This window comes from Pseudomonas fulva NBRC 16637 = DSM 17717 (genome assembly GCF_000730565.1).
Classification (GTDB): Bacteria; Pseudomonadota; Gammaproteobacteria; order Pseudomonadales; family Pseudomonadaceae; genus Aquipseudomonas; species Aquipseudomonas fulva.
Genome location: NZ_BBIQ01000001.1, coordinates 57,345 through 282,793, shown reverse-complemented (window position 1 = coordinate 282,793; position 225,449 = coordinate 57,345). Strand labels below are relative to the sequence as shown.

The 225,449-nt window shown below is 60.9% G+C and carries 221 protein-coding genes, 1 other RNA gene and 3 pseudogenes (2 of these 225 cut by a window edge); 92 read left to right on the top strand and 133 right to left on the bottom strand.

Translation table 11 applies throughout. The annotated features are described in order from the left end of the window. On the top strand, positions 1-1,354 hold the 3' portion of the coding sequence (locus tag PFU01S_RS01335; protein ID WP_028686719.1) for a hypothetical protein. 146 nt of this gene lie to the left of the window's left edge; 1,354 of the gene's 1,500 nt are visible here — the last part of the coding sequence; the start codon falls outside the window, past its left edge; the stop codon is at positions 1,352-1,354. Between the two features lie 144 nt (positions 1,355-1,498). On the opposite strand, the pseudogene PFU01S_RS22510 reads toward PFU01S_RS01335, so the two are convergent. Both PFU01S_RS22510 and PFU01S_RS22505 read right to left on the bottom strand, forming a co-directional pair. Further along, positions 1,499-1,753, bottom strand: a pseudogene (locus PFU01S_RS22510) (antirestriction protein ArdR). Positions 1,754-1,844: 91 nt separating this feature from the next. Further along, positions 1,845-1,991 (bottom strand): annotated as a pseudogene (locus PFU01S_RS22505) (DUF4113 domain-containing protein); the annotation flags it as partial. Positions 1,992-2,014: 23 nt separating this feature from the next. Between PFU01S_RS22505 and PFU01S_RS21520 the strand changes: the two are divergent. After that, positions 2,015-2,302, top strand: coding sequence for a GNAT family N-acetyltransferase (locus PFU01S_RS21520; protein WP_369385992.1), 288 nt, complete (start codon positions 2,015-2,017; stop codon positions 2,300-2,302). 76 nt (positions 2,303-2,378) lie between these two features. Here the strand turns inward: PFU01S_RS21520 and PFU01S_RS22500 are convergent, their stop codons facing one another. The 3 genes from PFU01S_RS22500 to PFU01S_RS22805 form a co-directional block, all read right to left on the bottom strand. Then, positions 2,379-2,510, bottom strand: a complete 132-nt coding sequence (locus tag PFU01S_RS22500) for a hypothetical protein (protein ID WP_255212314.1) — start codon at positions 2,508-2,510, stop codon at positions 2,379-2,381. A gap of 62 nt (positions 2,511-2,572) precedes the next feature. Further along, positions 2,573-2,803: a hypothetical protein gene (locus PFU01S_RS01325; RefSeq protein WP_033736699.1), complete on the bottom strand. Its 231-nt coding sequence runs from the start codon at positions 2,801-2,803 to the stop codon at positions 2,573-2,575. Positions 2,804-3,088: 285 nt separating this feature from the next. Beyond that, the gene (locus tag PFU01S_RS22805; protein ID WP_369385991.1) at positions 3,089-3,442 is read right to left on the bottom strand and encodes a YbaK/EbsC family protein; all 354 of its coding nucleotides are present in this window, start codon (positions 3,440-3,442) and stop codon (positions 3,089-3,091) included. Positions 3,443-3,683: 241 nt separating this feature from the next. Between PFU01S_RS22805 and PFU01S_RS01320 the strand changes: the two genes are divergently transcribed. Continuing rightward, a complete protein-coding gene (locus PFU01S_RS01320; protein WP_028686721.1) occupies positions 3,684-4,496 on the top strand; it encodes a DUF2971 domain-containing protein in 813 nt (270 codons plus the stop codon). A gap of 229 nt (positions 4,497-4,725) precedes the next feature. On the opposite strand, the gene PFU01S_RS01315 is transcribed toward PFU01S_RS01320, so the two are convergent. Further along, positions 4,726-5,091, bottom strand: a complete 366-nt coding sequence (locus tag PFU01S_RS01315; protein WP_028686722.1) for a histone-like nucleoid-structuring protein, MvaT/MvaU family — start codon at positions 5,089-5,091, stop codon at positions 4,726-4,728. 143 nt (positions 5,092-5,234) lie between these two features. Then, entirely contained in the window at positions 5,235-5,441 is a 207-nt protein-coding gene (locus PFU01S_RS01310; RefSeq protein ID WP_028686723.1) for a hypothetical protein, read from the bottom strand. A gap of 732 nt (positions 5,442-6,173) precedes the next feature. Between PFU01S_RS01310 and PFU01S_RS22025 the strand changes: the two genes are divergently transcribed. After that, entirely contained in the window at positions 6,174-6,344 is a 171-nt protein-coding gene (locus tag PFU01S_RS22025; protein ID WP_154665185.1) for a hypothetical protein, read from the top strand. 239 nt (positions 6,345-6,583) lie between these two features. On the opposite strand, the gene PFU01S_RS01295 is transcribed toward PFU01S_RS22025, so the two are convergent. From PFU01S_RS01295 to PFU01S_RS01270, 6 genes are all read right to left on the bottom strand, one after another. Continuing rightward, complete coding sequence (locus PFU01S_RS01295) at positions 6,584-6,925, bottom strand: hypothetical protein (RefSeq protein ID WP_248694589.1); 342 nt, start codon at positions 6,923-6,925, stop codon at positions 6,584-6,586. A 58-nt stretch (positions 6,926-6,983) separates the two neighbouring features. Beyond that, positions 6,984-7,400 carry a hypothetical protein gene (locus PFU01S_RS22020; protein WP_154665186.1) on the bottom strand — a complete coding sequence of 139 codons (417 nt, stop codon included), beginning with the start codon at positions 7,398-7,400 and terminating at the stop codon, positions 6,984-6,986. Next, positions 7,357-7,749, bottom strand: a complete 393-nt coding sequence (locus PFU01S_RS01285; RefSeq protein WP_042138972.1) for a hypothetical protein — start codon at positions 7,747-7,749, stop codon at positions 7,357-7,359. The genes PFU01S_RS22020 and PFU01S_RS01285 overlap by 44 nt, the downstream gene beginning before the upstream one ends. Positions 7,750-7,814: 65 nt before the next feature. Then, positions 7,815-8,543, bottom strand: a complete 729-nt coding sequence (locus PFU01S_RS01280) for a metallophosphoesterase family protein (protein ID WP_028686726.1) — start codon at positions 8,541-8,543, stop codon at positions 7,815-7,817. A gap of 88 nt (positions 8,544-8,631) precedes the next feature. After that, a complete protein-coding gene (locus tag PFU01S_RS01275) occupies positions 8,632-9,027 on the bottom strand; it encodes a DUF6957 family protein (RefSeq protein ID WP_028686727.1) in 396 nt (131 codons plus the stop codon). A gap of 3 nt (positions 9,028-9,030) precedes the next feature. Next, positions 9,031-9,411 carry a hypothetical protein gene (locus tag PFU01S_RS01270; RefSeq protein WP_028686728.1) on the bottom strand — a complete coding sequence of 127 codons (381 nt, stop codon included), beginning with the start codon at positions 9,409-9,411 and terminating at the stop codon, positions 9,031-9,033. A gap of 224 nt (positions 9,412-9,635) precedes the next feature. On the opposite strand from PFU01S_RS01270, the gene PFU01S_RS01265 reads away from it, so the two are divergent. Continuing rightward, the gene (locus PFU01S_RS01265; protein ID WP_248694590.1) at positions 9,636-10,127 is read left to right on the top strand and encodes a helix-turn-helix domain-containing protein; all 492 of its coding nucleotides are present in this window, start codon (positions 9,636-9,638) and stop codon (positions 10,125-10,127) included. Between the two features lie 121 nt (positions 10,128-10,248). Here PFU01S_RS01265 and PFU01S_RS01260 read toward each other — a convergent pair whose 3' ends face one another. The 8 genes from PFU01S_RS01260 to PFU01S_RS01225 all read right to left on the bottom strand — a co-directional run bounded on the left by PFU01S_RS01260 (position 10,249) and on the right by PFU01S_RS01225 (position 19,750). Further along, positions 10,249-11,082 (bottom strand): thymidylate synthase, encoded by an 834-nt coding sequence (locus PFU01S_RS01260; protein WP_028686730.1) that lies wholly within the window; start codon positions 11,080-11,082, stop codon positions 10,249-10,251. Further along, positions 11,079-11,591: a helix-turn-helix domain-containing protein gene (locus PFU01S_RS01255; RefSeq protein ID WP_028686731.1), complete on the bottom strand. Its 513-nt coding sequence runs from the start codon at positions 11,589-11,591 to the stop codon at positions 11,079-11,081. The genes PFU01S_RS01260 and PFU01S_RS01255 overlap by 4 nt, the downstream gene beginning before the upstream one ends. After that, on the bottom strand, positions 11,592-13,679 hold the full coding sequence (locus tag PFU01S_RS21370; protein ID WP_050437984.1) for a site-specific integrase: 2,088 nt from the start codon (positions 13,677-13,679) through the stop codon (positions 11,592-11,594). A gap of 3 nt (positions 13,680-13,682) precedes the next feature. After that, positions 13,683-16,070, bottom strand: a complete 2,388-nt coding sequence (locus tag PFU01S_RS01245; protein WP_028686733.1) for a tyrosine-type recombinase/integrase — start codon at positions 16,068-16,070, stop codon at positions 13,683-13,685. Further along, positions 16,067-17,302 carry a tyrosine-type recombinase/integrase gene (locus PFU01S_RS01240; protein ID WP_028686734.1) on the bottom strand — a complete coding sequence of 412 codons (1,236 nt, stop codon included), beginning with the start codon at positions 17,300-17,302 and terminating at the stop codon, positions 16,067-16,069. The genes PFU01S_RS01245 and PFU01S_RS01240 overlap by 4 nt, the downstream gene beginning before the upstream one ends. An 87-nt stretch (positions 17,303-17,389) precedes the next feature. Further along, complete coding sequence (locus PFU01S_RS01235; RefSeq protein ID WP_081783929.1) at positions 17,390-18,094, bottom strand: thymidylate synthase; 705 nt, start codon at positions 18,092-18,094, stop codon at positions 17,390-17,392. Positions 18,095-18,144: 50 nt separating this feature from the next. Then, a complete protein-coding gene (lgt, locus tag PFU01S_RS01230) occupies positions 18,145-18,951 on the bottom strand; it encodes a prolipoprotein diacylglyceryl transferase (RefSeq protein ID WP_027913467.1) in 807 nt (268 codons plus the stop codon). A 16-nt stretch (positions 18,952-18,967) separates the two neighbouring features. After that, the gene (locus PFU01S_RS01225; protein ID WP_028686735.1) at positions 18,968-19,750 is read right to left on the bottom strand and encodes a sulfite exporter TauE/SafE family protein; all 783 of its coding nucleotides are present in this window, start codon (positions 19,748-19,750) and stop codon (positions 18,968-18,970) included. Between the two features lie 127 nt (positions 19,751-19,877). On the opposite strand from PFU01S_RS01225, the gene PFU01S_RS01220 reads away from it, so the two are divergent. Further along, entirely contained in the window at positions 19,878-20,624 is a 747-nt protein-coding gene (locus PFU01S_RS01220; RefSeq protein WP_028686736.1) for an NRDE family protein, read from the top strand. 57 nt (positions 20,625-20,681) lie between these two features. Here PFU01S_RS01220 and ptsP read toward each other — a convergent pair whose 3' ends face one another. The 4 genes from ptsP to ilvA all read right to left on the bottom strand — a co-directional run bounded on the left by ptsP (position 20,682) and on the right by ilvA (position 25,668). After that, the gene (gene ptsP / locus PFU01S_RS01215; protein ID WP_027913464.1) at positions 20,682-22,961 is read right to left on the bottom strand and encodes a phosphoenolpyruvate--protein phosphotransferase; all 2,280 of its coding nucleotides are present in this window, start codon (positions 22,959-22,961) and stop codon (positions 20,682-20,684) included. A 22-nt stretch (positions 22,962-22,983) separates the two neighbouring features. After that, on the bottom strand, positions 22,984-23,463 hold the full coding sequence (locus tag PFU01S_RS01210; RefSeq protein ID WP_023532670.1) for an RNA pyrophosphohydrolase: 480 nt from the start codon (positions 23,461-23,463) through the stop codon (positions 22,984-22,986). Positions 23,464-23,613: 150 nt separating this feature from the next. Then, positions 23,614-24,039, bottom strand: a complete 426-nt coding sequence (locus PFU01S_RS01205) for a DUF2269 family protein (protein ID WP_028686737.1) — start codon at positions 24,037-24,039, stop codon at positions 23,614-23,616. 114 nt (positions 24,040-24,153) lie between these two features. Beyond that, positions 24,154-25,668 (bottom strand): threonine ammonia-lyase, biosynthetic, encoded by a 1,515-nt coding sequence (gene ilvA / locus PFU01S_RS01200; RefSeq protein ID WP_027913462.1) that lies wholly within the window; start codon positions 25,666-25,668, stop codon positions 24,154-24,156. A 133-nt stretch (positions 25,669-25,801) separates the two neighbouring features. On the opposite strand from ilvA, the gene rpiA reads away from it, so the two are divergent. Next, positions 25,802-26,476, top strand: coding sequence for a ribose-5-phosphate isomerase RpiA (gene rpiA / locus PFU01S_RS01195; protein WP_028686738.1), 675 nt, complete (start codon positions 25,802-25,804; stop codon positions 26,474-26,476). 63 nt (positions 26,477-26,539) lie between these two features. On the opposite strand, the gene PFU01S_RS01190 is transcribed toward rpiA, so the two are convergent. The 4 genes from PFU01S_RS01190 to PFU01S_RS01175 form a co-directional block, all read right to left on the bottom strand. Beyond that, positions 26,540-27,442, bottom strand: coding sequence for an SdiA-regulated domain-containing protein (locus PFU01S_RS01190; protein WP_027913461.1), 903 nt, complete (start codon positions 27,440-27,442; stop codon positions 26,540-26,542). Positions 27,443-27,527: 85 nt separating this feature from the next. Further along, positions 27,528-28,442, bottom strand: coding sequence for an SdiA-regulated domain-containing protein (locus PFU01S_RS01185; protein ID WP_027913460.1), 915 nt, complete (start codon positions 28,440-28,442; stop codon positions 27,528-27,530). A 162-nt stretch (positions 28,443-28,604) separates the two neighbouring features. Next, positions 28,605-29,270: a fumarylacetoacetate hydrolase family protein gene (locus PFU01S_RS01180; RefSeq protein WP_028686739.1), complete on the bottom strand. Its 666-nt coding sequence runs from the start codon at positions 29,268-29,270 to the stop codon at positions 28,605-28,607. A 24-nt stretch (positions 29,271-29,294) separates the two neighbouring features. Beyond that, positions 29,295-30,692, bottom strand: coding sequence for a D-2-hydroxyglutarate dehydrogenase (locus PFU01S_RS01175; protein WP_028686740.1), 1,398 nt, complete (start codon positions 30,690-30,692; stop codon positions 29,295-29,297). 171 nt (positions 30,693-30,863) lie between these two features. Between PFU01S_RS01175 and serA the strand changes: the two genes are divergently transcribed. Then, the gene (serA, locus tag PFU01S_RS01170; RefSeq protein ID WP_023532441.1) at positions 30,864-32,093 is read left to right on the top strand and encodes a phosphoglycerate dehydrogenase; all 1,230 of its coding nucleotides are present in this window, start codon (positions 30,864-30,866) and stop codon (positions 32,091-32,093) included. Between the two features lie 203 nt (positions 32,094-32,296). Continuing rightward, positions 32,297-32,785 carry a substrate-binding periplasmic protein gene (locus tag PFU01S_RS01165; RefSeq protein WP_027913457.1) on the top strand — a complete coding sequence of 163 codons (489 nt, stop codon included), beginning with the start codon at positions 32,297-32,299 and terminating at the stop codon, positions 32,783-32,785. A 47-nt stretch (positions 32,786-32,832) separates the two neighbouring features. Here the strand turns inward: PFU01S_RS01165 and PFU01S_RS01160 are convergent, their stop codons facing one another. Next, on the bottom strand, positions 32,833-33,456 hold the full coding sequence (locus PFU01S_RS01160) for a 2OG-Fe(II) oxygenase (protein WP_028686741.1): 624 nt from the start codon (positions 33,454-33,456) through the stop codon (positions 32,833-32,835). A 120-nt stretch (positions 33,457-33,576) separates the two neighbouring features. Between PFU01S_RS01160 and PFU01S_RS01155 the strand changes: the two genes are divergently transcribed. Then, positions 33,577-34,329 carry a DUF2059 domain-containing protein gene (locus PFU01S_RS01155; protein WP_027913455.1) on the top strand — a complete coding sequence of 251 codons (753 nt, stop codon included), beginning with the start codon at positions 33,577-33,579 and terminating at the stop codon, positions 34,327-34,329. On the opposite strand, the gene bipL is transcribed toward PFU01S_RS01155, so the two are convergent. Beyond that, positions 34,330-35,256: a phospholipase BipL gene (gene bipL / locus PFU01S_RS01150; protein ID WP_027913454.1), complete on the bottom strand. Its 927-nt coding sequence runs from the start codon at positions 35,254-35,256 to the stop codon at positions 34,330-34,332. Positions 35,257-35,379: 123 nt separating this feature from the next. On the opposite strand from bipL, the gene PFU01S_RS01145 reads away from it, so the two are divergent. Further along, entirely contained in the window at positions 35,380-35,949 is a 570-nt protein-coding gene (locus PFU01S_RS01145) for a DUF6436 domain-containing protein (protein ID WP_028686742.1), read from the top strand. Here PFU01S_RS01145 and PFU01S_RS01140 read toward each other — a convergent pair. Beyond that, positions 35,928-36,494: a sugar O-acetyltransferase gene (locus tag PFU01S_RS01140; RefSeq protein WP_028686743.1), complete on the bottom strand. Its 567-nt coding sequence runs from the start codon at positions 36,492-36,494 to the stop codon at positions 35,928-35,930. The two genes, PFU01S_RS01145 and PFU01S_RS01140, sit on opposite strands and share 22 nt — an antisense overlap. Before the next feature lie 250 nt (positions 36,495-36,744). On the opposite strand from PFU01S_RS01140, the gene PFU01S_RS01135 reads away from it, so the two are divergent. After that, positions 36,745-37,563 (top strand): alpha/beta fold hydrolase, encoded by an 819-nt coding sequence (locus PFU01S_RS01135; protein WP_027913451.1) that lies wholly within the window; start codon positions 36,745-36,747, stop codon positions 37,561-37,563. Positions 37,564-37,689: 126 nt separating this feature from the next. On the opposite strand, the gene PFU01S_RS01130 is transcribed toward PFU01S_RS01135, so the two are convergent. The 11 genes from PFU01S_RS01130 to PFU01S_RS01080 form a co-directional block, all read right to left on the bottom strand. Further along, on the bottom strand, positions 37,690-38,475 hold the full coding sequence (locus PFU01S_RS01130) for a MetQ/NlpA family ABC transporter substrate-binding protein (RefSeq protein ID WP_027913450.1): 786 nt from the start codon (positions 38,473-38,475) through the stop codon (positions 37,690-37,692). A 176-nt stretch (positions 38,476-38,651) separates the two neighbouring features. Then, positions 38,652-39,482, bottom strand: a complete 831-nt coding sequence (locus tag PFU01S_RS01125) for a sigma 54-interacting transcriptional regulator (RefSeq protein ID WP_027913449.1) — start codon at positions 39,480-39,482, stop codon at positions 38,652-38,654. Between the two features lie 61 nt (positions 39,483-39,543). Continuing rightward, entirely contained in the window at positions 39,544-40,125 is a 582-nt protein-coding gene (locus PFU01S_RS01120; protein ID WP_028686744.1) for an alpha/beta hydrolase, read from the bottom strand. Positions 40,126-40,281: 156 nt separating this feature from the next. Next, the gene (locus PFU01S_RS01115) at positions 40,282-41,271 is read right to left on the bottom strand and encodes a sulfate/molybdate ABC transporter ATP-binding protein (protein WP_028686745.1); all 990 of its coding nucleotides are present in this window, start codon (positions 41,269-41,271) and stop codon (positions 40,282-40,284) included. A 3-nt stretch (positions 41,272-41,274) separates the two neighbouring features. Continuing rightward, a complete protein-coding gene (gene cysW, locus PFU01S_RS01110; RefSeq protein WP_023532630.1) occupies positions 41,275-42,147 on the bottom strand; it encodes a sulfate ABC transporter permease subunit CysW in 873 nt (290 codons plus the stop codon). 11 nt (positions 42,148-42,158) lie between these two features. Continuing rightward, complete coding sequence (gene cysT / locus PFU01S_RS01105) at positions 42,159-42,977, bottom strand: sulfate ABC transporter permease subunit CysT (RefSeq protein WP_023532644.1); 819 nt, start codon at positions 42,975-42,977, stop codon at positions 42,159-42,161. Between the two features lie 83 nt (positions 42,978-43,060). Further along, positions 43,061-44,068, bottom strand: a complete 1,008-nt coding sequence (locus PFU01S_RS01100) for a sulfate ABC transporter substrate-binding protein (protein WP_028686746.1) — start codon at positions 44,066-44,068, stop codon at positions 43,061-43,063. A 49-nt stretch (positions 44,069-44,117) separates the two neighbouring features. Further along, the gene (gene oscA, locus PFU01S_RS01095; protein ID WP_003248957.1) at positions 44,118-44,300 is read right to left on the bottom strand and encodes a sulfur starvation response protein OscA; all 183 of its coding nucleotides are present in this window, start codon (positions 44,298-44,300) and stop codon (positions 44,118-44,120) included. A 380-nt stretch (positions 44,301-44,680) separates the two neighbouring features. Beyond that, the gene (locus tag PFU01S_RS01090) at positions 44,681-47,734 is read right to left on the bottom strand and encodes an efflux RND transporter permease subunit (protein WP_028686747.1); all 3,054 of its coding nucleotides are present in this window, start codon (positions 47,732-47,734) and stop codon (positions 44,681-44,683) included. After that, the gene (locus tag PFU01S_RS01085) at positions 47,731-48,798 is read right to left on the bottom strand and encodes an efflux RND transporter periplasmic adaptor subunit (protein WP_027913444.1); all 1,068 of its coding nucleotides are present in this window, start codon (positions 48,796-48,798) and stop codon (positions 47,731-47,733) included. The genes PFU01S_RS01090 and PFU01S_RS01085 overlap by 4 nt, the downstream gene beginning before the upstream one ends. Next, positions 48,795-49,883, bottom strand: coding sequence for an efflux RND transporter periplasmic adaptor subunit (locus tag PFU01S_RS01080; RefSeq protein ID WP_027913443.1), 1,089 nt, complete (start codon positions 49,881-49,883; stop codon positions 48,795-48,797). The genes PFU01S_RS01085 and PFU01S_RS01080 overlap by 4 nt, the downstream gene beginning before the upstream one ends. A gap of 259 nt (positions 49,884-50,142) precedes the next feature. Here PFU01S_RS01080 and PFU01S_RS21510 point away from each other — a divergent pair, with 259 nt between their 5' ends. Continuing rightward, the gene (locus PFU01S_RS21510) at positions 50,143-51,147 is read left to right on the top strand and encodes an RHS repeat-associated core domain-containing protein (protein ID WP_080992802.1); all 1,005 of its coding nucleotides are present in this window, start codon (positions 50,143-50,145) and stop codon (positions 51,145-51,147) included. 127 nt (positions 51,148-51,274) lie between these two features. On the opposite strand, the gene PFU01S_RS01075 is transcribed toward PFU01S_RS21510, so the two are convergent. From PFU01S_RS01075 to PFU01S_RS01045, 7 genes are all read right to left on the bottom strand, one after another. Continuing rightward, a complete protein-coding gene (locus PFU01S_RS01075; protein ID WP_023532426.1) occupies positions 51,275-52,165 on the bottom strand; it encodes an ABC transporter permease subunit in 891 nt (296 codons plus the stop codon). Beyond that, positions 52,162-53,082: an ABC transporter permease subunit gene (locus PFU01S_RS01070; protein WP_027913442.1), complete on the bottom strand. Its 921-nt coding sequence runs from the start codon at positions 53,080-53,082 to the stop codon at positions 52,162-52,164. Before PFU01S_RS01070 ends, PFU01S_RS01075 begins: the two co-directional genes overlap by 4 nt. Further along, positions 53,079-54,221: a polyamine ABC transporter ATP-binding protein gene (potA, locus tag PFU01S_RS01065; protein WP_027913441.1), complete on the bottom strand. Its 1,143-nt coding sequence runs from the start codon at positions 54,219-54,221 to the stop codon at positions 53,079-53,081. The genes PFU01S_RS01070 and potA overlap by 4 nt, the downstream gene beginning before the upstream one ends. Positions 54,222-54,289: 68 nt before the next feature. After that, entirely contained in the window at positions 54,290-55,384 is a 1,095-nt protein-coding gene (locus PFU01S_RS01060) for a polyamine ABC transporter substrate-binding protein (RefSeq protein WP_027913440.1), read from the bottom strand. Positions 55,385-55,542: 158 nt separating this feature from the next. Then, positions 55,543-56,640, bottom strand: a complete 1,098-nt coding sequence (locus tag PFU01S_RS01055; RefSeq protein WP_027913439.1) for a polyamine ABC transporter substrate-binding protein — start codon at positions 56,638-56,640, stop codon at positions 55,543-55,545. Positions 56,641-56,800: 160 nt separating this feature from the next. Continuing rightward, positions 56,801-58,162, bottom strand: coding sequence for an aspartate aminotransferase family protein (locus PFU01S_RS01050; RefSeq protein WP_027913438.1), 1,362 nt, complete (start codon positions 58,160-58,162; stop codon positions 56,801-56,803). 48 nt (positions 58,163-58,210) lie between these two features. Further along, positions 58,211-59,569: a glutamine synthetase family protein gene (locus PFU01S_RS01045; protein ID WP_023532328.1), complete on the bottom strand. Its 1,359-nt coding sequence runs from the start codon at positions 59,567-59,569 to the stop codon at positions 58,211-58,213. Between the two features lie 573 nt (positions 59,570-60,142). Between PFU01S_RS01045 and PFU01S_RS01040 the strand changes: the two genes are divergently transcribed. After that, entirely contained in the window at positions 60,143-61,519 is a 1,377-nt protein-coding gene (locus PFU01S_RS01040) for a glutamine synthetase family protein (protein WP_023532636.1), read from the top strand. Positions 61,520-61,578: 59 nt separating this feature from the next. Here PFU01S_RS01040 and argA read toward each other — a convergent pair whose 3' ends face one another. Both argA and argE read right to left on the bottom strand, forming a co-directional pair. Continuing rightward, positions 61,579-62,880, bottom strand: a complete 1,302-nt coding sequence (argA, locus tag PFU01S_RS01035) for an amino-acid N-acetyltransferase (protein WP_027913437.1) — start codon at positions 62,878-62,880, stop codon at positions 61,579-61,581. Positions 62,881-63,003: 123 nt separating this feature from the next. After that, positions 63,004-64,146, bottom strand: coding sequence for an acetylornithine deacetylase (argE, locus tag PFU01S_RS01030; protein ID WP_028686748.1), 1,143 nt, complete (start codon positions 64,144-64,146; stop codon positions 63,004-63,006). 114 nt (positions 64,147-64,260) lie between these two features. On the opposite strand from argE, the gene PFU01S_RS01025 reads away from it, so the two are divergent. Beyond that, a complete protein-coding gene (locus PFU01S_RS01025) occupies positions 64,261-65,628 on the top strand; it encodes a CYTH domain-containing protein (RefSeq protein ID WP_027913435.1) in 1,368 nt (455 codons plus the stop codon). Positions 65,629-65,633: 5 nt separating this feature from the next. On the opposite strand, the gene PFU01S_RS01020 is transcribed toward PFU01S_RS01025, so the two are convergent. Next, positions 65,634-66,104 (bottom strand): Lrp/AsnC family transcriptional regulator, encoded by a 471-nt coding sequence (locus PFU01S_RS01020; protein WP_027913434.1) that lies wholly within the window; start codon positions 66,102-66,104, stop codon positions 65,634-65,636. A gap of 125 nt (positions 66,105-66,229) precedes the next feature. Here PFU01S_RS01020 and PFU01S_RS01015 point away from each other — a divergent pair, with 125 nt between their 5' ends. The 3 genes from PFU01S_RS01015 (at position 66,230) to PFU01S_RS01005 (ending at position 68,746) form a co-directional block, all read left to right on the top strand. Next, positions 66,230-66,541 carry an ACT-like domain-containing protein gene (locus PFU01S_RS01015; RefSeq protein WP_027913433.1) on the top strand — a complete coding sequence of 104 codons (312 nt, stop codon included), beginning with the start codon at positions 66,230-66,232 and terminating at the stop codon, positions 66,539-66,541. A 132-nt stretch (positions 66,542-66,673) separates the two neighbouring features. Continuing rightward, the gene (locus PFU01S_RS01010; protein WP_028686749.1) at positions 66,674-68,347 is read left to right on the top strand and encodes a GspE/PulE family protein; all 1,674 of its coding nucleotides are present in this window, start codon (positions 66,674-66,676) and stop codon (positions 68,345-68,347) included. 84 nt (positions 68,348-68,431) lie between these two features. Beyond that, positions 68,432-68,746: a DUF2388 domain-containing protein gene (locus tag PFU01S_RS01005; RefSeq protein ID WP_028686750.1), complete on the top strand. Its 315-nt coding sequence runs from the start codon at positions 68,432-68,434 to the stop codon at positions 68,744-68,746. Positions 68,747-68,839: 93 nt separating this feature from the next. On the opposite strand, the gene gcvH is transcribed toward PFU01S_RS01005, so the two are convergent. The 9 genes from gcvH to PFU01S_RS00960 all read right to left on the bottom strand — a co-directional run bounded on the left by gcvH (position 68,840) and on the right by PFU01S_RS00960 (position 78,144). After that, positions 68,840-69,223 carry a glycine cleavage system protein GcvH gene (gene gcvH / locus PFU01S_RS01000; RefSeq protein ID WP_028686751.1) on the bottom strand — a complete coding sequence of 128 codons (384 nt, stop codon included), beginning with the start codon at positions 69,221-69,223 and terminating at the stop codon, positions 68,840-68,842. A gap of 51 nt (positions 69,224-69,274) precedes the next feature. Beyond that, positions 69,275-70,357, bottom strand: a complete 1,083-nt coding sequence (gene gcvT, locus PFU01S_RS00995) for a glycine cleavage system aminomethyltransferase GcvT (RefSeq protein WP_028686752.1) — start codon at positions 70,355-70,357, stop codon at positions 69,275-69,277. A gap of 135 nt (positions 70,358-70,492) precedes the next feature. After that, positions 70,493-72,115 (bottom strand): ABC transporter permease, encoded by a 1,623-nt coding sequence (locus PFU01S_RS00990; protein ID WP_028686753.1) that lies wholly within the window; start codon positions 72,113-72,115, stop codon positions 70,493-70,495. A gap of 74 nt (positions 72,116-72,189) precedes the next feature. Beyond that, positions 72,190-73,191 carry an extracellular solute-binding protein gene (locus PFU01S_RS00985; protein ID WP_028686754.1) on the bottom strand — a complete coding sequence of 334 codons (1,002 nt, stop codon included), beginning with the start codon at positions 73,189-73,191 and terminating at the stop codon, positions 72,190-72,192. Between the two features lie 142 nt (positions 73,192-73,333). Next, entirely contained in the window at positions 73,334-74,557 is a 1,224-nt protein-coding gene (locus PFU01S_RS00980; protein WP_028686755.1) for a 2-octaprenyl-3-methyl-6-methoxy-1,4-benzoquinol hydroxylase, read from the bottom strand. A 3-nt stretch (positions 74,558-74,560) separates the two neighbouring features. Further along, positions 74,561-75,043, bottom strand: a complete 483-nt coding sequence (locus tag PFU01S_RS00975) for a DUF4442 domain-containing protein (protein ID WP_028686756.1) — start codon at positions 75,041-75,043, stop codon at positions 74,561-74,563. Then, complete coding sequence (ubiH, locus tag PFU01S_RS00970; RefSeq protein ID WP_028686757.1) at positions 75,040-76,239, bottom strand: 2-octaprenyl-6-methoxyphenyl hydroxylase; 1,200 nt, start codon at positions 76,237-76,239, stop codon at positions 75,040-75,042. The genes PFU01S_RS00975 and ubiH overlap by 4 nt, the downstream gene beginning before the upstream one ends. Continuing rightward, positions 76,236-77,570 (bottom strand): Xaa-Pro aminopeptidase, encoded by a 1,335-nt coding sequence (gene pepP / locus PFU01S_RS00965; RefSeq protein ID WP_028686758.1) that lies wholly within the window; start codon positions 77,568-77,570, stop codon positions 76,236-76,238. The genes ubiH and pepP overlap by 4 nt, the downstream gene beginning before the upstream one ends. A gap of 19 nt (positions 77,571-77,589) precedes the next feature. Then, positions 77,590-78,144 carry a YecA/YgfB family protein gene (locus PFU01S_RS00960; RefSeq protein ID WP_027913422.1) on the bottom strand — a complete coding sequence of 185 codons (555 nt, stop codon included), beginning with the start codon at positions 78,142-78,144 and terminating at the stop codon, positions 77,590-77,592. Between the two features lie 181 nt (positions 78,145-78,325). Between PFU01S_RS00960 and PFU01S_RS00955 the strand changes: the two genes are divergently transcribed. From PFU01S_RS00955 to PFU01S_RS00945, 4 genes are all read left to right on the top strand, one after another. Then, the gene (locus PFU01S_RS00955) at positions 78,326-78,508 is read left to right on the top strand and encodes a TIGR02449 family protein (protein ID WP_033693939.1); all 183 of its coding nucleotides are present in this window, start codon (positions 78,326-78,328) and stop codon (positions 78,506-78,508) included. After that, a complete protein-coding gene (locus tag PFU01S_RS00950) occupies positions 78,505-78,825 on the top strand; it encodes a cell division protein ZapA (protein ID WP_023532287.1) in 321 nt (106 codons plus the stop codon). Before PFU01S_RS00955 ends, PFU01S_RS00950 begins: the two co-directional genes overlap by 4 nt. A 17-nt stretch (positions 78,826-78,842) precedes the next feature. Then, positions 78,843-79,022, top strand: a non-coding RNA gene (ssrS, locus tag PFU01S_RS21500) — 6S RNA. Between the two features lie 78 nt (positions 79,023-79,100). Then, positions 79,101-79,709: a 5-formyltetrahydrofolate cyclo-ligase gene (locus PFU01S_RS00945; protein ID WP_027913421.1), complete on the top strand. Its 609-nt coding sequence runs from the start codon at positions 79,101-79,103 to the stop codon at positions 79,707-79,709. 15 nt (positions 79,710-79,724) lie between these two features. On the opposite strand, the gene PFU01S_RS22305 is transcribed toward PFU01S_RS00945, so the two are convergent. Next, positions 79,725-79,877, bottom strand: a complete 153-nt coding sequence (locus PFU01S_RS22305) for a hypothetical protein (RefSeq protein WP_023532702.1) — start codon at positions 79,875-79,877, stop codon at positions 79,725-79,727. Positions 79,878-80,055: 178 nt separating this feature from the next. Here PFU01S_RS22305 and PFU01S_RS00940 point away from each other — a divergent pair, with 178 nt between their 5' ends. Then, positions 80,056-80,505: an EVE domain-containing protein gene (locus tag PFU01S_RS00940; RefSeq protein WP_028686759.1), complete on the top strand. Its 450-nt coding sequence runs from the start codon at positions 80,056-80,058 to the stop codon at positions 80,503-80,505. A gap of 71 nt (positions 80,506-80,576) precedes the next feature. On the opposite strand, the gene PFU01S_RS00935 is transcribed toward PFU01S_RS00940, so the two are convergent. Next, positions 80,577-80,981: a flagellar basal body-associated protein FliL gene (locus PFU01S_RS00935; protein WP_027913419.1), complete on the bottom strand. Its 405-nt coding sequence runs from the start codon at positions 80,979-80,981 to the stop codon at positions 80,577-80,579. Positions 80,982-81,139: 158 nt separating this feature from the next. On the opposite strand from PFU01S_RS00935, the gene PFU01S_RS00930 reads away from it, so the two are divergent. After that, entirely contained in the window at positions 81,140-82,123 is a 984-nt protein-coding gene (locus tag PFU01S_RS00930; RefSeq protein WP_027913418.1) for an NADPH:quinone oxidoreductase family protein, read from the top strand. Here the strand turns inward: PFU01S_RS00930 and PFU01S_RS00925 are convergent, their stop codons facing one another. The 5 genes from PFU01S_RS00925 to trxA all read right to left on the bottom strand — a co-directional run bounded on the left by PFU01S_RS00925 (position 82,124) and on the right by trxA (position 87,518). Continuing rightward, positions 82,124-82,774 (bottom strand): gamma-glutamylcyclotransferase, encoded by a 651-nt coding sequence (locus PFU01S_RS00925; protein WP_027913417.1) that lies wholly within the window; start codon positions 82,772-82,774, stop codon positions 82,124-82,126. A gap of 266 nt (positions 82,775-83,040) precedes the next feature. Continuing rightward, positions 83,041-84,009, bottom strand: coding sequence for a CDP-6-deoxy-delta-3,4-glucoseen reductase (locus PFU01S_RS00920; RefSeq protein WP_027913416.1), 969 nt, complete (start codon positions 84,007-84,009; stop codon positions 83,041-83,043). Continuing rightward, positions 84,009-85,475 (bottom strand): 4-hydroxy-3-polyprenylbenzoate decarboxylase, encoded by a 1,467-nt coding sequence (gene ubiD, locus PFU01S_RS00915; RefSeq protein ID WP_028686760.1) that lies wholly within the window; start codon positions 85,473-85,475, stop codon positions 84,009-84,011. The genes PFU01S_RS00920 and ubiD overlap by 1 nt, the downstream gene beginning before the upstream one ends. Before the next feature lie 231 nt (positions 85,476-85,706). Further along, on the bottom strand, positions 85,707-86,966 hold the full coding sequence (gene rho, locus PFU01S_RS00910) for a transcription termination factor Rho (RefSeq protein WP_023532437.1): 1,260 nt from the start codon (positions 86,964-86,966) through the stop codon (positions 85,707-85,709). Positions 86,967-87,191: 225 nt separating this feature from the next. Beyond that, positions 87,192-87,518: a thioredoxin TrxA gene (trxA, locus tag PFU01S_RS00905; protein WP_023532641.1), complete on the bottom strand. Its 327-nt coding sequence runs from the start codon at positions 87,516-87,518 to the stop codon at positions 87,192-87,194. Between the two features lie 256 nt (positions 87,519-87,774). Here trxA and ppx point away from each other — a divergent pair, with 256 nt between their 5' ends. Further along, the gene (ppx, locus tag PFU01S_RS00900) at positions 87,775-89,277 is read left to right on the top strand and encodes an exopolyphosphatase (protein WP_027913414.1); all 1,503 of its coding nucleotides are present in this window, start codon (positions 87,775-87,777) and stop codon (positions 89,275-89,277) included. On the opposite strand, the gene ppk1 is transcribed toward ppx, so the two are convergent. Continuing rightward, positions 89,264-91,507, bottom strand: a complete 2,244-nt coding sequence (gene ppk1 / locus PFU01S_RS00895; RefSeq protein ID WP_027913413.1) for a polyphosphate kinase 1 — start codon at positions 91,505-91,507, stop codon at positions 89,264-89,266. The genes ppx and ppk1 overlap by 14 nt on opposite strands. Before the next feature lie 213 nt (positions 91,508-91,720). Here ppk1 and PFU01S_RS00890 point away from each other — a divergent pair, with 213 nt between their 5' ends. Together PFU01S_RS00890 and elbB are read left to right on the top strand one after the other, a co-directional pair. Beyond that, positions 91,721-92,305: a DedA family protein gene (locus PFU01S_RS00890; RefSeq protein WP_023532679.1), complete on the top strand. Its 585-nt coding sequence runs from the start codon at positions 91,721-91,723 to the stop codon at positions 92,303-92,305. Between the two features lie 101 nt (positions 92,306-92,406). After that, complete coding sequence (gene elbB / locus PFU01S_RS00885) at positions 92,407-93,066, top strand: isoprenoid biosynthesis glyoxalase ElbB (protein WP_027913412.1); 660 nt, start codon at positions 92,407-92,409, stop codon at positions 93,064-93,066. Between the two features lie 54 nt (positions 93,067-93,120). Here the strand turns inward: elbB and PFU01S_RS00880 are convergent, their stop codons facing one another. Beyond that, positions 93,121-93,573 carry a YaiI/YqxD family protein gene (locus tag PFU01S_RS00880; RefSeq protein WP_027913411.1) on the bottom strand — a complete coding sequence of 151 codons (453 nt, stop codon included), beginning with the start codon at positions 93,571-93,573 and terminating at the stop codon, positions 93,121-93,123. A gap of 153 nt (positions 93,574-93,726) precedes the next feature. On the opposite strand from PFU01S_RS00880, the gene PFU01S_RS00875 reads away from it, so the two are divergent. Then, on the top strand, positions 93,727-96,582 hold the full coding sequence (locus PFU01S_RS00875) for a class I adenylate cyclase (RefSeq protein WP_027913410.1): 2,856 nt from the start codon (positions 93,727-93,729) through the stop codon (positions 96,580-96,582). Positions 96,583-96,614: 32 nt separating this feature from the next. Here the strand turns inward: PFU01S_RS00875 and rnk are convergent, their stop codons facing one another. The 3 genes from rnk to cyaY form a co-directional block, all read right to left on the bottom strand. After that, the gene (gene rnk / locus PFU01S_RS00870; protein ID WP_023532559.1) at positions 96,615-97,025 is read right to left on the bottom strand and encodes a nucleoside diphosphate kinase regulator; all 411 of its coding nucleotides are present in this window, start codon (positions 97,023-97,025) and stop codon (positions 96,615-96,617) included. 217 nt (positions 97,026-97,242) lie between these two features. Beyond that, a complete protein-coding gene (locus PFU01S_RS00865; protein WP_028686761.1) occupies positions 97,243-97,464 on the bottom strand; it encodes a DUF1289 domain-containing protein in 222 nt (73 codons plus the stop codon). A 1-nt stretch (position 97,465) separates the two neighbouring features. Further along, complete coding sequence (gene cyaY, locus PFU01S_RS00860) at positions 97,466-97,798, bottom strand: iron donor protein CyaY (RefSeq protein ID WP_023532439.1); 333 nt, start codon at positions 97,796-97,798, stop codon at positions 97,466-97,468. A gap of 244 nt (positions 97,799-98,042) precedes the next feature. On the opposite strand from cyaY, the gene lptM reads away from it, so the two are divergent. The 6 genes from lptM to PFU01S_RS00830 are packed head-to-tail and all read left to right on the top strand — an operon-like array spanning position 98,043 to position 102,665. Beyond that, positions 98,043-98,258, top strand: a complete 216-nt coding sequence (lptM, locus tag PFU01S_RS00855) for an LPS translocon maturation chaperone LptM (protein ID WP_033694875.1) — start codon at positions 98,043-98,045, stop codon at positions 98,256-98,258. Between the two features lie 9 nt (positions 98,259-98,267). After that, a complete protein-coding gene (lysA, locus tag PFU01S_RS00850) occupies positions 98,268-99,515 on the top strand; it encodes a diaminopimelate decarboxylase (RefSeq protein ID WP_028686762.1) in 1,248 nt (415 codons plus the stop codon). Positions 99,516-99,519: 4 nt separating this feature from the next. Continuing rightward, positions 99,520-100,350 carry a diaminopimelate epimerase gene (gene dapF, locus PFU01S_RS00845; RefSeq protein WP_027913408.1) on the top strand — a complete coding sequence of 277 codons (831 nt, stop codon included), beginning with the start codon at positions 99,520-99,522 and terminating at the stop codon, positions 100,348-100,350. Between the two features lie 13 nt (positions 100,351-100,363). Continuing rightward, positions 100,364-101,074 (top strand): DUF484 family protein, encoded by a 711-nt coding sequence (locus tag PFU01S_RS00840; RefSeq protein ID WP_023532867.1) that lies wholly within the window; start codon positions 100,364-100,366, stop codon positions 101,072-101,074. Further along, positions 101,074-101,970 (top strand): tyrosine recombinase XerC, encoded by an 897-nt coding sequence (gene xerC, locus PFU01S_RS00835; protein WP_027913407.1) that lies wholly within the window; start codon positions 101,074-101,076, stop codon positions 101,968-101,970. Before PFU01S_RS00840 ends, xerC begins: the two co-directional genes overlap by 1 nt. Then, a complete protein-coding gene (locus PFU01S_RS00830) occupies positions 101,970-102,665 on the top strand; it encodes an HAD family hydrolase (protein WP_028686763.1) in 696 nt (231 codons plus the stop codon). The genes xerC and PFU01S_RS00830 overlap by 1 nt, the downstream gene beginning before the upstream one ends. A 77-nt stretch (positions 102,666-102,742) precedes the next feature. On the opposite strand, the gene sutA is transcribed toward PFU01S_RS00830, so the two are convergent. From sutA to glnK, 3 genes are all read right to left on the bottom strand, one after another. Beyond that, positions 102,743-103,072: a dormancy-specific transcriptional regulator SutA gene (gene sutA / locus PFU01S_RS00825; RefSeq protein WP_023532471.1), complete on the bottom strand. Its 330-nt coding sequence runs from the start codon at positions 103,070-103,072 to the stop codon at positions 102,743-102,745. Between the two features lie 517 nt (positions 103,073-103,589). Beyond that, the gene (locus PFU01S_RS00820) at positions 103,590-104,921 is read right to left on the bottom strand and encodes an ammonium transporter (RefSeq protein ID WP_023532646.1); all 1,332 of its coding nucleotides are present in this window, start codon (positions 104,919-104,921) and stop codon (positions 103,590-103,592) included. A 47-nt stretch (positions 104,922-104,968) separates the two neighbouring features. Further along, positions 104,969-105,307 carry a P-II family nitrogen regulator gene (gene glnK / locus PFU01S_RS00815; RefSeq protein ID WP_002555808.1) on the bottom strand — a complete coding sequence of 113 codons (339 nt, stop codon included), beginning with the start codon at positions 105,305-105,307 and terminating at the stop codon, positions 104,969-104,971. A gap of 363 nt (positions 105,308-105,670) precedes the next feature. On the opposite strand from glnK, the gene PFU01S_RS00810 reads away from it, so the two are divergent. After that, positions 105,671-105,928: an accessory factor UbiK family protein gene (locus PFU01S_RS00810; protein ID WP_028686764.1), complete on the top strand. Its 258-nt coding sequence runs from the start codon at positions 105,671-105,673 to the stop codon at positions 105,926-105,928. A 35-nt stretch (positions 105,929-105,963) separates the two neighbouring features. On the opposite strand, the gene PFU01S_RS00805 is transcribed toward PFU01S_RS00810, so the two are convergent. Further along, a complete protein-coding gene (locus tag PFU01S_RS00805; RefSeq protein WP_028686765.1) occupies positions 105,964-107,973 on the bottom strand; it encodes a DUF4034 domain-containing protein in 2,010 nt (669 codons plus the stop codon). A gap of 232 nt (positions 107,974-108,205) precedes the next feature. On the opposite strand from PFU01S_RS00805, the gene PFU01S_RS00800 reads away from it, so the two are divergent. The 6 genes from PFU01S_RS00800 (at position 108,206) to PFU01S_RS00775 (ending at position 113,741) form a co-directional block, all read left to right on the top strand. Continuing rightward, the gene (locus PFU01S_RS00800; protein WP_027913403.1) at positions 108,206-109,696 is read left to right on the top strand and encodes a YifB family Mg chelatase-like AAA ATPase; all 1,491 of its coding nucleotides are present in this window, start codon (positions 108,206-108,208) and stop codon (positions 109,694-109,696) included. Positions 109,697-109,908: 212 nt separating this feature from the next. Next, positions 109,909-110,376, top strand: coding sequence for a helix-turn-helix domain-containing protein (locus tag PFU01S_RS00795; protein ID WP_027913402.1), 468 nt, complete (start codon positions 109,909-109,911; stop codon positions 110,374-110,376). After that, on the top strand, positions 110,373-110,948 hold the full coding sequence (locus tag PFU01S_RS00790) for a PIN domain-containing protein (protein ID WP_027913401.1): 576 nt from the start codon (positions 110,373-110,375) through the stop codon (positions 110,946-110,948). Before PFU01S_RS00795 ends, PFU01S_RS00790 begins: the two co-directional genes overlap by 4 nt. A gap of 179 nt (positions 110,949-111,127) precedes the next feature. Then, positions 111,128-111,904 carry an alpha/beta fold hydrolase gene (locus PFU01S_RS00785; protein WP_027913400.1) on the top strand — a complete coding sequence of 259 codons (777 nt, stop codon included), beginning with the start codon at positions 111,128-111,130 and terminating at the stop codon, positions 111,902-111,904. Beyond that, the gene (locus PFU01S_RS00780) at positions 111,904-112,701 is read left to right on the top strand and encodes an SDR family NAD(P)-dependent oxidoreductase (RefSeq protein WP_028686766.1); all 798 of its coding nucleotides are present in this window, start codon (positions 111,904-111,906) and stop codon (positions 112,699-112,701) included. The genes PFU01S_RS00785 and PFU01S_RS00780 overlap by 1 nt, the downstream gene beginning before the upstream one ends. A gap of 128 nt (positions 112,702-112,829) precedes the next feature. After that, a complete protein-coding gene (locus PFU01S_RS00775; RefSeq protein ID WP_027913398.1) occupies positions 112,830-113,741 on the top strand; it encodes a LysR substrate-binding domain-containing protein in 912 nt (303 codons plus the stop codon). A 285-nt stretch (positions 113,742-114,026) separates the two neighbouring features. Here PFU01S_RS00775 and PFU01S_RS00770 read toward each other — a convergent pair whose 3' ends face one another. From PFU01S_RS00770 to ycaC, 4 genes are all read right to left on the bottom strand, one after another. Next, entirely contained in the window at positions 114,027-115,868 is a 1,842-nt protein-coding gene (locus PFU01S_RS00770) for an amidohydrolase (protein WP_028686767.1), read from the bottom strand. A gap of 71 nt (positions 115,869-115,939) precedes the next feature. After that, positions 115,940-116,758 carry an alpha/beta fold hydrolase gene (locus PFU01S_RS00765; RefSeq protein WP_027913397.1) on the bottom strand — a complete coding sequence of 273 codons (819 nt, stop codon included), beginning with the start codon at positions 116,756-116,758 and terminating at the stop codon, positions 115,940-115,942. 37 nt (positions 116,759-116,795) lie between these two features. Further along, a complete protein-coding gene (locus tag PFU01S_RS00760) occupies positions 116,796-117,362 on the bottom strand; it encodes an antibiotic biosynthesis monooxygenase (protein ID WP_027913396.1) in 567 nt (188 codons plus the stop codon). A 113-nt stretch (positions 117,363-117,475) separates the two neighbouring features. Continuing rightward, positions 117,476-118,105, bottom strand: coding sequence for an isochorismate family cysteine hydrolase YcaC (gene ycaC / locus PFU01S_RS00755; protein ID WP_027913395.1), 630 nt, complete (start codon positions 118,103-118,105; stop codon positions 117,476-117,478). A 234-nt stretch (positions 118,106-118,339) separates the two neighbouring features. On the opposite strand from ycaC, the gene PFU01S_RS00750 reads away from it, so the two are divergent. Further along, positions 118,340-119,767 (top strand): mechanosensitive ion channel family protein, encoded by a 1,428-nt coding sequence (locus PFU01S_RS00750; RefSeq protein ID WP_027913394.1) that lies wholly within the window; start codon positions 118,340-118,342, stop codon positions 119,765-119,767. A 29-nt stretch (positions 119,768-119,796) separates the two neighbouring features. Here PFU01S_RS00750 and amaA read toward each other — a convergent pair whose 3' ends face one another. After that, positions 119,797-121,083, bottom strand: a complete 1,287-nt coding sequence (amaA, locus tag PFU01S_RS00745) for an L-pipecolate oxidase (RefSeq protein WP_027913393.1) — start codon at positions 121,081-121,083, stop codon at positions 119,797-119,799. 159 nt (positions 121,084-121,242) lie between these two features. Further along, positions 121,243-122,733, bottom strand: coding sequence for an L-piperidine-6-carboxylate dehydrogenase (amaB, locus tag PFU01S_RS00740; protein WP_028686768.1), 1,491 nt, complete (start codon positions 122,731-122,733; stop codon positions 121,243-121,245). Between the two features lie 133 nt (positions 122,734-122,866). Between amaB and PFU01S_RS00735 the strand changes: the two genes are divergently transcribed. Next, positions 122,867-123,757: a LysR family transcriptional regulator gene (locus PFU01S_RS00735; protein WP_027913391.1), complete on the top strand. Its 891-nt coding sequence runs from the start codon at positions 122,867-122,869 to the stop codon at positions 123,755-123,757. 136 nt (positions 123,758-123,893) lie between these two features. Further along, complete coding sequence (gene hglS, locus PFU01S_RS00730) at positions 123,894-125,288, top strand: 2-oxoadipate dioxygenase/decarboxylase HglS (RefSeq protein ID WP_027913390.1); 1,395 nt, start codon at positions 123,894-123,896, stop codon at positions 125,286-125,288. Positions 125,289-125,326: 38 nt separating this feature from the next. Here the strand turns inward: hglS and PFU01S_RS00725 are convergent. Together PFU01S_RS00725 and PFU01S_RS00720 are read right to left on the bottom strand one after the other, a co-directional pair. After that, positions 125,327-125,638: pseudogene (locus PFU01S_RS00725) on the bottom strand (methyl-accepting chemotaxis protein); the annotation flags it as partial. Positions 125,639-125,664: 26 nt separating this feature from the next. After that, positions 125,665-126,591 (bottom strand): LysR substrate-binding domain-containing protein, encoded by a 927-nt coding sequence (locus PFU01S_RS00720; protein ID WP_027913388.1) that lies wholly within the window; start codon positions 126,589-126,591, stop codon positions 125,665-125,667. Between the two features lie 154 nt (positions 126,592-126,745). Here PFU01S_RS00720 and PFU01S_RS00715 point away from each other — a divergent pair, with 154 nt between their 5' ends. Beyond that, the gene (locus tag PFU01S_RS00715) at positions 126,746-128,134 is read left to right on the top strand and encodes a NorM family multidrug efflux MATE transporter (protein ID WP_027913387.1); all 1,389 of its coding nucleotides are present in this window, start codon (positions 126,746-126,748) and stop codon (positions 128,132-128,134) included. Positions 128,135-128,184: 50 nt separating this feature from the next. Here the strand turns inward: PFU01S_RS00715 and PFU01S_RS00710 are convergent, their stop codons facing one another. After that, positions 128,185-129,852, bottom strand: coding sequence for a putative bifunctional diguanylate cyclase/phosphodiesterase (locus PFU01S_RS00710; protein WP_027913386.1), 1,668 nt, complete (start codon positions 129,850-129,852; stop codon positions 128,185-128,187). A gap of 291 nt (positions 129,853-130,143) precedes the next feature. Here PFU01S_RS00710 and rep point away from each other — a divergent pair, with 291 nt between their 5' ends. Both rep and xpt read left to right on the top strand, forming a co-directional pair. Next, entirely contained in the window at positions 130,144-132,153 is a 2,010-nt protein-coding gene (gene rep, locus PFU01S_RS00705; RefSeq protein WP_027913385.1) for a DNA helicase Rep, read from the top strand. Positions 132,154-132,215: 62 nt separating this feature from the next. Then, positions 132,216-132,788 carry a xanthine phosphoribosyltransferase gene (gene xpt / locus PFU01S_RS00700; RefSeq protein ID WP_023532789.1) on the top strand — a complete coding sequence of 191 codons (573 nt, stop codon included), beginning with the start codon at positions 132,216-132,218 and terminating at the stop codon, positions 132,786-132,788. A 60-nt stretch (positions 132,789-132,848) separates the two neighbouring features. Here xpt and PFU01S_RS00695 read toward each other — a convergent pair whose 3' ends face one another. The 5 genes from PFU01S_RS00695 to dadA all read right to left on the bottom strand — a co-directional run bounded on the left by PFU01S_RS00695 (position 132,849) and on the right by dadA (position 138,629). Then, a complete protein-coding gene (locus tag PFU01S_RS00695; protein ID WP_028686769.1) occupies positions 132,849-134,705 on the bottom strand; it encodes an acetyl-CoA hydrolase/transferase C-terminal domain-containing protein in 1,857 nt (618 codons plus the stop codon). 263 nt (positions 134,706-134,968) lie between these two features. Then, positions 134,969-135,418 (bottom strand): c-type cytochrome, encoded by a 450-nt coding sequence (locus tag PFU01S_RS00690; RefSeq protein ID WP_225806663.1) that lies wholly within the window; start codon positions 135,416-135,418, stop codon positions 134,969-134,971. Between the two features lie 109 nt (positions 135,419-135,527). Then, positions 135,528-136,076 (bottom strand): cupin domain-containing protein, encoded by a 549-nt coding sequence (locus tag PFU01S_RS00685; protein ID WP_023532512.1) that lies wholly within the window; start codon positions 136,074-136,076, stop codon positions 135,528-135,530. A 94-nt stretch (positions 136,077-136,170) separates the two neighbouring features. Then, a complete protein-coding gene (gene alr / locus PFU01S_RS00680; RefSeq protein ID WP_027913382.1) occupies positions 136,171-137,244 on the bottom strand; it encodes an alanine racemase in 1,074 nt (357 codons plus the stop codon). 80 nt (positions 137,245-137,324) lie between these two features. Beyond that, a complete protein-coding gene (gene dadA, locus PFU01S_RS00675) occupies positions 137,325-138,629 on the bottom strand; it encodes a D-amino acid dehydrogenase (protein WP_027913381.1) in 1,305 nt (434 codons plus the stop codon). Between the two features lie 154 nt (positions 138,630-138,783). Between dadA and dadR the strand changes: the two genes are divergently transcribed. Further along, positions 138,784-139,272, top strand: a complete 489-nt coding sequence (gene dadR / locus PFU01S_RS00670; RefSeq protein WP_003258963.1) for a transcriptional regulator DadR — start codon at positions 138,784-138,786, stop codon at positions 139,270-139,272. Positions 139,273-139,294: 22 nt separating this feature from the next. Here the strand turns inward: dadR and PFU01S_RS00665 are convergent, their stop codons facing one another. Further along, positions 139,295-139,648, bottom strand: a complete 354-nt coding sequence (locus PFU01S_RS00665; protein WP_027913380.1) for a YkgJ family cysteine cluster protein — start codon at positions 139,646-139,648, stop codon at positions 139,295-139,297. Positions 139,649-139,750: 102 nt separating this feature from the next. Between PFU01S_RS00665 and PFU01S_RS00660 the strand changes: the two genes are divergently transcribed. Continuing rightward, positions 139,751-141,043, top strand: a complete 1,293-nt coding sequence (locus PFU01S_RS00660) for an NAD(P)/FAD-dependent oxidoreductase (RefSeq protein ID WP_028686770.1) — start codon at positions 139,751-139,753, stop codon at positions 141,041-141,043. Positions 141,044-141,049: 6 nt separating this feature from the next. Here the strand turns inward: PFU01S_RS00660 and PFU01S_RS00655 are convergent, their stop codons facing one another. Beyond that, a complete protein-coding gene (locus tag PFU01S_RS00655) occupies positions 141,050-141,280 on the bottom strand; it encodes a DUF1127 domain-containing protein (RefSeq protein ID WP_027913378.1) in 231 nt (76 codons plus the stop codon). A 176-nt stretch (positions 141,281-141,456) separates the two neighbouring features. On the opposite strand from PFU01S_RS00655, the gene PFU01S_RS00650 reads away from it, so the two are divergent. Together PFU01S_RS00650 and PFU01S_RS00645 are read left to right on the top strand one after the other, a co-directional pair. Continuing rightward, positions 141,457-142,887 carry an aminotransferase-like domain-containing protein gene (locus PFU01S_RS00650; protein WP_042138954.1) on the top strand — a complete coding sequence of 477 codons (1,431 nt, stop codon included), beginning with the start codon at positions 141,457-141,459 and terminating at the stop codon, positions 142,885-142,887. Between the two features lie 58 nt (positions 142,888-142,945). Continuing rightward, positions 142,946-144,499 (top strand): phospholipase D family protein, encoded by a 1,554-nt coding sequence (locus PFU01S_RS00645; protein ID WP_028686771.1) that lies wholly within the window; start codon positions 142,946-142,948, stop codon positions 144,497-144,499. Positions 144,500-144,509: 10 nt separating this feature from the next. Here the strand turns inward: PFU01S_RS00645 and PFU01S_RS00640 are convergent, their stop codons facing one another. After that, a complete protein-coding gene (locus tag PFU01S_RS00640; RefSeq protein WP_028686772.1) occupies positions 144,510-145,649 on the bottom strand; it encodes an MFS transporter in 1,140 nt (379 codons plus the stop codon). 181 nt (positions 145,650-145,830) lie between these two features. Next, positions 145,831-147,324 (bottom strand): aldehyde dehydrogenase, encoded by a 1,494-nt coding sequence (locus tag PFU01S_RS00635; RefSeq protein ID WP_023532569.1) that lies wholly within the window; start codon positions 147,322-147,324, stop codon positions 145,831-145,833. Between the two features lie 193 nt (positions 147,325-147,517). On the opposite strand from PFU01S_RS00635, the gene PFU01S_RS00630 reads away from it, so the two are divergent. Beyond that, positions 147,518-147,877 carry a cupin domain-containing protein gene (locus tag PFU01S_RS00630; RefSeq protein ID WP_028686773.1) on the top strand — a complete coding sequence of 120 codons (360 nt, stop codon included), beginning with the start codon at positions 147,518-147,520 and terminating at the stop codon, positions 147,875-147,877. An 83-nt stretch (positions 147,878-147,960) separates the two neighbouring features. On the opposite strand, the gene rpmG is transcribed toward PFU01S_RS00630, so the two are convergent. Continuing rightward, a complete protein-coding gene (rpmG, locus tag PFU01S_RS00625) occupies positions 147,961-148,116 on the bottom strand; it encodes a 50S ribosomal protein L33 (RefSeq protein ID WP_003253507.1) in 156 nt (51 codons plus the stop codon). Between the two features lie 11 nt (positions 148,117-148,127). Beyond that, positions 148,128-148,364 (bottom strand): 50S ribosomal protein L28, encoded by a 237-nt coding sequence (gene rpmB / locus PFU01S_RS00620; protein ID WP_003253504.1) that lies wholly within the window; start codon positions 148,362-148,364, stop codon positions 148,128-148,130. A gap of 361 nt (positions 148,365-148,725) precedes the next feature. Here rpmB and PFU01S_RS00615 point away from each other — a divergent pair, with 361 nt between their 5' ends. Continuing rightward, on the top strand, positions 148,726-150,315 hold the full coding sequence (locus PFU01S_RS00615) for an ABC transporter substrate-binding protein (protein ID WP_027913374.1): 1,590 nt from the start codon (positions 148,726-148,728) through the stop codon (positions 150,313-150,315). 100 nt (positions 150,316-150,415) lie between these two features. Here the strand turns inward: PFU01S_RS00615 and radC are convergent, their stop codons facing one another. Beyond that, entirely contained in the window at positions 150,416-151,096 is a 681-nt protein-coding gene (gene radC / locus PFU01S_RS00610) for a RadC family protein (RefSeq protein ID WP_028686774.1), read from the bottom strand. A 123-nt stretch (positions 151,097-151,219) separates the two neighbouring features. Between radC and coaBC the strand changes: the two genes are divergently transcribed. The 4 genes from coaBC to argB all read left to right on the top strand — a co-directional run bounded on the left by coaBC (position 151,220) and on the right by argB (position 155,341). Beyond that, complete coding sequence (gene coaBC / locus PFU01S_RS00605) at positions 151,220-152,431, top strand: bifunctional phosphopantothenoylcysteine decarboxylase/phosphopantothenate--cysteine ligase CoaBC (protein WP_028686775.1); 1,212 nt, start codon at positions 151,220-151,222, stop codon at positions 152,429-152,431. Between the two features lie 5 nt (positions 152,432-152,436). Then, positions 152,437-152,892, top strand: a complete 456-nt coding sequence (gene dut / locus PFU01S_RS00600) for a dUTP diphosphatase (protein ID WP_027913372.1) — start codon at positions 152,437-152,439, stop codon at positions 152,890-152,892. A 110-nt stretch (positions 152,893-153,002) separates the two neighbouring features. Then, positions 153,003-154,403 (top strand): phosphomannomutase/phosphoglucomutase, encoded by a 1,401-nt coding sequence (locus PFU01S_RS00595; protein WP_028686776.1) that lies wholly within the window; start codon positions 153,003-153,005, stop codon positions 154,401-154,403. 29 nt (positions 154,404-154,432) lie between these two features. After that, complete coding sequence (argB, locus tag PFU01S_RS00590) at positions 154,433-155,341, top strand: acetylglutamate kinase (protein WP_023532327.1); 909 nt, start codon at positions 154,433-154,435, stop codon at positions 155,339-155,341. A gap of 102 nt (positions 155,342-155,443) precedes the next feature. Here argB and pyrE read toward each other — a convergent pair whose 3' ends face one another. Further along, positions 155,444-156,085: an orotate phosphoribosyltransferase gene (pyrE, locus tag PFU01S_RS00585; RefSeq protein ID WP_027913370.1), complete on the bottom strand. Its 642-nt coding sequence runs from the start codon at positions 156,083-156,085 to the stop codon at positions 155,444-155,446. 80 nt (positions 156,086-156,165) lie between these two features. On the opposite strand from pyrE, the gene crc reads away from it, so the two are divergent. Next, positions 156,166-156,945, top strand: coding sequence for a catabolite repression control protein Crc (gene crc, locus PFU01S_RS00580; RefSeq protein ID WP_023532406.1), 780 nt, complete (start codon positions 156,166-156,168; stop codon positions 156,943-156,945). Between the two features lie 34 nt (positions 156,946-156,979). Here the strand turns inward: crc and PFU01S_RS00575 are convergent, their stop codons facing one another. Beyond that, positions 156,980-157,348 carry a DUF4870 domain-containing protein gene (locus PFU01S_RS00575; RefSeq protein WP_028686777.1) on the bottom strand — a complete coding sequence of 123 codons (369 nt, stop codon included), beginning with the start codon at positions 157,346-157,348 and terminating at the stop codon, positions 156,980-156,982. A gap of 22 nt (positions 157,349-157,370) precedes the next feature. Next, positions 157,371-158,093: a ribonuclease PH gene (gene rph / locus PFU01S_RS00570; protein ID WP_023532860.1), complete on the bottom strand. Its 723-nt coding sequence runs from the start codon at positions 158,091-158,093 to the stop codon at positions 157,371-157,373. 225 nt (positions 158,094-158,318) lie between these two features. On the opposite strand from rph, the gene PFU01S_RS00565 reads away from it, so the two are divergent. Continuing rightward, positions 158,319-159,182, top strand: a complete 864-nt coding sequence (locus PFU01S_RS00565; RefSeq protein ID WP_027913369.1) for a YicC/YloC family endoribonuclease — start codon at positions 158,319-158,321, stop codon at positions 159,180-159,182. Between the two features lie 13 nt (positions 159,183-159,195). Then, positions 159,196-159,816 carry a guanylate kinase gene (gene gmk / locus PFU01S_RS00560; RefSeq protein ID WP_027913368.1) on the top strand — a complete coding sequence of 207 codons (621 nt, stop codon included), beginning with the start codon at positions 159,196-159,198 and terminating at the stop codon, positions 159,814-159,816. A gap of 63 nt (positions 159,817-159,879) precedes the next feature. On the opposite strand, the gene PFU01S_RS00555 is transcribed toward gmk, so the two are convergent. After that, positions 159,880-161,421, bottom strand: coding sequence for an APC family permease (locus PFU01S_RS00555; protein WP_027913367.1), 1,542 nt, complete (start codon positions 161,419-161,421; stop codon positions 159,880-159,882). A gap of 109 nt (positions 161,422-161,530) precedes the next feature. Beyond that, positions 161,531-162,913, bottom strand: a complete 1,383-nt coding sequence (locus tag PFU01S_RS00550; RefSeq protein ID WP_027913366.1) for a glutamine synthetase family protein — start codon at positions 162,911-162,913, stop codon at positions 161,531-161,533. A 206-nt stretch (positions 162,914-163,119) separates the two neighbouring features. Here PFU01S_RS00550 and PFU01S_RS00545 point away from each other — a divergent pair, with 206 nt between their 5' ends. The 5 genes from PFU01S_RS00545 (at position 163,120) to PFU01S_RS00525 (ending at position 167,854) form a co-directional block, all read left to right on the top strand. After that, positions 163,120-163,992 carry a LysR family transcriptional regulator gene (locus PFU01S_RS00545; RefSeq protein WP_027913365.1) on the top strand — a complete coding sequence of 291 codons (873 nt, stop codon included), beginning with the start codon at positions 163,120-163,122 and terminating at the stop codon, positions 163,990-163,992. Positions 163,993-164,229: 237 nt separating this feature from the next. Further along, a complete protein-coding gene (gene rpoZ / locus PFU01S_RS00540) occupies positions 164,230-164,493 on the top strand; it encodes a DNA-directed RNA polymerase subunit omega (RefSeq protein WP_012312123.1) in 264 nt (87 codons plus the stop codon). Between the two features lie 59 nt (positions 164,494-164,552). Next, a complete protein-coding gene (gene spoT, locus PFU01S_RS00535) occupies positions 164,553-166,661 on the top strand; it encodes a bifunctional GTP diphosphokinase/guanosine-3',5'-bis pyrophosphate 3'-pyrophosphohydrolase (RefSeq protein ID WP_027913364.1) in 2,109 nt (702 codons plus the stop codon). A gap of 23 nt (positions 166,662-166,684) precedes the next feature. Then, a complete protein-coding gene (locus PFU01S_RS00530; protein ID WP_009684531.1) occupies positions 166,685-167,065 on the top strand; it encodes a RidA family protein in 381 nt (126 codons plus the stop codon). Positions 167,066-167,122: 57 nt separating this feature from the next. Continuing rightward, complete coding sequence (locus PFU01S_RS00525; RefSeq protein WP_027913363.1) at positions 167,123-167,854, top strand: hypothetical protein; 732 nt, start codon at positions 167,123-167,125, stop codon at positions 167,852-167,854. A 60-nt stretch (positions 167,855-167,914) separates the two neighbouring features. On the opposite strand, the gene PFU01S_RS00520 is transcribed toward PFU01S_RS00525, so the two are convergent. After that, positions 167,915-168,766, bottom strand: coding sequence for an SDR family oxidoreductase (locus tag PFU01S_RS00520; RefSeq protein WP_027913362.1), 852 nt, complete (start codon positions 168,764-168,766; stop codon positions 167,915-167,917). Positions 168,767-168,931: 165 nt separating this feature from the next. On the opposite strand from PFU01S_RS00520, the gene exbB reads away from it, so the two are divergent. The 6 genes from exbB (at position 168,932) to PFU01S_RS00490 (ending at position 175,636) form a co-directional block, all read left to right on the top strand. Continuing rightward, complete coding sequence (exbB, locus tag PFU01S_RS00515) at positions 168,932-169,894, top strand: tonB-system energizer ExbB (RefSeq protein WP_028686778.1); 963 nt, start codon at positions 168,932-168,934, stop codon at positions 169,892-169,894. A gap of 3 nt (positions 169,895-169,897) precedes the next feature. Beyond that, on the top strand, positions 169,898-170,326 hold the full coding sequence (exbD, locus tag PFU01S_RS00510; protein ID WP_027913360.1) for a TonB system transport protein ExbD: 429 nt from the start codon (positions 169,898-169,900) through the stop codon (positions 170,324-170,326). After that, positions 170,323-171,054 carry an energy transducer TonB gene (locus tag PFU01S_RS00505; RefSeq protein ID WP_027913359.1) on the top strand — a complete coding sequence of 244 codons (732 nt, stop codon included), beginning with the start codon at positions 170,323-170,325 and terminating at the stop codon, positions 171,052-171,054. Before exbD ends, PFU01S_RS00505 begins: the two co-directional genes overlap by 4 nt. 94 nt (positions 171,055-171,148) lie before the next feature. Further along, positions 171,149-172,075 carry a hydrogen peroxide-inducible genes activator gene (locus PFU01S_RS00500; protein WP_023532770.1) on the top strand — a complete coding sequence of 309 codons (927 nt, stop codon included), beginning with the start codon at positions 171,149-171,151 and terminating at the stop codon, positions 172,073-172,075. 3 nt (positions 172,076-172,078) lie between these two features. Then, on the top strand, positions 172,079-174,157 hold the full coding sequence (gene recG, locus PFU01S_RS00495) for an ATP-dependent DNA helicase RecG (protein WP_027913358.1): 2,079 nt from the start codon (positions 172,079-172,081) through the stop codon (positions 174,155-174,157). Between the two features lie 75 nt (positions 174,158-174,232). Then, positions 174,233-175,636, top strand: coding sequence for an aminoacyl-tRNA deacylase and HDOD domain-containing protein (locus PFU01S_RS00490; RefSeq protein ID WP_027913357.1), 1,404 nt, complete (start codon positions 174,233-174,235; stop codon positions 175,634-175,636). A 32-nt stretch (positions 175,637-175,668) separates the two neighbouring features. Here the strand turns inward: PFU01S_RS00490 and PFU01S_RS00485 are convergent, their stop codons facing one another. The 4 genes from PFU01S_RS00485 to PFU01S_RS00470 form a co-directional block, all read right to left on the bottom strand. Further along, positions 175,669-176,043 (bottom strand): hypothetical protein, encoded by a 375-nt coding sequence (locus PFU01S_RS00485; RefSeq protein WP_028686779.1) that lies wholly within the window; start codon positions 176,041-176,043, stop codon positions 175,669-175,671. Positions 176,044-176,189: 146 nt separating this feature from the next. Then, positions 176,190-176,489: an HU family DNA-binding protein gene (locus PFU01S_RS00480; protein ID WP_023532344.1), complete on the bottom strand. Its 300-nt coding sequence runs from the start codon at positions 176,487-176,489 to the stop codon at positions 176,190-176,192. Between the two features lie 189 nt (positions 176,490-176,678). Further along, positions 176,679-177,827, bottom strand: coding sequence for an NAD(P)/FAD-dependent oxidoreductase (locus PFU01S_RS00475; RefSeq protein WP_028686780.1), 1,149 nt, complete (start codon positions 177,825-177,827; stop codon positions 176,679-176,681). Positions 177,828-177,841: 14 nt separating this feature from the next. Then, positions 177,842-178,009: a rubredoxin gene (locus tag PFU01S_RS00470; RefSeq protein WP_023532601.1), complete on the bottom strand. Its 168-nt coding sequence runs from the start codon at positions 178,007-178,009 to the stop codon at positions 177,842-177,844. A gap of 167 nt (positions 178,010-178,176) precedes the next feature. On the opposite strand from PFU01S_RS00470, the gene PFU01S_RS00465 reads away from it, so the two are divergent. Then, positions 178,177-178,734 (top strand): chorismate--pyruvate lyase family protein, encoded by a 558-nt coding sequence (locus PFU01S_RS00465; RefSeq protein ID WP_028686781.1) that lies wholly within the window; start codon positions 178,177-178,179, stop codon positions 178,732-178,734. After that, positions 178,734-179,624 carry a 4-hydroxybenzoate octaprenyltransferase gene (ubiA, locus tag PFU01S_RS00460; RefSeq protein ID WP_028686782.1) on the top strand — a complete coding sequence of 297 codons (891 nt, stop codon included), beginning with the start codon at positions 178,734-178,736 and terminating at the stop codon, positions 179,622-179,624. The genes PFU01S_RS00465 and ubiA overlap by 1 nt, the downstream gene beginning before the upstream one ends. A 94-nt stretch (positions 179,625-179,718) precedes the next feature. Here ubiA and PFU01S_RS00455 read toward each other — a convergent pair whose 3' ends face one another. Continuing rightward, positions 179,719-180,090 carry a COG4315 family predicted lipoprotein gene (locus PFU01S_RS00455; protein ID WP_028686783.1) on the bottom strand — a complete coding sequence of 124 codons (372 nt, stop codon included), beginning with the start codon at positions 180,088-180,090 and terminating at the stop codon, positions 179,719-179,721. Positions 180,091-180,262: 172 nt separating this feature from the next. Between PFU01S_RS00455 and phoB the strand changes: the two genes are divergently transcribed. The 3 genes from phoB (at position 180,263) to PFU01S_RS00440 (ending at position 183,854) form a co-directional block, all read left to right on the top strand. Continuing rightward, on the top strand, positions 180,263-180,952 hold the full coding sequence (gene phoB, locus PFU01S_RS00450) for a phosphate regulon transcriptional regulator PhoB (RefSeq protein WP_023532543.1): 690 nt from the start codon (positions 180,263-180,265) through the stop codon (positions 180,950-180,952). 114 nt (positions 180,953-181,066) lie between these two features. After that, on the top strand, positions 181,067-182,374 hold the full coding sequence (phoR, locus tag PFU01S_RS00445) for a phosphate regulon sensor histidine kinase PhoR (protein WP_027913351.1): 1,308 nt from the start codon (positions 181,067-181,069) through the stop codon (positions 182,372-182,374). 139 nt (positions 182,375-182,513) lie between these two features. Further along, on the top strand, positions 182,514-183,854 hold the full coding sequence (locus PFU01S_RS00440; RefSeq protein ID WP_027913350.1) for a hemolysin family protein: 1,341 nt from the start codon (positions 182,514-182,516) through the stop codon (positions 183,852-183,854). A gap of 33 nt (positions 183,855-183,887) precedes the next feature. On the opposite strand, the gene PFU01S_RS00435 is transcribed toward PFU01S_RS00440, so the two are convergent. The 8 genes from PFU01S_RS00435 to PFU01S_RS00400 form a co-directional block, all read right to left on the bottom strand. Next, on the bottom strand, positions 183,888-184,784 hold the full coding sequence (locus PFU01S_RS00435; protein ID WP_027913349.1) for a M23 family metallopeptidase: 897 nt from the start codon (positions 184,782-184,784) through the stop codon (positions 183,888-183,890). A gap of 110 nt (positions 184,785-184,894) precedes the next feature. Continuing rightward, positions 184,895-185,791 (bottom strand): response regulator, encoded by an 897-nt coding sequence (locus tag PFU01S_RS00430; protein WP_027913348.1) that lies wholly within the window; start codon positions 185,789-185,791, stop codon positions 184,895-184,897. 165 nt (positions 185,792-185,956) lie between these two features. Next, positions 185,957-186,727, bottom strand: a complete 771-nt coding sequence (gene phoU / locus PFU01S_RS00425; protein ID WP_027913347.1) for a phosphate signaling complex protein PhoU — start codon at positions 186,725-186,727, stop codon at positions 185,957-185,959. A 106-nt stretch (positions 186,728-186,833) separates the two neighbouring features. After that, positions 186,834-187,667, bottom strand: coding sequence for a phosphate ABC transporter ATP-binding protein PstB (gene pstB, locus PFU01S_RS00420; protein ID WP_028686784.1), 834 nt, complete (start codon positions 187,665-187,667; stop codon positions 186,834-186,836). A 104-nt stretch (positions 187,668-187,771) separates the two neighbouring features. Then, on the bottom strand, positions 187,772-189,388 hold the full coding sequence (gene pstA, locus PFU01S_RS00415) for a phosphate ABC transporter permease PstA (RefSeq protein WP_173645903.1): 1,617 nt from the start codon (positions 189,386-189,388) through the stop codon (positions 187,772-187,774). A gap of 71 nt (positions 189,389-189,459) precedes the next feature. Continuing rightward, positions 189,460-191,748 carry an ABC transporter permease subunit gene (locus PFU01S_RS00410; RefSeq protein ID WP_027913344.1) on the bottom strand — a complete coding sequence of 763 codons (2,289 nt, stop codon included), beginning with the start codon at positions 191,746-191,748 and terminating at the stop codon, positions 189,460-189,462. Positions 191,749-191,885: 137 nt separating this feature from the next. Beyond that, positions 191,886-192,884, bottom strand: coding sequence for a phosphate ABC transporter substrate-binding protein PstS (locus tag PFU01S_RS00405; protein ID WP_028686786.1), 999 nt, complete (start codon positions 192,882-192,884; stop codon positions 191,886-191,888). A gap of 158 nt (positions 192,885-193,042) precedes the next feature. Beyond that, positions 193,043-194,332, bottom strand: a complete 1,290-nt coding sequence (locus tag PFU01S_RS00400) for an MFS transporter (protein WP_023532734.1) — start codon at positions 194,330-194,332, stop codon at positions 193,043-193,045. A 352-nt stretch (positions 194,333-194,684) separates the two neighbouring features. Between PFU01S_RS00400 and PFU01S_RS00395 the strand changes: the two genes are divergently transcribed. Continuing rightward, positions 194,685-195,083 carry an acyl-CoA thioesterase gene (locus PFU01S_RS00395; RefSeq protein WP_003253317.1) on the top strand — a complete coding sequence of 133 codons (399 nt, stop codon included), beginning with the start codon at positions 194,685-194,687 and terminating at the stop codon, positions 195,081-195,083. 70 nt (positions 195,084-195,153) lie between these two features. Further along, the gene (locus tag PFU01S_RS00390; protein WP_028686787.1) at positions 195,154-196,059 is read left to right on the top strand and encodes a D-hexose-6-phosphate mutarotase; all 906 of its coding nucleotides are present in this window, start codon (positions 195,154-195,156) and stop codon (positions 196,057-196,059) included. 15 nt (positions 196,060-196,074) lie between these two features. Here the strand turns inward: PFU01S_RS00390 and PFU01S_RS00385 are convergent, their stop codons facing one another. The 5 genes from PFU01S_RS00385 to PFU01S_RS00365 all read right to left on the bottom strand — a co-directional run bounded on the left by PFU01S_RS00385 (position 196,075) and on the right by PFU01S_RS00365 (position 199,769). Further along, a complete protein-coding gene (locus tag PFU01S_RS00385; protein WP_027913341.1) occupies positions 196,075-196,608 on the bottom strand; it encodes a DUF3299 domain-containing protein in 534 nt (177 codons plus the stop codon). A 47-nt stretch (positions 196,609-196,655) separates the two neighbouring features. Then, the gene (locus tag PFU01S_RS00380) at positions 196,656-196,901 is read right to left on the bottom strand and encodes a GlsB/YeaQ/YmgE family stress response membrane protein (protein WP_023532347.1); all 246 of its coding nucleotides are present in this window, start codon (positions 196,899-196,901) and stop codon (positions 196,656-196,658) included. Between the two features lie 108 nt (positions 196,902-197,009). After that, positions 197,010-198,092 carry a 5-(carboxyamino)imidazole ribonucleotide synthase gene (locus tag PFU01S_RS00375; RefSeq protein ID WP_028686788.1) on the bottom strand — a complete coding sequence of 361 codons (1,083 nt, stop codon included), beginning with the start codon at positions 198,090-198,092 and terminating at the stop codon, positions 197,010-197,012. A 10-nt stretch (positions 198,093-198,102) separates the two neighbouring features. Continuing rightward, entirely contained in the window at positions 198,103-198,594 is a 492-nt protein-coding gene (gene purE, locus PFU01S_RS00370; RefSeq protein WP_023532690.1) for a 5-(carboxyamino)imidazole ribonucleotide mutase, read from the bottom strand. A 257-nt stretch (positions 198,595-198,851) separates the two neighbouring features. After that, complete coding sequence (locus tag PFU01S_RS00365) at positions 198,852-199,769, bottom strand: LysR substrate-binding domain-containing protein (RefSeq protein WP_027913339.1); 918 nt, start codon at positions 199,767-199,769, stop codon at positions 198,852-198,854. A gap of 182 nt (positions 199,770-199,951) precedes the next feature. Between PFU01S_RS00365 and aspA the strand changes: the two genes are divergently transcribed. The 4 genes from aspA (at position 199,952) to PFU01S_RS00345 (ending at position 204,842) form a co-directional block, all read left to right on the top strand. Further along, on the top strand, positions 199,952-201,376 hold the full coding sequence (gene aspA, locus PFU01S_RS00360; RefSeq protein ID WP_023532531.1) for an aspartate ammonia-lyase: 1,425 nt from the start codon (positions 199,952-199,954) through the stop codon (positions 201,374-201,376). A gap of 177 nt (positions 201,377-201,553) precedes the next feature. Further along, a complete protein-coding gene (locus tag PFU01S_RS00355; protein ID WP_028686789.1) occupies positions 201,554-202,546 on the top strand; it encodes an AraC family transcriptional regulator in 993 nt (330 codons plus the stop codon). Between the two features lie 149 nt (positions 202,547-202,695). Further along, complete coding sequence (locus tag PFU01S_RS00350) at positions 202,696-203,739, top strand: histone deacetylase family protein (protein ID WP_027913337.1); 1,044 nt, start codon at positions 202,696-202,698, stop codon at positions 203,737-203,739. Then, positions 203,739-204,842, top strand: a complete 1,104-nt coding sequence (locus PFU01S_RS00345) for a polyamine ABC transporter substrate-binding protein (protein ID WP_028686790.1) — start codon at positions 203,739-203,741, stop codon at positions 204,840-204,842. Before PFU01S_RS00350 ends, PFU01S_RS00345 begins: the two co-directional genes overlap by 1 nt. 49 nt (positions 204,843-204,891) lie before the next feature. On the opposite strand, the gene pdxR is transcribed toward PFU01S_RS00345, so the two are convergent. Next, the gene (pdxR, locus tag PFU01S_RS00340) at positions 204,892-206,421 is read right to left on the bottom strand and encodes a MocR-like pyridoxine biosynthesis transcription factor PdxR (protein WP_028686791.1); all 1,530 of its coding nucleotides are present in this window, start codon (positions 206,419-206,421) and stop codon (positions 204,892-204,894) included. A 124-nt stretch (positions 206,422-206,545) separates the two neighbouring features. On the opposite strand from pdxR, the gene PFU01S_RS00335 reads away from it, so the two are divergent. Both PFU01S_RS00335 and PFU01S_RS00330 read left to right on the top strand, forming a co-directional pair. Next, the gene (locus tag PFU01S_RS00335; RefSeq protein WP_028686792.1) at positions 206,546-206,992 is read left to right on the top strand and encodes a GNAT family N-acetyltransferase; all 447 of its coding nucleotides are present in this window, start codon (positions 206,546-206,548) and stop codon (positions 206,990-206,992) included. A gap of 6 nt (positions 206,993-206,998) precedes the next feature. Then, positions 206,999-207,676: a GNAT family N-acetyltransferase gene (locus tag PFU01S_RS00330; RefSeq protein WP_028686793.1), complete on the top strand. Its 678-nt coding sequence runs from the start codon at positions 206,999-207,001 to the stop codon at positions 207,674-207,676. A 71-nt stretch (positions 207,677-207,747) separates the two neighbouring features. Here PFU01S_RS00330 and oadA read toward each other — a convergent pair whose 3' ends face one another. Further along, complete coding sequence (oadA, locus tag PFU01S_RS00325; RefSeq protein ID WP_028686794.1) at positions 207,748-209,556, bottom strand: sodium-extruding oxaloacetate decarboxylase subunit alpha; 1,809 nt, start codon at positions 209,554-209,556, stop codon at positions 207,748-207,750. A 97-nt stretch (positions 209,557-209,653) separates the two neighbouring features. Beyond that, positions 209,654-211,069 carry an acetyl-CoA carboxylase biotin carboxylase subunit gene (locus PFU01S_RS00320; protein WP_028686795.1) on the bottom strand — a complete coding sequence of 472 codons (1,416 nt, stop codon included), beginning with the start codon at positions 211,067-211,069 and terminating at the stop codon, positions 209,654-209,656. 190 nt (positions 211,070-211,259) lie between these two features. Between PFU01S_RS00320 and PFU01S_RS00315 the strand changes: the two genes are divergently transcribed. Beyond that, complete coding sequence (locus tag PFU01S_RS00315; protein ID WP_027913330.1) at positions 211,260-212,222, top strand: LysR family transcriptional regulator; 963 nt, start codon at positions 211,260-211,262, stop codon at positions 212,220-212,222. Here PFU01S_RS00315 and PFU01S_RS21495 read toward each other — a convergent pair. Beyond that, positions 212,164-212,382 carry a PA3496 family putative envelope integrity protein gene (locus PFU01S_RS21495; RefSeq protein WP_080992801.1) on the bottom strand — a complete coding sequence of 73 codons (219 nt, stop codon included), beginning with the start codon at positions 212,380-212,382 and terminating at the stop codon, positions 212,164-212,166. The two genes, PFU01S_RS00315 and PFU01S_RS21495, sit on opposite strands and share 59 nt — an antisense overlap. A 122-nt stretch (positions 212,383-212,504) precedes the next feature. Continuing rightward, on the bottom strand, positions 212,505-213,371 hold the full coding sequence (hexR, locus tag PFU01S_RS00310; RefSeq protein WP_023532857.1) for a transcriptional regulator HexR: 867 nt from the start codon (positions 213,369-213,371) through the stop codon (positions 212,505-212,507). A 104-nt stretch (positions 213,372-213,475) separates the two neighbouring features. Here hexR and zwf point away from each other — a divergent pair, with 104 nt between their 5' ends. From zwf to PFU01S_RS00285, 5 genes are all read left to right on the top strand, one after another. Continuing rightward, complete coding sequence (zwf, locus tag PFU01S_RS00305; protein ID WP_027913329.1) at positions 213,476-214,918, top strand: glucose-6-phosphate dehydrogenase; 1,443 nt, start codon at positions 213,476-213,478, stop codon at positions 214,916-214,918. Positions 214,919-215,000: 82 nt separating this feature from the next. Next, positions 215,001-215,315, top strand: coding sequence for a hypothetical protein (locus tag PFU01S_RS00300; RefSeq protein ID WP_027913328.1), 315 nt, complete (start codon positions 215,001-215,003; stop codon positions 215,313-215,315). 137 nt (positions 215,316-215,452) lie between these two features. Next, positions 215,453-217,639, top strand: coding sequence for a DNA helicase II (gene uvrD / locus PFU01S_RS00295; protein ID WP_027913327.1), 2,187 nt, complete (start codon positions 215,453-215,455; stop codon positions 217,637-217,639). A 166-nt stretch (positions 217,640-217,805) separates the two neighbouring features. Continuing rightward, on the top strand, positions 217,806-218,660 hold the full coding sequence (locus tag PFU01S_RS00290; RefSeq protein ID WP_027913326.1) for a Tim44 domain-containing protein: 855 nt from the start codon (positions 217,806-217,808) through the stop codon (positions 218,658-218,660). A 280-nt stretch (positions 218,661-218,940) separates the two neighbouring features. Next, positions 218,941-219,348, top strand: a complete 408-nt coding sequence (locus PFU01S_RS00285; protein ID WP_023532298.1) for an SMI1/KNR4 family protein — start codon at positions 218,941-218,943, stop codon at positions 219,346-219,348. A gap of 76 nt (positions 219,349-219,424) precedes the next feature. On the opposite strand, the gene PFU01S_RS00280 is transcribed toward PFU01S_RS00285, so the two are convergent. Next, positions 219,425-221,185 (bottom strand): cation:proton antiporter, encoded by a 1,761-nt coding sequence (locus tag PFU01S_RS00280; protein WP_028686796.1) that lies wholly within the window; start codon positions 221,183-221,185, stop codon positions 219,425-219,427. Between the two features lie 330 nt (positions 221,186-221,515). Here PFU01S_RS00280 and PFU01S_RS00275 point away from each other — a divergent pair, with 330 nt between their 5' ends. After that, complete coding sequence (locus PFU01S_RS00275) at positions 221,516-222,001, top strand: acyl-CoA thioesterase (RefSeq protein WP_023532667.1); 486 nt, start codon at positions 221,516-221,518, stop codon at positions 221,999-222,001. Here PFU01S_RS00275 and pdxY read toward each other — a convergent pair. After that, positions 221,998-222,870 (bottom strand): pyridoxal kinase PdxY, encoded by an 873-nt coding sequence (pdxY, locus tag PFU01S_RS00270; RefSeq protein WP_028686797.1) that lies wholly within the window; start codon positions 222,868-222,870, stop codon positions 221,998-222,000. The two genes, PFU01S_RS00275 and pdxY, sit on opposite strands and share 4 nt — an antisense overlap. A 119-nt stretch (positions 222,871-222,989) precedes the next feature. Here pdxY and PFU01S_RS00265 point away from each other — a divergent pair, with 119 nt between their 5' ends. Continuing rightward, positions 222,990-223,382 carry a DUF3301 domain-containing protein gene (locus PFU01S_RS00265; RefSeq protein ID WP_028686798.1) on the top strand — a complete coding sequence of 131 codons (393 nt, stop codon included), beginning with the start codon at positions 222,990-222,992 and terminating at the stop codon, positions 223,380-223,382. On the opposite strand, the gene PFU01S_RS00260 is transcribed toward PFU01S_RS00265, so the two are convergent. The 3 genes in view from PFU01S_RS00260 to zigA are tightly spaced (at most 53 nt apart) and all read right to left on the bottom strand, a layout consistent with a single transcriptional unit that may run on beyond the window. Further along, positions 223,383-224,354, bottom strand: a complete 972-nt coding sequence (locus PFU01S_RS00260) for a CobW family GTP-binding protein (protein WP_028686799.1) — start codon at positions 224,352-224,354, stop codon at positions 223,383-223,385. Between the two features lie 40 nt (positions 224,355-224,394). Then, complete coding sequence (locus PFU01S_RS00255; RefSeq protein ID WP_042139011.1) at positions 224,395-224,958, bottom strand: DUF1826 domain-containing protein; 564 nt, start codon at positions 224,956-224,958, stop codon at positions 224,395-224,397. A gap of 53 nt (positions 224,959-225,011) precedes the next feature. Continuing rightward, positions 225,012-225,449, bottom strand: partial view of a zinc metallochaperone GTPase ZigA gene (gene zigA / locus PFU01S_RS00250; protein ID WP_028686801.1) — the final stretch only. The gene runs 771 nt beyond the window's last position; the window shows 438 of its 1,209 coding nt (coding positions 772-1,209); its start codon lies beyond the right edge, outside the window — the gene reads right to left on this strand; its stop codon occupies positions 225,012-225,014.

Genomic DNA, 225,449 nt, shown 5'->3' with positions numbered 1-225,449 from the left:
TGAGCCACTCAAAGATTTGCTGGCAAGCTACAAGATTGAGTTTGATCAGATTTTGGGCTCAGAGCTCTCGACGATCGAAAACTCAGGCCAGCTCTTACAATTCGAACGAGCAAAGCTTTTGGTTTTAGCGCGCTCAATGTCTGCGCAAAACAAAAAGTGGCGATCGATTGTCAGTCGTTCCAAGCCCACAATGAGCGCTGTATTTGGCTCTAGCGCCCCTGGCAGCTTGACTCACAAAGAGAAGCTCGCATTATCTCGCCACTACATTACATTACTTAAAAATGGCATTCCAGCCGCACAACATGACTCAGCTAAACCGTTATTGGAAAACATAACCGGTGATGTGTTTGATGGCGGGACTTTCGAAAAGCTCGGATCCCTGATGTCGACGTACACCACTAACTATATCACCGCCCGTCAGCGCGAGCTTTTAGCAAAATCAAATAAAATCAATGGCCGAATGGATGGCACAAATGGCTATAAACACTGGCCATCGGACATACCCCCTGAGTTTGGCTTAGCGAATGCAATTGAGCGCGCCAAAGATGGCTTCCTATTGATGTTAGAGCAGTCTCAACCAGACGCTGATAAGGACATGGCTCGGGTTCGACTGCTGAAAGACTTCTTCCTTGATGCCGAAAGCTCGTTTTGGGAAGAAACACACGAACTCAACTTGGACATTATAAATCACTTCCCTCCCGAGTTACTCAGGCTTAATTTACAAATGTCCTGGGATCACGTTGGCGAGCGAGTGGCCCAAGCATTTGACAATAATTCAAATAATTTGCCGGATGCGCTGTTAGCAGAGGCAGAGTGTTTGATTTGGCTTTATGGCTTGAAGCACTGCCCCATCACTATTGAGAAAGCTGACGAAGAAAGAGATATATATTTTGAAGCGAATAGAACACCCCAATACTTGGCCATATCGGCAGTAATTTTGAACCACTTGCGCCTTGTGCATAAAAATATAAAAATAAGTATCCCCGGGGAAACTTATGTAAAAGTCCCCGTGTACAAAGCATTCCAGAGCGCACTGATGGACGCGGGAGTAGATTTGACTTTGGGAGTAGAAGCCAACAAGGTACAGCTAGCCAGCGCTTACCGCGATATGGACACAAAAGCGATGGCATACATAGCATCATTATTCTCCATCGCAACAAATGCCGTAGATGGAAAATCAAATTATATACGCCCGGATTATTTCCCTGGACAAGTCGAAGTCAAGGCAAGACGTACCGCGCTCCTCGCCGAACTACCTAAAATGCTCAAGCCTTATAGCTGCAGGACTGCGTTCATGCACATCTGCACCTTCATATGCGTAATGCGAGACTGTACACTTAGTGCACTTCGCTAGGCTGGCCCTCGAGCAGCAAAAGAAACCGCACTGACATCGATGGCGAGAGTCAGCTCTAAACAATCACAGGAGGATCAATACAATTGTTTCCGCTCAGGACAGCTCAACGAGAAGGCACTGAGCATTTGCTCAACTGAAACCTGGTTAATCATCTACCGCTGGCTGCTTCACCAGCCAGCGCTCTGCTCCGTTGTAGTCATCACCGCCCACCGCGATAAAGATTTGTCCCGTCTCATCAACTGCGTATACACTTGGTCGTTCGCATTGAGGATCTCGAACCTCATCTTTCCAAGCGTATACCTCTCCTTCCCAGATCATCACGATCCCGCCCCGGTACTCTTCATTCTTTGCTCGTCATCGGGCAGCAGTTACGCGCATTGCATTCCAAAAATCCTTCATAGATCGATTTCCCCTTTGCTAGCCCTAAATGTCAGGCACTCAGCAGCGCAAATAAAATACTCACCAACAAACCTACCGCTGTCCTAGTCTTTCACTTGCAGTAGACAGTCCATAGCTCGTCAACTCGTGTGGTGAAGCTTTGGCTCATCATCTCCCGGCGCATGCCCCATGGATATCCGTACCTGGGAGCCTGCGCATGAAGCTTCATGGCGAAGTGACCTTGCGCGCCATTTGACGCGATGAACAGAGAACTTCGACCATCTGAAGATTGCTGTCATCGTCGATGCTTTCGCAGGTTATTCATTGTGGATTCCCGAGGGCAACTACGCAGAGCTTTGCACCCTCCACGTAGCCCCAGGATTTCGCCGCAATGGCGTTGGAACGATGCTGTTGGAGGCATACATGTTCGATGCCGTCTGTCAGGGATTCACTCAGTTACGGTTGAGCGTACGGCCTGACAATCCTGCAAGGGTGATGTACGAGAATGCGGGTTTTTTGTGCATCGGTACTGATGCGAATGGCTATTTGATATACGAGCGTTGCACATAAAAACGCTCTGGTGTGCGCGGAACTGTGGCCGTTCGCTGCCCTTAGTCGGTGACCGCCTGGAAACGATGCTCAGCCATCAACCATAAGCGTTCAGCTCCATCCCCACGATCCCATCAGCTTCAGCCTGATGGTAGACCTTCAGCGCTTCCACAGCCTCGTAGTACAGAGGGTGGTCGGGCATGAGCACCTTGCTCAGATCTCTTTTCACGATCTCTCCCTTTCGCCATGGCTATCCCGACACAACGCCATGCCACCAGGACGTGTATTAGCTTACCACTGCTGATCCGCTTGGACAGAGTGGGCGTACATCAATGCTTCATCCGCGAGTTCCAGCATGTCGGCCAAGGCTCCTGAGTCTACGGCATGCGAATCACGTAGCGCATATGCGCGATGCAGAAGCTCCCGGTGATGTTTCTTCGGCGATTGGGGCAGTGCCTGGGTGTCGTTGAGCAGCTGCCGCCACTCTTGAATCGTCATTACGGGCAGATTGGTGCCTGTCATGGCGGCATCCTCTATTGCTGTATGGACATACAGTATTCGGAAAATGCCCGGCTGCATAGGTACTGCGGAAGAAATGCGCCTGCGATGAGAACAGAGCAGTCGCTGGAACCTGGTGCGTTTTCACTGGTAGTAGCGATGCCTCGCCCAGATGGAGAGATTGTTACAGGTGACGCAACGCCACGCCGCAAGGGGGAACGTGGAGCCAAAATTTGCCACGCTTCGATGGCGCCCGATTTCGACGTGTTATGTATGGCCATCACCCAAGGAGCGGAATAATGGATCAGACTACCAAACTCGTAGACAGCATCGAGCGTTTGGCCCGTCTCGCGGATGAGCTTGAAGAGACACGAGACGATCATGATCATTGATTAGTGCCAAGCAGCTGACAGCACCGGCGCATACGCCGAGTAGACGATCCAGATCTGCATGACTAGCGAATGTCAGGCGTCGCTCACAGACCTTGCTTCCCAAACGCTTCAATTCCAGTCGTCTTTCAGGCCGTGTCATAACCAGGAAGAACCGCCCTCGCTGGTCGGTTAAAAGCACATTTTTGCAGACCACCCCGTCTAGTAGGGCTTCAACAATGTGGACGTCCTCCATCGTCCTGGCGGGCTCGTGGTGTGCCAAGCGATAAGGCATTCCTCTGACGCGCAAGAAAGCAAAGAGCTCACTGGAGCCGACCATGTGCATATTCATCCGGAATTCTCGACGGTAGTAACGCTCTGCGGTTAGAGTCTCACCCCCCTGCCCCCCCGGCAACCGACTGATCTAGAGGCGCGCAGACCCTCGACTGATCAAACGCAGAGGGCAACCCGTCAATGCATACAGTGCATCTGACCAAGATGTCAGGCAAGCCAGCATAAGACCGACAAGGATCGAAATGAGTCTCTACCACTACACCGACGCCCACGGATTGATGGGGATCATCCAGAACAAAGCGCTCTGGGCTACCGACATGGGTTTCCTTAATGACTCCAAGGAAATGTTCGCCGGGATCAGCCTTATCCAGCGCCGCTGTGCTGAAATTTTGGCTTCGACCTCGCAAAGCAACGATGCCGTGGTGATGGCAACCAGAGGCCTTTATGAGTTCATACCCAAATTCGTCTGGGACAATCTCACCATGCGAGACGTATACATCGTCTCCTTTTCGCGGGCTTACGACAACCTGAGACAATGGATGGCGTATTGCCCCAAGAATGCCGGCTATGCCATCGAATTCGATGAAGCCAAAATCCTGCCGTCAGAAGGAGTTGACAGGAAGAAGACCGTCGTATGTCGTCTTGAAAAGGTGGACTATGACGAGAAGCACTTGGACAACATCATATCGATCGACTCGATTACCAATAAATTTGAAAGGCGAACCACCAGCGTCGAGGACACCTCGGTGGAAATCGTGAATGACCTGATTTTCCACTGCTGCGCCATCAAATCAGCAGAGTTTTACGATGAGCGAGAGACCCGGTTGGTCATCCAGTCACAGCTGGAAAAGCAGCAGAAAGTCAGCTTCCGAAGTCGTGCCGGGCTAATCATCCCGTACTTCGAATATCCCATAGACCTCTCTTGGATTAAAGAAATCACCATCGGCCCAAACGTCAATATGCCTCTGGCTCGTAAAGGACTGGAAACCTTTTTGCGAGTGCACGAAGTCGACTGCAACGTACGCGAAAGCGCATGTTCCTTGAGAGTTTTTTGACCCAAGCAAATCCTGAAGGCGTTGACTGGCTGGGCCCGATTTCCGACTATCGCTAGCGGCTACAGACCGGCTGGACGCCCTGCGATTCATCCCGCCATTTGGGCGGATATAACGTGAGTGCCCAGCCGTTACCCGTTGCAGCTGAAAAGTTGCGTGAACTTCGCCAATCAGCGAAAGATCAACGGCCTGAAAGGCCCCTGCAGCGGGCAGCCTTTCAGAAGGGTGGGGCTCACTGAAGCCAGGACTCCACGGTCTCAGCGCCGTGTTCGGCCTTCCAAGCTTTGAGAACAGCGTGGTTACCACCTTTGGTTTGCACCAGCTCACCATTATGTGGGTTTTTGTAGACCTTCACCTCACGTGGCTTGCGGGATGGCTTTTCTTGCACTTGAGTAGCCTGACGGCGAGTAACTGCTTGCGGATCAAGGATGTTGATCACGTCCCGAAGGGTGTAGCCATACTCACCGAGCAGAGCGCGCAGCTTTTCCTCAAACTCCATTTCCGTCTTGATTGCGGAATCACCTTTCATAGCTTCCAGCTCCGCGAGCTGCTGAGCGAGTTGCTGCTCCAAGCGTCGGTATTCGGCGAGACGTGACATATACTTGCTCCCTAAATGGTTGTTTCAAGAAGAGGACAGTTTGTCATATTCGACTGCTACATCGAAGTGAAAATGTTCCGCCCAATTGGGCCTAATTCGAGACTCATACTTAAGAGTGCCAGTCGACTAACCAGTATCATCGTTCAATGACTGGTCGCTGCCGGGCCGCCCAGAGCCTGAAGCTGATAGTCCGTAACCGCCTGGAAGCGATGCTCAGCGAGCAAACGCAGTCGCTCAAGCTCAGTACCAGTAATACCGTCATCCTGCGCCTGGTGATACGCCTTCAACGCCTCGACGGCTTTCGCGTACATCGGATGATCATGAGGAAGCATTTTGCTGAGGTCTTTCATGACTGCTGCTCCAATGGACAAAAATTCCGGGTGGCGTGAGCTCAATCTTGCTCAGGCTTGACGGCGTTGAGTATTTCGATCATCCCTCTCTACACCTCCTGTATTCTCGAGGGTACAGCTCACGAGCCCTGGGTGTTGACCATCTGCCTGAAGCTCTTGGGCCGGCCGTTTCAACTCAGCAGACTCTTGGCTCGTGAAGATCAAATCGCAATAGTGAAGGTCTGCGGTGGCCTCATTCAACTTGGCCTGATTATCCTTCATGGAAGATACCTGGGCTGGTCAAGAGCTATCGGCCACTAGGCCAGCCTAGACCGCCCATTGGTGCCTTCAAATTGACATCGAACGGGCTCGGAGACGGCATCACGGCCACCGAGGCCGTGGTAAGGGCTGCTCAAAAAAAACCAAGCCGCTCTGCATTTGAGGTCAACAGAAAAGCTAGCCGGCCTAGCGGCCGGATAAGCGATTCCCTCTACCATGGCTCAAGGTAGGAGACATCGTAGCCTTTGATAAAGAAGCATCAAAAAGCCACTCTACCTTCATGTTGATAGCGAATAGCCAAGGAAAAAGAAAAAGCAAAGCAATAGAAGCAGCTGAAGGGTATTCGACGAGTGACGGGGGAGAGGTGGGAGAGAGCAGCTTTTTTTTGATTACAAATAATATACTCCGTCCCGCAAAAAAAATTTCAAGGGGGGTCATTGAAAAATATTTTCGGAAGTCGCCTTTCAATGGCTCATGGCCACCAACTACCTGCAGAATCTACCTAAGAGCGAAACCCTCAACGATCCCGCTTCAACCCCTGCACCTCGTGGAGTTTTCTATCCGCCCAAAGGCTTCATCGGCCAGGAAGGCGTCCGCTTTTTCTTCGAACATCATGCCGAGCCACCGCTCTCGCTTGATGCCTGATAGCTGAGTGAAGAAACAGCTTTCGCAGAGGTGCAACTCGTACACCTCACTGTGGTGTTTCGCCCCGTCACCCCATGCCCCGTGCAATGTTCCAAACTGAAAATCGCCCTCGCGCCCCCGCGTGGAACACCCACAGCCGTCACACGTGACGTCAACAATTTCGTTGGGTTCATGTAATCGTATGAGCTTCATTTCATACCCCACTCTTTAACTCGCTCATCAGGACTCAAGCCATACACTCAGTGCCTGGTTTTCGAATTCTCACGAGCGCAGTCGCCAGCCCAATCGCACACCACATAGACACTGCGTAGGGTTCGGACAACCAGGAAGCCCTGAAGCTCTTGGGAGTCGAGGACGATTGATGTGATGATCGACGATCCATCCTCGAAGCGACGCTCGCGATCGCCGAAAATGATCCCTTTGAGGGATAGCTCACCGGCCTCATATCGCACACTCGACAAGTACCCCGTTATCTCGACCCCAAAGGAACGTTGCATTGCCTTTGCGACGCTGCTTGGGATGGTGATCGCTGGAGTTTCCTCGACCGGACAGCTAGAGAGCGGTACGCGGCTTTTGACCATCTCAATCTCCTTGCGTGAACGTTGCTATGTGTGAACTGAGCGCTCCATGGCCGGGCTTTTAACAGGCGAATGAATAAACACGTGATAGCCTTGCCATCCCCCATTCCCTAGGAGAACCCTCCTTGAGCACCACTCGCGTCCTGGCTATTACGCGTCCCTTATCCATGCGTCCTCTTTCGCCGCCGATGCCACCGGCAGTCGCCAGAGCGAGTGCTGGAAACGCCTCGTTGATGACATTCACAGCTGCACAACCGAGCAAGACCTTTGCGTGGCGAGAGCCAAGGCAGAAGGCTTCATCTTCGGCCTGGTCGAAGCTGGCCATCTCCGCCCAGACGGCGAAAGGGACTACGTAATTCTGAGCAGCATCCAGCGCCGAAAAGATTTCCTGCGGATGCTGCTTTCGACGCTCAGTTGATGAAGCATTCGCGTCTTCAGGCGCCCGCCAAGGCGCCTGGCTGCGTACCAGAACGCGCATCTGGCTCGTCGGCTGTTGCGATCAATGCTCGAAGGCTGTCACGGCCTGCGCCGCGCCTGAATGAGGTCAGCACGTAATTCCCGCACTTCGAGGAGATAACCCAATACCGCCCTATCTTCGACAGGGTGTAGATCGGCTCCGTCCTTAGCGCGTAACCACGCAAGTGATGCGCACGTCCTCGGATCGTTTGGCCAAAAACAACACCGAACGCGCAGTCCGCTGAGATGACCACATCACTCAGGTAAGCCGTGATGGGCATAGGGTACTTCTGAGCCATTGCCCGGATGACCCGCTTGAGTTGAAAAGTCGATAGCTCTTCACCGCAGTATTCCTTGATTTGATCTGCCATTCACACTTCCTGTTCATACGCCAAAAACACACCAATGAGCTTGGTGCTTGCCGCTAAAGCGGGATTCAAATATCGATGGTGAATTCACGGGAAAAACCAGTGCGCTCACCGGGATACCCCTTGGGGTTAGAGACCACACGACAGCCAGAGACGACTGTGTCCACCGCGTGATGCGTATGGCCAAAAATCCACACGTCGGCCTTCGCTACCAAGTCGTGCCACGCATTGAAATAAGCAGCTCCCAGGTGACCCTCATGACCACTCCCGGCAACCTCAGGGATAGGGCAATGGTGCGTGACCACAACGGTCGAACCGTCAAAGCTCTTGGCGAGCTCTGAGACCAGGTAAGCACGAGCAGCAATGTTCCGGGCAATGAGGTCGACCGGGCGAAGCTTGCTGTAGCCCGCACCGACGCGGATCCGTTTGAAGTCAGTCATCCACTCTGAACACTCCCGCATCGCGGCCATGTAATCGCCGGTTGCGGTGTAATCCGTCCAAGCCGTAGCGACCAAAAACCGGACGCCGCCAATGACGATGCTCTGGTTGTCCAGCACATGTACGTGGTGCGCAGCGGCCTCACACATTTTGACCAACGTCCGGTCAACATTTCCGCCGTAATGCTCGTGGTTGCCGCAGGCATAAATCACCGGGCAATCGAAGACCTCATTCGCCCAATGCACACCCCGGCTACGCACTGAAATGTCGCCCGCCAGTACAACGAGATCCGCGTCTACTGAAGGTGGCTGGAAGTCAGCAAACTCCAAGTGCAAATCAGAAAAAACCAAAACCTTCATACGGAACCCCGTACTCCACGCTGCGGAAGGCAACGTCGCCCATCCAAGGCCACCCAGAGGGGGCCGGGCTCAAAAAATCTGGAATGCTCTAGGGCTGCAACGACAAAACCAGCTCAAGCTTCGCCTGCTTCCGGTAACCATCACCGACGAGAAGGTAGACCGTGCTTCTCGTTTCAAACATGCACGGGTGCTCGAACGAAACCCCATACGTAGATCTCACCCAGGAGTGCGGCGCAAAACGCCTCCGGCTGTCATGGATCACGTCATGGGCAAAGATCACCATGGGCGCCATTCCATTCGGTAACGGCTCAACCTCTTCCGAAGGTAGCTCGACCAGAATCCAGCGCTGCACCAGGCAAAACGCTTTACCTGAAAATCGTTCGTGCGCAGCTTGAACCAGGTCAACTCTCGTACCTGTCCAACCCTCCAATAGCTCCCCGGCGCCGTAAAGAAACTCCGTTATCTCATCCAACGAGATGACCATGATTCAGCCTCTCGCGCTCGAATAGACGTGGCCATCACTCGTGACAAATTCGTACACCGGGGTTGGCTGGGTACCATCCTTGATCCGAATTTCGGAGAGCAGCTTCATCGAGAACTCGGATTGATTGGTCATCGCTGGAGGGGCGAGAAGCTGGACTTTGTTAACGCTTAAAAAATCCACTGCATCCCCTTTGCAGAGGGAATCAACAACCTCAACGCTCGACACCAAACGCACGGAGGGGCCTAAACAGCCATTAACGAAGCCACTTCCTTCAACGACAAAGTAATAGCAATCAGGATTGAGGCTTGCTGAATCCCAAAACAAATTCAGGCTGTCCAGAGCTAAAAACTGCCCTCGTAGTTCGGTTCTTTGGGTGACCAGCACGACGCACTCCACCTATCAATCGCGGGCAACTGGCTAGCACTTCGCCCCTAAACAATTCATATAAATTGACAACCTCGCGCCCACGGATGATCGTGCTCTAAGAACAAAAGCCACATGCGGGAACGGATGGCGCCACCATAACACCATTCTACATTCACTGCCTATAGTACGTAGATGTAGAATTTTCAGTGTGGCCTTATGCTTCCCTTTGCGGGAAGCTCAACATGCCAACGCGATACACCCTGGCAGCCGTCCTCCGCACCACGCGTGCCGCTCGTGGCCTATCCCAGGAACATCTCGCAACCACGGTGGACGCTAGACACCTGCACAGGGTCGAGCACGCGAAATCCAACATCAGCCTTGAGATGCTCGAAGACATAAGTAAGCGCCTGGACGTCGATTCGGTAGCACTCCTCGCAGCTGCCGCTTGCTACGAACGCAAGGAGTCACTTGAAGAGTTCATGACGCACCTCTGGACAGAGCTGAGCAAGCTGCGTGAGATGCGTGTGATGGAAAACCTGCCGGCGCAGTTCTCGAATGGGGTGCTGATAGCGGCGAAATCCGGCAAGCCGCCGACTCCTCCAGACAGGATCAAAGCAATCCTCGACTGCAAGGCTGACGGCCTCAGCCAGAAAGAGACCTCAGTGAAGCTGGGGATGCCGTACTCGACTGTCCACAAGTTCTGGCACATGCCAGCGGGGGAGCAGAAGGCCTGAGCAGCTGAGCCTTCAAATTCTCACCAGGGGGCGCTGTAGGCTCCCGGAGTTGTACTGTCGGCGGAGAGTGAGCTGAACACGACAACCGACCCATAGGGCCGGTAATCGTATGCCAGGTCAATCAGACCGAGACGGCTGCCGCGATGTGAGGGTGCGGATCGTAGCCAACAAGCTCGAAATCCTCGAACTTGTAATCGTAGATCGAAGCCGGCTTGCGCAGCAGCTTCAGCTCAGGCAGCTGCTTAGGCTCACGTGCGATTTGAGTTTTCACCTGCTCCATGTGATTGGAGTAGATGTGGACGTCACTCAAAGAGATCACAATCTCACCCACATCCAGGTCGCACTGCTGAGCCAGCATATGGGTCAGGCACGCCAAGGACGCCGTATTGTAGGGCAACCCGAGGAAGCTGTCGGACGAACGGATGAATAGGTGCGAGGACAGCTTGTTGTTCACAACATAGAACTGATATAGCAGGTGGCACGGAGGCAGCGCCATCTTGCCGTTTTTGGCGTTCTCTTTCGGGCTCACCTTCTCATCAGGCAGGAACTCAACGTTCCACCCATGGAACAAGATTCGACGACTATTAGGGTTCGTCTTCAAGGCATTAACGACATAGTCGATCTGGTTGATCGTTTTGCCGTCTTTGGTAGGCCAGGCTGTCCATTGCTTGCCATAGACCGGGCCGAGGTCACCGTCTTCAGTGGCCCACTCATTCCAGATCTTGACACCATTCTCATTGAGCCACTTGATATTGGTATCACCATTAAGGAACCAAATCAGCTCATTAACAATACTTTTGAAGTGTAACTTTTTAGTTGTAAGTAAAGGAAAGCCTTTGGACAAGTCATGGCGAAACTGACGGCCAAAGACACTCACAGTACCAGTGCCAGTACGATCACCTTTGATCGCACCATTTTCTAGAACATCAGTCAGTAGTTCCAGGTAGCTTTTCATGAAATTTTCTCCGCCTGGGCAGCTTCCAGGATACTGATCACCTGCTTGAGTCTATCAATTTCCTTCTGCGAGTCCAAGACCCGCCGGTTAGCATCCGCTAGAAGGTTCTGATAAGTATCACGGGATTTCATCATGTTAAAATATTTTACTTCGCTATTTTGATGCTCTTTTTCAGCATCCTTGGCTTTGGTAAACCAATGCAAAATTTCAAGCCTTGCGTTCTCCAACTTCTCAGTCAGGAGCGTAACAGGATCAACTGGTTTCTTTTTTGTTACCTGTTGACGTAGAACCTCAATGCGCCGATTTTCTTTGATGGTCTCAAGCCGCTCCAAAGGCCATACACGCTGCCTGATGGTATTGCGGTGAATACCCGTTAGCCGGCTCAATTCAGCTGCTGTGGCTTTCAGTGAGTCATTTGCCGCGATGTCCAGAAGCGCTTGAGCAAGCAGCTCAGAATACCGATCAAAATCTTCTTTGTTTTTCTGGTCGAAAGCGTGGGAATCAGTCATTTAGAGTTCCTCACCCAGCAGCTCAAGAACACCGTAGGCCTCTTCCATTGCAGCTTTGCTTTGCGCATGCAGATGGGCGTACTCCGGGTTTCCCAACAGCTTCTTGTTTTGATAATACACATCGCGCCAAGCAGGGGCGTTGGCCTTGCTGACGACAGCATTTTGGCAGCGGTTAGGGTTGCAGCGAAGCCCACCGATGCAGGGGATCGATTCATCGAACTCCATGGGCCCGCCCCCGTAGCAGAAGCCCTGGCCCACGCTGATGACTGCGATGTGCTGTTCAGCCATGGCCTCGAAGATATCGTCCTTGGTGTGCCCGGATGCCATGTACCCTTTGAATACCCTCTGCAGACGCTCCTTGTGCGCTGCAGCGTTCACACCGGCATAACTGCCATCAGGGTCGAATCGCTGCTTGATGCTTTCAACCTCGGCGTCATGGCGGAAGGACTTGCCACTGACGCCTTTGCCACCGTTTTTCGTCAGCATGTCAGCGATCTCGCCGTATCCCAGCGTTGTCTTACTGAAACCCCTCTCAGAATGGCCCACCCCTACGATTTCGCCGAAATGCTTCAGCTGGTGAGAGATGAAGGGAAGGCCCACATCCGCACGGTACAGCTGATAGGCGAGCGTGTGCCGCATCATATAAGCATTGAAGTCGAGGTCGGAGAACTGCTCAGGAGTCAGAACCTTCTTGAAGAATTTATCTAGTGTCTCCTTGGAGCCGGCACCACCCAGCGGCTGACCCAGCTTGCCAAAGGGCACCGTGTCGACGTTCGAAAAAATGAAATCGTTATTCTTATATTTGGCAAGTAACTGAGCAACACGCACGGCATCGCGAACAATCGGAATCGCCAACCAGAAGTCGTCAAACAGTTCAACTAGACTATCTTCATGCTTACTGACATTGCTTCTCAACAACCAGTAAGTGCCATCAAATATCAGACAGGAACTCGCCAAAAGCTCGGCATATTCGGAAGGGCGCATGCCAGTATATTGACCAATGACGTACATACAAGCGTAGTTAACATAATTCAAATAATACCTAAACCCATCGTCAATCTTTGAGCCAGTATCTTCAGAATACATCTTCACCGCATCTAGAGCGTCTGTAAAAAAGTAATAGCTTGAATCAAAAAGCGCACCGCCAACCACTTTGGAGACTTCACTCTTAGGAAACCCTTTGTACTCAAGACGCTTATAAACATACACGTTGAATTTGAGCGGACACAATCCATATGTTCGGCTTAATAATTGCTTTTCCGAGTTGCGGCGATTCAAAGTAAGAGTATCGACAACCCTTTCACCCATAGCATCAAGAAAATCGACAATGGCCAGCGAGGAAGCGCGCGAGGATACTTCAAAGACGTCGTTTGGAAGCACCTGTCGCTTCTTTTTCTTCTCTCCCTCAGGACGTTTAGCTTTACCAAGAAGCTTCCATTTGAGCGTTGAAAGATTTACAACGGGCAAGCTGGAACCAAAGACATTCTCTACGAGATATCCAGAGCGAAGTCCTTTAAAAAAAACTTCCAAAGCATTATCAAAGACATATTCAAATTCTTTCGCAGCTTCTTCATACAAGTGAGAAGGCAGCATGTAAACCGACAGTAATTCGCGTTCAACATGTTCCCACCCCAACTCTTGAACTGCAGCCGAATAGATTTTATCTAAGAATCGTAATCCAGCCTCGAATCTAGCTATCACTGTATTAGGTTTTGGAAGCGCCTTTGAAACTCGCATGAAACTTCCTTCCTCCGGCACTCCACTAACCCCCTTCAAAATAAGCATGAAGGCAGTTCGCAACTCAAGCATCGCAAATTCAGGAATACTCGGGTACTTTGTGAAGTCCATTTGCAGCTTCGCTCCGCGAACATGCCGCGATGCATTAGGATAGTCCGCATTGAAGTCCCAGACCGGCGAAACAAAGGCGGAAATCTTGGATACTTGTAATGACTGAATATAATTCAGAAATTTCAGAGCTTCACCCGAAGCGGCACCATCATCACCTGATTTCAACTGAAGCAAAATCGTAGATACGGACTCTCGATACTTGGCGAAAGACAGCAGAGATGCAAATTCGACCTGTTCCACAAATTACAACCCCACGCCATCAATAAGAATAGTTGTATCTACGAACTCAGCGAGACGACGACCTTCGGCAAGCTCTTCAGCAGTAAAATCAGATTTGTCACCAAGGATACTTTCGAGCAGCGACAAATTCTCATGCACTACATGCCCATAAGGGGTATCCATCACTCGGCTGACCTCAGCAAGTTTTCGATAATCCCGCTCCATGGCAAATAGCTCAGGCAGGTTGGAAGCAGTGAGCAGGACGTTCTCACAGCCCAAGCACATGTTGTACATGGAACATGGCCGCCCAGGTACGTAAGTGTTCAACCTTTTGATGAAATCTGGGGGGTTGAAGATATTCTTGCAGCTTGCCAATGGCGTCTTGAACACCACCACTGGAGCATCGAGCTGTACGACCTCGATGAGATTTGAGGATTGTGTCCCGTTCGGCATAGGCGCAATAGTCAGATCTGCTGCCTCAACCGCACGGTCGTGAATCTGCCGTAGCGCCACATCTAGCTTGGCACGGGCAATGGTGTTGAAATCCATCCGATCGAGGTATGCCTGGGTGGTCTTGATGTGTTTGTGGCCCAGAATCAGCTGGATTTCACGAATCGGCACACCACGCTCAACCAGCTCGCTGATGAAACTCGGACGTAGGCGTGCGGGGGTAAGGTTCAGCGGGGTGCCTTCATCGCTTGGGATGCCTTTTCGCTGCGCATAACTGTTGAAAACGACCGTTACGAACCCGTTCTTACCCGTAGTAAACGACTTAACCTCAAGGAAAGCGCCGGGCGAACTCGATTGCCAGATGAATAGGCTGTTTCTCGCTTTCTCAGGCGCAGCGCCACGGAACCGCGCGGTGAGTGCCTCCACGTCCTTGAAGACTTTCGCTACCGCTTCAGCCTGAGAAGTGGTGAGCCAGGTGATATCCGCATCAAAGAGATCAACGGGCATCACCTTTCCACCCCCTGAGCGCTCCTTCCAATATTTCAAGCAGGCACGCCCGGTCAGCTCATGCTGCGGCTCGAAGTCGTCTAAATTCAGATATTTTAGCGAGTCCGCATTAAGACCCGTTATTTGCCCCAATTTAATCGCATACGGTGCGATAACTTGGGAGTCGATAACATAATGCGTACCCCAGCTCTCTAGGAGCTCACGCAGGCCTACACCAGAACGACTAACGATGCCCCAGAACGCATCAGTGTATGAATCACCCCTAGTTCTCGATCTCGTACCTACCACACTGCAGTTCAGTTTGTTTTCGAAAATCCACCGGGCATTGTCGAGCGTACCGAATCCCTTTTTCACTTGGCCATTGGAGCCGACAGGATCCTCACCAACACCGGATAACTGATATGGCTGCGCGAGCGCGTTGTTGCGCAAGATGTCTTCATCTACGCATGCGGCGATCCGCCGACGCTCGGAACTTGTATACGGACGATACTGATCCGTTACTCGGTCAGCATCAAATCCCTGACAGTTGACAAAGTCAGGGCCAGCATAGCCCTTAAGGTTCTTGATGACGGTGAGAGTTTTGCGGAGCGCACTGAGCAAGGTATTGGCAAAGGTCGGGGAGCATTCTCCACGGACAATCATCTGCTCCAGATGGCTGTAGATACGAGGAAGGATGAACGCATCCAAGGTGGCAGCAATGGGCTCGCTTCCGATGAGTCCACGCTCAAGGAAAAAACGCGACACTAGGTTGAACGCATCGAGGTAATTCCGCTCGCCCGAATCACTCGCCGTTTTCAACGATGCAATTGCAAAGGCATGCTTGAGATCATTGAATGGCTTGCCCTCTGAGGCTGCTTCAAGGTCGGCCAAAGTTACGAACTCTTTCATTCGTAGCCGCTTGAAATCAACGAGGATGGATTCCTCTGGGATGAATTCTTCTTGATTTTCGCGCCGCTCTTTGACGGTTTGATAGTCGCTGGAAATTACCCCCAGACGCTGGAGGTCTTGGTTGATTTCATCGTACGCGCTGGCGACACTCGGGTAACGAGTGATATGGGCCTGGATTCCTTCCAGGCCTGGTATCAAAGTAAGACCACGCCTCAAGCTCAGCTTGTTGCCGAAAATAGGGAGCTTGCGTTTGTCCTCCTCAGGAAGGCTTTTGTACCAACCTAAAACTTTGAGGCGCCAATTGCACCCAGCAGCAGATTCACCGTGCTGGATTGCGCCACTGATGCACATATCCAAGATGAGCTTCTGCTCCGCCAGCTCAAAGACTTCAAGCGACGGGTCAAGATCTTTGCTGGCAATATAAGAGGCGCTCAACATGAGCGGGGCGTACATCCCGCTGTCATTGTCGCTGAGTTCTACTTCGTAGCAGCTAAGCGGGTTCTCTTCCAGCTCCTTTAGCCAGCTATAAATCCGTGAGCTTCCGGTGGCGCGCTCATAAATACTCATTTTTTATCTCCCAAACGAATCTTGAGCGCGGTCTCGGCAACGAGAGCTGCCATGCTACTTGCCTTAGTTGCAACCTTTCCATTATAGGAATGGCAGACGCGAAACACTTCTTGAGGAAGCTGTAGGTAGTGCCGTTCGGTAGTGGTGCTGCTGCTATGCCCCAAAGACAATTGAGCCGCGATCAGATTATCCAAATAGGTCTCACCCAAATCAGGGCTGGTCATGATTTCGTATCCATGTCCATGCCGAAGCTTGTGCGGAGAGATACTGCGAGCTAGCCGCTTGCCTTTTAGTGCGCGCTCCGAGATCCGCTCAAGCAATTTACTGACCGCATCTGCATTGAATGGCGATCCCTCTGAGTTGAAAAAGCAGGGAGTAACATCGGCGGACTCATACTGTCTCGCGTATTTTCGGTACAACGGAGTAGCGTGATAGCGCTTAATACGCTCAAGCGTAGACTTACTCACGATTGCATATCGCTCTTTCAGCTCTTGCCCGCGTCCTTTGCTGCCTTCGATGAAAAGTGGGCAATAATCGGGATGTATCCACTCAATATCATTTTCACCGATGAAATTAGCGCGGGAGAAATCGAGGGCCTTGTTCACCGCCCCAAGAGTAATCCTGCCAACCTCGCTCCGACGAAGACCCGCGTCAAAAATTGACTGCAAGAGAACCCGCTCTCGCTCACTATCAGTGCTCAGAATGAGGGACTTCAGATCTTTGAGCGAACAGGGCTCAATCAGTTTTTTCTTCGGCGGCGGAGAAATGAATCCAGCAGCATATGGATTATCTTTTCGCAGAGCGGGTTGATGATTACGACCAACACACAAGAAGTCGTTGAATAGGGCAGCGTAACAACCATCTCTGTTTCGGATAGTTACCGACGATAAACCTTCAACCTCGCGTAGATGAATGAAGTATCTGGCAATTCCCTGTTGGCTTACATTGAGAAGAATTTCATCCCATGAAGAATGTTGGAATGTGGTAGTCCCTTTAAGGTTCTCGAGCAAGTACCCGATATTCCGCCCATATGTTTGAGCAGAAGGAAAGGAGAGATTCGCGGTTTTAATAGCTTGGGTGAGGTACTCACTTACAAGCGGAACGAGCCTCTCCTCTGAGTCAAAAAGCCCCACCGCCGTCACGGATGCCAGGCCTGCTGCGTGTGGCCCGTCCTCGTTGAGCATCGACCCGCCCAGGTCGATCATTTGATTTTGTGTGACTACAACCTTCACCGACTACCCCCTTTTGAAGGCCGCTCATCCTATGCAGAATGTGCAGCTTGTCAAGGTCAAGATAAAGTCGGGAGAAAGGCAAATTTTTTACGCTGCTAGCACGTACTGTGCGTTATTAGCTGCGTCAGATAAAAGGCCAAGATCGTTGGAACGGATATAAAGCGTCAGCGAGAGCTCGCGCGTTGTCACGTTGGGGTGGAACTGGTACAGCAGATGGCAAGGCGGCAAGACCATTTCATCGAGCTGGGCGCAGTTCCAGCCATGGAACAGGATGCGCCGGCTGCCAGGGTCGTTTGCGATGGTGTCCAGGCACTGACGGACCTGATCGATGGCTTTGTACAGGATGACAAACGCCACGCCATCCTCTTCATCCTGGGCAATCTGACGGAACCCGGCCTTCTCCGCCATCTCGATCGCGGCTCGATTGCTCAGGGGGATGCGCTTGTAGCCCGGCCACTGCCGCCACTGGACCCCGTAGATCTCGCCCAGGTCGTCATGGCCCTGGCGGAACGGGTTGGCCAACCACTGGGCGTTTTCGTTGGCGTTCTGGTCCCAGACCTTGCAACCCAACTCACGGAATTGGCCGGCGTTGCGAACCCCGCGCAGGAAACCTACCATTTCGCCGATCGCCGACTTGAACGCCAGCTTGCGCGTGGTGATGGCGGGGAACCCCTTCTGCAGGTCGAAGCGCAGCATCGCCCCTGGCAGGCTGATGGTGCGGATGCCGGTACGGTTTTCCTGCAACGTGCCGTTTTCGATAACGTCGCGGACCAGGTCCAGATACTGTTTCATGGCTTACCTGTAGCTAGACGGCAGGGGGATCGCCCCTGCCGGGAGAGTGATCAGGCGGGTGTCGCCGTAGGCTTGCGATTATAAGCCCACCAGATGAGCGCAAGGCCAGCCACGATCATGGGGATGCACAGAATCTGACCCATGGTCAGCCATCCCCAGGCCAGGTAACCGAGCTGGGCATCCGGAACTCTCACGAACTCGACGATGAAACGGAAAATACCGTAGAACAACGCGAACATTCCGGAAACGGCCATGGTGGGCCGAGGTTTGCGCGAGTACAGCCAGAGAATCACGAACAGTGCCACGCCTTCGAGGGCGAACTGATACAGCTGCGAAGGGTGGCGCGGCAACTGGGCCGGGTCGCTGAACGGTGGGAAGACCATCGCCCATGGCACATCGGTCGGCTTGCCCCACAGCTCGGCATTGATGAAATTGCCGATACGCCCGGCACCCAGGCCGATCGGCACCAGCGGGGCGACGAAGTCCATGAGTTCGAAGAACGACTTGTTGTGGCGCTTGCCGAACCACAATGCAGCGAGCATCACGCCAATGAAACCGCCGTGGAACGACATGCCGCCTTTCCAGACCTCGAAGATCAGCGTCGGGTTGGCCAGGTACGCGTGCAGGTCGTAGAACAGCACATAGCCCAGCCGCCCTCCCACGATCACCCCCATCGACAGCCAGAAGACCAGGTCGGAGAGCTTTTCGCGGCTCCAGGTAGGGTCGAACCGGTTGAGGCGGCGGGTGGCCAGCAACCAGGCCCCGCCAATGCCGATCAGGTACATCAGGCCGTACCAATGGATTTTCAGCGGTCCGATGGCCAGTGCCACGGGGTCTATCTGCGGGTAAGGCAGCATTTAACATCCTCTCGATTCAAATCAGAAAGCTCAGGCCTACACAGAACAACAGGGCCGCAAACAGGCGCTTCAACAGGCGCGGTGACAGTCTGTGAGCCAACCGCGCCCCGTAACGTGCGAAAAACATGCTGGTCACGGCGATGCCGACCATCGCCGGCAGGTAGACGTAACCCACGCTGTGCGGCGGCAACTGGGGTTCATGCCAGCCCAGCACCATGAACCCCACTGCACTGGCGATCGCAATGGGCAGGCCACACGCTGACGACGTTGCCACGGCCTGCTGCATGGGCAGGCTGCGCCAGGTCAGGAAGGGCACGGTCAGCGAGCCGCCGCCGATGCCAAAAATGGCCGAGGCCCAGCCGATCACGCCCCCCGCTGCCACCCGTGCAGCCTTGCCGGGCACACCGCGGCTGGCCTTGGGCTTGAGGTCCAGTGCCATCTGCGCGGCAATCACCAAGGCAAAGACGCCGATGATCTTCTGCAGCATGGGCCCCTGGATCAGCGACGCCGTCTTGGCCCCGACACCGGCACCCAGCAGGATCCCCAGGGTCATCCAGGCAAAGATCGGCCATTGCACCGCGCCTTTGCGGTGATGCTCGAGCACGGCGTTGATGGAGGTGAAGACGATGGAGGCCAGGGAGGTGCCTACCGCAAGGTGCGTCAACACCGAAGCGTCAAAGCCCTGCAACGTGAAGCTGACCACGAGCACAGGCACGATGATGATGCCCCCGCCCACGCCAAACAGGCCAGCCAGCACCCCCGCACATGCACCCAAGACCAGATAGAGCACGAATTCCATTCGGCTTCCCCGAGAAATCAATCCGGCATGGTAACGGAAGCTGGGTTCGCGGCTCTAGTGAAGTCTGTGTCAGGTTGGATCTGCCGCGCTGCCTGGGTACAGTGGAAGAAAACACAGGACCGGAAAAATGTGCCTGATCGTGTTCGCCTGGCGGCCAGGGCATGCCCTGCCGTTGATCGTGGCAGCCAACCGTGATGAATTCTATGCCCGCCCTACCCTGGCGTTGGCACCGTGGGAAGACGCACCGCAGGTGTACGCGGGCAGAGACCTGGAGGCTGGCGGGACTTGGCTGGGAGTCGGCCCACAGGGAAGGTTCGCCGCGTTGACCAATATCCGTGACCCCAGACAGCCACTGGGATCGCATTCGCGTGGCGAGTTGGTGGCCGCTTTTCTGAAGGGTGAGCAAACCGTAGAAACTTATCTGAATCAGGTGGCAAGCCGAGCCGACCAGTATTCAGGCTTCAACCTGCTCATTGGCGATCAGCATGCTCTGGGGTACGTCAATGCCAGGGAAGCAGTGCCACGTCTGCTTGAGGCGGGCGTGTACGGGCTTTCCAATGCGCAGCTTGATACCCCGTGGCCGAAGCTGGTCAAGGCGCGCAGCCGCCTGGCGGAGTTGTTGGAAAAACCAGCCCCTGACCGACTATTGGGACTGTTGGCAGATGACGAGCCTGTGGTCGACGCCCTGTTGCCGGAAACAGGCGTGGGCCTGGCCACCGAGAAACTGTTGTCGAGCGCGTTCATCGCCAGTCAGCACTACGGCACACGCGCCAGTACCGTGCTGATTGTCGATAATCGAGGCCAAAGGCAGTTCATCGAACGCAGCTTCGGCCCGTTCGGATCCCTTCTCGGGGAGGTGAAACTCTCGGTTTGATCACCCAGGCCGACCTTGTATGCAGGTCAACTCACTAGGCGCCGGTACACATGGCGCTCAGAGCGGCTTGTTGGCCCCGGGCCCGATCATTCGTGCAAGCCCCAGGTTCTTCAGCGCCAGCTGCAGCGAGCTGTGGATGACCTGCGGGTTGTCATGGCTCAGCGCCTCTTGCAGCAGCTCTTTAGCCTTGCTCATGTTCACCTGGCGCAGCATCCACTTCACCTTCGGCAGGTTGGTGGCGTTCATCGACAGGCTGTCGAAGCCCATGGCCATGAGCAGGATGGCAGCTGCCGGGTCGCCCGCCATTTCGCCGCAGATACTTACCGGTTTGCCTTCGGCATGAGCATCGCGGACCACGGTGTTGACCGCCTGCAGCACGGCTGGATGCAGGTAATCGTAGAGGTCGGCTACCCGAGGATTGTTACGGTCCACAGCCAGCAGGTACTGGGTCAGGTCATTGGACCCCACTGACAGGAAGTCCACCTGTCGCGCCAGTTCACGGGTCTGGTACACCGCGGCCGGGATTTCCACCATCACGCCCACCGGCGGCATCGGTACATCGGTGCCTTCGTCGCGCACCTCGCCCCAGGCACGGTGAATCAGGTGCAGCGCTTCCTCGAGTTCTTGAACGCCGGAAATCATCGGCAGCAGAATCCGCAGGTTGTTCAAGCCTTCGCTGGCCTTGAGCATGGCCCGCGTCTGCACCAGGAAAATCTCGGGATGATCGAGCGTGACGCGAATGCCACGCCAGCCCAGGAAGGGGTTTTCTTCCTTGATCGGAAAGTAGGACAGCGCCTTGTCGCCGCCGATGTCCAGTGTGCGCATGGTCACGGGCAGTGGATGGAAAGCCGCCAGCTGTTCGCGGTAAATCGCCAACTGCTCTTTTTCGCTGGGGAAGCGCTGGTTGATCATGAACGGCACTTCGGTGCGGTACAGGCCTACCCCTTCGGCGCCACGCTGCTGGGCGCGAGCGACATCGGCCAGTAGGCCGGTATTGACCCACAGCGGCATGCGGTGCCCGTCAGGGGTCACGCAGGGCAGCTCGCGCAAGGCGTCCAGGCCCTGTGCCAGCTGGCGCTCTTCCTCGACCACGTCGCTGTACTGTTTGCGCAGCACATCGCTTGGGTTGGTGAAGACCTCCCCTTTGTAGCCATCGACGATCAGCTCGATGCCATCGACCTTCGAATAAGGCAGGTCGACCAGGCCCATCACGGTCGGAATACCCATGGCGCGGGCCAGAATGGCCACGTGCGAGTTGCCCGAGCCCAATACCGAGACCAGGCCCACCAGCTTGCCTTCGGGCACTTCGCCCAGCATGGCCGGGGTCAGCTCTTCGCTGACCAGAATGGTGTTGTCGGCATACACCAGCGACTGCGAGCGGGCCTGTTGCAGGTAGGCGAGCAAGCGTCGGCCTAGGTCCTTGACGTCGGAGGCCCGCTCGCGCAGGTAATCGTCGTCCATCAGTTCGAAGCGGTTGACGTGCTCGCCCACCACCTGGCGCAGGGCGCCCTGCGCCCATTGGCCGGTCTTGATGACCTCCCGCACCTCGCCGCCCAGGGCAGCGTCCTCGAGCATCATCAGGTAGACATCGAACAACGCCCGCTCTTCGGGGCGCAGTTGGGTGGCCAGCTTGGCCGACAGCTTGCGCATGTCGGCGCGCACACCTTCGAGGGCCGCATGGAACAGGTGCAGTTCGGCGTCGATGTCCTCGACCGTCTTGTCCGGGACCACTTCCAGGTCGGCCGGTGGCAGCATCACCACCGCCCGCCCTACGGCAGCACCAGGCGAGCCAGGCACACCAACGAACCGCGCCTCCTGAATACCCTTGCCCTGGCGACCCAGGCCGCGAATCGAGCCAGTGGCCTCGGCATGGGCGATCACCCCCGCCAATTGCGCACTCATGGTCACCAGGAAGGCCTCTTCGCCTTCGTCGAACTGGCGACGCTCGCGCTGCTGAATGACCAGGACCCCCACCACGCGGCGGTGGTGGATGATCGGGGCGCCCAGGAAGGAAGCGAAGCGTTCCTCGCCGGTCTCGGCGAAGTACCTGTAGCGCGGGTGTGCGGCGGCATCTTCGAGGTTCAGGGGTTCTTCGCGGGTGCCCACCAGCCCGACCAGTCCTTCGTTGGGGGCCATGCTGACCTTGCCGATCGAACGCTTGTTCAACCCCTCGGTGGCCATCAATACGAACCGGTTGGTTTCCGGGTCCAGCAGGTAGACCGAACAGACCTGGCTGGCCATGGCCTCTTTGACACGCAAGACAATGATCCCCAACGCCGACTTGAGATCTTTGGCGGAGTTCACTTCCTGGACGATCTTGCGCAGCGTATTGAGCATGGCTCGGGGTCGAACTCCGTCGTCAGTCGCGCGTCAGAAGACGCGGTGCTAGCTCTTTCAGGGCGCGCCGATAGACCTCGCGCTTGAATGTCACAACCTGGCCCAGCGGGTACCAGTAGCTCACCCAGCGCCAGCCATCGAACTCCGGCTTGCCGGTCAGGTCCATACGCACCCGTTGTTCATTGCTGATCAGACGCAGCAGGAACCACTTCTGTTTCTGGCCGATGCACAACGGTTGGCTGTGGGTGCGCACCAGTCGCTGGGGTAAACGATAACGCAACCAACCACGGGTGCAGGCAAGAATTTCCACATCATCGCGTTCAAGGCCAACTTCTTCGTTCAGCTCGCGGTACAGGGCGTCTTCTGGCGTCTCGTCAGGGTTGATACCGCCCTGTGGAAATTGCCAGGCATCCTGGTTGATCCGTCGAGCCCATAGCACCTGCCCGGCATCATTCGTGAGAATGATCCCGACATTGGGGCGAAAACCATCCGGGTCGATCACGGCAGCAACCTCGCAAACGCATGTCACCGCATTGTTCCACAAAGCCTGCGAGCGCAGCAACGCGCCTGCGGTGCTTATATACCGTCAGCGCTATGCAAGTCTGTGAACCAGGCTTTGCCGACAGGCAATCGGTGGATACCTTGGCGAGGATCAGACGGGCTTGGCGCCCATCAATCCGGCGATGGACAGCAGGCACACGGCACTGAACACGGCCAACGCCAGTGTTAGCCGAGCACCCTGTGCAGGTGTCCTGCGCAGCCGATTCAGGCGCACCACAAGCCATACCCAGGCCAACGCGCCCACGGTATACAGCGCACTCGACGCCAGTAGCCAGGTCTGACCCAGCGGCCAACCCACCAGGTGCACCAGCCACCAACCGGTGAACGGCATGCTGATCAGGCTGATACCCATCACCAACCAGACGAAGACCAGAGGCCGCTGCATCAACCTGCCATACACCGTCCCGCCACCCTGCCGGCGGGCGCGCATCGTCCAGATCGCCAAGCCCAGAGCACCCAGCAACAACAATGCGGTGCCGATCACGTGCAAGGCTTTGAGGGTGTTGAGGTGTTCCATGTCACTCGTCCTGGGCTGGTTGCGTTACAGGGGGCTGCGAGCGAGCAAGGCCGCCAGGCTGCGCCGCCTGTTCACTGCGAAGCGGCGCCCCCCCGTGGGTAAGAGCTTAGCCGTTCAGCCAAGGAACAACGTGTAGGCCGGGTTCTGGGTTTCATCCCAGTAGGGATAGCCAATCTGCGCCAGCGCGGCCGGCACAAGGTGGCGCTCGTCCTCAGGGACCTGCAGCCCCGCCACCACACGGCCATCTGCCGCGCCATGGTTACGGTAGTGGAACATCGAGATGTTCCAGCGCCCGCCCAGCTTGTCGAGGAAGTTGAACAGTGCCCCTGGCCGCTCGGGGAATTCGAAACGCAGCACCATTTCATCGCTCGCCCCGGCCGAGTGCCCGCCCACCATGTGGCGAATGTGCAATTTGGCCAGCTCATTGTCGGTAAGGTCCGTGACCGGGAAGCCCTGGTCGATCAACTGCTGCACCAATGCCGCGCGGGGGTCGTTTTCCGGATGGGTCTGCACGCCCACGAAGATGTGCGCTTCATCGGAGGTGTGTTTGCGGTAGTTGAATTCGGTGATCTGGCGCTTGCCCACCGCTTCGCAGAAGGCCTTGAAGCTACCGGGGCGCTCCGGGATGGTGACCGCGATGATAGCTTCGCGCTTTTCACCCAGCTCTGCCCGCTCCGCGACATGGCGCAGGCGGTCGAAATTGACGTTCGCCCCGGAATCGATGGCGACGAGGGTCTGGCCGCTGACCCCGTACATCTCCACGTAACGCTTGATACCCGCCACCCCCAGTGCCCCCGCAGGCTCGGTGATCGAACGGGTATCGTCGTAGATGTCCTTGATCGCCGCGCAGATTTCGTCGGTGCTGACGGTGATGACTTCGTCCACGTACTGGCGGCAGATGTCGAAGGTATGCTGGCCAATCTGGGCCACCGCCACGCCGTCGGCAAACAACCCTACCTGCGGCAGCACCACCCGCTCACCAGCGGCCATGGCGGCCTGCAGGCAATTGGAGTCGTCCGGTTCAACGCCAATCACCTTGATTTCGGGGCGCAGGTACTTCACGTAGGCGGCGATGCCGGCGATCAGACCGCCGCCGCCGACCGGCACGAAAATGGCGTCCAGCCGACCAGGGTGCTGGCGCAGGATTTCCATGGCCACGGTGCCCTGGCCCGCGATGGTGTGCGGATCATCGTAGGGATGGATGTAGACGAAGCCTTTTTCATCGACCAGTTTCAGCGAATACGCCAATGCCTCGGGGAACGAGTCACCGTGAAGGACCACTTTGCCGCCGCGCGAGCGCACACCTTCGATCTTGATTTCAGGTGTGGTCTTGGGCATCACGATGGTGGCCTTGATGCCCATTTCCCGCGCAGCAAGGGCCAGCCCCTGGGCATGGTTGCCTGCCGACGCGGTGACCACACCGCGAGCCAGCTCTTCTGCGGTCAACTGCGCCAGCTTGTTGTAGGCCCCGCGGATCTTGAACGAGAACACCGGCTGCAGGTCCTCGCGCTTGAGCAGAATCTGGTTGCCCAGGCGTTTGCTCAACTGCCCGGCGCTGTGCAAGGGGGTTTCGACGGCAACGTCATAGACGCGCGAGGTGAGGATCTTCTTGACGTACTGTTCGAGCATCGGGAAAGCATCACTGGCCGCGGGACAAGGGCTCGGAGTCTACCCCAGCGTTATGTCGGACGACCACAGCCAAGCCGCGCTTGCCGTTATACTGGTCGCCTTTACATCCGCCCTGCCCCCTCTCGGAGCCCGCATGACCCAGGACCAACTCAAACAGGCCGTTGCCCAGGCTGCCGTCGACTTCATTCTGCCCAAGCTCGATGACAAAAGCGTCGTTGGCGTTGGCACCGGCTCGACCGCCAATTTCTTCATCGACGCCCTGGCGCAGCACAAGACGGCCTTCGACGGCGCGGTCGCCAGCTCCGAAGCCACGGCCCAGCGTCTCAAGGGGCATGGCATCCCGGTCTACGAGCTCAACAGCGTCACCGAGCTGGAGTTCTATGTGGACGGCGCCGATGAAAGCGACGAGCACCTGAACCTGATCAAGGGGGGCGGCGCGGCCCTGACTCGGGAAAAGATCGTTGCCGCCGTGGCCAAGACGTTCATCTGCATCGCCGATGGCAGCAAGCTGGTACCGGTTCTGGGCAACTTCCCGTTGCCGGTGGAGGTGATCCCGATGGCGCGCAGCCACGTCGCTCGCCAGTTGGTCAAGCTGGGCGGTGACCCGGTCTACCGTGAGGGCGTGGTCACGGACAACGGCAACGTGATCCTCGACGTGTATAACCTGCAGATCACCAACCCGGTGGAGCTGGAAGCCCAGATCAATGCCATCGTGGGCGTGGTCACCAATGGCCTGTTCGCCGCACGGCCTGCCGACCTGCTGCTGTTGGGGACTGCCGACGGCGTGAAGAGCCTGAAGGCCGAGTAACCATACAAGCCGGCATGCCCGGGTACGGTTGCGCCGTCCGGGGCTTGCCGAGCGCCGACATGGTCATGGCGCCGGCTGCTTGAATACGTAGAACAGGTTCGGCTCACTGACCATGTAAATGGTCCCGGTCTCGTCCATCGCAATGCCCTCCGCCTGCGGGACTGTCGCTTTGAGCCCCTGGAACCCCTTGCGCAATGACAAGGTGCTCAGTGGCCGCCCTTGCACATCCAGCTCCAGGACCAGGCGTGATTCATCCGACAGCGCCAGCAGGTGCCCACTGCGCTCGTCGAACTGCAGGCTCGACAGGTCGCGCACGAACAGGCGCGAATCGCGCTTTCGGTCCTGGACAACGTTCACGGCATAGGGTTGTTGCGGATCGTCATGAGGAAACCCGTGCACTTCATAGATGAGCATCGGGTCGCGCTCCTTGGCCACGAACAGCCGCTTGCCCACCGAGTCGAAGGCCAGCCCCTCGAAACCCTTGTTACCGTTGAGGCCGATGCCCAAGGTCAATTGCTCGGCCTGAGTAGCGTCCAGGGACAAGGTGTCGTCGGTGAGCCGCACACGGATCAGCCGCTGCTGGCGCTCGTCGGTAATCACGTAGCTGTTGGGACCGATGTACTCCACCGCCTCGGGATCACCGAAACCGTGCAACGCGATGCGCCGCAGGATTCGCCCGTCCAGCGACAGCTCGATCAGCTCCGAGCGGGCGTTGGTCACGGTGAACAGGCTCTTGCGGTCAGGGTCGTAGGTCAGCGCCGAGACATCGTCATCCAGCCCTTCGATCGGCCGCCCTTCGACCACCACCTGATAGCGATTCAAGCCAATGCTTTGCTCCGCCGGCTGCCACCACGTGGTGAGGTTGAACCAGGCACGTTCGAACAGACGAAATTCCTGCCCGACCCAGCCCAGCAACAGCAGACCTAGAACGACAGGAACCAGTGACAGACGCAGATAACGGTGCATGAAGGCAGACTCGACGAAGGATGGCGAATCTAACCACAAACAACTGAAATAAAGCTTAATGCCATCATGTAAATAGCAGAAAAACCTAGCCTTTGGTAAAGCGGTAGAACAATGCCGGTTCGCTGACCATGTACAGGGTGCCCTGGTCATCCATTGCCACACCTTCGGCCCGAGGAATGGTGTGCTGCAGGCCATTGAAGCCCCCCAGCAACGTCATGAAGCTGACCTGCTCACCCTGCTCGTCCAGTTCCAGCAGCATGTTGGAGTCGGCAGACAGCGCCAGCAGGTGCCCCGTTCGCGGGTCAATGCCCAACGCCGACAGGTTTCGCAGGTCGAGCGAATCACTGGGCAGCGGCGTTTTCTCGCCCGTCAGTTGGCCTTGCCCATTGGACTTCCATTCGTAAAGGCGCGGCGGCCGCTCCTCGCCGATGACCAGCCGCTGCTTCGACGCATCCCACACCACGGCCTCATAGCCCTTGTTTCCGTTTGGCGACTCCCCTAGGTCGTGGCTGAGGAAGTCCGCATGGTTGAGCACGGTAGTGGTGGCATCGACTTTCACCACCGTCAGGTCATGCAGCCGCTCGTCCGTGATTGCCAGGTAGCCGCCGTCCATGACCGTGACGCCTTCCGGGTTTGCCCAGCCATTAAGGGGAATGTTGCGCAGTACGTCGCCGTCCAGGTTCAGCTCGGTGAGGAAGGGTTGCTTGCCCATGACAGCGAATAGCGTACGCGTACTGGGGTTGTACGCGAGGTCCGATGCCTCGTAGTCGGCCATTGCCGGCAAGGGCTTGGCATCGATATCCACCGTGTAGTCCGGCAGCCACACGCTTTCACTGCGCTCGGCCGTGCTTTCGAAACCTTCCTTGATCCACAATGCTGCCCGATCGTCCCAATGCATGGCGAAGGCCACGCCATAGGTAATCACCACGCCCACGGCCAAGCCGAACGGCCAGCGCAGGTAGAACGGGCGCTTGAAGGAGGCAGGGGCGTTTGATTGCATCGAGGCGTCCTGGGGAAAGAAGCAAAGGTCCGCGCATTATCCAGAAGACGTGTGAAAAAACAGTCAACCCGCCCGGGCATTCGCAGATGACGCGGAGGTGGGCCGCCTGACCGCTGCCGTGGCCAAGGCGGATCATCCGCGAAAAGCCGAGTGGGTACCGGCTTAGAGCACCCGGCTCTCGAAACGGCTAACCCCTGGCAGCTCCAGAACCACGTCATCGCCCACGTTGAAGGGGCCTACGCCTGCTGGTGTGCCGGTCAGGATGACGTCGCCGGCCTGCAGCGAAAACTGCGCAGCCATGTGCTGGATCATCGGCACGATCGGGTTGAGCATCATTGCACTGGAGCCGTCCTGGCGGACTTCGCCGTTTACCGTCAGGCGCACCGGGATGGCCGTGATGTCTTCGAAGCTGGCGGCAGACACGAAGGGCGGCAACACGCAGGCGCCGTCGAAACACTTGGCCAACTCCCAAGGCAAGCCCTTTTCCTTGAGCTTGGCCTGCACGTCCCGCAGGGTCAGGTCCAAGGCCGGCGCGAAGCCAGAAATGGCATCGAGCACCTCTTCCTGGCTCGGCCGTGTGGACAGTGACTTGCCCAGCAATACCGCGATTTCCACCTCGTAATGCACCGACCCGCGGTCGGCAGGAATCTTGAACCCGCCCTCGGCCGGCACCACGCAACTGCCCGGTTTGATGAACAGGAGGGGTTCGGTCGGAATGGGATTGTCCAGCTCCTTGGCATGTTCGGCGTAGTTACGCCCGATGCATACCACCTTGCCCAGTGGAAAATGAATGCGCGTGCCGTCTGCATACTGGTGCTGGTAGTTCATGGCCACTCCTCTGGATACCGCTTTTTATTCAGGTGCGAAGATCTTACCCGGATTCATGATGCCCGCAGGGTCGAACACCGCCTTGATCGCCTTCATGCAGGCGATTTCTTCAGGGGAACGGCTGTAGCCCAGGTAGTCGCGCTTGGTCATGCCCACACCGTGCTCGGCGGAGATCGAACCGTCGTAGCGCTGGACGATCTCGAACACCCACTTATTGACCTCGGTGCAGGATGCGAAGAAGTCATCCTTGCTCATGTGCTCGGGTTTGAGGATGTTCAGGTGCAGGTTGCCGTCGCCGATATGCCCGTACCAGATCACCTCGTAGTGCGGGTAATGCGCCTGGACGACGGCGTCGATGTCGCGCAGGAAGGCCGGCACTTTCGAGACGGTCACGGAAATGTCGTTTTTATACGGCGTCCAGTGCGAAATGGTTTCGGACAGGTATTCGCGTAGCTTCCACAAATTCTTCAGCTGCGTCTGGCTCTGGCTCATCACGCCATCGAGCACCCAACCTTGCTCGACACAGTGTTCGAAGGTGGCCAAGGCTTCGTTGGCCACCGCTTCGGTGCCGGCCTCGAACTCCAGCAAGGCATAGAACGGGCATGGCGTTTCGAAGGGCGCAGGCACGTCACCGCGCGCCAGGATCTTGGCCAGGCCCTTGTCGGAGAAAAACTCGAACGCCGTCAGGTCCAATTTGCCCTGAAACGCGTGAAGTACCGGCATGATCGAGTCGAAATCAGGTGTGCCCAACACCATGGCGGTGAGGTTGCGCGGTGCACGGTCCAGGCGCAGGGTGGCCTCGACCACGAACCCCAGCGTACCTTCGGCGCCAATGAACAGCTGGCGCAGGTCGTAGCCGGTGGCGTTCTTGATCAGGCCCTTGTTCAATTCCAGCAACTCGCCGCTGCCGGTGACCACCTTGAGGCCCGCAACCCAGTTGCGGGTCATGCCGTAGCGGATCACCTTGATGCCACCGGCATTGGTACCGATGTTACCGCCTATCTGGCTGGAGCCACTGGAGGCAAAGTCCACTGGGTAATACAGGCCCTGCTCCTCGGCGAACGCCTGTACCTGCTGGGTAATGACCCCTGGCTGGCAGACCACGGTGCGGTCGAAGGCGTTGAAATCCAGGATGCGGTTCATGTAATCGAAGGCGACGACCACCTCCCCGCTGGCGGCCACGGCGCCCGCGGACAATCCGGTACGCCCCCCGGAAGGCACGAGCGCCACACGATGGGCATTGGCCCAGCGCACGATGGCCTGCACCTGTTCGATCGTCCGGGGCAGGACGATGGCGCTGGGCGCAGGCGGGTAATAGCGCGTCCAGTCCTTACCATAGGCTTGCAGGGACTCGGGGTCGGTCAACACCTTGCCGGGGTCGACCAGGGTCATCAACTCATCCAATGCAGCGGGCTGGGTCATCGCCTGAACTCTCGCTTTATTCATGGTCACCCTGAGCACTCTTCACCTGTCGGGATAAGCTCAGATTGTGTCGCGTATGCTAGCATAGCGCCCCCGCTGTTCATGCTAGAGCTGCCCACGGGCGCCTGGCATCACCCTCGCCACTTTTCTCCGGGATACAGGTTTACGCAGATGAGCAAGACTTCTCTCGACAAGAGCAAGATCCGGTTCCTTCTTCTTGAAGGTGTACACCAGAACGCGGTCGATACCCTGACGGCTGCCGGCTACACCAACATCGAATACCTCACTGGTTCGTTGCCCGAAGCAGAGTTGAAGGAAAAGATCGCCGACGCCCATTTCATCGGCATCCGCTCACGCACCCAGTTGACCGAAGAAATCTTCGACTGCGCCAAGAAACTGGTCGCCGTCGGTTGCTTCTGCATCGGTACCAACCAGGTTGACCTGGAAGCGGCCCGTCAGCGCGGTATCGCGGTGTTCAACGCGCCGTACTCCAACACCCGTTCGGTAGCCGAGCTGGTACTGGCCGAAGCCATTCTGCTGCTGCGCGGCATTCCGGAAAAAAATGCCTCGTGCCATCGTGGCGGCTGGATCAAGAGCGCAGCCAACTCCTTCGAGATTCGCGGCAAGAAACTGGGCATCGTCGGTTACGGCTCCATCGGTACCCAACTGTCTGTACTGGCCGAAAGCCTGGGCATGCAGGTGTACTTCTTCGATCCGCTGACCAAGCTGCCGCTGGGCAATGCTGTCCAGGTGACCAACCTGCACGAATTGCTCGGCTTGGCCGATATCGTCTCGCTGCATGTGCCTGAGCTGCCATCTACCCAGTGGATGATCGGCGAGAAGGAAATCCGAGCGATGAAGAAGGGCTCCATCCTGATCAACGCTGCCCGCGGTACCGTGGTCGAACTTGATCACCTGGCCGCAGCCATCAAGGACAAGCACCTGATCGGCGCTGCCATCGACGTGTTCCCGGTCGAGCCACGCTCCAACGATGAAGAGTTCGAAAGCCCGCTGCGCGGCCTGGACAACGTGATCCTGACGCCGCACATCGGCGGTTCCACTGCCGAGGCTCAGGCCAACATCGGCCTGGAAGTGGCCGAAAAGCTGGTCAAGTACAGCGACAACGGGACCTCCGTGTCGTCGGTCAACTTCCCGGAAGTGGCCCTGCCTGCTCACCCTGGCAAGCACCGCCTGCTGCACATCCACGAAAACATCCCGGGTGTTCTCAGCGAAATCAACAAGGTATTTGCCGAAAACGGCATTAACATCTCGGGTCAGTTCCTGCAGACCAACGAGAAAGTGGGCTATGTGGTGATCGACGTCGACGCCGAATACTCGGACCTTGCGCAGGAGAAGCTGCAACAGGTCAAGGGCACCATCCGCTCGCGCGTACTGTTCTAACTTGCGGCCAGCGTGAATCAAGGGAGGCCCAGGTGGCCTCCCTTTTCGTTATGGGGCCACCACAGCGGCGGACGGGGAGCACAAAAAAACCAGGCTGCACGTCAAACGATGCCGCGACTTCAGGGTCATAGGCTGCGCTCGACCATGGCGAGGAATAAAGCCGTGGCGACGGTTATTCATTCGCTAAACGAAAAGGGGCATTCATGCGTTCGACCATAGGGGTACTGCTGGCAGTACTGATCAGCCCATTGGCTCAGGCAGAGCTGATGGACGAAATCGCCGATCGCGGTGAACTGCGCATCGCTGTGCAGAGTGACAACGCACCATACGCCTTCAAGCAGGATGACCACCTGACAGGGTTCGATGTGGAGTTCGGCCAGGCCCTGGCCTCGGAGCTCGACCTGCGCGTGGAGTTCGTCGAAGCACCCGAGGCGCAAACCCTGCCCGGCGTTGAAAGTGGTAAATACGACATCGCGTTGCTGCCTGTCACGGCAATACCGCAAGGCGATAGCCCGCTCGACACCAGCCAGCCTTTTGGCAAGCAACAGCTGGTGGTGCCGTTCCAGAAGGACAACCCAGCCTTCGAAAGCGCCGTGAACAACGCGCTGCAACGCCTGAAGGACAGCGGGCGTACGGCCGAACTGGAACACAAGTGGCTTGCCGACGAGCAGCAGGCCGCAGCGACTCGGTAGCGTGCCGCAGTCAACCGTGGCAGGTGCTGATCAGCATGCTCGCCCGCTCAGAAGGGATCATTGCCACGGCGCCTGAACCAGCCAGTCAATGACAGGCGCTCGCGACCGGCCGGCAGCACCTCATGAGGGACTTCGCCGGACAGGAAGACCACCAGGCACCCCGCGACGGGCTGAACATCGTGCTCCACCCCATCGGCCAGGAACATGCGCAACTGTCCACCGTCTGCGGGCGTCCAGTCATCGTTCAGGTAGAACACGGCCGAAACCATGCGCCGGTCGTCATCGCGAAAACGGTCAAAATGCCGTTTGTAGAAAGCGCCGGGTGGGTAAAGCGCAAAGTGGCATTCGAAGTCTTCCAGGCCCAGGAAGAGCCCTTGGTTGATTGCCAGGCGCAGTTGGTCCATGGCTGCCAGGTACTGGTCGCAGGCGTGCGCCTGGCCTGGATCGATCCACTGGATCTGATCCCCACGGATGGCCTCGCGCACCTCTTGGGAAGGCCCCCGTCCAATCCCTGCGGGGTTGAGCTCCCCTTCGGCATAACGGCGTCGGCATTCGTTTGCCAGCGCGCCGACCAGGTCCGCCGGCAGAAACAGTGCCTGCTGGGACCAGCCATGGGTGGCCAAATCGTCGACGACGGCCGCAAGCATTGGGTGTTGGGGGGAAATGTGCATGGCGCATCATATCCATTCGCCCCGTCGGCGCACAGCGCCACTTGGCTGAGAAGCGCGTGGATATCTCGACAAACCGGCGCTGCCCCACAGACAATAGCCCTCTGCCGACAGGAGTCCTGAATGCGCCGTCTGTTTTCCCTGATTCTGCTGATGAGCTGCACGTTGCCTGTCTGGGCAGATAGCCTGGATCAGCTGTACAAGACCGCTGGCTGGCCCGAGCAACGCGCCCATTTCACCGACGCCTTGAACGCCGCCCAGCAGCGCTACCGCAACAGCTTGCCACCTGCCGTTTACCAGGCGCTGGTGAGCAACAGCAACCAGCGCTTCCAGGCCCAGGCCGTGGACCGCCGTGCACTGGCGCAACTGCGCTCGGCACTGCCCAATCCATCACCGGCGCTGGCCTTTTTCCAGTCGCCGCTAGGGCGCAAGATCGTCGCGGCCGAATTGCGGGCTACCCGCAAGGATGAGTTGGCCAAGAACGCCGATGGGCTCCCGAAGATTCAGGCCAGCGATGATCGCATGCTGATCATTGGGCACCTGGCCCAGGCGCTACCCGCCCGTGAGGCAGGGGCCGAGGTGAGCCTTGCCATTGCCGGCATGGCTGCCGACAGCCTGAGCTCGATGATTCCGGGGTTGTTGGGCGGTGGGCAGGCCCAAGGTCTGCTCGACGGCCAGCGCCAACGCCTTATGAAGCAGATCGGCCAGGACCTGAACAACACCCTGCTGTATGTATACCGTGACCTCACGGACGCAGAACTCGAAGCGTTTGCAACCTTTGCCGAATCCAACGACGGCAAAGCCTACTATCGAGCTGCGCTGGCAGCCATTCGCGCCGGCCTGGCGGTTGGCCAAAGTACCGGCGAGCTGAATTGATCAACCCAAGTGCTGGTCGATGAAGTCGAAATAGCGCTGTCGAATGGCAGGCAGTTCGTTGGCAAGATGATGTCGGGCCCCGGGTAGCATCATGACCTGCGGCTGCGCGAACTTAGCCCTCAGCACCTGAAGGTTGTAAGGCCAGTCAACCGTGCCATCGGCCTCTCCTTGCACAATCAAGGGCTGCCGGGTACTGACGGGCGCCGCCTCGATGCGTGTGATCCAATCGATCAGTGCGCCAACCCATGCCGTTGGTAATCGCCTGGGCTGAAGCGGATCAGCTTCAAGAAACGGTAGAAACGCAGGGTCTGTGCTGTTTTCGGTGAAACGCCGCTCGATGCCGTTCACGAAGTGGCGCAACACGTGATAGCTGAGCTTCGACCAGCGCCAGGCACAGGGGCGTACCAATGGGGCAAGCAGCAATACCTGCCCATCGATGGGGCTTGTCTGTGGGTTGTGCAGCAGGTGATCCACGGCAATGGCCCCACCTGTGCTCTGCCCGCACAGGTGCCATGGATGAGGCAGCTGCAAGCTGCGCGTCTGTTCGAACAGGCACTCAAGTACCTGCTGGTAGATCGCGAAATCATCGATGCTGGCGCGTTCGCCGCTAGACAGGCCGTGGCCGGGTAAATCGCAGCTGACAACGGCATAACCGCGCTTCAATGCCCATGCCACCAGATGCCTGTACAAGCCCATGTGGTCGTAGTACCCGTGCAACAGCAGCAAGGTAGCCTTGGGCTGCTGTGGACACCACACCTGCGCAACCACCTCGAATCCGGCAACCGCAAACTGCCCAAGCCAGCTGTGGACAGGCAGATCGAGCCCATAGAAGCGTTGGTAGGCCTTCGCATGGGTGCACAGCGGCTTACGCGCATTCAGCGGGGCCAGGCTTGTGCGCAGGAGGTCTGGATGGAAGCTTGCAGGCATTTTGGTGGGTCCGGCGTGAAGCAAGTATTGACCTGAGATATTCAGCTCATCGACGCGCCGTGGCAAGCTGGCCGTACCAGCAACCCACCTCCCACTGCCCGTGGGAGCAGCAATCGGCCTTTCATGAACCTGCGAACTCTCAAATGGCTGAGCATGATGCTCGGCGTCGTGGCCGGGACGGTCATCATCTGGCAGGCGTACACGACCTTCCAGGTCCGCTATTTACGCCCGTTCGACAACCAGGCCACGTTGTTCGACGGCTCGCACTTACAGCTACCTACCGAACTGGCCGGCCCCGGACCCGTGCGGGTCGTGCATTTCTGGGACCCAACCTGCCCGTGTAACGTTGGCAACCAACAGCACCTGGCCGACCTGATGAAGCAGTTCACGAACCGGGGCGTCAGCTTTCATGTCTTGCACAAACCCGGCACACGGGGCTATCTGCCGGACGACCTTGCTGCGCTGGAACCACTAAGCAACCTGCCTGGCAGTGAACATATGCCAGCGTCGCCCGCGGTAGCCATCTGGGATCGCCAAGGGCACCTGGCCTACTTCGGCCCGTACAGCGAAGGCGCGGTATGCAACGCTGCCAACAGCTTCATCGAGCCCATACTCACCGCGCTGCTCGACGGCCGCCCTGTCAGCGCCTCCAACACCCTGGCGATCGGCTGTTACTGCCCCTGGGCAGACTGATGTATGCGAGCAGGGTTGCCCACCACCGTCGCCCCTGCCGGAACATCCCGGGTAACGACACTGCCTGCGCCGACCACTGCATCATCACCGATGCACACCCCTGGAAGAATGATGGCACCGCCACCAATCCACACGTTATTGCCAATGCTGACCGGCCGCCCACTCTCAAGGCCCGTGCGCCGCAGCTGCGGGTCGAGCGGGTGGTCGGCCGTGTAGATCTGCACATTGGGGCCGATCTGGCAGTCCTCGCCGATGTGCACAGGCAGCACGTCAAGGATCACGCAATTGAAGTTCATGAACGTATTGCGGCCCACGCTGATGTTGTATCCATAGTCGCAATAGAAAGGGGCACGCAGCACCACACCCTCACCCGCATGGCCGAGGTGCCCTGCCAGCAATGCATGCCGCGCCTGGGCCGTCAGCTCCACGCTGTTGTTGTAGCGGTGCATCCAGTGTTTGTTGGCCGCCTGTTCGGCTTGCAACTCGGGGCACGTGGCGTGATACAGCTCGCCTGTCAGCATTTTCTGTTTTTCGCTTTTGGACATGGAAACTCCTGGCGGCTCGTTATGCTACTGATCGTCAGACCTCACGATGAACCAGACTTCCCAACGCGTCGCATGAAAACGGCGTGCTGCTCAACCCCGCAGCGGCTGTGCAGCGCGCTATCAGAACCCGCCGATGGCAACGCGTTTGCTAAAGGATACGTTCTGGTGTGCATCCACTAATCAGACAAGCGCATGTAACGAGCAGGCCTACGCGCTTACTGCATGCATTTTTTCTCAAGAGAAATGACCTATGCATAAAAGATTCATGGAAATCGATGGCGCACGGCTGAGCTACATCGACCAGGGCCAAGGTTTTCCAGTGCTCCTTGGCCACAGCTATTTGTGGTCAGCTGACATGTGGAGTGAGCAGCTCGACGCGCTGTCCCGGCATTTTCGAGTCATCATTCCAGAGCTCTGGGGGCACGGCGACTCCGATGCTCCGCCGGTTACGACCAGAACCACCTCTGATCTGGCGCGTCAGCACATTCAATTGCTCGACAAGCTGGGGATTGAACGCTGCCACCTGGTGGGGCTATCGGTCGGGGGGATGTGGGGGGCACTGCTGGCCGCCGAGCATCCCGAGCGGGTTGACCGCCTGGTGCTGATGGATACCTACCTGGGCGCAGAGCCGGACGCCACCAAACGCAAGTATTTCGCCTTGTTGGATGCTGCGTCTGCCGCAGGTGCGTTCGACGATGAGCTGCTGGACGTCATCGTACCCATCTTCTTTCATCCCGGCGGCCATACAGTGCCAGCACTGCGTGAACGGTTTCGAGCAACATTGAAGGCCACGTCCGCCAACACTATCCGCGACAGCTATGACCCAATGGGCCGCATCATATTCGGCCGACCGGACGCACTGGCGCAATTAGGGGGCCTTTGTAGCGAACGAACCATCGTGGTGTGTGGCGACCAGGACATCCCCAGGCCACCGGCTGAAGCCAACGAGATGGCGCAGATCATCAATTGCCTGGCCGCTCAGATCCCCGTTGCGGGGCATATCTCGTGCCTGGAAAACCCTGAGGTGGTGAACCAGTTTCTCTTGAATTGGCTACCGCGACACTGCTGAAGCCTGCTGGCCTGTTTCAAGCAGCTGACCATTCTTGCAACGCGGTAACCTGAGCCCAATAGGGTTGGGCTCAGGTGGAGACGCCCTCAGGTCGCGATTGGAAACGACCCGAAGGCAGCCGGTGCATCAGAATGCAGGCAGCACGGCACCTTGGTATTTCTTGGCGATGAATGCCTTCACTTCAGGGCTGGTCAAGGCTTTGGCCAGCTTCTGAATGGCATCGCTGTCCTTGTTGTCAGGACGCGCCACGAGGAAGTTGACGTAAGGCGAGTCGCTGCCTTCGATGACCAAGGCATCCTTGGCAGGATTCAGGCCGGCTTCCAGCGCGTAGTTGGTATTGATCATGTCCAGGTCGACCTGATCCAGCACGCGCGGCAACATGGCCGACTCCAGCTCGCGAAACTTCAGGTTTTTCGGGTTCTCGGCGATGTCTTTCGGGGTGGCCAGGGCGTTCTTCGGGTCCTTGAGGGTGATCAGCCCCGCCTTCTGCAAGAGCAGCAGTGCGCGGCCGCTGTTGCTGCCCTCGTTAGGAATGGCAACGGTTGAGCCTTCCTTGAGCTCATCCAGGCTTTTGACCTTCTTCGAGTAGCCACCAAACGGCTCGACATGCACGCCGATCACGGTCTCAAGGTGCGTACCCTTGCCCTCGTTGAAGCTCTGCAGGTACGGGAGGGTCTGGAAGTAGTTGGCATCCAGACGCTTCTGATCAACCTGCACGTTGGGTTGCACGTAGTCGGTGAATACCTTGATCTGCAAGTCGACACCTTCTTTGGCCAACGTCGGCTTGATCAGCTCCAAGATCTCGGCATGGGGCACCGGCGTTGCGGCAACCACCAGTTTTTCGGCGGCGGCGACCAGGCCGCTAAAGGACAGGGCGGCAGCCAGGGCAGTGGTCAGCAGGGTCTTCTTCATGGTGATCCTTGTTCTGCATCTGAGCCATCGAAGATGGCAAATGGGGCGCCCAACGCAATGCGATGACGGGCGTGAAGCGGACAATACCGATAATTTTTATTCCCGAACAATATCTTTTATTTCGTTGGTTATTCCAAAACCAAAATGCCACCAGCGTGTTTGCTTATGAGCTGCCTCTAGCGTGGAACGTCGGGCAGGTCCAGGTCTTCGGGCAGGATTTCCGGCCCATCACTGACCAGCAGGGCGAAGTGGATGACGTTTTCCAGCTCACGGGTATTGCCGGTCCAAGGATGCTGCTCGAGCAGGCTCTGTGCAGCCTCGCTTATCAACGGCACGGGCCGCTGCAAACGCCCGCTGTAGATGCCAACGAAGTATTCCGCCAACGCAAGGATGTCCCCCGGCCGCTCGCGCAGCGGCGGCAATTCAAGGGCGCCCTCGCGCAAATATTGATACAACCGCTCGCTGAAGCGCCCTGCCTTCACCACCCGCGCCAGGTCAATGCTCGTGGCCGCCACCAGTCGTACATCCACCGGCTGCGCCTGGTGTGCGCCTACGCGGGTGACTTCGCGGTTTTCCAGTGCTGCCAGCAGCTTGGCCTGAATGGCCTGTGGCAAGTCGGCGATCTCGTCCAGGTAAAGCGTGCCGCCGTTGGCCGATCCGAACCAGCCAGCGCGGCTGCTGGCAGTGCCGCCATGGCTACCGGCGCTATAACCGAACAGCTCTGCATCGGCATAGGTTGGGCTGATGGCGGCGCAGTTGACCGACACGAACAGGCCGGTGCGGTCGCTGGCGCGGTGAATCTGGCGGGCCAGCAACTCCTTGCCGGTGCCGGTTTCGCCTCGGATCAGCACCGGCAGCGGCAGCGGCGCCAGGTGCTCCAGCTCCGTGCGCAATCGCTGGGAACGCGGGTCGATGAAGACCAGCGCCTTGGCGCGAATGCTCAGCGGGCTCTTGTCGAGTTCGGGGAATGTCAGCAATGGCTGGCCGAAGGGGTTCTGATACGTCATGACGAGCTCCCGCCCCTGGCCTGCGGCGGCCGGGCGTGTGACGGATGGAAACGGACGCCGTTCAGGCGCGGCGCAGCGCGCGTTGTTCGATGCGGCCTTGCAGGCGATACAGGTAGGCGAACCCCTGCTCCCAGCATTCATGGCCGGATTTCACGTTGATGTGGCCGGCGCCGGTCAGAAGCCCTGTTTCTGCACCCCACTGCTGGGCCATGTGCAAGGCGCGCGGGACGCTGACAGCGGGATCGTTGTCCGAGCTGACCACCTGACTCGGAAAGGGAAGCGGCGCCTGCGGGATGGGCGAAAAATTGCGCAGCGCCGGCGCGCACCCTGGTCGCTCGACATCCGCCGGCGCCACCAACAAGGCGCCACGCACGCGACCGAGCAGAGCGGCAGCGGCCTGTTCGGCCCAATGCGCCACCGTGATGCAGCCCAGGCTATGGGCAATCAGGATCACCGGGCCGGGCTCGGCGGCGATGGCGGTATCCAGCGCCTTCACCCAGTCCTGGCAGAGCGGTGTCAGCCAATCGCGCTGCTCCACGCGTGCGCTGTTGGGCAGCGTACGCTGCCAGTGGCTTTGCCAATGATTGTCCGGCGATCCCTGCCAGCCTGGGATGATCAGGTAGCGAACTGATTCGTTACGCATGAAGTGGGTCTCCAGTAGCTTGCGTGCTTGGAAACCCAGTATAAGGCGGCCTATATATACTTAAAGGAATAAAAAGAAATTTGTTTATACCCTTTAAGTAAATAACCAGCCGACGTGACCTTGCGACGCCGCGTTATTCCCATCAACCGTACTGCCTCAAATGGCTGGCAGTTTCTGCCAGACCTTCGGCCGGAAGAACAACGTTTCGCCCCTTGCCAGCCCTGTCAGACTGTCGTGGTCCTTGACCACCTCAGCTTCGATCAGCTCGCTTTGGCCCTCGACTTTCAAGGTCACCCGCGTGGTGGCACCCAACGGGCGAATATCCCGAACTTCGGCGGCATGGTGGCCCTCGGTTTCATGACGCGACAACGACACTTCATGGGGCCGGAACAGCACATGCTGACCCTCGCTCAAGGCCAGGCGGTTGGAATCCCCCAGGAAGTGGTAGACGAAATCATTGGCGGGTTGTTCGTACACTTCGCCCGGCGAGCCGATCTGCTCGATCACGCCCTTGTTCATGACCACGATCCGGTCAGCCACTTCCATGGCCTCTTCCTGATCATGGGTCACGAATACCGAGGTCAGGTTGATATCTTCGTGCAAGCGGGCCAGCCAGCGGCGCAGCTCCTTTCGCACCTTGGCGTCCAGTGCGCCGAAGGGTTCGTCCAGCAGCAGCACCTTGGGCTCCACGGCCAGCGCGCGGGCAAGGGCGATACGCTGACGCTGACCACCGGACAATTGCTCCGGGTAGCGATCGGACAGCCAGTCGAGCTGCACCATGTTCAGCAGCTCGTGCACTTTATGGGCAATGCTGCTTTCGCTCGGGCGCTCACCCTTGGGCTTCATGCGCAGGCCGAAGGCGACGTTGTCGAATACGGTCATGTGCCTGAACAGCGCGTAGTGCTGGAATACGAATCCGACGTTGCGATCACGAACGTCATGGCCAGATACGTCCTCGCCATGGAATACGATATTGCCCTGATCAGGTGTTTCCAGGCCGGCGATGATGCGCAGCAGCGTGGTCTTGCCGCAGCCGGATGGGCCCAGCAGCGCTACCAGCTCACCGCTGTTGATGTCCAGGTTGATACCATCGAGCGCCTGGAAACTGTTGAAACGCTTGCTGACGTTACGAACTTCGATCGACATGAATCATTCCTCCGCAGCGCTATGGCGCAGACGGTTAATACGGTTCTCGCTCCACTGCTTGAGCAGCAGGATGAAGAGCGCCAGGATCAGCAACAGGCTGGCCACGCTGAAGGCCGCCACGTGGTTGTACTCGTTGTAGAGAATTTCCACGTGTAGCGGCAGCGTGTTGGTCACGCCACGAATATGGCCGGAAACGACCGACACCGCGCCGAATTCGCCCATCGCCCGCGCTGTACACAACACCACGCCATAGATAAGGCCCCACTTGATGTTCGGCAGCGTCACATGCCAGAACATCTGCCAGCCATTGGCACCGAGCAACCGGGCAGCTTCTTCTTCCTGGGTGCCTTGTTCCTGCATCAGCGGAATCAGCTCGCGGGCTACGAACGGGACCGTGACGAAGATGGTGGCCAGGACGATGCCCGGCAGGGCGAAGACGATCTGGATGTCGTGATCCTGCAGCCACGGCCCGAACAGGCCCTGGGCACCGAACATGAGCACGTAGACCAGGCCGGCGATCACGGGCGACACCGAGAACGGCAGGTCAATCAGGGTGACCAGAATACTTTTGCCGCGGAAGCTGTACTTGCTCACGCACCATGCCGCACTGACCCCGAACACCAGGTTCAGCGGCACCGAAATGGCAACGGCGAGCAGGGTGAGTTTCAGGGCCGACAACGCGTCGGGTTCGAAGATGGCTTCGAAGAAAGTGCCGAACCCATTCTTCAGGGCCTGGGAAACCACGATGACCAGCGGCAACAGCAGAAACAGTGCAAACACCAGCCAGCCAAGGCCGATGAGTAACCGCCGCGATGTGGCGCTGCCGCGGCGGGCGGCGTTGGCGGCGGCGGTTGCATTCAGGGAAGAACTGGACATGCCGACCTCCTTCAAGGGGTTTCGATGCGGCGCTGCAACAGGTTGATCAGCAGCAGCAGAATGAAGGAAACCACCAGCATCAACACGCCAATGGCGGTAGCGCCGGTGTAGTCGTACTGGTCGAGCTTGACCATGATCAGCAGGGGCAGGATCTCGGTTTTCATCGGCATGTTGCCGGCGATGAAAATGACCGAACCGTACTCACCCACGCCACGGGCGAACGCCAGGGCAAAGCCGGTGAGCCAGGCCGGTAGCAAGGCCGGGGCCAGGATGTGGCGAAACACCTGCAGCGGTCTGGCGCCCAGGCAGGCAGCGGCTTCTTCGACCTCGCGCGGGATGTCTGCCAGCACTGGTTGTACCGTGCGCACCACGAACGGCAGGGTGACGAACGTCAGCGCCAGGGTGATGCCCAAGGGGGTATAGGCGATCTTGAAACCCAGGTCGGTCGCGAACTGGCCGACCCAGCCCGCCGGCGCGTACAGCGCGGTGAGCGCGATGCCGGCCACTGCCGTTGGAAGGGCGAAAGGTAAATCGATCATCGCGTCGATGATCTTGCGCCCGGGGAAGGTATAGCGCACCAGCACCCAGGCCAGCAGCGTCCCGATCACACCGTTGATGATCGCGGCAAACAGGGCGGTGCCAAAGCTCAGCTTCAGCGCAGCGATGACCCGCGGCGCGCTGATGATGGTCCAGAACTGTTCGAAGGTCAGCTGCGAGGCATGGATGAACATGGCCGCCAGCGGTATCAGCACAATCAGGCTGAGGTACACCAAGGTGTATCCCAGCGTCAGCCCGAAGCCGGGTATGACGGGGGAAATGCGACGTGACATAGAGATCCCTGGTTGAATGCACGTGGCCCGGGAACCATCCCGGGCCGTGGTAGGCGTCCGAATTGTGTGTTGTTCCTTGGCCCTTACTGTGCCTGATAGATCTGGTCGAACACACCGCCATCATTGAAGAATTTTGGCTGGGCGATCTTCCAGCCGCCGAAGTCCTTGTCGATGGTCACCAGGTCTAGCTTGGGGAACTGCTTGCCAAATTCAGCCGCCACCTTCTCGTCACGCGGGCGGTAGAAGTTCTCGGCGGCGATCTTCTGTCCGGCCGGGCTGTAGAGGTGTTCCAGGTACTCGGTAGCGATTTCGGTATTGCCCTTTTTCTCGGCGTTCTTATCGACCACCGCCACGGGCGGCTCGGCCAGGATCGACAGCGACGGCACGACGATGTCGAACTTGTCAGCCCCACCGTCTTCCTTCAACGCCAGGAAGGCTTCGTTCTCCCAGGCCAGCAGCACATCGCCCTGACCGTTGTTGACGAAGGTGATGGTCGATCCGCGGGCGCCGGTGTCCAGGACTGGCACGTGCTTGAACAGTTCCTGCACGTAGGCTTTTGCCTTGTCCTCGCTACCGCCGGTTTTCAGGCCATAGGCCCAGGCGGCGAGGAAGTTCCAGCGCGCGCCCCCGGAAGTCTTGGGGTTCGGGGTAATGACCGACACATCCTTCTTGATCAGGTCGCCCCAGTCCTTGATGCCTTTGGGGTTGCCCTTGCGTACCAGGAATACGATGGTCGAGGTGTAGGGGGTGCTGGCGTCCGGCAAACGCGTCTGCCAGTTTTCCGGCAGGGTCTTGCCGAGCTTGGCGATTTCGTCGATGTCGCCGGCCAAGGCCAGGGTCACCACGTCGGCGCGCAGACCGTCAATCACCGCACGGCCCTGTTTGCCCGAGCCGCCATGGGACTGCTGGATCTTCACCTTGTCGCCTGGGTGAGCCTGCTGCCAGTGCTTGATGAACTCGGCGTTGTACTGCTGGTACAGCTCACGGGTCGGGTCGTAGGACACGTTCAGCAGTTCGTAATCCTTGGCGATGGCGGAACCGGCAAAAATAGCACTGGCCAGAGCGGCAAGCGCATAACGACGGATGGACATGGTGAAGCTCCCGATTGGCATTTTTCTAGTTCTGGAAGGTGGGGCGTGTTCAGCCGGGCTTGTTGCCAGGCTGCTGCAGGCGGAACTTCTCCTTGCGCTCGATCTGCACCACCTGGGCGTTGTGCACGGTGATTTCCACAGCGCCAAAGCGCAGATCGCGCAGCGCGCTCTGGATCTCACGCAAGATGGTGGCTTCGTCCTGACCGTCGATACTGCGCAGCGATGCACTCATGCTCGTTCTCCTTGGAGTGAGATTGCCGGGCAGAGGTTTGAATGAGGGTTTGCGCCTGGCGTGAGGGCAATAGTAGTGGGGGCGGATTATTCTTAAAAATACTGTTTGGGCATTTTTATATAACCATTTACACGATTGTCTGGATGCGCTTCCTCAATGGACGTATTAGCGCAGGCCATGCGCTGGTTGACGTGTTTGCGCGTAGAGTCCATCGCCGAAAAGTCGGCTTTTACGCGCAGGGTCGCTGGCTTCCAGGTCGTGGCTTAGGTGTGCAGTTGAGGGGTGCAGGTTCGCCTCGTAGGCGCGGCGTCTGCGGGGCGCCAAAGCGGCCATGATGGGCCGCAGAACGGCCCCGCATGGCAAGCGGCGCGATAGGCGCCTCAACCTTCCTGATGCGGCTCGCGGATCTTGTAGGACGCTACGTAGAGCGCTGGCAAGAACAGCAAGGTGAGCAAGGTTGCCACAATGATGCCGCCAATCATGGCGTACGCCATTGGCCCCCAGAATACTTCGCGAGCAATCGGAATCATGCCCAGGCTGGCAGCCGCAGCTGTCAGCAGGATTGGCCGGCGACGATGGTTGGTGGCCTCGACCACGGCATCCCATGGTGAATACCCCTGGGCTTCGAATTCATCGATCTGGGTGACCAGAATGACCGAGTTACGAATGATGATGCCCGCCAGCGCCAGGATGCCCAGGATCGCCACGAAGCCCATCGGCGTACCCGTCGGCACCAGCGCCAACACCACACCGATCAGGCCCAACGGCGCGACGCTGATCACCAGGAACAGCTTCTTCACGCTGTGCAACTGGATCATCAGGAACGTGGCCATCAGGAACAGCATCAGCGGGATCACTTTAGCGATGGGCCCCTGTGCCTTGCCGCTCTCCTCCACGGTGCCGCCGGTGGCCACTTCGTAGCCGGTGGGCAACTCGCTGGCGAACTTTTCGATGTCTGGCTTGAGCTGAGCCACCAGGTCCGTAGGCTGAATATCCCCGTTGACCGACGCTTTGAGGGTGATCGTAGGCTTGCGATCGCGCCGCCACACAAGAGGCTGCTCCTGCTCGTAGCGCACCGTGGCGAATGACAGCAAGGGTATCGAAGTGCCGTTGGGTGTAAGGATCTGCAGGTTCTGCAGCGTATCGGGCGAGCCCCGCTCGCTATCCACGGCGCGGGCCACCACGTCGATCAGGTAGATATCATCGTTGACCTGGGTAACGGGCACGCCGGTGACGATGCTGTTCATTACATTGGCCACATCTTCCGAAGAAAGCCCCAACTGGCGGGCCTTGTCCTGGGCAATATCGATGCGCAGCACTTTACCCGGCTCGTTCCAGTCGTAAATCATTTCGCCGATGTTGGGGTTCTTGTCCAACAGGGTCGCCAGCTCGATGGCATGCTTGCGCACCTGCTCGATGTCCTTCCCGCTGACGCGGTACTGGATCGGTCGCCCCACAGGTGGCCCCATCTCCAGCGACTGAACGTTCGAACCGATACCGACGAAGTCCTCTCGCAGACGTTTCTGCAGGCGAGTGATGAGCTCACCGCGCTCTTCCAGGCCTTTGCTGACGATGACCAATTGGGCGTAGTACGGGTTCTGCAGTTGCTGGTCCAGCGGCAGGTAGAAGCGCACCGCACCTTGACCGATATAGGTGCTCCAGTGATCGATGTCTTCGTCATCCTTGAGCGTGGCCTCCAGCTGGTCGACCACCTTGCGAGTTTCCTGGATCGACGCGTTCTGTGGCAGGTTCAGATCGACCAGGATTTCCGGACGGTCCGAAGCAGGAAAGAACTGGTTCTGCACGAAGCGCATGCAGAACACGGCCAGGGCGAACAGCACCACGGTGCCGATGATGGTCATCCAACGGTGGCGCATGCTCCACAGCAGGCCATGCTCGAAGACCCGGGCTACCCTGCCCGGCTTGTCATCATGGGACTTCACTTTGCGGGCGTTGAGAATGTGCACGCCAAGCACGGGGGCGAAGAACACGGCCACCACCCATGACACCAACAGCGCAACGGCAATGACCGCGAACAAGGTGAAGGTGTATTCACCTGCCGAACTTGCGTTGAGGCCAATCGGTACGAAACCTGCGACAGTCACCAGCGTACCGGTGAGCATTGGGAATGCCGTGGAGGTGTAAGCGAAAGTAGCAGCGTCTTCCTTGCTCTCGCCCATTTCCAGGCGCGTGACCATCACCTCCACGGTGATCATGGCGTCATCCACCAGCAGCCCCAGCGCAATGATCAGTGCACCTAGCGAGATACGCTGCATGGTGATGCCGCTGTATTCCATGAATACGAACACCATGGCCAGTACCAGCGGGATCGAGCACGCCACCACCAGGCCTGCACGCACACCCAAGCTGACGAAGCTCACGGCCAGAACAATGATCACCGCTTCGAACAATGCACTGGTGAAGCCACCGACGGCCTTCTCCACCACCGTCGCCTGGTTGGACACCGTGTGCACATCGACGCCTACCGGAAGCTCGTTGGTGATGCGCTGCATGGTTTGCTTGAGCGCCTTGCCAAACTCCTGGATGTTGCCGCCCTTCTGCATGCCGATGGCAAGGCCCAGGGCCGTCTTGCCGTTGTAGCGGAACATCGGCGCAGGCGGGTTGGTGTAGCCGCGTTCGACCTCGGCGATGTCTGCCAAGCGGAAGAAGCGATCGTTGATGCGCAGGTTGACGTTCTCAAGGTCCTTTTCCGAGGCGAACTGCCCACTTGTCCGTACGGAGATGCGCTCCGGCCCGGCCTCGATCACGCCCGCTGGCGTCACGCTGTTCTGCGCCTGCAGAGCCTGCATCACCTGGCGCTGGTCGATACCCAAGGCGGCGAGCTTGCGGGTGGAGAAGTTCAGGTAGAGCACTTCGTCCTGGATACCGACCATTTCGATCTTGCCGATATTGGGTACTTCGCGGACCTCGGCCCGCGCCTGCTCCACATAATCACGCAGCTGGCGCAGGCTCAGCCCGTCGGCGGTGAAGGCGTAGATGGAACCGAACACATCGCCGAATTCATCGTTGAAGCCGGGGCCCTGCAAGCCCTCGGGGAAATCGCCGCGAATGTCCTGGATCTTCTTGCGGACCTGATACCAGATCTGCGGTATGTCGTCTGCCTTGGTAGTGTCGCGCAGGTAGACGAACACCGTTGATTCACCAGGCCGGGTATAGCTCTTGGTGTAATCGAGCGAATCGAGCTCCTCGAGCTTCTTCTCGATCCGGTCGGTGACCTGCAGCAGCGTTTCTTCCTGGGTAGCGCCAGGCCAGCGGGTCTGGATCACCATGGTCTTGATGGTGAAGGACGGATCCTCCTCACGACCCAGGTTGAAGTACGAAAAGATGCCCATGAGCAAACCGACGAACATCAGGTACCACACGAACGACTGATGCTTGAGCGCCCATTCGGACAGGTTGAAGCTTCCTTTCATTGCGCATCCTCGTCGAAGGTGACCTGCTGGCCAGGCTTGAGGCTATTGACGCCGGCGATCACCACCCGCTCCCCAGGCTGTACGCCTGATGAGACGACGATGCGGTCCTCGTTTCGGTCGATCAGGGTCACGTCGCGCAAGGCGACGGTTTTCTGCTGGGGGTCGACGACCCATACCTGTGTCTTGCCATCGCGCTCCAGCAGCGCGCTGACCGGCAGCTCGCTGCGAGGAGAAACCTGCGAGCTGAGAGTGACGCTGACGGCAGTTCCCAGATGGAACGTTTCAGGGGTGCTGGCCAAGGTCAGCCGCGCACGCCGCGTGCGGGTGGTGGCATCGGCCTTGGGCTCGAGCTCGCGCAGGGTGGCGGTGGTGTTGACGGCGGGGTTGAGCTGCGAGGCGACAGTGAAGGTCAGGTCCGGTGTCAACTGCTCGGCAATGCCGATGGGCAGGTCAATCACCGCTTCCTTCACGTCCGGCCTGGCGAGCGTGACCACAGCCTGCCCAGCGGTGACGGTTTGCCCGGCTTCGGCCTGCCAGTCAGTAATCACCGCCGCATGATCGCTGCGCAGCGTGGTATAGCCCAGCTGGTCACGGGCCTGACTGACCGAGGAACGAGCCTGCTCCAGCGTGGCGCCGGCTGTTTTCAGGTTGGTCTGGGCGATGTCCAACTGGGCCTGAGCACCCACGCCGCGGTCGTACAACTGTTGTTGCCGGCGGGCGTCGGACTGCGCGTTGATCCACTGCGCCTGCACCCTGGCCAGATCGCCTTCGGCAGCGCGCAGCTGATTTTGCTGATCGGTTGGATCCAGCGTGGCCAACGTATCGCCCGCTTTGACCTGGGCCCCGACGTCCAGCCAGCGGCGAGCGATGCGCCCGCCCACACGAAAGCCCAGGGTACTTTCGTAACGCGCTTCGATCACGCCTGCAAAGCGGCCCAAGCGGGCCTGCAACTGAGGTTGCACCACTACCGACAGCACTGGACGAACCGGCTCCGGCGGCTGCTCTTCCTTGCCGCACCCGACAAGCAAAACACCGGCACACATCAACGTCAGCCAAGGCTTCATAGCGGGCTCTCCGGCGCTTTGGCGGGTACTTTTTCAACTTTCATACCGGGGTGCAGCAGCTGCCCGCCGGTTACCACGACGACTTCGCCACCGTCGAGACCTTTGCCGATGACCACAGTGCCGGTCAGGTAGCGGCTTACTTCGACTTCCCGCAACTGCACCTTGTCCCCCTCGCCCACGATCCACACGGCGGGTTTCTTCAAGCCTTTGGTCAGTGCCGACCAGGGCAGCTCGACACTCGGCTTGCCCCGCCCTTGGGTCGTCACGGTGACGGGCGCGCCCAACTGCATCGCAGGCGGAACGTCCTGCAATCCGACCTTGACCTGCACCGTGCCGCTTTGAGCCGAGACAGTGGGGGTAATTTCACGCACCGCTCCACGGGCCTGTACCTTCGGATCGTCCAACAGGCTGACCACGACGCTGGCATCACTGGGCGTGCCCGCCAGAAGCGACTCGTACACGTTGAACACCGCATCACGCTCGCCGTCACGGGCCAGGCTGAAGATGGGCATGGTCGCTTGCACCACTTGCCCTACCTCGGCCTGACGCTCGGTGATCACCCCGTCGGCTTCGGAGACCAGCGCGGTATAACTCAATTGCTCGTTTGCGTTGGCCAGTTGAGCTTGCGCAGCCTTCAGCGCGCTTTTATTGCTGCGCAACGAGGCCTGGGCAGCATCATATTCGCTTTGACTGGTATAGCCCTTGGGCAACAGCTTCTGCTGACGAACGAAGGCAGCTTGGGTCTGGGTCACCCGTGCCTGCGCCGCGAACACTTCGGCCTTGGCCGAAGCCACGTTGTTCTGCAAGTCTTTAGGGTCGAGCCGGGCCAGTACCTGCTTGGCCTTTACGTGATCGCCTACATCTACACTGCGCGAAATGATCTTGCCGCCTACGCGGAATGAGAGGTCCGTCTGCACCCGCGCCTGGATGTCGCCAGTCAGCGTCACCCGGGCTGCGAAATCGGCGGACTGGACATTCTGTACCCCTACACGGGGCAGCGTTTCAGGCAGCTCTTCCTTGCTGCAGCCGGTGAGCATGCCCAGCAGCCCCAAGCCCGTGACCAGTAGCGCACGCGACAACGTCATGGAGGCTCCTTTCTTGCGCGCAAAAGATTCATGCATGCGATTCGCCAAGCAGGCCAGGGTTCCATAATTCTTGCTGTAGACGCCAGACGCCCTGCCCCCTCCAGCCTCGTGGGTGGCTTCGTCAGGCCAGGTGTTGGCAAACCCTGGCAATTCTGTCAGTAGCCCACGCTTTCAAGATCACGATACTGTCGCCTGACGCGAAACTTCCAACCTACCACTGCTTGCAGACGGTCGGTCTTATTCATCCGGGGATGTTGGTATGGACAAATCTGGCAGGGTCCACGCGTTCTATCAAGCCGGCCAACTCGTCACGGAACTGGGTGACGACGTCAAACGCTCGGTGTTCCGAGGTCAGGCACGCTTTCTAGGCCATCTTGCAGGCGATAAGCGGACGCCTTCAGTAAGCGCGGTAGACAGGGGCAACACCGTAATGGCCGAGCCCCACACCAACTGCCTGGCTCGCTTTTCCTACACGCCTTACGGCCAAAGGGCCCGTTTGAATGAACCGGACACGCCATGGGCGTATCACGGTGAGCGACTGGATGCACTATTGGATGGGTATCCACTGGGCAACGGCTATCGACTGTATAGACCGGCACTCATGCGGTTTGGCGCCCCTGACAACCTGAGCCCTTTTGGACAGGGGATGCTCAATGCGTATGCCTACTGCCTGGGTGACCCTGTCAATCAAAGTGATCCATCAGGCCACTTCGCGGTGAGAAGCCTGATCAAGTATGCAAGCTGGATCACAGCCGCTGCGTCCTTAACAGCAGGCACAGCCCTTGCTGTCGTCGGTGCTTCGAAAAATGACGATAACCTTATCGGAGTGGCGATCGGCGTTTATATTGGTGGGTCATCGCTTGTCGCCGCTTTATTCGTCCGGGAAAAATATATGAGTACGCTCAGAGCCGACTCGTCATATGGAGAACGGTTCTCGACTACAGTGGGAGGCAGCGACCGACGAAACGTGCATGACCCTGTACAGAGCTTTTCATCAGCGGATGTGACCTTGGTACCTCCAAGTGTCCATACGAATAGAAGATTTGGTGGCTCGCATTTAACAACGCAACCGGTAGTTCCGGCCCCGCCTCCCAGCTATTCGAGTTTAAACCTTCAAGCGCCAGGTCTGGACGAGCTTCCCAGCTATTTGGATCTTTATCCCAACCAGGACTCAACTGGAGGAAGCTTGTCGCACAGGAACAGCCTCCCCCCACATATCGAGCCACAGCGAATTATGAATAGAGTTCGGCGCTTAAGTGTCTAGTGACCTCGCCGTAGCAATTCGTCACAAACGATACGTTTATGCGGCCACATTCAGTTCTCCGCACGGCGCAAGCGCAAGTGTGGAACAGCTGCTCGCTCCAAAAGCGTAACGAGCAGCCATACCTCGATCAGATCGGCGCTACCGGCGCCGGGCGCCGTACCTGAGGCTGCGACGCATTGGCCGCCGCACCTTCTTCAATCGCCTGCTGTATGGCCTTGCGGCGACGCTCTTCGGCACGGCGACTGAAGTACCAGACGAAGAATGTCACCAACGAGACGGACAGCAGAATCAGGCTGGCCACGGCGTTGATCTCAGGTTTCACGCCCAGGCGTACCGCCGAGAACACTTCCATCGGCAACGTGGTCGAGCCTGGCCCGGACACGAAGCTGGCCAATACCAGGTCATCGAGCGACAAGGCGAACGACATCATGCCACCTGCCGCCAGCGAAGGCGCAATCATGGGGATGGTGATCAGGAAGAACACCTTCCAAGGCTTGGCCCCCAGGTCCATGGCCGCCTCTTCGATCGACAGGTCCAGCTCACGCAGCCGGGCCGACACGACGACGGCCACATAGGCCGCGCAGAAGGTGGTGTGGGCAATCCAGATGGTGACAACGCCACGCTCCTGCGGCCAACCGATCAATTGCGCCATGGCCACGAACAGCAGCAGCAGCGACAGACCCGTGATGACTTCAGGCATGACCAACGGTGCGGTGACCAAGCCACCGAACAAGGTACGCCCGCGGAACCGGGTGACCCTGGTGAGTACGAAAGCCGCCATGGTGCCCAACGCGACAGCCGCTACCGCCGTGTAGCAAGCGATTTCCAGCGAGCGCATCACCGAACCGATCAGCTGAGTGTTGTCCAGCAAGCCGACATACCATTTGACCGACCACCCGCCCCACACCGTCACCAACTTGGAGGCGTTGAACGAGTAGATGACCAGAATCACCATCGGCAAGTAGATGAACAGCAAGCCGAACACCAGCATCAGCTTGGAAAAACCGAAGCGCTTCATGCCCTGCCCTCCATTTCCTTGGCCTGGCTGCGGTTGAACAGCAAAATGGGCACGATCAGGATCGCCAGCATCACCACCGCAAGCGCCGAGGCCACCGGCCAGTCACGGTTGTTGAAGAATTCCTGCCACAACACTTTACCGATCATCAGGGTTTCCGGTCCGCCGAGCAGTTCGGGGATCACGAACTCGCCCACCACGGGGATGAACACCAGCATGCAACCGGCGATGATGCCGTTTTTTGACAGCGGCACGGTGATTTTCCAGAAGCTGTTGAAGGTGCTCGACCCCAGGTCGGATGCCGCTTCGAGCAGGCTTGGGTCATGCTTCACCAGGTTGGCGAACAAGGGCAGGATCATGAACGGCAGGTAGGAATAGACCACGCCGATGTACACCGCCAGGTTGGTGTTGAGTATCTGCAGCGGCTGGTCGATCAGCCCGGTCCACATCAAAAAGCCATTGAGCAAACCGTTGTTGCTCAGAATGCCCATCCAGGCATACACGCGGATCAGGATCGCGGTCCAGGTCGGCATCATGATCAGCAGCAGCAGGACGGTCTGGGTTTCCTTCTTGGCGTTGGCGATGGCATAGGCCATCGGGTAGCCGATCAGCAGGCAGAGCAGCGTGCTGATGAACGCCATCTTCAGCGAACCGAGGTAGGCCGAGATATACAGTTCGTCCTCGGTCAGCAAACCGTAGTTGGCCAGGTTGAGCACCAACTGGATCTTGTCCTCGACGTAGCTGTAGATCTCGGTGTACGGCGGGATCGCCACGTCGGCTTCGGCGAAGCTGATCTTCAGGACGATGAAGAACGGCAGCATGAAGAACAGGAACAGCCACACGAAAGGAACACCGATCACCAGGTGCCGCCCTTCAGGGGTGATGCGCCGGAACGCTCGCTTGAGCTTGCGCAGCTTCATGACCGCAGTACCACGCCGCTGTCGTCTTCCCACCATACGAAGACTTCATCGTCCCACGTAGGGCGCGCGCCTTGGCGTTCGGCGTTGGCGACGAACGACTGCACCACCTTGCCACTGGGTAGCTTCACGTAGAATACCGAATGCCCGCCCAGGTAGGCGATGTCATGGATCTTGCCGCGCGACCAGTTGTACTGGAAATCAGGCTGGACAGTGGTGACCAGCATCTTTTCCGGGCGCAGTGCATAGGTGATGTGCTTGTCCTCCACGGAGGTGGAGACACCGTGCCCGACGTAGATCTTGCGCTCAAGTTCAGGCGAGGCGATCAGGGCGTGGCCTTCGGCATCGTCGATCACCTCGGCATCGAACAGGTTGACGTTGCCGATGAATTCGCAGACCAGGCGGCTGGTCGGGGTTTCGTAAATGTCTACCGGCGAGCCGATCTGAGCGATCCAGCCCAGGTGCATGATGGCAATGCGCTGGGCCATGGTCATGGCTTCTTCCTGGTCGTGGGTCACCATCACGCAGGTCACGCCGACGCGCTCGATGATTTCCACCAGCTCCAGCTGCATCTGCGAACGCAGCTTCTTGTCCAGGGCACCCATCGGCTCGTCCAGCAGCAACAGCTTAGGCCGCTTGGCCAGGGAACGAGCCAAGGCCACGCGCTGGCGCTGGCCACCGGAGAGCTGGTGCGGCTTGCGTTTGGCGTACTGAGTCATGTGCACCAGCTTGAGCATCTCGGCCACGCGGGCGTCGACCTCGGCCTTGGGCAAGCGGTCCTGCTGCAGGCCGAAGGCGATGTTCTGCGCCACGGTCATGTGCGGGAACAGGGCGTAGGACTGGAACATCATGTTGATCGGCCGCTCGTAGGGCGGCATGTCGGTAATGTCCACGCCGTCCAGGAAGATGCGTCCTTCGGTGGGGCGTTCGAAGCCTGCCAGCATGCGCAGCAAGGTCGACTTACCGGAGCCGGAACCCCCAAGCAAGGCGAAGATTTCGCCCTTGCGGATTTCCAGGGACACATCGTCCACCGCTACCGTTTCGTCGAATTTTTTCGTGACCCGGTCGATCTTGACCAGCACCTGCTTGGGTTGCTGGCCACCCTCGAGGGCTTTCTTATAGGCGCCGGAGGCAACTGCCATGAGTGAAACTCCCAACAAGTTTTTTGTGCCCGCGCGGCCTGCCAGGCAGGCCGCGCGGGTGAGGTGGATTACTTGCCCGACTTGACCTTGGTCCAGCTGCGGGTCATCAGGCGCTGCACTTTGGGCGGCAGCTCTGAGTTCACGAACATCTTGTCCAGCACATCCTGCGGTGGATAAACCGCAGCGTCAGTCCTCACGGCCTGGTCCATCAGGTCGCCAGCCTTCGAGTTAGGGTTGGCATAACCGACGTAATCACTGACCTGGGCGATAACCTCAGGTTTCAGCAAATAGTTGATCAAGGCATGCGCCTGCTCCACGTTTTTGGCGTCCTTGGGAATCGCCAGCACGTCGAACCAGAGGTTGCCGCCTTCTTTGGGAATGGCATAAGCCAGGTTCACACCCTTCTTCGCCTCTTCGGCGCGGGCCTTGGCCTGGAACACATCACCCGAGAAACCTGCCGCGACACAGATGTTGCCGTTGGCAAGATCGGTGATGTACTTGGACGAATGGAAATACGTCACGTAGGGGCGTACCGCCAGCAGCTTCTGCTCGGCCTTGGCGTAATCCTTGGGGTTGGTGCTGTTGGGATCCAGGCCCATGTAGTTGAGGACGGCCGGAAGCATTTCGTCCGCCGAGTCGAGGAAGGCCACGCCGCACTTGGACAGCTTCTTCATGTTCTCGGGTTCGAACAGCACCGCCCAGGAGTCGATGGTATCGACGCCAAGCGCCTCTTTGACCTTGTCGACGTTGTACCCGATGCCATTGGTGCCCCACAGGTAAGGCACGGCATACAGGTTACCCGGGTCGTTCTTCTCCAGGCGCTTCATCAACGCAGGTTCAAGGTTCGCGTAATTGGGCAGCAGTGCCTTGTCGAGCTTTTGGAAAGCGCCCGCCTTGATTTGCTTGCCCAGAAAATGGTTGGAGGGCACGACCACGTCGTAGCCGGTCCTGCCGGCCAGCAGCTTGCCTTCCAGGGTTTCGTTGGAATCGAAGACATCCTGCACCGGCTTGATGCCCGTGGCTTTCTCGAAGCCTGCGAGCGTGTCGGGGCCGATATAGTCGGACCAGTTGTAGAAATGCACCGTAGGCGCCGCTTGGACGCTGCATGCCAGCGTCAGGCTCGCTGCAGCCATCACGGCCTTGCGTAATACAGAATTGGACAAGTGGGTGGTCCTCACAATCAGTGTCTGGATAGCGACAATGCTGCCGCACACGCAAAACCGGCGCGCAACTTACCTTCGCAGCTTCGATGCCGCAATGCTCAATTGCCTTTCACTGGTTTCGGACCGGGAATACCCGGTCCGAAAATGCTACATCAGGCTTATTTGCCCGATTTGATCTTGGTCCAGCTGCGGGTAATTACCCGTTGCACTGCTGCTTCAGGGGCGGCAATGGCGTACAGATTCTTTTTCACTTCAGCGGACGGATAGATGCTTGGGTCGCTGGTGATGTCCTTGTCCACAAAGGCGGTCGCGGCCTTGTTGCCGTTGGGGAAGCGCACGGCATTGGTGATTTCGGCCATGACTTGCGGCTGCATCAGGAAGTCCATGAACTTGTAGGCCGCTTCCTTGTGCTCGGCATCCTTGGGCATGGCAACCATGTCATAGAAGGTGCCGGCGCCTTCTTTCGGGATCACGTAGTCCAGCTTGACCTTGTCCCCCGCTTCGTGGGCGCGGGTCTTGGACTGCTCCAGGTCACCCGAGTAGCCGACAGCCAGGCAGATGTTGCCGTTGGCCAGGTCGCCAATGTACTTGGAGGAGTGGAAATAGGTGATCGACGGACGGATCTTGAGGAACAGGTCTTCGGCAGCCTTGAGGTCTTCCTTCTTGGTGCTGTTGGTCGGCAGGCCCAGGTAATGCAGGGCCGCTGGCAGCATTTCGGTTGGGGCATCAAGGAAGCTCACGCCACAGCTCTTGAGCTTGGCGATGTTCTCTGGCTTGAAGACCACGTCCCAGGAATCGATCTTGTCCACGCCCAGCGCTGCCTTGACCTTCTCGGGGTTGTAGCCGATGCCGATCGAGCCCCACATGTAGGGGAAGGCATGCTTGTTTTCCGGGTCGCTGGCATCGCCCACGGCCTTGAGCAGATCCTCGTCGAGGTTCTTCCAGTTGGGCAGCTGGGTGCGATCGAGTTCCTGGTAGACGCCCGCCTTGATCTGCTTGGCCAGGAAGTTGTTGGAAGGCACCACGATGTCATAGCCCGACTTACCGGCCAGCAACTTGGCCTCCAGGGTTTCGTTGCTGTCGAACACGTCGTACTTGACCTTGATGCCCGACTCTTTCTCGAACTTGGCGATGGTGTCCGGAGCAATGTAGTCCGACCAGTTGTAGACGTTCAGTACCTTGTCTTCAGCCTGTACAGCCCCGACCACTGCGCCCATCAGCGCAGCGGCCAACAACGTCTTGCCCATATTCTTCATGCGTCATGCTCCAGAGTGTTCGATTAGCCATCCGTTCAGAAGCCGGGTCCCGCAGTACACGCGTGTGGGCGACTGAAGCAGCCGCTAGTCTGGCAAGTTACAAGGCCCGGTTTCAAGGAAACCTGGCCCTTGTAACGACTTAATGTCACATCGCTAGCTGTCAGCGAATCGCCTCGAGTGTCAGGTCCAGGCATTTGCGTGCCTTTTCCACCAGCTCGTCGATCTGCGCCGGGCTGATGACCAGAGGTGGCGCGATGATCATCGTGTCGCCGACGGCCCGCATGATCAGGCCATTGTCGAAGCAGAAATTACGGCAGATCATGCCAGCACCTTTGCCCTCGAAACGGCTGCGTGTCGCCTTGTCCTTCACCAGCTCGATCGCGCCGAGCAGGCCAACACCGCGCACCTCGCCCACCAGCGGGTGGTCCTGCAACTCACGCAAACGCTTTTGCAAATACGGTGCCGCTTCGGTGCGCGCTTTCTCGACGATCTGTTCGTCGCGCAGGATGCGCAGGTTTTCCAGGCCTACCGCGGCAGCCACCGGATGCCCGGAATAGGTGAAGCCGTGATTGAAATCCCCGCCTTCGCTAAGCACCTTGGCAACCTTGTCACGCACGATCACACCGCCCATGGGGATGTAACCGGAGGTAAGGCCCTTGGCGATGGTCATCAGGTCGGGCTTGAGGTCATAGAAATCCGAGCCGAACCACTGCCCTGTTCGCCCGAAACCGCAAATGACTTCGTCAGCCACAAAGAGGATGTCGTACCGGGCCAGGATTTCCTTGATCTTCGGCCAGTAGGTGTCTGGCGGGATGATCACGCCACCGGCGCCCTGGATAGGCTCGGCGATGAACGCGGCGACGTTGTCCTCGCCGACTTCGAGAATTTTCTTTTCCAGTTGCTCCGCAGCCCAGACCCCGAACGCCTCCGGTGTCATGTCACCGCCCTCGCCATACCAGTACGGCTGAGGGATATGCACCACGCCCGGGATGGGCAAGCCGCCTTGCTCGTGCATGCCACTCATGCCGCCCAGGCTGGCACCGGCCACGGTGGAGCCGTGATAGCCGTTGACCCGACCGATCAGGGTCTGCTTGCTCGGCTTGCCCTTGAGTGCCCAGTAATGGCGAACCATGCGCAGCACGGTGTCGTTGCCCTCGGAGCCTGAACTGGTGAAGAACACATGGCTCATGCCCTCGGGCGCCACTTGGGTGATCGCCTTGGCCAACTCCAGCGCCGGAGGATGGGCGGTCTGGAAGAACAGGTTGTAGTAGGGCAGCTCACGCATCTGCCGCTCTGCCGCCTGAACCAGCTCCTCCCGCCCATACCCCACGGCCACGCACCACAGGCCAGCCATGCCGTCGAGAATCTTGTGCCCCTCGCTGTCCCACAAATGCACGCCTTGCGCCTTGGTGATGATGCGCGGCCCCTTGTCCTTCAGCTGCTTGTAGTCGCTGAAAGGCGCGAGGTGATGCTCGCCACTGAGGGCTTGCCATTCACGGGTTTGCGGGTTGTTCAGGCTCATGTGGTTCTCCGTTGACGGACGGCCGCGCGTCTGCGGGGCCGAGGTTGATCAAACTGCGAACAGCAGGAATTCACGCTCCCAGGAACTGATGACGCGCTTGAAGTTCTCGTGCTCGGCACGCTTGGTGGCCACGTAACCGGCGATGAATTTCTTGCCCAGGTATTGCTCCAGGGCGCGGCTGATTTCCATGCGTTCCAGGGCGTCTTCGATGGTCAGCGGCAGGCGCAGGTTGCGACGCTCGTAACCCCGGCCCTGGACCGGTGCGCTGGCCTCGATACCTTCGACCATGCCGATGTAACCACACAGCAGGCTCGCGGCGATGGCCAGATACGGATTGGCATCCGCACCCGGCAGGCGGTTTTCCACCCGGCGGCTTTGCGGGCCAGCGTCCGGGACGCGCAGGCCTACCGTACGGTTTTCCTCGCCCCACTCGACGTTCACTGGCGCCGAGGTATCCGGCAGGAAGCGGCGGAACGAGTTCACGTTGGGCGCAAACAGCGGCAACGCTTCGGGAATGAATTTCTGCAAACCGCCGATGTGGTTCAGGAACAGCGTGCTCATGCTGCCGTCTTCATTGCTGAAGATGTTCTTCCCGGTGGTCACATCGACCACGCTCTGGTGCAGGTGCATCGCACTGCCAGGCTCGCCGGTCATGGGCTTGGCCATGAAGGTGGCTGCCACGTTGTGCTTGAGCGCCGCCTCACGCATGGTGCGCTTGAACACCAGGATCTGGTCGGCCAGGTGCAGGGCATCGCCGTGACGGAAGTTGATTTCCATCTGCGCCGTGCCGTCTTCGTGGATCAGCGTGTCGAGGTCCAACTGCTGCAATTCGCACCAGTCATAGACATCCTCGAACAGCGGGTCGAATTCGTTCGCAGCTTCGATGGAGAAGGACTGGCGCCCGGTTTCAGGCCGGCCCGAACGGCCCACTGGCGGTTGCAGCGGGAAGTCAGGGTCTTCGCTGCGTTTGGTCAGGTAGAACTCCATCTCGGGCGCGACGATGGGCTGCCAGCCCTTGTCGGCGTAAAGCTTGAGCACCTTCTTGAGCACGTTGCGCGGCGACAGCTCTACGGGGTTGCCCTTTTTGTCATAGGTATCGTGGATGACCTGCGCGGTCGGCTCGATGGCCCATGGCACCAGGAACACGGCATTCTCATCGGGCCGGCAGATCATGTCGATGTCTGCAGGGTCCAGCAGCTCGTAATAGATGTCGTCGTCGACATAGTCGCCGGTCACGGTCTGCAGCAACACGCTCTCGGGCAGGCGCATGCCTTTCTCGGCGATGAACTTGTTGGTAGGCGAAATCTTGCCGCGCGTGATGCCGGTCAAGTCGCTGATCAGGCATTCGACTTCGGTGATCTTGTGCTCTTTCAACCAATCGGTGAGCTGGTCGAGGTTGTTACTCATAAATACCTCAGGAGGTAAGGTGGTCCGCGACTTGATTCTGGATGCAGTGGATGGCTAAAGCAAAACCCCCGCGCAGGCGGACGGTGGATACACTGAAATGACGTGTGTCCTAAGCGATTCGTAATGGCAGAAAGAAGCGAAGCGTGGAGATGAGGTGCCATGAAGGCGGGGCCGAGCATGCCAGACGTCAATTATTGCGAGCACTGCCGCCATGGGATTGGCAGGCCAGGCTAACGTGACTGAACAGCCTGATTGCACTGCATTGGCAGCGCTTCCAGGTCGCGGCAGGCGGACCATGAGACCCTCGTATTATTCTGTTTTGGGTTGAATCGGAGCTTAGCGCCGTTCATTTTTTTACACAACACCTGCGTAAAAAATAAACGACGCAGTGCTCGCGATAGCGCTTTTCCAGAGAAATAGCGGATAATGCCGTGCCCCGATATGCAGCAAATCTGCCGTAGACGTGCCATTTCAGGGCATCATGGGGTTGGCTTGACATCAGTATGGCTTTTCGATTGACTGGTCCTGCAAGCCCCCCTTGATTGATATTTTTAACAACAAAGGTGTTGCATCATGTCGGTACCCCCGCGTGCCGTTCAGCTTAACGAAGCGAACGCGTTCCTTAAGGAACATCCTGAGGTTCTCTACGTTGACCTTCTGATTGCAGATATGAATGGTGTGGTGCGTGGCAAGCGCATAGAGCGCACCAGCCTCCACAAGGTTTACGAGAAAGGCATCAACCTGCCGGCCTCCCTGTTTGCACTGGATATCAATGGCTCCACCGTCGAAAGCACCGGGCTGGGCCTGGACATCGGCGATGCAGACCGCATCTGCTATCCGATCCCCGACACCCTCTCCAACGAGCCGTGGCAAAAGCGCCCGACTGCCCAGTTGCTGATGACCATGCACGAGCTCGAGGGCGAACCTTTCTTCGCCGACCCGCGTGAAGTACTGCGCCAGGTGGTGAGCAAGTTCGACGACATGGGCCTGACCATCTGCGCCGCCTTCGAGCTGGAGTTCTACCTGATTGACCAGGAGAACGTGAACGGCCGCCCACAGCCGCCGCGCTCGCCCATTTCCGGCAAGCGTCCGCAATCGACCCAGGTCTACCTGATCGATGACCTGGACGAGTATGCCGACTGCCTGCAGGACATCCTCGAAGGGGCCAAGGAACAGGGCATCCCTGCCGACGCCATCGTCAAGGAAAGCGCCCCGGCTCAGTTCGAAGTCAACCTGCACCATGTGCCGGACCCGCTCAAGGCGTGCGACTACGCCGTGCTGCTCAAGCGCCTGATCAAGAACATCGCCTACGACCATGAAATGGACACCACCTTCATGGCCAAGCCCTACCCAGGGCAGGCAGGCAATGGTCTGCATGTACACATTTCCGTGCTGGACAAAGATGGCAACAACATCTTCACCAGCGAGGATCCCGAGCAGAACGCCGCGCTACGTCATGCTGTCGGCGGTGTGCTCGAGACCCTGCCCGCGTCCATGGCGTTCCTGTGCCCGAACGTCAACTCCTATCGCCGCTTTGGCGCGCAGTTCTATGTGCCCAATGCGCCAAGCTGGGGCCTGGACAACCGCACCGTGGCGTTGCGCGTACCGACCGGATCCCCGGATGCCGTGCGCCTGGAGCACCGCGTGGCGGGTGCTGACGCCAACCCGTACCTGATGATGGCGGCCGTGTTGGCAGGCGTTCACCATGGCCTGACCAACAAGGTCGAGCCGGGCGAGCCTATCGAAGGCAACTCGTACGAGCAGCTGGAACAGAGCCTGCCGAACAACCTGCGTGATGCGCTGCGCGAGTTGGATGACAGCGAAATCCTGAACAAGTACATCGATCCGAAGTACATCGACATCTTCGTCGCGTGCAAGGAAAGCGAGCTGGAGGAGTTCGAACATTCGATATCCGACCTCGAGTACAACTGGTATCTGCACACCGTGTAAACCAGAACGCCGCCCTTGAAGGCGGCGTTTTCATTTCAGGCGCACAGGCGCAGAACGCCTCACCCCAACGGCTTTTCGAAGATTTTCGAATTGCGCTGGAAGTTGTACAGCGAAGCCCGTGCCGCCGGCAGCCGCTCGACACCACTGGGCGAGAAGCCGCGTTCGCGGAACCAGTGCGCCGTGCGTGTAGTGAGCACGAACAGGGTGCTCAACCCCATCTCCCGTGCCCGGCTTTCGATACGCGCCAGCAGCTCGTCCCCGCGCCCGCCATGGCGGTATTCCGGATTCACCGCCAGGCATGCCAGCTCGCCAGCATCGGACTCTGCAATCGGATACAGCGCTGCGCACGCGATGATCATGCCTTCGCGCTCCACCACACTGAACTGCTCGATTTCCCGCTCCAGCACTTCCCGTGAACGGCGCACCAGGATGCCCTGTTCTTCCAGCGGGCTGATCAGGTCGAGCAGGCCGCCGACGTCTTCGATGGTGGCCTCTCGCACGATCTCGAACTGCTCCTGGGACACCAGCGTACCGCCACCGCCCCGGGTGAACAGTTCGGTCAGCAGCGCGCCGTCCTCGGCATAGCTGACGATGTGACTGCGTGCCACGCCGCCTTTGCACGCCTCGGCAGCGGCATCGAGCAGCTCGGCCTGGTAATCACTGCCCAGGCGCTGCAAGTGCGGCGCAACCTGTTGGGGGCGCAGTTCGCGCACCAGGCGGCCATGCTCATCCAACAGACCAGGTGCTGCACCGAACAACACCAACTTCTCTGCACCCAGTTCGATGGCCGCACGGGTGGCCACGTCTTCGCAGGCGAGGTTGAAGATCTCGCCGGTTGGCGAATAGCCCAGCGGCGAGAGCAACACGATGGAGCGTTCGTCGAGCAGGCGGCTGATGCCCTTGCGGTCTACCCGACGCACTTCGCCGGTGTGATGAAAATCCACGCCTTCGAGCACGCCGATCGGCCGCGCGGTGACCAGGTTGCCGGAGGCCACCCGCAGGCGCGAGCCCTGCATGGGCGAGGCGGCGATGTCCATCGACAACCGCGCTTCGATGGCCAGGCGCAACGCGCCGACCGCGTCGATGACGCAATCCAGGGTAGCGGCATCGGTGATACGCAGGCCGTGGTGGTAATGCGCTGCCAGGCCACGTTCAGCCAGGCGGCTCTCGATCTGCGGACGAGAGCCGTGCACCAGGACCAGGCGTACCCCAAGGCTGTGCAGCAGCACCAGGTCGTGGACGATGTTGCCGAAGTTAGGGTGTTCGACCCCATCGCCGGGAAGCATCACCACGAAGGTGCAGTCGCGGTGGGCGTTGATGTAAGGAGAAGCGTGGCGTAGCCAGTTGACGTAATCGTGCATGACAGGGCCTGTGGATAAGTGGACGGAGAACGGCGTTACAGGGGCGTTCAGGATCATCGTCGGAACAGGCTTGCGGTCACGCGCGGTCTCCTCTAGGCAGAAACGAATAAATGGGGTGGACGTTTAATGCAGACAATAGTGCCCGATCAAGTCACGCAATAGACGCACGGTCGGCTCGATACGTGACATGTCCAGGTATTCGCCAGGCTGGTGTGCGCAGGCGATGTCACCAGGGCCGAGCACGATGGTCTGGCAGCCAAGCTGCTGAAGATAAGGTGCTTCGGTGCCGAATGCCACCGCTTCGGCACGGTGGCCGGTGAGCCGTTCTGCCACCTGGACGAGTTCACTGTCGGCCGCCTGTTCGAACGGCGGCACTTCGGGGAACAGCGGCGCGTAGTCGATACGCACGTCATGGCGCTCGGCCACCGGAACCAGTTTTGCACGGATGGCAGCGCGCAACTGCTCCACGTCCATGCCCGGCAATGGGCGCAGGTCGAACTCCAGGGCGCACTGACCGCAGATCCGGTTGGGGTTGTCGCCACCGTGAATGCAACCGAAGTTCATGGTGGGTGCCGGCACCGTGAACTGCGGGTTGTTATAGGCCTTCTGCCATTGCTGGCGCAGGCCCATCAGTTCGCCCATGACCGCATGCATGGCGTCCATGGCGCTACGGCCCAGGCTTGGGTCCGAGGAATGACCACTGCGCCCCAGGATGTCGATACGATCCATGAGAATGCCCTTGTGCATGCGGATCGGCCGCAGCCCGGTCGGCTCGCCGATGATCGCCGCGCGACCCAGGGGCTGGCCAGCATCGGCCAGGGCACGGGCGCCAGACATCGAGCTTTCCTCGTCGCAGGTGGCCAGAATCAGCAGCGGCTGCTTGAAGTCGTGCTGCAGCAACGGAATGACGGCTTCGATCACCAATGCGAAAAAGCCCTTCATGTCGCAACTACCAAGCCCCACCCAGCGACCCTCGACTTCGGTCAGCTTCAAAGGGTCGCTGCTCCAGAGCTGCTCGTCATAGGGCACGGTGTCGCTGTGGCCGGCCAGCACCAGGCCGCCCGGGCCGCTGCCGCGGCTGGCCAGCAGGTTGAACTTGCCGGGGGTCACCTGCTGAATGTCGCAGGTGAAGCCCAGATCGCCCAGCCAAGTAGCCAACAGGTCGATGACCTGACGGTTGGACTGGTCAAGCGAGGCCTGGGTGCAACTGACCGAAGGCGCGGCGATCAAGGCGGCAAATTGGTCTTTCAGCGTCGGCAACGGCATGCGTTTACTCCTCGGAAGCATTGCCCATCATAGGACCATCCGCCGTCTGGAATAAACCGTTGACGGCCTACTGCTGTAGACTCTGCATCGACCACGCCCCCTTTCGAGCCTGTGATGCCCAAAGAAACCGAACTCAAGCTGCGCGCCAGCCCCGAGACCCTCGCCGCCTTGCGCGAGCACCCGCTGCTGAAAAAGCGCAACAAGTCTGGCTGGCAGACCCGCGAACTGCTGAACCAGTATTTCGACACGCCTGAGCGCGCGCTGGCCGAGGCACGCGTTGCCCTGCGCCTGCGCCGTGACGGCGATACCGTCATCCAGACCCTCAAGTGCCGCGGAACCAGTGTGGCTGGCCTGTCCGAGCGCAACGAGCACGAATGGCAACTGGACAAGGTCAAGCTGGACCTCAAGAAGCTGGATGACAGCTGCTGGCCGGCGCAACTGGCCGACCTGGACAAGAAGACCATCAAACCGTTGTTCACCACCGATTTCACCCGCGAATATGCCGAAATCGCTTGGGGCCGTGGCAAGGCCAAGGTGGTGATCGAGGCTGCGCTGGACCAAGGCTTCGTAATTGCCGGCAAGCGCAAGGAAGCGATATGCGAGTTGGAACTGGAGCTGCGTGAAGGTGAGCCGGCGGCGCTGCTGGAACTGGCTGCCGAGCTGACCACAAGCGTTGCGCTGATGCCCTGCGATATCAGCAAGGCCGAGCGCGGCTATCGTCTGCTGGAGCCAGAGCGTTTCGAGCTGGATCTGAGCGTCGCCGACCTCGAAGCGGACATGGCCTTGGACGACGCCTATGCTGCGTTGGCCTGGCAACTGCTGGGCAACAGCCAGCGCCTGGCCGAGCAATACCGCCACAGCGGCCACTGGCGGTCGCTGCAGGACTGGGTGCAGAATATCATCGAGCTGCGCGCAATCACCGCCAGCCTGGGCCAGGCCGCCCCCCGCGCGGCTACCCGTGACCTGCGCGCGCGCCTGGATGCCCTGCTCGAAGACTGGCGTCCACTGGTGCAAGCCGGCAACGATGACGAAGACATCCGCCGCGCCGCGCCCGAGCAGTTCGCAGAAGAGCTGGATGATCCTCGCTGGGGCCAGTTCTCCCTGGAAACCTCACGTTGGCTGTTGTCGCGTGCCTGGACTGCCGAACGCAAGGGCCGTGGCGAGCGCCAGGGCAAGGCGCTTCTGGCAAGCTGGCTTGCACACCTGATTGCCGAGGAAGGCCGCGCCCTGAAGTTGTCGCTGTACACCCAGCGCCCCGAGGACCTGGCAGAGCAACTGCCGCGCATCGAGCAATTGATGGCCTGGCTGCACCATGCCCGCCATGTGCTGGACGCACCACAAATGGACCGCCTGTACGGCGACATGAAGAAGTTGCACGAACTGGCTGAGCAACCGATCAGCGATGAGGTACTCGAAGCCCGCATCGAGCAGGCACGTGCCGTCGATCAGAGCCGTGGTTGGAAACATCTGCTCAAAGCGTGATGCCCTCAGCCCGATAGCGGCAGGCTGGTGGTGGACTTGATCTCTGAGAGGGCCACGATCGAGTTCACCTCCTGAATGCCGGGCACGTTCGAGAGCTTTTCGAAGAAGAACCGCTCGTACGCCTCGATGTCCGGGGTGACGATACGCAGCAGGAAGTCCACCGAGCCCATCAACACGTAGCACTCCAGTACTTCCGAAAACCCGCGAATCGCCTCCGTGAACTCGGTGAAGTTCGAACGGCCGTGGGCATTCAATTTTACTTCGGCGAATATTTGGGTGTTCAGCCCGATCTTCTTGCGGTCCAGCAAGGTGACCTGCCCGCGAATCACCCCCTCCTCTTTGAGCCGTTGAATCCGTCGCCAGCACGGCGATTGGGACAAGCCAATGCGTTCGGCGATCTGGGCGCTGGACAGCGAAGCGTCTTCTTGTAGCAACTCAAGGATACGACGGTCGTAAGCATCCAATGCGCTGTGCATGAACAATTCTCCAGATCGACCCGCATCGATAATAGCTATGCAAAAAAAGACTCATTAGGTCGAATCTTAGCGAAAAAATTCCGGCCTAGGCATGCAAAAATTTCTGCATTCAACGAGGATAACGCATGAACTCACTGCCGCGTGCCGATGTATGGGCCAACAACAATGCCCACACCACCGTGCTGTATCGCTTGCAGGCCGAAGCCGAGCCCGACAGCTTGTGCCGGATACTCAATCAGTTCGCCTTGCAAATGCTCACACCGCACAGCATGCAGGTCACTCAACAGGATGACTGGTTGACCATCGACATCGGCATTGGCGGATTGAGCTGGCATCGCGCCGAGGTGATTGCTCAGAAACTGCGCAACATGGTGTGTGTGGCCGATGTGCACATGGCCCCGCAACACCGTGTGGAGCTGTCAGTAGTGCACGCCTAACGGCGCCTGCCAACGCATTGAGGCGCGGAGCAAGCGTCACCCTCAGGCAAAACCCTGAAACCCTTCCGATCCGGCTTGAGCGAAGGCTGAGCTAGCCTTGATCAGGTCTTCTTGATCAGGCACGGACGCCTCATGCATAACCCAGATACCCTGGCACTCGACCTGCACCGGGTGCTCGAAGCCCTGCTTATCGATCAGCGCCTGCATGCCAGCGATAGCGTGCGTGTCCTTGAGCAGGCCGTCGATCACCCCGCTGATCATCCGCTGGAGCAGGTGGCCGCCTGCAACCTTGTCGACCGCCTCCACCCGGGGCAGATACTGGACCTGGATCGGCTTTGCCAATGGCTGGCTGCCAAGGCGGGTCTGCCCTATCTGCGTATCGATCCGCTGCAAATCGACCTGCAGCAGGTGGCTGAGCTGGTGTCGCCGGCCTTTGCGCAAAACCACGGCATTCTCATCGTGGCGGCTGACGCCGCGAGCGTCACCGTGGCCAGCGCACAGCCCTATCAGTGCTGCTGGCAGGCCGATCTTGCCCTGAGCCTTGGACGAACCGTACGGCGGGTGCTCGCAAGCCCTGTGCAACTGCGTCAGGCCGGTGAACCCTTCCAGCGCCTGGCCCAGTCGGTGAAGGGCGCGCATCATCAGCAATCGAACCGCTTTAGCGAGCTTGAGCAGTGGCTGGAGCTGGGCAAACGCCACCTGCAGGCCAGTGCGGATGACGCGCACATCGTGCATATCGTCGACTGGCTGCTGCACTACGCGATCGACCAGCGCGCCAGCGACATCCATCTGGAGCCACGCCGCGACCAAGGGCACTTGCGCTATCGCATCGATGGCCTGTTGCACACCGTCTACGTGTTCCCCGGCGCAGTCATGGTGGCCCTGATCAGCCGCCTGAAGCACCTTGGGCGCATGGACGTCGCGGAAAAACGCAGGCCTCAGGATGGCCGACTGCAAAGCCGCCTGCCAAACGGTAACGAGGTGGAGCTCCGGTTGTCGACCCTGCCCACTGCCTTTGGTGAGAAGCTGGTTTTGCGCCTGTTCGACCCGCAGCAGTTGCACGAGAGCTTTGATCGGCTCGGCCTTCAGGGGCAGCAATTGAGCCATTGGCAAGGCCTGCTGCAACGGCGCCAGGGCATCATCCTGGTCACAGGGCCCACAGGCTCAGGCAAGACCAGCACGCTGTACGCCAGTCTCAAGCTGTTGGCCACCCCGCAGGTGAACCTGTGCACCATCGAGGACCCCATCGAACGGCTCGAACCCGCGTTCAACCAGTTTCAGGTGCAGCCGCCACTGGACCTGGGCTTTGCCAACGGCGTGCGCGCCATGCTGCGCCAGGACCCGGACATCATCATGATTGGCGAAATACGAGACCCCGATACCGCACGGGTGGCCGTGCAGGCCGCCCTTACCGGGCACCTGGTGCTGTCTACCCTGCACACCAACGACGCCTGTGCCGCAATTATCCGCCTGCAAGAACTGGGTGTGGCTGACTACCTGATCAAAGCGACGTTGATCGCGGTGATGGCTCAGCGGCTCGTGCGTACGGTGTGCAGCCAGTGCCAGGGGCGCGAGGCAGCCAGCTGCAGAACGTGCCGCGGCACGGGCTTTCACGGGCGTACAGGTTTGTTCGAATTACTCGAGCCTAGCGACAACCTGCGGGCTCTGATCGGCCCTGATACAGACCTTGCGCAATTGCGACGCCAAGCCCAGGCAGATGGTCTTGTGGACCTGCTCCGCTGCGGCGAAGCCAAGGTTGCGTGTGGGCGAACCCTGGCAGAAGAAGTCCTGCGTACATGCAGCTGATCAGAAGCGGCAAGCCCCGGAACTTGGCAGGCCCGCGAGCATCCAACCGCACATCTTCAACGCTCACCTTCGAGGTGTCTCATCATGCGTCTCAACACTGCCATCGCTGCCGCAGCCCTGCTCGCGCTGCCCGTGGGTTCGGCCATGGCCGATTCCTTCTGGCGTAATGTGATCTCTTCCGGGGCAACCACCGGCTCGACCTACCTGACCTCGCGCGACCACAAGTTGGTGATGGCGGCGCAGGATGATGCCGGCAGCTTCGTAGCCAGTGAAGGCGCTATCCGTGGGCCATTCCTGGAGTCGGCAATCAAGCAGGTGCGTGCGGAACATCCAGGCCTTCACGCGTCCGACATGGAACTGGCCAATGCCATTCTGGCCGAGCATGCAGTAGTCGACTGATCGATACAGCGCCGGCCCCATCGCTGGCAAGCTCGCGCCGGGAGGTCTTCACCCCCTGGCTGCGAGTGCTCATGCCAGTGATGGCCGGACGGCTTACTCGCCGATCACGGCCTTGTAGCCAGCCGCATCCAGCAGTTTATCCAGATCAGCCTGGCTGCTCGGCTTGAGCTTGAAGATCCATGCGTCGTAGGGCTGCTCGTTCAGTTGCTCAGGGCTGTCAGCCAATGCCTCGTTGACGGCGATCACTTCGCCACTGACCGGGGCATAGATGTCGGAAGCGGCCTTGACCGACTCCACGACACCGGCCGCGTCGCCTGCGGTGAACACCTTGCCCACCTCGGCCAGCTCGACGAACACCACGTCACCCAGCGCTTGCTGGGCATGGTCACTGATGCCTACCGTGACGGTACCGTCGGTTTCCAGGCGGGCCCATTCATGGCTTTCGGCAAAACGAAGTTCGGCGGGGATATTGCTCATGTCTTGAATTCCTCGATTGGCTCAGCGGTACGCCCGCCGTTTGATGATGGATCAGATCAGAATCTTGCCATGGCGCACGAAAGTCGGCCTGACCACGCGCACCGGGTACCATTTGCCACGAATTTCCACTTCGGCCCGGTCGCCCGTGGCCATGGGGACGCGTGCCAGGGCAATGGACTTGCTCAGCGTAGGTGAGAAACTACCACTGGTGATCTCCCCTTCGCCAATCCCCGCCACACGGACCACCTGGTGGGCACGCAGTACACCGCGCTCTTCCAGTACCAAACCCACGAGCTTTTCCTGTACGCCCCGCTCGATTTCCGCCAACAATGCCGCGCGCCCGATGAAGTTTCGGCTCGCCGGCTCCCAGGCGATGCTCCAGCCCAGGTTGCACGACAACGGCGTGTGCTGCTCGTCGATGTCCTGCCCGTAAAGGTGCATGCCGGCTTCGAGCCGTAACGTGTCGCGAGCCCCCAAGCCGCTGGGTGCAATACCGGCGCCGACCAGGTCGTTGAAAAAGGTCACGGCCTGGTCACCCGGAAAGATCATCTCCAAGCCATCTTCGCCGGTGTAGCCGGTGCGCGCGATGAACCACTCCCCGTCCATCACGCCTTCGAACGGGCGTAGCGTGCGTATCAGCGCGGCCCGCGAGGCACTGACCAAAGCAGCTACCTTCTCGCGCGCGTTCGGGCCCTGAACGGCAAGAATGGCGAGGTCCGGACGAACCTGAACGTCGACGGCAAGCCCGTCACGCTGCTGGTCCAGCCACGCGAGCACCCGGGCTCGGGTAGCTGCGTTGGTGACCAGGCGGTAACCCGTCGCCGTGCGGTAGGCGATCAAGTCGTCGATCACCCCGCCCTGCTCATGCAACATGGGGCTGTAAAGTGCCTTGCCAACCTGATCGAGCCGGGCGACATCGTTAGCCAGCAACCGCTGCAACCAGGCCGTGGCCGCATCGCCCTTAATATCAATGACGGTCATGTGGGAAACGTCGAAGACCCCACAGTCACTGCGCACCTGGTGGTGCTCATCGACCTGCGAGCCATAATGCAGCGGCATGTCCCAGCCACCGAAATCGACCGTCTTGGCGCCAAGCGCCAGATGCAGGTCGTACAAAAGCGTGCGCTGTCCCATGGGTTTCTCCTTCCGGGCGTGGCGAAGCGGCAGCAGTGGAGGGCTCATGGCCTTCAGCTGTGTGAACAGCGTTGTTTTGATTGCCTGCTGCGCGAGTGCCGCGCATTGTAGCGGCAAGGGCGCACGCTGGCACCCTTAGCAGGAATGGCCGGGCCTGCGCGCCGAGCGGCGGATCAGGCCAATGACCGGCAGCAGCCCTACCACCACCAGCGTCAATGCTGGCAGCGACGCCCGCGCCCATTCACCCTCGCTGGTCATCTCGAACACCCGTACCGCCAGCGTATCCCAACCAAATGGGCGCATCAGCAGGGTTGCCGGCATTTCCTTCAGCACATCGACGAACACCAGCAACGACGCGCTCAGTGCGCCTGGCAACAGCAGCGGCAAGTACACCTTGATGAACAGCCCTACCCCGCCCACACCCAGGCTGCGTGATGCCTGCGGCAGCGAGGGACGAATCCGATCCAGGCTGCTCTCCAGCGGGCCGTATGCCACGGCGATGAAGCGAATGACATAGGCCAGCAGCAACGCCGCAAGGCTGCCCAGCAGCAATGGCCTGCCAGCGCCTCCCAACCAGCTGGACAGCGGCGCGACGACCTGACTGTCCAGGTAACTGAAGGCCAGCATGATCGACACCGCCAGTACCGAGCCGGGCAAGGCATAGCCCATGTTGGCAAGCCCTACGCCGATGCGGATACCCGGTGTAGGTGCCTGGCGACGGGCGAAGGCCAGCAGCAGCGCCACGCAGACCGTCACCAGCGCTGCAACGCCGCCCAGGTACAGGGTGTGGAGCACCAGGCCGATGTAGCGATCATCCAGATCATGGCGCCCGCGCTGCCAGAACCACACCAGCAGTTGCAGCAATGGGATGACAAATGCGCAGGCGAAGACCAACAGGCACCAGCCGCTGGCCATCAGCGCCTTGCCACCCTGCAGTCGGTACAGCGCCTGGCCTCTGGGGCGTTCACTGGCGCTGTGGTTGGCGCCCCGCGCACGGCGCTCACCGTACAGCACCAGCATGACGGCCAGCAGCAGCAAACTGGCCAATTGCGCAGCGCTGGACAGGCTGAAGAAGCCATACCAGGTCTTGTAGATGGCGGTCGTGAACGTGTCGAAATTGAAGACCGCCACGGCGCCGAAGTCAGCGAGGGTTTCCATCAGGGCCAAGGCGATACCCGCCCCAATGGCAGGCCGCGCCATGGGTAGGGCCACACGCCAGAATGCCTGCCAGGGGGAGAGCCCCAATACCCGGGCGGCCTCCATCAACCCTTTGCCCTGGGCAAGGAACGCTGTGCGTGCCAGCAGGTAAACATAGGGATAGAAGACCAGCACCAGCACGGTGATCACGCCGCCGGTGGAGCGCACCCGTGGCAGGCGCATGGGCCCGAAAGCCTCACGCAGGGCACTCTGCACTGGGCCGGCGAAGTCCAGCAAACCTACGAAGACGAAGGCCAGGACGTACGCCGGAATGGCGAACGGCAACATCAGCGCCCAATCCAGCCAGCGGCGGCCCGGAAACTCGCACAGGCTGGTGAGCCAGGCCAGGCTGACACCGAGCAAGGAGACGCCCAGACCGACCCCCACCACCAAGGTGGCGGTGTTACCCAGCAAGCGCCCCATCTGCGTGTCGAGCAGGTGGGACCAGATCTGCAGGTCGATCGACTGCCACGACAACAGCAGCACGCTCAGGGGCAGCAGCACGAGGCCAGCGATCAGGGTGACGGGGAGGTACCAACGACGACGGTGGGTGTAGGGCACTTTAGATCTCTATGACGGGCCGCAGCTCGACCCACGAAGAGGCCTTTGCAGGCCTCTCGAGCGGGATGTGGCGCTCAGTTCCAGCCGGCACGGTCCATCAGGCGGATGGCTTGGGCCTGTCGCTTGCCGGCCACTTCCACCGCAATGCTGTCGGCCTTGAAGTCGCCCCACGCGGCGACTTCGTCCGAAGGCTTGACCTGAGGGTTGGCCGGGAACTCCTGATTGAGGTCGGCGAACAACTTCTGCGCCTGTTCACCGGTCATCCATTCCACCAGTTTCGTTGCGGCCTCAGGATGAGGCGCGTGCTTGGTCAGGCCGATGCCGGAGAGGTTCACGTGCACGCCACGGTCTTGCTGGTTGGGCCAGAAAATCTTCACCGGCAGGTTAGGATTCTGCTTGTGCAGCCGGCCGTAGTAGTAGGTATTCACAACACCCACGTCGCACTGACCCGCCTCGACGGCCTGGATCACTGCGTTGTCATCCGAGAATACGTCGGTGGAGAGGTTGTTGACCCAACCCTTGACGATCTGCTCGGCCTTCGCTTCGCCGTGGCTTTCGATCAGGGTGGCGGTCAGGGACTGGTTGTACACCTTCTTCGCCGTGCGCAGGCACAGCCGACCTTCCCACTGCTTGTCTGCCAGGGCTTCATAGGTGCTGAGCTCCGACGGCTTGACCCGTTCGGTGGAGTAGATGATGGTACGCGCCCTCAGGCTCAGGCCGGTCCAGTCGTGGGACGAGGCACGGTACTGAGGCGGGATGTTGCGCTCGATGATGTCGGATCGGATCGGCTGCAGGATGCCCATCTGCTCTGCCTGCCACAGATTGCCTGCATCGACGGTGAGCAGAAGATCCGCCACACCGTGCTCGCCCTCGGCCTTGATGCGCTGCATCAGGGGAGCTTCCTTGTCGGTGATGAACTTGACCTTGACGCCGGTCTCGGCCGTGTAGGCGTCGAACACCGGCTTGATCAGCTCATCGATACGCGAGGAGTAGACCACGACCTCGTCAGCGGCCTGCACGGTACCACCGACAACGCTCAGGGCCAGGGCGGCCAGTAGGGACTTGCGTGGCAACATGGAAGGCGCTCCTCGATCGAATAGAGAGGCGCAGATGGTAGTGAATCCCATTTGAAGGCTCACCCCCATTGACGTTACTGGATGTTGCAATGTGCCAGGGCCCGCCACGCATCCGCTCTCGCCAACGCGCCAAGAGCAGCCTTTACACCTTGGCCAAATCCGGCAAATCGCCACTCAAGCCCAGTGCCTGTCGCACGAACACAGCCTTGGCCTCTGGCAGCTGCTCAACCAGCTTCAAGCCACTGTTGCGCAGCCAACGCAGCGGCAACTTGTCGGCCTGGAACAACCGCTCGAACCCTTCCATGGCTGCCATCAGCGCCAGGTTGTGCGGCATGCGACGACGCTCATAGCGGCTCAGCACCTTGACATCGGCCAGCCTTTCTCCGCGCTTGCAGGCATCCACCAGGACTTCGGCCAGTACCGCCGCGTCAAGGAACCCCAGGTTCACCCCCTGCCCTGCCAGCGGATGAATGGTGTGGGCCGCATCACCGATCAGCGCAAGGCCGGGTTCCACGTAGCGTTTTGCATGTCGCTGGCGCAGCGGTACGCACAGCCGCGGGTCAGCCTGCAGCACCGTCCCGAGGCGGCCTTCGAATGCACGCTCCAGCGCCTTGAGGAAGGCTGGCTCATCCAGCGCCATCAGCCGCTCGGCCTCGGCCGGCGTGGTTGACCACACGATCGAGCACCAGTCCTGTTTGCCGTCGCGGGTCAATGGCAGGAAGGCGAGCGGACCATCGTCGGTGAAACGCTGCCAGGCGGTGGCCTGGTGATCCTGAGCGCAACGCACGCTGGTGACGATGGCATGGTGCAAGTAGTCCCACTCGCGCGTTTCACAACCTGCCAGGCGGCGAACCGCGGAATGAGCACCGTCGGCTGCGACGACCAGCGGCGCACGCAGCTGCCGGCCGTCGTGCAGCGTCATCAGCCAGTCTTCGCCGGAATGGCGCAGCTGTTCCATGCGCGCATTGGGCAACAGGCCGATGTCGCTGTCGTGCAGGCGCTCGAGCAAGGCATCCTGGACCACTTTGTTCTCGACGATATGGCCCAGCACCTGCGCATGCACGCTGGCGGCGGAAAAGTGGATCTGCCCGGTGCCGCTGCCATCCCATACCTGCATATCCGAATAGGGCGTCGCGCGCCGCCGTGCGATGCCTTCCCAAGCCCCCAGGCGGTCGAGAATACGCTGGCTGGCGGCCGACAACGCGCTGACCCGCGGCTCGAACGGCCCCTGGGCGTCGAACGGCCTGACGGCCAGGGGACCGCCATCGAGCAGCAGCACCTGCAAACCGCTATGGCGCAAGGCGAGCGCCAGCGCGCTGCCGACCATACCGGCACCTACGATCAGAACATCTGCGCGTGTTTCCATGCCTTACGCCAGCCTCGCTTGCGGCTTGAGCCGCACGTATAGGGTTTTATCGACCCGCGCCACCAGTTCACCTGCGCCGTCGCGGATATCGACCTGCAAACGGGGCAGGCATTTCTTGCCGGTGGCGGTCTGCTGGCGGATGTCGTCCAGCAGCGCGTCATCGACATGGAACTCGGCATACACCGGGCCCTTGCCAGGGGTGATGAAATCGATGCTGGCGGCCTTGTCCCAGACGATGTAGTCGCGCCCCAGCCGCTCGATGAGCAAGAGCATGTAGAACGGATCGACCATGGCATAGAGGCTGCCACCGAACTGGGTGCCCACGTAATTGCGGTTCCAGCGGGTGAGTTTCATCGCCACCCGGATGCTGCGCATGTCAGGGCTGATGTACTGCACACGGATACCGGCGCCCAAGTAGGGCGGATACAGGTTCAGCATCCAGCGCAGAACGCGCGCACGCCGGGCCAGTTTGCGCGGGTTGCTCATGCCTTGCCCCGTACATCGGAACGCGTACCCAGGCCCATGGCCTGGCGGGCGAACCAGCTTTTGGCCGGTGGAAGCAGGTCCAGGCCCAGCAAACCCAGGTTACGGCCCGCGGCGAGCAAAGGCTGGCCGCTGCCGAACAACCGTGTTACCTGATCGGAAAACCCGATGGTGAGCGTTTGATCCAGGCGCTGGCGCTTACCGTAAGCCCGCAAGGTCGCAAGGTCGCCTGGCCGCTGCGGCCCTGCAAGCAGCGCCTCGGCAAGGGACTGCACATCCCGCAGCGACAGGTTGAACCCCTGGCCTGCGATGGGGTGCAGGCTGTGTGCGGCGTTGCCCAGCACAACCAGGTGGGGGCGGATCTGCTCCTGCGCCTCGATCAGCGACAGCGGGTACAGGTGCCGCACGCCTACCTGGCGAAGGGTCCCCAGGCGATAACCGAAGACGCCCTGCAATTCACGCAGGAAATTGCGCTCATCCATGTCGGCCAGGCGCTGCGCATCCATGCCCTGCCGTGTCCAGACCAGCGCGCAGCGGTTTTCCGGTAACGGCAGCAAGGCCATGGGACCGGCTTCGGTGAAGCGCTCGAAGGCCTGGCCGCGGTGAGGCTCGCCGGGGGTGATGTTGGCGATCAATGCACTCTGCTCATAAGGCGTGTGGCAGACGTGAATGCCCAGTTGCTCACGCAGCCCCGAGCGCCCACCATCGGCCAGCACCGCCAGGTCGCAGTCAATGTGCGTGTCGTCATTGAGGCGCAAGCGGTAACCGCCCTCTATAGCCTGCATCGACGTCACTTCGGCCGGGCAGCGCCAGCTGACCACATCCCTGTCCAGGCCCTGCCAGAGGCATTGCCCGAGCCAGGCATTCTCGACCACGTAGCCCAGGGCCGGAACACCTTCCTCCCTCGCGTCCAGGCGGGTGGCACCAAAGCGTCCTCGGTCCGAGACGTGAATCTGTGCGATCGGTTCAGCACGCCGCTCGATGGCAGGCCACAGGCCCAGTCGATCGTAGATCTGGCGGGTCCCGAACGACAGTGCCGAGGACCGCGCATCGTAGCTGGGCTGGAAGCTGTCGCCGGGGGCAAAGGGTTCGATGAGAAGGATTTTCCAACCACGCGCCTTGGCGCCTGCCTGCAGGGTCAGCGCCAGGCTGGCCCCAACCAGCCCGCCGCCGATGATAGCGAGATTCACCTGGGTCATAGGCTGGCCTGACGCGCGTCGTGCATCAACGCCTCGATCTCGGCGACGGTGCGGGGAACGCCCGATGTCAGGATTTCACAGCCTTGCCTGGTGACCACCACATCATCCTCGATCCGAATGCCGATGCCGCGCCATTTCTTGGCCACGCTTTCATTGTCGGCTGCTATGTAAATGCCGGGCTCGACCGTCAAGGCCATGCCTGGCTCGAGCACCCGCCACTCACCGCCCACCTTGTAATCGCCCACGTCATGCACATCCATGCCCAGCCAGTGGCCGGCACGGTGCATGTAGAACGCCCGGTACGCCTCGCTCTCGATCAACGACTGCACGTCGCCCTTGAGCAGGCCCAGTTCAACCAGCCCTTCGGTGATCACCCGCACGGTGGCTTCATGGGCATGGTTCCAGTGCTTGCCCGGGGCGATTTCGGCAAACGCCGCTGCCTGGGCGCTCAGAACAAGCTCATAGATAGCCTTCTGCTCGGATGAAAACCGCCCACTGACGGGAAACGTGCGGGTGATGTCACTGGCATAGCAATCGATTTCGCAGCCCGCGTCGATCAGGACCAGGTCGCCCTCCTTGAGCGGCGCGTCGTTCTGCTGGTAATGCAGGATGCAACCATTGCGCCCTGCGGCGACGATCGACCCATACGCCGGCATCTTTGCCCCGCCCTGGCGGAAGGCGTAATCGAGTTCGGCTTCAAGGCTGTACTCATGAAGGCCCGGGCGGCAAGCCTGCATCGCCCGCACATGGGCCTTGGCAGAAATCTCGGCGGCCGTGCGCATCACTTTCACTTCCGCCGCCGATTTATACAGGCGCATGTCGTGCAGCAGGTGATCCAGGGCAACGAATTCGTTCGGGGGCTGTGCACCGAGGCGGGCCTTGGAGCGAATCACGTTGATCCAGTCCATCAACCTGCGATCGAATTCGGGATTGCTGCCCATGGCGCTGTAGACGCGTTCGCGGCCTTCGATCAGCCCCGGCAGGATCTCGTCGATGTCGGCGATGGGAAACGCATCGTCAGCGCCAAAATCGCGCACCGCCCCCTCCTGGCCGGCCCGCAAGCCGTCCCACAGCTCGCGCTCAGGGTTGCGCTCGCGGCAGAACATCACGTATTCGCCATGCTCGCGGCCAGGTATCAACGCAATCACCGCCTCGGGCTCGGGAAAACCACTGAGGTATTGAAAGTCGCTGTCCTGGCGGTACACGTGCTCGACATCACGGTTGCGGATGGCAACGGCGGCGGCAGGCAAGATGGCAATGCTGTTGGGGACCATCTGCGCCATCAGCGCCTTGCGCCGGCGGGCATATTCGGCCTTGGGAATGCGGCTCATGGGCAGGCTACCCCGTGGTTCAGTGCAGAGAAGGCTTGGGCGCAGGCGCTGCAGGCTTGGCCAGTTCGGAAAACAGCAGTAACGGCGCGACGCGCAGGTATTCCATCACTTCCATGTAGTCGCTTTCGCCGTCTTCGGATTCTTCCAGCGCTTCCTGGACCTGGGAGATGGCCACCAGGTCCTGGAGCACTTCCTTGGCCTCGATGGACAGGTCCTTGCCACCGGCGTTCAGGCCGAAGCCTGTGATGAAGCCCTGGCACCACTGCCCCAGGGCGGTGGCGCGATCAGTCAGCGCAGCGTCGTCGGACGGCAGCAGCAGCACGATGGCCATATCGTCGCTGGTAAGCTCGCCCTTGACCATTTCCTGCAGGCCAATCAGGGCATTACGCACAGCGTCTTGCGGTTCGGTTTCCAGCAACTGGGCCGCATCGGCCAGCCAGCCGTCGGCATCGAAGCCGGCGCCCGCACAGCTGCGGCCGATGAGCAGGCCGTGCAGTTCGGCGGGTGTGACGGGGTGGCCATTGCTGGAAAGCAGCATGGCGAAGGCAACGTAGGGCGATTGAGTATTGGGCATGGGCTGCTAGGCGCCGGAGGGCGCAATGACTAGAATGAAGGCCTTGTATCCTAGCACCGGCAGGCGCGCCAAGACCATCGGCACTGGCAGCCACGGCCCAGGGAGAGGCATCATCGCAAGATGAGTCAATGACGGAGCGAATCGAGTGCAACCCACGCAAGAGAACGACCTGCAGGCCCTGATGAGCCGATTCGAGCTGCTGATCGAGCGTGTCGAGCAACTTAAACGGCAAAATGCACTCCTAGTAGCTCAGGAAAAGTCCTGGCGCGAAGAGCGCGCCCACCTCATCGAAAAGAACGAGATCGCCAGACGCAAGGTCGAGTCGATGATCTTGCGTCTCAAGGCCCTGGAGCAAGACTCATGAGTTCAAGCAATAGCGTCACCGTGCAGATCCTCGACAAGGAATACTCGATCATCTGCCCGCCCGAAGAGCGCAACAACCTGGTCAGTGCAGCTCACTACCTGGACAGCAAGATGCGCGAGATTCGCAGCAGCGGCAAGGTGATCGGTGCCGACCGCATCGCGGTCATGGCGGCGTTGAACATTACCCACGAGATGCTCCATCGCCAGGAAGACCGCAGCGCTGCTCCGGCCGGCGGGGCCACGCGCGAGCAGGTGCGCGATTTGCTGGACCGGGTCGACCAGGCGCTGTCCGACGAGACGGGTACCAAAAAAAACTGAGGTTGTTATACTGGCGCCACTCCCTGGTGGATGCGCCAGTCGGTTATGTCCCTGAGCCGATACGCACAACCACGGGGGTTGCACGCTGGGGCAGGTGTGCATGTCCGCTCGACGGAAAGCCTTAATGTCCCCTGCAATCTCCACCTTGAACTTTCGGGTTCAAGGGCTACACCGATAGCGGTCTTATCGGGGAGCCCGAATTCCTTTGCCCGCCTCCCGGCGGGCAAATCGTTTTGGCCAACAGCAATGGCCAGCACCCTCGGATCGCCCGTGCCATGACCGACACCGCGACGCTCACCCGCCCTCAACTTCGCAGGCACTTGCGCAATGCGCGCAGGGCGCTCACGCCCGCGCAACAGCGTCAGGCCGCTGCGGGCCTGTACCGTCTGCTGGCACAGCACCCGCTCTTTCGCAAGGCCAGGCATATCGCCTTGTACCTGCCCAACGATGGCGAGATCGACCCTGCATTGCTGCTGCGCGAGGCGCAGCGACGCGGCAAGCGCACCTACTTGCCGGTGCTGCATCCATGGCCACGCACCCGCATGGTGTTTCAGCGATTCGAGAAGGGCGAGAAACTCACGCCCAACCGGTTCCGAATCCCTGAGCCGACCACCGACCGCAGGCGTCAACGCCCCGTATGGGCACTGGACCTGATTCTGCTGCCCCTGGTGGGCTTCGACGACGCGGGAGGGCGACTGGGCATGGGAGGTGGCTTCTATGATCGCAGCCTGGCTTACCTGGCTCGCCGGCAGACCTGGAAAAAACCACGGCTGCTAGGCTTGGCGCATGAGTGCCAGAAGGTCGAACGGCTAGCACAGGCCAGCTGGGACGTGCCTTTGCAGGGAACGGTCTCGGATCGTCACTGGTACGTGGCACCACGCTGAGCGGTGCCGGGAGGGTCAGCGTTGCGCCTGACCGGCTTCGTACGGCATCTGGTAGGCGTTATCCAGCTTGCGCTCCCAGATCCCCTGCGCATAACCGGTGGTAACCACACCCAAGCCAAAGATGAACACCAGGACCCACAGTAGGTCCGGCTTTTTACGTTGATTCATCGACGATTGCCCCCCAGGCAAACTGTTCAGTGCTCGGCGACTTCTGGGTCGTACCTGAGCATCGCACCTCAAACGGGGCGCATTCTCCGACAACCTGAGCCACCACGCAAACGTTGACGTCAACCAGTCGTCGGTTTGATTGAACGAGTTATTTCAAAGCATTTCTGGAGCAAACAACATGGCCTATTGGCTGATGAAGTCCGAGCCCGACGAACTGTCCATCGAAGGTTTGGCTCACCTTGGCGAAGCCCGCTGGGACGGTGTGCGTAACTATCAGGCGCGCAATTTCCTGCGTGCGATGAGCGCGGGAGACATGTTCTTCTTCTACCATTCCAGCTGCCCTCAACCTGGCATCGCCGGCATTGCCAAGGTCATCCGCGCAGCCTATCCGGACCCCACTGCGCTGGACACGCAGAGCCCTTACCACGATGCCAAGGCCACGCCCGACAAGAACCCGTGGAGCGCGGTAGACGTGGCTCACGTGCGGACACTGCCACGCGTGCTTGAGCTGGGCTGGTTGAAACAACTGCCAGCCCTGGCCGAGCTGGCGCTGGTGCAAAAAGGCAGTCGCCTGTCGGTCATGCCGGTAACGGCCGAGCAATGGACTGCCATCCTGCCGATGGATTGAGGCACCTGCCCCGCTCCGACATTCCCATGAAACCCAGCCTTCAGTGGCTGACCGAAGACCGGGTTAGCCGCTCACTGGACGATCAGGTTGTTGAACAGCAGGTCCTCGACGATCGGCTTGCCCTCTTCGGTCTCCATCACCTGCTGAACCTGCTTGAGCGCCTCTTGGCGCAAATGCTCCTTGGCCTCCACATTACTCATGCTGTCCACGGTCTGCTGGGTAAACAGTGCGACGAGCTGGTTGCGGATCAGCGGTTCATGGTGCTGTACCGCCTTGGCGGCTTCATCCCCGGTCACTCGCAACGCGACATCGGCCTTGAACACCCGCAACCGCGGACCACCATCGAGCGCATAGTTACCTACGAACGGCGGTGTCAGCGTGATATAGGCCACCTTGGGCGCGCCCTCCTTGGCCTCCTCGGCCACGGCTGCGGCGGGTAACACCAATGCCAACACCATCAATATCCACGCTTTCACGAAATCGCTCCTCTATTCAGGTGGCGCCAGCTTAACCAGCACATCATTCAAACCCAAGCCTGGGCTTATGCCGGCTCATCAGGACAAGCCATGCTCGTTGACCCGACTGGCGGCCCTCCTACACTTATCGGCCATTACCCGCAAAGGAATAGGCCACGATGAAAGCGCTGCTCTGCAAGCACCTGGGCCCGGCCCGCGACCTGGTCCTGGAAGACGTGCCCAGCCCAACGCCCAAGCCCAATGAAGTGCTGCTGGACGTGCAGGCGGCAGGGGTCAACTTTCCCGATACCCTGATCATAGAAGGCAAATACCAGTTTCAGCCGCCCCTGCCCTTTTCTCCGGGTGGAGAGGCCGCGGGCACGGTCGCAGCCGTTGGCGCCAAGGTGGGCGCCTTCAAGGTGGGTGACCGCGTCATGGCGCTGACCGGCTGGGGTGCTTTCGCCGAGCAAGTGGCAGTGCCCGCCTACAACGTAATGCCCGTGCCAGCCGGCATGGACTTCATTACCGCCGCCGCATTCGGTATGACCTACGGCACCTCGATGCATGCCTTGCGCCAGCGCGGTCGATTGCAAGCTGGCGAAACCTTGCTGGTATTGGGTGCGTCCGGCGGGGTGGGCCTGGCAGCGGTTGAGATCGGCAAGGCCATGGGGGCGCGGGTTATCGCGGCTGCCAGCAGCGCGCAAAAGCTCGCGGTGGCCCGTGCCGCCGGTGCTGATGATCTGATCGACTACAGCCAGGAAAATCTGCGCGAGGCCATCAAGCGCCTGACCGATGGCAAGGGTGTGGATGTGATTTACGATCCGGTCGGCGGCGAGCTGTTCGAGCACGCCGTGAGGGGCCTGGCGTGGAACGGTAGGCTGTTGGTGGTAGGTTTTGCCAGCGGCAGCATTCCCCAATTGGCAGCCAACCTAGTGCTGCTCAAGGGGGCGGCGGTGCTGGGCGTGTTCTGGGGCGCGTTTGCACAGCGCCAACCGGAGGATAACGCAGCCAACTTCAAGCAGCTGTTTGCCTGGCACGCGCAGGGGAAATTGAAGCCGCTCGTCTCACAAACCTACACCCTGGCCGACGCGGGTACGGCCATCGAAACACTGGGCCAGCGCCAGGCGGTCGGCAAGCTGGTGGTGGTGCCGCCTGGCACCTGATCACCGTTCGCGCAGGTCATGACAGCGCCTGAAGCGCGCCTCCAGGTTGCGATCAGGCATGTGATGGCTGCGCAGGGCGTGAAGGGTCTGCTCGACATAATCACGCGTGGTGCCATACCGCCCTTTAGCGCTGGCCAGTATGTGGCTGAGCACGTTATCCGGCAGATTGCCCGCATAGCAAGGCAGATGCCGCTCCAGCACGAAGCCCAGGGCCTGTACCTTGCTGCCATCGTCGAGCCGGCAGTTGAGCCAGTGCGGGCGGTAGGCCGGGTAAGGCATTTCGCGCTGCCACAGGGCACGAAGCGACGCATCGAGGGTGGCATCGTCCAGCCTGTAGGCAAAGCCGCTGCACGAGCCGCCTCGATCCAGACCGAACACCAAACCTGGGGTTTCAGGCGTGCCACGGTGCTCGTGCGACCACAGGTACAAGCCCCGGTGGTAACCGTGCACCCGCGCACGTCGACGCTCCACCGCGCTGCACTCGGGCCGCCAGATCAAGGAGCCATAGGCGAACAGCCACACCGGCCCGCCCTGGTGACGGGACATGGCGGCTTGCATGGAGTGATGCAGTTGCTCGTGGGTCAGTTGCTGACCAAAATCGAGCGAAGGGGGGTATGGGACTTGCCAGGATGAACGTTCGAGCGCCGACATAAGCTGCCGCTATGATTCCCTGTGAACAAAGCATGTAACGTGGCCGAGCCTGATGCGTTAGCCACTGGGTCGTTGACCAGAGCCCTCAGGCAAGTCATTTACGGCAGTCGCGCCAGGCGGTGTATAAGCTAAGTCAGGGCAAGGGGCTGAACAAGTGCATGCAGAGCTTTTCACGCCAGGCGCCGACGACCGGCCGTGCAGCGCGTCAAGTGCGTACGGGGTGGCGCGGGCAGCCTGACGGGCGCCGCGCACCGCGAGGGGATGCTTCAGCCGCGAGGCGCGTAAGCGAACACGTCCGCACGCATGCGGTGCGCATCCATGCCGGCGTCCACCAGCGCATCGAGCGTGGCGTAGATCATGTTCGGCGAGCCACTGGCGTACACGTGTACGCCGTTGAGGTCGGCAATGTCCTCGCAAACCGCTTCGTGCAGCATCCCACAACGGCCCTCCCAGCCACACAGGTCGCTGACCACCTGGTGCAGGGACAGGTTAGGCAGACTCAGCCACTGATCCCAATGCTCGATCTGATAGAAGTCTTCCGGGCGTCGTACGCCCCAGTACAAGTGAACAGGGTGTTTGAAGCCCTGAGCGCGGCAGTGTTCCACAAGGCTGTGCATCTGCCCCATGCCGGTACCGGCGGCGATCAGCACCAAGGGGCCGTCGGGCAGTTCGGCCAAGTGGGTATCGCCGAAGGGCATTTCGATACGAGCCAAGCGCTCGCGCTGCAATTGCTCGATCAACTGCACGGCGCTGGGCTCGCGCGCCAGCACGTGCAATTCAAGCTCACGCCCTGCATGGGGAGCGGAGGCCAGCGAAAAGGCGGCCGGCTTGCCCGCTTCACGTTCGATCATCAAATACTGCCCGGCATGGTAGCGCGGCGGCTTGCCCGCAGGCGCCAACAGGCGCACGCGCCAAACGTCGCCACCCACTTCACGGCATTCACTGACCGTGCAGGTCAGCTTGCGCACCGGCAGCTCGCCCAAGGCCAGCACGCCGTCCCATAGCAGGATGCAATCTTCGAGCGGCTCGGCGATGCAGGTGAATAATTCGCCATGGTCCCGGACTTCTCCGTTCTGGCGCACACTGCCTTCGACCAGCAACGCAGCGCAGACATGACAGTTGCCATTACGGCAGCTGTTGGGGCAGTCATAACCCAGCCGACGCGCACCTTCCAGGATCCGTTCCCCGGGCTCTAGCGTCAGCACTGCTCCGGACGGCTGCAACGTTACCTGCATCAATCTATTCCCAACTGATCCCACAGCTCATCGATACGCCGGGTGACGGCTTCGTCCTTGACGATGACCCGCCCCCACTCGCGTGTAGTCTCGCCCGGCCACTTGTGCGTGGCATCCAGGCCCATTTTCGATCCCAGCCCCGACACTGGAGAGGCAAAGTCCAGGTAGTCGATCGGCGTGTTGTCGATCATCACCGTATCACGCTTGGGGTCCATGCGTGTGGTGATGGCCCAGATCACGTCGTTCCAGTCGCGGGCGTTGATGTCGTCGTCGGTCACGATAACGAACTTGGTGTACATGAACTGTCGCAGGAACGACCACACACCCAGCATCACGCGCTTGGCATGCCCCGGGTACTGCTTCTTCATGGTCACCACCGCCATGCGGTAGGAGCACCCCTCCGGTGGCAGGTAGAAATCGACGATTTCCGGGAACTGTTTCTGCAGGATCGGCACGAACACTTCGTTCAGCGCCACGCCAAGAATCGCCGGTTCATCCGGCGGCCGACCGGTGTAGGTGCTGTGATAGATAGGGTTTTGCCGGTGGGTGATGCGTTCGACGGTGAACACCGGGAAGCTGTCCACTTCGTTGTAGTAACCGGTATGGTCCCCATAGGGGCCTTCAGGCGCCATCTCGCCTGGGTGGATTACCCCTTCGAGGATGATCTCGGCCGTGGCCGGCACCTGCAGATTGCTGCCGCGGCACTTGACCAGCTCAGTGCGATTACCCCGCAACAGGCCCGCGAAGGCGTATTCGGAAAGCGTATCGGGCACTGGGGTCACTGCACCCAGGATAGTGGCAGGGTCTGCCCCCAACGCCACGGCCACTGGGAACGGCTGGCCGGGATTTTTTTCACACCACTCACGGTAGTCCAGGGCGCCGCCACGGTGGCTGAGCCAACGCATGATCACTTTGTTGCGGCCAATTACCTGCTGCCGGTAGATGCCCAGGTTCTGGCGATCCTTGTTCGGGCCGCGCGTGACGGTCAGGCCCCAGGTGATCAGCGGTGCCACATCGCCCGGCCAGCAGTGCTGGATCGGCAATGCGCCAAGGTCCACGTCCTCTCCTTCGAGCACCACTTCCTGGCAAACGGCGTCCTTGACCACCTTCGGCGCCATCGATACCACTTTCTTGAAGATCGGCAGCTTGGACCAGGCGTCCTTGAGCCCTTTCGGGGGTTCAGGCTCCTTGAGAAACGCCAGAAGCTTACCGATCTCGCGCAGCTCATCGACCGACTCGGCACCCATGCCCATGGCCACCCGCTCAGGCGTGCCGAACAGGTTGCCCAGCACGGGAATGTCGAAGCCGGTCGGCTTTTCGAACAACAGCGCAGGGCCTTTGGCACGCAGCGTGCGATCGCAGACCTCGGTCATTTCCAGCACTGGGGAGATCGGGACCTGGATGCGCTTGAGCTCGCCGCGCTGTTCCAGGCCACGAATGAAGTCGCGCAAGTCGCGATACTGCATGCATGAGCCTCGTGTTGGCCGTATCGGTCGGGGGTTCAGAGTGTAGCGCCGTTCAGAGCGCAATGGTCAAAACTGATCAGGGCCGCGTCGCGTCCCATCGCAGCCGGTCCGACGTCCCGGCAAAGCCGTTCTTACAGGATTACGCTATCCCTGTAGGAACGGCCTTGCAAAGGCATCGGACCAGCCGCGATGGGCTGCGAAGCGGCCCCATTCGATCTAGACCTGAAACGCTTACTTGCGCTTCATCGACAGGAAGAACTCGTCGTTGGTCTTGGTCTGCTTGAGCTTGTCGACCAGGAACTCGATGGCAGCGATTTCGTCCATCGGGTGCAACAGCTTGCGCAGGATCCACATGCGCTGCAGTTCGTCGTCGGCGGTCAGCAGCTCTTCGCGGCGAGTACCCGAACGGTTGATGTTGATGGCAGGGAACACACGCTTTTCAGCGATACGACGGTCCAGGGGCAGTTCCATGTTGCCGGTGCCCTTGAATTCCTCGTAGATCACCTCGTCCATCTTCGAACCGGTTTCGACCAGCGCGGTGGCGATGATGGTCAGCGAACCGCCTTCCTCGATGTTACGGGCGGCACCGAAGAAGCGCTTGGGCTTCTCCAGGGCGTGAGCGTCGACACCACCGGTCAGCACTTTGCCCGAGCTTGGAATGACCGTGTTGTAGGCACGTGCCAGACGGGTGATGGAGTCGAGCAGGATGACCACGTCCTTCTTGTGCTCGACCAGGCGCTTGGCCTTCTCGATGACCATTTCGGCCACTTGCACGTGACGGGTTGGCGGCTCGTCGAAGGTGGAGGCAACCACTTCGCCGCGTACGGTACGCTGCATCTCGGTCACTTCTTCCGGGCGCTCGTCGATTAGCAGAACGATCAGGTGGCACTCGGGATTGTTACGCGTGATGTTGGCTGCGATGTTCTGCAGCATGATGGTCTTGCCCGCCTTGGGCGGGGCGACGATCAGGCCACGCTGGCCCTTGCCGATCGGGGCGCACAGGTCGATGACCCGGCCGGTCAGGTCTTCGGTGGAGCCGTTGCCGGCTTCCATCTTCAGGCGCTTGTTGGGGAACAGCGGCGTCAGGTTCTCGAACAGGATCTTGTTCTTGGCGTTTTCCGGCCGGTCGAAGTTGATGGTATCGACCTTCAACAGGGCGAAGTAACGCTCCCCTTCCTTCGGCGGGCGGATCTTGCCAACGATGGTATCGCCGGTACGCAGGTTGAAGCGGCGGATCTGGCTAGGCGAAACGTAGATATCGTCAGGGCCGGCCAGGTAGGACGCATCAGCAGAACGCAGGAAACCGAAACCATCCTGGAGAATCTCCAGCACGCCGTCACCCGAGATCTCTTCGCCGCTTTTCGCATGCTTTTTCAGCAGGGAGAAAATCACGTCCTGTTTGCGCGAACGGGCCATGTTCTCGATGCCCATTTGTTCGGCCATTTCCAAAAGATCGGTAATCGGCTTTTGCTTGAGTTCAGTCAGGTTCATAAGGGGAATGACGTAATCATGTAAGAAGGGAGAATTAAGCTTCTGGCTTAATGAAGCCGCGCCGCTAGATGGCGAAAGGATCGCGTACTGATTCGAATTGGGGATGCTTCGGCGACGGCATGTAGAGGGCACTGAAGAAGCAGTGCGAGGCCGAATGTAACACTTGCTTTTTTGTGCGTCTAGTGCTCTGAAAAAGAAAAGCCCCGCATTTGCGGGGCTTTTTTATCACAGGTGGGCGTCGAGGAACGCTGCCAGCTGCGATTTGGACAAGGCACCGACCTTGGTGGCTTCCACGTTGCCGTTCTTGAACAGCATCAGCGTCGGGATACCACGCACGCCGTGCTTGGCTGGGGTTTCCTGGTTTTCGTCGATGTTCAGCTTGGCGACGACCAGTTTGCCTTCATACGTGGAGGCGATGTCGTCCAGAACCGGAGCGATCATCTTGCATGGGCCGCACCATTCAGCCCAGTAGTCGACCAACACCGGGCCTTGAGCCTGAAGCACTTCAGCATCGAAGGTGGCGTCGGTGACGTGTTTGATTTTGTCGCTCATGGAAATCTCCAAGGTCGTAAGCACGGAAAACGTTGCCCATCATAGCCGCCCCCGCGGTCGACAGGAAGCCGCAGACGATTGAGTGTAACTATAGTTGTGCAAGAGCACTCGAATCAAAACTGTCACATCGTCTTCATAGAATCGAATGGCACATTGCCGTATATCAAGCGCATCGCGCAGGCCAGGTGCCACGCGTTGGCGACCAGCCTGCTATCGTGGCACGATTGCCAGGTTAACGACCGAGAACTTCCAGATCATGCCGCATACCACCGCGAAGAACCTGTCCCTGATAGCCGCCATCGACCTCGGCTCCAACAGCTTCCACATGGTCGTGGCCAAGGCCCACCACACCGAAATCCGCATTCTCGAGCGGCAGGGCGAGAAGGTACAGCTGGCCGCCGGCATCGACGAGGAGCGCAGGCTCAGTGAAGAAGCCATGGAGCGCGGCCTGGAGTGCCTCAAGCGCTTCGCTCAGCTGATCAACGGCATGCCCGCAGGCTCGGTGCGCATCGTCGGCACCAACGCCTTGCGTGAAGCGCGCAACCGCAACATCTTCATCCAGCGTGCCGAAGCCATTCTTGGCCACCCGGTAGAAGTCATCTCAGGCCGCGAAGAAGCCCGCCTGATCTACCTGGGCGTTTCCCATACGCTGGCCGACACCGCGGGCAAGCGCCTGGTGGCGGACATCGGCGGTGGCAGCACCGAATTCATCATTGGCCAGCGCTTCGAGCCGCTGTTGCGCGAGAGCCTGCAGATGGGCTGCGTCAGCTTCACCCAGCGCTATTTCCGTGACGGCAAGATCACCCCTGCGCGCTATGCCCAGGCCTATACGGCCGCCCGGCTTGAGTTGATGAGCATCGAGCATGCCCTGCACCGCCTGACCTGGGATGAAGCCATCGGTTCGTCGGGTACCATTCGCGCCATCGGCGCCGCCATTCGGGGTGCAGGCCTGGGCAATGGCGAGGTAAACGCCGAAGGGTTGGCCTGGGTCAAGCGCAAGCTGTTCAAGCTGGGCGAAGTCGACAGAATCGATTTCGAAGGGGTCAAGCCGGATCGGCGCACCATCTTCCCGGCGGGCATGGCCATCCTCGAAGCGATCTTCGATGCGCTGGAGCTGCAGCGCATGGACCACTGCGACGGTGCGCTGCGTGAAGGTGTGCTGTTCGATCTGCTTGGCCGGCATCATCATGAAGACGTACGCGAGCGTACCCTCAACTCGCTGATGGAGCGTTACCACGTCGATCAGGGCCAGGCCGCCCGGGTCGAGCGCAAGGCACTGCATGCCTTCGACCAGGTGGCCGTAGCCTGGGACCTGCAGGACGGCAATTGGCGCGACCTGCTGGGTTGGGCAGCCAAGGTCCATGAGATCGGCCTGGACATCGCCCACTATCATTACCACAAGCACGGCGCGTACCTGATCGAGCACTCCGACCTGGCAGGCTTTTCGCGCGAGGATCAGCAGATGATGGCCTTGCTGGTGCGCGGCCACCGCCGCAACATCCCCAAGGACCGTTATGCCGAGCTGGGGGATGATGGGGTCAAGCTGCTGCGCCTGTGCGTGCTGCTGCGCTTTGCCATCCTGTTTCATCACATCCGGGGCACGCAGCAGATGCCCAAAGTCGAGCTCAAGGCGGCCGATAACCGCCTGGAAGTGGTATTCCCGGAAGGTTGGCTCGAGCAGAACCAGCTGACCCAGGCCGACTTCGCCAACGAAGCGGAGTGGCTGGCCCGGGTCGGCTTCGTCCTCAGCGTACGTTGAGGACCGGGTTGCTCAGGCGCTCCAGCAAGGTCGCCTGGGCACTGCGGGGGTTCTGGTTACCCGTCGGGCTGCTGCGCACATAGCGCCCGTCTGGCTGAAGGGTCCAGGCGTGAGTGTTGTCGGTCAGGTACGCCTCCAGTTCCTTTTTCACCCGCAGCAAGAGCTTCTTGCCCTCGACCGGGAAGCAGGTCTCGACCCGCTTGTCGAGGTTGCGCTCCATCCAGTCCGCACTGGAGAGGTAGATCTGCTCTTCACCGCCATTGAGGAAGTAGAACACACGGGTGTGTTCCAGGAAGCGGCCGATGATCGAGCGTACCTGGATGTTGTGTGAAACCCCTGGAATACCTGGACGCAGGCAGCACATGCCACGCACGATCAGGTCGATCTTCACCCCCGATTGACTGGCCTTGTACAAGGCCTTGATGACCTTCGCATCGGTCAGCGAGTTGAATTTGGCGATGATGTGCGCCGGCTTGCCGTCCAGGGCGAACTGGGTTTCGCGGGCGATCATGTCCAGCATGCCCTTTTTCAGGGTGAACGGCGCATGCATCAGTTTCTTCATGCGCAGGGTCTTGCCCATGCCGATCAGCTGGCTGAACAGCTTGCCGACGTCCTCGGTGAGCGCATCGTCGGAGGTGAGCAGGCTGTAATCGGTGTACAAGCGGGCATTGCCAGCGTGGTAGTTGCCGGTCCCCAGGTGCGCATAGCGAACGATCTCGCCCTGCTCGCGGCGCAGGATCAACATCATCTTGGCGTGCGTCTTGAAACCGACCACGCCATAGATCACCACCGCGCCTGCCGCTTGCAGGCGGCTTGCCATCTGCAGGTTGGACTCCTCGTCGAAGCGTGCGCGCAGTTCGATCACGGCGGTGACTTCCTTGCCGTTGCGCGCTGCATCGACTAACGCATCGACAATTTCCGAGTTGGCGCCGGAGCGGTAGAGCGTCTGACGTACGGCCAGAACGTGCGGGTCCTTGGCCGCCTGGCGCAACAGGTCGATGACCGGCGTGAACGACTCGAAGGGGTGCATGAGCAGGATGTCCTGCTTGCTGATCACGCTAAAGATGTTGTCGGCGTTCTGCAGCAACTTCGGGATGGCCGGGGTGAACGGTACGTATTGAAGTTCGGGGTGGCTGTCCAGCCCAGTGATGCTGAACAACCGCGTCAGGTTGACCGGCCCGTTGACCTGGTACAGCTCGCTTTCGCTCAGGCTGAACTGCTTGAGCAGGTAGTCCGACAGGTGCTTGGGGCACGTATCGGCGACTTCCAGGCGCACGGCATCGCCGTAGCGGCGCGAGAACAGCTCGCCACGAAGCGCTCGGGCCAAGTCATCGACCTCTTCGGAATCCAGCGCCAGGTCGGCGTTACGGGTCAGGCGGAACTGGTAGCACCCCTTCACCTTCATACCCTGGAACAGGTCGTCGGCGTGGGCGTGGATCATCGACGAAAGGAAGACGTAATTGGCACCAGTGCCACCCACCTCCTCAGGCACGCGAATGACCCGTGGCAGCAGCCGCGGTGCCGGAATGATGGCCAGGCCTGAATCGCGGCCGAACGCATCGACGCCTTCAAGCTCGACGATGAAGTTCAGGCTCTTGTTCACCAGCAATGGGAATGGATGGGTAGGGTCCAGGCCGATCGGGGTGATGATGGGCGCAATCTCGTCGCGGAAGTAGCGACGCACCCATGTCTTGAGCTTGGGTGTCCAGTGACGGCGGCGAATGAATCGAATCTGGTGTTTTTCCAGCTCCGGAAGCAGCACATCGTTGAGAATCGCGTACTGGCGATCGACCTCGATATGCACCAGTTCGCTGATGCGCGTGAGGGCCTGGTGCGGCTGCAAGCCGTCGGCACCGGCCTGCTCGCGGGCGAAGTTGATCTGCTTTTTCAGCCCGGCCACACGAATCTCGAAGAACTCGTCCAGGTTGCTCGAGAAGATCAGCAGGAACTTCAGGCGTTCGAGCAACGGGTAGCTTTCATCCAGCGCCTGTTCCAGTACGCGGATGTTGAACTGCAGCTGGGACAGTTCGCGATGAATGTACAGGCTGGTATCGTCCAGGCCAGGCACGACGATGGCCGGGGCGGGGGCCGGCGTGGGCGCCGCTGACTCCGCTGCAGGTTCCACAGCGACCTGAGACGCGGGTGGCAGATCAGGCGGGGTCTGCACCAACTCCTCTGGAAGCTCCTTGGCATCCTTGATCAAGACAGGGGGAAGCACTTCGTTATTCATCTGGCGGTCCTGAGGACGTTAACGCCCTATCATCAATTGAGCGGCAAGATAAGCGCCCATTATGACGCCTGTGTTACACGCCAGGGCAAGCCATGGCACACGGTTGCAGACATTGTGGTAGCGGGCACTGTTCACGTCGAGACACATTTGGACACTTTCCCGAACGCACGCGAAGGGGTAGGCTGCGCGTTCATTTCGCCAGCACCTCAGAAAATGCTCCAACAATTCCTGCAGGATTTCGGCTACTTTGCCCTTTTTCTAGGCACCTTCTTCGAAGGCGAGACCATTCTGGTCCTTGCAGGCTTTCTTGCGTTCCGCGATTACATGGACATCAAGCTGGTATGCCTGGTGGCATTCATGGGCAGCTATGCCGGTGATCAGTTGTGGTATTTCATGGGTCGTCGCCATGGGCGCAAGATCCTGGCGCGCAAGCCTCGCTGGCAGGCAATGGGCGACCGCGCCCTGGGCCACATCCGTCGCCATCCCGATATCTGGGTGCTCAGCTTCCGCTTCGTTTACGGGCTTCGCACGGTAATGCCGGTCGCGATTGGTCTCTCGGGCTATCCGCCGCGGCGCTACCTGCTGCTCAATGGCATCGGGGCCGCGATCTGGGCCATCGCCCTGGGTGCTGCGGCCTATCATTTCGGCGCAATCCTCGAAGGCCTGCTGGGCAATATCAAGCGCTACGAATTGTGGGTACTGGGCGCCTTGCTGGTGCTTGGCGTAGGCCTGTGGCTGCACCGGCGCTTTCGCACGCTGCGGGCAGAGCGCCGGGCTGCGCGCGAGTCCCAGGACTGAACACCTGCACCTGTGCACACTCCAACAGACATGGACCATCCCGCACTGCGCCGCGCTGCCAGCCTGACGGGTATCAAGCGCTTCGACCTGGAGTAATGAGCATGACAAAAAAAGTGGCGGTGATTCTTTCCGGCTGTGGCGTTTATGACGGCGCAGAAATTCACGAAAGCGTGATCACCTTGCTGCGCCTGGACCAACGCGGCGCGCAGGTGCAGTGCTTTGCACCGAACATCGCACAGATGCATGTCATCGACCACCTGACAGGCCAAGAAATGCCCGAGTCGCGCAACGTGCTGGTGGAATCTGCCCGTATCGCGCGTGGCGATGTGAAAGACATTCGTGAGGCGCGCGTCGAGGACTTCGACGCCTTGATCGTACCGGGCGGCTTTGGCGCAGCCAAGAACCTCTCGGACTTTGCCGTGAAAGGCGCAGACTGCACTGTCAATCCGGATGTCCTGGGGTTGGCCGAGGCGTTCGCCGCCGCCTGCAAGCCAGTTGGCCTGATCTGTATCTCGCCTGCATTGGCTGCCAAGATCTATGGCCCTGGCGTGGTCTGCACCATCGGCAACGACGCCGACACCGCCGAGGCCGTCGTCAAGATGGGCGGTACCCACGAAGAATGCGACGTGCACGACATCGTCGAGGACCCGCAGCGCAAACTGGTGACCACCCCTGCCTACATGTCGGCAAAGACCATCAGCGAAGCCGCTGGCGGGATCTACAAGCTGGTTGATCGGGTGCTGGAACTGACCCACGAGTAAGCGCCGCTTGCCCGGCTGGAGCGCCTGACCAGGCGATTGGCGCTCCATTGGCTATCAAAGCGCCGACAGCCGAGCGATGATCCGGTCCAACGCATTGGCAAACGCCTGTTTGTCGCGATCCCCATAAGGCCCCTGCCCGCCACCTGACTGGCCTTGTTCACGCAGCTCGGTGAACAGATTGCGCGTAGCCAGGCGCTCGCCCATGTTGCGCTCGTCGAACTCGCGCCCGCGCGGGTCCAGCGCCGCTACGCCCTTTTTCACAAGCCGGTCGGCCAGAGGCACGTCGCTGCAGACGACCAACTCGCCGGGTACGGCATGCTCGACCAGATAATCGTCGGCCGCATCCATGCCGCTGGGTACCACGATCAGTCGTACGATGCCGAATGCTGGTTTTGCCACTGCCTGGCCCGCGACCATGACCACTTCGAACTTGCGCTTGAGGGCGAACTTGACGATCAGGTCCCTGGCAGCCTTGGGGCAAGCGTCGGCATCGATCCAAACACGCATGATTGACCTCACGTTGTCATTTAGCCAGTCATGATGCACTACCCCGACAGGTTGCAGGAACTCGCGCAAATAGCTCCAGAACTGAATGAGCCTGTGTGAGCCGTACCGTTCAGGCTACACTCGCCCCAGCTTCAGCGGACTGATGAGCGCAAAATGAATTGTCCCGACGAGATCCAACTGGACCTGGACAACGGGATCGACCGTAAGCTGCTGGCCAACTTGCGTGGGCGCTACCTACAGATCAACGCAGGCCGCCTGCAGCGAGCAATGGCCGGTTTGTCCCCCCGCCAGCAGCAGGTCCTGACGGTGCTGCCCGTGCTGTTCCATGTAAATCATCCGCTACTGCCCGGCTATGTTTCGTCGACGACGCCGGCAGGCATCTGCGACTTCGAGCCAAGCGCCGATCAGGTATTCGAAGCTCAGCGCCTGGCACGCGCCTTCAGCTACAAAGCCCGCGACAACACCTCGCCACGCCCCATCGACGGGCTGTTTCTAATCGGCAGCCTGGGCACGCTTGCCCAGGCTGAGGACAGCGACATCGATGTATGGGTATGCCATACCAGCGACCTGGAGCGCGAAGCGCTGGAGGCACTACAGCGCAAATGCCAGTTGCTGGAAACCTGGGCCGCGAGCCAGGGCGCCGATACGCACATCTTTCTGATTGACACCCAGGGGTTCGCTCAGGGCCAGCGCACAGGCCAACTCGGCACCGACGATTGCGGCACTACGCAGCATTATCTTCTGTTGGACGAGTTCTACCGCACGACCCTTTGGCTGGCAGGGCGGACGCCGCTGTGGTGGTTGGTGCCGCCCGACCAGGAGAGCGGCTATCCGGCCTACGCCCAAGCCCTGCTGGCAAAGCGTTTCGTACGCCCTGGGGAAGCCCTGGACCTGGGCCACCTGGCGCAGATCCCAGGCCACGAATTCGTCGGCGCCGGGCTTTGGCAGCTGTTCAAGGGCATCGATGCCCCTCACAAGTCCTTGCTCAAGTTGCTGCTGACCGAAGCCTATGCCAGCGAATACCCCGCCGTGCGTTGCCTGAGCCTGGACTACAAGCAAGCGGTCTTCGCCAATCAGCTCGACCTTGACCGTCTCGATCCTTACGTCATGGTCTACCGACGGATCGAGCGCTACCTGATGCAACGCCGTGAGCAGGCTCGGTTGGAACTGGTGCGGCGCAGTTTGTACCTGAAAGTGAACAGCAAGCTCAGCGAACAGGGCCGCGCCGAAGGCTGGCAACGCCGCCTGCTGCGCAGCCTGACCGACGAGTGGGGATGGGGAGGCGCGCAGTTGGCCCTGCTCGATGGTCGCCCTGGCTGGGGCGTGCACCAGGTTACCATGGAGCGCCGAGAACGGGTGGCCGAGCTCAGCCGCAGCTACCGGTTCCTGGTGCAGTTCGCGCGCACACATGACGCGACCAGCCGCGCCGACTTGCGCGAGCTCAACCTGTTGGGACGGCGATTGCAGGCAGCATTCGAGCGCCGTGCGGACAAGGTGGAAATCCTCCAGAGCGACCGTGCCTGCGACCTGGCCGAGCAAACCGTGACGCTGGCCCAGTCACCCAGCCGCAGAGCGCCAGGTGGCCACCCCTGGGCACTCTACAGCGGCAACCTGCATGGCCATGAAATGGAACTCGCCAACCCGATCAAGCGCTGCTGGCACCTTGTGGAGCTGTTGGTCTGGGCCCATTGCAATGGCGTGATAGACAGGCATACACGACTGGCGCTTCATCCGGGTATCAGCGATCTGAAAGAGCCTGAATTGCAGGGCCTGCTCGCGAGCCTGCAGCAGCTCATCGTGTTGCCGCTGCCCGCCGTCAGCGAGGTGAGCCTGTTGCAGCCAAGCGTCGCCGACGATGTGCTGCTGCTGATCAACGTGGGCATTGACCCCCTGCCCCACCACCGTGAGCTGGATATCCTGCTGACCACCGAGCGTACCGACTCGCTCAGCTACGGTGGCCTGCGGGAAAACCTGGTATTGACAGTGGACCAGGTCACGGTCAACTCCTGGAACGAGGTGCTGGTACATCGCTACGACGGCGAGCATGCGCTGATGCGATGCCTGCGCGATTTCATCAACCTGCCGAAACAGGCAAGCGGCTGGCCCAATGTGCGGGCGCACTGCTTTGCCCAGCACCGGGCGCAGGCCATCAGTCAGCGTGTGGCCGAGCTCTTCCAGACTGCGCGGCAGTTGCACGCACAGGACGTTCCTGGCCGTTACCTGGTGCAGGTGGCGCACCAGGTTCATGTGCTGGAGTGGCTCCAGGGCAAGGTCGTCCTCACGAGCCTTGACGACCATGATGCGCTACTCACGTTCATGGGCCAGGAGCGCAGTACCTACAGCCCCGTGTGCCTGGATGCCAATGCCCTGCCGGACACCGATGTGGGCCTTGTGCTCGAGCAAGGCCGCCGCGACTGCGTCCAGGTCTTCTATCGACTGTTCGACAGCTGGGCCGAGCTCTACGTGCTGGATGAATGCAACGCTTTGTGGCACCAGCGCGTGCCGTTGCAGGACGAACCTCACCTTCTGCTGCCGCTGCACCGCTTTCTGGCTTCGGTCTTGCGCCGACGCGAGGCGCAGTTGCCTTATGGTGCAAGGCAAGCAGCACGCCTGGACATCGTGTACGCGCAGCTGCTTGGGTCTGGATCAGCCAGGGCACGGGGCCTGGAGCAGAGGGCGGCACCGGATGCGGGGAACGTGCAGCCCTACTACGACGTCCAGGCCATGATTCACGCCGACACCGACGGTGCCACGCACGTGACCTTGTTCTGCGAACAACAGGAGTTCTCCGAGCTCGACCATGGGCCGAGCCTGTATGGCGTGGTGGCACGAGAAATCATCGCCCAGCGGCGAAGTGCAGGCCTGTATCGGTGCTACATCACCGACTTGGATGTTTCCGGGTTACCCGATGGCCGCCAGGCCACGACGCAGGTTTACCTGAACTACAAGCGGACACTTGAGCAGGCCTTGAATGAGGGGCTACAGCAGGTGCTGGCTGGCCAGGCTTAGGCACTGGCCACGCCACAGGTGCGTTGAAAGCACTACAGGTCGAAATCGCCCGCCGCTTCCGGCTGATACTCGACTTCCAGCAACTCTAGCCTGAGGGTCTTGCCCCCTGGCGCCGGCCAGTCGATCTGCTCACCCACCGACAACCCGAGCAAGGCACAGCCGATGGGCGCCAGGACCGAGACCTTGCCGTCTGGCCCGGCATCCTTGGGGTAGACCAAGGTCAAATGGTAGTCCTTGCCACTGGCTAGCTCGCGGCAATGCACGCGCGAATTCATGGTCACCACACCTGCCGGCACCTCATCATGCCCCACCACCTGCTCGGCGCGGTCGAGCTCGCCGCTGAGCGCGAGCACGCCAGGGGTACTTTCGTCGAGACTATCGAGCAGACGCTCCAGACGTTGTACATCCAAACGGGTGAGGATAAGGGAAGGCTTGGTGCTCATGATCCAGTCAGACTCCTTTGAACAGGCAGTTTTCGATGCACAGATAAAGCAAAACCCCGCCCTATGCGCGTAGTGCTGTTCACTTGAGAGTGTTTGGGCTGCAGAGCAGCCCTAAGTGACCAGCATTACGCCCAAAGGCGGGGTTTTCGAATGCTTTGGCGTCATCGACGCAAGCCCCGACACTACCACAGCGGGGCAAATACTCAAGCCCTTGCTATCAGTGTGCCTTAAGGTCGCGAAGCGCAGTGGCCTCGCGGCAGATCTGCCGACGGCGCTCATCATCGGCAGAGCGCCATTCGCGGATATGTTCAACATGCCGATGACAGCCGGTGCACACGCGCTGTTCGTCAAGGCGGCAGATGCTGATGCACGGCGATGGCACCGCTGGGCTGACGTTGCTGTAAAGCGGCTTGGGGGGCCGAACGGGTGCATTGCTCATGTCAGATGTCGTCGAAATCCAGCTTTTCGCCGGCTCGCTCCCACACGATGCGCTCAAGCATTTCACCCAGCAGCTCTTCGCTCTTCTCGCACACCCACTTGCCGCTCTCTTCGTCATAGTCGAAGTGGAAGCCGCCGGACCGATCGGCCAGCCACAGCTGGCGCAGAGGCTCCTGGCGGCTGAAGATCAGCTGGGCTCCACCTTCGAACTTCACGGTCAGCACTCCAGCGGAGTTCTCCATGTCCAGATCCAGCCCGCTTTCGTCGAACAGGTCTTCCAGCGCCTGCTGGGTAGCGTCGACCAGATCATGGAAACGCGCTTCACTCAAACTCATTGCAGGAACCTCGAAATTGGCGGCGTGACAGGCAAGCCGGGCACGATACGGGCGCTTGCCGATGAATGCAAAGGTTTAGCCAGGGTCCTTGCAGGCCACTTCGCTTGCAACGCGGCCCTGACGGCAAACAGGTGCGGCTCGGCACCCAGAATAGCCTGCCCGGCGGGCCGGTACTTGCATAGGCAAGCCGCCGGTCGCTCGGTATACTCGGGCTCAATACTGCATTTTTCTAAGGATTTCATCCATGAAGCGCCTGATTTCCTCCCTCGCGGCGCTGGTCGCTGTTGCCTGCCTCGTTTCTGCATGCGGCCAGAAAGGCCCGTTGTACCTGCCCGATGACGGCAAGGACCGCAAAGACGCCCACTCGGCGCACCAGCACCAGACCAAAGCCAAGTCAGCACAGACCCAGGAGCAGCAAGACACGCTGCAGTCCGAGCCTGAGCAGTCGCCTGAGCAGTAAGGGAATCGGATGAACGTCTTCAATTACCGCGACGGTGAACTGTTCGCGGAAGGGGTGTCCCTGTCGGCAATCGCCGAGCGGCACGGCACCCCCACCTACGTGTACTCGCGTGCCCACATCGAGGCCCAGTACCGTAGCTACACCGATGCCTTGCAAGGTTGCGAACACCTGGTCTGCTTCGCGGTGAAAGCCAACTCGAACCTGGGCGTGCTCAATGTACTGGCGCGCATGGGTGCAGGGTTCGACATCGTTTCCGGTGGCGAACTTGAGCGCGTACTGGCTGCCGGCGGGCGCGCTGACCGCGTGGTGTTTTCCGGCGTGGGCAAAACCCGCGAAGACATGCGTCGCGCGCTTGAAGTGGGCGTGCATTGCTTCAACGTCGAGTCCACCGATGAGCTGGAGCGTTTGCAGCAGGTGGCCGCCGAAATGGGCAAGGTTGCGCCCGTCTCGCTGCGGGTCAACCCGGACGTGGATGCAGGTACCCACCCGTACATTTCCACCGGGCTCAAGGAAAACAAGTTCGGCATCGCCATCGCCGATGCCGAGGCCATCTACGTGCGGGCCGCTCAGTTACCCAACCTGGACGTAGTCGGGGTCGATTGTCATATCGGTTCGCAGTTGACCACCGTGGAGCCCTTCCTCGATGCGCTGGACCGCTTGCTGGTACTGGTCGACCGCCTCGCAGAGTGCGGCATCCACCTGCGCCACCTGGACCTGGGTGGCGGGGTCGGCGTGCGCTACCGCGACGAAGAACCACCGCTGGTAGCCGATTACATTCAGGCCATCCGCGCGCGCCTGGGCGATCGGGACCTGGCGCTGGTATTCGAGCCGGGGCGCTACATCGTGGCCAACGCTGGCGTACTGCTGACCCGTGTGGAGTACCTCAAGCATACCGAACACAAGGACTTCGCCATCATCGATGCGGCCATGAACGACTTGATCCGCCCAGCCCTGTACCAGGCCTGGATGGGCATCTGTGCAGTCAAGCCGCGTGAAGGCGAAGGTCGCCCGTATGACCTGGTCGGCCCGATCTGCGAAACCGGCGACTTCCTGGGCAAGGACCGGGTTCTGAACCTCGCCGAGGGTGACGTGCTGGCCGTTCAGTCAGCGGGCGCCTATGGTTTCGTGATGAGCTCCAACTACAACACCCGTGGCCGTTGTGCGGAAATACTGGTCGACGGCGACCAGGCTTTCGAAGTACGCCGCCGCGAAACCATCGCCGAATTGTACGCTGGCGAAAGCCTGCTGCCGGAGTAAGCCCATGCTGCTGCGTTTTACCAAGATGCATGGGCTGGGCAACGACTTCATGGTCCTGGACCTGGTAAGCCAGCACGCCCACATCCAGCCCAAGCACGCCAAGCAGTGGGGCGATCGCCACACGGGCATCGGCTTCGACCAGTTGCTGATCGTCGAGGCGCCGAATAACCCGGAAGTCGATTTCCGCTACCGTATCTTCAATGCCGACGGCTCCGAAGTGGAACAGTGCGGCAACGGGGCACGCTGCTTTGCGCGGTTCGTGCTCGACAAGCGCCTGACCGCCAAGAAGCGCATACGCGTGGAAACCAAGAGCGGCATCATCGTGCTGGACGTACAGAACGACGGCCAGGTTAGTGTCGACATGGGTCCGCCACGCTTCGTCCCTGCCGACATCCCGTTCGTCGCCGACGAGCAGTCGGTGAGCTACCCGCTGGAGGTAGACGATCAGGTGCATTCGATTGCCGCGGTGTCCATGGGCAACCCTCACGCCGTACTGCGCGTGGACGACGTGGTCAGCGCCCCTGTGCATCAGCTGGGGCCGAAGATCGAACACCACCCGCGCTTCCCCCAGCGCGTCAATGCCGGCTTCCTGCAGGTCATTGACCGCCATCGCGGCAACTTGCGCGTGTGGGAGCGCGGTGCTGGGGAAACCCAGGCGTGTGGCACTGGCGCCTGTGCAGCTGCCGTGGCGGCCATCAGCCAAGGCTGGATGGACTCGCCCGTCGCACTTGACCTGCCGGGCGGGCGCTTGCATATCGAGTGGGCCGGGCCAGGCAAGCCGGTGGTGATGACCGGCCCGGCCGTACGCGTCTACGAAGGACAGGTTCGATTCTAAGCGAGTAACCGTCATGACCGATCACCCCAAGGATATACCCCAGCAGGCCGCTGAGCTCGATGCCGAAGCGGTGGTCGCCTACCTGCGTGCTCATCCAACCTTTTTCACCGAGCATGATGAGCTCTTGGTCGAGCAGCACATTCCCCACCAGCGCGGTGACAGTGTTTCGCTGGTCGAGCGCCAGCTCAAGTTGCTGCGCGACCGCAACATCGAGATGCGCCACCGCCTTTCGCAGTTGATGGACGTGGCCCGCGACAACGATCGGTTGTTCGACAAGACCAGACGCCTGATCCTGGACCTGCTCGATGCAACCACGCTGGAAGACGTGGTGATGGTCGTCGAAGACAGCCTGCGTCAGGAGTTCCAGGTACCTTTCGTCAGCCTGATCCTGTTTGGCGACAACGTAGCGCCGGTGGGGCGCTGGGTCAGCAACGCCGAAGCCCAGCAAGCGATCGGCCCGCTGCTCGGTAGCGGCAAGACCGTCAGCGGCAGCCTGCGCGAGCACGAGCTGGCGTTTCTGTTCGGTGAGGAGCAACGCCGCGACGTGGGCTCTAGCGCGGTGGCGACCTTGGAGCACCAGGGGCTGCATGGGGTGCTGGCCATTGGTAGCCGCGACCCGCAGCATTACAAGAGCAGTGTCGGCACGCTGTTCCTGAGCTATATCGCCGAGGTGCTGGGCCGTGTGGTCCCCCGCGTCAGCCAAAGCCTGCGCCCGGTGCGCTGATGGAGCGCCAGCTGGAAGCTTACTGCGCACACCTGCGCAATGAGCGCCAGGTCTCCGAGCACACGCTTGTGGGCTACCGCCGGGACCTGGAGAAGGTCATGGCGTACTGCAGCGAGCAGGCTATTGGTGGCTGGCAAGCCTTGCAGATTCAACACCTGCGCCAGCTGATCGCGCGCCAGCATCACCAGGGCCAGTCTTCGCGCAGCCTGTCCAGGCTGCTATCGGCGGTGCGGGGCCTGTACCGTTACCTCAACCGCGAAAAGATTTGCCAGCACGATCCTGCCAATGGCCTGAGCGCCCCCAAGGGGGAGCGTCGATTGCCCAAGGTGCTCGACACCGACCGTGCCTTGCAACTGCTCGATGGCGGCGTGGACGATGATTTCATTGCCCTGCGCGATCAAGCCATTCTCGAATTGTTCTATTCCTCGGGCCTTCGCCTTTCGGAGCTGACCAACCTTGACCTCGACCATGTCGACCTGGCCGGTGGCCTGGTACAGGTGCTGGGTAAGGGCGGCAAGGCCCGCGTGCTGCCGGTAGGGCGCAAGGCGCGGGAGGCACTGCAGGCGTGGTACCGCCTGCGCGGCGCCGGCAACCCCAGGGATCGCGCCGTCTTCATCACCCGGCAAGGCAATCGCATCAGCCCACGCGCCGTGCAACAGCGGGTCAAGGTGGCCGGGGAACGCGAGCTGGGCCAGCACCTGCATCCACACATGCTTCGCCATTCCTTTGCCAGCCACGTGCTGGAATCGTCCCAGGACCTGCGCGCTGTACAGGAAATGCTCGGACACGCCGACATCGGCACGACGCAAATCTATACGCACCTGGATTTCCAGCACCTGGCAACGGTGTACGACAGCGCCCATCCCAGGGCCAAACGCAGCAAAGGCAACGACTGATGAACATCAAGCTGATCACCTTCGACCTCGACGATACCCTTTGGGATACTGCGCCGGTCATTGCCAGTGCCGAAGTCGTGCTGCGCGACTGGCTTCAAGCCAATGCCCCGTTACTGGGCGATGTGCCTGTCGAGCATCTGTTTGCCATCCGAGAACGGATCGTCCTGGCAGAGCCCGAGCTCAAGCACCGCATCAGCGCCTTACGCCGCCGCGTGCTGACCCGCGCCCTCGAAGACGTCGGCTACGGCCAGATGCAGGCACAGCAACTGGCCGAGCTGGGGTTCGAGGTGTTCTTGCAGGCCAGGCACAAGGTCGAGATATTCCCGGAAGTTCAACCGATGCTGGAATTGCTGAGCCAGCATTACGCCCTGGGTGTCATCACCAATGGCAATGCCGATGTCAGCCGGCTGGGGCTGGCCGATTATTTCCGCTTCGCCTTGTGCGCGGAGGACCTGGGCATCGGCAAACCCGACCCGGCCCCGTTTGTAGAGGCCCTGCGCCGCAGCGGCGTGCCTGCCAGCGAAGCGGTGCACGTCGGCGATCATCCTCGCGATGACATTGCCGGTGCTCAGCGCGCCGGGCTGCGCGCGGTTTGGTTCAACCCCCAGGCCAAGGCGTGGCCCGGTGAGCAAGCACCCGACGCCGAAATTCAGCGCCTGTCGCACCTGCACGAGGTGCTCGCCCGCTGGCAATGACCTTGCCGACAGCACCTCCCTGCGCAAGCCAGGCATAAAAAAACCCGCAGCGACGGCGGGTTTTTCGAAGGCATCGCTTAGATAGGGCGACTGCCGTATTTATTGTCCGGCTTCTTGGGTGGGTCGGCGACCACGTTGGCCTCGACTTCCTGAACCTTGCCACCACGCGACAGGAACTCTTCCATGGCCTTGGCCAGGGCATCACGCTCCTTTTGCTTGGCTTCCAGGCTGGGCATCTCGTCTACCGAGACAGCCGCCTTGGATTTGCCCTTGGCAGCGGGTGCAGGACTGCTGTCGTCGTCGCCAGCGTCTTCTGCAACATCATCGGCAGCCGCTTCAAGGCCGTCATCAGCCTCGTCTTCATCACCGACCTCGAGGTCATCATTTTCCAGATCGTCGTCGCTCATGTTCTACCTCATGACGTGCAAAAGCAGGTTAGTTAGAGACCAGTGCTGCCGTAGACCGGCAGCTTCTGGTGAAAATTCCACTGGCCGTGGGTTCGACCACGGCCTTTGGGCCAACGCATCTGACGGACGGCTGTACCCGGGTGGGCCTGCACGTGGCAGTGCCGCACAAAACCTGTGACCCCTGCTGGGCCACGCGCTTTTTAGCCAGCCTGGCAAAGGCCGGCAGGGGTGATGAATGTACGTTCCAGCACCCTTCGGCGCGCATTCTAGCGCGCTCGCAGAAAAAGCAAAGCGCCATGAATGCCCCAACTTTTGTAAGTTTTGTACCCGTGTCACAAATAGACGGGATAAACCGTTTTCGCACGTGAAAATGCTGGGCAAGTGATCAAAAAAAATGGCAGCAGGTGCCGCTTGTGAGCGCCTTGCCAGCCCCCTGCGCGCACGCTTGATCAGGCCGACCTTAAACACAAGACGAAAAAATGCCCGGCGAGCCGGGCACATTTCTGCAGCGTCGTTGTTAGAGGTTGTAGCCGCGTTCGTTGTGCTGCGCCAGATCCAGACCAACGGATTCTTCTTCTTCGTTGACCCGAAGCCCCATCACCAGGTCCAGGACCTTGAGGATGATGTAGGTGACGATGGCGGTGTAGGCCACGGTGAAGATCACGCCTTTGGCCTGCACCCAGACCTGCATGCCGATATCGGTGACCGCGCCGAAGCCACCCAGCGCCGGGGCTGCGAACACGCCGGTCAGGATGGCGCCGACGATGCCGCCGATGCCGTGTACGCCAAACGCATCCAGGGAGTCGTCGTAGCCCAGCTTGCGCTTGAGGCTGGTGGCGCAGAAGTAGCAGATCACGCCCGATGCCAGCCCGATGACCAGCGCGCCCATCGGCCCCACCGTGCCCGCTGCTGGCGTGATGGCAACCAGGCCAGCGACCACGCCCGAGGCGATACCCAGCGCACTGGGCTTACCGTGACCGATCCATTCGGCGAACATCCAGCCCAATGCCGCGGCAGCCGTGGCGATCTGGGTGACCAGCATGGCCATGCCCGCAGTGCCGTTGGCCGCAGCCGCCGAACCGGCGTTGAAACCGAACCAGCCGATCCACAGCATGGCCGCACCCATCAGCGTATAGCCCAGGTTGTGCGGTGCCATGGGTGTGGTCGGGTAGCCTTTACGCTTGCCCAGTACCAGGCAGCAGACCAAGCCTGCGATACCAGCGTTGATGTGCACGACGGTGCCGCCCGCGAAGTCCAGCACGCCCCAATCCCACATCAGGGCACCGTCACCGCTCCATACCATGTGGGCGATCGGAGCATAGACGAGGGTGAACCAGATGCCCATGAACACCAGCATGGCCGAGAACTTCATGCGTTCGGCGAAGGCACCCACGATCAAGGCTGGGGTGATGATGGCGAACGTCATCTGGAAGGTGATGAACACCGCTTCAGGGAACAGCGCCGTGGCCGAGGTCAGGCTGTCAGGCGTCACGCCGCTGAGAAATGCCTTGGAGAAGCCGCCGACGAAGGAGTTGAAATTGAGTACGCCCTTCTCCATACCGGTGGTATCGAAGGCCATGCTGTACCCGTAGACGACCCAGAGAATGCTCATCAAGCCAGTGATGGCGAAGCACTGCATCATCACCGACAGCACGTTCTTGGAGCGCACCATGCCGCCGTAGAACAGCGCCAGGCCTGGGATGGTCATGAACAGCACGAGCGCCGTGGCGGTGAGCATCCAGGCGGTGTCGCCGGAGTTGAGTGCTGGCGCGGCCTCCTCTGCAAGGGCGAGCCCTGGCATGACGAAGGACAATAGGGCTCCTAGCCCTGCGATCTTACGCAGAGTCATGTTGTTTTCTCCTGGGGCGTTGGGTTTGGTGAGGCTTGTGTTGCTGCTTAGATCGCGTCGGTATCGGTCTCGCCGGTACGGATGCGGATCGCCTGCTCCAGATTCACCACGAAGATCTTGCCGTCACCGATCTTGCCGGTGTTGGCAGCCTTGGTGATGGCCTCGATTACCCGATCCAGGTCTTTGTCATCGATAGCAACATCGATCTTCACCTTGGGCAGGAAATCGACCACGTATTCGGCACCGCGATACAGTTCGGTGTGACCCTTTTGACGCCCGAAGCCTTTGACTTCGGTGACGGTGATGCCCTGCACGCCGATTTCCGACAGTGACTCGCGCACGTCGTCCAGCTTGAACGGCTTGATGATGGCTGTGACTAGCTTCATGAAACTCTCTCCCGATTTGGTGGACTTGCCCCAGGAAAACAAACCCGTCTCAAGTCTAAGCGCAGCGGTTGCCTTTTGTAACGCGTCGTCGGCATGCGCACTGCCTGGTCACAAGGAACTGCATCAGTGCATGGCTCGCTTAGCACTTTGCAGAAACCTTGCCAGGTCTGTGAACACCAGGGAAATCAGGGGTTTGGCCCGACGTTACAGCTTTGGCTAATCGCCAGCACTTAACCTGTGCACCCATACGGTGCGAGGCTGGTTCAGGCTTTGCGCGAAAAACGTGCAACACCGCCTCGTCATGGGAGGCACAAGGGTGCGTGCTACACTGGCCGCCATTTCTCGACACTGGTGGACACCCTCATGCTCGCGCCCAAAGCCCTTCTCGACGCCCTGAGCGACCAGGCCTCGCGCCTGTTCAGCAGCGACAACACCCAGCCTCGGGCCGAGCTGGAAAGCCAGTTCAAGGCCTTGATGCAAGGCGCTTTGAGCAAGCTCGACGTGGTCAGCCGCGAGGAGTTCGACAGTCAGATGGTGGTGCTGGCACGCACCCGGGCTCGCCTGGAGGCGCTGGAAGAACAAGTCGCAGAACTCGAAGCGCGCCTGGAAGGCAAGCGCTGACACCAAAGCTGCGTGACCCAGCCTCCTATCGACTTTCAGCGCGCTTCACGTCTGCTGGCCGGTCGATCCAGGCCAGGTTTGGGCGGCAGTTCGCTGGGGCGTAGGGTGCCCCGGAACAACGCGGCGCCGTATTGCGTGAACAGCGTCCGTACCCTGTTGCGCGAATTGAGGACTTCGGCGTGAATGTCTTCGATGGCTGTGTCGCCAGGTCGCAGGCTCGCCGCATGGGTCACCCACTCAATGGCTGCATAGCGGCTTTGCCTGCGTGTACCTTGCCCCTGCATCCAGGCAAGCCCCAGCTCGGCACTGGCACGTGCTGCAATAGCGCTGTCCGGGTGCTCCACCAGGCTCAGCAAGTAGGCGACCGCCTCGGCTCGCTCACGCGGCTGGCCAAACTGGCGCAGCAATATGCCCAGGTGCAACCGTGCGCAGGCATTGGTCTGAGCATTGCCCAGGGCGTCTATCAACAGGCGCCTGACCTCGAGCATTTTTTCTCGATCACCCAGGTTCGTCCCCCCTTGCATCTGCAAGCAGGCCAACCGGTATTTGGCCTGGCGACTCCCTGTCTGGACGGCGCGCAGCAACCATTGCTCAGCCACTTCACAGTCCCTGTATCGCCCAGGGGTATCGCTCCACTCACCCTGGTGAAGCTCGAACAGGCTCAACGCCGCACCTGACAGGGCTTGCTCGGCACCGCCTTGAAGCAAATAGTAGGCAACCTCATGCCGATCATGGGACCAGAGCAAGCGGGCCAGTTCCAGGATTTTCAGGCCGGGAGCCTGACCCGCCCGCTGGCGCTTGATCGCAATCGTCAGCCAGCGTTTGGCTTGATCGCCGCTGCGCGCCAGGCCCCACAAGCCAAAGTGATGTCCCGCGGCCCGCAGCGCGCAGGCAGCGGCGTGGGAGCGGCCATCGCTCAGGCGAAGAATCGCGGTATTGAGCAGTGCCTGCTCGTGCGCAGGGCTGCGTGTCAAAGCCGTGATGACCAAATGCCGAAGCGGTGGTCCCAGCGCCTGGATGCCGCCCAGGTCGGCGGGGCATGCAAGGCTTTGGGTAAAATCGGCCAGTGCCTTGTCATGGTCGCCCCAAACGCTCGCCTGCAACGCACCGCGCCATGCCAGCAATACGGCAGTCTCCCTAGGCAGCAGTGGGCGCACGGCCCAGTCTTCGAACAATTGCTGGTACTTGGCCACTGCGCTTGGGCGTTCGGCACTTGGGCGTTTCAAGCGTGCTTCCACGGCCATCCATCGCAGCGCGTTGCGCAACGGCTCGCTCCAGCCCCGGCAAGCCGGCATGTTGACCAACCGTTCTATGGACTCGACTTGCCCACGTCGGTCCTGCAATAGATACAACGCGTGGGCCTTGATGGCCTCGAAGCAGCCCGGCCGTGCGGCCAGTGCCTGGCTCAGCCAATAGGCCTGCGGCTCCTGGCGCTCTGTGCGCGGCTCAAGTCCATCGGGCAACATCCGAGGCAGCTCGGCCAAAGGCATCACGCCATGCCTGACCAAATACGGTGCGGCAGCCTCCTGCACCTCCACGTCCGCATGTGTACTGGGCCTGAAGCGGGCTGGCTGCTCATTGAACAGCTCGACCAGCCAGCCCGGCTCGCGAAACCTGGCACTGAGCAACTGCAAGCCTATGGCAGCCGCGACCGGCCGCTGCGAACGGGCCAAGGCTCTGAGTAAATGGGCAGTGGCGGTTTCGCACATTTGCTCGATCGCCAGCCAGCGTGCCGGTGTGCGGGCGCCGCCGTGGTCCACCTGGCAGGCACGGCTAAGGCAGTAGAAGCCCATGACGACCTGCGGGTGATAGGCCCTGGGGCAGGCATCGATCCAGGCGCGAAGCACTTGGCTCAGCGCCCTGTCCCCCTGGTCCGGGTCGACCAGCAGATGGCTCTCGACGGCTGAGAGATAGGCCGGGAACTCGCCCGGGGGCGCTTGGTACCAGCGAGCCTCCAGGGAATCGAAATAGCGATTGAGCTCGACGAACGCGTTGGTCTGAACCAGTTCGCGAATAACCTCACGGGTGTGGGTGAGCGTTTGCACAGCGCAATACCTCAAGTCCATTTCAAGGTCGAAGCGGTGCCATCCCATGGCATCGGTGGTTTGCTTGAACAACACTAAGCCAAAGAAGGCCGCTGCGCAAAACTATTGGATCCATTTCTAGGCGGTGCACAGGTAGAAATGATCAGAAGCACACTGGCATCCCCTGCCCCGTCTCGGCTCGCTATGCTGGGTCCATCCGCAGGAAGCGGTCTTGGCAGCGAATGGAGCGCCCATGTCTTTAGCCCTTGTTCACAGCCGCGCCCAGGTAGGCGTGCAGGCCCCGGCCGTCAGCGTTGAAACCCACCTGGCCAATGGCTTGCCTCATCTCACACTGGTCGGCTTGCCCGAAACCACGGTCAAGGAAAGCAAGGACCGCGTGCGCAGTGCCATCGTCAACAGTGGCCTGAACTACCCAGCCCGGCGCATCACGCAAAACCTCGCTCCGGCCGACCTGCCCAAGGACGGTGGCCGCTACGACCTGGCCATCGCCCTGGGCATCCTGGCCGCCGATGCCCAGGTGCCCGTGGCCACCCTGGCCGAGCTCGAATGCCTGGGCGAACTGGCACTGTCGGGCGCGTTGCGGCCGGTGCAGGGCGTCTTGCCCGCAGCGCTTGCCGCACGCGAGGCGGGGCGGGCACTGGTAGTGCCCCGTGAAAATGCCGAGGAAGCCAGCCTTGCCAGTGGCCTGGTGGTGTATGCCGTAGGCCATCTATTGGAGCTGGTGGCCCACCTGAACGGACAGGTACCGCTAGCTGCCTATGCCGCCAATGGCTTGCTCCTGAACCCTCGCCCCTATCCCGACCTGAGCGAGGTGCAGGGGCAACTGGCGGCCAAACGCGCGCTGCTACTGGCCGCTGCCGGGGCGCACAACCTGCTTTTCACCGGGCCGCCAGGTACTGGCAAAACCTTGTTGGCCAGCCGCCTGCCGGGCCTGCTGCCACCGCTGGATGAGCATGAAGCGCTGGAGGTCGCCGCCATCCAGTCGGTCAGCGGGCACACCCCGCTGAACAGCTGGCCACAACGGCCGTTTCGCCACCCTCATCATTCCGCCTCCGGACCTGCGCTGGTGGGTGGCGGAAGCCGGCCGCAACCCGGGGAAATCACCTTGGCCCACCACGGGGTGCTGTTTCTGGACGAGTTGCCCGAATTCGAGCGCCGGGTACTGGAAGTGCTGCGTGAACCCCTGGAATCTGGCGAGATCGTAATCGCCAGGGCGCGGGATAAAGTGCGCTTTCCCGCCCGCTTTCAGCTCGTCGCTGCCATGAACCCCTGCCCTTGCGGCTACCTGGGCGACCCTACAGGGCGATGCCGCTGCAATACCGAGCAGATATCCCGTTATCGCAACAAACTGTCAGGCCCGCTACTGGACCGGATCGACTTGCACCTGACCGTGGCGCGCGAGAGCACCACGCTCAACAACCAGCCTTGCGGGCAAAGCAGCGCCGACGTCGCCCTTCAGGTCGCGCACGCCCGGGAGGTGCAACAACGTCGGCAAGGGTGCGCCAATGCATTCCTCAACCTCGATGGCCTGCGCCAGCACTGTAGCTTGGCAGCACCTGATCAAGCTTGGTTGGAAGGCGCCTGTGAACGATTGACGCTGTCGCTGCGAGCAGCACACCGATTGCTCAAGGTCGCCAGAACACTGGCAGACCTCGAGGGATGCACGGCAATTGGCCGGGCGCACCTGGCTGAGGCCCTGCAGTACCGTCCCGGGAGTGGTTGAGAGGCGAACGCGGTAGCTGGAAGCACTTGACCAGGCCGGAGCACCTCACCTCCTGTACATCGCATCAACCTCCAGGTGGGTAGACGCTCCTCCCCAAGCACTACTCGCCGTTTCGTTTGTTTCGAATATTGTGCATTTCGTTTGTTTCGAATATAAATTGGCTATCTGTCGTACTAGGCGCCGGAATTCTGTTTAACGACTGGAGACAACCCATGACTACCGCCGATCTCGCTCAAGCCATCCTTCCAGATGAAAAAGCGATCACCGCGGCTATTGAGTCAAGCCGCCAGATTGCCGCGTTCGTCTCAACCAAGTTGGATACTCAGCGCATTGAGTTGGTAGATGAAGCCCAGCAACGGCAGACTGTTGAACTGCCAACGTTCGCGCTCAGATTGCTTGGCGACATACTCAACGAGCTGGCCTTGGGCAACACCGTAAAGGTGGTGCCTATCCATGCGGAACTGACCACCCAGGAGGGCGCCGATATGCTCAACGTCTCGCGTCCTCACTTGGTCAAGCTGCTGGATGAGGGGCTAATCCCACACACCAAAACCGGCAGCCACCGCCGTGTAAAATTTACTGACCTAATGGCCTACAAGGCCGATCGTGATAAAGCAAGCCAGGCCGCCATGGATGAACTGGCTGCACAAGCCCAAGAACTTAATATGGGCTATCAATGAGGCACTCACCTTTTACAGTTATCTACGACGCCTGCGTGCTTTATCCAGCACCATTGCGTGACCTATTGATGCATCTGGCTCTGACTGGCGCGTATCGCGCGCGCTGGTCCGAGCAAATCCACGATGAATGGACACGAAACGTGTTAAGAAACCGTCCCGACGTGTCAGAAACACAACTTTATCGCACAGTCGGACTCATGAATCGGGCGATTCCTGACTCTCTGGTAAATGACTACGAGCCACTTGTGCAGGGGCTTGACCTTCCAGACGAAGACGATAGACACGTCTTGGCAGCAGCGATCAAATGTGGCGCCTCGGTGATTGTCACGTACAACCTCAAAGATTTTCCGGCCGAGATTCTGAAACGTTTTGAGATCGAGGCGTTGCATCCCGATGTATTCCTCTCCGACATCTGGGACCTTGATCAGGCAGCTGTGCTCAAGGCCGTCCAGAAGCAGCGCGCAGCCCTTAACAATCCGGTTTACTCACCCCGCGAGCTGCTGGACATCCTCCTCAAGCAGCGGCTCCCAGAGACCGTCAAGCACCTCTCGAACTACGAGCTGCTGATCTAACCATCTTGACCGGACGCACCTGGCTGAGGCCCTGCAGTACCGTCCCGGGAGTGGTTGAGGGGCGAACCCTGGTGCCCGCCCCCCGGCAGAAACAAGGCTGTCCAGCGCCCTCAATGCCTGAATGAACTTCCCCAGCCGCTTCGCTTTCCATCTACAAAGCGAACGATTTCAGGTGCTCGATGCTCCCACACAGCCAGCAAGGCCGCGGTCCCGTTACCTTCGTGTTGATGCATTTTTTGGGTGGTTCGCACCGAACATGGTCCGCCACGGTCCCTTACCTAGACCGAGCGCATGCCTGCATCGCCCTGAACACACCCGGGTACGGCGATGCCAATGCCGTCACCGGCTATACCGTTGAAGAAATGGCCGATCAGGTCGATGCGAGCATCCGTGAGCTTGGGCTCAAGCACTGCATCCTCGTTGGCCACTCGATGACCGGCAAAGTCGCGGTCGTGCTGGCCGCTCGTCGCCCGGACTACCTTCGGGGCCTGATCCTGGTGGCCCCATCGCCTCCCGGCCCCCAGCCGATGAGCGATGAAGACCGCGACCAGCAACGGGCCTACACCGCCAGCCGGGAGCAAGCCGAAGCCTTCGTCGACGACTCGAGCTACCACAGGCTGCCCGATGCGCTGCGCGAAGTCGCCATCGCCGACGCCCAGGCCGTCAACCTTGACGCCTGGCGTGCCTGGGTCGATCACGGCAGTCGCGAGGACTGGAGCGATCGCATCGGCCTGCTGCCCTATCCGGCCCTGCTGATCTGCGGCGCCGATGACCAGCAGGTGCCCGACGCCCAAGAGCAGCGGCGCACCACCTTGTCGCACTTCCCCAACGGCACCTTGCTTACCCTGCCCGGTGCGGGCCACCTGATGCCTTACCAGACCCCTCAGGCATTGGCCGAGCCGATGCTTGATTTCGCAAGACCAATCGCTGCTGAACTTTCCCTGGGAGATCGTTGATGGATTTAGGTTTGAAAAACCGTGTGGCCCTGATCAGCGGTGCAGCTGGCGGCATTGGCCTGGCCACTGCCCACCTCCTCGCCGAGGAAGGTGTGAAGCTGGTGTTGACTGACATCGACCAGGACAAGCTCGAAGATGCCGTCAAGGCGCTGGGTGGCGCGCCCTTGCTCATCGCGGCGGACATGACCAGTCAGGACGAGGTGGATAACTTGGTCCGGCAAGCCGAAGAGCGTTATGGCCAGGTGGATATCGTGGTGCATACCACGGGGGTAACAGGCGCCAAAGGCGACCCGCTGGAAATGAAGGACGAGGATTACCAGGAAGCCTGGGATACCGACTTCTTCACCGCCGTGCGCGTGGCGCGGGCCACCGTTCCGGCGATGCGCAAACGGGGCTGGGGGCGGTTGGTGTGCATCACCTCCGAGAATGCCGTGCAGCCTTACTGGGAAGAGGCGGTGTACAACGTCGCCAAGGCCGCACTGGCCGCGTTCATCAAGAACCTGTCCTACAAGGAAGCGGCGCATGGGGTGCTGTGCAACACGGTATCGCCGGCATTTATTGAAACCAACATGACCGATGGCATGATGAAGCAGCGCGCCGAAGAGAAAGGCGTGAGCTTCGAGGAGGCCATCGAAAGCTTCCTGGAAGAGGAACGACCCGGCATCGTACAGAAGCGCCGAGGCAAGCCAGAAGAGGTCGCGGCCGCGATCGCGCTGCTGGTTTCGGAGCGGGCTTCGTTCATCAATGGCAGCAACCTGCGGGTCGATGGCGGCTCGGTGCAAAGCGTCCAGAACTGAACCTGCACTGGCGCTCGGGCCAGGGCAAGCACGCACGCGCTGCGGCCCAAGCGCCAGATGCGGCATCCAGCTTCCAGGAACGTTAAACTGCGCAGGCCGCCCTTGGCGGGTTCTGTGGAGACGCATTCTTGGAAGACCTCAACTCGCTCTACTACTTCACGCAGGTGGTCGAGCACGGTGGCTTCGCCCCGGCGGGTCGGGCGCTGAACATGCCCAAGTCGAAACTCAGCCGACGCATTGCCGAGCTCGAAGAGCGTCTGGGCGTGCGCTTGCTGCAGCGCACCAGCCGCCGCTTCGCACTGACCGAGATCGGCCAGGCTTATTACAACCGCTGCCTGGCCATGCGCGTCGAAGCCGAGGGTGCGGCCGAGATCATCGAGCGCAACCGCAGCGAACCACGAGGGCTGGTGCGCATCAGTTGCCCGACCACCCTGCTCAACGCTTGGGTCGGGCCGATGTTGACGCGCTACATGCTCAAGTACCCGCAGGTGGAGCTGTTCATCGAAAGCACCAACCGGCGCGTCGATCTCTTGGATGAAGGCTTCGACATTGCCCTGCGTGTTCGTTTTCCGCCGCTGGAAAACACGGACATGGTGATGAAGGTGCTGAGCGACAGCACCCAGTGCCTGGTAGGCCATCCCCACCACCTGGCGCAATTGCCCGACGGTTTCGATCCTCAGCTACTGGGCACGCTGCCCAGCCTGCATTGGGGCAGTGCCCAGCGGGAGTATCACTGGGAGCTGTCCCGAGACGGTGACAACAACCAGAGCATCGTCATACCGCACATGCCGCGCATGGTCACCGACGACCTGTTCGCCCTGCGCCATTTCGTAGTGGCGGGTATCGGCATTGCGCACCTGCCACGGGTGGCCGTGCGTGACGACCTGGCAGCGGGCCGCCTGGTGGAGTTGCTGCCAGGCTGGTACCCGCGCAGTGGCATCGTGCACGCGATCTTCCCCTCACGACGCGGCTTGCTGCCTTCGGTGCGGGCATTGATCGATCACCTGGCGGATGAATTTGCGCTTTGCGACATGGCTTGAGGTTCGAGCCTGCAACGCCCATGGCCACCGCCCAAAATGTCCCGCCGCTACAGTTTCAGGGGGAGTGGGCGGCTGGTGATGGGGGCGCTCACTGATCGCGATGGGCTGCAAAGCGGCCCCGGCAAAATGAGCTGCCAAGCTGAAACCTTGGGGCCGCTGTGCGGCCCATTGCGGTCGGTTCGTCGCCCCGGCAAGGCCGCTTTCACAGAGTTAAGCGGGTTGAGGCCTGCGCTGTACTTGCAGGCTGGCTGCGACGGGTTGCTGCACAGCCCTCAGCATCTCGGCCTAGAAGGCAAAGCACGAGCAACCCAACGCGCCCCAGAACCCCTGGAAGTCATTGACCGGCACGCTGGAATGCCGGGCCTTTTCATGGCTGTGGGCATGGACACCGCACGGGCCCGAGCACTGGTGTGCCATGGCTGCCAGCGAGGGGGTGCCCACGCGCCAGTGGCCGGGCACCTTGGCGACCGGTGACCACTCAGGCAACACAGGCACCTGCGGTGGCCCCAGCTTGTCGAACTCGGCGGCGCCGTATACGACCTTGCCGTCTACCAGGGTGAGCACCGACTCGATACCCTTGATCGCCTCTTCCTCCACCGAGAAGAAATCCTGCGACAGCGCCGCCAGGTCGGCGAGCTGACCGACCTTGATCTGCCCCTTCTTGCCCTGCTCACTGGAAAACCAGGCACTGCCTTGGGTGAACAGCTGCAAGGCCGTGTCCCGGCTCAACCCTTCGGGATACAGTGCCATGCCGCCAACGGTCTTGCCGCTGACCAGCCAGTACAGCGAAGTCCACGGGTTGTAGCTGGACACGCGGGTCGCATCGGTGCCCGCCCCTACCGGCACCCCCATCTCCAGCATGCGCTTGATCGGTGGTGTCTGCTGCGCCGCTTGGGCGCCATAGCGGTCGACGAAATACTCGCCCTGGAAGGCCATGCGGTCCTGAATGGCAATGCCGCCACCCAGGGCGCGTACCCGCTCAATGTTACGGGGCGTGATGGTTTCGGCATGATCGAAGAACCACGGCAAGCCGTTGAACGGTACGTCGCGGTTGACCTTCTCGAACACGTCGAGCATGCGTGTGATCGACTCGTCATAGGTCGCATGCAGACGGAACGGCCAGCGTTGCTCGACCAAGTGCCGCACCACCGGCTCCAGTTCTTGCTCCATGGTCTGCGGCAGGTCCGGGCGCGGTTCCAGAAAGTCTTCGAAGTCAGCCGCCGAGAACACCAGCATTTCGCCCGCACCGTTGTGACGCAGGAAATCGGTGCCACTGTGCAGCTTGACGCTGGCAGTCCACTTGCGGAAATCGTCCAGCTCTTCCTTGGGCTTCTGGGTAAACAGGTTGTAGGCGATGCGCACCGTCAGTTGACCCTTGTCGGCCAGCTCCTGGATCACCGAATAATCGTCCGGGAAATTCTGGTAGCCGCCACCGGCATCGATGGCGCTGGTCAGCCCCAATCGGTTCAGTTCGCGCATGAACTGGCGCGTGGAGTTGACCTGGTATTCGAGTGGCAGCTTGGGGCCTTTTGCCAGCGTGGCGTAGAGAATCATGGCGTTCGGCCGCGCGATCAGCATGCCCGTGGGGTTGCCGAACGTGTCACGCTGGATTTCCCCGCCAGGCGGATTGGGCGTGGTCTTGTCATAGCCCACAGCCTTGAGCGCTGTACGATTGAGCAACGCCCGGTCGTACAGGTGCAGCAGGAACACCGGGGTATCCGGGGCAGCCTGGTTGATTTCCTCGAGGGTGGGCATGCGCTTTTCGGCGAACTGGAACTCGTTCCAGCCACCCACCACCCTGACCCATTGCGGGGTCGGCGTACGTGCGGCTTGGTCCTTGAGCATGCGCAGGGCATCGGCCACCGACGGCACCCCTTCCCAGCGCAGCTCCAAGTTGTAGTTGAGGCCCCCGCGGATCAGGTGCAGGTGCGAGTCGTTGAGCCCGGGAATGACGGTGCGCCGGCGCAGGTCGACAATCTGAGTGGCCGTTCCTTTGTGGGCCATGGCCTCGGCATCGCTGCCCACGGCGATAAAACGGCCATCCTTGATGGCCACGGCGGTGGCGTTGGGGTTCTCGCGGTCGACGGTGTGCAGCTTGCCGTTGAACAGAATCAGATCGGCGTCCATAGGGCCTCCTTGGAATGGAGTTCATAGGTCAGGCGCAGCGGCGTCGTCGCGACGCCGCTTGCCTGTCTGGCTCAGCGCTGGAGAAACGCCAGCAGATCTTCGTTCAGCTGTTGCGCATGGGTCACTGCGAACCCATGCGGCGCACCGGCATACACTTTCAACTCGGCGCCGGCGATCAACTGCGCGGCGCGCTTGCCGGTGGTTTCGAAGGGCACGACCTGGTCGGCGTCGCCGTGAATCACCAAGGTGGGCACGTCGACCTTGGCCAGGTCCTGCCGGAAATCGGTCTGCGAGAACGCCGTCACGCAGTCCAGCGTGGCCTTGAGCGAGGCCAGCAGCGCGATGTTCAAGGTCTGCGTCTGCACGCCCTGGGACACCTGCTGCCCCTGGTTCAGCCCGTAAAACGGGGCCGCGAAGTCGGCGATGAACTGGGCGCGGTCGGCCCGCAGCCCGGCCTCGATCCCTTCGAACACCGACAGGTCCACCCCGTCCGGATTGTCTGCGCGCTTGCCAAATACAGGCGTGACGGCCCCCAGCAGCACCAGCCCAGCCACCCGCCCGGTACCGTGGCGACCGATATAGCGGCTGACATCACCGCCCCCCATCGAAAAGCCCACCAGGGTGACCTCACGCAGGTCCAGGTGCTCGATCAACTGCGCGATGTCATCGGCGAAGGTGTCATAGTCGTAGCCGGTCCACGGCTGGCTCGACCGCCCGAAGCCACGGCGGTCAAAGGCGATGGTCCGGTAGCCGCGGCTGGCCAGGTACTCCATCTGCGTGTCCCACATGTCGGCATCCAGCGGCCAACCATGGCTGAACAGTACCGGCTTGCCAGTACCCCAGTCCTTGAAATAGATCGAAGTGCCATCACGCGTTTGGAACGTGCTCATATCGGTATCTCCTAGTGGTACGTGGAAAAAGGCTTGTTCAGCCGCGCAGCCAATGGGCGCAACGGCGGGTGATCCAGGGCATGATGTAGAACACCACAGGCAAGATGACGAACAGGTTACCGATCAGGGTGCCTCTGACCGGGCCAGCCAGTTGTGGCAAACGTTCGAATAACGGGGCCAGCAGGTGCGGCACCACCAACGTCATCGGGCAGATCACCAGGTACGTCAGCACCGCCTGTTTCCAACGCGGTGGTGGTACGGCGCGGGTGCCGGGTGGGGTGAACCAGAATTCCGGGTCCTCATGGACCTGAGGGCTGTCACCACCGTCGAGCAGCGGCAGCACGTCCCGGACCATCGCCTGGCGTTCTGCTGAGTTGACCCACGCCTGCAACAGGTCGGCGTTGGCGAACCGGACCACGGTGGTGAAGTGTAGACCGCCCTCATCGGGTCGAATGACATTGACGTCCAGGTGCCCCGCCTGGCGGCGGGCGGTGCCTACCGCATGCTTGAGCCACACTTCGTAGTCGTTCAGTGACGCGGCGCGGACCTTGTGCTGGATCACCAGGGTAACCACGTCGCGGTTGTCTTGGGCGGCGGTGTTCATCTGCATTCCTTGGGCTGAGCCTGCCCGCTTGCGCTGGGCAACAGTGGACGGGCTGAACGTTATCGAGGTGTGCGGCCCGGCGGGCACCGGCCGGGGTGCCCGCGGCGATGGGGTTACTTGCTGGCGTTGAAGGCGTTGTAGCTGGTCATCAGGTTGCGGTAGTCAGGGATATGGTTGGAGCACAGTGCGGCCAGGCCCTCGACGTCGTTGCGCCAGTCACGATGCAGTTCGCAGGCTACGCCGAACCAGGTCATCAACTGCGCGCCAGCACGGCTCATGCGGTCGTGGGCGGCATCGCGGGTCATGGCATTGAAGGTGCCGGACGCGTCGGTCACCACGAACACCTCGAATTCTTCCTCCAGGGCGGCCAGGGCCGGGAAGGCCACGCACACTTCGGTGACGACACCCGCGATGATCAACTGCTTCTTGCCAGTGGCTTTCACCGCCTTGACGAAGTCTTCGTTGTCCCAGGCGTTGATCTGGCCAGGACGCGCAATGTAAGGCGCGTCCGGGAACAGGGCCTTGAGCTCTGGCACCAATGGGCCGTTGGGGCCTTGCTCGAAGCTGGTGGTCAGGATGGTCGGCAGGTTGAAGAACTTGGCCAGGTCCGCCAGGGCCAGCACATTGTTCTTGAAGGTGTCGGGCTCGATATCGCGCACCAGCGACAGCAACCCAGCCTGGTGATCGACCAGCAGAACGGCAGCGTCGTCTTTGTTCAGGCGGTTGTATTTGAATTGAGTCATGGCGGTAGCTCCAGTAGTCGTGATTTGCAGTAGGTGGGGTGTTTCGCGTTGATGGGAGAAGATTAAAACCATCCAGTTTTCGGCGGTAGATAGCGTTTTTTGGCTTTAGCGTTCTATTTTATGAACGATGGTTCAGCGCCCTGTAGGGCCGGTTCTATGCAACGCCATGCCCATTGCCTCCTGCGTGAACCTGCTCTATTACTACCGGCAGCCCTTCCCTGTCCCGAGACCATCATGCTGGCGTTCATCCAGTCCTCCCCACTGCTGCTCGGCACCACCTTGTTGTTGCTCGACTTGATCGTTTGGCAGCTGATCCCGGCACAGCGCCATGCCTGGCGAATAGCCGCGCGGCTGACGCTGTTCCTGCTCTTCAGCCTGGTGCTGGTGGCGGCAGGGATGAGCCCGCTACAGCCCGCGCCCTGGGCCGACGACGTTGCCCGCAACTTGCTGGCCACGGTGCTTGCCATCGCATGGTGGCTGTTTGGCGCGCGCACCGTCACGGTGGTTTTCGGCCTGCTGTTGGTGGCGCGCGGCAGCCACGGCGGCCGGTTGCTGCAGGATGTGCTCGGGGCGTTGATCTTCATCGCCGCGGTGGTGGCGGCGGCCGGCTATGTACTGCAATTGCCCGTCAAAGGGCTGCTGGCCACATCGGGAGTGATGGCCATCGTCATCGGCCTGGCCTTGCAGAGCACCCTGGCGGACGTGTTCAGCGGCATCGTGCTCAACACCACGCGGCCCTATCAGATCGGTGACGCCGTTTCCATCGATGGCACGGAGGGCAAGGTGCTGGATATCGACTGGCGTGCCACGCGGCTGCTCACCAGCAGCGGTAGCCTGGCGGTCATTCCGAACTCCGTGGCTGCCAAGGCCCGCTTGCTCAACCATAGCCGTCCAACTGATGTGCATGGCGTGTCGATCAGCGTGGTCGTGCCTGCAAGCGTGCGCCCTGGCAAAGTGTTCGATGCGCTGGAAAAGGCGCTGCGCGGTACCCGTGCGCTCCTCCCTTCACCTGCCCCCAAGGTGGCCGTGAAAACCGCGACGCTCGATTCGGTGGAATACGAAGCCAGCGGTTTCATCGCCGATATGAGCGCCAAGAACGCTACGCGCAACCAGTTGTTCGACCTGGCCCATCGGCACCTGGAAGCGAACGGGGTCATCTGGAACCAGGACCTGGCGACGGCGCCGCGTAGCCGTCAACGGGAGGTGCTGGACGAAGTACGGGTGTTCCGCGCGCTGAGTGATGAAGAGCGCGACGCACTGAGCCAACACATGATCGCCGTTGAGTACCTGGCTGACACAACGATCCTGGAGGTGGGCAAGCAGTCCGAACACGTGCTGGTCATAGGGCGAGGTGTCGTATCAGCGGCGGTGCTGGAAGATGGCAAGCGCCTGGAGGCCGGACGCATGGGCCCAGGTGAAGTACTGGGTATCGACGGGCTCGTCGATGAAGACGACTCGCTGGTGGAGTTCAGAACCTTGACCAGTTGCCTGCTGTATCGCATCGACAAGCAACGAGTCAAAGCGTATCTGCAGCAGCACGGCGATGTGCAGACCGCCTTGGGCAAACTGCAACGCGTCCGACGTCAGGGTCGCGATTCGCTGCTCTTGCACAAGCCTGCTTCCATCAAGAAAGGCGGTTTCCTGAGCTGGCTGCACAAATGACGCGTCACCTGCCGTTGCGGAGCGTTGCCTTACAGCACCACGCGCAGGCACTGGCCGGCGTGGTACAGCGAGAACCCGGACTCGTAGAACGCGGTGCGCAGTGAGGTCGCGCTCACGCCTTTCATGGTCGAGAACGGTATCGGCAGGCTGGCGGCTTCCCCTTTGGACAGAAACTCGGCGAACGCCCGGCCAATGACGGTGCCAGTGGTATTGCCGCGCCCGTTATAGCCGGTGACCGCCACCAACCCTGGGGCGGGTTCGAACAAACGCATCAGGTGGTCGGGCGTAAAGTCGATGCAGCCGGTCCAGTGCATGTCCCATTCGACCTTGCCAAGCGTCGGGTAGTAGTGACGCTGGATACGGTCGGCCCAGCTGCGCACGAACCACGCGGGTTTATTGTCGACCCGGCCCAGGCTACCGAGCAGCAAACGGCCCTGATCATCGCGACGGATACTGCTGAGCACGGTGCGGGTATCCCAGGAGCCTTGGCCGTGAGGGAGTACCTTGTCGGCCTGCGCGCCCTGCAATGGCTTGGAGGCGACCTGGTAGTAATAGCCTTTGAAGAACTGCTTTTGCAGGTTGCTCCAGTCCCCTTCGGTGTAGGCGCCAGTGGAGATCACCACCTTCTCGGCGCGAACCGAACCGCGTGCAGTCTGCACACGCCAGCTGTCACCTTCGCGCGTCAGGCCCTGGACTGCGGACTGCTGGAACAGCTTGCCACCCAGGCGCACCACGGCAGCTGCCAGGCCCTGGGTGTAGCCCATCGGGTTGATGGTGCCGGCGCGCCGGTCCAGCAGGGCGGCGGCGATCTTGTCGGTGCCGCAATATTCCTGGCACTGTGCGCCGGTCAGCAGTTCGACATCGGCACCGCGCCGTCGCCATTGCTCGTGGCGGGCCTGCAGATCGGCGATGCCGGTCGCGTTATGTGCCATGTGCAGGGTGCCCTGGTGCCGCGCCTGACAGTCGATGCCCAGGCGTTCGATCATGGCGAACACATCGGCCGGGGCCTGACCCAGCACCGTGTTCAACCGGCTGCCTTGTTTCTGACCCAGGGTGGCCTCGACATCATCCGGGCGAATCCAGGTACCGGCATTGACCAGACCGACATTACGGCCGGAGCCGCCGTGGCCCACTTTCCAGGCCTCCAGTACGATCACCGACTTGCCCTGCTCGAGCAGGTGAATGGCTGCTGACAATCCGGTAATGCCGCCGCCGATCACGCAGACATCGGCGTGGTACTCCCCCGCCACGGCCTGGACAGTCACGCTCGGCACGGTGACGCATTCCCACAAGCATTCTTGACGCAGTTCGGACATGGCCCGGCTCCCGCAATTTATTCTTGTTCGAGACCGCCGTGCGGCCTTTCGCAGCCAAGCCCGCATGCCCAGATAGCGGTGCAAGCACACCGATCCTGATGGCCGCGGGCTTGGTCGCCCACCAGGGGCCGTGCCCCTGGTTCTACACCATTACGCTGATCAGTCGAACACGATGCCTTGCGCCAGTGGCAACTCACGGGAGTAGTTCACGGTGTTGGTCTGACGGCGCATATAGCCTTTCCAGGCATCTGAACCGGACTCACGGCCACCACCGGTCTCCTTCTCACCCCCGAACGCCCCGCCGATTTCGGCACCGCTGGTGCCGATGTTGACGTTGGCGATACCGCAATCGCTACCAGCCGCGCTCTGGAAACGCTCAGCCTCGCGTAGATCGGTGGTAAAGATGCAGGACGACAAGCCCTGCGGGACTTCGTTGTTCAGCCGCAAGGCTTCGTCGAAGTCATCGTAAGCCAGTACATAGAGAATCGGCGCGAACGTTTCATGGCGCACCACCTCGCTTTGCCCAGGCATTTCGGCAATGGCAGGCGACACGTAATAAGCATTGGGATACTGGTCGGTCAACTGACGCTCGCCCCCGAACACTTGGCCCCCTTCGTCGCGAGCCTTGGCCAGGGCGCCTTGCATGGCATCGAATGAGGCCTTGTCGATCAGGGGCCCAACCAGGTTGTCCTTGCGCGGGTCGCCAATGCGCACCTTGCCGTAGGCGGCCTTGACCCGAGCCACCACTTCGTCCTTGATCGAACGGTGCACGATGAGGCGGCGCAGCGTGGTACAGCGTTGCCCGGCAGTGCCGACTGCCGAGAAGAGAATGCCCCGCACGGCCAGGTCCAGGTCGGCGCTGGGTGCAAGGATCATGGCATTGTTGCCGCCAAGTTCCAGGATGCTGCGCCCGAAACGTGCGGCTACACGCGGCCCGACTTCACGGCCCATGCGCGTGCTGCCGGTGGCACTCACCAGGGCCACGCGGGGGTCATCGACCAGGGCTTCGCCTGCTTCACGGCCACCGATGACCAGCTGCGCGAGACCTGCCGGCGCATCGCCGAAGGCTTTCAACGCCTTGTCGAACAACGCCTGGCACGCCAGGGCGGTCAATGGCGTTTTCTCGGAGGGCTTCCACACCACCGAGTTGCCGGCCACCAGGGCCAGGGCGGTGTTCCAGGACCAGACCGCCACCGGGAAGTTGAATGCGCTGATCACACCGACCACACCCAGCGGGTGCCAGCTTTCGCGCATGTGGTGACCCGGGCGTTCGGAGGCGATGGTCAGGCCGTACAACTGGCGTGACAGCCCCACTGCAAAGTCACAGATGTCGATCATTTCCTGCACTTCGCCCAGACCTTCCTGGGTGATCTTGCCTGCCTCGATCGAAACCAGTTCACCCAGGTCTGCCTTGTGCTCGCGCAGCACTTCGCCGAACAGGCGCACCAGCTCACCCCGGCGAGGGGCTGGCACGCTGCGCCATGCCTCGAAGGCCTGCTGAGCCTGCTCGATGCGCGCGGTAGTCTCGGCTTGACCGAGCAGTGTCACCGAAGCGATCTGGCTGCCGTCGATGGGCGTGTGTACAGCGTAATCGCCTTGCGTGTAAGCCTGGGCAGCAACCCCCAGGCGCTCGAGCAATCCAGCAACCATTGGTGTTCTCCTACATCGGTGGACAGGTTGGATATGATGTGGATCAGTATTAATCCGATCAGTTAAGCGCAACAAACGACCTTTATTCCGCATATCATTCCGTCAGGTAATGACTCGAGCCCTTGAGAACGCTATGTCAAAACGTCTGGTGCCTTCCATGACCGCCCTGCAGTGCTTCGAAGCTGCAGCCCGCCACTTGAGCTTCACCCGAGCCGCCGAAGAGCTGCACTTGACCCAGAGTGCGGTCAGCAAGCAGGTCGCGCAGCTTGAAGACCTGTTGCGTCACCATCTTTTCCTGCGCATTCGCCGACGTTTACAACTCACGCCAGCCGGCAGCCTCTATCTGGCCGAGGTGAACAAGATCCTCACGCAGGTCGATATGTCCAGCCGCTATGTGCTGACCTACGGGGAGCAGACCGAGATCCTGAAGGTCGCAACGCAGCCGAGCTTTGGTGTGCGGTGGCTGATCCCCCACCTCAAGGGCTTCGGCCGGCGGCACAGCAACATTCACTTGGACATCCGCAACGAAATGGAGCCCTTCTCGCTGTTGCAGGGCTCGGCCGACGTCGTGTTCTTCTACGGCCAGGGCACCTGGCCGGGGGCCAGCTGCATCGAGCTGTTCGGTGAAGAAGTGGTGCCGGTGTGCTCGCCAGAGTTACTGGCCGCCCGTGACCTGGCCAGTGCCGAGGCATTGACCGACCTGGTGTTGCTGCAAAGCACTTCACGGCCGGAAGCCTGGCACGAATGGTTCCTGGAGCAGGACCTGCAAAGCGTCAGCGCCTACCACGGCCCACGCTTTGACACCTTCTACATGGCACTGAGCGCTGCCCAGGCCGGCTGCGGGGTAGCGCTGGTGCCGCGCTACCTGGTCGCAAAGGAGTTGGCCGAAGGCAGCCTGGTCATGCCTTGGAACCATGCGATGCGCAGTGCCGGCGCGCACTACCTGGCGTACGCCGAACATGCCGCAGAAGTGCCCAAGGTGCGGGCGCTGGTGGATTGGATCGGTGAGCAGTTGCAGGCCTGATGCTCTAGACAGGCGTAGCGCCCTAGCCCGCCTACGTCGATCAAAAAAGGAATGACACACCTACTTTTTTTCGCTTGTAGACCGGGTGCATTCCCCGCTTTCATGTAAAGGTCAGCCATCAACCAGGAATCCAGCGATGCCCGCCCATGATTTCGTCAGCCCCGACAGCATCCGTGCGCAGTTTTCTGCCGCCATGTCGCTCATGTACAAACAGGAAGTGCCGTTGTACGGCACGCTGCTTGCGCTGGTGAGCGAAATCAACCAGCAGGTGATGGCCGAGCAGCCAGAAGTGACGCAGGCGCTGCGCTGGACTGGGGAACTCGAACGGCTGGGCCATGAACGCCATGGGGCCATCCGAGTAGGTACGGCCCAGGAGCTGGCGACCATCGCGCGACTTTTTGCGGTCATGGGCATGCAGCCGGTGGGCTACTACGACCTCAGCAGTGCTGGGGTGCCGGTGCACTCCACCGCGTTCCGTGCCGTGCACGAGCAGTCGCTGCACGTCAGCCCGTTCCGCGTCTTCACCTCGCTGTTGCGCTTGGAGCTGATCGACAACCTGCAGTTGCGGGAAATGGCCAAGGATATCCTGGCCAAACGCCAGATCTTCACCCCTCGCGTACTCCATCTGATCGAGCAGCACGAACGCGATGGCGGCTTGAATGCCGCAGATGCTCAGGCTTTCGTACAGCAAGCCCTGCAGACCTTCCGCTGGCACCACGACGCCACCGTCACCGCCAAGCAATACCAGCAGCTGCACGACCAGCACCGCCTGCTTGCCGATGTGGTCGCGTTCAGGGGTCCGCACATCAACCACCTGACTCCGCGCACCCTGGACATCGATGCCATCCAGCTCGGCATGCCAGCCAAGGGCATCACGCCCAAGGCCGTGGTCGAAGGCCCCCCTCCCCGCCGCCACCCAATCCTGCTGCGCCAGACCAGCTTCAAGGCCCTGCAGGAAAAGGTCGCATTCTGCGGTCAGCACGGTAGCGAAGGCAGCCACACCGCGCGCTTTGGGGAAATCGAGCAACGTGGCGCGGCGTTGACACCGAAGGGGCGCCAGCTCTATGACAAGCTGCTCGACACGACGCGTGTCGCATTGGGGGGTGCGCCCGTCGAGGCCAATGCCGCACGGTACATGGCGATACTCACCGACACCTTCGCCGCCTTCCCGGACGACCTGGCGCAGATGCGTGAACAGGGCCTGGCGTATTTTCGCTACTTCGCCACCGAGAAAGGCCTGGCCGCGCGCGATAAGCAAGGCAGGCCAACTACCCTGCAAGGGCTGATCGACGCAGACCACGTGCATTTCGAGGCGCTGGTGTACGAGGATTTCTTGCCGGTAAGCGCCGCAGGGATCTTCCAGTCCAACCTGGGCGACGATGCCCAGGCCGAGTACGGCAGCAACGCCAACCGCGCGGCCTTCGAAGCGGCGCTGGGGCTGCAGGTGCAGGATGAACTGGCGCTGTATGCGCAAAGCGAGCGCCGCTCGCTGCAGGCCTGCGCCCAGGCATTGAACCTGGTATCGGTGTAAGGCGACAGAGTGAAGGGGCACGTGGGTGCCCCAGCGTGTCAGCGGAAGCGGTCCACTTCCTGACGCAACTGCGCAGCCAATCCTTCCAGCTCCCGCGCTGTGAGTGCCAGCTCGTTGGCCACCTCGCGCTGCTCACCGTTGGCCTGGGCGATGCTCTGCAAATTGCGGCTCAGCACGGTCGCTGTGCTGCTCTGCTCCTGGGTCGCCGTACTGATCACGGCAAACTGCTCACCCGCCGCACGGCTTTGTTCGTCGATGCGGGCAAGTGCTTGCGCGACCTTGTCGTTACGCTCAAGGCCGTCCTGCATCAGCTGGTTACTCTGCTCCAGTGTGGTGATGGCGTGCCCGGTATCGGACCGGGATATAGCGCTCGCAATCAAAGGGCTGGCAGGATCACCACCTCGGGTAGCGCCATGGCAGCCACCTCTGCTTGCAGGAAGGCACTGAGGCGGCGCAGCCGCTCGCCGCCCGGTCGGGTCCGCGGCCATACCAGGTAGTAGTCCAAGCCGCTGGGGACCGCCGTGGGCCATGGCAGGCTCATGCGCCCCTGCGCCACATCTTCGGCCACCATAATCAGGTCGCCAATCGAAACACCGTAGCCACGGGCCGCTGCAATCATGCCCAGTTCCAGCGTGTCGAACACCTGGCCGCCCTTGAGCGAAACCCTGCTACCCAGGCCCAGGCGTTCCAGCCACACTCGCCAGTCGCGCTTGTCCATTGTGGGGTGCAGCAGTTCGCTGCTCGCAAGGCGCGCCGCGCACCAAGGCCCGTCATCCAGCAGCCCTGGTGCGCCCACCGGCACCAGCAGTTCGGGGAACAGCTTGCGCACCTCCCACTCCGCCGGGAACACCCCATCGCCCAGCAGCACCGCGCAATCGAAAGGTTCCTGGTTGAAGTCCACATGGTCGACGTCCATCCAGGCACTGGTCAGTTGCACTTCATTGCCAGGCTGCAGCCGACGGAAGCGGCTTAGCCGGGCCAGCAACCAACGCATGGTCAGGGTGGATGGCGCCTTCATGCGCAGCATGTCGTCTTCACCGCGCAACGTGTCACAGGCACGCTCAAGCGCGGCAAAGCCTTCGCGCACACCCGGTAGCAGCACCCGCGCCGCTTCGGTCAGTTGCAGGCTGCGGCCACTGCGCGTGAACAGGCGGCAGGCAAAGTGATCCTCCAGCGTGCGAATGTGCCGGCTGACCGCGCTTTGGGTAATGGACAACGCTTCGCCAGCACGGGTGAATGAGTTCAACCTCGCCGCGGCTTCGAATGCACGCAGCGCATACAGGGGCGGCAGCTTGCGGGTCATGAGATTCCTTGTTCGGTGGAGAAGCGGCGACCTGCGCATCATATCGCCATGATTAAAACTCATGCCAATGATCGCATTTATCCTTTTGTTAAAAGCTGACCCAAGCCTCAGAATCGCCCTTCGTCCGCCATTGTCTTTGCCAAGGATCACATCCATGCACGTCGCACCTACGCTCGAGCTCAAGGCATTACTGCGCTTGGCAGGCCCACTGATCGCCTCGCAGCTGGCGCACATGCTCATGGTACTGACCGACACCCTGATGATGGCACGCATCAGCCCGCAGGCCCTGGCCGGGGGCGGATTGGGCGCGGCGGGCTATTCGTTCGTGTCCATCTTCTGCCTGGGCGTCATCGCGGCGGTTGGCACCCTGGTAGCCTTCCGCAGGGGCGCCAATGACATCGAGGGCGCCACACGGCTGGCGCAAAGCGGTCTGTGGCTGGCCTGGGGCCTGGCCCTGTTCGCGGCGCTGGTGCTGTGGAACCTCGAACCTGTCCTGCTGCTCTTCGGGCAACAGCCTGACAACGTGGCCTCGGCGGCCGAGTTTCTCACCCTGCTGCCGCTGGCTTTGCCGGGCTACCTGACCTTCATGGCCTTGCGCGGCTTCACCAGCGCCCTGGGCCGCTCTACGCCGGTGATGGTCATCAGCCTGGTGGGTACCGTACTCAACTACTTGCTGAACGTTGCACTGATCGAGGGCATGTTCGGCCTGCCCAAGCTTGGCCTGATGGGCATCGGCCTGGTCACTGCGGTGGTCTCGATGGGCATGGCCATTGCCCTGGCGCTGTATATCCGCTGGCACCCGGCCTATGCGGCCTACCCACTGCGCAAAGGCCTGTCACGGCCATCGCTGCCAGCGTTGGGCGAGCTGTGGCGGCTGGGCCTGCCGATCGGCGGCACCTACATGGTGGAGGTAGGGCTGTTCGCCTTTGCGGCGCTGTGCATGGGCGTGCTGGGCAGTACCGAGTTGGGCGCGCACCAGATCGCCCTGCAGATCGTGTCGACCGCCTTCATGGTGCCCACTGGCCTGTCCTATGCCGTGACCATGCGCGTGGGCCATTACTACGGCGCGGGGAACTTGCTCGCAGCGCGCAGCGCAGGCCGGGTGGGTATCGGCTTCGGAGCCATGCTGATGTTCGCCTTCGCTGCCCTGTTCTGGTTGCTGCCAGACGCACTGGTAGGGCTGTTCATCGACCGGGCCGACCCGGCGTTTGCCGCCATCTTCCAACTGGCGGTCCAGCTGCTGATGGTCGCCGCCTGGTTCGAGCTCTTCGATGGCGTGCAGACCATCGCCATGGGCTCTATTCGCGGGCTGAAGGACGCCAAGACCACGTTCCTGATCGGGCTGGTGTGCTATTGGCTCATCGGGGCACCCAGCGCCTGGTTGTTCACCTTCGTCTTCGGCGGGGGCGCGGTGGGCGTCTGGTGGGGGCTGGCATTGGGGCTGGCGTGCGCCTCGGTGGCACTGACCTTCGGCTTCGAGTGGCGGATGCGGCGGTTGCTACGCCACGCCGGGACAAGCGCCGCAACGGCCACACCTGCCTGATGTCAACGACTTGATGTGGATTTGCGCATTGGCCAAGGGGGCGCGGCTGGCTAGCCTGCAAACCCCACCTGGCGATGGGACACCTGGCGCAGGAACGGGATCAGCGCGTCTACCGGCAGGGGCTTGCTGACCAGGTAACCCTGTACCTGGTTGCAGCCAAACCCGCGCAGCAACGCCAATTGCGCTTCGCTTTCGACGCCCTCGGCCACCACTTCGAGGTTGAGGTTGTGGGCCAGGTTGATCATGGCATGCACCAGCTTGCGGTTCTCTTCGCGCATTTCCATCTGCGCAACGAAACTGCGGTCCACCTTGAGCAAGGTGATCGGCAGGCTGTTGAGGTGCACGAACGAAGAAAACCCTGTGCCAAAGTCGTCCAGCGAGAAGCGCACGCCCAGGCGCCCCAGTGCATCCATGGTCTGACGCACCCGCTCATTGCGCCGCATCACGGCCGTTTCGGTCAGCTCGAATTCCAGCCAGTGAGCATCGACACCGTACTCGGCGATCAGCCTGCTCAAGGTCGCCAGCAGCTGGCTGTCCTGGAACTGCCGGAAACTGAGGTTGACCGCCATGTGCAATGGCGCAAGCCCTTGGGTGTTCAGGGCCTGCATGTCGCGCAGGGCACGGGCGATGACCCAGTAACCCAGCGGCACGATCAGCCCGCTCTGCTCGGCCAGCGGCACGAACTCACTGGGCGGCAGCAAGCCCCGTTCGGCGTGGCGCCAGCGCACCAGCGCTTCGAGACCGACGACCCGCCCATCCGCCAGGTTCAGGCGCGGCTGATAGTGAAGTTCCAGCTCGTCACGGCGCAAGGCCCGGCGCAGCTCGCTTTCGAGATCGGCCAGGCTGCGTGCGTGGCGATTGATGCGCTCGTTGAAGACATGGAAGGTACAGCCCTGGATGGCCTTGGCCTGGCGCATGGCGATGTGCGCATGCCACATCAGCGGGTCGGCGCCGCCCTGGGCGCGGGCGTGGGCCAGCCCCAGGCTGCAGCCGAGCAGCAGGCTTTCGCCATCGACCCAGTAGGGCTCGGCCAATGCCTCCACGATGCGCTCCGCCATCCACTCGGCCCGCCCTGGGTCGCGGCGGGTGTCGATCAGCAAGGCGAACTCGTCACTGCCCAGGCGTGCCAGCTGGTCGCCTGCTTCGAGCTGATGCTTCAGACGTAGCACCACCTGCAGAATGAGGCGATCCCCACTCTGGTGCCCCAAGGCGTCATTGACGTGGCGAAAGTTGTCCAGGTCCAGATGCCCCAAGGCAACGCCGCGCCCGTCATGGTCGGCCAGGCGCGTGGCCAGCAAGGCCTGAAAGCCCTGGCGGTTGGCGATGCCGGTCAAAGGGTCTTGTTCGGCCAAGCGCTGCAGGGTGGCCACCAGTGCACCTCGCTCGCGCACGTGGCGCAGGCAGCGACGCAGGCTGTCGCCATTGAGTTGGTCGCTCACCAGCCAGTCACTGACGCCGCCTGGCGCCGCCTCGGGTTCGCTGTGCAGCAGCAGGATGGTCGGCAGGTCACAGCGACCGGGTGCTGGCCGCAAGGCCGGCGTGGTCAGCACCACGGCCTGCCGGTCGCGGCTGAACAGACTGTCGACGGCATCCCAGTCGGGTGCCGTGAGCAGTACGGCCGTGCCCTTCAAGGCCGGCATGCACGCGTGCAGCAAGGCCGCCCACTCGGGCTCACTGGCCAACAGCAGCAAACGCATAGGTTCGACAGGCGCGGACAAGACGGCTCCTTAAAGCTCGACGATGCAAACGTTGACCGATAATGAGCCCAACGCAATTAATGGAAATGATTTTCACTCTTAAAAGCGGTTTTGGACAGCCTGGTCCGACGTATTTTGTCGTGCATCCTGCGCGAAAGCGGACAAACCGGCAAATACGATTTTTTCAGGCGCAAGTATTAGTGACGCTAATGATCGTTTCGAAAGTCTGACTCGAACGTCAGACGGTCACGCCACGAACACGCATGCCTGTTAGAATGCGCGGCTATTTTCTGGCGACCCCCGGTTTCTAGCATGTCCCGACTCAATCCCCGGCAGCAGGAAGCCCGTGACTATGTCGGCGGCCCTCTTTTGGTGCTCGCCGGTGCAGGTTCGGGCAAGACCAGCGTCATCACGCGCAAAATTGCCCACCTCATCCAGAACTGCGGTATTCGCGCCCAGTACATCGTGGCCATGACCTTCACCAACAAGGCCGCCCGCGAGATGAAGGAGCGGGTTGCCAGCCTGCTGCGTCCGGGCGAAGGCCGAGGGCTGACGGTCTGCACGTTCCACAACCTGGGCCTGAACATCATCCGCAAGGAGCACGACCGCCTGGGCTACAAGCCTGGGTTCTCGATCTTCGACGAATCGGATATCAAGGCCCTGCTGTCGGACATCATGCAGAAGGAGTACTCCGGCGACGACGGCATCGACGAAATCAAGAACATGATCGGTGCCTGGAAGAACGACCTGATCCTGCCTCCCGAGGCCCTTGAGAAGGCACGCAACCCGCGCGAGCAGACCGCTGCGGTCGTCTACACCCACTATCAGCGCACGCTCAAGGCGTTCAACGCCGTGGACTTCGACGACCTGATCCTGCAGCCGGTCAAGTTGTTCCAGGAAAACCCCGAGGTGCTCGAGCGCTGGCAGAACCGCGTGCGTTATCTGCTGGTCGACGAATACCAGGACACCAACGCCAGTCAGTACCTGCTGGTGAAGATGCTGATCGGCATGCGCAACCAGTTCACCGTCGTGGGCGACGACGACCAGTCGATCTACGCCTGGCGCGGCGCGCGTCCTGAGAACCTGATGCTGCTCAAGGAGGATTACCCCTCCCTGAAAGTGGTCATGCTGGAGCAGAACTACCGCTCCACCAGCCGCATCCTGCGTTGCGCCAACGTGTTGATCGCCAACAACCCGCACGCATTCGAGAAACAGCTCTGGAGCGAGATGGGCGTTGGTGACGAGATCCGGGTGATCCGTTGCAAGAACGAGGACGCCGAGGCCGAACGCGTGGCGATGGAAATCCTCACGCTGCACCTGCGCACCAACCGTCCCTACAGCGATTTCGCCATCCTGTACCGCGGTAACTACCAGGCCAAGCTGATCGAGCTGAAGTTGCAGCACCACCAAGTGCCTTACCGTCTTTCCGGCGGCAACAGCTTCTTCGGCCGTCAGGAAGTCAAAGACCTCATGGCCTATCTGCGCCTGCTGGTAAACCCTGACGACGACAACGCCTACCTGCGGGTCATCAACGTGCCGCGCCGGGAAATCGGCTCGACCACCCTGGAAAAGCTCGGCAACTATGCCACCGGCCGGGGTGTCTCGATGTATGCCGCCAGTGAGGAACTGGGGCTGGGCGAGCACCTGGATGCGCGCTACACCGAGCGCCTGCAGCGTTTCAAGCATTGGCTGGACGGCGTGCGCCACAAGGTGGCGCTGGATGATCCCATCGCCGCCCTGCATGAAATGATCCGCGACATCGACTACGAGAACTGGATCCGCCAGCAGACCGCCAGCGATAAGGCAGCGGAGTTTCGCATCAGCAACGTCTGGTTCCTGGTCGAAGCGCTGAAGAATACCCTCGAGAAGGACGAAGAGGGTGACATGACCATCGAGGACGCCATCGGCAAGTTAGTGCTGCGCGATATGCTCGAACGCCAGCAGGAAGAGGAAGAAAACGCCGACGGTGTGCAGATGATGACCCTGCACGCGTCCAAGGGCCTGGAATTTCCCTACGTGTTCATCATGGGCATGGAGGAGGAGATCCTGCCTCACCGCTCCAGCATCGAGGCCGACACCATCGAGGAAGAGCGCCGCCTGGCTTACGTGGGCATCACCCGCGCACGCCAGACGCTGGCGTTCACCTTCGCCGCCAAACGCAAGCAATACGGGGAAATCATCGACTGCACGCCTAGTCGCTTCCTCGACGAGCTGCCCCCCGAAGACCTGTCCTGGGAAGGACTGGACGATGCCCCGGTCGAGGTCAAGGCCGCACGCGGCAACAATGCCCTGGCCGACATCCGGGCGATGCTCAAACGCTGATCAACCATTACTCTTAAACACTGCCGCTGTTTGCGGCCATTTTTGTTCCGAGGAATACCATAGTGGAAGCACTGCATCAGAAGATTCGCGAAGAAGGCATCGTGCTTTCCGACCAGGTTCTCAAAGTCGATGCGTTTCTCAACCATCAGATCGACCCGGCGCTGATGCAGCTGATTGGTGACGAGTTCGCCCGCCTGTTCGCCGATGCCGGCGTGACCAAGATCGTCACCATCGAGGCGTCGGGTATCGCGCCTGCAGTGATGACCGGGCTGAAGCTGGGTGTGCCGGTGATCTTCGCACGCAAGCACCAGTCGCTGACCCTCACCGAGAACCTGCTGACGGCTTCTGTGTATTCGTTCACCAAGCAGACCGAGAACACCGTGGCCATTTCGCCGCGCCACCTGAGCAGCAGCGACCGGGTGCTGGTCATGGATGACTTCCTTGCCAACGGCAAGGCGTCCCAGGCGCTGATCTCGATCATCAAGCAGGCCGGAGCGACCGTGGTAGGGCTAGGGATCGTGATCGAGAAATCGTTCCAGGGCGGGCGCGCCGAGCTGGATCGCCAAGGCTATCGCGTGGAGTCGCTGGCGCGGGTGAAATCGCTGGAAGGCGGTGTGGTCAGCTTCATCGAGTGAGGCGGCACTGGCTCGCTTACATCCGGGCCACCAGGGGCTGCGCGGCAGCCCCTGTCGTCTTCAGGTCGCCGCCAGGCCTGCCAACAGCAACCGTTGGTACAGCTCTTCCTTGAGCCCCTGAGGCTGGTCAAGCTGCATCCGTGCCAGATGCCGCTCATACCCTTGGGGCCCTGGCGCGTCCAGCGCGGCTTTGCCCAGCTCAAGCGCCTCGCTGAGCTTGAACTTGCTTTTCAACCAGTTCAGCGCCCGTAACAAGTCCTGCTCTTCAGCCGTGAAGTCGGTCCCCATGGGGTACTCCGGGAACAGCTGTGGATGCTGCGCCCGGGCTGCGGCCAGGCGCTGCGGCGTGTTATCGGCAAAACGCCTGTCGAGCTGAAAATCTTCCGCCAGCTTGCCAGCGTCCCTGGCCTGCTCGATGAGGCTTTGCTGGAACCGGGAGTCACACACCGCAAGCAATCGCGCAATGACCTCACTGTCGGTCTGCCCCCTGAGGTCAGCGATGCCATATTCGGTCACCACGATATCGCGCAGGTGGCGGGGAATGGTGCAATGGCCGTAGTTCCAGAAAATGTTCGATGAAACCTCGCCACCCGCTTCGCGCCAACTGCGCAGCAGCAGTATCGAGCGGCCACCTTCCAGCGCGTGCCCCTGGGCAACGAAGTTGTACTGCCCACCTACCCCGCTCAGCACGCGCCCGTCTTCGAGCTGATCGGCCACACCCGCGCCGAGCAGGGTCATGCCGAACACCGTATTGATGAAGCGTGCGTCCTGTCGCTGAGCACGCTTGAGCTGTTCATCACCGTAGAGCTCATTGACGAAGCCGATACCGGTCATGGCAAACCGCGCACGCTGCTCCAGGCTCATGTCGCGCAGGCGCTGGTAGAACGCTTGCGGGCCGAGGAAGAACCCTCCGTGCAGGACTACCCCCTGCTCATCGACAGCACGCCGCAGCAAGCCTGCTTCGGCCAGCGCCAGCAGCCCGTTGACGAACATCTCGCTACAGCCATATAGCCCATGCTCGAAGGGCGCGAGCCCGCCTTCCCGCTCGATCAGGGCCTGCGCGGTACTCGCGCCAAGGCTGTCGAGCGCTGCGCGGTAAGCAACGTTATCGCTCTGGCGAGCGAGCAGCGCGGCGGCAACCGCATCGCCCATGGCACCAATCCCGATCTGCAAGGTACCCCCGTCACGCACCAGGCTGCTGGCATGCAGGCCGAGGCAGTGGTCCTGCGTGGTGACCGGCATGTTGGGCGTCGAAAACAACTGGCGCTGCTCGGCTTCGTCCAACAGCAGGTCGAAGGCATCCATTGGCAGCTCGGCATCACCGGGCATGTACGGCAACTGCGCATGCACCTGGCCCAGCATCAGAATGGTCTCGCCAGCGGCGCGGCGGCGTTCGACCATGGGTAACAGGTCCAGGGTGATGTCCGGGTTGCAGGCCAGGCTCAGGTGAACGGGCCGCTCCGGCGTAGCCGCCACCAGTTGGGCGATCAGGTTCAGGCCCTTGGCATTGATGTCTCGCGCGGCATGGCTGTAGTTGCTGCTGACGTAATCCTGTTGGGCCGATTCACTGGCAAGCAGGCTGCCGGGCTGCATGAAGAACTGTTCTACGCGAATGTTTGGCGGCAGGCTGTCATTGCGCAGGTCGGCCAGGTAGTGAAGCTCTTCGTAGTCGCCGAACACGCGCTCCACGAAGGGCTCGAGCAAGCGTCGCTGCAAGCCATCCCCGAGCGCCGGTCGACCCAGGGAAAGGGCCGTATAGATCGTCAGACGGCGTTCGGGCAATTCGCGGATGCGGGCATAGAGGGCGTTGACGAAAGCATTGGGTTTGCCCAGGCCCAGCGGCAGGCCCATGTGGATATGGGTTGGCAGGCGTGACAGGATCTGTTCGACGGCCTGGTCGATGGAGCTGAGGTGCATCGAGGCCTCCTGGTTCGTGCTTGGGTTCAGGAGGTTCGACAGGCAGGTAGACAGGTTGGTTGCCTGGACGGTAAGAGGAAGCCGCAGCCACCTGGGGTCTGGATAACTCGGTGGTCTTCAGCCACAGCGTAGGTCCACGCGTACGCGGTGCCTGAGCGCTCTCGCCGGGGCGCCGGACCGGCCGCGATGGGCCGCGAAGCGGCCCCGGCAAGGCAAGAGGCGAAGCTAGAATACTGGGACTGCTACGCGGCACATTGCGGTATTTACAGGCCAGACATCTTCTGAATAGCGGCCTTGAGCTCATCATCCGAGCAATCCGCGCAGGTGCCCTTCGGCGGCATGGCGTTGATGCCCGTGATGGCCTTGGCCAGGATGCCATCCAACCCACCCTGGTGGTCGGCACGCTCCTTCCAGGCTGCGTTGTCGCCCACTTTCGGCGCGCCGAGCAGCCCCGTGCCATGGCAGGCCGTGCAATGCTTGGCGATGATGTCATCCGGCGTCCTGGCAGACCCGGCACCCGTGCTGGCGGACACGGCCATGCCCTTGCATTCCTGGCCCTGGATACACACCTTGCCGACCGGCTCCAGGCGCTTGGCGATATCGTCGTTGGTCGCAGCGGTAGCGGTGATTGCCCACAGGGCCAGTACGGCGGCCGGGATGGCCAGCATCTTCTTGACTTGATTCACGCGAACACCCTCATGGTGGCTAATCATGCTCGCGGCCACGGATCCTCGAGCGCCGAAAAGTATAACGACAAGCCCGAGGCCGGGAAACGACCCTACACAGGAAAGGGGTATTGACGCGTCAATGCACTGCGCTGGATCAAAAGTTCGAGGGGGTAGCGGCACTGATCAAGCGTGCTGGCTGTTCGAACGGGTTGCGAAAACGGTGCGGGCGGGTGCTTTCGAAGTAGTAGCTGTCGCCTGCTTCGAGAATGAACAGCTCGGTACCGACCACCAACTCCAGGCGGCCTTCGAGCAGGATGCCGGTCTCTTCGCCATCATGGGTCAGCATTTCGGCGCCGGTGTCGGCGCCAGGCGGGTACACCTCGGTCAGAAAAGCGATGGCGCGGTTACGGTGCGATTTGCCAACCAGCTTCATGGTCACCGCACCATCGGAGATGTCGATCAGTTCGTGGGCCTTGTAGACGATTTGCGCAGGGCTCTCGGGTTCGAGCTCGACGGAAAAGAACTCGACCATGGACATGGGAATGCCGCTCAGTACCTTGCGCAGCGAACTGATCGATGGGCTCACACTGTTCTTCTCGATCATCGAGATGGTGCTGTTGGTAACGCCCGCGCGCTTGGCGAGTTCACGCTGGGACAGGCCCTTGAGCGTGCGGATGGCTTGCAGTCGTTCGCCGACGTCCAAAGCTGGAGCCTCCTGAGACGGGTATGCGGGTGGATGTGAACGATATCATGGCAACGCCGTTCAGTATTTACAACACACCACCCGCCCTGACGCCTTAGTCCCCCACGTATTCCCGGGGCACCCGCTTGAGGTTGCAGAAGATCTGGTAAGGGATAGTACCGGCCTGGCTCGCCACCTCAGTGGCATGGACCTGCTTGCCCCACAGTTCGACTGGGCTGCCGACCGTCGCTTGGGGCACGTCGGTCAGGTCGATGCTCAGCATGTCCATCGACACGCGACCAATGAGCGGGGCTCGACTGCCGGCAACGATGACCGGCGTGCCGTTGGGCGCCTGGCGCGGGTAACCGTCGGCGTAGCCCATGGCAACCACGCCTACACGGGTGGGCCGCGTGCTGACGAACGTGGCGCCGTAACCCACCGGCTCGCCAGCCGGCAGCTCCCGCACACTGATGACCCGCGACTGCAGTGTCATGACCGGCTGCAGGCGTTGGGCGTGTGCTTGAGGCATGTCGAACGGCGTGGCGCCATAGAGCATCAGGCCTGGCCGTACCCAATCACCGGCTGCCTGGGGCCAACCCAGCACGGCTGGGGAGTTGCGCAGGCTGCACTCTGCAGCCAAGCCCTGGCGCGCGGTTTCGAACACGGCAATCTGCTCGCTTGTGGCCTTAGCATCCAATTCATCGGCACGGGCGAAATGGCTCATGAGCACGATGCGCCCTACCTTGCCGCTGGCCAGCAGGCGTTCATAGGCATCGCGATAATCCTTGGGATGCAGCCCTACACGGTGCATGCCGGTATCGAGCTTGAGCCAGACGGTGAGTGGGCTGTGCAGCGGGCTTTTCTCGATGGCCTCCAACTGCCAGGCCGAATGCACGACGCACCACAGGTCATGTTCGACGATCAATGGCAGCTCACTGGCTTCGAAGAAGCCCTCCAACAGCAGTACTGGGCTCCTGATGCCGGCCGCACGCAGCTCCAGTGCCTCTTCGATGCAGGCCACGGCAAACCCGTCCGCCTCGGGCTCGAGCGCCAACGCGCAGCGCACGGCACCGTGACCGTAGGCGTCGGCCTTGATCACGGCAAGCGCCTTGGCGCCGGTCAGTTCACGGGCGAGACGGTAATTATGGCGCAGGGCCTGGAGGTCGATCAGGGCACGGGCGGGGCGCATGCGGCTGCCTTAAAAGTCATACGGGTTGAAATCGAAGCTGGGGCACGCGCAGGTCATTCGCGAGCACCCCAATGGATGGTTTACTGCTGATGGGCAGGCGAACCATGCCCGTGACGGGCCACTTCGCGGCTGCTGCCATAGCGCGAGATGTCCAGCCCTTGTGCACTGATCTGCGGTTTCTTGCGCGCGATCAGGTCAGCCAGCAGGCGACCCGAGCCACAGGCCATGGTCCAGCCCAGCGTGCCGTGCCCTGTGTTGAGGAACAGGTTACTGAAGGCGGTTGCACCCACGATGGGGGTGCCGTCTGGCGTCGCGGGACGCAGCCCGGTCCAGAAACTGGCTTGGCTCAAATCACCGCCGCGAGGATAAAGGTCGTTGACGATCATCTCCAGCGTTTCACGTCGACGGGGGTTGAGCGACAGGTCAAAGCCCGCGATTTCAGCCATGCCCCCAACCCGGATACGGTTGTCGAAACGGGTGATGGCAACCTTGTAGGTCTCGTCGAGGATGGTCGAGGCAGGCGCCATGTCGCCGTTGGTGATGGGCACGGTCAGGGAGTAACCCTTCAACGGATAGACCGGCGCCTTGATACCCAGAGGCTTGAGCATCTGCGGCGAATAGCTGCCCAATGCCAGCACATAGCGGTCGGCGGTTTCGAGCTTGCCATCGATCCAGACACCGTTGATGCGGTCACCTGCATGATCCAGACGCTGGATATCCTGCCCGAAGCGGAACTCCACGCCCAGGTTCCGGGCCATTTCCGCGAGCTTGGTGGTGAACAACTGGCAATCGCCGGTCTGGTCGTTAGGCAGGCGCAGTGCGCCGGCGAGGATGCCCTTCACACTGGCCAGGGCAGGTTCGACCCGGGCGATGCCATCGCGATCGAGCAATTCATAAGGCACGCCTGATTGCTCGAGCACGGCGATATCCTTGGCAGCTGCATCGACCTGGGCTTGGGTACGGAACAGCTGGGTAGTGCCCAGGCTACGGTTCTCGTACGCGATTCCGGTTTCGGCGCGCAGTTCGTCGAGGCAGTCGCGGCTGTACTCGGACAACCGCACCATGCGCTCCTTGTTCACGGCATAGCGGTTGGCCGTGCAGTTACGCAGCATCTGCGCCATCCACAGGTACTGGTCCACGTCACCGGTCAGCTTGATGGCAAGCGGAGCGTGACGCTCGAGCAACCACTTCACGGCTTTTAGAGGCACCCCTGGCGCCGCCCACGGTGAGGCATAGCCGGGCGAGATCTGGCCGGCGTTGGCGAAGCTGGTTTCCATGGCCACCGCTGGCTGGCGGTCCACCACCGTCACTTCGAACCCTTGCCGGGCCAGGTAATAGGCACTGGCGGTTCCAATCACGCCGCTACCAAGTACCAGAACTCGCATCGTTTCTTTCCCCTCGCGCACTGCCGCAGTGTGTTGTTGGACTGCCATTGATGGGCGAAGTATAGGAATTCGTGAGCAGTGCAATTCACTATATAAAAGCCTATTATTGGCGAGAATTCTCGGCACAATGGCCTTTCACGGAGGGGCATCCCCTATGAGAACCCAGCATCAAAGTAAGCGTGAGCTGGACAAGATCGACCGGAACATCCTGCGCATCCTGCAGAACGACGGGCGTATCTCCTTCACCGAATTGGGCGAGAAGGTCGGCCTCTCCACCACGCCGTGCACCGAGCGCGTACGTCGGCTGGAACGTGAAGGCATCATCATGGGCTACAACGCGCGCCTGAACCCACAGCACCTCAAGGGCAGCCTGCTGGTGTTCGTGGAAATCAGCCTGGACTACAAGTCTGGCGATACCTTCGAGGAGTTTCGTCGGGCAGTGCTCAAGCTGCCGCACGTGCTCGAATGCCACCTGGTTTCCGGCGACTTCGACTACCTGGTCAAGGCGCGCATTTCGGAAATGGCTTCGTATCGCAAGCTGCTTGGCGACATCCTGCTCAAGCTGCCCCACGTGCGTGAGTCCAAAAGCTACATCGTGATGGAGGAGGTGAAGGAAAGCCTCTGCCTGCCAATCCCGGACTGACGCCGGGCTCTACCGCGAACGCCTAGACCAGCACTTGCCGGGTGGTAGCAATGAACTGGTGCACCAGCTGCTCGGCCGCAGGGTCGATCATGGGTTCGGGCCCACGACCGCGTGGGCAGGCCAGGCGTGGGGTGGTGCCGAACAGGCGGCAGATCATTGGCCGCTCTTCATATACCGTGCAGCCCTGGGGCCCCAAATGCACGCAGTCCAGGCGCTCCAGGGCAGCGTCCTGTTCGGCCTGGGATTTGCGCGGCAGCCGAGCCATCTCTTGCGCCGAGGTAGTGACCGGTCCGCAGCAGTCATGGCAGCCGGGCTCGCATTCGAACGACGGGATGAGTTCGCGCAGGAAGTGGATTTTGTGGCGATCGCAGGACATGACTAGGCACAGGCTGAAAATGTTCGCCCATTATAGGCCGGTTGCCCGCCCTGGGCCTGCGGCTTATCCTCCCGTTCCAGCCCATGCACCAGGACGCGTCCAATGATCCACAGCGCGCAGCACGCCGCTTCTTATTACGCCGCCAGCAGCGCGCCTCACCCTGATCATGCCTTTCTGCAGGGTGATCACACCGCCGATGTGTGCATCGTCGGCGGTGGCTACTCTGGTCTGAACACGGCCCTGGAGTTGGCCGAGCGTGGCTTCTCGGTGATCCTGCTCGAAGCGCGCAAGATCGGCTGGGGCGCCAGTGGGCGCAACGGTGGGCAGTTGATCCGCGGGGTCGGCCATGGCCTGGAGCAGTTCCTGCCGGTCATCGGCGAGCAGGGCGTTCGCGACATGCAACGGATGGGATTGGAGGCCGTGCAGATCGTGCGCGACCGTGTAGCGCAGCACGCCATCGCCTGTGACCTGGTCTGGGGCTATTGCGACCTGGCCAACAAGCCGGCGCAAATGGCGGGCCTGGCCGAAGAGGCCGAACACTTGCGCAGCCTGGGTTACGCCCACGAACTGCGGCTGGTCGCAAAGGATGACATTCACGACGTGGTGGGCTCGCAGCGCTATGCAGGCGGGCTGGTGGACATGGGTTCTGGCCACTTGCACCCCCTCAACCTGGCCTTGGGCGAAGCCGCGGCAGCCGCGCGCCTGGGCGTGAAACTCCACGAGCAGTCCGAGGTGACCCGCATCGACTATGGCCCCCAGGTGCAGGTACACACTGCCCAAGGCCGGGTCCGGGCGCAAACGCTGGTCCTGTGCTGCAACGCCTACCTCAATGGGTTGCACGGTGAGCTGGGCGGCAAGGTATTGCCCGCCGGCAGTTACCTCATCGCTACCGAGCCGCTGGGTGAAGCGCGTGCACGTTCGCTGCTGCCACAGAACATGGCCGTGTGCGACCAGCGGGTGGCGCTGGACTACTACCGCCTGAGCGCAGATCACCGGTTGCTGTTCGGCGGCGCTTGCCATTATTCCGGGCGCGACCCAAAGGATATCGCCGCCTACATGCGGCCCAAGATGCTGCGGGTGTTCCCTCAACTGGCGGACGTCCGCATCGACTACCAGTGGGGTGGCATGATCGGGATCGGCGCCAACCGCCTGCCCCAGGTAGGCCGTCTGCCCGATCAGCCCAACGTCTACTACGCCCAGGCCTACGCAGGCCACGGGCTGAACGCGACCCATCTGGCCGCCCGGCTGCTCGGGGAGGCCATCAGTGGCCAGCAAAGCGGGCGCTTCGACCTGTTCGCCAAGGTGCCACACATGACGTTCCCAGGCGGCAATCACTTGCGCTCACCTTTACTGGCATTGGGCATGCTGTGGCACAGGCTCAAGGATCTGGCCTGAAAGCGGTCAAGGCCTCCAGAACGGCTTGCGGCCTTCCGAGCGCGCCTCTTGCCAGCTGAGCCCCACATCACGCAATTCATGGTCGCTCAACTGGAGCAGCGCCCTGCGGGTGTGCCAGCGGCGCAGCATCAACTGCAAGCGACTCGAAGCCTTTGGCGTAGCGTGGGTTTCGCTTCGCTGCAGGGCCTCTTTATCGCCTACCGACGGTTCAATGCGCACATCGCTCAAGCTTCCCATCGCTGCTGTCTCCCTTTCGATGACAATGTGGGGACAGCATGCAGGGTGCATGGCCTGACAATACAGATCCAAAAAAGCGTTATTATTTGGATACAGATCGGGCTTCCAGGTAACTGAATGCAGCCTTTTCAATCAATCTGTATGGTGCGTTACCCGGCGCAGCCCAGGAGTATGACGTGACGCTCTACCTGAACCTTGCCGAGGTACTCGGCGCGCGCATCGAACAGGGCCTCTATCGCCCCGGCCAGCGGCTGCCATCGGTGCGCGCACTAAGCGTGGAGCACGGGGTAAGCCTGAGCACCGTGCAACAGGCCTACCGCATGCTCGAAGACAGTGGCATGGTCTCGCCACGGCCAAAATCCGGCTATTTCGTGAGCGATCACCGCCACCTGCCGGCCTTGCCTGCGGTCAGCCGACCCGCCCAGCGCCCCGTGGACATCTCCCAGTGGGAGCAGGTACTGGAACTGGTGCGCAGTACTCCGCAGCCAGGGGTGATACAGCTTGGACGGGGCATGCCAGACATCGAGAGCCCTACCCTCAAGCCGCTGTTGCGCAGCCTCGCCCGACTCAGCCGTCGGCAGGACATGCCTGGGCTGTATTACGACAATATCCACGGCAACCTGGCCTTGCGTGAACAGGTGGCACGCCTGGCCCTGGACTCCGGTTGCAGGCTCTCCCCCTCGGAGCTGGTGGTGACGACAGGCTGTCACGAAGCCCTGTCGTGCAGCATCCGCGCCGTGTGCGAGCCTGGCGATATCGTTGCGGTGGACTCGCCCAGCTTCCATGGCGCCATGCAGACGCTCAAGGGCCTGGGCATGAAGGCGCTGGAGATCCCCACGGACCCGGTGACGGGCATCAGCCTCGAGGCGCTCGAACTGGCCCTCGAGCAGTGGCCGATCAAGCTCATCCAGATCACCCCAAGTTGCAACAACCCGCTGGGCTACATCATGCCCGAGGCTCGTAAAAAGGCCCTGTTGAAGCTTGCACAGCGCTACGACGTGGCCATTCTCGAGGACGATGTCTACGGTGACCTGGCCTACACCTACCCTCGGCCACGAACGGTCAAGTCATTCGATATGCAAGGCCGCGTGCTGTTGTGCAGTTCATTTTCAAAGACCCTTGCCCCTGGCCTGCGTGTCGGTTGGGTAGCGCCCGGACGCTACCTGGAGCGGGTCCTGCACATGAAGTACATCAGCACAGGCAGCACCGCCAGTCAGCCTCAATTGGCGGTAGCGGACTTCATCGCCAACGGGCACTACCAGCCCCATGTGCGACGGATGCGTAGCCAGTACCAACGCAGCCGTGAGTTGATGAGCGACTGGGTGACCCGGTATTTCCCACCCGGCACCCGCGTAAGCCGTCCGCAAGGCGGCTTTATGCTGTGGGTGGAATTGCCGGAACATTTCGATACCTTGCAACTCAATCACGCCTTACTGGAACAGGGCGTACAAGTGGCCGTGGGCAGCATCTTTTCCGCTTCCGGCAAGTTCCGTCATTGCCTGCGCATGAACTTCGCCGCCAGGCCTACAGCGCAAATCGAGGCGGCGGTGCGCAAGGTGGGTGAGACCGCCCAACGCTTGCTGGACGAGGACATCGTCGCGACGTAACTTTGCGTTGCCTGCCACTGTCCAACCCCAAAGCCCTGCTGCACAGGACGATCCACCGTTGAAACTCCAGCGAGCCCTACCCTTGCTGCTGACGCTGCTGCTCGGCGTCGGCGGCTGCGCCAGCGTCGATACGCCGCGCCAAACCAGCCAAGCCCTGCCGGCCGATGGCTCGGCGTTCGGCCGCTCGGTGTTGCGCCAGGCAGCACCTTATGAAGGCCGTTCCGGCTTTCGCCTGCTCCCCAACAGCAACGAGGCTTTCCGGGCGCGCGCCGAGCTGATACGCAATGCACAGGCCAGCATCGACGTGCAGTACTACATCGTCCATGACGGGCTCAGCACCCGCGCCCTGGTCCATGAACTGTTGCGGGCGGCAGACCGGGGGGTGCGGGTACGCATCCTGCTGGACGACACCACCAGTGACGGCCTGGATGCAATCATGGGCACCCTCGCCGCCCACCCGAACATCCAGATCCGCGTGTTCAACCCCCTGCACCTGGGACGCGCCACCGGGGTCACGCGCGCCATGGGCCGGTTGCTCAACCTGTCGCGTCAGCACCGGCGCATGCACAACAAGCTGTTCCTGGTGGACAACAGCATGGCCATCGTCGGCGGGCGAAACCTGGGCGACGAGTACTTCGATGCCGAGCCCAACCTGAACTTCACCGACATCGATCTGCTGGGTGTGGGCCCTATAGCAGAGCAGTTGGGACACAGTTTCGATCAGTACTGGAACAGCGCCCTGAGCCGCCCGATCACCGACTTCCTCTGGCACCAGCCCAATGCCAGCGACCTGCGCACCAGCCGCCATCGGCTGGAGGTCTCGCTGGCCGAAGCCAGAACTCGGCGCAAGGTCTTGTATGACCGCCTGATGGCCTATCAATCCCAGCCGCGGCTGGACACCTGGCGCAACGAACTCATATGGGCCCATGCCCAGGCGCTGTGGGACGCACCCAGCAAGGTGCTGGCCGATGACGAGCCTGACCCACAGCTGCTGCTGACACGGCAACTTGGCCCTGACCTGCGCGATGTGCGTCACGAACTGATTCTGGTCTCGGCTTATTTCGTGCCCGGCGAACCAGGGCTGCTTTACCTCACTCAGAGCGCCGACGCGGGCATTTCGGTAAAGCTGTTGACCAACTCGCTGGAGGCCACCGATGTGCCTGCCGTACACGGCGGTTATGCCCCTTACCGCAAGGCATTGCTGGAGCACGGGGTGAAGCTATACGAAATGCGCCGCCAACCCGGGGACCCCAGCGCGGGCAAGCTGAGTTTTCATGGCAGCTCCAATTCCAGCCTGCACAGCAAGGCGATCGTGTTCGACCGTCACAAGACGTTCATTGGCTCGTTCAATTTCGATCCGCGCTCGGTGTTGTGGAACACCGAAGTCGGCGTGTTGGTCGACAGCCCCGAACTTGCCGAATACACCCGTGCGCTGGCGGTGCAGGGCATGGCACCGGCCCTGAGCTACCAGCCTGAGCTCGTCGGCGGCAAGCTGGTCTGGGTGACCGAGGAGGACGGACAGCGGCGGGTGCTCACGTCAGAGCCTGGTAGCCTGTGGCGGCGGTTCAATGCCTGGATCAGCAAGGCGGTCGGGCTGGAAAAGATGCTCTAGCGCTGCGCAGTCACGCCGCCGCAGGCTCGAACGCTCCGGGCCGCCGGGTCAGCACCACAAGCCCAGCGGCGCCTGCTGCCATCAGCAGCGGCAAGGCGTGCCCACTGATCCACTGGCTACCTGCGCCGGCCAGCAACGGCCCCAGCAGGCAACCGATGCCCCACAGCTGGGCCACGTGGGCATTGGCCCGCACCAGGGCATCGTCTCGATAGCGCTCACCGATCAATACCAGCGACAAGGTGAACAACCCACCGGCGCTTGCGCCGAACAATACCCACACAGGCCAGATCGCCCAGGTGTGCAACAGCAGGGGGATGGCAAGGCTCGACCCCAACAATGCCGAGGCGCAACCGGTGAACAGCGCGCGCCGCGACATGTGGTCCGCCAGTGCGCCAATGGGCAACTGCAGCACCGCATCGCCGACCACCACCGTACTGACCATGAACAACGCGATTTCCGTGCTCAGGCCCTGTTGCAGGCAGTATATCGGCAGCAGGGTCAGGATCATGGCTTCGAACGAAGCGAACAATGCGATGGCCCAGGCGATCACGGGCAGCCTTCTGCAGAAGGCAAACAGGTCGGCAAAGGTGACATTGCATGCTTGCGTAGAGGGCGCGCCACCGCGGCCCAGCAACAGCAAGGGCGACACCAGCAGCAGACCGGTCGCCGCCCAGAAGCCGAAGTCGTCGTCCGACCCCAGCATGCCCAGCACCAACGGCCCTGCCAGTTGGCTCAGCGCATAGCTACTCCCGTACAGGGCTACCAGCCGTCCGCGCCACTGCTCGACCACCAGTTGGTTGATCCAGCTCTCACCCAGCACGAACACCACGGTCAACGCCATGCCGATCAACAGCCGCAGCACCAACCAAAGCGGGTAGCTTGGCAGCAGGGCCAACAGGCCGATGGACAATGCCCCGCCCCACAGGCACAGGCGCATGGCCGCAGGCACGCCTACCCACCCGGCAAGACGGCTGGCTAGGCTGGCGCCGGCCAGCACGCCCAGAGCAGGCATGGCGGCCATGACGCCAATAGCGAAGCCGCCATACCCCCAGGCCTCCAGACGCAAGGACACCAACGGCATGCTCACACCCAATGCGAGCCCGACGCTCAGCACCGACGCCAGCACGGCAAAATAGGTTCCCCAACGCATGACGGCCTCCCAGGCAGCATTGTTGTATGACAGAAACAACGAAGCCGGGACGGTATGAGCCGCCCCGGCCAGTGGTGGAGTGTCCGCCCCGCGTGCAATCGAGCTGCCTCAGGCCCTGCTCAGCTCGCAACAGCGATACCAGGCACTTGGAAGCCGAATTGCCTGCTACAGGCTGCTGGAATTACAGCTTGATCCAGGTGGCCTTGAGCTCGGTGTACTTCTCCAGCGCGTGCAGCGACTTGTCACGGCCGTTGCCCGACTGCTTGAAGCCACCGAATGGCGCGGTCATGTCGCCGCCATCATATTGGTTGACCCAGACACTGCCGGCGCGCACGGCGCGGGCCGTCCTGTGCGCCTTGGAAATGTCCGAAGTCCAGATGCCCGCCGCCAGCCCATAGGGTGTGTCGTTGGCGATGGCAACCGCCTCTTCGGCCGTGTCGAAAGCAATCACGGACAGGACGGGGCCGAAGATTTCTTCCTGGGCGATCTTCATGGCATTGGTCACGCCATCGAAGATGGTCGGCTCGACGTAGGTGCCGCCGGTATCTTCCAGCGTCCGCTTGCCACCGGTCAGCAGCTTGGCACCGTCCTTGTGGCCGGCCTCGATGTACGACAGCACGGTATTCATCTGCTGGGTATCGACCAGGGCACCAACGGTGGTCTGCGGGTCCAGCGGGTTGCCGGGCTTCCAGGCCTTGAGGGCCTCGACCACCATGGGCAGGAAGGTGTCCTTGATCGAGCGCTCCACCAGCAAGCGAGAACCTGCGGTGCACACTTCACCCTGGTTGAAGGCGATGGCGCTGGCAGCAGCCTGGGCGGCGGCCTCAAGGTCGGGCGCGTCGGCAAAGACGATGTTCGGGCTCTTGCCACCGGCTTCCAGCCAGATGCGTTTCATGTTCGATTCGCCTGCATACACCATCAGCTGCTTGGCGATCTTGGTCGAACCTGTGAATACCAGGGTGTCGACGTCCATGTGCAGGGCCAGGGCCTTGCCCACGGTGTGGCCATAGCCAGGCAGCACGTTCAGCACACCTGCCGGGATGCCGGCTTGCACCGCCAACTGAGCGATGCGAATGGCCGTCAGCGGCGATTTCTCGGAAGGCTTGAGCACAACCGAGTTGCCCGTAGCCAATGCGGGGCCCAACTTCCAGCTCGCCATCAGCAGCGGGAAGTTCCACGGGACGATGGCACCCACCACGCCTACCGGCTCGCGGGTGACCAGGCCCAGTTGATCGTGAGGCGTAGGAGCGACTTCGTCGTACACCTTGTCGATGGCTTCGGCTGTCCAGTGAATGGCATTGGCAGCGCCTGGGATATCGATGCTGGAGGCGTCACCGATTGGCTTGCCCATGTCCAGCGTTTCAAGCAGCGCCAGCTCTTCCACGTTCTTGCGCAGCAGGTCGGCGAAGCGGATCAGAATGGCCTTGCGCTTGGCCGGAGCCAGCTGTGACCATACGCCCGAATTGAAGGTCGCGCGGGCGTTTTCGACCGCGCGGTTGGCGTCGGCCAGGTCGCAGCTGGCAACCTTGGCCAGGAAGCGTCCGTCGACCGGGCTCAGGCATTCGAAGGTTTCACCGGATGCGGCATCGGTGTATTCGCCGTTGATGAAGGCGCGGCCTTCGATCTTCAGTTGCTGGGCACGTTGTTCCCAGTCTGCACGAGTCAGGGTGGTCATACGAAACTCCTCCTCTTGTTTAGGTGCAACGCTGCACTGAGGACTTGCAGGCGTTGTCGGGGTCCGGGCGTGCGACAGGCGCACACAGGCATGCAATACCCTAAACCAGCCCTTTCAAACTATCAATATATTTGACACTATCGGCTCAAACGCCCAGCGATGTTAATTTTATTGAACATACAGGAGCCCCCTCATGAGCATCGACAGCATCATCGACTTCGCCCAGGCCATTACCGAGGCCGAGCGCTATCGCCCCGCAGCCGAAAAGGTTCTCAAGGGCGAGCCGGACCAGGCCGTGTACAACCACTATGCAAGCCCCTGCGGGCAGTTTGCCGCTGGCGTCTGGGAGGGGGAAGTCGGCCAGTGGAAGGTCAACTACACCGAGCATGAGTACTGCGAAATCGTGCAGGGCGTGTCGGTGCTGCGTGACGAAAAAGGCGCCAGCAAGACACTGCGTGCGGGTGATCGGTTCGTCATACCCGCCGGGTTCAAAGGGACATGGGAAGTGCTGGAGCCTTGCCGCAAGATCTATGCATTGTTCGAGCAGAAGTAACCCCTGGCCTGCCCACCCTTTCGGCCAGGCATAAAAAAACCCGCCTCTGTTCAGAGGCGGGTTTTTTTCAGGTCGCCGATCAATTACTTGATCTTGGCTTCCTTGTACACCACGTGCTTGCGAACAACGGGATCGTATTTCTTGATCTCGATTTTGTCCGGGGTGGTGCGCTTGTTCTTGTCGGTGGTGTAGAAGTGGCCGGTACCGGCACTCGAAACCAGACGGATCAATTCACGCATGATGCTCTCCCTTAAACCTTGGCGCCAGCTTTACGGATGTCAACCAGAACGGCATCGATGCCGCGCTTGTCGATGATGCGCATGCCTTTGGCGGAAACGCGCAGACGCACGAAACGCTTCTCGGATTCAACCCAGAAACGGTGGTGCTGCAGGTTTGGCAGGAAACGACGACGGGTTTTGTTGTTTGCGTGGGAAATGTTGTTCCCGGTTACTGGACCCTTACCAGTAACTTGACAGACTCTCGACATGACTCAGCCCTCTAAAACCACATGCCCAACCCGGCATGGGTTGGCCGCTTAATCTCTCAGTCTTTGGCGCCGAGGCGCCGTGATTCTGGAGGTCTTATCGACCGGATTCGCTGATGCGACAGGCCGAGCCCCTAGAAAAGAGCGCTGCTTTATACCAGAAAGACTCGATTGCAACAATACCTGATCAACATTCGAGCCGGGGCGAACCGCCGCGGGCGGCACGGCCGCAGGCCCTATCGGACGCTGACCGCTCGTCGCCAAGATTGTAAAAAAGAGTGTGGTCATTTTCCGGCAGTCACACTAGGGTAGGCCTTTTCCAGACTGCACTGGCAGATGGGCCACTGACAGCCAAGGAGCCACCATGCGTGCCGCCGCTCTTTCCTTATTGTTCACTTCCCTGCTTGCCGTGGGTGCAGCCCAGGCAGCGCCACTGAGCGTTTGCAGCGAAGCCAGCCCCGAAGGCTTCGACGTGGTGCAGTACAATTCGCTGACTACCACCAATGCCACGGCCGATGTCCTGATGAACCGCCTGGTGGAGTTCGATGCCGGCAAAGGCAAGGTGGTGCCGAGCCTGGCCGCCAGCTGGACGGTGTCGGCCGATGGCCTGGTGTACGATTTCACCTTGCGCGACAACGTGAAATTCCATACCACCGGCTACTTCAAGCCCAGCCGTACGCTCAATGCCGACGACGTGCTGTTCAGCTTCCAGCGCATGCTCTACCCCGCCCACGCCTGGCACAAGACGGCACCCGGCGGCTACCCCCATGCCCAGTCGCTGCAACTGGGCAGCCTGATCAAAACGATCGACGCACCAGCGCCCAATACCGTGCGCTTTACCCTCACCCACCCGGATGCGACCTTCCTGGCTACCCTGAGCATGGGCTTTGCCTCGATCTACTCCGCCGAATACGCCGACACGTTGCTCAAGGCAGGCACTCCCGAGAAGCTCAACAGCCAACCCATCGGCACCGGGCCATTCGTCTTCCAGCGATTCCAGAAGGATGCGGTGGTGCGCTATCGCGCCAATCCTGACTACTTTGCCGGCAAACCGGCCGTCGACCCGCTGATCTTCGCCATCACCACCGATGCGAACGTGCGCCTGCAGAAGCTCAAACGCAATGAGTGCCAGGTAGCCCTGTCGCCCAAGCCACTGGACATTGCCGAAGCCAGCCAGGACAGCAGCCTCAAGGTGGCCAGCACGCCAGCGTTCATGACGGCATTCATCGCGCTCAACAGCCAGCACCCACCCCTGGACAAGCCAGAGGTGCGTCAGGCCATCAACCTGGCTTTCGACAAACAGGCCTACGTGAAGGCTGTTTTCGAAGACTCGGCCATCGCGGCCAATGGCCCGTACCCGCCCAATACCTGGAGCTATGCCAAGGACCTGCCCGGTTACCCACTGGATGTGAAGAAAGCCAAGGCCTTGCTGGCCAAGGCCGGCCTGGCGGACGGCTTCAGCACGACGATCTGGACACGTCCTTCGGGTAGCCTGCTCAACCCCAACCCCAGCCTGGGCGCGCAGATGCTGCAGGCTGATCTCGCCAAGGTGGGCATCAAGGCTGACATTCGGGTGATCGAATGGGGCGAGCTGATCCGCCGCGCCAAGGCCGGCGAGCACGACCTGCTGTTCATGGGCTGGGCAGGTGACAACGGTGACCCGGATAACTTCCTCACCCCGCAGTTCTCCTGTGCAGCGGTCAAGTCCGGGACCAATTTCGCGCGGTTCTGTGACAATCGCCTGGACCAGCTGATCAGTGCCGGTCGCACCACCAATGATCAGAGCGTGCGCAGCCGGCTGTACCAGCAGGCGCAGACCCTGATCCAGCAGCAGGCGCTGTGGGTGCCATTGGCGCATCCGAATGCGGCGGCCCTGCTGCGCCAGGGTGTCGAGGGTTATCAGGTCAACCCGTTCGGCCGGCTGGACTTCAGCAAGGTGAGCGTGACCAAGTAAGCCCTGGCCACGCCTCGCCCTTGTCATGAACGGGGGAAGGCGCCCCTTCCCCGGTCATGACAGGTCGTCCTGGACAGCGCCGCTACCACAGCGGCGTGCCCTAAGCCACGACCCACCCGTGCTCGGCCATGGACAGCGGCTCCCCGTCGCCAATGATGATGTGATCCAGCACACGCACATCGATCAAGGCCAGCCCACGCTTGAGCGACAAGGTCAGGTGCACATCCTCCTTGCTCGGTTCGCTGTTCCCCGAAGGGTGGTTGTGACACAGGATCAGCGCCGCGGCATTGTGCATCAATGCCCGTCGCACGACTTCCCGCGGATAGACACTGGCTCGGTCGATGGTACCCCTGAACAGAATCTCGAACGCCAGTGGCCGGTGCTTGGTGTCCAGAAACAGGCAGCCGAACACCTCGCTGGGTTCATGGCGCAGCATGGCCTTGAGGTAGCGTCGTACGGCCTGGGGGTCCTCCAACGCCGCTGCGCGGGTGATCCCCTCATCGAGGTAGCGACGACCGATTTCCAGCAATGCCTGCAGCTGTGCGTATTTGACCTCCCCTATGCCAGGCTCGCGCAAGACGGCCCGCCGATCGGCCTCCAGAAACGGCCGTAAGCCGCCAAAACGCACCAACAAGCCGCGCGCCAAGTCGAGCACGTTGTGCCCTGCAACGCCTGACCCCAGCAGCACAGCCAGCAGCTCGGCGTCAGACAGCACCGCCGCCCCACGCTGCAGCAGCTTTTCCCTTGGCCGATCCTGAACCGGCCATTCCCTGATGTTCATCGCGTCCCTGCCCTTGCTGCGGCCCATTTCGGCCCTGTGTTAATCTATTTGCCCTCGTACATGCGACGTTCTGCCGCACGCAGTTTCTGTCGCCGCCCGCTTTCACTGGAAAAAGGCAACCCTATGCAGCGGCTGTATCGCAAGCGCATCGTTCTTGGCGTCGGTGGTGGCATCGCCGCCTACAAGAGCGCCGAACTGATCCGCCGACTCCTGGAGCACGGCGCCCAAGTGCGTGTCGTCATGACCCGCGGTGGCGCCGAATTCATCACGCCGCTGACCTTGCAGGCGTTGTCCGGCCATCCGGTGCACCTGGACCTCCTCGACCCGGCAGCAGAGGCGGCCATGGGCCATATCGAGCTGGCCAAATGGGCTGATCTGGTGCTGATCGCTCCGGCCACCGCCGACCTCATGGCACGCCTGGCCCAGGGCATGGCCGATGACCTCTTGACGACCCTGGTGCTGGCCACCGACGCCACCGTCGCCGTCGCCCCCGCCATGAACCAGGCCATGTGGCGTGACGCTGCCACCCAGGCCAACCTCCAAGTGCTCAGGAGCCGAGGCATTCAGGTGTTCGGCCCTGCCTCGGGCAGCCAGGCCTGTGGCGACGTGGGCCTGGGCCGCATGCTCGAGGCCACGGACCTGGCCCGGTGCGCCGCCGAAAGCTTCAAGCGCCAGGCATTGACCGGCAAGCACGTGCTGATCACCGCCGGCCCCACTCAGGAGAACATCGACCCGGTGCGCTACATCACCAATCATAGCTCCGGGAAGATGGGCTTCGCCCTGGCCGAGGCGGCCGCCGAAGCCGGGGCTCGGGTGACCCTCGTGACCGGTCCCGTCCACCTGCCTACCCCCGACCGGGTCAGCCGTATCGACGTGGTCAGCGCGCGGGACATGCTGGCAGCCTGTGAGGCGGCCATGCCATGCGACCTGTTCATCGCTTCGGCGGCGGTGGCGGACTACCGCCCAGAGGTCATAGCGCCACAAAAGCTGAAGAAAGATCCTACGACTGGCGATGGCATGCTGCTGCAGATGGTGCGCAATCCCGATATCCTTGCCACCCTGGCCGGTCGCACCGACCGCCCTTTCAGTGTCGGCTTCGCCGCCGAGACCGAACACTTGCTCGATTACGCCACGCGCAAGCTCAAGGACAAGAACCTCGACCTGATCGTCGCCAACGATGTGGCCAACCCCAGCATCGGCTTCAACAGTGAAGAGAACGCCTTGACCGTGATCGATCGCCAGCAGCACCAGACCCTCTTCGCGCAGACCAGCAAGGGCAAGATCGCCCGTCAGCTGGTTGCCTTCATCGCCGAACGGCTCAATCAGGTTCAGTAAGTTACATGCACGCATTACAAGCCAAGATCCTCGACCCACGCCTGGGTACCGAATTCCCGTTGCCGCAGTACGCCACTCCGGGCTCCGCCGGCCTTGACCTGCGCGCGCTGCTCACGCAGGACACGGTGCTCGAACCCGGTCAGACGGTCCTGATTCCAACGGGCCTGTCCATCCATATCAGCGACCCGGGTCTTGCCGCACTCGTGCTGCCGCGCTCGGGCCTGGGCCACAAGCATGGCATCGTGCTGGGCAACCTGGTCGGGCTGATCGATTCGGACTACCAGGGCGAACTGATGGTGTCGTGCTGGAACCGCGGCACCACCGCCTTCACCATCGCTGTCGGTGAGCGTATCGCCCAGCTGGTGCTCGTGCCCGTGGTACAGGCGCAGTTCGAGATCGTCGAATCGTTCGATCAAAGCCAGCGCGGCGCCGGTGGCTTCGGTCACTCCGGCACCCGTTGAACCGCACATGAGCACATTCGCCATGGATGGCGAACTCCGGGCCGCAACCTTCGTCCAAGCGCTCTGCGTGCGCCTGCAACCGAGCGCTTCTGACTGATGGGGTTTTCCAGATGAACGACATGGCCCCGGCGGGCCGCGCCCACTTGCCGCCTGGTATTTTTCGCGCTTACGACATCCGCGGCATCGTCGGCAAGACGCTGCACGCTGATACCGCCTACTGGATAGGCCGCGCCGTCGGCGCACAGAGCCTGGCCATGGGCGAACCCCAGGTCAGCGTGGGCCGCGATGGTCGCCTGTCCGGCCCGCTGCTCGTCGAGCCGCTGATCCGCGGCCTGGTCGAAGCAGGCTGCCATGTGAACGACCTTGGTCTGGTACCCACGCCGGCGCTGTACTACGCCACTCACGAACTGGGCGGCAAATCGGGCGTGATGCTCACCGGTAGTCACAACCCCCCGGACTACAACGGCTTCAAGATCGTCATTGCAGGCGACACCCTGGCCAACGAGCAGATCCAGGCGCTGCTCGGCCGCTTGCAGGCCAATGACCTGACCCTGGGCACAGGGCACGTGCAGCAGGTAGCGATTCTGGAGCGCTATTTCCAGCGGATCGTCAGTGACGTGAAGCTGGCCAGAAGGCTCAAGGTGGTCGTGGACTGTGGCAACGGCGTCGCTGGCGTGATCGCCCCGCAACTGATCGAAGCGTTGGGTTGCGAGGTGATTGCGCTGTTCAGCGAAGTGGATGGCAACTTCCCGAACCATCACCCCGACCCCAGCAAGGCGCAGAACCTTCAGGTGCTGATCGACACGGTCAAGCGCACGGGTGCGGACCTCGGCCTGGCATTCGACGGCGACGCGGATCGCGTCGGCGTGGTGACCGAGGCCGGCAGCATCATCTACGCCGACCGCTTGCTGATGCTGTTCGCCCAGGATGTCCTGGCTCGTAACCCAGGCGCCGAAATCATCTTCGACGTCAAGTGCACCCGACGGCTCATCCCCCTGATCGAACGATTGGGCGGTCGTACCCTGATGTGGAAGACCGGTCATTCGTTGATGAAGAAGAAGATGCATCAGACCGGCGCCTTGCTCGCAGGCGAGATGAGCGGTCATCTCTTCATCAAGGAACGTTGGTACGGTTTCGACGACGGCATCTACAGCGCTACGCGCCTGTTGGAAATCCTCAGCAAGACCGAACAGAGTGCCGAAACCGTGTTCGCCGCTTTTCCTGATGATATTTCCACGCCGGAACTCAATATTGATGTGACCGATGAACGTAAATTCAGCATCATTGATGCACTGCAACGCGACGCCGATTGGGGTGACGCGCGCCTGACCACCATCGACGGTGTGCGGGTGGACTATGCACAGGGCTGGGGCCTGGTGCGTGCCTCCAACACCACACCGGTTCTGGTACTGCGCTTCGAGGCCGACAGCGACGCCGAGTTGCAGCGTATCAAGGATGTTTTCCGCACTCAGTTGCTGCGGGTAGAACCTGACCTGCAACTGCCGTTCTGACCGACTATCTGGCCTCACAGGAGCCCTGCATGACCCTCGATCGCGATGCCGCCACCCACGTAGCCGAAGTTCTGTCCGAAGCCTTGCCCTACATTCGCCGCTTCGTCGGCAAGACGCTGGTGATCAAGTACGGCGGCAACGCGATGGAAAGCGAGGAGCTCAAGACGGGCTTCGCCCGCGACATCGTGCTGATGAAGGCCGTGGGCATCAACCCGGTGGTAGTGCACGGGGGTGGCCCGCAGATCGGTGATCTGCTCAAGCGGCTTTCCATCGAAAGCCATTTCATCGACGGCATGCGCGTGACCGATTCGGCGACCATGGACGTTGTGGAAATGGTACTGGGCGGCCAGGTCAACAAGGACATCGTCAACCTTATCAACCGGCACGGTGGCAGCGCCATCGGCCTGACTGGCAAGGACGCGGAACTGATCCGTGCACGCAAGCTCACCGTCAGCCGCCAGACGCCGGAAATGACCACCGCCGAGATCATCGACATCGGCCATGTGGGTGAAGTGGTGAGCGTGAACACCGACCTGCTGAACATGCTGGTCAAGGGTGATTTCATCCCGGTGATCGCCCCCATCGGCGTCGGCATCAATGGCGAGTCCTACAACATCAATGCCGACCTGGTAGCAGGCAAGGTGGCCGAAGCGCTGCAGGCCGAGAAGCTGATGCTGCTGACCAACATCGCCGGGCTGATGGACAAGCAGGGCCAGGTCTTGACCGGTCTGACCACAGAGCAGGTCAACGAACTGATCGCCGACGGCACCATCTACGGTGGCATGCTTCCGAAGATCAAATGCGCCCTGGATGCGGTGCAAGGCGGCGTGAACAGCTCGCACATCATCGATGGCCGCGTGCCGAACGCGGTGCTGCTGGAAATCTTCACCGACAGCGGCGTGGGCACCTTGATCACCAACCACAAGTCGCTTTCCTGACCTGCCAGGCCTGTCGCCGCCAAGCCGGCGACAGGCCAGAACTGGCGGCACAAAAAAGGCGACCTCAAACCGAGGTCGCCTTTTTCGCTTTCAGACCCTGGGTCAGATCCCGTACTGCGCCCGGTAGGCCTCGACCGCAGGCAGGTGCTGCTTGAGTTGCGGGTCGTCAGCCAGGAACTCCAGCACCTGGGTCAGCGAGACGATGCTGACCACCGGTATGCCGAAGTCGCGCTCCACTTCCTGGATGGCCGACAGCTCGCCATTGCCACGCTCCTCGCGGTTCAACGCGATCAGCACGCCAGCGGCGTTGGCCTGCTGCGCCTTGATGATTTGCATGACTTCGCGAATGGCGGTACCGGCAGTGATCACGTCGTCGATGATCAGCACATCGCCTGCCAGAGGCGCACCGACCAGGCTGCCGCCCTCGCCGTGATCCTTGGCTTCCTTGCGGTTGAAGCACCAGGGCACATCTTGCCCATGCTGGTCAGCCAGCGCGACGGCAGTGGTCGCGGCCAGGGGAATACCCTTGTAGGCCGGGCCGAACAGCACGTCGAACGAGATCTTACTGTCGACGATGGCGGCGGCGTAGCAACGCCCCAGCTCGGCCAGTGCCGAACCTGTGTTGAACAGGCCAGCGTTGAAGAAGTACGGGCTGGTACGCCCGGACTTGAGAGTGAACTCACCGAAACGCAGGACCCCGCGATCGATGGCAAAACGGATGAAGTCGCGCTGATACGGCTGCATGGAAAGTCCCGGACACCACGGATTTAGCTAAATGGGTTGAGCTCGGGTATCATACACGCACGAGATTTATGGGGCCATTTATGCGGATCATCAGTGTGAACGTTAATGGCATTCAGGCTGCGGCCGAGCGTGGTTTGCTCAGCTGGCTACAAGCCCAGAATGCCGACGTCATCTGCCTTCAGGATACCCGCGCCTCGGCCTTTGAACTCGATGACCCAGCTTTCCAGCTCGATGGCTATTTCCTTTATGCCTGCGACGCGGAGGTGCCTGCCCAAGGTGGTGTGGCCCTTTATTCGCGCATGCAGCCCAAGGCAGTCATCACCGGCCTGGGCTTCGAGACAGCCGACCGTTACGGGCGTTACCTGCAAGCAGATTTCGACAAAGTCAGTATTGCCAGCCTGCTCCTGCCTTCGGGCATGAACGGGGATGAAGACTTGAACCAGAAATTCAAGTTGATGGACGACTTCGCCAAGTACCTGGACAAGCAGCGTCGCAAGCGCCGTGAGTACATCTACTGTGGGTCGTTCTATGTTGCCCAGCAGAAGCTCGACATCAAGAACTGGCGTGACAGCCAGCAGTCGCCGGGCTTCCTGCCGCCAGAGCGTGCCTGGATGGATGCCATCACCGGCGAGATGGGTTACGTGGATGCCCTGCGCGAAGTCAGCCGTGAGGGTGACCAGTACAGCTGGTGGCCGGACAACGAGCAGGCCGAAATGCTGAACCTGGGCTACCGGTTCGACTACCAGATCCTCACCCCAGGCCTGCGCCGCTTCGTGCGCAACGCGCGCTTGCCACGTCAGCCGCGCTTCTCCCAGCATGCGCCATTGATCGTCGACTACGACTGGACGCTGACTATCTGAACAACCAGTGGGGCTGCCTTGCAGCCCCACTTGGCTATTTGATCGGCCGCCAGATCATCGGGTAGCGGTAAGGCTTGCCTTCGTTGGCGCGTACCGCAGCGATGACGATCAGAATCATCACCGCCACTGACAGCACGGCAAACAGCACCAGCCCGATCACCACGAATATCAGCAGCAGGCAGATGAACCCTGCCACGGTCACGCTGATCTGGAAATTCAGCGCTTCCTTGCCCTGCGCATCGATGAACGGGTCCTGCTCGCGCTTGAGGTGCCACAGCACCAACGGCCCCAGCAGGTGCCCGAGCGGGATCACCAGGCCAAGGAGCGCGGAAAGGTGACAGAGCATCGCCCACTGCCTGACCTCGGCACTGGGCGGGATGATCGAAATATTCGGATCGGTCATGCCTGCACCCTCCTGATCAGGTTCAGTCTGCCAGCGCGGCTTGCTGCAGCTGGAAGATCTCGTCCATGCCCTTCTGCGCCAGGGCGAGCATGGCGTTGAAGTCTTCTGGCTGGAACGGCGCACCTTCTGCCGTACCCTGCACCTCGATGAAACCGCCAGCGCTGGTCATGACCACGTTCAGGTCGGTTTCGGCTGCCGAGTCCTCCAGGTAGTCCAGGTCGAGCACCGCTTCACCCTGATACATGCCCACCGACACGGCGGCGATCATGTGCTTGAGCGGGTTGCCCGCCTTCAGGCCACCACGCTTCTTGATCACGGCCAAGGCATCACAGACGGCAACCATGGCACCGGTGATGGAGGCTGTACGGGTGCCGCCATCGGCCTGGATGACATCGCAATCGATGTACAGCGTAATGTCACCGAGCTTGCTCATGTCCAGCGCTGCGCGCAGTGAGCGGCCGATCAGGCGCTGGATCTCCAGCGTGCGACCGCCTTGCTTGCCACGGCTGGCTTCGCGTTGGTTACGTTCGCCCGTCGAGCGCGGCAGCATGCCGTATTCGGCGGTCAACCAACCTTGGCCCTGGCCTTTGAGAAAGCGCGGCACGCCGTTTTCCACGCTGACCGTGCAGATGACTTTCGTGTCACCGAACTCGACCAGTACCGACCCTTCGGCGTGCTTGGTGTAGTTGCGGGTGATGCGGATCGAGCGGAGCTGATCGGCGGCGCGACCACTTGGACGTTTCATCTGGGATACCTGTACTGGGACATTGAATCTGGCAGGCATTATAGAGCCCGTAGCCTAGTGAGGACACGCCTATCGTCGCTGACGGTCGTGCGCGCCTGCATTTGCGACGGTCCTGTCCGTCGCTCAGGCGCACTGGCGCATTGGGTCGCAAGGCCCCAGTGCGCTACAATCCTGCGCCTCGCAGCCAGCAGGCTGCCATGTCCAATCTTTACGCGAGGTACCCCCATGGTGCACAGCATGACCGCGTTTGCGCGGGTCGAGCGCGCCGGCAGCCAAGGCACCCTGGTCTGGGAGCTGCGCTCGGTCAATCACCGTTACCTGGAGCCGCACCTGCGCCTGCCCGATGCCCTGCGCGACCTTGAAGGTGGCGTGCGCGAAGGCCTGCGCCAAGGCCTTTCCCGAGGCAAGGTGGAATGCACCCTGCGCCTGAACGAGGACAGCAGCGGCAAGCCGTTGCAGGTCGACCGCGAGCGCGCTGCGCAGCTAGTGGCCGCCGCCGAGCAAGTGGCAGCGCTGATCCAGCAGCCGGCGCCGCTCAACCCGTTGGAAGTGCTGTCCTGGCCGGGCGTACTGGTCGCTGACGCCAGCGACCCACAGGCACTCAATGCCCAAGCCATGGCGCTGTTCAACGACGCGCTTGCCGAACTCAAGGCCGGGCGTCAGCGCGAAGGCCAGGAATTGGCCCGTCTGATCAACGAGCGCCTGGACAGCATGGCCGAAGAGGTCACGACGCTGCGAGCGCTGGTGCCACAGATGCTGGCCGCGCAACGCCAGAAGATCCTGGATCGCTTCAACGACCTTCAGGCCGAAATCGACCCGCAGCGCCTGGAGCAGGAAATGGTCCTGCTGGCCCAGAAGAGCGACGTGGCTGAGGAGCTTGATCGCCTCGACACCCATGTCGCCGAAGTACGGCGCGTACTCAAGGGTGCAGGTGCCGCCGGGCGCCGCCTGGATTTCCTGATGCAAGAGCTCAATCGCGAAGCCAACACGCTCGGTTCCAAAGCCTTCGATCCCCGCAGCACGCAGGCGGCGGTCAACCTGAAGGTCCTGATCGAACAGATGCGTGAACAAGTACAGAACATCGAGTAAGGCCACACCGACCATGAACCACACCAGCGGCACCCTCTATATCGTTTCCGCTCCGTCCGGCGCCGGCAAGACCAGCCTGGTCAACGCCCTGACCCAGGACGACAAGCAGATTCGTGTTTCCGTCTCGCACACCACCCGGGCCATGCGTCCTGGCGAGCAGCATGGTGTGAACTACCACTTCGTCGAGCATGACGCGTTCAGGGCACTGATCGAACAGGGCGATTTTCTGGAGCATGCCGAGGTGTTCGGCAACTTCTATGGCACCTCTCGCAGTGCATTGCAGCAGACGCTGGACCAAGGCTTCGACCTGATCCTGGAAATCGACTGGCAAGGCGCGCAGCAGGTACGCAAGCTGATGCCACAGGCGTTGTCGGTCTTCATCCTGCCGCCAAGCCAGGCCGCATTGCGCGAGCGCCTCGATGGCCGCGGCCAGGACAGCGACGCGATCATCGCCGGGCGCATGAAAGAGGCCGTCAGCGAGATGGTGCATTACGACGAGTACGACTACGTGATCATCAACGATGTTTTCGATACGGCACTGGCGGACTTGAAAGCCGTGTTCCGCGCCAATCGCCTGCTCCTGAAGAAGCAGCAACACCGCCATGGGGCGCTGCTCGAGCAGTTGATCGGCTGACGCGCGCGGGCCTTCCGGAAGGCCCTCGCGCAATCTTCTGCACGTCGCAGGTAGTGGCCCTGGTCAGTCCCGCAACGGCAAGGTAGCGTGCTGACGCAGCGTGGCTCCCAGGAAGTAGGCGGGGGCTCGCAGCCGGGACATCAGCATCAGCACGATCCCCAGGACGGAAATAATCCCCGCGATCACGAAGACCAGCCCGACCCCGCCGACGTGCGAGCCACTGCCGAAGTCCGGCGAGGCGCTGTCGATGGCTGTGCGCACGAAGATCACCGACAGGATGACACCGCCCACCAAAGGGCATAGCCCGCGCATGAGCAAATGCCGAAGGCTGCCGAACAGGCTGCTGCGGAAATACCAGACGCAGGCGAACGCCGTGAGTGAGTAATAGAAGCAGATCATCATGCCCAGGGCGGTGATGGTGTCGGCCAGTACGTTTTCGCTGAGCGTGCGCATGGTGACGTAGAACAGCCCGGCGGCCACCCCGGCGCATACCGTGGCGTAACGCGGCGTCTGCGAGCGCGGGCAGACCTTGGCAAACTTCTGCGGTACCGCCCCGTAATAGCCCATGGCAAGCAAGGTGCGCGCAGGCGAAACGAAGGTCGATTGCAGGGAAGCAGCGGTGCTGGCCAGTACCGCGATGGACATCAGGATCGCCAGCGGCCCCATGACCGGGCCGGCCAGATGGGCGAACACGTTTTCCTGGATGCGCGGGTTGTTCAGGCCCAGCCCCGACTCGCTGATGCCGGCGAACTGCAACGTGGCAATGGCCGTCAGCAAGTACAGCCCCAGAATCAACAACACGGTCCAGGTGGCCGCCTTGCCCGGAACCTCTTCGCTGCCTACCGATTCTTCACTGACGGTCAGGCATACGTCCCAGCCCCAGAAAATGAAGATCGACAACGACAGCCCGGCGGCGAACGCCGAGAAGGATTCGACCCCGAACGGGTTGAACCAGGCGAAATCGAATGCCAGGGGCGGTGGCGCCGTCGTTTCGCCGAATGCTGCGAAGGCGAAACCAACCAGTACCAGCAGTTGCAACGCCACCAGACCGTACTGCACGGTCATGGTCGTGGTCATGCCCCGGCAACAGATCCACACGGCCAAGGCGATGAACACGCAACAGGTCACGATATTGATCAGCAAGTTGTCGGCAAGCGCCGCCAGTCCAGGGTTGCCTGTGATCTGGCCGAGGAACAGGTAGAAAAAGTCCACTGCCACACCGGCCAGGTTCGACAGCACGATGGTGGTCGCCACCACCAGCCCCCAACCGCCGATCCATCCAATCATCGGGCCGAAGGCTCGCGCCGACCAGGTGAACGACGTACCGCTGTCCGGCTCGGCCGAATTCAGCTCGCGATAGCCCAGGGCGACCAGCAGCATGGGCAGGAACCCGACGATGAACACCGCCGGCAGGTGAGCGCCGACCTCGCGCACGGTCGGGCCCAAGGCGCCGGTAAGGGTGTAGACCGGGGCGATGGTGGAGATGCCCAGCACCACGCTGGCCAACAGCCCTAACCGGCCTTTGGCCAGGCCCTTGCCACCCTGTTGGATGCTTTCGCCAGCCGCCACATCGGGTGGGCGGCCGGCTTCTGTGTAATCGCTCATGAATATCAGCCGTAGTGTTGGAATTGTTTTTAACAAGCCTCTCGCCAAGGCCTGCCCACTCAGAGCCCGCTGCAAAACCTTCCCCTGGCTTCATGCAGGCGCCTTGGCGCTACACGGTGTGCAGGTACCAGTTGTATTCGAGGTCGGAAATCGACACCTCGAATTCGGCCAGCTCGCTGTCCTTGCAGGCCACGAAGATATCGATGTAATGCGCACTGATGTACCGCTTGAGCACTTCGCTGTCTTCCAGCGCGCGCAGCGCGTCGCGCAGGTTGTTCGCAAGGCTCTGTTCCAGTTGCTCGAAGGCATTGCCTTCAATGGGCGCCTGCGGCTCGATCTGATGGGTCAGGCCATGGTGAACGCCAGCAAGAATCACCGCAAGCGTCAGGTAAGGGTTGGCGTCTGCACCTGCCACGCGATGTTCCAGGCGGGCGCTGTGGCTGTTTTCTGTGGGCACACGCAGGGCCACGGTACGGTTATCCAAGCCCCAGCCTGGGGCGTTTGGTACATTGAACTGGGCGCCGAACCTGCGATACGAATTGATGTTCGGGCACAGGAAGGCCATCGACGCGGGAAGTGTCTCCAGTACACCGCCGATGGCATGGCGCAGCGCTTCGCACCTGAGCGGTTCGTCGCTTGCAAAGAGGTTCTTGCCGCTGTGTTTTTCTACAAGCGACAGGTGAACATGCAGACCATTGCCCGCCTGATCGGGATAGGGCTTGGCCATGAATGTCGTGTCCATTTCATGGTCGTAGGCAACGTTCTTGATCAGGCGCTTGAGCAGGATCGCTTGATCACAGGCTTTCAGAGGGTCGGCCACGTGATGCAGATTGACCTTGAACTGCGCAGGCGCGCTTTCCTTGACGATGGCATCGACAGGCAAGCCTTGGGCCTTTGCCGCTTGGAGGATGTCCTGCAAACAGTCGGCGTACTCGTCCAGGTCGTCGATGAAGTAGGCCTGGGTCGAATGCGCACGCTTTCCGGACAACGGCGAGCGCGGCGGCTGCGGTCGCCCATTGAGGTTGTCCTGATCGATCAGGTAAAACTCGAGCGCCAATGCAACGCGCAGGGTCAGGCCAAGCGCTTCGAACCGGCCCACGACCTGACGCAAGACTTCGCGCGGATCGGCGAAGAACGGCTGGCCGTCCAGTTCGTGCATGGTCATGAGCAACTGGGCGGTGGGGCGCTTCTGCCAAGGTTCATGCGCAAGCGTACCGGCAATGGGGTGGCAGATGCGATCGGCATCGCCCATGTCCAGGCCCAGTCCAGTGCTTTCCACGGTAGCGCCGTTGATGTCGAGCGCAAACAGCGATGCTGGCAGATTGATACCTCGCTCATACACCTTGTGCAAGCTCGCCCGCTCGATGCGCTTGCCACGCACGACTCCATTCATATCGGCAATCAGCAAGTCGACGTATTGGGTGTCGGGGTGTGCCTGCAGGAAGTCATTCATCTCGCGTGAGAAGCGGGCGCACGGGGCTAGCGACGTCATGGCTGTACATCCTTTGCTTGGCTGCGGCGATGTGGAGAGACGGCTGGCGCCTGGTAGGCGACGATGGTTGCAGCTGTTGTTGTTTTCACTTTCCCATCGTGGGGATCGGTAACCGCAGCGGGCGCATTGATTCCCGGGGGTCGTTTCACTATAAAATGGCCCTGACGCAACAGACATTGGCAATTCGGCAACGAGAGCGTGCACCGATGCAATATCAAATTACCCATGCCGACCTTTCGCTGGTCCTGGCGTTGGAACGCGGGCGCTCTCTGGCCAAGGCGGCCGAGTTGCTCAAGGTGGACGTGTCGACCGTTTTCCGGTCGATACGTCGCCTGGAATCAGCGCTGGGCACGGCCCTGTTCGTCAAGAGCCGCAAAGGCTACTTGCCCACCGACACTGCACAGGCCCTGGCCGAGCAGGCCGAGCGCGCAGAACAGGCACTCGAGGCGGCGCGCATTGCCATGACCAGCGGTGAACAGGTCGTCAGTGGTACCGTGCGGCTGACCTGCACGGAGGCCGTCATGCACAGCCTGCTGCTGCCTGCACTGGCCGACTTCATGCAGAATTACCCCGCGCTGTCGCTGGAGATGGGCACCTCCAATGTGTTCGCCAACCTCAGCCGGCGAGACGCAGACATCGCCCTGCGCCTGACCAACACGCCGCCCGAGCACCTGGTGGGGCGCAACCTGGGTTCGACTTCCTATGTGATATGCGGCCAACCCCATTGGCGCGACCGCCTCGGTGAAAGCGCCAGCGCGGTGCCATGGATCGCGCCGGATGACGCCATGCAGGACCATCCGACGGTGGTCTGGCGCAACCAGCAACACCCTGGCCTGAGCCCGCGCTACCAGTGCAGCGGTATGTCCACCATTGCCCAACTGGTCACCGCTGGCCTGGGCGTGGCAGCGCTGCCGGACTACATGGTGCATAGCCTGCCAGGGGTCGATGCACTCAGCGGGCCGTTGCCGGGTTGCGACACCCAGTTGTGGCTCTTGACCCGACCGGACTGCCGCGCGCTGCGCTCGGTGCAGACCCTCTTCGAGGAGCTCACCCCACGGTTGCGTGACGCAATGCTCTGAGGTTATTGTCAGGGCCATTGCAAGGCGTCTATGGCGGTCCTTGCACTGCGTTCCAGCAGTATGATCAGGCCTGGCAAACGCGGACATGCATCGAAGTACCTGAATGATTCGCACCGCACCGCACGGCGACGCTCGACAAAACAGCGCTTCCCTATTGGCTGGTGAATTTTTATACTATCGAGTCCGCCTGCCCACTAATGGGCTGCACGCCTACCGCATTTGCTACTGAGGAAGACCATGGCCCGCGTAACTGTTGAAGACTGCCTGGAACACGTGGATAACCGTTTTGAGCTGGTCATGCTCTCGACCAAGCGCGCTCGCCAGCTGGCGACCGGCGGTAAAGAGCCACGCGTTGCATGGGAAAACGACAAGCCTACCGTCGTCGCCCTGCGCGAAATCGCCGAAGGCATCGTGACCAACGAATTCATCGCCGCTGAAGAAATTGTCACCGAGGATCCGGTCTTTGCCGCGTTCGAGGACGAGTCGAACGAGGCTGTCTGATTGATGCCCGGTCGACGTCGCGAGGCGCAAGGCCCCCTATCTCGGCAGGAGGCTAAGCCATGCCGGGTATAGAGGCCTTGGCCGAACGGCTGTCGACTTACCTAGGCCCCGAACAGGTCAACCTGGTACGGCGCGCCTACTTCTACGCCGAACAGGCGCACGATGGGCAACGTCGTCGCAGCGGTGAGCCCTACGTGACGCACCCGCTGGCCGTGGCCAGCATCCTTGCCGACATGCACATGGACCATCAAAGCCTGATGGCGGCCATGCTCCATGACGTGATCGAAGACACTGGTATTGCCAAGGAAGCCCTCAGCCAGCAATTTGGCGAGACGGTTGCCGAGCTGGTGGACGGGGTCAGCAAGCTGACCCAGATGAACTTCGAAACCAAGGCCGAGGCGCAAGCCGAGAACTTCCAGAAGATGGCCATGGCCATGGCACGCGACATTCGCGTGATCCTGGTCAAGCTGGCCGACCGCCTGCACAACATGCGCACCCTGGAAGTGCTGTCCGGCGAGAAACGGCGCCGGATCGCCAAGGAAACCCTCGAGATCTACGCACCCATCGCCAACCGCCTGGGGATGCACACGGTACGCGTCGAGTTCGAAGACCTTGGCTTCAAGGCCATGCACCCGATGCGCTCGTCGCTGATCCATCGCGCCGTCAAGAGTGCACGGGGCAACCGCAAGGAAATCGTCGCCAAGATCGAGCAGTCGCTGGCCAACTGCCTGGCTGCCGACGGTATCGAAGGCGAGATCAGTGGTCGACAAAAACACCTCTATGGCATCTACAAGAAGATGCGCGGCAAGCGTCGCGCCTTCAACGAGATCATGGACGTGTATGCCTTCCGCATCATCGTCGACAAGGTCGATACCTGCTACCGCGTCCTCGGTGCCGTACACAACCTGTACAAGCCGCTGCCAGGGCGGTTCAAGGACTACATCGCCATTCCCAAGGCCAACGGCTACCAGTCGTTGCACACCACCTTGTTCGGCATGCACGGCGTGCCCATCGAAATCCAGATCCGTACGCGCGAAATGGAAGAGATGGCCAACAACGGTATCGCTGCGCACTGGCTGTACAAGGCCAATGGGGATGAGCAGCCCAAGGGCAACCATGCCCGTGCCAGGCAGTGGGTCAAAGGCATACTTGAATTGCAGCAGCGTGCAGGCAACTCGCTGGAGTTCATCGAGAGCGTCAAGATCGACCTGTTCCCGGACGAGGTTTACGTTTTCACGCCCAAAGGCCGCATCATGGAGCTGCCCAAGGGCTCCACTGCCGTGGACTTCGCCTACGCGGTGCACACCGACGTCGGCAACAGCTGCATCGCTTGCCGTATCAACCGGCGCCTGGCACCGCTCTCCGAGCCGTTGCAGAGTGGCTCGACGGTAGAGATCGTCAGCGCACCAGGGGCCCGACCCAATCCGGCCTGGCTCAATTTCGTGGTCACCGGCAAAGCGCGCACACATATTCGCCATGCGCTCAAGCAGCAGCGCCGCTCCGAATCCATCAGCCTGGGCGAGCGGCTGCTCAACAAGGTGCTGACCGGTTTCGACAGCGCGCTGGAACAGATTCCGCGCGAGCGCGTGCAGGCCATCCTCAGCGAATACCGCCTGGAGTTGATCGAAGACCTGCTCGAAGACATCGGGCTGGGCAACCGCATGGCCTACGTGGTCGCTCGCCGCCTGCTGTCTGCAGAAGGCGAGCAACTGCCGGCCCCTGAAGGCCCGCTGGCGATTCGCGGCACCGAAGGCCTGGTGCTCAGCTATGCCAAGTGTTGTACGCCGATTCCGGGCGACCCGATCGTGGGCCACCTTTCGGCGGGCAAGGGTATGGTCGTGCACCTTGAGAACTGCCGAAACATCAGTGAAATTCGTCACAATCCCGAGAAATGCGTCCAGCTTTCCTGGGCCAAGGACATCACTGGCGAATTCAACGTCGAATTGCGCGTAGAGCTGGAGCACCAGCGCGGCCTGATCGCCTTGCTGGCCAGCAGCGTCAACGCGGCCGATGGCAACATCGAGAAGATCAGCATGGACGAACGCGACGGCCGTATCAGCGTGGTCCAACTGGTGGTCAGCGTGCACGACCGCGTGCACCTGGCGCGTGTGATCAAGAAGCTGCGTACCCTGACTGGTGTAGTTCGCATCACCCGCATGCGTACGTAGTCCGCCAACCGCAAGGAGTCATCATGAGCAAGACCGTCATCAACAGCGACAAGGCCCCTGCCGCCATCGGCACCTACTCGCAGGCGATCAAGGCCGGTAACACCGTGTACATGTCTGGCCAGATCCCGCTGGACCCCAAGACCATGGAACTGGTCGAAGGCTTCGAGGCCCAGACCGTCCAGGTGTTCGAGAACCTCAAGGCTGTGGCCGAAGCAGCAGGCGGTTCGTTCAAGGACATCGTCAAGCTGAACATCTTCCTGACCGACTTGAGCCATTTCGCCAAGGTCAACGAGGTAATGGGTCGCTACTTCGAGCAGCCTTATCCCGCTCGCGCCGCCATTGGCGTAGCCGCGCTGCCAAAAGGCGCGCAGGTCGAGATGGACGCCATCCTCGTCATCGAGTGATGCCCCAGGCGGCGAGCATTGCCCTCGCCGCCCTCTCTCTCCTGAAAGGTTCCCGTCATGCGCATAGCTTTGCCTCTCACGCTGGCAGCCCTGGTTCTGGGCGGCTGCGCCAGCCACAAACCTGAAGACTTCAACGGCACCTGGATCAATCAGGACGCCATCACTGCGGCCGTCAAGCAAGGCAACCTTCGCCAGGCCCTGAACGAGCATGGCCCGGTGTTCGAGTGGAAGCTCGATGTTGCCACCCAGCGCGCCAGCTACAGCAATGGGTTCGAGGCCTCGGACGGTCAGCTCAGCGCCAATGACAAGCAGTGGCTGGCCACCTTCGAAGGCGGTGCCACCGAGCAATTGTCGCTGGACGGCGACGAACTGCAAACGGTCGACCAGCAGGGCGCCAAACAGCGCTTCGAGCGCGCCAAGACGCCCAGTGGCAACAATGCGCCATTGGGAAGCAGCTTCGAGCAGGCGCTGTATCAGGCCTGGCTCGGCGGCGCCTGGACGATCATGGAGGGCCCAGGCAAGGGTGCCAACGTGACGTTCAGCGACAGCGGCAACGTCACCGGCCTACCTGGTCCGGATCGCTTTGCCCTGTGCCTGGCCGGTGATTGCGCAACGATGGGCGGCAGCAATGACAGCCTATGGCTGGAGCGCAACCAGCGCGGGGCGCCATTCATCATCAAGCGCAATGGCAACCAGCTGGAAATCTTCCAGGCGGTAAACCGCGCCCAGCCGGATGAAATGCCGATGCTGGCCGCCGGCAAGCGTCAGTGGCTCCTGCAACACAACTGACCCTACCCGTCCAGTCAGCGCTCAGGTAGCACGCAGGCTACCTGAGCGTCAGCCAGGCGATCACTGCCCAAGGATTGCCCCGTAGCCTTCCTTGTAGCTGGGGTACTGCGGCGACCAGCCTAGCCCCCGTGCGCGGGCGTTGCTGCAGCGCTTGCTGCCCGTGCGACGCACTCGCTCCTCATCGGACCACTGCGTGACCCCCAACTGATGACGCAGCCAAGTTACGACGTCGGCCAGTGGCGCCGGGCTGTCGTCCACGCCGATGTAGCAATCGTCCAGCGCCTTGCCTTCGCTGTCGCATTGCAGCAGGAATGCCAGCAGACTGGCAGCATCGTCTACATGAATGCGGTTGCCATACAAAGGCGGTTGCTCGGCGACGCGATAACCCTGACGCACCTGACGCAACAGCCACTCGCGGCCTGGGCCATAGATGCCGGTCAGGCGAACCACGCTGGCTGGGACAGCACCGGATAACGCCAGCCTTTCAGCCTCGAGCATGATGCGCCCCGAGTAGCCGTCAGGTTCGGTGGCCGATTGCTCATCAACCCACTCGCCCCCCTTTTGCCCAAATACGCTGCTGCTGGATACGAACAAAAGGCGTCGTGGTCGTTGCCCTCGCTCGGCCAGCCAGCGCTGCACATGACGCAACCCCTGGACATACGCCGCCTCATAACCTGCCTCGTCATGCTGGCTGGCAGCCACGCAATACACCAGGTAGTCAGGTGCCTGCTCAGGCCAGGCGGCTGGAATGGTCGGGTCCGACAGATCAGCCGCGATCGGCACTACACCTTCAGGCAACTGCGCCACCGAACGGCGCAAACCGCTGACCTGCCAACCACGCGCTAGCATTTGTCGCGCGAGGCGACTACCGACGTCACCACATCCTACGATCAACACACTCAAGTCAGACATCTGAAGCCCTCTAGGGCCGATTACTCAGCCCGCCTGCAGGAGAAAAAGCAACAATATTACTTTTGTTAACAAGAATTACTTGCAATAATGGCGGCCAAATTGTTCTCGGCCTGCCTCGAGGCCTTGAAGAACGCTCACCCATCATCTTCATCAGGTCCGGCCAGCATGACACGTACCCAACCTTTCGCTTCGCCAACCCCATCGCGCGCCTGGCGCGCCACCGCTGCGCTGATTCTCAGCCTGGCGCTGGCCCCGGTCGCCATGGCCGATGAGCCCAATGCCACCGCTCCGGTAACGGCGCCGGCGGCCAGCGCTGCAGCGCCCGCTAGCGCTCCGGCCGGCGAAGCGGCACCGGGTACCGTCGCACCGGCTCCTGTTGCTGCAGACCCTAACGTGCAAGCCCTGGTGGAAGATACCTCGCTCGGCATGGCCCATGACCTGTCGCCCTGGGGCATGTACAAAAACGCCGATGTCGTGGTCAAGGCCGTCATGATCGGCCTGGCCATCGCCTCGATCATTACTTGGACCATCTGGATCGCCAAAGGCTTCGAATTGATGGGTGCCAAGCGCCGCCTGCGCGGGGAAATCGCCCGCCTGAAGAAATCGGCCAGCCTCAAGGAAGCCAGCGAAGTCTCCAACAAGGAAGGCACCCTGGCCCACACCCTGGTTCACGATGCGCTCGAGGAAATGCGCCTGTCGGCCAATGCCCGTGAAAAGGAAGGCATCAAGGAGCGCGTGAGCTTCCGTCTGGAACGACTGGTCCACGCCAGCGGACGTAACATGAGCAGCGGCACGGGCGTGCTGGCCACCATCGGCTCCACTGCGCCCTTCGTGGGCCTGTTCGGCACCGTGTGGGGCATCATGAACAGCTTCATCGGCATCGCCAAGACCCAGACCACCAACCTCGCCGTGGTCGCCCCGGGTATTGCAGAAGCGCTGCTGGCCACTGCACTGGGCCTGGTTGCCGCCATCCCCGCCGTGGTCATCTACAACGTCTTCGCCCGCTCTATCGCCGGCTACAAGGCGCAGGTGTCCGACGCGTCGGCCCAGGTACTGCTGCTGGTCAGCCGTGACCTGGACCATCAGGGCAGCGATCGCGCCGCCCCGCACATGGTGAAAGTGGGGTAAGCCATGGGCCTGCATCTGAACGAAGGTGGCGACGACCTCGCCGAAAACCACGAAATCAACGTGACGCCGTTCATCGACGTGATGTTGGTACTGCTGATCATCTTCATGGTCGCAGCGCCCCTTGCCACGGTCGACATCAAGGTCGACCTGCCTGCCTCGACGGCCAAGCCGGCGCCCAGGCCCGAGAAGCCTGTCTTCGTCAGCGTCAAGGCCGACCAGAAGCTCTATGTCGGTGATGACCCGGTTCCGGCGCCCGAGCGCCTTGGCCCGATGCTGGACGCCAAGACCAAGGGTGACAAGGACACCACCATTTTCTTCCAGGCCGACAAAGGCGTGGATTACGGTGATCTGATGGAAGTGATGAACAACATGCGCGCGGCCGGCTACCTCAAAGTCGGTCTGGTAGGTCTTGAGACGGCAGCCAAGAAATGACGAAGACGCGGCACAATCTGGCGCGTTACAGCGGCAGCCTGGCGCTCGTGCTGGGTGTCCATGCCGTCGCTGTGCTGCTCATGCTCAACTGGTCGGTGCCCCAGGCCATCGAGCTGCCCCCGGCAGCCATGATGGTCGAGCTGGCACCACTGCCGGAGCCTGCGCCACCACCTCCTCCCAAAGCAGTTCCCCAACCACCGGCGCCGGTCGAAGAACCCCCGCTGCCGAAGGTAGTGGAAGCCCCTAAACCCAAAATCGCCATTCCCAAGCCGCCCAAGCCGAAGGCCAAGCCACAGCCGCCCAAGCCTGAGAAAAAGCCTGAGCCGCCGAAGGAAGCGCCGCCTACCAAGGAAACGGTAGACGCACCACCCAGCAATACGCCGCCGCAGAAATCCGCAGCACCGGCACCGAGCGTCGCATCCAACAGCACCGCACTGCCGACCTGGCAGAGTGACCTGCTGCGCCACCTGGCGAAGTACAAGCGATACCCGGAAGACGCGCGCCGCAGAGGCTTGCAGGGCATCAATCGCCTGCGCTTCGTGGTCGATGCCGAGGGCAAGGTCGTGTCGTATTCACTGGCCGGGGGGTCGGGTAGCGCGTCACTGGACCGGGCGACCATGGAAATGATTCGGCGAGCGGGCAAGGTGCCCAAACCGCCGGCTGAGCTGCTGAACAACGGGACGATCGAAGTCGTCGCGCCGTTCGTGTACTCACTGGACCGCCGCTGACGCTTTTGTTTCTGTCACAAATCGGCAAGTCTGATAACGTGCGTCTATCGATTGCAGCCGCTATGCTGGGCTCGCAACTTCATGGACGCACGTTATGACCCTCACAGAACTCCGTTACATCGTCACACTCGCCCAGGAACAGCACTTCGGCCATGCAGCCGAGCGTTGCCACGTGAGCCAGCCTACCCTTTCGGTGGGTGTGAAGAAGCTCGAGGATGAGCTCGGCGTACTGATCTTCGAGCGCAGCAAGAGCGCGGTGCGCCTCACGCCGGTTGGCGAAGGCATCGTGGCCCAGGCTCAGAAAGTCCTCGAACAGGCTCAGGGCATCCGCGAGCTGGCCCAGGCCGGCAAAAACCAATTGACCGCTCCGCTCAAGGTGGGCGCGATCTACACGGTCGGCCCTTACCTCTTTCCTCACCTGATCCCACAGCTGCACCGCGTGGCACCGCAGATGCCGTTGTACATCGAGGAAAATTTCACCCATGTGCTGCGTGAGAAGCTGCGTAACGGTGAACTGGATGCGGTGATCGTCGCCCTCCCCTTCAACGAGGCCGACGTGCTGACCCTGCCGCTCTACGACGAGCCTTTCTGCGCACTGATGCCAGCCGACCACCCATGGACGGCGAAGAAAACCATCGATGCGGCATCGCTCAACGACAAGAGCCTGTTGCTGCTGGGCGAGGGTCACTGCTTCCGCGACCAGGTGCTGGAGGCGTGCCCCACCTTGAACAAGGGCGGTGAAGGCGCACGCCACACCACGGTCGAATCCAGTTCGCTGGAAACCATTCGCCACATGGTGGCCTCTGGGCTGGGGGTCTCTATTCTGCCGCTGTCGGCCGTGCACAGCCATCACTATGCACCGGGCGTGATCGAGGTGCGCCCGCTGACTGCACCAGCGCCATTTCGTACCGTGGCGATCGCGTGGCGCGCCAGTTTCCCGCGGCCCAAAGCCATCGAGATTCTTGCCGACTCGATCCGCCTGTGCTCGGTCGCCAAAACGCCCACTGAGCAAACTGCCTGAGCCATGAGTGAGTTGTCGAAGGTACCGGTCACGGTACTCAAGGGTGTCGGAGACGCCATGGCGCAGAAGCTTGCCAAGGTGGGCCTGGAGAACCTGCAGGATGTGTTGTTCCACCTGCCCTTGCGCTACCAGGACCGCACCCGCGTGGTGCCGATCGGGCAACTCCGGCCGGGGCAGGATGCGGTGATCGAGGGCGTGGTCAGCGGCGCGGACGTGACCATGGGCAAGCGACGTAGCCTCGTCGTTCGTCTCGGCGACGGGAGCGGCGTGCTGAGCCTGCGCTTCTACCATTTCAGCAACGCACAGAAGGAAGGGCTCAAACGCGGCACCCACCTGCGTTGCTACGGCGAAGCCCGGCCGGGCGCGTCGGGCCTGGAGATCTATCACCCGGAATACCGTGCACTGAACGGCGACGAACCGCCGCCGCCGGTCGAACAGACGCTTACCCCGATTTACCCGTCCACCGAGGGGCTCACCCAGCAACGGCTGCGCCTGCTCTGCCAACAGAGCCTCGCCCTGCTCGGGCCGCGCAGCTTGCCGGACTGGCTACCCGAGGAGCTTGCACGCGATTATCAGCTGGCCCCGCTGGACGATGCCATACGTTACTTGCACAACCCGCCGGCTGACGCCGACCTCGATGAGCTTGCCGAAGGCCACCACTGGGCCCAGCACCGCCTGGCATTCGAAGAACTGCTGACCCACCAGCTGTCGCAGCAGCGACTGCGCGAAAGCCTGCGCAGCCTGCGCGCGCCGGTGCTGCCCAAGCCCTCGCGCCTGCAGGACGAGTACCTGGCCAATCTCGGCTTCAAGCCTACCGGGGCGCAGCAGCGGGTCGCCAATGAAATTGCCTACGACCTCAGCCAGCACGAACCCATGCTGCGCCTGGTTCAAGGTGATGTGGGGGCCGGCAAGACCGTGGTTGCGGCACTGGCAGCCCTTCAGGCGTTGGAGGCGGGTTACCAGGTTGCGCTGATGGCGCCTACCGAGATTCTTGCCGAGCAGCACTACATCACCTTCAAGCGCTGGCTGGAGCCACTGGGCATCGAAGTCGCCTGGCTCGCTGGCAAGCTCAAGGGCAAGGCCCGGGCCAGTGCACTGGAGCAGATCGCCGTCGGTGCGCCAATGGTGGTGGGTACCCATGCCCTGTTCCAGGAAGAGGTCAAGTTCAAGCACCTCGCCCTGGCCATCATCGACGAGCAGCACCGTTTTGGCGTCCAGCAGCGCCTGGCCTTGCGCAAAAAGGGTGTGAATGGCGAGTTGTGTCCGCATCAGCTGATCATGACGGCGACGCCCATTCCGCGTACGTTGGCCATGAGCGCCTATGCTGACCTGGATACGTCCGTGCTGGACGAATTGCCTCCCGGGCGTACACCGGTCAACACGGTGCTGGTGGCCGACAGCCGCCGCTTCGAAGTGGTCGAACGGGTACGCGCTGCCTGCGCTGAAGGCCGTCAGGCCTATTGGGTCTGTACCCTCATCGAAGAGTCTGAAGAGTTGACCTGCCAGGCCGCCGAGAGCACTTACGAGGAACTTGGCAGCGCCCTGGGCGAGTTGCGGGTCGGGCTGATTCACGGGCGCATGAAACCGGCAGAAAAAGCCGAGATCATGGCCCAATTCAAAGCCGGTGATCTGCAACTGCTGGTTGCCACGACCGTGATCGAAGTCGGCGTCGATGTGCCCAACGCCAGCCTGATGATCATCGAAAACCCGGAACGCCTGGGGTTGGCCCAGCTGCACCAGTTGCGTGGGCGGGTGGGCCGTGGCAGCGCTGCCAGCCACTGCGTCCTGCTGTATCACCCGCCCTTGTCACAGGTGGGCCGCGAACGCCTGGGCATCATGCGCGAAACCAACGATGGCTTCATCATCGCGGAAAAGGACCTGGAGCTGCGCGGCCCTGGCGAGATGCTCGGCACGCGCCAGACGGGCCTGCTGCAGTTCAAGGTCGCTGACCTGATGCGCGATGCCGATCTGCTTCCGGCCGTTCGTGATGCAGCCCAGGCATTGGTGGCCCGCTGGCCGGAACATGTCAGCCCCTTGCTTGAACGCTGGCTGCGTCACGGGCAGCAGTACGGCCAAGTCTGACCCAAGTGGTCAATGGATCCAGCCTCCCGGCGAGGCTGGTTATACTTCGCTTTTAGGAATCAGTGGACACGGACCATGACTCAAGCTGCCTTGGACACCGCAACCCCACAAACACCGTCGGTTATCCGGTTGCTGCTCGACAAGCTCGGCGTCGCCTACCGTGAGGTGTTGGCACATTCACGCCCGCCGGCTCAGGCCTGTGTGCAGGCGGTGCTACTGGACGACGAGGTGGGCGCACTCATGGTGCTGCTGCCGCAAAGCCAACTGCTGGACCTGAGCCGGCTTACCGAGCTGACCGGCCGCACGCTCACCGCTGTGCCGGTGCCCCGCTTGCGCCAAATGCTGGAAAAACACCATCTCAAGGTTCTCCCGGGCATACCGGCGCTGACCAGCTCACCTTGCCAGTACGAAAAAAGCCTGCTCGAACCGGCGACCGTATTCATCCAGTCAGGCCAAGAGGGCCTGCTGCTGGCCATCGACCGTGACCCGTTCAAACGCCTGCTGAGCAAAGCCAGCGCCAGTGCCTTCGGGCAGGAGGTGCAGGCCATTACCCTCAACCTGGACCGCCCGGACGATGACACCCGCGAGATCAACCAGGCAGTTCAGGCCTTCACTGCGCGACGCATTCAGAAGCGGCTCGAAGAAACCATTGAAATTCCGCCTCTGGCCGATACCGCGCAGAAGATCATGAAGCTGCGTGTCGACCCCAATGCCAGCATCGACGATATCACCGGCGTGGTGGAAACCGACCCGGCACTGGCGGCGCAGGTCGTGAGCTGGGCGGCATCGCCCTATTACGCCTCGCCCGGCAAGGTACGCTCGGTCGAAGATGCGATTGTCAGGGTGCTGGGTTTCGATCTGGTGATCAACCTGGCCTTGGGCCTGGCGATGGGCAAGACGCTCAGCCTGCCCAAGGACCAGCCTCAGCAAGCGACGCCTTACTGGCAGCACTCTATCTACACGGCAGCTGTCATCGAGGGTCTCACTCGTGCAATGCCCCGTGCCGAACGACCCGAGGCAGGGCTCACCTACCTTGCCGGCCTTCTGCACAATTTCGGGTACTTGCTGCTGGCGCATGTGTTTCCGCCGCATTTTTCGCTGATCTGCCGGCACCTGGAGGTCAACCCACATCTATGCCACACCTATGTGGAGCGCCACCTGTTGGGAATCAGCCGCGAGCAGATTGGTGCCTGGCTGATGAAGCTGTGGGACATGCCCGAGGAGTTGTCCACGGCGCTGCGCTTCCAGCATGACCCCACCTACGACGGCGATTATGCAGCCTTTCCCAACCTGGTTTTCCTCGCCACCCGATTGCTTCGCTCACGGGGTATCGGTTCGGGCCCGAAAGAGGAGATTCCCGATGCATTGCTTGAGCGGCTCGGGCTTTCCCGCGACAAGGCCGAGGATGCCGTGAACAAGGTACTCGATGCCGAGGCCTTGCTGCGCGAGCTTGCCTCTCAGTTCGCGGCGCCGCACTGACTGACAGGGGCGCTAGCTCGGCCCCTGCGCGGTCAATGCTTCTTTTTTGGTTTCAGGTACTTCATCAGGCCCTGAAACCACATCACCAAAGCCGGGTTGCCCTTGATCTGGATCGCCTTGTCCTGGATGCCCTGCATGAATGCCAGCTGCTTGTTGCGCGCCTGCAAGGTAGTGAAGCCATAGGCAGCGTCCTTGAAGGCGATGGCGAAGGCAGGCTGCGCGAACGCGCCACTTTTGCTACGGATGCGTTCGTTGGCGACGATGAAATGACGGACGATCCTGCCATCGAGGGTCTGCATCTGGAATACCAGATCCTTGCCCTTGAGCTGCTGCTGGAAAGCCGGATTGTTTCGGCTTGCCCTGGCCATCAGCAGGCCCATGACCCAGAGAAGTAAGCGGAACTTCATTCAAGCGTCTCGTATAAAAAGTGACTGTGAGCGCCAGTTTATCCGCTTTATATGCTTTGCAGGGGCTCAACGAATCTTTTTTCGCATGCAACGGCAACGGGCGCTGTCAGCGCCCGTTCGATCGTCATGACGCTGACAGGCCTGGGTTATTTCGTCTTTTTGGCAGGCTTGGCAGGCACGTTGATACTGTCGCGCAAATTCTTGCCTGGCTTGAAGGCTACCGTGTTACTTGCCTTGATCTTGACGGGCTCACCCGTCTGCGGGTTTTTACCGGTCCGCGCCCCACGATGACGCTTCTCGAAGGTGCCGAAACCCACCAGCGTCACTGTATCGTTGTTCACAGCCTGGGTAATGCTTTCGAGGATCGCGTTCAGCACCTGGTTGGCCTGGTCTTTGGTCAGGTCGGTCTTCTCGGCGATGACAGCGGCGAGTTCTGGTTTGCGCATGATGATGAAGCCTCTTTGACGGGATTCTTGTTGTTATGCCGTGCCGCCTCGTGGGCAGCGTTCAAGGCGCCACAGGCTCTAAGCCGCAGCAGACGAGTGTGAGAATGGCACGCGCTTGAGTACCGCGCCAGTATCGGTACGGCCATAATGCATGCGCAAAAAAGGCATACACGACAGTTCGGGCGCCATTTACGCCATAACCGGTGGCAGCTGGCGATTGAGGGTCAGTCGTTCCATCACGGCATTGCCCGTAAGGGCGTACCCGATCAGCTGGCCATCGGCTGCATGGCAGAGCGCCTTGACGTCATTGCCCTCCCCCTCCGCCTGCCACGTCCCGACTTGTCCATTCGCTGGTGGCGAAACCACCAGAGGACAGGCAGGCGTCTTGACCGTGATGGGCATGGGCCCATAGCTGACGGCAGTGGGGGTGCCTGTCAGCGTCTGCGCCAGTGCTCGAACACCACTCATCAACGGCATGACGTACAGCAGGTTGATGCCGTCCACCTCGGCGCAGTCGCCCAAGGCGTGGATATTGGCATGAGAGGTACGCAGAAACCGGTCCACACGGATACCCCGCCCCGTCTGCAGGCCAGCTGCGGCAGCCAGGTCCGTTCGGGGGCGCAGGCCTACGGCCGACACGACCAGATCGCATGCGATGACCTGGCCGTCGGACAACTGTGCGCACACGCCGTCACCCTGGCGCTGCAAGCGCGTCAGCACGGGCCCGAGATGAAAACGAATACCGATACCCTGCAGCCCGCCCTGTACCGCCTGTGCCGCCGCCGGGTGCAACAGGGTGGGCATGATCTGCTCGCAGGGCGCGACCACGTCGACCTCGAAGCCGCCAAGACGCATGTCGTTGGCAAACTCACAGCCGATAAGACCGGCGCCCAGGATCAACACCCGCTGCTTGCCGTCAGCCGCAGCACGCAGGCGCGCGTAGTCTTCAAGGTCGTTGATCGGGAACATCAGGTCGCTGGCATCCCCTTCGACAGGCACGCTGATGGTCTGTGCACCCAGCGCCAGGACGAGGTCACGATAGGGCACTGCCTCCTCGCCGATCCACAGGCGCTTGTGGCCTGGGTCGATACCCGTTATGCGCGTATGCGTGCGCACCTCGACGTTCAATTGCTCGGCCATGGCGCCGGGCTCGGCCATGCACAACCCCTCGGCGTCCTTCTGCTTGGCAAAGCCGGTCGAAAGCATGGGCTTGGAATAGGACCGCCCATCATCGGCAGTGATCATCAGCACGGGTGTGAGCGCATCAAACTTGCGCAATTCCCGGGCGAGGTTGTAGCCCGCAAGCCCGGTGCCGATGATGACTATAGGAGGCGTCATAGGGGTTTCCTCGATCAACCGATGGCGATCATTTCAAAGTCGCTCTTGCCAACCCCGCAGTCCGGGCAGAGCCAGTCTTCGGGTACGTCTTCCCAGCGCGTGCCGGGTGCGATTCCATCATCCGGCCAGCCATCGGCTTCGTCATAGATCAGACCGCAGACAATACATTGCCACTTTTTCATCGGAACGGGTTTCCTCGGTTCAGGCTCGGCTTGGGTTTGAACTTGCGGCCTCTTCACGGGCCAAGGTGCAATCGAAAGGCTTTGTAGCGGCCCTGCCGGCAGTATGCAAGCAGTCGGGGCATTCATGCTAAGCTCGCGGCCTCTTTGGTTGTAACAAGCAGACCGACGTGTCGTACCCAACCCCGCACGCAGCCGCTGTCGCGTGGCTAGCGTATCCACAGGTGCAGGCCAGCCTCGCCACCTCCATGCTGGACTGGTTATTCGATGAGGGCTCGCTCACACGTCGGCTGACTCGACTGTCCGGCGACGATTTCTGCGTAACGCCACTGTTCGAAGGCTGGCAGCCGCTGCGCGAAGATGAATGCCTGGCCCTTGGCATCGCGCCCGGCGCCCAGGGTTGGGTCAGGGAGGTGTTCCTGCGCGGGCATGGTCAGCCGTGGGTATTTGCCCGCAGCGTGGCCAGCCGTGTGGCGCTGGAACGTGGCGGCCTGGACCTCGAGTCGCTCGGCAGTCGCTCGCTGGGCGAGCTGCTGTTCTGCGACAGAGCGTTCACCCGCCACCCCTTGCAGGCATGCCATTACCCCGAAACCTGGCTGCCCGCTGAAGTCGCAAGCCCAGGCCTGTGGGGACGCCGTTCACGCTTCTCCCGAGATGGACTCGACCTGCTCGTCGCCGAAGTATTTCTGCCGGCGTTGTGGCAGGCGGCACGCGAGGATACCCGTTGATGTACGTGCAACTGCTCAAGTCGTTGAACCGCCTTCACCCGCGCGCTTGGGACTTTGTCCAGCTAAGCCGTATGGACAGGCCCATCGGCATTTATCTGCTGCTCTGGCCAACCCTGTCGGCGGTGTGGATTGCCGGTCAGGGTTCACCGACGTTGGCCAATGTGCTGATCTTCGGGTTGGGTGTGGTGCTCATGCGCGCCGCCGGTTGCTGCATCAATGATTTTGCCGACCGCAAAGTGGATGGGCACGTCAAGCGCACCGCTGATCGACCTTTGGCCAGTGGGCGTGTACGCCCACGCGAAGCGCTGACGCTGTTTGCCGTCCTGGTGGGCGTGAGTTTCCTGCTGGTGCTGTGCACCAACAGCGAAACCGTCTGGCTTTCGTTCGCGGCGGTCGCGCTCGCGTTCTGCTACCCCTTCATGAAGCGCTACACCTATTACCCACAAGTGGTGCTGGGCGCCGCCTATTCATGGGGCATTCCCATGGCCTTCACCGCGGCCGGAGGTGAGCTGCCGGCCGCCGCCTGGCTACTGTACATCGCCAATCTGCTGTGGACGGTGGCTTACGATACCTACTACGCCATGGTCGATCGCGACGATGACCTGAAGATCGGTGTGAAGTCCACGGCCATCCTGTTTGGCGAGGCTGACCGGGTGATCATCCTGAGCTTGCAGGGGCTTTCGCTGGGCTGCCTGATGCTGGCCGGCAGCAGCTTCGCCCTCGGCGGCTGGTTCTACCTGGGCCTGCTGGGCGCCGCGTGCTGTTTCGTCTGGGAATTCTGGTCCACACGCCGCCTGGACCGAGAGGCATGCTTCAAGGCGTTCCTGCACAACCACTGGGCCGGGTTGCTGGTGTTCATGGGCGTGGTACTGGATTACGCGCTGCGTTGAGCGGTGCGCTGAGGCGCGGTACCGCCTCAGCAAGGTCCGCGTGGTCCACACCGCATGGCGACCTGTTCAGGTGAGAGGCCGTGTGGCTAACCCATCAGGGTTTGGCAATGTGCCAGACGTCCTTGACCCCGTCACCGTGCCTGTCCCCCGCCTGCTTGTCCTTGACGAAGGTATACAGCGGCTTGCCGGCATAGGCCCATTGCTTGCTGCCGTCATCACGCATGACCACGGTCCATTTGCCTTCGGCTGCCTGATCCTCGGCCTTGACCATCAAGGGCGGCCAATTGCTGGCACACTCGCCGTTGCACATCGACTTGCCACCGGTGTCCTTGTCGAAGGTATAGAGCGTCATGCCCTGGTCATTCACCCACATGCCCTCCTTTTCCATGGCCGGCTCGGCCAAGGCGATGCCCGGTAGCGAAAAGGCCGCGCAAAGGGCCATCCAGCTCAGCGTATGTCGTGTCATTGGATTCACCGTGTCGTGAGGAAAAGGTTCGGTTGCAGGCGCAACCGCCGCCCTGTGAAGCCTAGCCCAGTCATTGAATGTCGCGAGAACCGCCAATACCCTGTCACACAGCTGCAATAATTCCGTTATCTAATGCGGGGCCAAGACAGCGAATCCAGGAGAGGTTTTGAGCATGGCTGGCAGGAATATTCTGATCGTCGACGACGAGGCGCCCATCCGCGAGATGATTGCCGTGGCCCTGGAGATGGCAGGTTATGAGTGCCTGGAAGCAGAAAGCTCCCAACAGGCCCATGCCATCATCGTCGACCGTAAGCCGGACCTGATCCTGCTGGACTGGATGCTTCCCGGCACCTCGGGCATCGAGCTGGCCCGGCGGCTGAAGCGCGACGAGCTGACCGGGGACATTCCGATCATCATGCTTACCGCCAAGGGCGAGGAAGACAACAAGATCCAAGGCCTGGAAGTGGGTGCGGACGACTACATCACCAAGCCGTTTTCGCCGCGTGAACTGGTGGCCCGCCTCAAGGCAGTGCTGCGACGCACCGGCCCCAGTGATGGCGAGACCCCCATCGAGGTCGGCGGACTGCTGCTGGACCCTATCAGCCATCGCGTCACCATCGATGGCAAGCCGGCCGAGATGGGGCCTACCGAGTACCGCCTGCTGCAATTCTTCATGACCCACCAGGAACGCGCCTATACCCGCGGCCAGTTGCTGGACCAGGTCTGGGGGGGCAATGTCTACGTCGAGGAACGCACGGTCGATGTCCACATTCGCCGCTTGCGAAAGGCGCTGGGTGAGGCCTATGAAAATCTGGTACAAACGGTGCGCGGCACAGGCTACCGCTTTTCGACCAAGGTCTGACCTGAAACGCAGCTCTCGGCTCAAGGCCGTCGAATGGACGTGAACGCGCTACCGATCCGCTTCTGCGTGCAGGTTCGTACTTGCTGTTGATCGCTGGATTCGAAGGATCCCCAATTGAACCAGAACTGGCATGCGACCCTGATCCGCCACCTGCTGCTGTTGATCACCCTCTGCCTGATCGGTGGCCTGATCAGTGGCTACTATGGCTGGAGCCTGGCCATTGGCCTGGCCCTCTACCTGGGCTGGACGCTCAAGCAACTGCTGCGCCTGCATGCTTGGCTGCGCAATCACCAACCGGACGAAGCACCGCCTGACGGCTACGGCCTGTGGGGCGAGGTGTTCGACAGCATCTACCATCTGCAACGCCGCGATCAGCGTGTGCGTGGCAGGCTTCAAGCAGTGATCGACAGGGTTCAGGAGTCCACCGCGGCGCTACGTGACGCGGTGATCATGCTCGACAGCCACGGCAACCTGGAGTGGTGGAACCGCGCAGCCGAGACGCTCCTGGGCTTCAAGACACCCCAGGACGGCGGCCAGCAGGTCACCAACCTGGTGCGACATCCGCGCTTCAAGGAATACTTCGAAGCCGAGAACTATGTCGAGCCACTGGAGATTCCCTCACCCATCAACGATCGCATGCGGGTGCAACTGCACATCACACGCTACGGCAACAACGAGCACCTGATGCTGGTTCGGGACGTGACCCGCATCCACCAGCTCGAACAGATGCGCAAGGATTTCGTAGCCAACGTGTCCCACGAACTGCGAACGCCGCTGACCGTGATCGCCGGCTACCTGGAAACCCTGCTGGATAACGTCGAGGACGTGAACCCCCGCTGGCGTCGAGCGTTGCAGCAGATGAGCCAACAGGGCTCGCGCATGCAAACGCTGCTCAACGACCTGCTGCTGTTGGCCAAGCTGGAGGCCACCGACTACCCATCCGACAACCAGCCAGTGGCCGTGGACACCCTGCTCAATGCGATCAAGCAGGACGCGCAGGCGTTGTCCGGGCCCCGCAATCAGCGCATCACCCTGGAAGCCGAGCCAGGCATCTGGCTCAAAGGCAGCGAGTCGGAATTGCGCAGCGCTTTTTCCAACCTGGTATTCAATGCCGTCAAGTACACGCAGGACGAGGGCAGCATTCGCATTCGTTGGTGGGCCGATGCCCAGGGCGCCCATCTGTCGGTGCAGGACTCAGGGCCCGGCATCGATGCCAAGCACCTGCCACGGCTGACGGAGCGGTTCTATCGGGTGGATTCGAGCCGTGCGTCCCATACCGGTGGTACGGGCCTTGGGCTGGCCATCGTCAAGCATGTGCTGATGCGCCACCGCGGGCGCCTGGAGATCAGCAGCGTGCCAGGCCACGGCAGCACCTTCACCTGCCATTTTGCAGCGGCGCAACAGATCACGGGCACGGTTTGAGGCCGTTCGGGCCACTTTGCAGCACCGATCAATGGGCTGCCCTTTGCTTTTGCGGCCCTAGCCGCTACATTTGATCCCTTGCGCCGGCTGGAGCCGGCACTTTTCTCATCTTCAAGACGGATCCCGTAAAAACTCCATCATGGACCCTTCCCCTGGTATCAGCTTCACCTCCCTGTTCGCCGATTTCGGCATGATCATTTTTGCTTTGGTCCTGGTGCTGCTCAACGGCTTCTTCGTCGCCGCCGAGTTCGCCATGGTCAAGCTGCGCGCAACCCGCGTGGACGCCATCGCCGAGCAGCACGGCTGGCGCGGCAGCATTCTGCGCAAGGTTCACAACCAGCTCGATGCCTACCTCTCGGCATGCCAGCTCGGCATCACCCTGGCTTCGCTAGGGCTGGGCTGGGTGGGCGAGCCGGCCTTCGCGCACTTGCTCGAACCGCTGCTGGCCTACTTTGGCGTTGATACCCCCGAGCTGATCAAGGCCGTCTCGTTCTTCGTCGCCTTCTTCGTGATCTCCTACCTGCACATCGTGGTCGGTGAGCTGGCGCCCAAATCGTGGGCCATTCGCAAGCCGGAACTGTTGTCGCTGTGGACCGCAGTACCGCTGTACCTGTTCTACTGGCTGATGTACCCGGCCATCTACCTGCTCAATGCCAGCGCCAACACCATCCTGCGCATTGCCGGCCAAGGCGAACCCGGCCCGCACCACGAGCATCATTACAGCCGGGAAGAGCTCAAGCTGATCCTGCACTCCAGCCGTGGCCAGGACCCAAGCGATCAAGGCATGCGCGTGCTGGCATCCGCCGTGGAAATGGGTGAACTGGAGGTGGTGGACTGGGCCAACTCTCGCGAAGACATGGTCATCATTGATGCCCATGCCCCGCTCAAGCAGATACTGGCCCTGATCCGTCGTCACAAGTTCAGCCGCTACCCGGTGTACGACACCGAGCGTGAGGAGTTCACGGGCCTGCTGCACATCAAGGACCTGCTGCTCGAACTCGCCGAACTCGAGCACCTGCCAGAAACCATTGACCTGGAAGACCTGGCTCGTCCCCTGGAGCGCGTTTCCAGGCACATGCCGCTGTCCCAGTTGCTCGAGCAGTTCCGCAAGGGCGGTGCGCACTTCGTGCTGGTCGAGGAGGCCGATGGCAAGGTCATCGGTTACCTGACCATGGAGGATGTGCTGGAAGTGCTGGTGGGCGACATCCAGGACGAACACCGCAAGACCGAGCGCGGCATCCTGGCCTATCAGCCAGGAAAGCTGTTGGTGCGCGGCGATACCCCGCTGTTCAAGGTCGAGCGCTTGCTGGGCGTGGACCTGGACCATATCGAGGCAGAAACACTGGCCGGCCTGGTCTACGAAACGCTCAAGCGCGTACCGGAAGAAGAAGAAGTGCTCGAGGTCGAAGGGCTGCGCATCATCGTCAAGAAGATGAAAGGCCCCAAGATCGTGCTGGCCAAAGTGCTCAAGCTGGACTGAGCTTATAAAACCCCTGGCTCGGTCCAGCCCTGATCAGGGGTTGCCTGCGGTGTAGTCGGGCAGCCCACTGATCGGCCGGTCGAACCGATAGGGAATCGACTCGAGCGCCAGCCCCACGTTGCGCTGAACCACGAAGTGCAGATGGGGCCCGGTGCTGTTACCCGTGTTGCCCGACCTGGCCAGCACCTGCCCTTGGCGCACACGCTGCCCAGACGCGACCACGATCGACCCCCTCATCAAGTGCAGGTACACCCCCATGGTGCCGTCAGGGTGCAGGATGCGGACAAAGTTGCCCGAGGGATTGTCCCCTCGCCCGCTCTGCTCGCTACGCGTGCTCACCACCACCCCTTCGCGTGCCGCCACAATGGTCGTGCCTTCGGGCATGGCGATGTCCATTGCATAGCGCCCTTTGGGCCCGAAGTGGCTGAACCTGCCATTGGGCCCCTGGGTCACCCGAAACGGCCCACCCACCCATGGAAACGCATAACGATAACCTTGCGGGCGCTTGCCGGGGTCGCCCATGGCCTGCAGCAGCGTCGAACGGTAGTTGAGCAACTTGCCTGGCTGTCCCCGGACGATGCTGAGTACTTGCGTCGATCGCGGCGGCAACAGACGCCGCACGGTTCGCGGCGCATCGCCACCCTGCGCATTCACCAGATTATCCAGGCGCAGTTCCACCTGCACCGCGACTGGCAATTCGTTGCGGGCCGAGAAGCTCACACCGCCCTGAAACACGATCGCGTTGAGGCGCACGTCGTGTTCGTTGATTTCCACGGTGGACTCATCCACGACCGTGGGCTTGATGCCCGGGCCGGGTCGCTGCGCATAGGAAACCCTGCCCGTTTCGTCGGTGACGGGGTGCAGTGTCACCCCCAGGCTAGAGGCGCTGACCAGGGTTAACGTACACAGCAGCAGAAAGCGCAGATGCATGATGATGGCTTTTTGACAGTGGAGGACCTGTCCAAGCCTAGCAGCAGGCACCCTGTTCACCATGACAGTTGGTCGGATGCTGCTGGCCAGCTCGCTGTTGCGGCGGCCCGTCAGGCCCCTGGCGTGAAATGCTTCTGGGCAGTGCCGCGGGCGATCAGGCGGGACAGGTAATCCAGCTTCTGGGCGTCTTGATCGACGAACTTGAACGTCAATTGCAGCCAGTCGCTGTCCGGCTTGGGCTCGAAGGCCGCCACCGCGTGCAGATAACCGTTCAAACGCGCCACCTCTGCGTTTTCGCCCTGCTCCAGGTTCAGCACAGCGCCTTCGAGTACCTGCGGCAGTGTCTCACTGCGCCGCACGACCAGCAGGGCTTCCTTCAGGCTCAACGCCTTGATCACGCAGGCCTGCATGCCGCTCGCCAAACGCAGCTGGCCCTGGCCGCGACCGCTGGGTGCGGGTGTCGCTACGCTAGGTTTGCCAGGGGTGGCGGCCACCTTGGTTGGAACAGGTGCTGGCGCAGCCACCTTGACGGCTTCGGGCCGCCCAGCCGTCAGGGCGTTGAGCGAGTCATTGGCGAACGCGGCATTGGCCCGCGCAGGCCCTGGGCTCATGAGGCTGTCGAGCTTGCCGATCTTGGCCAAGGCCTTCTTTACCTTGGTCAGCAACTGCTCGTTGGTGAACGGCTTGCCGACGAAATCCGACACGCCGGCCTGAATCGCCTGGATGACATTTTCCTTGTCGCCACGGCTGGTCACCATGATGAACTGAAGGCCTTTCAGCTCAGGTTGCTGACGGCACCAGGTGAGTAGCTCCAAGCCCGACATTTCCGGCATTTCCCAGTCGCACAGCACCAGGTCGAACGCTTCCTTGCCCAACAGGGTCATGGCCTTGCGACCGTTGACGGCATCCTCCACGGTCATGCCAGGAAACGCGTTGCGCAGGCACTTACGGATCAGGTCACGGATAAATGGCGCGTCATCCACCACCAGCACATTCACTTTACTCATCGATACTCCTTCTGAACCCGACTAGCCTACTGCCATTTGCTGGCCACTTGCTACCACCTGTGTGTTACGCCGGGTCATCTACAGCCGGTCGATGGTCTCTGGCACCTCCAGGCGGACTAACGAAAACGCCCGGCACAAGCCGGGCGCCGATGCTCGGAGAGAACTTTATTTATCGTCCGCCTCGGCTGGAACATTAGGTATTTCACCATCGACACTGGCTCGACCCTGCACCTCCGCGGTCATGCGCTTGAGGCCCATGTGGCGTACATCGGTGCCGCGCACCAGGTAGATCACCAGTTCGGAGATGTTGCGTGCATGGTCGCCGATGCGCTCCAGCGAGCGCAGGACCCAGATGACACTCAGCACACGGGAGATCGAGCGGGGATCTTCCATCATGTAGGTCACCAGCTCGCGCAAGGCTGTCTTGTATTCACGGTCGATGGTCTTGTCGTATTGAGCCACCGACAAGGCCAGGTCGGCATCGAAGCGGGCGAAGGCGTCGAGTGCGTCGCGCACCATGTTGCGCACCTGATCGCCGATGTGCCGAACTTCTACATAGCCCCGCGGGGATTCACCCTCCTCGCAGAGCTGGATGGCCCGCCGGGCGATCTTGGTCGATTCGTCACCGATACGCTCAAGGTCGATCACCGATTTGGAGATGCTGATGATCAGGCGCAGGTCCGATGCCGCCGGCTGGCGACGCGCCAGAATGCGCAGGCATTCCTCGTCGATGTTGCGCTCCATCTGGTTAATCTGCTCGTCGACCTCGCGCACCTGCTGAGCCAGGCCGGAATCGGCCTCGATCAGCGCAGTGACCGCATCGTTGACCTGTTTCTCGACCAGCCCGCCCATGGCCAGCAGGTGACTGCGAACCTCTTCGAGCTCGGCGTTGAACTGCTGGGAAATATGATGCGTCAGGCTTTCTTTGTTGATCATGCTGTGGCTCCGCGAAGCTGCTGGCTGCGAGCTTCAAGTCGTTCGAGGCGTGCCCCTGCCTGCGCCGAGTGCCTCCACCCGGCGAGCAGCAGTGCGCGGTGCTTCTTCAGCCGTATCGGCCAGTGATGTAGTCTTCGGTCTGCTTCTTGGCGGGGTTGGTGAACAGGGTATCGGTGTCGCCGAATTCCACCAGTTTGCCCATGTACATGAAGGCGGTGTAATCCGATACCCGGGCCGCCTGCTGCATGTTGTGGGTCACGATGACGATGGTGAACTTGGTTTTCAACTCGTAGATGAGCTCTTCGACCTTGAGCGTGGAAATCGGGTCCAGCGCCGAGCAAGGCTCGTCCAGCAACAGGACCTCGGGCTCTACCGCGATGGTGCGTGCGATGACCAGGCGCTGCTGCTGCCCACCGGACAGACCCAGCGCCGACTCGTGCAGACGGTCCTTGACTTCGTCCCACAGCGCTGCGCCCTTGAGGGCCCACTCTACGGCCTCGTCCAGGACCCGCTTTTTGTTGATGCCTTGAATCCGCAGGCCATAGACCACGTTCTCGTAGATGGTCTTGGGGAAGGGGTTGGGTTTCTGGAACACCATGCCCACGCGGCGACGCAGCTCGGCTACGTCCTCGCCCTTGCGGTAGATGTCATGGCCGTACAGGTTGACGGCGCCTTGCACACGGCAGCCGTCTACCAGGTCGTTCATGCGGTTGAAGGTGCGCAGCAAGGTGGACTTGCCGCAGCCGGACGGGCCAATGAACGCCGTCACGCGCTGCTTGGGAATATTCATGCTGACATCGAACAGGGCCTGCTTGTCACCGTAGAACAGGCTCAGCCCAGGCACTTCGATGGCAACCGTTTCCTCGGCCAGGCGCAGGCCCTGTTTGCTGCGGCCCAGGGCGGACATGTCGATGCCGTGGTTAGGCGGTTGTTGCTGCATGGTCTCACTCCATTGGGAGCTGCCGGCGTATGGCCGCCAGTAGCACGTTGGGACGAAGCGGACGCCTCGCGCCGGCGACGCCGCTTGAACGTTCGACGCCTGGCTCAGCTGTCGAGCGCCTTGTATTTCTCACGAAGGTGGTTACGGATCCACACGGCCGACAGGTTCAGTGTCGCGATGACCATCACAAGCAGCAGTGCCGTGGCGTACACCAGTGGCCGCGCCGCTTCCACGTTCGGGCTCTGGAAGCCCACATCGTAGATATGAAAGCCCAGGTGCATGATCTTCTGATCCAGGTGCAGGTAGGGGTAATTGCCATCCACCGGCAGCGACGGCGCCAGCTTGACCACGCCCACCAGCATCAGCGGTGCGACTTCACCCGCGGCGCGAGCAACGGCCAGGATCATGCCGGTCATCATGGCCGGGCTGGCCATGGGCAGAACGATCTTCCACAGCGTTTCGGCCTTGGTGGCACCCAAGGCCAACGAACCCTCGCGCAGGGTGCGCGGAATGCGCGCCAGCCCTTCCTCGGTGGCCACGATCACCACCGGCACGGCCAACAATGCCAGTGTCAGTGACGCCCACAACAGGCCCGGCGTGCCCAGGGTGGGCGCCGGCAAGGCTTCGGCGAAGAACAGGCGATCGATCGAGCCGCCCAGCACGTACACGAAGAAGCCCAGGCCGAAAACGCCGTAGACGATGGCCGGTACACCGGCAAGGTTGTTGACGGCGATGCGGATCAGGCGTGTCACCGGCCCCTGCCGGGCATACTCGCGCAGATAGACCGCTGCCAGCACGCCAAAGGGCGTGACGATCACGGCCATGATCAGGGTCATCATCACCGTGCCGAAGATGGCCGGGAAGATACCGCCCTCCGTGTTGGCCTCACGCGGGTCGTCGCTGAGAAACTCCCACACCTTGGCGAAGTACACCCCCAGCTTGGCCAGGGTCGACATGCCGTTGGGCTGGATGGCATGGACCACCTTGCTGAGGTTGATCTCGACTTCACGGCCATTGCCATCGCGCGCCACCAGTGTGTCGCGGGCAAAATCCCGATGAAGCGTGGTCAGGCGATCTTCGATGGCTTTGTAGCGGCTGTTGAGCTCGGCGCGGTCAGCCTCGATGTCAGCCTGGGCCGCTGCGTCCAGCTTGCCTTCGAGCTCGAGTTTGCGCGCCTGCAGGCGCAACCGCTCCAGGCCATGGTTGATGGCACCGATGTCTTTCTTCTCCAGCGCTTGCAGCGTCTTGTTGAGCTCGCTGGCCCGGGCCAGGCGCGCTTGCAGCTCACCCCAGGCCGCAGCCCCTTGCGCCACCACTCGGCCTTGTTCCTTGACGCTCACCAGATAGCCATAGAAGTTGCCCCACTCGCGGCGTTCCAGGGCCATCAGCTGTTCGGGGCGCTGCTGATCGACAAGCCAGTCGCCCACGACCCAAGTGAAGTCGCTGCCATTGAGGTCCCGGTTTCCGACCTTGATCAATTCGCGTGTCATGAACTCCGGGCCCTGGTCGGGCACGGGCAAACCGGCGCCCTTGAGGCGCGCACGCGGCACTTCTTCCTGCTGTACCACTTCACCGATGACCGTCTGCTGAGCCTGGCCCGGCACGGCGTAGGTGGCCTGGATCAAATCGGCCGGCCAGAAATGCCCCAGGCCGCGTACGGCGATCACTGCCAGCAGGCCAACGGTCATGATCACCGCCATGGCCACCGCGCCGCCGCTCATCCATACACCGGGGGCACCGCTCTTGAACCAGCCTTTGAGGGAATCCTTTTTCACGGATCGCTACCTTTCTATCAAAGCGACGAGTATTTCTTGCGCAGACGCTGGCGAATCAGCTCGGCCAAGGTGTTCATGACGAAGGTGAACATCAGCAGCACCAACGCGGCGAGGAACAGCACCCGGTAGTGACTGCCCCCAACTTCGGATTCCGGCATTTCCACCGCTACGTTGGCAGCCAGCGTGCGCATGCCTTCGAACAGGTTCATCTCCATCACCGGTGTATTACCGGTGGCCATCAGCACGATCATGGTTTCACCGACAGCCCGGCCCATGCCGATCATCAGCGCCGAGAAGATGCCGGGGCTGGCGGTCAGGATCACTACCCGGGTGAGGGTCTGCCAAGGCGTTGCACCCAGTGCCAGGGAGCCCAGCGTCAGGCTGCGCGGCACGCTGAAGACGGCGTCCTCGGCAATCGAGTAGATGTTGGGAATGACGGCAAAACCCATCGCGATCCCGACCACCAGTGCATTGCGTTGGTCATAGGTGATACCCAGGTCATTGGTGATCCACAGGCGCATGTCGCCGCCAAAGAGCCAGCTTTCAAGGTACGGGCTCATGCCAAGGGCAAACCAGCCGGTGAGTAGAATGACCGGGATAAGAATGGCCGCCTCCCAGCCATCCGGTACCCGCAGGCGAATGGATTCAGGCAGCCGGCTCCAGGTGAACCCTGCCAGCAGGATGCCGACCGGCATGAGCAGGAACAGGCTGAAGACCCCTGGCAGGTGGCCTTCCAGGTACGGCGCCAAAAACAGCCCCGCGAAGAACCCCAGGATGACCGTGGGCATCGCCTCCATCAGTTCGATCACCGGCTTGACCTTGCGGCGCATGCCAGGGGCCATGAAGTAGGCTGTGTAGATCGCGGCGGCAATGGCCAGCGGCGCGGCAAGGATCATGGCGTAGAAGGCAGCCTTGAGCGTACCGAAGGTCAGCGGCGAAAGGCTCAGCTTGGGCTCGAAATCGGTATTGGACGCGGTCGACTGCCACACGTACTTGGGCGCGTCGTAATTCTCGTACCACACCTTGCCCCACAGCGCGCTGAAAGACACTTCCGGATGGGGGTTGTGCAGCTTCAATGGCAGCAACCTGCCGGGCTCTTCGATCATGATCCGGTTGGCGCGCGGTGACAGGGCAAGGATACCTGGGCCCTGGGCCACGGACTCGACCAAGAGGGTGCGGTGCGCCGTGCTGTGGAAAACACCCAGCTTGCCTTCTGCGTCCAGGGCGATGAAGCCCTTGCGGCGCTCTTCGGCGTCAATCTGCACGATGGGCGAGGTGCCCAGCTGGAAGGTACGAATCTGCTTGAAACGGGATTCCCCGTCCGGGTCACGGGCCATGAACCACTGGGCCAGCCCACCGTGCGAGTCACCGATGATCAGTGAAATGCCGCCTACCAGCTGCGCAGTGGCCGTCACTTCGGTATCAGCGCTCTGCGCCAGGGTGTAGCGCCCGTTGAGGCTCTTGTCGCGCAGGCTGAACACGTCGGCAGTGGCACGACCATTGATCACGTACAGCCACTGCTGGCGCGGATCGATGAAGATGTTCTTCACCGTTTCGGTCATTTGCGGCAGCTCGATGCGGGTCTGCTCGGTCGTGACTTCGGCGGTCATCATGTTTTCGCTGCGCGTCAACGCGATGACCTGCAGGTGCGCCCCCGTGGAGCCAGCCAGCAACAGCGTGTCGCCATTGACGCTGGCGCTGACGTGCTCCAGCACCCGCGCCTGTTCATCCAGCACGAAAGGCTGTTTGCCATAGGGGTAGTCGATGGTCGGCGTAATGGTTTTTTTGTTGTCGGGGTAGGTGATCTTGTAGGTATGGGTGAACACCAACGCCTGGCCATTGGACAACCCCAGCATCACCATTGAGCTGCCTGGCTGGTCGGTACCGATCGAAGAGACCTGTACGCCGGCAGGGATGGGCAGGTCGACGCGCTCGAGCGCTTCGCCGGTCTTGGTGTCGAAGAACAGCACCTGGCCCTGGTCCGAAACCCGCATGCCAACCAGGTTCTGCTCCTCGAGGGCGATCATCAGCGGCTTGCCCGCCTCCTCCTTGAGCCAGGCAGGTTGCAATGCCTGCCTGCTGGTCAGTTCCGCGCCCTGGAACAACGGAAGGACCACATACGCCAGGTAAAAGAAGATCAAGGTGATCGCGGCCAGCACAGCCAGCCCGCCCACCAGCACATACCAGCGCGTCAGGCGGTCCTTGAGCGCACGCAGGCGTCGCTTGCGCTGCAACTCCGGCGTGTTGAAATCGATGCGTGCAGGCTGGGAATCTTGGGTCATTGTGGAGTTGGCCAGATCATTCATGGGGCACACCCTAGCGGTCCCGTATGACAAAAACATGACAATGCAGTGACGCACGAAAGCCCGAAGCACAGTAAGGCTGGCCCCGGGCTGGGAGTGCTGAAGAGGCTAGCCCAACGGCTTGCCCCTGCAGGGTTCGATTACTGCTTGGCGACGTTGCCGGCGTGGGACAGGCCCAGGTCGGCCAGGGTCTTGTCGACGACTTTGGCAGGCAGCGGAATGTAGCCATCCTTGACGACCACCTGCTGGCCGGCCTGCGACAGTACCAGCTTCACGAACTCGGCCTCCAGCGGGGCCAGCGGCTTGTTCGGCGCCTTGTTGACGTAAACGTACAGGAAGCGCGAGAGCGGGTAGCTGCCGTTCAGGGCGTTGGTCTCGTTGTCCTCGACGAACTCGCCGCCCTCCTTCTTGGCCAGCGGCACGGTCCTGACGCTGGCCGTCTTGTAGCCGATACCCGAGTAGCCGATACCGTTGAGCGACGAGCTGATGGACTGCACCACCGAGGCGGAACCAGGTTGCTCGTTGACGTTGGGCTTGAAGTCACCTTTGCACAGGGCTTCTTCCTTGAAGTAACCATACGTGCCGGACACCGAGTTACGGCCGAACAGCTGGATCGGCTTGTTGGCAAGGTCGCCGGTTACTCCGGCATCGCCCCAGGTCTTGATCTCGGCCTTGCCACCACACAGGCGGGTCGAAGAGAAAATGGCATCGACCTGGGCCATGGTCAGACCCTTGATCGGGTTGTCCTTGTGCACGAACACCGCCAGGGCGTCGACCGCAACCGGAATGGCGGTCGGTTTGTAGCCATACTTCTGCTCAAACGCCTGCAATTCGACGTCCTTCATCTTGCGGCTCATGGGGCCGAGGTTGGCGGTGCCTTCGGTCAGCGCCGGTGGCGCAGTGGACGAACCCGCTGCCTGGATCTGGATGTTGACGTTCGGGTATTCCTTTTTGTAGGCCTCGGCCCACAGGGTCATCAGGTTCGCGAGGGTATCGGAGCCGACGCTGGAGAGGTTGCCCGAAACACCCGTGGTCTTGGTGTAGGTCGGGATAGCAGGATCGACAACGGCCACTGCGTTGGCGGTTGCAACGCCAGCGGCGGCAAAGGTAAGGGCCGCCATCAAACGCTTCAATTTCATGCCTTGCTCCTAGCTGGAATGGGGGTGCAGAGAGGGAACGGGGGCCAGTATCTGCAGCGCGCATGAACACGATATGACTTGATTGTGACAATTGGATGAAATGCCATCATCGTGTCGAAGCGCTGCTACAGGGAGCAAGTGTCAGTGGCCAAGGCGATTCAACGCTTGTTGGCGAGCAAGTACAGACCTACCGAAAAGCCGACCATGCACAGGACAGCCACATAGTAAGCGGGCGCCATGGGGCTGACCTTCAGAAGCCCGGTTACCGCCATCGGCGTCAGGCCGCCAAAAATGGCATAGGCGACGTTGTAGGAAAACGACAAGCCGCTGAAGCGCACCGCAGCCGGAAATGCCTTGACCATCACGTAGGGCACTGCGCCAATCACGCCCACGCACAGGCCGGTCACCGCATACAACGGGAACAACAGCTCGGGCCGTGTGGGCAAGCTGTGGTAAAACGCCCAGGAACTGACCAACAGCATCAGGCTGCCGACCACGAACACACGGCCCGCGCCGAAGCGATCGGCCAGGCTACCGGCGCCAATGCAACCCAGGCTCAGCAGCACGATGGCCAGGCTGTTGGCCTTGAGCGAGTCGGTAGGGCTGATGTGGTAGATGCTCTGCAACAAGGCTGGCGTCATGAGGATCACCACCACGATGCCTGCCGACAGCATCCAGGTCAGCAACATGGACAGCACGATGGGCCCGCGATGATCGCGCAGCACCGCCCGCAGCGGCAGCTCTTCGGCCAAGGCTTTGCGTTGCTGCATTTCTGCGAACACCGGGGTTTCATGCAGCCAACGGCGCAGGTAGACCGAAAACAGACCGAACACACCGCCCAGCAGAAACGGAATTCGCCAGGCATAGCTGGCCACTTCTTCAGCGCTGTAGACGCTGTTGATCAAGGTCGCGACCAGCGAGCCCAGCAAGATACCGGCCGTCAAACCGGCAGTGAGCGTGCCGCAGGCATAGCCGGTATTGCGCGCCGGCACGTGCTCCGAGACGAATACCCAGGCGCCCGGCACTTCCCCGCCGATGGCCGCCCCCTGGATCACCCGCATCAACAGCAACAGGATCGGCGCCCACAGGCCAATCTGCGCGTAGGTCGGCAACAGGCCCATGATCAGGGTGGGCAGGGCCATCATGAAGATGCTCAGGGTGAACATCTTCTTGCGGCCCAGCAGGTCGCCGAAATGCGCCATGATGATGCCGCCCAGGGGCCGCGCCAGATAGCCTGCGGCAAAAATGCCGAACGTCTGCATCAACCGCAGCCACTCTGGCATGTCGGCTGGGAAGAACAGCTTGCCGACCACGGTGGCGAAGAACACGAAGATGATGAAGTCGTAGAACTCCAGCGCCCCGCCCAGCGCAGACAGCGAAAGGGTCTTGTAGTCACTGCGGGTCAGCGGCCGCGGGGCCTGCTCGATACTGCTCGGCGCGGAAGTCATCACGGTTATTCTCTTTATAGGGCAAGGCCACACGGGATGCGGCTTGTTCAAGGCGAAGGCGAAGATAGCAAATTGCCGAACGCGGCTGAAAGCGACACGCAATCCATACCGACCTGCAAGAACGCATGGTCGTCGCTTGCGTAGATGCTCTATATACTGGCGTTTCGTACGAAATGTGTCCTGCTAGCGTGGGATATTGTGCGAAAACTCCGGTCACTATACTCAGACGGTTTCGAAGCATTTCCCACGGCCGTCTCGTCATACGAATCGGCGTAGTATGTTGTCAGCTGAATCGTTTACCGGCCTAAGCGCCGCATCCAGGAAAAGCGTCACGGGTCAGAGGCCCCACCGCATGATTGAGCTCGAACAAGAAGATCCAATTCCGCAGGGTGACCTTGCTTTGCAGATCACCGCACTGCCACGCGAAACAAACGGCTTTGGCGATATCTTCGGCGGCTGGCTGGTCGCCCAGATGGACCTGGCAGGTACCGCCATGGCCAGCCGTGTTGCCGGTGGCCGCGTCGCTACCGTGGCGATAGATCGCATGGCGTTTCTGGTACCGGTGGCCGTGGGCGCACAGTTGTCCTTCTATACCCAGACGCTGGAGATCGGGCGCAGCTCCATCCAGATGATGGTCGAGGTATGGAGCGACGATCCACTGTCCAGCGAATGGCGCAAGGTGACCGAAGCCGTCTTCGTCTTCGTCGCAATCGATGGCAGCGGCCGCACCCGTTCCGTCCCTCGTCGCTGAGGCCTGCCAGCGGTAAACTCATTGCCTGCGCCCGGGTCCAAGGCCCACTGGCAACCAATGAGATGACGCAATGGCCACCTTCCAGGTAACGACCGAGCAACATGGCGAGCTTCACTGCTGGCGTATCCGCAGCAGCTTCGCCGAACTACTGATCGCCCGCCAGGGTGCACAGGTCCTCAGCTACCAGCGCACAGGCGAGCCACCGTTGCTGTGGTTGAGCGACAAGGCCATTTTCCGCCAGGGGAAGTCGGTTCGGGCAGGGGCGCCTGTGTGCTGGCCATGGTTTGGCGACCTGCAGCGCAACCCTGAAACCGTCCAGTCCATGTACCACGCGGAACAAGCGCCAGCCCACGGCCTTGTCCGCACGCGTGACTGGCAATTGCTGAGCCTGGAGGAAGTGGGCGAAACCCTGCGGATCGAGTTCGAAATGGCCGAAGCGCAAGGTGGATTGCCCGGGTGGCCGCACACCGTGGCGCTGAAGCTGGTGGTCGTGCTGGACGAGGCGTTGACGCTGCAACTGACCAGCCGCAACCTTGGCGATAGCCCGGTCACTATCAGCCAGGCCCTGCACAATTATTTTGCCGTCAGTGATGTGCGCCAGGCCAAGGTCGACGGTGTCGAGGGGTTGGCTTACATCGAAACCCTGGCCGACTGGCAACAGCGCCTGCAGCAGGGTGCGCTGGCGTTTACCGGCGAGACGGACCGGATCTATCTGGATACGCCGCCAACGCTGAGCATCCTCGACCCGGCCTGGGGCAGGCGGATCATCCTGACCAGCAGTGGATCCCGCTCGGCGGTGATCTGGAACCCCTGGACCGCACGGGCCAAGGAATTGCCGGACATGGCCGATGACGGCTGGCAACGCATGCTGTGCATCGAGACGGCGAACGTCTGGGACGACGTGGTGCAGTTGCAGCCCGGGGCCAGCAGTTCGCTGGGGGTCAGGATCGATTGTGAAGTGACCCCGCGCGACTAGCCACTCGGACACGCCTCAAAGATCGGCGTCCACCACTACCCTCACCTTCGCGGCGTCCAAGGCATAGGCCGCGTCGGCCAGGTCGTTGCTGACCTTTTCCACCTTCAGCGTGCCGCTGACCCACAGCGGCGTGTAGATGTCATCGATCTTCAGCCCTTTTGGATAGCGCACCAACACCAGCTGGTTGGGTGGCGGTGGCGGGACGTGGATGCATGCACCTGGGTATGGCACCAGGAAGAACAAGGTGCTGTGGCCCTTGGCATCGCTTTCAAGCGGCACGGGGTAGCCACCCAGGCGAATGCTCTTACCGTTCAGGGCGGGCACGGTTTTCGTCGAGTACATGACCGCAGGCAGCCCCTTGCCCTGCTTCAAGCCACCTTTGGCGGTGAAGGTGCCCATGGCTTCGGGAGAGTTATGGTCGATTTCGGGCATCTGCTCGAGCGCCTTCTGGTCCGACTTGGGCATCAGTTCCAGCCAGTCGGTCTCGGGCAATTCGGCATGGGCCAGGGAGCTGGCCGACAACAGGAGGGCAATGAAGAAGGCACGCATGGAATGCTCGGCAACTCGGGATGAATTGCCGGCATTCTAACCAGTATTCAGCGTTTCTTGATGAATCCGTAGATCACCAGAAGAAGGATGGCGCCTACCAGTGCGCCAAAGAAGCCGGCTGCCTGACCTGCCTGGTAGATACCAAGCGCCTGACCGCCATAGGTGGCCAACAGCGAGCCCGCGATACCGAGCAGGATGGTCATGATCCAGCCCATGCTGTCGTCGCCCGGTTTGATGAAACGAGCCAGCAGGCCGACGATGAGGCCGATGAAGATGGTTCCGATGATACCCATGGCAATCCCCTTGCAGTAAAGATGGAACAAGCCAAAGCCTAGGCAGCGCTTTGGCTTGTTGCCACTTCAGAGGGCCAGCCGGATGCAGAAGTTCGAATTGGCGCTCGATCAGTTGCCGATCAGCGCCTGGACTTGCGCAATCTTGTGCTCGAGTGTGGCCATGTCCTGGCACCGCAATGTGGCATGGCCAACCTTGCGTCCGGCCTTGAACGCCTTGCCATAGTGGTGCAGGTGGCAGTCGTCGATGGCCACGACCTGCTCCACTGGGGGGACTTCACCGATGAAGTTGAGCATGGCGCTCTCTCCGACCTTGGCAGTCGAACCCAATGGCAAACCGGCGATGGCACGCACGTGGTTTTCGAACTGGCTGCACTCGGCGCCTTCGATGGTCCAGTGCCCGGAGTTGTGCACGCGCGGTGCAATTTCATTGGCCTTGAGCCCACCGTCGACCTCGAAGAATTCGAACGCCATGACCCCGACATAATCGAGTTGTTGCAACACGCGACCGACGTAGTCTTCAGCCAGCGCTTGCAACGGATGCGCCTGACTGGCGACCGACAGGTGCAGGATGCCGCTGTCGTGCGTGTTGTGCACCAGCGGATAGAACCGCGTTTCACCATCGCGGGCCCGGACCGCGACCAGCGATACTTCACCGGTAAAGGGTACGAAGCCTTCGAGCAGGCACGGCACGCTGCCCAGTTCGGCAAAGGTGCCGACCACGTCTTGCGCGGTGCGCAGGACTTTCTGGCCCTTGCCGTCATAGCCCAGGGTGCGGGTCTTGAGCACCGCTGGCAGGCCGATGCTCGCCACTGCGGCGTCCAGGTCTGCCTGGGACAGGATGTCGGCGAACGCGGGGGTGGGGATCCCCAGGTCACGGAACATGCTTTTCTCGAACAAGCGGTCACGGGCGATGCGCAGGGCCTCGGCACTTGGGTACACCGGCACGAACTGCGAAAGAAACGCCACGGTCTCGGCCGGAACGCTCTCGAACTCGAAGGTAACCAGGTCAACCTGATCGGCCAGCTGACGCAGGTGTTCCTGGTCGCCATAGCCCGCGAGCAGGTGCTCGCCCAGAGAGGCGGCACAGGCATCGGGCGCCGGGTCGAGGAAGGCGAAGTTCATGCCCAGCGGAGTACCCGCCAGTGCTAGCATGCGGCCCAACTGGCCGCCACCGATTACACCGATTTTCATGGGTTGAACCTCAAGCCTGACGCGGATCTGGATTGTCCAGCACGGTGTCGGTCTGTTCCGTGCGGAACTGCTTCAACGCCGCGTGGTACTGAGGGTGCTTGGCGCCAAGGATGCTGGCCGACAACAGCGCGGCATTGATTGCGCCCGCGCGGCCGATAGCCAGGGTGGCAACCGGCACGCCGGCAGGCATCTGCACGATCGACAGCAACGAATCAACGCCCGAAAGCATCGACGACTGCACTGGCACGCCCAGCACCGGCAGGTGGGTCTTGGCCGCGCACATGCCAGGCAAGTGGGCTGCACCACCGGCACCGGCGATGATCACCTCGATGCCCCGGCCATCAGCCTCTTCGGCGTACTGGAACAGCAGATCCGGCGTACGGTGGGCGGAAACCACCTTCACCTCGTAAGGAATGCCGAGTTTTTCCAGCATATCGGCGGTGTGGCTAAGGGTGGACCAATCGGACTTGGAGCCCATGATCACGCCAACCAGTGCACTCATCGTCGAGCCTCTCCTGCAAGCGCCTTCTGGCGCGCTAAAAGCAACAAGCCACGCAGGTGGACCGGCGTGGCTCGTCATACGGATTATGAATCGACCGGGTCGGCCGAAGGCGCAGGATTGTAGCGTATTCATGGAGGGAGCGCCCACCCCCATAAGCACATGCCGGATCAAAGGGCAAGCTGTCTCGCGGGACAAGTTTTCCCGCTCGAACGGCTATGGCTACAGCGACAAGAATCGCGGATTATCTGAAATACACTTCAAATTGATGCCTCGCCCTGAACGCCGGTCGACTCCAGTTTGCGCCACAGCAAACGGACGTTGGCCTTGCGGACCAAGGCGCAGCGGTACAGGCGAATTTCCAGCGGCACGTGCCACTGGCTGCCACCACAGATCGCAAGTTCTCCACGCTCCAGTTCGCCGCGCATGGACAGGCGCGGTACCCATGCCACCCCCATCCCCTCCAGGGCCATGCTCTTGAGGCTGTCAGCCATGGCGGTTTCATAGACGGTGGTGTAACGCAGATTGCGCTGGCGCAGCAGCAGGTTCACCGAACGACCCAGGAAGGCCCCGGCGCTGTAGGCCAATAATGGCACGCTGGTTTCACCCTCCAGGGTAAACAACGGTTTGCCTTCTGCATCCACGGCACAAACGGGCAGCATTTCGGTGGTGCCCATGTGCAGCGAGGGAAAGATTTCGGCATCCATCTGCAAGGCTGCGTCAGGGTCGTAGAACGCTAGCATCAGGTCGCAGCCGCCTTCCCTCAAGGCATGCACTGCATCGCCGACGTTGGTGGCAACAAGCCGGGTGGCGATGTTCAGCCCATCGTTGCGCAGTTGGGCCACCCAGCGTGGGAAGAAGCCCGATGCGAGCGAGTGCGCGGCTGCCACTTGAATCACTTCGCCCTGACCACCTTCAAGATGATGCAAATGGCGAAGAATTTCGCTCAGCTGGTCGACAACCGTGCGGGCCGTTACCAAAAACAGCTGGCCCGCCTCTGTCAGCTCGATGGGGGTGCGGGATCGGTTGACCAGGGTAAGGCCCAGGGCCGCCTCCAGGCTACGAATCCGCCGGCTGAAGGCCGGCTGCGTTACGAAGCGCCGCTCCGCCGCCTGGGAAAAACTGCGGGTCGAGGCCAGGGCACTGAAGTCCTCCAGCCATTTGCTTTCTAGGTTCATCGGGCCGCTCCCCTGCCGTGCACCAAAATGGAACACGCTCGAAAATCAATCGGCGTCACATCTATCACTATGCCGTTTGTGCATAGGTTAGCGTGCAACAGCATTGGCCGCAAAAACACCTTAGGGCCTAGGATTGGCGCCATTCCGGCATGTGCCGGGTCAAACTCGAGATGATATTTATCATGTCCGCTGCTGCATCGTTCCGCGTCGAAAAAGATCTGTTGGGCACCCTTGAAGTTCCTGCCGATGCCTACTACGGCATCCAGACCCTGCGCGCTGCCAACAACTTCCACCTCTCTGGCGTTCCTCTGTCGCACTACCCCAAGCTGGTCGTGGCCCTGGCCATGGTCAAGCAGGCCGCTGCCGACGCCAACCGTGAGCTGGGCCACCTGAGCGATGCCAAGCACGCTGCCATCAGTGCAGCCTGCGCCCGTCTGATCAAGGGCGACTACCACGAGCAGTTCGTGGTCGACATGATCCAAGGGGGTGCCGGTACCTCCACCAACATGAACGCCAACGAAGTCATCGCCAACGTCGCGTTGGAGGCCATGGGTCACCAGAAAGGTGAGTACCAGTACCTGCACCCCAACAACGATGTGAACATGGCGCAGTCGACCAACGACGCCTACCCCACTGCTATTCGCCTGGGCTTGCTGCTGGGTCACGACGCCCTGCTGGCCAGCCTTGAGAGCCTGATCCAGGCCTTCGCCGCCAAAGGCAAGGAATTCGACCACGTACTGAAGATGGGTCGCACCCAGCTGCAGGATGCCGTGCCGATGACCCTGGGCCAGGAATTCCGCGCCTTCGCCACCACCATGACCGAAGACCTGCAGCGTCTGCGCTCGCTGGCACCTGAGCTGCTCACCGAGATCAACCTGGGTGGCACCGCGATTGGTACCGGCATCAACGCCGACCCGGGCTACCAGGCCCTGGCTGTACAGCGTCTGGCAACCATCAGTGGCCAGCCGCTGGTACCGGCTGCGGACCTCATCGAAGCCACCTCCGACATGGGCGCCTTCGTACTGTTCTCCGGCATGCTCAAACGCACCGCGGTCAAGTTGTCGAAGATCTGCAACGACCTGCGCCTGCTGTCCAGCGGCCCACGTACCGGCATCAACGAGATCAACCTGCCGGCTCGTCAGCCCGGCAGCTCGATCATGCCAGGCAAGGTGAACCCGGTGATCCCGGAAGCCGTAAACCAAGTGGCCTTTGCCATCATGGGCAACGACCTGGCCCTGACCGTCGCGGCCGAAGGCGGCCAGCTTCAGCTGAACGTGATGGAGCCGTTGATCGCCTACAAGATCTTCGACTCGATTCGCCTGCTGCAACGCGCCATGGACATGCTGCGCGAGCATTGCATCGTCGGCATCACCGCCAACGAACAGCGCTGCCGTGAACTGGTCGAGCACTCGATCGGCCTGGTCACCGCCCTGAACCCTTACATCGGCTACGAAAACGCCACCCGTATCGCTCGCGTTGCCCTGGAAACCGGCCGCGGTGTGCTTGAACTGGTGCGTGAAGAGAAGCTGCTGGACGACGCGATGCTCGACGACATCCTGCGTCCGGAAAACATGATCGCCCCGCGTCTGGTTCCGCTGAAGGCCTGACCAGAACGCTGTAACCGTCTCACCAGGTCGAGGGACTAGACACCTCTCAACCTTTCCTAAGCCCGGGCGTATGCTTCGGGCTTTTTTTTGCCCGCCCGGTGCCGATTGGCAGCCATCGACGACACTCGGCATACAACTTGCTCGATAATGCGTCCCAGACCCACGGGACCACTCCGCATGCTGCACAGCCACCTGACTACCCTCAACGCGGTTTCGCTGATCCTCAACGTCTTTCAGGCCCAAGGCTGCGAGGCCTCGGAGCTGCTAGCCGGCAGCGGCATAGGCCCAGCGGACCTTGGCCATGCCGATGCACGCATCACGACCCAGCAGGAACTGCAGGTCTGTGCCAACGCCGTGGCCCGCCGGGAGGACATTGGCCTGGAGTTGGGCCAGCGCATGCGCGTGTCTGCCTACGGCATGCTGGGGTACGCGCTGCTGTCCAGTGCCACTTTGGGTGACGCCCTGGGCCTGGCATTGCAGTATCCGGCACTGCTGGGAACAGTTTTCACCTTGCGCCTGCTCGACGACGGCCACCGTGTCTGGCTCAGCGCCAGCGATTACCGGGATAGTCCTGCGCTGAGCGCTTTCAACGCCGAATTCTGCCTGGTGTCGTTGAAGGTCATCTGCGACGACTTGCTAGGCCATGATCTGCCGCTGCTTGGGGCGCGCTTTGAGCACCTGCGCCCGGGTTACCACGCGCGCTACAGGCGCCTGTTTCAGTGCCCAATCACCTTCGCCTCGCCTGACAACGCCTTCGCCTTCGAGCGGCACTGGCTGAACGCGCCACTGCCTCTGGCCGACCCGATCACCCACAAGGCCATGAAGGAGCGATGCCGACGCCTGAACCTAGAATTCACCGGCCGGCAGGCATGGTTGGGGCGCGTTCGCCAACTGCTTGTCAACCAACTGGAAGCGGCGCCGGGCCTGGAGGGCCTGGCACGGCAGATGAATTGCTCGTCCCGTACACTTCGCCGTCACCTGCAGGCGCTGGGCAGCAGCTATCAGCAATTGCTCGATGAGTTGAAGTTCGAACGGGCCAAGGAACTGCTCGCCGACGGGCACATGCCGATCCACCGCATTGCCGAAACGCTTGGGTACAGCGAGACGGCCAGTTTCCGTCACGCCTTTGTGCGCTGGAGTGGCGTGGCGCCGACTCGGTTTCGCGGGTAAGCCTGCTGGTAGGCCTAGGGTAGCTGCCTCACACGATGAAGGTGTTCGACGTTGGCCATATCTATCCCCTTTTGGCCGGTTCAGATGTTCTCGCTGAGCGGCCCCGTTCGTGACAATGAAGGCACGCCAGTACCCACCGGAGAACAACAATGCTGACGATCTATTCCGATGATCACCGCCTGCACCATGGCCGCTGCGAGCTGATCGATGGCAAGCTCATGCCTTGCTTCGAGATGCCTTCGCGTGCCGACCATGTCCTGGCCCAAGTCCGCAAACGCGAGCTGGGTGAGGTCAAAGGCCCTGATGATTTTGGCCGTACGCCATTGCTGCGCGTGCACAGCGCCGATTATCTCGACTTCTTCGAAGGCGCCTGGGCGCGCTGGGCGGCCATGGGCCAGGAGGGCGATCTGCTCCCCTATACCTGGCCTGCTCGCACGCTGCGGGCGGTCAAGCCTACAGGGTTGCACGGCGAGCTTGGTTACTACAGCTTCGATGCAGGTGCTCCGATCACGGCAGGCACCTGGCAGGCCGCCTACAGCGCAGCCCAGGTCGCGCTCACGGCGCAAGCGGCCATCGAGCAGGGTGCCCACGCCGCGTTCGCATTGTGTCGTCCACCGGGGCACCACGCGGCAGGCGACGTCATGGGGGGCTACTGCTACCTGAACAATGCAGCCATCGCTGCCCAGGCCTTCATCGACCAAGGACGGGCAAAGGTTGCCATCCTCGACGTGGACTACCACCACGGCAATGGTACCCAAGACATTTTCTACAGCCGCGCCGATGTTTTCTTCGCCTCCATCCATGGTGATCCTCAGGACGAATTCCCCTTCTTCCTGGGCTATGCCGACGAAACCGGGGCGGGTGCCGGCGAGGGCTGCAATGTGAATTATCCGCTACCGGCGGGCAGTGACTGGTCGACCTGGCGCGCAGCCCTGGAAGACGCTTGCGAACGCATCGCCGCGTATGAGCCTGAGGTAGTGGTGGTGTCGCTGGGGGTGGACACGTTCAAGGATGATCCGATCTCCCAGTTCAAGCTCGACAGCCCTGATTACCTGGAGATGGGCAAGCGCATCGCGCAGCTCGGCAAGCCCACCCTGTTCGTGATGGAAGGTGGCTATGCCGTGGAAGAAATCGGCATCAACGCCGTCAACGTGCTCGAAGGCTTCCAGCGCGCACAACCCGGAGCTCGATAATGGCCACGATCAAACAGCTACTCGCCCCTCTCGTCGCTGCGGTACTGTGCGCAGGCACCCTGCCCGCCCAGGCCGAACAGCGCACGCTGCGCGTGTACAACTGGTTCGACTACATCACCCCGCAGACGCTGACCGACTTCCAGAAGGACAGCGGTGTGAAGCTGGTGTATGACATCTTCGACACCAATGAAGCGCTGGAAGCCAAGTTGCTGACCGGCAACTCTGGTTACGATGTGGTGGTGCCGTCCAACGTGTTTCTGGCCAAGCAGATCGAGGCCGGCGTATTCCAGCCGCTCGATCGCAGCAAACTGCCGAACTGGCAGCACCTGGACCCGGCCCTGATGAAGTTGATCGAAGCCAACGACCCCGGTAACCGCTTTGCCGTGCCGTACATGTACGGCACCATACTGATCGGCTTCAACCCGGCCAAGGTCAAGGCTGCGCTGGGGGAAAACGCACCTGTGGACAGTTGGGACCTGATCTTCAAGGAAGAGAACATCGCCAAGCTCAAGCAATGTGGCGTGGCCCTGCTCGACTCACCCTCCGAGATCATGCCGCTGGCCCTTCAATACCTGGGCCTGCCGCCCAACAGCGAAAACCCGCAGGACTACAAGAAAGCCGAAGCCCTGTTGCTGAAAATTCGCCCATCCGTCACCTACTTCCACTCCTCCAAGTACATGGCAGACATGGCCAACGGTGACATCTGCGTCGCTGTGGGCTACAGCGGCAGTTTCTCGCAGGCTGCCAACCGTGCCCGCGAGGCCAACAACGGTGTCGTGGTGGACATGCGCCTGCCCAAGGAAGGGGCGCCGATCTGGTTCGACATGCTGGCAATTCCAAAAAATGCTGCCAATCCGCAGGACGCTCACGCCTTTATCAATTACCTGCTCCGGCCTGAAGTGATTGCGCCGATCAGTGACTTCGTGGGCTATCCGAACCCGAATAAAGACGCTACGGACAAGGTGAGCCCAGCGATTCGCAACAACCCCAACTTGTATCCAACCGCCGATGCAATGACCAAGCTGTATACGCTAAAGCCACTGGCTCGCGATGCAGAGCGCGCACGCACACGGGCATGGACACGCATCAAGTCCGGATCATGACCACCTGCGGCTGGGGTCGTGGCCCCAGCCGCTCTTCACGGTGCGCCGTTCAAGACCGCCAGGCCTTGCGTTGCTTCAGCAAGGCCTCGGCGATTTCCCTTTCAGGCACTGCCGCAAAGCCCACTACCAGCCCTGCCCGTTTATCCACAGGGCACGTGCTGTCATCCAGCCAAAAATGGCTCAAGGGCGTCACTTCCACGCCAACTGCTTCGGCCTGGGCCACTAACGCCCTTTCCCGGCTGACGTTATCCACAGCCAGTGTGACATGCAGGCCAGCTGCGATATCCGGCATGGCGCCCATGCCTTGGATACCGGTAGGCCACCCGGCCAGTATCGCGTCGCGCCGTGCAAGGGCGGCCTTGCGCATGCGCCTTATATGCCGCTGAAAATGCCCACGCGCCATGAACTCCGCCATCACGCATTGACTGCTGATTTCCGAATGCCGGGAGGCCAGCGCCCTGCCCTGGCTGAAGGGTTTGGCCAATGCGGGCGGCAACACAAGATAACCAAGGCGCAGGGCTGGGAAAGCGATCTTGCCGAAGGTACCGACGTACAGGACCCGTCCATGTTGGTCCAGCGCAGCCAAGGGCGCCAGGGGCGCACCGCTGTAACGGTACTCGCCGTCGTAATCGTCTTCGATGATCCAGCCCTGGGTACGGCGGGCCCAGGCCAGCAGCTGTAGGCGTCGGGCCAGGCTCATGGTGACACCTGTCGGGTACTGGTGAGCCGGAGTCACGTAGGCCAGCCGACATTTTTCCAGCCGTTCGAGCTCGGTGCAATCCATTCCCTGTGCATCAACGGCGATACCCCTTACCTCAGCTCCGCTCAAAGCAAAGGCATGGCCTGCGGCGCGATAGCCCGGGTTTTCCACAGCCACGGTATCGCCAGCGCCTAGCAGCAACTGTGAACAAAGACTGATGGCGTCCTGTGCGCCATGGGTGATCACAATTTGTGCAGCTGTACAATTCAGCCCTCGCGAACGGCGCATGTAAGTAGCGATCAGCTCACGCAAGGCGGGTTCACCCGCCGGGTCCCCATAGCTCAACCTGGCTGGAGACGGATTACGCCAGAAAGCCGCTTGCAGCTTGGCCCAGACGTCGAAAGGAAATAGGTCGAACGCGGGCAGGCCGACGCGAAACGCTCGTGGCTTGCCACCTCTGGGGGGTGCCAGATGATGTTTTTCGAGCAGTTGCAAGGCGGTATCAGCACGGCTGTAACTGGATAAATCCTCAGTGTCAAACGAAGAGTTTGTGGATAACCTTGTTGATAACCCAGGGTATAAGCCTGTGGATAGATGTGTGGACAGTTTGCTCGATGTTCCTACATAGGTCCCATCACCGACCCGCGACTCGATGAAACCCTCCGCGTGAAGCTGCTCGTAGGCCTGGACAACGCTGTTGCGCGAAATGCCCAACATCCTGGCTATTTCCCGGGTTGCAGGCAGCCGAGTACCGCTGCCCAGGCGACCATCGAGCATTCGTTCCCGTAGGGCTTGATACAACTGCTGGCTGAGCCCCAGACGGCGGTCTAGCGTGATCCCGGCAGGGTCGAAGGAAAGATCGTGATGCAACTCGCTCACGGCATTGGCTCTATCAAAAGCGAAGTAAATGGCTCTTACCGAGAGCCAATCTTGTGCATAGCATCACCCTTATACCTGCAATCGAACAGGCTGCGCACACGTGCCAGCCGCCAAGGGATAGACCATGACGAACATTACCGTACGCCCGGTAACTGCCAACGACCACGCCAGTTGGCTTGCCCTGTGGCAGGCCTACTTGCAGTTCTACAAGACAGAACTGTCCGAGACGGTCAGTCTCACGACCTGGGGGCGTCTGCTCGATACTCGCGAGCCCACGCACTCGGCGCTCGCCTGGCTGGATGAGAAAGCGGTGGGCATGGTCAACTTCATCTACCATCGTTCCAACTGGAGCATCGAGAATGCCTGCTACCTGCAAGACCTATACGTGGCTGGCGAGCAGCGTGGCTTGGGTATTGGCCGCCAACTGATTCAGCACGTCTATCAGGCGGCGAGCGCGGACGGCTGCACCAAGGTGCACTGGTTAACCCATGAAACCAACTCCACTGCCATCGACCTGTATGAGCGGGTAGCCGAGCGCTCAGGGTTCATTCAATTCCGTAAAGGGGTTTAGGCCAGCATGAGCGATACATTGAACTGGAAGCCGGCCAGCGCGCCCACGGCGCAGCCTATCGATGGGCATTTCATTCGCCTGGAGAAACTCGAGCCTGCACGGCATGGCGACGATCTATGGGAGGTGCTGCAAGGTGCGGCTGCCGATCCAGCGCTGTGGGACTACCTGCCTTATGGCCCATTTGCCGAGCGCGCTGGGTTCGACCGTTGGCTGCAAGCCAACGCTGCGGGTACAGACCCACTGTTCTTCACCGTCATCGATCGCACCTCGGGCCAGGCGCAGGGGCTGCTCAGCTTGATGTCGATCGTGCCCGATCATGGTCGCATCGAGATTGGTCACGTTGCCTTCGGAGCCGCGATGCAGCGAACACCCAAGAGCACCGAGGCGGTGTATCTGCTGGCAAGACTTGCCTTTGCGCTCGGTAACCGACGCCTCGAATGGAAGTGCAACAACGCCAATGCTCGCTCCAGACGCGCAGCTGAGCGATTGGGCTTCGTTTTCGAAGGCGTGTTCCGAAAGCATCTGGTGGTAAAGGATCACAACCGGGATACCGCCTGGTATTCGATTACCGATGACGAGTGGCCGCAGGTGGCCGCCGCTTTCGAGCGCTGGTTGAGCGCTGAGAACCAAAGCCCGGCAGGTCAGTTGCGAACGCTCGAGGCATGCCGCCTGGCAAGCCCTTGAAGCAACGTACCCTGATAAAAAAGGGGAGCATTGCGCTCCCCCGAGGTTAACCCATGGTCAAGGGATCAGGTTCAGCCCTCGATCTCGATCAGGATTTCGCCCGGCGTCACGCGATCGCCCTTGGCCACGTGGATGGCCACGACCTTGCCCGCGATAGCCGCCTGCACTTCGGTTTCCATTTTCATCGCCTCGGTGATGAGCACAGCCTGCCCGGCTTTGACCGTATCGCCTTCCTTGACCAGCACATCGACGATGTTGCCAGGCATGGTGGTGCTGACATGGCCCGGGGCGCTGGCCTGCTTGCGCTTGCTGCTACCGCCGCTGACGAACTCGTTGAGCGGCTCGAACACCACCTCTTCCGGCATGCCGTCGATCGACAGGTAGAAGTGACGCTTGCCCTCTGCCTTGACGCCTACACCGGTGATGTCCACGCGGTAGGTTTCACCGTGCACATCGATCACGAATTCGGTCGGTACGCCTTCTCCGCCCGGGGCGGAAACGGCGCCGGCTTCAGGGATAGGCAGCAGCGCTTCGGGGGCCAGGGTGCCGGCCTCGCGCTCTTCCAGGAACTTGCGGCCAATGTCCGGGAACATGGCGAACGTCAGCACGTCCTCTTCACAGCGCGCCAGGGCCCCGATGTCGGCACGCAGCTTGGTCATCTCCGGTTTGAGCAGATCGGCCGGGCGTACATCGATCACCTCTTCGCTGCCGATCGCTTGCCGACGCAGTTGCTCGTTGACCACCCCCGGCGCCTTGCCGTAACCGCCTTGCAGGTACAGCTTCACCTCGTTGGTGATGGTCTTGTAGCGCTCACCGGCCAGTACGTTGAAGAATGCCTGGGTGCCGACGATCTGCGAAGTGGGGGTAACCAGCGGTGGAAAGCCCAGGTCTTCACGCACACGCGGGATTTCCGCCAGCACTTCGTTCATGCGGTTCAGCGCGCCCTGCTCCTTGAGCTGGTTGGCCAGGTTGGAAATCATGCCGCCTGGGACCTGGTTGACCTGCACGCGGGTATCCACGGCAGTGAACTCGCTTTCGAACTGGTGATATTTCTTGCGTACGGCATAGAAATACAGGCCGATCTCCTGCAGCAGCTCCAGGTCCAGCCCGGTATCGAACTCGCTGCCTTTGAGCGCCGCCACCATGGACTCGGTACCCGGATGGCTGGTGCCCCAGGCGAAGCTGGAAATGGCGGTATCGATATGATCAGCGCCGTTTTCCACAGCCTTGAGCTGACACATGGCAGCCAGGCCCGCGGTGTCGTGCGAGTGAATGAAGACCGGCAGCGACTGCTCGGCTTTCAGTGCCTTGACCAACTCGCCGGTGGCAAACGGGGTGAGCAGGCCGGCCATGTCCTTGATGGCGATCGAGTCGCAACCCATGGCCTCCATCTGCCTGGCCTGATTCACGAACGCCTCGATGGTGTGCACCGGGCTGGTGGTGTAGGCGATGGTCCCCTGGGCGTGCTTGCCCGAGGCTTTGACCGCCTCGATGGTCACACGCAGGTTACGCACATCGTTCATGGCGTCGAAGATGCGGAATACATCGATGCCATTGACGGCGGCCTTGGCGACGAATGCCCTGACCACATCGTCGCTGTAGTGACGGTAACCCAGCAGGTTCTGGCCGCGCAGCAGCATTTGCAGGCGCGTGTTGGGCAGTGCTGCACGCAGCTTGCGCAGGCGCTCCCACGGGTCTTCCTTCAAGAAACGCACACAAGCATCGAAGGTGGCGCCACCCCAGACTTCCAGTGACCAATAACCGACCTTGTCGAGTTTCTCGCAGATCGGCAGCATGTCTTCGGTGCGCATGCGGGTGGCCAACAGGGACTGGTGGGCGTCGCGCAGGATCGTATCGGTTACGTGAATCTTCTTGGACATTGTTATCTCCTCGTCGCGGCAAGCTTCGCGCCTCAGTCGGCCTGCACAGACGCGTTGGCGCCGGCTGGCAATCTGGGTTCGCAGCGTGCAGCTGTATTCAAATGCCTGCGTGGGCGGCGATGGCGGCAGCGATGGCCAGGGCCAGCTCTTCGGGTTTGCGCTTGATCGAATAGTTGGTCAGTTCCGGGTGGGTCTCAACGAAGCTGGTGTTGAACTGACCGCTACGAAATTCCGGATTACGCAGGATTTCCTGGTAGTACGCCGCGGTGGTCTTGACCCCCTGAACGCGCATGTCATCCAAGGCCCGCAGGCCGCGATCCATGGCCTCTTCCCACGTCAATGCCCACACCACCAGCTTCAGGCACATCGAGTCGTAGAACGGTGGAATGGTGTAGCCGGTGTAAATGGCGGTATCGGTACGTACACCTGGGCCACCCGGCGCGTAATAACGGGTGATCTTGCCAAAGCTGGGCAGGAAGTTGTTCTTCGGGTCTTCGGCATTGATCCGAAACTGCAGGGCATAACCACGGTGCTGGATATCTTCCTGCTTCACCGACAGGGGCAGGCCCGATGCGATGCGGATCTGCTCACGCACGATATCGATACCGGTGATTTCCTCGGTGATGGTGTGCTCGACCTGCACGCGTGTGTTCATTTCCATGAAGTACACTTCGCCATCGGCCAGCAGAAACTCCACGGTACCGGCATTCTCGTAGTCCACCGCCTTGGCTGCACGCACTGCCAGGTCGCCGATGTACGCGCGTTGCTCGGGCGTGAGTTGAGGGCTCGGAGCAATTTCGATGAGCTTCTGGTTACGCCGCTGGATGGAGCAGTCGCGCTCGAACAAGTGCACGACATTGCCGAAGCTGTCGCCGAGAATCTGCGCCTCGATGTGCTTGGGGTTGACGATGCACTTTTCCAGGAACACTTCTGCCGAACCGAATGCCTTGGTGGCCTCGGAGATCACACGCGGGAAGTTCTGCTTCAATTCTTCACGGCTGTTGCAGCGGCGGATACCACGGCCGCCACCGCCCGACGTCGCCTTGAGCATGACCGGATAACCAATGCGGTCGCCTTCACTGAGCGCCTCGTGAATGTCGGCGACGTTACCCTCTGTGCCAGGGGTGACCGGAACGCCTGCGGCGATCATGGTGCGGCGCGCTTCGGTCTTGTCGCCCATGCGGCGAATGACGTCGGCAGCGGGCCCGATGAACTTGATCCCGCGCTCGGCGCAGATCTCGGCCAACTCCGCGTTTTCCGAGAGAAAACCATAGCCAGGGTGCAGGGCATCGCAGCCCGTTTCCACGGCCAGGTTCACCAGCTTGCGCGGGTTCAAATAACCGGCCAGTGGCTCTGCGCCAATGCTGTAAGCCTCGTCTGCACGCTTTACATGCAGCGCATGCCGGTCGGCGTCGGAAAAGATCGCTACCGAGCGGATGCCCATTTCGGCGCAAGCGCGCACGATCCGAACTGCAATTTCACCTCGGTTGGCGATCAGGATTTTTTTTATCACTGGATTCTTCCCAAAGCCGTATGAACAGTCGACACGGTTCTACCGGTCGGCGCGTGACCCGTTGTTGTTTGGCCAGTCGCAGATTCACCCTAGCGCTGTAGGTCGATAAACAAAAATCAATATTTGTTAGGGGCAGTATTAGCAAAAGCTTATAGTGAAGTTACAAGGTATTGCCGACGAGACGAATAAAATGCGTAAGTCCTTGATGCGTATGACATTGCGCCAGTTGCAGATCTTCAATGAGGTGTGTGACCTTCGCTCCTATAGCCGCGCGGCCGAAGAGATGGCACTCACGCAACCCGCCGTTAGTCTACAGATCCGCCAACTCGAAGAGCTGATTGGCCAGCCGTTGTTCGAATACGTGGGCAAGAAGTTGTACCTCACGGAAGCCGCCGAAGCGCTGCAACGCGCCAGTCACGACATCTTCGGGCGTCTGGAAAGCCTGGATATGCAGTTGTCGGACATGCAGGGGTCTTTGCAAGGGCAGTTGAAGCTGGCGATCGAGTCCAGCGCCAAGTACTTCGTGCCGCATCTGTTCGCGGCATTCAAGCAGCGCCATCCGGAGGTCAACTTGACCTTGACCGTGGTCAACCGGGCACAGGCCATCAGGCGGCTGTCCGATAACCGTGATGACCTGATCATCATGTCCATGGTGCCGCAGGACATGGGGCTGGACTTCCTGCCGTTCCTGAACAACCCGATCATCGCCGTCGCACCGCCCGAGCATGCCCTGTGCAGGCTGCCGCAGCTGCGCCTGCAGGACCTCGAGCCCCACACGCTGCTGGTACGCGAACAAGGCTCAGGCACACGCAAGGCCTGTGAGGAATATTTCAAGGAAAAGCGCGTGCACTTCACGCAAACCCTCGAAGTGGCCTCGGCCGATGCCCAGCGTGAATGCGTGATCGCCGGGCTGGGCATCGCGTTGTTGACCCGCCATGCCGTGAACATGGAGCTGGCCACGAGAAACCTAATCGAACTGCCCGTCGAAGAATTACCGCTGTACCGCAGCTGGTGCGTCGTTCAATCCAAGGCCAAGCGGCAATCGCCGGTCGCACTCGCCTTTCAGGCGTTCATACGCAGCGAGCGGTCACTGATCAGCGCATTGGTCGAGCGATTTTCAGGTCAGTCGGTGCCGCTGTCTGCCAGGCAGTGAGCCCTTCGAAGTCAGGGTAATCGGCGACATCACGCAGGAGCTGCCGTTGGTCACAGTAGCTTTCGATGGCGCGGCGATACGCCATGCGTCGCTGGTCCTTTTCCTGCTGCTTGCGAGCCTTGGCGTTAGGTTGGTAGATACCGTCGTGGTCACGAGCCATTGCCTGATTCCCAGAAAGGATGCGGAAGGCTCAGACTGACCCAGCGGTTTTACCGTTTGGAGGCGCGATGATGACAGCGTCGTGACCGATGATGGCTTCTACTCGAAGAACCGAAGCAGGCCTCAGTCGTCATGAGCCTTGATCGACTTGGGCGAGAGTCGCAGGCTACGCAGGCTGCGCTTCACGCTCTTGAGGTGGTTGACTAGGCTTGGCCCGCGCGCCATGGCAACGCCCATGGCCAGCACATCGATGACCACCAGGTGGGCAATGCGCGAGGTCAGGGGCGTATAGATCTCGGTGTCTTCGTGAACGTCAATGGCCAGGTTGACCGTGGACAGTTCGGCCAACGGGGTCTGGCTGGGGCACAGCGTGATCAGATTGGCGCCGCTTTCGCGGACCAGGTTGGCCGTGATCAGCAAGTCCTTCGAACGGCCTGATTGCGAAATGCACACCGCCACATCGCCAGGCTTGAGCGTCACCGCAGACATGGCCTGCATGTGCGGGTCGGAGTACGCCGCCGCGCTGAGCAGCAAACGGAAGAACTTGTGCTGGGCATCTGCTGCCACGGCCCCGGATGCGCCGAAACCATAGAACTCCACACGCTGCGCCTGTGCCATGGCGCTGACGGCCTGCTGCAGCGCCTGTGGGTCAAGGTGCTCGCGTACCTCCATCAGGGTATGCAAGGTCGTGTCGAATATCTTCAGGCTGTAATCGGCGACGGAGTCGTCCTCATGAATAGCGAACTGACCAAAACTGGCCCCGGCGGCCAGGCTCTGCGCCAGTTTCAACTTCAGGTCCTGGAAACCCGAGCACCCGATGGCCCTGCAAAAACGCACAATGGTCGGTTCACTGATGCCGACACTGTGGGCCAGGTCTGCCATCGAGCTGTGCATGACGGCGGCTGGGTCCAGCAGCACATGATCGGCCACTTTCAGTTCCGATTTGCGCAGCAGGTGGCGCGATTGGGCGATATGTTGCAACAGATTCACGGGCTGGACTCGGGTTATGATCGACTGGCCGGGTTGTAGCTTTCTTGTAGTTATACTACATGGACGGCAACCCGCCCAGTTAAACGAACGTGGAGCGTGGTGGTTTGACTATTCCTTGCGACATTCTGGTCTTCGGTGGCACGGGTGACCTGGCCCTGCACAAGTTGCTGCCAGCGCTCTACCACCTGTTTCGCGAAAGCCGTCTGGACCCAGCCGTGCGGATAATCGCCCTGGCCAGACGCCACCTGCTGCGCGATGACTACCTCAAACTTGCAGAGCGACATTGTCGGGCACAAATCGCTCGCCGCGACTTTGACGAAGAAATCTGGCGTCGGTTTTGTGCACGGGTCGACTATTTCGCGATGGATGCGACACAGAGTGCTGATTTCGTTCGGCTGGCGCGCTACCTGGGTGAGCCAGGGGGCCTGATGCGGATCTTCTACCTTGCCACCGCGCCTTCGTTGTTCGCTCCCATTGCAAGTCATCTGCACATCGCCGGTCTCGCCGACAGCGAAGCACGTATCGTGCTGGAAAAGCCGATCGGTCAGTCCTTGTCGTCGGCCACTGCCATCAACGAAGCGATCGGAGCGGTATTTGAAGAGCGACAGGTTTTTCGTATCGACCATTACCTGGGCAAGGAAACCGTACAGAACCTCATGGCGCTGCGGTTCGCCAACGCACTGCTCGAACCCGTCTGGCGCAACGGCCAGGTCGATCACGTCCAGATAAGTGTCGGCGAGACGCTGGGCGTAGAAAACCGTGGCGGCTACTACGATCGTGCAGGCGCAATGCGCGACATGTTGCAAAACCATCTGCTCCAGCTGCTCTGCCTGGTAGCCATGGAACCGCCGGCCCAGTTCGAGGCGGAGGCAGTGCGTGACGAGAAGGTGAAAATACTGCGGGCGCTTCAGCCGATTACTGGGCAAGACGTTCAGGAGAAAACCGTTCGAGGTCAGTACGGTGCCGGGCACATCGGCGGTCAGGAGGTATGCGCGTACTACTTCGAAAAAGACGTCGACAATGACAGCGACACCGAGACCTTTGTCGCCATAGAAGCACACATCGACAACTGGCGCTGGGCCGGGGTGCCGTTCTATTTGCGTACAGGTAAACGCATGGCAAGGCGTTCTTCGCAAATTGTGCTCCAGTTCAAACCCGTTCCGCACGAACTGTTCGAAGGGGGTCAGGTGAACCAGCTACTGATCCAGTTGCAGCCAGACGAGCGGATCAGCCTGCGGATGATGACCAAGACCCCAGGCAAGGGCATGCGCCTGGAGCCGGTCGATCTGGACTTGAACCTGGCCCAGGTTTTCAGCCAGACGCGCCGCTGGGAGGCCTACGAACGCTTGCTGCTGGACGTACTCGAAGGCGATTCGACCTTGTTCATGCGCCGGGATGAAGTAGAAGCTGCCTGGGCGTGGATTGACCCCATCATCGAAGGCTGGGAGGAGCATTTCCAGGCCCCGCGCTCGTATCCTGCCGGGAGCAGTGGCCCGGAGCAGGCCAATAGCCTACTGGCCCGACACGGCAGACACTGGCATGCATGAAGCGTTGCCCAATCGAAGGTTTCCTTGAAAGCAGCGACAGTAGCGATGCGCGTTTGCGCTACTTATCATCAAGGAGGCTCCCATGAGCACACTCAAGAACTTCGTTGCTTACAACCAAACCGCTGGCGGCCAAACGTCCTTCAGGGTTCACGGCGTCGTCACCGTTCCCAGCCCGGCGTACGAACCAGTGCTGGTCGAACCGGTCAGACGCCACCGAGGTGGCTGGGAGGTCCTGGAACTCAAGCTGGTAGACACCGGTGTCATCGCCATGTCAGTGATGACCGAAAAGACCGTTGAGTACGTCCATGAGGGCGCGAGCGGTTTCAAGACGCTGGAAATCATTCACGGAAGTGACAACCTGCGGATCGCCATCGAGGACATTCAAGCGCCCAACTGATGTAGGCGGCCCGTACGCCCAGGATCGAGCCTTGGCTTGAGCCGGGCGCGATGGTCGCGATGAACGGCAGGGGATGAAGGTGAACATTTATACAGTAGGTGTTTGCCCCTGGCTCGGCCTCCCCCTAGAATGTCGAGATGAGCACAGATGACCTCTCCCTCCTGCTGAATTCCCTCAATGACGCCCAACGCCAGGCTGTAGCGGCCACGGTCGGGCGTCAACTGGTGCTTGCTGGCGCCGGTTCCGGTAAAACACGTGTGCTGGTGCACCGCATCGCCTGGCTTATCCAGGTGGAGCAGGCATCGCCGCATTCGATCCTGTCGGTGACCTTCACCAACAAGGCTGCTGCGGAAATGCGCCACCGGATCGAGCAACTGTTGGGCATCAACCCTGCAGGAATGTGGGTGGGAACATTCCACGGTCTGGCGCATCGGCTCTTGCGTGCTCACTGGCAGGAAGCGGGGCTTGTGCAGAACTTCCAGATTCTGGACAGCGACGATCAGCAGCGCCTGGTCAAACGGGTGATGCGCGAGTTGGGGCTGGACGAACAGAAGTGGCCGGCACGCCAGGCTCAATGGTTCATCAACGGCCAGAAAGACGAAGGCCTGCGCCCGCAGCACATTCAGCCAGGCGGCGACCTGTTCTTGACCACCATGCGCGACGTCTATACCGCCTATGAGCAGGCCTGCGAGCGCGCGGGTGTCATCGATTTTTCCGAATTGCTGCTGCGCGCCCTGGATTTGTGGCGCGATCACCCAGGCCTGTTGGCCCACTACCAGCGCCGCTTCCGTCACGTACTGGTCGATGAGTTCCAGGACACCAACGCCGTGCAGTACGCCTGGCTACGTCTGCTGGCCCGCGGTGGTGACAGCCTGATGGCGGTGGGTGATGACGATCAGTCGATCTACGGCTGGCGCGGGGCGAAGATCGAGAACATCCACCAGTACACGGCCGACTTCCCAGATGCCGAGACGATCCGCCTGGAGCAGAACTACCGCTCCACCGGTGGCATCCTCAAGGCTGCCAACGCCCTGATCGCCAATAACAGCGGGCGTTTAGGCAAGGAATTGTGGACCGACATGGGTGAGGGTGAACCCATTACGCTGTACGCCGCCTACAACGAACATGACGAAGCGCGTTATGTGGTCGAGACCATTGAAAGCCTGATCAAGCAAGGCAACGCGCGTGACGAAATGGCTATTCTGTATCGCTCGAACGCCCAGTCGCGGGTGCTTGAGGAAGCCTTGCTGCGCGAGCGGATTCCGTACCGCATCTATGGTGGCCAGCGCTTCTTCGAGCGGGCAGAGATCAAGAATGCCATGGCCTACCTGCGACTGATTGAAGGCCGCGGTAACGATGCCGCGCTGGAGCGCGTGATCAACGTGCCGCCACGCGGTATTGGCGAGAAAACCGTCGAGGCCATTCGCGAGCATGCACGTCACAGCCAGGTATCGATGTGGCAGGCGATGTGCCAGCTGATCGCAGCAAAGGCGCTCAAGGGCCGGGCTGCCAGCGCCCTGGGTGCATTCATCGAGCTGATCGACGGGCTTGCAGCCAAAGTCGAAGACATGCCGCTGCATACCATGACGCAAACCACCCTCGAACAATCCGGGCTGATCATCTATCACCAGGAAGAAAAAGGTGAAAAGGGTCAGGCACGGGTGGAAAACCTTGAGGAACTGGTTAGCGCAGCGCGCAACTTCGAATCGACCGAAGAAGACGCCGACCTCTCCCCACTGTCCGCCTTCCTGGGTCACGCTTCGCTAGAAGCCGGCGATACGCAGGCTGACGAGCACGAGGACAGTGTGCAGCTGATGACCTTGCACAGTGCCAAAGGCCTGGAGTTCCCCTACGTGTTCCTGGTGGGCATGGAGGAAGGCCTGTTCCCGCACAAGATGAGCCTGGAGGAGCCAGGTCGTCTTGAAGAAGAACGTCGCCTGGCCTACGTGGGCATCACCCGCGCCATGCATCAGCTGGTCATGACCTATGCCGAGACAAGACGGCTGTACGGTAGTGAAACCTACAACAAGGTATCTCGCTTCGTACGCGAGATTCCTGCTGGTCTGGTGCAGGAGGTACGTCTGTCGAACAGCGTCAGCCGCCCGTTCGGCACCCCGAAGACCGCCCTCAACAGCCACCTGTTTGCCAATGCGGATATTCCCGAAACCGCATTCAGCCTTGGCCAGCGTGTACAGCATTCCGTTTTCGGTGAAGGGGTCATCCTGAATTTCGAAGGCTCCGGGGCCCAGGCACGTGTACAGGTCAATTTTGCCGAAGGCAGCAAGTGGTTGATGATGGGCTACGCCAAGCTTGAAGCCATCTGAAGGCAAGCATCGGCCCAGGGGCGCACCCAGGTTTGAACGCCTGCGCCGTTGCTTGCTCAAATAGGTCATACCAAGCAAAAGCTCGAAACATTATGTCGCTGGTCATATGCCTTGGAACATGTGCACCATGACGCGCGTGCAATCCACAACAGGGGATATCCCATTTATGCAACGTTTTCTTAGCATCGCACTGGCGCTCTGCGTCGGCCTGACGCTGAGCCTGGACGCCAACGCCAAGCGATTCGGCGGCGGCAAGAGCGCTGGCTCCGCGCCCATTCACCAGACCCGTCAAGCTACGCCGAACACGCCTGCCGCCGCGCCGACCGCTCCTGGCCGCGCACCGGCCGCCGCCAGCGGTGCTTCGCGCTGGTTGGGCCCTCTGGCGGGCTTGGCCGCCGGTGGTCTGCTGGCATCCATGTTCATGGGTGACGGCTTCGAAGGCTTCCAGATCATGGACTTCCTGATCATCGCGCTCATCGCCTTCCTGGTGTTCCGCTTCATCGCCGCACGGCGACGTCAGCAGCAGCCACACATGGCCATGCCTGGCAATGCCCCCATGCAGCGTGAAGCACAGGGTCAGCCTGCACAGCCAAACATTTTCGGCGGTTCGACTGCGCCGGCGGCAGCGCCATCGCCTGTCATCAACGCGCCAGCCTGGTTCAATGAACAAAGCTTCCTGGCAGCTGCCCGCAATCACTTCCAGTCGCTGCAGCAGCACTGGGACGCCAATGAAATGGACAAGATCGCCGAGTTCGTGACCCCGCAGATGCTTGAGTTCCTCAAGCGCGAGCGTGCCGAGCTGGGTGATGGCTTCCAGTCCACCTACATCGACAACCTCGATGTACAGCTGGACGGCGTCGATGAGCGTGACGACCGTACTGACGCTACTCTCACCTTCCGCGGCGTATCGAAGAACTCGCGCTTCGACCAAGGTGAACAGTTCAGCGAAAGCTGGCACATGGTACGTGCCAAGGGCGAGAACCAGCCTTGGCTGGTCGCGGGTATCCGTCAAAACGGTTAATCCGGTCCAAAAACCACGGGCGTATCCGTAAGCTATTACTTTTGGGGCTGCTCTGCAGCCCATCGCGGCAAAAGGCCGCTCCTGTAAGGTCTCGTGATGCCGTCAATTCGGGTGCCACGCGGTCAATGTAGGAGCGGCCTTGTGCCGCGATGGGCCGTAAAGCGGCCCCAACCATTTCAAGTGAACAGCATTCCGGGCCTACCGGGGTTTTTGCTTTTGCCATAGCGCACTACTAGGGTATAACCCGCAGCGTTGTCATCTAGGTCAGAGGAAGTGAATCGTGGAAGAAGTGATTGAACAACTCCGTGAAGCCAACGAGCCAGTACCGGTCCCCCTTGAGCTTCCAGACGAGGATCAGTTGGTTGAAATCGAAGAGCAGCTGTTCATCAACATTCCGTTCGTGTTCAAGGAGTTCCTGCTGAACGTCAGCGATGTGGTCTATGGCTCGCTGGAACCTGTCACGGTGACTGACCCTCAGTCACACACCTACCTCCCGGACGTTGCTGCAAATGCCTGGGACGCCGGGGTGCCTCGGGAACTGATTCCGCTGTGCCAGGATGGCGACAATTACTATTGCGTCGAGGAAGATGGCACCGTGGTGCTGTGGGATGCCGATGAGGAACTCGTCGGTGAGGACAGCTGGGAATCGGTTTGGCATTGGGCACGGGACGTGTGGCTAGAGAGCTGATCAGCCTCACCCCCACCTCGGTCGAAGGACCTTGCGGGCCGTGATTACGGCCCGTCTGCAGCAGACGCCACTGGGGTCAGTGGCCGTTGTCCCGATTGTTCTCCAGCGTTTCGAGTAACGCAATCTGCATGCGTGTATGCACCCGGATGAACCAACGCCATAACAAAGCGACCACCACCGCTGCCACGATGGCAATGATCAGCAATAGCTCGTTGGTGGGTAGAATGCTCGCCGACAACGCCGACAGCAGCAAAAAGATCACCAGCAGCGAAATCAGCGGAATGACTTCAGCAATCACGCGCCGTACGCGCTGAGTATGGCGCCCAGCCATTTCAGGCTTGACGCCCATTTCGGCCAGCAGCATCGATAGCGCTTTGAGTTTGCGGTAAGCCGCGATCAGAAAAGGTAGCGAAAGCAGTAATGCAGCCCCCCAGATCACCGCCTTCTGCTGGCTCACATCGCTGATCCACTGGCTGAGCCAAGTGCCAAGCCGCCCTGCGAAGTAACCGCCGCTGAAGAATATGGCGATGACCAACGCCAGGTTCACGCCGACCTGCAACAATATGCGCCGTATCATCGCCGCCACCAGGGCACTCTGGCCCTGAGGCTGGATGTTGCGCAGCCACTCCCCATACAAGGACAGCACGCGAGCCAGCCGCCCAGGCACTACGTTACCCAGTTTTATCGACAGCGGATCAGCGGCACGAATCAGATACGGTGTCAGTAGCGTGGTAATGGCCGAGACGGCGACCGCCACCGGGTAGAGGAAGTCGCTGGTGACCTGCAGGGTCATCCCTAAGGCCGCAATGATGAATGAAAACTCGCCGATCTGAGACAGGCCCATACCCACCCGCAACGAGGTGCGCCCGTCGTTTCCCGCGATGAAAGCGCCCATGCCACAGGACAGCATCTTGCCCAGTACAACGGCCAAGGTAATGACCACAATCGGCCAAGCGTAGTCGACCAATACCTGCGGATCGATCATCAAGCCAATTGCGACGAAGAATATGGCGCTGAACAAATCCCTGACAGGTTCGATCAGACGCTCGATTTTCAACAACTGCCGCGACTCGGCCATGATGGCACCAATCAGGAAAGCCCCCAGGACCATGCTGTATTCGAGTTTCACGACCAGCAGACAGAATCCGAAGCACAGACCCAGCACTGTGATGAGCAGCATCTCGTTACTTTCGAACTTGGCCACATAAGCCAGTACGCGCGGTACCAGAAGAATGCCGATCACCAAGGCAACGATCATGAACAAGGACAGCTTGCCGACGGTTGAAAAGACCTCCCCCGAACTGACGGTGCCGCTGACGGCGATACCCGACAGCAGTGCGATGATGCCGATACCCAGGATGTCTTCGACAATCAACACACCGAATATCAGCTGTGCAAACCGTTCGTTCTTCATCTTCAGGTCATTGAGGGCCTTGACGATGATCGTGGTCGAGGAAATGGCGAGAATGGCGCCCAGGAACAAGGAGTCCATGGTGTTCCAGCCGAACCAACGCCCAATCTCGAAGCCGATCCAGATCATCAATACGATTTCCAGAAAAGCTGCTATGAAGGCCGTGGCGCCAACTTTGAACAGCTTGCGCAGGCTGAACTCGAGGCCCAGGCAAAACATCAGGAAAATCACGCCAAGCTCGGCGAGCGTTTTGATGGTGTCTTCGTCGTGAATCAGGCCGAAGGGGGGCGTGTGGGGGCCTATGATGAAACCGGCGACGATATAACCGAGCACCACTGGCTGCTTGAGACGGTGAAAAACAATGGTGACCACGCCTGCAACCAGCATGATGACCGCCAGGTCCTGAATGAAGCTGATGGCATGCATGACGTGATTCTCCTTCTCTCGTCTTGGGCTGTGCTAACGGGCAGGTCGCGCCTGCGCCGAGGCGGGCCCAAGCAAGCAGCGAGTACACACTGTATTCATTGAAAGCGTGCCCATGTTGCATGGGCGTACTCAGATTAACATCGCGCCTTCCCATGAACTGTCGATGCAATATGATGAAACAGATCGACTGCTATCAGGCCGTCACTGGCATAAACAGCGTGACGCTTCAAAGCATGGGAGCGTCCCGTTAAACGCAGGCTGTCGCTTCAACAGAACAGAGCGCCTGCTAGCCTTTGGCGCGATTGCGCACACTCTTACCGTGAGCATTTTATGGAACCTGGAAACGCCCAGCTGAGCATGACCGTCTTGATGACACCCGACATGGCGAATTTCTCTGGCAACGTACATGGCGGAACGCTGCTCAAGTACCTCGACGAAGTCGCGTATGCGTGTGCCAGCCGCTATGCAGGCTCCTATGTAGTCACGCTGTCAGTCGACCAGGTCATCTTTCGCGAGCCGGTGCATGTAGGCGAGCTGGTCACTTTCCTGGCGTCGGTGAACTACACCGGCAATACTTCCATGGAGGTCGGTATCAAGGTCGTTACCGAGAACATCCGTGAACGCTCGGTGCGCCATTCCAACAGCTGCTTTTTCACCATGGTGGCCGTGGACGATAATCGACGGCCAGTTTCGGTTCCCCCGCGTCAACCGCAGAGTAGCGAAGAGAAACGCCGATTCCTGCAAGGCCAGCAGCGACGGCAGATTCGCCAGGAACTGGAAAAGCGCTATCAGAACCTGAAAACCGACGGCGTCTAGGCGTTCAACAACCTCGCTTCAAAACGTACGCGCGGGTGGGCGATGCGGTCCTGGGCACGTATCAGCTGCAGCTCGTAACTGGCGCAGGCCTGAGTTTCCAGCAGTACTTCATGTACGGCGGAGGCTGCAAACTCGAATGCCTGTTCCCAGCTGTCGCCAAGCAGCACCCGCGCCATGAACAAACCGGAAGTCAGGTCACCCACGCCTACCGGTTGCTTGGGGAAGGCCAGCAGCGGGCGGCGCAAATGCCAGCTGTGTTCGGCCGTCACCAACAGCATCTCGAACTGGTCCTCTGCGCGCCCCGGGTAAGCCAGGTGCTTGACCAGCACAACCTTGGGCCCTTTGAGCAGAAGACTGCGAGCCATGCCTACGCAATCCTCCAGTGATGCCGCGCGCCGGCCACAGAAGCTGTCCAGCTCCAGCTGGTTAGGGCACAGGATGTCAGCCTTTGTGACCGCTTGTTCCAGCAAAAACTGGCTAACCTGTGGCGATACGATGCACCCCTTTTCAGGATGGCCCATGACTGGATCGCACAGGTACATCGCCCTCGGGTTGACGGCCTTTATTCGCGCCACGCCTTCCAGAATCGCGCGCCCCTGCTCGGCACTGCCGAGGTAGCCCGAGAGCACGGCATCACACTCCCCCAGCTCACCGATGTTGGAAATGCCTTCCACCAACGCTGGAATTTGCGTTGGAGCAAGCACGTCTCCGCTCCACTGGCCATACTGAGTGTGATTGGAGAACTGCACCGTGTTGAGCGGCCACACATTGATGCCGATACGCTGCATGGGGAATACCGCAGCGCTGTTGCCGGCGTGGCCGAACACCACATGGGACTGGATGGCGAGCAGGTGCGGGGTACGTTTCATGCGAGTCATTTCCAAAGCTGTTCAAGAATCATGCAACGCGCAGTATGAACGTGATTGCCACCTGTACGACAGGCCAGGGACGCAGTTAAGCTGAATCGATCGGTTGGGAGCCTACGCACATGTTGACCCTGGAGAACCTGTTAGTCCTGATGGTGATGGCCACGGCAGGCGCTTGGCTGTGGCACAACCACGGTCTGCGCGAGAAGGCCTTGGAAAGGGTCAAACAGCATTGCGCAAAGCTTGACCTTCAGTTGCTCGATGACGCCGTCGCGCTCAAACGTATTGCCTTCGTGCATGATGTCAAGGGTCGCAAGCGCCTGGCACGTCTCTATGGCTTCGAATTTACCGTGACAGGGGAGCAACGTCACCCTGGTACCGTGACTCAGTTCGGCGCGCACAGCATGCAGATAGAGCTGGCACCCTACCCCTTCGAAATCAAGACGCCCCCGCGGGCGGACAATGTGATCGAAATGCAGCAGTGGCGCCAGCAACATGACCGTTGGCACAACTGATCAAGGCATAAGGCAGCTCTGCAAGCGGGCTTCCAACTCGTCCACAGGCTGAGGCTTCTCGAAAATCAATTCCAGGCGACTGTCGGCTGTCCATTCACTGGGCTGCCAGGGCGCCAACTTGCCTTCGAGTGCATTGAACGAGCATCTGCCTTGTGCTGTGTGGATAACACCCTTGGCACGCCTCCACTTCAGCGACTTCAATAGCTCATCTATGGCCTGTGGATAAAAGCGCTGCTGGGGGTGCCAGCGCCAGCCTATGCTCCATCCATCCTCTCCTTGAACTACCTGACGTATCGGCTCGCGCCGGTCTGCCCAAAGAGCACGCATGGCATTCGGTGGATTGTCGACAATCCCGATATCGCTATCAGGGCTGTCAACAATCTTGTTTTGATAGACAGGCAGACTATCGAAAGGAAGCTGACCTTGCATCGTCCATATCAGCCTTTTCCCTGGGAATTCTTTATTTATCAACAGCTTAAAATCTTTATCCACAGACTCCGACTTATTGATAACCAGGGTTTCACAGGCTTCCAACGCGGCTGATTGAGCCGTCGGTAACGGCCTGCCACTGCGCAGAGATGCGGGTGTGGTGACGACTATCAACGGCTGAATTGTCAGCACATTAGTCCAAGGCGCTTGGGCCAATTGATCAAGCAATTGAAGAGGATGGCCCAGCCCGGAGGGCTCTATGAACAGTCTGTGCGGCTTGCACTGGCGCAGAAGCCTACCCAGCCCTACCTGGAACGGAACCCCATTGACGCAGCACAAGCAGCCTCCTGCGACTTCGGCGATAGAGATACCGTTCTGGCTTGTGGACAAGAGTGCCGCATCCAGCCCTACTGCCCCGAATTCATTGACCAATACGGCCCAGCGTTCGTGGTCAGGCTTTTGCTGTAGCAGGTGATGAATCACCGTCGTTTTGCCGGCCCCCAGCGGGCCAGCAATGACATGGGTGGGAATATTGCGAAGCATGATGGTTCTTCAAGCAGACGGTTTGCTCAACTATGCGCTGTCAGGCTAGCCAGTCAAGCGTAAGCAACAGTCGCGGTGGACCTGACGGGGAACGATGTACGACGCCTGCGCCTTCATTGCCCTCCCAGCGCTCGCCCTTGAACAAGGCAACGTCACCTGTATTCAGTCGCATCACCTTATCCACAGCAGCATTGCCTGTGGACAACGCAGCTCGCGCTACTGCCTGCTCCGGTAGATATTCACTCCCCGGACCCGCGTAAGTGGTAATTAGCCTCAGTGGAACGTTATCCACATGAAAGCGTGGGCACATCGGACTGGTCAGTGCACGTATGCGCAAACCTACGCGATGCGCTCCAAGCAAACAGCTATAAGCCGAAACCAACCACGTGACATCCGCGACAAAAGCGTCATAGCCGTGGATATCCACAGCCTCGTACAGCAGCCCCTCAATCACTGGGACCTGATGCTCGTCGACCTCGATCACACGCTGGTCTGTTATCGATCCTCCAAGCCCCGCCACAACCTCTGAAAAGTCTTGCAGCTGAGGTGGAAGTTGCCGCTGCCAGACTGCGAGGTTGACACCCTCTTGCAGGACTTCTGCCATTGATTGAGGCGTGTGTCCAAACACCTGGCGGATATCCACAGCCACTGACGTACTCACGCTGCCACCTGTTCGTCCCAGGGGCCGAATGGGTCAGGAAAACGCAGCCAACCCATGGGCTCGAGTGCCATTTCTTCATCCGTCAACAGGCACTGATCAAGGGCTGTGGATAATTTCGCCACGTCCATATTTTGCCCTATGAACACCAATTCCTGCCGGCAGTCGCCAGTATCCGGTAACCAATGTTCAAGAATGGCAGCAACGTTATCCACATCCTCAGGCCACTGTTCGCGGGGAACGAAACACCACCAACGACCCGCCAGCCCATGGCGCATCATGCCGCCTGCCTGGGACCAACTGCCCGCTTCTTTATATTTGCTCGCCAACCAGAAGAACCCTTTGGAACGCAGTAACCGGCCATTACTCCAGGGTGTGTGTACAAAGTCATGGAACCGCTGCGGATGAAAAGGCCGGCGTGCGGTCCAGGTAGTGGC

Coding starts and splice junctions, on each gene's coding strand:
- PFU01S_RS22025 (WP_154665185.1), top strand. CDS start 6,174: ATGGCCACCAACTACCTGCAGAATCTACCTAAGAGCGAAACCCTCAAC.
- PFU01S_RS01295 (WP_248694589.1), bottom strand. CDS start 6,925: ATGGTCAAAAGCCGCGTACCGCTCTCTAGCTGTCCGGTCGAGGAAACT.
- PFU01S_RS01070 (WP_027913442.1), bottom strand. CDS start 53,082: ATGAAGCTGCGCAAGCTCAAGCGAGCGTTCCGGCGCATCACCCCTGAA.
- PFU01S_RS00920 (WP_027913416.1), bottom strand. CDS start 84,009: ATGCAGGTAACGTTGCAGCCGTCCGGAGCAGTGCTGACGCTAGAGCCC.
- PFU01S_RS00380 (WP_023532347.1), bottom strand. CDS start 196,901: ATGGGTATCATCGGAACCATCTTCATCGGCCTCATCGTCGGCCTGCTG.
- PFU01S_RS21495 (WP_080992801.1), bottom strand. CDS start 212,382: ATGGCTCGTGACCACGACGGTATCTACCAACCTAACGCCAAGGCTCGC.
- PFU01S_RS00975 (WP_028686756.1), bottom strand. CDS start 75,043: ATGAGCAACCCGCGCAAACTGGCCCGGCGTGCGCGCGTTCTGCGCTGG.
- PFU01S_RS00335 (WP_028686792.1), top strand. CDS start 206,546: ATGACGAACATTACCGTACGCCCGGTAACTGCCAACGACCACGCCAGT.
- PFU01S_RS01190 (WP_027913461.1), bottom strand. CDS start 27,442: ATGCACCGTTATCTGCGTCTGTCACTGGTTCCTGTCGTTCTAGGTCTG.
- PFU01S_RS00820 (WP_023532646.1), bottom strand. CDS start 104,921: ATGACTCTGCGTAAGATCGCAGGGCTAGGAGCCCTATTGTCCTTCGTC.
- pstA (WP_173645903.1), bottom strand. CDS start 189,388: ATGAGCGGCGGCGCGGTGGCCATGGCGGTGATCATGACCGTTGGCCTG.
- ptsP (WP_027913464.1), bottom strand. CDS start 22,961: ATGCTCAATACGCTGCGCAAGATCGTCCAGGAAGTGAACTCCGCCAAA.
- PFU01S_RS01225 (WP_028686735.1), bottom strand. CDS start 19,750: ATGGAATTCGTGCTCTATCTGGTCTTGGGTGCATGTGCGGGGGTGCTG.
- pyrE (WP_027913370.1), bottom strand. CDS start 156,085: ATGCAGCCGTATCAGCGCGACTTCATCCGTTTTGCCATCGATCGCGGG.
- PFU01S_RS00575 (WP_028686777.1), bottom strand. CDS start 157,348: ATGACCGATCCGAATATTTCGATCATCCCGCCCAGTGCCGAGGTCAGG.
- hglS (WP_027913390.1), top strand. CDS start 123,894: ATGCCCGCCCATGATTTCGTCAGCCCCGACAGCATCCGTGCGCAGTTT.
- exbD (WP_027913360.1), top strand. CDS start 169,898: ATGGGCCTGCATCTGAACGAAGGTGGCGACGACCTCGCCGAAAACCAC.
- PFU01S_RS22020 (WP_154665186.1), bottom strand. CDS start 7,400: ATGCGCGTTCTGGTACGCAGCCAGGCGCCTTGGCGGGCGCCTGAAGAC.
- rpoZ (WP_012312123.1), top strand. CDS start 164,230: ATGGCCCGCGTAACTGTTGAAGACTGCCTGGAACACGTGGATAACCGT.
- PFU01S_RS00485 (WP_028686779.1), bottom strand. CDS start 176,043: ATGAAGTTCCGCTTACTTCTCTGGGTCATGGGCCTGCTGATGGCCAGG.
- PFU01S_RS00785 (WP_027913400.1), top strand. CDS start 111,128: ATGCTCCCACACAGCCAGCAAGGCCGCGGTCCCGTTACCTTCGTGTTG.
- PFU01S_RS00345 (WP_028686790.1), top strand. CDS start 203,739: ATGGCCACGATCAAACAGCTACTCGCCCCTCTCGTCGCTGCGGTACTG.
- PFU01S_RS00410 (WP_027913344.1), bottom strand. CDS start 191,748: ATGAATGATCTGGCCAACTCCACAATGACCCAAGATTCCCAGCCTGCA.
- PFU01S_RS00505 (WP_027913359.1), top strand. CDS start 170,323: ATGACGAAGACGCGGCACAATCTGGCGCGTTACAGCGGCAGCCTGGCG.
- PFU01S_RS00760 (WP_027913396.1), bottom strand. CDS start 117,362: ATGAACACCGCCGCCCAAGACAACCGCGACGTGGTTACCCTGGTGATC.
- PFU01S_RS00880 (WP_027913411.1), bottom strand. CDS start 93,573: ATGCGTGTTTGGATCGATGCCGACGCTTGCCCCAAGGCTGCCAGGGAC.
- PFU01S_RS00840 (WP_023532867.1), top strand. CDS start 100,364: ATGACCGATCACCCCAAGGATATACCCCAGCAGGCCGCTGAGCTCGAT.
- PFU01S_RS01055 (WP_027913439.1), bottom strand. CDS start 56,640: ATGAAGAATATGGGCAAGACGTTGTTGGCCGCTGCGCTGATGGGCGCA.
- radC (WP_028686774.1), bottom strand. CDS start 151,096: ATGAACATCAGGGAATGGCCGGTTCAGGATCGGCCAAGGGAAAAGCTG.
- PFU01S_RS00480 (WP_023532344.1), bottom strand. CDS start 176,489: ATGCGCAAACCAGAACTCGCCGCTGTCATCGCCGAGAAGACCGACCTG.
- phoU (WP_027913347.1), bottom strand. CDS start 186,727: ATGATCAACAAAGAAAGCCTGACGCATCATATTTCCCAGCAGTTCAAC.
- aspA (WP_023532531.1), top strand. CDS start 199,952: ATGTCCGCTGCTGCATCGTTCCGCGTCGAAAAAGATCTGTTGGGCACC.
- PFU01S_RS00800 (WP_027913403.1), top strand. CDS start 108,206: ATGTCTTTAGCCCTTGTTCACAGCCGCGCCCAGGTAGGCGTGCAGGCC.
- PFU01S_RS00690 (WP_225806663.1), bottom strand. CDS start 135,418: ATGATTAGCCACCATGAGGGTGTTCGCGTGAATCAAGTCAAGAAGATG.
- PFU01S_RS22805 (WP_369385991.1), bottom strand. CDS start 3,442: ATGCCTTATCGCTTGGCACACCACGAGCCCGCCAGGACGATGGAGGAC.
- PFU01S_RS01155 (WP_027913455.1), top strand. CDS start 33,577: ATGCGCCGTCTGTTTTCCCTGATTCTGCTGATGAGCTGCACGTTGCCT.
- PFU01S_RS01165 (WP_027913457.1), top strand. CDS start 32,297: ATGCGTTCGACCATAGGGGTACTGCTGGCAGTACTGATCAGCCCATTG.
- dadA (WP_027913381.1), bottom strand. CDS start 138,629: ATGCGAGTTCTGGTACTTGGTAGCGGCGTGATTGGAACCGCCAGTGCC.
- PFU01S_RS00695 (WP_028686769.1), bottom strand. CDS start 134,705: ATGCACCTCAGCTCCATCGACCAGGCCGTCGAACAGATCCTGTCACGC.
- PFU01S_RS00765 (WP_027913397.1), bottom strand. CDS start 116,758: ATGAGCACGTTCCAAACGCGTGATGGCACTTCGATCTATTTCAAGGAC.
- PFU01S_RS01265 (WP_248694590.1), top strand. CDS start 9,636: ATGCCAACGCGATACACCCTGGCAGCCGTCCTCCGCACCACGCGTGCC.
- PFU01S_RS00385 (WP_027913341.1), bottom strand. CDS start 196,608: ATGCGTGCCTTCTTCATTGCCCTCCTGTTGTCGGCCAGCTCCCTGGCC.
- PFU01S_RS00715 (WP_027913387.1), top strand. CDS start 126,746: ATGCACGTCGCACCTACGCTCGAGCTCAAGGCATTACTGCGCTTGGCA.
- phoB (WP_023532543.1), top strand. CDS start 180,263: ATGGCTGGCAGGAATATTCTGATCGTCGACGACGAGGCGCCCATCCGC.
- PFU01S_RS00530 (WP_009684531.1), top strand. CDS start 166,685: ATGAGCAAGACCGTCATCAACAGCGACAAGGCCCCTGCCGCCATCGGC.
- elbB (WP_027913412.1), top strand. CDS start 92,407: ATGACAAAAAAAGTGGCGGTGATTCTTTCCGGCTGTGGCGTTTATGAC.
- uvrD (WP_027913327.1), top strand. CDS start 215,453: ATGAGCACAGATGACCTCTCCCTCCTGCTGAATTCCCTCAATGACGCC.
- PFU01S_RS00630 (WP_028686773.1), top strand. CDS start 147,518: ATGAGCATCGACAGCATCATCGACTTCGCCCAGGCCATTACCGAGGCC.
- PFU01S_RS00280 (WP_028686796.1), bottom strand. CDS start 221,185: ATGCATGCCATCAGCTTCATTCAGGACCTGGCGGTCATCATGCTGGTT.
- PFU01S_RS00275 (WP_023532667.1), top strand. CDS start 221,516: ATGGAACCTGGAAACGCCCAGCTGAGCATGACCGTCTTGATGACACCC.
- PFU01S_RS00260 (WP_028686799.1), bottom strand. CDS start 224,354: ATGCTTCGCAATATTCCCACCCATGTCATTGCTGGCCCGCTGGGGGCC.
- PFU01S_RS00430 (WP_027913348.1), bottom strand. CDS start 185,791: ATGAGTAAAGTGAATGTGCTGGTGGTGGATGACGCGCCATTTATCCGT.
- PFU01S_RS01315 (WP_028686722.1), bottom strand. CDS start 5,091: ATGTCACGTCTCGCCGAATACCGACGCTTGGAGCAGCAACTCGCTCAG.
- PFU01S_RS01310 (WP_028686723.1), bottom strand. CDS start 5,441: ATGAAAGACCTCAGCAAAATGCTTCCTCATGATCATCCGATGTACGCG.
- PFU01S_RS01020 (WP_027913434.1), bottom strand. CDS start 66,104: ATGCACAGCGCATTGGATGCTTACGACCGTCGTATCCTTGAGTTGCTA.
- gmk (WP_027913368.1), top strand. CDS start 159,196: ATGAACCACACCAGCGGCACCCTCTATATCGTTTCCGCTCCGTCCGGC.
- PFU01S_RS01220 (WP_028686736.1), top strand. CDS start 19,878: ATGTGCCTGATCGTGTTCGCCTGGCGGCCAGGGCATGCCCTGCCGTTG.
- pdxY (WP_028686797.1), bottom strand. CDS start 222,870: ATGAAACGTACCCCGCACCTGCTCGCCATCCAGTCCCATGTGGTGTTC.
- PFU01S_RS00790 (WP_027913401.1), top strand. CDS start 110,373: ATGAGGCACTCACCTTTTACAGTTATCTACGACGCCTGCGTGCTTTAT.
- PFU01S_RS01080 (WP_027913443.1), bottom strand. CDS start 49,883: ATGACGTTGTCGCGTGCGCTACTGGTCACGGGCTTGGGGCTGCTGGGC.
- PFU01S_RS01130 (WP_027913450.1), bottom strand. CDS start 38,475: ATGAAGAAGACCCTGCTGACCACTGCCCTGGCTGCCGCCCTGTCCTTT.
- PFU01S_RS00435 (WP_027913349.1), bottom strand. CDS start 184,784: ATGCATCTGCGCTTTCTGCTGCTGTGTACGTTAACCCTGGTCAGCGCC.
- PFU01S_RS01015 (WP_027913433.1), top strand. CDS start 66,230: ATGAACTCACTGCCGCGTGCCGATGTATGGGCCAACAACAATGCCCAC.
- crc (WP_023532406.1), top strand. CDS start 156,166: ATGCGGATCATCAGTGTGAACGTTAATGGCATTCAGGCTGCGGCCGAG.
- PFU01S_RS01280 (WP_028686726.1), bottom strand. CDS start 8,543: ATGAAGGTTTTGGTTTTTTCTGATTTGCACTTGGAGTTTGCTGACTTC.
- potA (WP_027913441.1), bottom strand. CDS start 54,221: ATGGCAGTTGCCTCCGGCGCCTATAAGAAAGCCCTCGAGGGTGGCCAG.
- PFU01S_RS00475 (WP_028686780.1), bottom strand. CDS start 177,827: ATGACGCCTCCTATAGTCATCATCGGCACCGGGCTTGCGGGCTACAAC.
- PFU01S_RS01275 (WP_028686727.1), bottom strand. CDS start 9,027: ATGGTCATCTCGTTGGATGAGATAACGGAGTTTCTTTACGGCGCCGGG.
- PFU01S_RS00455 (WP_028686783.1), bottom strand. CDS start 180,090: ATGACACGACATACGCTGAGCTGGATGGCCCTTTGCGCGGCCTTTTCG.
- PFU01S_RS00890 (WP_023532679.1), top strand. CDS start 91,721: ATGCTCCAACAATTCCTGCAGGATTTCGGCTACTTTGCCCTTTTTCTA.
- amaB (WP_028686768.1), bottom strand. CDS start 122,733: ATGGTTGCTGGATTGCTCGAGCGCCTGGGGGTTGCTGCCCAGGCTTAC.
- ppx (WP_027913414.1), top strand. CDS start 87,775: ATGCCGCATACCACCGCGAAGAACCTGTCCCTGATAGCCGCCATCGAC.
- PFU01S_RS00255 (WP_042139011.1), bottom strand. CDS start 224,958: ATGGCAGAAGTCCTGCAAGAGGGTGTCAACCTCGCAGTCTGGCAGCGG.
- PFU01S_RS00940 (WP_028686759.1), top strand. CDS start 80,056: ATGGCCTATTGGCTGATGAAGTCCGAGCCCGACGAACTGTCCATCGAA.
- PFU01S_RS01025 (WP_027913435.1), top strand. CDS start 64,261: ATGCCCAAAGAAACCGAACTCAAGCTGCGCGCCAGCCCCGAGACCCTC.
- PFU01S_RS01040 (WP_023532636.1), top strand. CDS start 60,143: ATGTCGGTACCCCCGCGTGCCGTTCAGCTTAACGAAGCGAACGCGTTC.
- PFU01S_RS00375 (WP_028686788.1), bottom strand. CDS start 198,092: ATGAAAATCGGTGTAATCGGTGGCGGCCAGTTGGGCCGCATGCTAGCA.
- glnK (WP_002555808.1), bottom strand. CDS start 105,307: ATGAAGCTAGTCACAGCCATCATCAAGCCGTTCAAGCTGGACGACGTG.
- PFU01S_RS00665 (WP_027913380.1), bottom strand. CDS start 139,648: ATGTCCTGCGATCGCCACAAAATCCACTTCCTGCGCGAACTCATCCCG.
- rpmG (WP_003253507.1), bottom strand. CDS start 148,116: ATGCGTGAATTGATCCGTCTGGTTTCGAGTGCCGGTACCGGCCACTTC.
- PFU01S_RS00565 (WP_027913369.1), top strand. CDS start 158,319: ATGGTGCACAGCATGACCGCGTTTGCGCGGGTCGAGCGCGCCGGCAGC.
- PFU01S_RS01235 (WP_081783929.1), bottom strand. CDS start 18,094: ATGAAACAGTATCTGGACCTGGTCCGCGACGTTATCGAAAACGGCACG.
- PFU01S_RS00655 (WP_027913378.1), bottom strand. CDS start 141,280: ATGGGAAGCTTGAGCGATGTGCGCATTGAACCGTCGGTAGGCGATAAA.
- PFU01S_RS00810 (WP_028686764.1), top strand. CDS start 105,671: ATGCTCGCGCCCAAAGCCCTTCTCGACGCCCTGAGCGACCAGGCCTCG.
- PFU01S_RS00875 (WP_027913410.1), top strand. CDS start 93,727: ATGAATTGTCCCGACGAGATCCAACTGGACCTGGACAACGGGATCGAC.
- rpmB (WP_003253504.1), bottom strand. CDS start 148,364: ATGTCGAGAGTCTGTCAAGTTACTGGTAAGGGTCCAGTAACCGGGAAC.
- PFU01S_RS00330 (WP_028686793.1), top strand. CDS start 206,999: ATGAGCGATACATTGAACTGGAAGCCGGCCAGCGCGCCCACGGCGCAG.
- PFU01S_RS00350 (WP_027913337.1), top strand. CDS start 202,696: ATGCTGACGATCTATTCCGATGATCACCGCCTGCACCATGGCCGCTGC.
- PFU01S_RS00980 (WP_028686755.1), bottom strand. CDS start 74,557: ATGGAAACACGCGCAGATGTTCTGATCGTAGGTGCCGGTATGGTCGGC.
- PFU01S_RS00470 (WP_023532601.1), bottom strand. CDS start 178,009: ATGAAAAAGTGGCAATGTATTGTCTGCGGTCTGATCTATGACGAAGCC.
- PFU01S_RS01160 (WP_028686741.1), bottom strand. CDS start 33,456: ATGCACATTTCCCCCCAACACCCAATGCTTGCGGCCGTCGTCGACGAT.
- trxA (WP_023532641.1), bottom strand. CDS start 87,518: ATGAGCGACAAAATCAAACACGTCACCGACGCCACCTTCGATGCTGAA.
- coaBC (WP_028686775.1), top strand. CDS start 151,220: ATGCAGCGGCTGTATCGCAAGCGCATCGTTCTTGGCGTCGGTGGTGGC.
- dapF (WP_027913408.1), top strand. CDS start 99,520: ATGCTGCTGCGTTTTACCAAGATGCATGGGCTGGGCAACGACTTCATG.
- PFU01S_RS00750 (WP_027913394.1), top strand. CDS start 118,340: ATGCTGGCGTTCATCCAGTCCTCCCCACTGCTGCTCGGCACCACCTTG.
- PFU01S_RS00595 (WP_028686776.1), top strand. CDS start 153,003: ATGAACGACATGGCCCCGGCGGGCCGCGCCCACTTGCCGCCTGGTATT.
- PFU01S_RS00615 (WP_027913374.1), top strand. CDS start 148,726: ATGCGTGCCGCCGCTCTTTCCTTATTGTTCACTTCCCTGCTTGCCGTG.
- purE (WP_023532690.1), bottom strand. CDS start 198,594: ATGAGTGCACTGGTTGGCGTGATCATGGGCTCCAAGTCCGATTGGTCC.
- PFU01S_RS01090 (WP_028686747.1), bottom strand. CDS start 47,734: ATGAAAGGAAGCTTCAACCTGTCCGAATGGGCGCTCAAGCATCAGTCG.
- PFU01S_RS00315 (WP_027913330.1), top strand. CDS start 211,260: ATGCGTAAGTCCTTGATGCGTATGACATTGCGCCAGTTGCAGATCTTC.
- PFU01S_RS00720 (WP_027913388.1), bottom strand. CDS start 126,591: ATGACCCGCAAGCTGCCGCCCCTGTATGCGCTGCGTGCATTCGAAGCC.
- PFU01S_RS01205 (WP_028686737.1), bottom strand. CDS start 24,039: ATGGAACACCTCAACACCCTCAAAGCCTTGCACGTGATCGGCACCGCA.
- PFU01S_RS00640 (WP_028686772.1), bottom strand. CDS start 145,649: ATGCGTTGGGGAACCTATTTTGCCGTGCTGGCGTCGGTGCTGAGCGTC.
- PFU01S_RS00520 (WP_027913362.1), bottom strand. CDS start 168,766: ATGTCTGACTTGAGTGTGTTGATCGTAGGATGTGGTGACGTCGGTAGT.
- PFU01S_RS00930 (WP_027913418.1), top strand. CDS start 81,140: ATGAAAGCGCTGCTCTGCAAGCACCTGGGCCCGGCCCGCGACCTGGTC.
- PFU01S_RS00550 (WP_027913366.1), bottom strand. CDS start 162,913: ATGACGTCGCTAGCCCCGTGCGCCCGCTTCTCACGCGAGATGAATGAC.
- lgt (WP_027913467.1), bottom strand. CDS start 18,951: ATGCTGCCTTACCCGCAGATAGACCCCGTGGCACTGGCCATCGGACCG.
- PFU01S_RS00500 (WP_023532770.1), top strand. CDS start 171,149: ATGACCCTCACAGAACTCCGTTACATCGTCACACTCGCCCAGGAACAG.
- ppk1 (WP_027913413.1), bottom strand. CDS start 91,507: ATGAATAACGAAGTGCTTCCCCCTGTCTTGATCAAGGATGCCAAGGAG.
- PFU01S_RS01325 (WP_033736699.1), bottom strand. CDS start 2,803: ATGACAGGCACCAATCTGCCCGTAATGACGATTCAAGAGTGGCGGCAG.
- dut (WP_027913372.1), top strand. CDS start 152,437: ATGCACGCATTACAAGCCAAGATCCTCGACCCACGCCTGGGTACCGAA.
- PFU01S_RS01285 (WP_042138972.1), bottom strand. CDS start 7,749: ATGGCAGATCAAATCAAGGAATACTGCGGTGAAGAGCTATCGACTTTT.
- ubiH (WP_028686757.1), bottom strand. CDS start 76,239: ATGACCCAGGTGAATCTCGCTATCATCGGCGGCGGGCTGGTTGGGGCC.
- argB (WP_023532327.1), top strand. CDS start 154,433: ATGACCCTCGATCGCGATGCCGCCACCCACGTAGCCGAAGTTCTGTCC.
- cysW (WP_023532630.1), bottom strand. CDS start 42,147: ATGTCCAGTTCTTCCCTGAATGCAACCGCCGCCGCCAACGCCGCCCGC.
- ubiA (WP_028686782.1), top strand. CDS start 178,734: ATGTACGTGCAACTGCTCAAGTCGTTGAACCGCCTTCACCCGCGCGCT.
- PFU01S_RS21510 (WP_080992802.1), top strand. CDS start 50,143: ATGGACAAATCTGGCAGGGTCCACGCGTTCTATCAAGCCGGCCAACTC.
- lysA (WP_028686762.1), top strand. CDS start 98,268: ATGAACGTCTTCAATTACCGCGACGGTGAACTGTTCGCGGAAGGGGTG.
- rph (WP_023532860.1), bottom strand. CDS start 158,093: ATGAAACGTCCAAGTGGTCGCGCCGCCGATCAGCTCCGCTCGATCCGC.
- PFU01S_RS01010 (WP_028686749.1), top strand. CDS start 66,674: ATGCATAACCCAGATACCCTGGCACTCGACCTGCACCGGGTGCTCGAA.
- PFU01S_RS00400 (WP_023532734.1), bottom strand. CDS start 194,332: ATGACTTCCGCGCCGAGCAGTATCGAGCAGGCCCCGCGGCCGCTGACC.
- PFU01S_RS01140 (WP_028686743.1), bottom strand. CDS start 36,494: ATGTCCAAAAGCGAAAAACAGAAAATGCTGACAGGCGAGCTGTATCAC.
- PFU01S_RS01135 (WP_027913451.1), top strand. CDS start 36,745: ATGCATAAAAGATTCATGGAAATCGATGGCGCACGGCTGAGCTACATC.
- gcvT (WP_028686752.1), bottom strand. CDS start 70,357: ATGGGACAGCGCACGCTTTTGTACGACCTGCATCTGGCGCTTGGCGCC.
- PFU01S_RS01245 (WP_028686733.1), bottom strand. CDS start 16,070: ATGAGTATTTATGAGCGCGCCACCGGAAGCTCACGGATTTATAGCTGG.
- PFU01S_RS01175 (WP_028686740.1), bottom strand. CDS start 30,692: ATGACCCAGCCCGCTGCATTGGATGAGTTGATGACCCTGGTCGACCCC.
- argA (WP_027913437.1), bottom strand. CDS start 62,880: ATGCACGATTACGTCAACTGGCTACGCCACGCTTCTCCTTACATCAAC.
- cyaY (WP_023532439.1), bottom strand. CDS start 97,798: ATGAGTTTGAGTGAAGCGCGTTTCCATGATCTGGTCGACGCTACCCAG.
- PFU01S_RS00925 (WP_027913417.1), bottom strand. CDS start 82,774: ATGTCGGCGCTCGAACGTTCATCCTGGCAAGTCCCATACCCCCCTTCG.
- rpiA (WP_028686738.1), top strand. CDS start 25,802: ATGACCCAGGACCAACTCAAACAGGCCGTTGCCCAGGCTGCCGTCGAC.
- PFU01S_RS01260 (WP_028686730.1), bottom strand. CDS start 11,082: ATGAAAAGCTACCTGGAACTACTGACTGATGTTCTAGAAAATGGTGCG.
- PFU01S_RS01115 (WP_028686745.1), bottom strand. CDS start 41,271: ATGTCGATCGAAGTTCGTAACGTCAGCAAGCGTTTCAACAGTTTCCAG.
- PFU01S_RS01050 (WP_027913438.1), bottom strand. CDS start 58,162: ATGAGCCTGAACAACCCGCAAACCCGTGAATGGCAAGCCCTCAGTGGC.
- PFU01S_RS01075 (WP_023532426.1), bottom strand. CDS start 52,165: ATGAAGCGCTTCGGTTTTTCCAAGCTGATGCTGGTGTTCGGCTTGCTG.
- argE (WP_028686748.1), bottom strand. CDS start 64,146: ATGCCGTTGCCGACGCTGAAAGACCAATTTGCCGCCTTGATCGCCGCG.
- rnk (WP_023532559.1), bottom strand. CDS start 97,025: ATGAGCACCAAGCCTTCCCTTATCCTCACCCGTTTGGATGTACAACGT.
- PFU01S_RS00985 (WP_028686754.1), bottom strand. CDS start 73,191: ATGTTGCCACGCAAGTCCCTACTGGCCGCCCTGGCCCTGAGCGTTGTC.
- exbB (WP_028686778.1), top strand. CDS start 168,932: ATGACACGTACCCAACCTTTCGCTTCGCCAACCCCATCGCGCGCCTGG.
- PFU01S_RS01145 (WP_028686742.1), top strand. CDS start 35,380: ATGAACCTGCGAACTCTCAAATGGCTGAGCATGATGCTCGGCGTCGTG.
- PFU01S_RS00780 (WP_028686766.1), top strand. CDS start 111,904: ATGGATTTAGGTTTGAAAAACCGTGTGGCCCTGATCAGCGGTGCAGCT.
- xerC (WP_027913407.1), top strand. CDS start 101,074: ATGGAGCGCCAGCTGGAAGCTTACTGCGCACACCTGCGCAATGAGCGC.
- PFU01S_RS00365 (WP_027913339.1), bottom strand. CDS start 199,769: ATGAACCTAGAAAGCAAATGGCTGGAGGACTTCAGTGCCCTGGCCTCG.
- PFU01S_RS01045 (WP_023532328.1), bottom strand. CDS start 59,569: ATGAGTAACAACCTCGACCAGCTCACCGATTGGTTGAAAGAGCACAAG.
- PFU01S_RS01320 (WP_028686721.1), top strand. CDS start 3,684: ATGAGTCTCTACCACTACACCGACGCCCACGGATTGATGGGGATCATC.
- dadR (WP_003258963.1), top strand. CDS start 138,784: ATGAGAACCCAGCATCAAAGTAAGCGTGAGCTGGACAAGATCGACCGG.
- alr (WP_027913382.1), bottom strand. CDS start 137,244: ATGCGCCCCGCCCGTGCCCTGATCGACCTCCAGGCCCTGCGCCATAAT.
- gcvH (WP_028686751.1), bottom strand. CDS start 69,223: ATGAGCAATATCCCCGCCGAACTTCGTTTTGCCGAAAGCCATGAATGG.
- PFU01S_RS00395 (WP_003253317.1), top strand. CDS start 194,685: ATGATTGAGCTCGAACAAGAAGATCCAATTCCGCAGGGTGACCTTGCT.
- oadA (WP_028686794.1), bottom strand. CDS start 209,556: ATGTCCAAGAAGATTCACGTAACCGATACGATCCTGCGCGACGCCCAC.
- PFU01S_RS00770 (WP_028686767.1), bottom strand. CDS start 115,868: ATGGACGCCGATCTGATTCTGTTCAACGGCAAGCTGCACACCGTCGAC.
- recG (WP_027913358.1), top strand. CDS start 172,079: ATGAGTGAGTTGTCGAAGGTACCGGTCACGGTACTCAAGGGTGTCGGA.
- PFU01S_RS00830 (WP_028686763.1), top strand. CDS start 101,970: ATGAACATCAAGCTGATCACCTTCGACCTCGACGATACCCTTTGGGAT.
- bipL (WP_027913454.1), bottom strand. CDS start 35,256: ATGCCTGCAAGCTTCCATCCAGACCTCCTGCGCACAAGCCTGGCCCCG.
- PFU01S_RS01005 (WP_028686750.1), top strand. CDS start 68,432: ATGCGTCTCAACACTGCCATCGCTGCCGCAGCCCTGCTCGCGCTGCCC.
- PFU01S_RS00865 (WP_028686761.1), bottom strand. CDS start 97,464: ATGAGCAATGCACCCGTTCGGCCCCCCAAGCCGCTTTACAGCAACGTC.
- sutA (WP_023532471.1), bottom strand. CDS start 103,072: ATGAGCGACGACGATCTGGAAAATGATGACCTCGAGGTCGGTGATGAA.
- PFU01S_RS01185 (WP_027913460.1), bottom strand. CDS start 28,442: ATGCAATCAAACGCCCCTGCCTCCTTCAAGCGCCCGTTCTACCTGCGC.
- ycaC (WP_027913395.1), bottom strand. CDS start 118,105: ATGACTCAATTCAAATACAACCGCCTGAACAAAGACGACGCTGCCGTT.
- spoT (WP_027913364.1), top strand. CDS start 164,553: ATGCCGGGTATAGAGGCCTTGGCCGAACGGCTGTCGACTTACCTAGGC.
- PFU01S_RS00945 (WP_027913421.1), top strand. CDS start 79,101: ATGACCGACACCGCGACGCTCACCCGCCCTCAACTTCGCAGGCACTTG.
- PFU01S_RS01085 (WP_027913444.1), bottom strand. CDS start 48,798: ATGAAGCCTTGGCTGACGTTGATGTGTGCCGGTGTTTTGCTTGTCGGG.
- PFU01S_RS00735 (WP_027913391.1), top strand. CDS start 122,867: ATGTCAAAACGTCTGGTGCCTTCCATGACCGCCCTGCAGTGCTTCGAA.
- PFU01S_RS00265 (WP_028686798.1), top strand. CDS start 222,990: ATGTTGACCCTGGAGAACCTGTTAGTCCTGATGGTGATGGCCACGGCA.
- PFU01S_RS00955 (WP_033693939.1), top strand. CDS start 78,326: ATGAGCCGATTCGAGCTGCTGATCGAGCGTGTCGAGCAACTTAAACGG.
- lptM (WP_033694875.1), top strand. CDS start 98,043: ATGAAGCGCCTGATTTCCTCCCTCGCGGCGCTGGTCGCTGTTGCCTGC.
- PFU01S_RS00390 (WP_028686787.1), top strand. CDS start 195,154: ATGGCCACCTTCCAGGTAACGACCGAGCAACATGGCGAGCTTCACTGC.
- PFU01S_RS00290 (WP_027913326.1), top strand. CDS start 217,806: ATGCAACGTTTTCTTAGCATCGCACTGGCGCTCTGCGTCGGCCTGACG.
- amaA (WP_027913393.1), bottom strand. CDS start 121,083: ATGTCCGAACTGCGTCAAGAATGCTTGTGGGAATGCGTCACCGTGCCG.
- PFU01S_RS00795 (WP_027913402.1), top strand. CDS start 109,909: ATGACTACCGCCGATCTCGCTCAAGCCATCCTTCCAGATGAAAAAGCG.
- PFU01S_RS00660 (WP_028686770.1), top strand. CDS start 139,751: ATGATCCACAGCGCGCAGCACGCCGCTTCTTATTACGCCGCCAGCAGC.
- PFU01S_RS00525 (WP_027913363.1), top strand. CDS start 167,123: ATGCGCATAGCTTTGCCTCTCACGCTGGCAGCCCTGGTTCTGGGCGGC.
- PFU01S_RS00355 (WP_028686789.1), top strand. CDS start 201,554: ATGCTGCACAGCCACCTGACTACCCTCAACGCGGTTTCGCTGATCCTC.
- PFU01S_RS00950 (WP_023532287.1), top strand. CDS start 78,505: ATGAGTTCAAGCAATAGCGTCACCGTGCAGATCCTCGACAAGGAATAC.
- PFU01S_RS01125 (WP_027913449.1), bottom strand. CDS start 39,482: ATGACGTATCAGAACCCCTTCGGCCAGCCATTGCTGACATTCCCCGAA.
- PFU01S_RS01180 (WP_028686739.1), bottom strand. CDS start 29,270: ATGAACTACCAGCACCAGTATGCAGACGGCACGCGCATTCATTTTCCA.
- cysT (WP_023532644.1), bottom strand. CDS start 42,977: ATGTCACGTCGCATTTCCCCCGTCATACCCGGCTTCGGGCTGACGCTG.
- PFU01S_RS00555 (WP_027913367.1), bottom strand. CDS start 161,421: ATGAGCGATTACACAGAAGCCGGCCGCCCACCCGATGTGGCGGCTGGC.
- rep (WP_027913385.1), top strand. CDS start 130,144: ATGTCCCGACTCAATCCCCGGCAGCAGGAAGCCCGTGACTATGTCGGC.
- pepP (WP_028686758.1), bottom strand. CDS start 77,570: ATGAGCCGCATTCCCAAGGCCGAATATGCCCGCCGGCGCAAGGCGCTG.
- PFU01S_RS00635 (WP_023532569.1), bottom strand. CDS start 147,324: ATGACCACCCTGACTCGTGCAGACTGGGAACAACGTGCCCAGCAACTG.
- serA (WP_023532441.1), top strand. CDS start 30,864: ATGAGCAAGACTTCTCTCGACAAGAGCAAGATCCGGTTCCTTCTTCTT.
- PFU01S_RS01100 (WP_028686746.1), bottom strand. CDS start 44,068: ATGTCCATCCGTCGTTATGCGCTTGCCGCTCTGGCCAGTGCTATTTTT.
- oscA (WP_003248957.1), bottom strand. CDS start 44,300: ATGAGTGCATCGCTGCGCAGTATCGACGGTCAGGACGAAGCCACCATC.
- PFU01S_RS01255 (WP_028686731.1), bottom strand. CDS start 11,591: ATGACTGATTCCCACGCTTTCGACCAGAAAAACAAAGAAGATTTTGAT.
- pstB (WP_028686784.1), bottom strand. CDS start 187,667: ATGCAGCAACAACCGCCTAACCACGGCATCGACATGTCCGCCCTGGGC.
- PFU01S_RS01120 (WP_028686744.1), bottom strand. CDS start 40,125: ATGCGTAACGAATCAGTTCGCTACCTGATCATCCCAGGCTGGCAGGGA.
- ubiD (WP_028686760.1), bottom strand. CDS start 85,475: ATGCAGTATCGCGACTTGCGCGACTTCATTCGTGGCCTGGAACAGCGC.
- ilvA (WP_027913462.1), bottom strand. CDS start 25,668: ATGCTCGAACAGTACGTCAAGAAGATCCTCACCTCGCGCGTCTATGAC.
- PFU01S_RS22305 (WP_023532702.1), bottom strand. CDS start 79,877: ATGAATCAACGTAAAAAGCCGGACCTACTGTGGGTCCTGGTGTTCATC.
- PFU01S_RS00440 (WP_027913350.1), top strand. CDS start 182,514: ATGGACCCTTCCCCTGGTATCAGCTTCACCTCCCTGTTCGCCGATTTC.
- PFU01S_RS00960 (WP_027913422.1), bottom strand. CDS start 78,144: ATGCCCAATACTCAATCGCCCTACGTTGCCTTCGCCATGCTGCTTTCC.
- PFU01S_RS00545 (WP_027913365.1), top strand. CDS start 163,120: ATGCAATATCAAATTACCCATGCCGACCTTTCGCTGGTCCTGGCGTTG.
- PFU01S_RS00300 (WP_027913328.1), top strand. CDS start 215,001: ATGAGCACACTCAAGAACTTCGTTGCTTACAACCAAACCGCTGGCGGC.
- PFU01S_RS00490 (WP_027913357.1), top strand. CDS start 174,233: ATGACTCAAGCTGCCTTGGACACCGCAACCCCACAAACACCGTCGGTT.
- rho (WP_023532437.1), bottom strand. CDS start 86,966: ATGAACCTGACTGAACTCAAGCAAAAGCCGATTACCGATCTTTTGGAA.
- PFU01S_RS00405 (WP_028686786.1), bottom strand. CDS start 192,884: ATGAAATTGAAGCGTTTGATGGCGGCCCTTACCTTTGCCGCCGCTGGC.